At 48.1% G+C, this 230,686-nt stretch carries 178 protein-coding genes, 1 tRNA gene, 1 pseudogene and 1 riboswitch (2 of these 181 cut by a window edge); of the genes and pseudogenes, 82 read left to right on the forward strand and 98 right to left on the reverse strand.

The genetic code is table 11. From position 1 onward, the window contains the following. Together Q369_RS0123605 and Q369_RS0123610 are read right to left on the reverse strand one after the other, a co-directional pair. Positions 1 to 72, reverse strand: partial view of a TraB/GumN family protein gene (locus Q369_RS0123605; protein ID WP_031530191.1) — the start only. It extends 858 nt beyond the left edge of the window; only the first 72 of its 930 coding nucleotides appear in the window; it begins with the start codon at positions 70 to 72; the stop codon falls past the left edge of the window. A gap of 57 nt (positions 73 to 129) precedes the next feature. Beyond that, positions 130 to 1,986, reverse strand: a complete 1,857-nt coding sequence (locus Q369_RS0123610) for a T9SS type B sorting domain-containing protein (RefSeq protein WP_031530192.1) — start codon at positions 1,984 to 1,986, stop codon at positions 130 to 132. A 241-nt stretch (positions 1,987 to 2,227) separates the two neighbouring features. Between Q369_RS0123610 and Q369_RS0123615 the strand changes: the two genes are divergently transcribed. The 6 genes from Q369_RS0123615 (at position 2,228) to tal (ending at position 8,979) form a co-directional block, all read left to right on the forward strand. Continuing rightward, a complete protein-coding gene (locus Q369_RS0123615) occupies positions 2,228 to 2,605 on the forward strand; it encodes a hypothetical protein (protein ID WP_031530193.1) in 378 nt (125 codons plus the stop codon). 74 nt (positions 2,606 to 2,679) lie between these two features. After that, on the forward strand, positions 2,680 to 5,049 hold the full coding sequence (locus Q369_RS0123620; protein WP_031530194.1) for a TonB-dependent receptor: 2,370 nt from the start codon (positions 2,680 to 2,682) through the stop codon (positions 5,047 to 5,049). A gap of 6 nt (positions 5,050 to 5,055) precedes the next feature. Further along, positions 5,056 to 6,147 (forward strand): PepSY-associated TM helix domain-containing protein, encoded by a 1,092-nt coding sequence (locus Q369_RS0123625; RefSeq protein WP_031530195.1) that lies wholly within the window; start codon positions 5,056 to 5,058, stop codon positions 6,145 to 6,147. Positions 6,148 to 6,373: 226 nt separating this feature from the next. After that, a complete protein-coding gene (locus Q369_RS0123630) occupies positions 6,374 to 7,090 on the forward strand; it encodes a DUF421 domain-containing protein (RefSeq protein WP_031530196.1) in 717 nt (238 codons plus the stop codon). After that, positions 7,087 to 7,773, forward strand: coding sequence for a DUF421 domain-containing protein (locus tag Q369_RS0123635; RefSeq protein WP_031530197.1), 687 nt, complete (start codon positions 7,087 to 7,089; stop codon positions 7,771 to 7,773). Before Q369_RS0123630 ends, Q369_RS0123635 begins: the two co-directional genes overlap by 4 nt. Positions 7,774 to 7,887: 114 nt before the next feature. After that, positions 7,888 to 8,979, forward strand: coding sequence for a transaldolase (tal, locus tag Q369_RS0123640; protein WP_031530198.1), 1,092 nt, complete (start codon positions 7,888 to 7,890; stop codon positions 8,977 to 8,979). Between the two features lie 103 nt (positions 8,980 to 9,082). Here tal and Q369_RS0123645 read toward each other — a convergent pair whose 3' ends face one another. Both Q369_RS0123645 and Q369_RS0123650 read right to left on the reverse strand, forming a co-directional pair. Then, on the reverse strand, positions 9,083 to 10,531 hold the full coding sequence (locus Q369_RS0123645; protein WP_031530199.1) for a SusD/RagB family nutrient-binding outer membrane lipoprotein: 1,449 nt from the start codon (positions 10,529 to 10,531) through the stop codon (positions 9,083 to 9,085). A gap of 42 nt (positions 10,532 to 10,573) precedes the next feature. After that, positions 10,574 to 13,831 (reverse strand): SusC/RagA family TonB-linked outer membrane protein, encoded by a 3,258-nt coding sequence (locus tag Q369_RS0123650; RefSeq protein ID WP_035333781.1) that lies wholly within the window; start codon positions 13,829 to 13,831, stop codon positions 10,574 to 10,576. Positions 13,832 to 14,019: 188 nt separating this feature from the next. Here Q369_RS0123650 and Q369_RS0123655 point away from each other — a divergent pair, with 188 nt between their 5' ends. Beyond that, positions 14,020 to 15,156 (forward strand): AI-2E family transporter, encoded by a 1,137-nt coding sequence (locus tag Q369_RS0123655; protein ID WP_035333782.1) that lies wholly within the window; start codon positions 14,020 to 14,022, stop codon positions 15,154 to 15,156. Positions 15,157 to 15,256: 100 nt separating this feature from the next. Here Q369_RS0123655 and Q369_RS0123660 read toward each other — a convergent pair whose 3' ends face one another. Then, the gene (locus Q369_RS0123660; RefSeq protein WP_031530202.1) at positions 15,257 to 15,916 is read right to left on the reverse strand and encodes a carbonic anhydrase; all 660 of its coding nucleotides are present in this window, start codon (positions 15,914 to 15,916) and stop codon (positions 15,257 to 15,259) included. A 91-nt stretch (positions 15,917 to 16,007) separates the two neighbouring features. On the opposite strand from Q369_RS0123660, the gene Q369_RS0123665 reads away from it, so the two are divergent. Both Q369_RS0123665 and Q369_RS0123675 read left to right on the forward strand, forming a co-directional pair. Further along, positions 16,008 to 17,087: a DMT family transporter gene (locus Q369_RS0123665; protein WP_229206931.1), complete on the forward strand. Its 1,080-nt coding sequence runs from the start codon at positions 16,008 to 16,010 to the stop codon at positions 17,085 to 17,087. Between the two features lie 185 nt (positions 17,088 to 17,272). Then, positions 17,273 to 17,644, forward strand: coding sequence for a hypothetical protein (locus Q369_RS0123675; protein WP_031530204.1), 372 nt, complete (start codon positions 17,273 to 17,275; stop codon positions 17,642 to 17,644). 89 nt (positions 17,645 to 17,733) lie between these two features. Here Q369_RS0123675 and Q369_RS0123680 read toward each other — a convergent pair whose 3' ends face one another. The 3 genes from Q369_RS0123680 to Q369_RS0123690 form a co-directional block, all read right to left on the reverse strand. Continuing rightward, positions 17,734 to 19,050, reverse strand: a complete 1,317-nt coding sequence (locus tag Q369_RS0123680) for a hypothetical protein (RefSeq protein WP_157488292.1) — start codon at positions 19,048 to 19,050, stop codon at positions 17,734 to 17,736. A 72-nt stretch (positions 19,051 to 19,122) separates the two neighbouring features. Next, entirely contained in the window at positions 19,123 to 21,909 is a 2,787-nt protein-coding gene (locus Q369_RS0123685; protein ID WP_031530206.1) for a TonB-dependent receptor, read from the reverse strand. 3 nt (positions 21,910 to 21,912) lie between these two features. After that, positions 21,913 to 22,686 (reverse strand): hypothetical protein, encoded by a 774-nt coding sequence (locus Q369_RS0123690; protein ID WP_031530207.1) that lies wholly within the window; start codon positions 22,684 to 22,686, stop codon positions 21,913 to 21,915. 159 nt (positions 22,687 to 22,845) lie between these two features. Here Q369_RS0123690 and Q369_RS0123695 point away from each other — a divergent pair, with 159 nt between their 5' ends. Both Q369_RS0123695 and Q369_RS0123700 read left to right on the forward strand, forming a co-directional pair. Continuing rightward, positions 22,846 to 24,231, forward strand: coding sequence for a sensor histidine kinase (locus tag Q369_RS0123695; RefSeq protein ID WP_229206932.1), 1,386 nt, complete (start codon positions 22,846 to 22,848; stop codon positions 24,229 to 24,231). Positions 24,232 to 24,234: 3 nt separating this feature from the next. Further along, on the forward strand, positions 24,235 to 24,909 hold the full coding sequence (locus Q369_RS0123700; protein WP_031530209.1) for a response regulator transcription factor: 675 nt from the start codon (positions 24,235 to 24,237) through the stop codon (positions 24,907 to 24,909). A gap of 9 nt (positions 24,910 to 24,918) precedes the next feature. Here Q369_RS0123700 and Q369_RS0123705 read toward each other — a convergent pair whose 3' ends face one another. Further along, positions 24,919 to 27,315, reverse strand: a complete 2,397-nt coding sequence (locus Q369_RS0123705) for an ABC transporter permease (RefSeq protein ID WP_031530210.1) — start codon at positions 27,313 to 27,315, stop codon at positions 24,919 to 24,921. Positions 27,316 to 27,542: 227 nt separating this feature from the next. On the opposite strand from Q369_RS0123705, the gene Q369_RS0123710 reads away from it, so the two are divergent. Then, positions 27,543 to 29,987: an ABC transporter permease gene (locus Q369_RS0123710; RefSeq protein ID WP_310589029.1), complete on the forward strand. Its 2,445-nt coding sequence runs from the start codon at positions 27,543 to 27,545 to the stop codon at positions 29,985 to 29,987. Between the two features lie 145 nt (positions 29,988 to 30,132). Beyond that, on the forward strand, positions 30,133 to 31,032 hold the full coding sequence (locus tag Q369_RS0123715; protein ID WP_031530212.1) for an SDR family oxidoreductase: 900 nt from the start codon (positions 30,133 to 30,135) through the stop codon (positions 31,030 to 31,032). 70 nt (positions 31,033 to 31,102) lie between these two features. On the opposite strand, the gene Q369_RS0123720 is transcribed toward Q369_RS0123715, so the two are convergent. The 4 genes from Q369_RS0123720 to Q369_RS0123740 form a co-directional block, all read right to left on the reverse strand. Then, entirely contained in the window at positions 31,103 to 32,443 is a 1,341-nt protein-coding gene (locus tag Q369_RS0123720; protein WP_031530213.1) for a DUF4374 domain-containing protein, read from the reverse strand. Between the two features lie 12 nt (positions 32,444 to 32,455). Next, positions 32,456 to 34,945, reverse strand: coding sequence for a TonB-dependent receptor (locus Q369_RS0123725; protein ID WP_229206933.1), 2,490 nt, complete (start codon positions 34,943 to 34,945; stop codon positions 32,456 to 32,458). Between the two features lie 343 nt (positions 34,946 to 35,288). Next, positions 35,289 to 36,158, reverse strand: a complete 870-nt coding sequence (locus Q369_RS0123735; RefSeq protein ID WP_031530215.1) for an AraC family transcriptional regulator — start codon at positions 36,156 to 36,158, stop codon at positions 35,289 to 35,291. Between the two features lie 7 nt (positions 36,159 to 36,165). Beyond that, positions 36,166 to 36,861, reverse strand: coding sequence for an SIP domain-containing protein (locus tag Q369_RS0123740; protein WP_031530216.1), 696 nt, complete (start codon positions 36,859 to 36,861; stop codon positions 36,166 to 36,168). A gap of 239 nt (positions 36,862 to 37,100) precedes the next feature. Between Q369_RS0123740 and Q369_RS0123750 the strand changes: the two genes are divergently transcribed. Next, positions 37,101 to 37,520 carry a BLUF domain-containing protein gene (locus Q369_RS0123750; protein WP_051664247.1) on the forward strand — a complete coding sequence of 140 codons (420 nt, stop codon included), beginning with the start codon at positions 37,101 to 37,103 and terminating at the stop codon, positions 37,518 to 37,520. A 19-nt stretch (positions 37,521 to 37,539) separates the two neighbouring features. Here Q369_RS0123750 and Q369_RS0123755 read toward each other — a convergent pair whose 3' ends face one another. The 14 genes from Q369_RS0123755 to Q369_RS0123820 form a co-directional block, all read right to left on the reverse strand. Next, positions 37,540 to 39,837 carry a glycoside hydrolase family 20 zincin-like fold domain-containing protein gene (locus Q369_RS0123755; RefSeq protein ID WP_229206934.1) on the reverse strand — a complete coding sequence of 766 codons (2,298 nt, stop codon included), beginning with the start codon at positions 39,835 to 39,837 and terminating at the stop codon, positions 37,540 to 37,542. 89 nt (positions 39,838 to 39,926) lie between these two features. Beyond that, entirely contained in the window at positions 39,927 to 41,402 is a 1,476-nt protein-coding gene (locus Q369_RS0123760; protein ID WP_031530219.1) for a RagB/SusD family nutrient uptake outer membrane protein, read from the reverse strand. A 33-nt stretch (positions 41,403 to 41,435) separates the two neighbouring features. Continuing rightward, positions 41,436 to 44,651, reverse strand: a complete 3,216-nt coding sequence (locus Q369_RS0123765) for a SusC/RagA family TonB-linked outer membrane protein (RefSeq protein WP_031530220.1) — start codon at positions 44,649 to 44,651, stop codon at positions 41,436 to 41,438. Positions 44,652 to 45,170: 519 nt separating this feature from the next. Continuing rightward, entirely contained in the window at positions 45,171 to 45,842 is a 672-nt protein-coding gene (locus Q369_RS0123770) for a hypothetical protein (RefSeq protein ID WP_031530221.1), read from the reverse strand. 95 nt (positions 45,843 to 45,937) lie between these two features. Continuing rightward, positions 45,938 to 46,249 carry a helix-turn-helix domain-containing protein gene (locus Q369_RS0123775; RefSeq protein ID WP_031530222.1) on the reverse strand — a complete coding sequence of 104 codons (312 nt, stop codon included), beginning with the start codon at positions 46,247 to 46,249 and terminating at the stop codon, positions 45,938 to 45,940. Between the two features lie 281 nt (positions 46,250 to 46,530). Beyond that, positions 46,531 to 47,295, reverse strand: a complete 765-nt coding sequence (agaR, locus tag Q369_RS0123780) for a transcriptional repressor AgaR (protein WP_031530223.1) — start codon at positions 47,293 to 47,295, stop codon at positions 46,531 to 46,533. A gap of 134 nt (positions 47,296 to 47,429) precedes the next feature. Next, entirely contained in the window at positions 47,430 to 47,708 is a 279-nt protein-coding gene (locus Q369_RS0123785) for an ACT domain-containing protein (protein WP_031530224.1), read from the reverse strand. Between the two features lie 5 nt (positions 47,709 to 47,713). Continuing rightward, the gene (locus Q369_RS0123790; RefSeq protein WP_031530225.1) at positions 47,714 to 49,747 is read right to left on the reverse strand and encodes an alpha/beta hydrolase; all 2,034 of its coding nucleotides are present in this window, start codon (positions 49,745 to 49,747) and stop codon (positions 47,714 to 47,716) included. Positions 49,748 to 49,756: 9 nt separating this feature from the next. Further along, complete coding sequence (locus Q369_RS0123795) at positions 49,757 to 52,984, reverse strand: DUF5107 domain-containing protein (RefSeq protein ID WP_051664248.1); 3,228 nt, start codon at positions 52,982 to 52,984, stop codon at positions 49,757 to 49,759. Positions 52,985 to 53,045: 61 nt separating this feature from the next. Further along, positions 53,046 to 54,950 (reverse strand): glycoside hydrolase domain-containing protein, encoded by a 1,905-nt coding sequence (locus Q369_RS0123800; protein WP_031530227.1) that lies wholly within the window; start codon positions 54,948 to 54,950, stop codon positions 53,046 to 53,048. A 28-nt stretch (positions 54,951 to 54,978) separates the two neighbouring features. Then, positions 54,979 to 56,175: a hypothetical protein gene (locus Q369_RS0123805; protein WP_031530228.1), complete on the reverse strand. Its 1,197-nt coding sequence runs from the start codon at positions 56,173 to 56,175 to the stop codon at positions 54,979 to 54,981. After that, positions 56,172 to 57,386, reverse strand: a complete 1,215-nt coding sequence (locus Q369_RS0123810) for a hypothetical protein (protein WP_031530229.1) — start codon at positions 57,384 to 57,386, stop codon at positions 56,172 to 56,174. Before Q369_RS0123810 ends, Q369_RS0123805 begins: the two co-directional genes overlap by 4 nt. 101 nt (positions 57,387 to 57,487) lie before the next feature. Continuing rightward, entirely contained in the window at positions 57,488 to 58,372 is an 885-nt protein-coding gene (locus Q369_RS0123815) for an EamA family transporter (protein WP_031530230.1), read from the reverse strand. Beyond that, positions 58,362 to 60,341, reverse strand: a complete 1,980-nt coding sequence (locus tag Q369_RS0123820) for a S9 family peptidase (RefSeq protein ID WP_031530231.1) — start codon at positions 60,339 to 60,341, stop codon at positions 58,362 to 58,364. Before Q369_RS0123820 ends, Q369_RS0123815 begins: the two co-directional genes overlap by 11 nt. 225 nt (positions 60,342 to 60,566) lie before the next feature. Here Q369_RS0123820 and Q369_RS0123830 point away from each other — a divergent pair, with 225 nt between their 5' ends. The 4 genes from Q369_RS0123830 to Q369_RS0123845 are packed head-to-tail and all read left to right on the forward strand — an operon-like array spanning position 60,567 to position 65,640. Continuing rightward, entirely contained in the window at positions 60,567 to 61,712 is a 1,146-nt protein-coding gene (locus Q369_RS0123830; RefSeq protein ID WP_031530232.1) for an SIS domain-containing protein, read from the forward strand. A gap of 15 nt (positions 61,713 to 61,727) precedes the next feature. Next, positions 61,728 to 62,681, forward strand: coding sequence for a carbohydrate kinase family protein (locus tag Q369_RS0123835; RefSeq protein WP_031530233.1), 954 nt, complete (start codon positions 61,728 to 61,730; stop codon positions 62,679 to 62,681). Next, entirely contained in the window at positions 62,678 to 63,505 is an 828-nt protein-coding gene (locus Q369_RS0123840; protein ID WP_031530234.1) for a class II fructose-bisphosphate aldolase, read from the forward strand. Before Q369_RS0123835 ends, Q369_RS0123840 begins: the two co-directional genes overlap by 4 nt. Continuing rightward, positions 63,502 to 65,640 carry a PKD domain-containing protein gene (locus Q369_RS0123845; protein ID WP_084165840.1) on the forward strand — a complete coding sequence of 713 codons (2,139 nt, stop codon included), beginning with the start codon at positions 63,502 to 63,504 and terminating at the stop codon, positions 65,638 to 65,640. Before Q369_RS0123840 ends, Q369_RS0123845 begins: the two co-directional genes overlap by 4 nt. Positions 65,641 to 65,705: 65 nt before the next feature. On the opposite strand, the gene Q369_RS0123850 is transcribed toward Q369_RS0123845, so the two are convergent. From Q369_RS0123850 to Q369_RS0123875, 6 genes are all read right to left on the reverse strand, one after another. Continuing rightward, a complete protein-coding gene (locus Q369_RS0123850) occupies positions 65,706 to 70,667 on the reverse strand; it encodes an Ig-like domain-containing protein (RefSeq protein WP_031530236.1) in 4,962 nt (1,653 codons plus the stop codon). Between the two features lie 57 nt (positions 70,668 to 70,724). Continuing rightward, on the reverse strand, positions 70,725 to 71,033 hold the full coding sequence (locus Q369_RS0123855; RefSeq protein WP_031530237.1) for a DUF6916 family protein: 309 nt from the start codon (positions 71,031 to 71,033) through the stop codon (positions 70,725 to 70,727). Beyond that, positions 71,015 to 71,518: a GNAT family N-acetyltransferase gene (locus Q369_RS0123860; protein ID WP_031530238.1), complete on the reverse strand. Its 504-nt coding sequence runs from the start codon at positions 71,516 to 71,518 to the stop codon at positions 71,015 to 71,017. The genes Q369_RS0123855 and Q369_RS0123860 overlap by 19 nt, the downstream gene beginning before the upstream one ends. A gap of 46 nt (positions 71,519 to 71,564) precedes the next feature. Then, positions 71,565 to 72,083, reverse strand: coding sequence for a phage tail protein (locus Q369_RS0123865; RefSeq protein WP_031530239.1), 519 nt, complete (start codon positions 72,081 to 72,083; stop codon positions 71,565 to 71,567). A 62-nt stretch (positions 72,084 to 72,145) separates the two neighbouring features. Continuing rightward, positions 72,146 to 72,652, reverse strand: coding sequence for a phage tail protein (locus Q369_RS0123870; protein WP_031530240.1), 507 nt, complete (start codon positions 72,650 to 72,652; stop codon positions 72,146 to 72,148). A 40-nt stretch (positions 72,653 to 72,692) separates the two neighbouring features. Continuing rightward, a complete protein-coding gene (locus Q369_RS0123875; RefSeq protein WP_031530241.1) occupies positions 72,693 to 73,208 on the reverse strand; it encodes a phage tail protein in 516 nt (171 codons plus the stop codon). A 291-nt stretch (positions 73,209 to 73,499) separates the two neighbouring features. Here Q369_RS0123875 and Q369_RS0123880 point away from each other — a divergent pair, with 291 nt between their 5' ends. The 7 genes from Q369_RS0123880 (at position 73,500) to Q369_RS0123910 (ending at position 84,243) form a co-directional block, all read left to right on the forward strand. Further along, a complete protein-coding gene (locus Q369_RS0123880) occupies positions 73,500 to 74,558 on the forward strand; it encodes a LacI family DNA-binding transcriptional regulator (RefSeq protein WP_031530242.1) in 1,059 nt (352 codons plus the stop codon). Positions 74,559 to 74,757: 199 nt separating this feature from the next. Further along, positions 74,758 to 75,981, forward strand: coding sequence for an Nramp family divalent metal transporter (locus tag Q369_RS0123885; RefSeq protein WP_031530243.1), 1,224 nt, complete (start codon positions 74,758 to 74,760; stop codon positions 75,979 to 75,981). Between the two features lie 8 nt (positions 75,982 to 75,989). After that, positions 75,990 to 77,006, forward strand: coding sequence for an NAD-dependent epimerase/dehydratase family protein (locus Q369_RS0123890; RefSeq protein ID WP_031530244.1), 1,017 nt, complete (start codon positions 75,990 to 75,992; stop codon positions 77,004 to 77,006). A 43-nt stretch (positions 77,007 to 77,049) separates the two neighbouring features. Next, positions 77,050 to 78,111, forward strand: coding sequence for a dihydrodipicolinate synthase family protein (locus tag Q369_RS0123895; RefSeq protein WP_031530245.1), 1,062 nt, complete (start codon positions 77,050 to 77,052; stop codon positions 78,109 to 78,111). A gap of 1 nt (position 78,112) precedes the next feature. Then, positions 78,113 to 79,609, forward strand: coding sequence for a PQQ-dependent sugar dehydrogenase (locus Q369_RS28060; RefSeq protein ID WP_229206935.1), 1,497 nt, complete (start codon positions 78,113 to 78,115; stop codon positions 79,607 to 79,609). 68 nt (positions 79,610 to 79,677) lie between these two features. Next, positions 79,678 to 82,770 (forward strand): SusC/RagA family TonB-linked outer membrane protein, encoded by a 3,093-nt coding sequence (locus tag Q369_RS0123905; protein ID WP_051664249.1) that lies wholly within the window; start codon positions 79,678 to 79,680, stop codon positions 82,768 to 82,770. A gap of 12 nt (positions 82,771 to 82,782) precedes the next feature. Beyond that, entirely contained in the window at positions 82,783 to 84,243 is a 1,461-nt protein-coding gene (locus tag Q369_RS0123910) for a RagB/SusD family nutrient uptake outer membrane protein (protein WP_051664250.1), read from the forward strand. A gap of 91 nt (positions 84,244 to 84,334) precedes the next feature. Here the strand turns inward: Q369_RS0123910 and Q369_RS0123915 are convergent, their stop codons facing one another. Further along, entirely contained in the window at positions 84,335 to 85,672 is a 1,338-nt protein-coding gene (locus Q369_RS0123915) for a T9SS type B sorting domain-containing protein (RefSeq protein ID WP_169739285.1), read from the reverse strand. 222 nt (positions 85,673 to 85,894) lie between these two features. Between Q369_RS0123915 and Q369_RS0123920 the strand changes: the two genes are divergently transcribed. From Q369_RS0123920 to Q369_RS0123930, 3 genes are all read left to right on the forward strand, one after another. After that, positions 85,895 to 88,243 carry an ABC transporter permease gene (locus Q369_RS0123920; RefSeq protein ID WP_031530250.1) on the forward strand — a complete coding sequence of 783 codons (2,349 nt, stop codon included), beginning with the start codon at positions 85,895 to 85,897 and terminating at the stop codon, positions 88,241 to 88,243. A 281-nt stretch (positions 88,244 to 88,524) separates the two neighbouring features. Continuing rightward, positions 88,525 to 89,418, forward strand: a complete 894-nt coding sequence (locus tag Q369_RS0123925; protein WP_031530251.1) for a PhzF family protein — start codon at positions 88,525 to 88,527, stop codon at positions 89,416 to 89,418. A 128-nt stretch (positions 89,419 to 89,546) separates the two neighbouring features. Then, entirely contained in the window at positions 89,547 to 89,927 is a 381-nt protein-coding gene (locus tag Q369_RS0123930) for a hypothetical protein (protein ID WP_157488294.1), read from the forward strand. A 113-nt stretch (positions 89,928 to 90,040) separates the two neighbouring features. On the opposite strand, the gene Q369_RS28575 is transcribed toward Q369_RS0123930, so the two are convergent. Beyond that, positions 90,041 to 93,031 carry a T9SS type A sorting domain-containing protein gene (locus Q369_RS28575; protein WP_051664251.1) on the reverse strand — a complete coding sequence of 997 codons (2,991 nt, stop codon included), beginning with the start codon at positions 93,029 to 93,031 and terminating at the stop codon, positions 90,041 to 90,043. 223 nt (positions 93,032 to 93,254) lie between these two features. On the opposite strand from Q369_RS28575, the gene Q369_RS0123940 reads away from it, so the two are divergent. Together Q369_RS0123940 and Q369_RS28920 are read left to right on the forward strand one after the other, a co-directional pair. Beyond that, complete coding sequence (locus Q369_RS0123940) at positions 93,255 to 93,686, forward strand: response regulator (RefSeq protein ID WP_051664252.1); 432 nt, start codon at positions 93,255 to 93,257, stop codon at positions 93,684 to 93,686. A gap of 227 nt (positions 93,687 to 93,913) precedes the next feature. Then, entirely contained in the window at positions 93,914 to 94,051 is a 138-nt protein-coding gene (locus Q369_RS28920) for a DUF2256 domain-containing protein (protein ID WP_205624352.1), read from the forward strand. Between the two features lie 81 nt (positions 94,052 to 94,132). Here the strand turns inward: Q369_RS28920 and Q369_RS0123950 are convergent, their stop codons facing one another. The 3 genes from Q369_RS0123950 to Q369_RS0123960 all read right to left on the reverse strand — a co-directional run bounded on the left by Q369_RS0123950 (position 94,133) and on the right by Q369_RS0123960 (position 96,623). Continuing rightward, positions 94,133 to 94,531, reverse strand: a complete 399-nt coding sequence (locus Q369_RS0123950) for a DUF2147 domain-containing protein (protein ID WP_035333783.1) — start codon at positions 94,529 to 94,531, stop codon at positions 94,133 to 94,135. 137 nt (positions 94,532 to 94,668) lie between these two features. Beyond that, entirely contained in the window at positions 94,669 to 95,358 is a 690-nt protein-coding gene (locus tag Q369_RS0123955) for a hypothetical protein (RefSeq protein WP_031530256.1), read from the reverse strand. A 53-nt stretch (positions 95,359 to 95,411) separates the two neighbouring features. Next, positions 95,412 to 96,623, reverse strand: a complete 1,212-nt coding sequence (locus Q369_RS0123960; RefSeq protein WP_169739286.1) for a sensor histidine kinase — start codon at positions 96,621 to 96,623, stop codon at positions 95,412 to 95,414. A gap of 277 nt (positions 96,624 to 96,900) precedes the next feature. On the opposite strand from Q369_RS0123960, the gene Q369_RS0123965 reads away from it, so the two are divergent. From Q369_RS0123965 to thpR, 4 genes are all read left to right on the forward strand, one after another. Next, the gene (locus Q369_RS0123965) at positions 96,901 to 98,919 is read left to right on the forward strand and encodes a BCCT family transporter (RefSeq protein ID WP_031530258.1); all 2,019 of its coding nucleotides are present in this window, start codon (positions 96,901 to 96,903) and stop codon (positions 98,917 to 98,919) included. A gap of 109 nt (positions 98,920 to 99,028) precedes the next feature. Continuing rightward, positions 99,029 to 100,093: a mechanosensitive ion channel family protein gene (locus Q369_RS0123970; RefSeq protein ID WP_035333784.1), complete on the forward strand. Its 1,065-nt coding sequence runs from the start codon at positions 99,029 to 99,031 to the stop codon at positions 100,091 to 100,093. A gap of 44 nt (positions 100,094 to 100,137) precedes the next feature. Then, on the forward strand, positions 100,138 to 100,371 hold the full coding sequence (locus Q369_RS0123975; protein WP_031530260.1) for a hypothetical protein: 234 nt from the start codon (positions 100,138 to 100,140) through the stop codon (positions 100,369 to 100,371). Between the two features lie 59 nt (positions 100,372 to 100,430). Beyond that, the gene (thpR, locus tag Q369_RS0123980) at positions 100,431 to 100,979 is read left to right on the forward strand and encodes an RNA 2',3'-cyclic phosphodiesterase (RefSeq protein ID WP_031530261.1); all 549 of its coding nucleotides are present in this window, start codon (positions 100,431 to 100,433) and stop codon (positions 100,977 to 100,979) included. A gap of 5 nt (positions 100,980 to 100,984) precedes the next feature. On the opposite strand, the gene Q369_RS0123985 is transcribed toward thpR, so the two are convergent. From Q369_RS0123985 to Q369_RS0124025, 9 genes are all read right to left on the reverse strand, one after another. Then, entirely contained in the window at positions 100,985 to 101,896 is a 912-nt protein-coding gene (locus Q369_RS0123985; protein WP_031530262.1) for a helix-turn-helix domain-containing protein, read from the reverse strand. Positions 101,897 to 101,910: 14 nt separating this feature from the next. After that, the gene (locus tag Q369_RS0123990; protein WP_031530263.1) at positions 101,911 to 102,717 is read right to left on the reverse strand and encodes an SDR family NAD(P)-dependent oxidoreductase; all 807 of its coding nucleotides are present in this window, start codon (positions 102,715 to 102,717) and stop codon (positions 101,911 to 101,913) included. 140 nt (positions 102,718 to 102,857) lie between these two features. Next, positions 102,858 to 103,631: a hypothetical protein gene (locus tag Q369_RS0123995; RefSeq protein WP_031530264.1), complete on the reverse strand. Its 774-nt coding sequence runs from the start codon at positions 103,629 to 103,631 to the stop codon at positions 102,858 to 102,860. A gap of 76 nt (positions 103,632 to 103,707) precedes the next feature. Beyond that, positions 103,708 to 104,328: an SCO family protein gene (locus Q369_RS0124000; protein WP_031530265.1), complete on the reverse strand. Its 621-nt coding sequence runs from the start codon at positions 104,326 to 104,328 to the stop codon at positions 103,708 to 103,710. Continuing rightward, positions 104,325 to 104,807 (reverse strand): hypothetical protein, encoded by a 483-nt coding sequence (locus tag Q369_RS0124005; RefSeq protein WP_031530266.1) that lies wholly within the window; start codon positions 104,805 to 104,807, stop codon positions 104,325 to 104,327. The genes Q369_RS0124000 and Q369_RS0124005 overlap by 4 nt, the downstream gene beginning before the upstream one ends. 123 nt (positions 104,808 to 104,930) lie before the next feature. Next, complete coding sequence (locus Q369_RS0124010) at positions 104,931 to 105,839, reverse strand: transporter family protein (RefSeq protein WP_157488296.1); 909 nt, start codon at positions 105,837 to 105,839, stop codon at positions 104,931 to 104,933. Positions 105,840 to 105,851: 12 nt separating this feature from the next. Beyond that, positions 105,852 to 106,949 carry a cytochrome-c peroxidase gene (locus tag Q369_RS0124015; protein WP_031530268.1) on the reverse strand — a complete coding sequence of 366 codons (1,098 nt, stop codon included), beginning with the start codon at positions 106,947 to 106,949 and terminating at the stop codon, positions 105,852 to 105,854. Between the two features lie 18 nt (positions 106,950 to 106,967). Then, entirely contained in the window at positions 106,968 to 107,798 is an 831-nt protein-coding gene (locus Q369_RS0124020) for an MbnP family protein (RefSeq protein ID WP_035333785.1), read from the reverse strand. Between the two features lie 99 nt (positions 107,799 to 107,897). Continuing rightward, positions 107,898 to 108,293 (reverse strand): hypothetical protein, encoded by a 396-nt coding sequence (locus Q369_RS0124025; protein ID WP_229206936.1) that lies wholly within the window; start codon positions 108,291 to 108,293, stop codon positions 107,898 to 107,900. Positions 108,294 to 108,648: 355 nt separating this feature from the next. Between Q369_RS0124025 and Q369_RS0124030 the strand changes: the two genes are divergently transcribed. The 5 genes from Q369_RS0124030 to Q369_RS0124050 all read left to right on the forward strand — a co-directional run bounded on the left by Q369_RS0124030 (position 108,649) and on the right by Q369_RS0124050 (position 119,585). Beyond that, positions 108,649 to 109,251 (forward strand): RNA polymerase sigma factor, encoded by a 603-nt coding sequence (locus tag Q369_RS0124030; protein ID WP_169739287.1) that lies wholly within the window; start codon positions 108,649 to 108,651, stop codon positions 109,249 to 109,251. 55 nt (positions 109,252 to 109,306) lie between these two features. Further along, positions 109,307 to 110,287, forward strand: coding sequence for a FecR family protein (locus Q369_RS28580; protein WP_051664256.1), 981 nt, complete (start codon positions 109,307 to 109,309; stop codon positions 110,285 to 110,287). Between the two features lie 89 nt (positions 110,288 to 110,376). Beyond that, a complete protein-coding gene (locus tag Q369_RS0124040; RefSeq protein WP_051664257.1) occupies positions 110,377 to 113,790 on the forward strand; it encodes a SusC/RagA family TonB-linked outer membrane protein in 3,414 nt (1,137 codons plus the stop codon). A gap of 30 nt (positions 113,791 to 113,820) precedes the next feature. Next, complete coding sequence (locus Q369_RS0124045; protein ID WP_031530274.1) at positions 113,821 to 115,305, forward strand: RagB/SusD family nutrient uptake outer membrane protein; 1,485 nt, start codon at positions 113,821 to 113,823, stop codon at positions 115,303 to 115,305. A 410-nt stretch (positions 115,306 to 115,715) separates the two neighbouring features. Next, on the forward strand, positions 115,716 to 119,585 hold the full coding sequence (locus Q369_RS0124050; RefSeq protein WP_051664258.1) for a PAS domain-containing hybrid sensor histidine kinase/response regulator: 3,870 nt from the start codon (positions 115,716 to 115,718) through the stop codon (positions 119,583 to 119,585). A gap of 29 nt (positions 119,586 to 119,614) precedes the next feature. Here the strand turns inward: Q369_RS0124050 and Q369_RS0124055 are convergent, their stop codons facing one another. Next, on the reverse strand, positions 119,615 to 120,460 hold the full coding sequence (locus Q369_RS0124055) for a universal stress protein (protein ID WP_035333787.1): 846 nt from the start codon (positions 120,458 to 120,460) through the stop codon (positions 119,615 to 119,617). Between the two features lie 147 nt (positions 120,461 to 120,607). Then, a complete protein-coding gene (locus Q369_RS0124060; protein WP_084165841.1) occupies positions 120,608 to 121,678 on the reverse strand; it encodes a PAS domain-containing sensor histidine kinase in 1,071 nt (356 codons plus the stop codon). Positions 121,679 to 121,952: 274 nt separating this feature from the next. Between Q369_RS0124060 and Q369_RS0124065 the strand changes: the two genes are divergently transcribed. Continuing rightward, positions 121,953 to 122,699, forward strand: a complete 747-nt coding sequence (locus Q369_RS0124065) for an SDR family NAD(P)-dependent oxidoreductase (RefSeq protein WP_031530278.1) — start codon at positions 121,953 to 121,955, stop codon at positions 122,697 to 122,699. Positions 122,700 to 122,769: 70 nt separating this feature from the next. Here Q369_RS0124065 and Q369_RS28065 read toward each other — a convergent pair whose 3' ends face one another. After that, positions 122,770 to 125,013 (reverse strand): ABC transporter permease, encoded by a 2,244-nt coding sequence (locus Q369_RS28065; RefSeq protein ID WP_374754363.1) that lies wholly within the window; start codon positions 125,011 to 125,013, stop codon positions 122,770 to 122,772. Positions 125,014 to 125,025: 12 nt separating this feature from the next. Beyond that, complete coding sequence (locus Q369_RS29785; RefSeq protein ID WP_310589032.1) at positions 125,026 to 125,151, reverse strand: hypothetical protein; 126 nt, start codon at positions 125,149 to 125,151, stop codon at positions 125,026 to 125,028. A gap of 358 nt (positions 125,152 to 125,509) precedes the next feature. Here Q369_RS29785 and Q369_RS0124080 point away from each other — a divergent pair, with 358 nt between their 5' ends. The 5 genes from Q369_RS0124080 to Q369_RS0124100 all read left to right on the forward strand — a co-directional run bounded on the left by Q369_RS0124080 (position 125,510) and on the right by Q369_RS0124100 (position 129,901). Further along, the gene (locus Q369_RS0124080) at positions 125,510 to 126,283 is read left to right on the forward strand and encodes a hypothetical protein (RefSeq protein ID WP_157488297.1); all 774 of its coding nucleotides are present in this window, start codon (positions 125,510 to 125,512) and stop codon (positions 126,281 to 126,283) included. Positions 126,284 to 126,474: 191 nt separating this feature from the next. Continuing rightward, positions 126,475 to 127,353, forward strand: a complete 879-nt coding sequence (locus Q369_RS0124085) for a helix-turn-helix domain-containing protein (protein ID WP_031530280.1) — start codon at positions 126,475 to 126,477, stop codon at positions 127,351 to 127,353. Between the two features lie 180 nt (positions 127,354 to 127,533). Continuing rightward, entirely contained in the window at positions 127,534 to 127,992 is a 459-nt protein-coding gene (locus tag Q369_RS0124090) for an MFS transporter (protein WP_035333788.1), read from the forward strand. A gap of 41 nt (positions 127,993 to 128,033) precedes the next feature. Further along, positions 128,034 to 129,308, forward strand: coding sequence for a cyclophilin-like fold protein (locus Q369_RS0124095; RefSeq protein WP_205624356.1), 1,275 nt, complete (start codon positions 128,034 to 128,036; stop codon positions 129,306 to 129,308). Positions 129,309 to 129,400: 92 nt separating this feature from the next. Then, positions 129,401 to 129,901: a cupin domain-containing protein gene (locus Q369_RS0124100; protein WP_031530283.1), complete on the forward strand. Its 501-nt coding sequence runs from the start codon at positions 129,401 to 129,403 to the stop codon at positions 129,899 to 129,901. A 68-nt stretch (positions 129,902 to 129,969) separates the two neighbouring features. Here Q369_RS0124100 and Q369_RS29610 read toward each other — a convergent pair. Then, positions 129,970 to 130,074: pseudogene (locus Q369_RS29610) on the reverse strand (AraC family transcriptional regulator); the annotation flags it as partial. Between the two features lie 85 nt (positions 130,075 to 130,159). Between Q369_RS29610 and Q369_RS0124110 the strand changes: the two are divergent. Continuing rightward, positions 130,160 to 130,903: an SDR family oxidoreductase gene (locus tag Q369_RS0124110; RefSeq protein WP_205624358.1), complete on the forward strand. Its 744-nt coding sequence runs from the start codon at positions 130,160 to 130,162 to the stop codon at positions 130,901 to 130,903. 91 nt (positions 130,904 to 130,994) lie between these two features. Here Q369_RS0124110 and Q369_RS0124115 read toward each other — a convergent pair whose 3' ends face one another. The 5 genes from Q369_RS0124115 to Q369_RS0124135 all read right to left on the reverse strand — a co-directional run bounded on the left by Q369_RS0124115 (position 130,995) and on the right by Q369_RS0124135 (position 136,109). Beyond that, positions 130,995 to 132,161, reverse strand: a complete 1,167-nt coding sequence (locus tag Q369_RS0124115) for a lycopene cyclase family protein (protein WP_051664260.1) — start codon at positions 132,159 to 132,161, stop codon at positions 130,995 to 130,997. Between the two features lie 63 nt (positions 132,162 to 132,224). Next, on the reverse strand, positions 132,225 to 132,848 hold the full coding sequence (locus tag Q369_RS0124120) for an NAD(P)-dependent oxidoreductase (protein WP_031530287.1): 624 nt from the start codon (positions 132,846 to 132,848) through the stop codon (positions 132,225 to 132,227). Next, entirely contained in the window at positions 132,845 to 133,654 is an 810-nt protein-coding gene (locus tag Q369_RS0124125) for an inositol monophosphatase family protein (RefSeq protein ID WP_031530288.1), read from the reverse strand. Before Q369_RS0124125 ends, Q369_RS0124120 begins: the two co-directional genes overlap by 4 nt. Positions 133,655 to 133,734: 80 nt before the next feature. After that, on the reverse strand, positions 133,735 to 134,592 hold the full coding sequence (locus Q369_RS28585; RefSeq protein ID WP_157488298.1) for a helix-turn-helix domain-containing protein: 858 nt from the start codon (positions 134,590 to 134,592) through the stop codon (positions 133,735 to 133,737). Between the two features lie 185 nt (positions 134,593 to 134,777). Continuing rightward, positions 134,778 to 136,109: a DUF2927 domain-containing protein gene (locus tag Q369_RS0124135; protein ID WP_031530290.1), complete on the reverse strand. Its 1,332-nt coding sequence runs from the start codon at positions 136,107 to 136,109 to the stop codon at positions 134,778 to 134,780. Between the two features lie 224 nt (positions 136,110 to 136,333). Here Q369_RS0124135 and Q369_RS0124140 point away from each other — a divergent pair, with 224 nt between their 5' ends. From Q369_RS0124140 to Q369_RS0124160, 4 genes are all read left to right on the forward strand, one after another. Next, positions 136,334 to 136,903 (forward strand): DJ-1/PfpI family protein, encoded by a 570-nt coding sequence (locus Q369_RS0124140; RefSeq protein ID WP_031530291.1) that lies wholly within the window; start codon positions 136,334 to 136,336, stop codon positions 136,901 to 136,903. A 663-nt stretch (positions 136,904 to 137,566) separates the two neighbouring features. Further along, a complete protein-coding gene (locus Q369_RS0124145; RefSeq protein WP_169739288.1) occupies positions 137,567 to 137,923 on the forward strand; it encodes a hypothetical protein in 357 nt (118 codons plus the stop codon). 957 nt (positions 137,924 to 138,880) lie between these two features. Continuing rightward, the gene (locus tag Q369_RS0124155) at positions 138,881 to 139,681 is read left to right on the forward strand and encodes an SDR family oxidoreductase (protein WP_031530294.1); all 801 of its coding nucleotides are present in this window, start codon (positions 138,881 to 138,883) and stop codon (positions 139,679 to 139,681) included. Positions 139,682 to 139,741: 60 nt separating this feature from the next. Then, positions 139,742 to 140,659: a helix-turn-helix domain-containing protein gene (locus tag Q369_RS0124160; protein WP_031530295.1), complete on the forward strand. Its 918-nt coding sequence runs from the start codon at positions 139,742 to 139,744 to the stop codon at positions 140,657 to 140,659. 97 nt (positions 140,660 to 140,756) lie between these two features. On the opposite strand, the gene Q369_RS0124165 is transcribed toward Q369_RS0124160, so the two are convergent. The 4 genes from Q369_RS0124165 to Q369_RS0124180 all read right to left on the reverse strand — a co-directional run bounded on the left by Q369_RS0124165 (position 140,757) and on the right by Q369_RS0124180 (position 143,358). Continuing rightward, positions 140,757 to 141,173 carry an ester cyclase gene (locus tag Q369_RS0124165; protein WP_035333789.1) on the reverse strand — a complete coding sequence of 139 codons (417 nt, stop codon included), beginning with the start codon at positions 141,171 to 141,173 and terminating at the stop codon, positions 140,757 to 140,759. A 74-nt stretch (positions 141,174 to 141,247) separates the two neighbouring features. Further along, entirely contained in the window at positions 141,248 to 142,120 is an 873-nt protein-coding gene (locus Q369_RS0124170) for a helix-turn-helix domain-containing protein (protein WP_169739289.1), read from the reverse strand. A 613-nt stretch (positions 142,121 to 142,733) separates the two neighbouring features. After that, entirely contained in the window at positions 142,734 to 142,904 is a 171-nt protein-coding gene (locus tag Q369_RS29175) for a hypothetical protein (RefSeq protein ID WP_157488299.1), read from the reverse strand. A gap of 91 nt (positions 142,905 to 142,995) precedes the next feature. Continuing rightward, positions 142,996 to 143,358 (reverse strand): MerR family transcriptional regulator, encoded by a 363-nt coding sequence (locus Q369_RS0124180; protein ID WP_031530298.1) that lies wholly within the window; start codon positions 143,356 to 143,358, stop codon positions 142,996 to 142,998. Between the two features lie 110 nt (positions 143,359 to 143,468). Here Q369_RS0124180 and Q369_RS0124185 point away from each other — a divergent pair, with 110 nt between their 5' ends. The 3 genes from Q369_RS0124185 to Q369_RS0124195 all read left to right on the forward strand — a co-directional run bounded on the left by Q369_RS0124185 (position 143,469) and on the right by Q369_RS0124195 (position 146,322). After that, positions 143,469 to 144,377: an oxidoreductase gene (locus Q369_RS0124185; protein WP_051664281.1), complete on the forward strand. Its 909-nt coding sequence runs from the start codon at positions 143,469 to 143,471 to the stop codon at positions 144,375 to 144,377. Between the two features lie 31 nt (positions 144,378 to 144,408). Continuing rightward, positions 144,409 to 145,044 (forward strand): NAD(P)-dependent oxidoreductase, encoded by a 636-nt coding sequence (locus tag Q369_RS0124190; RefSeq protein WP_031530300.1) that lies wholly within the window; start codon positions 144,409 to 144,411, stop codon positions 145,042 to 145,044. Positions 145,045 to 145,407: 363 nt separating this feature from the next. Continuing rightward, the gene (locus tag Q369_RS0124195) at positions 145,408 to 146,322 is read left to right on the forward strand and encodes a hypothetical protein (RefSeq protein ID WP_157488300.1); all 915 of its coding nucleotides are present in this window, start codon (positions 145,408 to 145,410) and stop codon (positions 146,320 to 146,322) included. Between the two features lie 260 nt (positions 146,323 to 146,582). Here Q369_RS0124195 and Q369_RS0124205 read toward each other — a convergent pair whose 3' ends face one another. Further along, the gene (locus Q369_RS0124205) at positions 146,583 to 147,479 is read right to left on the reverse strand and encodes a helix-turn-helix domain-containing protein (protein WP_031530302.1); all 897 of its coding nucleotides are present in this window, start codon (positions 147,477 to 147,479) and stop codon (positions 146,583 to 146,585) included. Between the two features lie 9 nt (positions 147,480 to 147,488). Beyond that, positions 147,489 to 148,529 (reverse strand): NAD(P)-dependent alcohol dehydrogenase, encoded by a 1,041-nt coding sequence (locus Q369_RS0124210; protein WP_031530303.1) that lies wholly within the window; start codon positions 148,527 to 148,529, stop codon positions 147,489 to 147,491. A 733-nt stretch (positions 148,530 to 149,262) separates the two neighbouring features. On the opposite strand from Q369_RS0124210, the gene Q369_RS0124215 reads away from it, so the two are divergent. The 3 genes from Q369_RS0124215 to Q369_RS0124225 are packed head-to-tail and all read left to right on the forward strand — an operon-like array spanning position 149,263 to position 152,480. Beyond that, positions 149,263 to 150,048: a CehA/McbA family metallohydrolase domain-containing protein gene (locus Q369_RS0124215; RefSeq protein WP_157488301.1), complete on the forward strand. Its 786-nt coding sequence runs from the start codon at positions 149,263 to 149,265 to the stop codon at positions 150,046 to 150,048. 22 nt (positions 150,049 to 150,070) lie between these two features. Then, the gene (locus tag Q369_RS0124220) at positions 150,071 to 151,702 is read left to right on the forward strand and encodes a glycosyltransferase family 39 protein (RefSeq protein ID WP_031530305.1); all 1,632 of its coding nucleotides are present in this window, start codon (positions 150,071 to 150,073) and stop codon (positions 151,700 to 151,702) included. Then, entirely contained in the window at positions 151,614 to 152,480 is an 867-nt protein-coding gene (locus tag Q369_RS0124225; RefSeq protein ID WP_031530306.1) for a HEPN domain-containing protein, read from the forward strand. Before Q369_RS0124220 ends, Q369_RS0124225 begins: the two co-directional genes overlap by 89 nt. A gap of 11 nt (positions 152,481 to 152,491) precedes the next feature. On the opposite strand, the gene Q369_RS0124230 is transcribed toward Q369_RS0124225, so the two are convergent. Together Q369_RS0124230 and Q369_RS0124235 are read right to left on the reverse strand one after the other, a co-directional pair. Then, positions 152,492 to 153,967 (reverse strand): hypothetical protein, encoded by a 1,476-nt coding sequence (locus Q369_RS0124230; RefSeq protein ID WP_031530307.1) that lies wholly within the window; start codon positions 153,965 to 153,967, stop codon positions 152,492 to 152,494. Beyond that, positions 153,957 to 154,565: an RNA polymerase sigma factor gene (locus Q369_RS0124235; protein ID WP_031530308.1), complete on the reverse strand. Its 609-nt coding sequence runs from the start codon at positions 154,563 to 154,565 to the stop codon at positions 153,957 to 153,959. The genes Q369_RS0124230 and Q369_RS0124235 overlap by 11 nt, the downstream gene beginning before the upstream one ends. Positions 154,566 to 154,794: 229 nt before the next feature. Between Q369_RS0124235 and Q369_RS0124240 the strand changes: the two genes are divergently transcribed. The 4 genes from Q369_RS0124240 to Q369_RS0124260 all read left to right on the forward strand — a co-directional run bounded on the left by Q369_RS0124240 (position 154,795) and on the right by Q369_RS0124260 (position 159,746). Further along, on the forward strand, positions 154,795 to 155,133 hold the full coding sequence (locus Q369_RS0124240) for a hypothetical protein (RefSeq protein ID WP_031530309.1): 339 nt from the start codon (positions 154,795 to 154,797) through the stop codon (positions 155,131 to 155,133). Between the two features lie 217 nt (positions 155,134 to 155,350). Further along, a complete protein-coding gene (locus Q369_RS0124250; protein WP_084165843.1) occupies positions 155,351 to 157,759 on the forward strand; it encodes a TonB-dependent receptor in 2,409 nt (802 codons plus the stop codon). Positions 157,760 to 157,763: 4 nt separating this feature from the next. Continuing rightward, entirely contained in the window at positions 157,764 to 158,600 is an 837-nt protein-coding gene (locus tag Q369_RS0124255) for a DUF4249 domain-containing protein (RefSeq protein ID WP_031530311.1), read from the forward strand. Positions 158,601 to 158,975: 375 nt separating this feature from the next. Then, a complete protein-coding gene (locus Q369_RS0124260) occupies positions 158,976 to 159,746 on the forward strand; it encodes a GntR family transcriptional regulator (protein ID WP_031530312.1) in 771 nt (256 codons plus the stop codon). On the opposite strand, the gene Q369_RS0124265 is transcribed toward Q369_RS0124260, so the two are convergent. From Q369_RS0124265 to Q369_RS0124300, 8 genes are all read right to left on the reverse strand, one after another. Continuing rightward, the gene (locus tag Q369_RS0124265; protein ID WP_031530313.1) at positions 159,737 to 160,438 is read right to left on the reverse strand and encodes an SGNH/GDSL hydrolase family protein; all 702 of its coding nucleotides are present in this window, start codon (positions 160,436 to 160,438) and stop codon (positions 159,737 to 159,739) included. The two genes, Q369_RS0124260 and Q369_RS0124265, sit on opposite strands and share 10 nt — an antisense overlap. After that, positions 160,435 to 163,275 (reverse strand): glycosyl hydrolase, encoded by a 2,841-nt coding sequence (locus tag Q369_RS0124270; protein WP_031530314.1) that lies wholly within the window; start codon positions 163,273 to 163,275, stop codon positions 160,435 to 160,437. The genes Q369_RS0124265 and Q369_RS0124270 overlap by 4 nt, the downstream gene beginning before the upstream one ends. 8 nt (positions 163,276 to 163,283) lie before the next feature. Then, positions 163,284 to 166,142: a glycosyl hydrolase gene (locus Q369_RS0124275; protein ID WP_031530315.1), complete on the reverse strand. Its 2,859-nt coding sequence runs from the start codon at positions 166,140 to 166,142 to the stop codon at positions 163,284 to 163,286. Positions 166,143 to 166,166: 24 nt separating this feature from the next. Beyond that, positions 166,167 to 168,689, reverse strand: a complete 2,523-nt coding sequence (locus Q369_RS0124280) for a hypothetical protein (RefSeq protein WP_031530316.1) — start codon at positions 168,687 to 168,689, stop codon at positions 166,167 to 166,169. Beyond that, positions 168,676 to 170,112, reverse strand: coding sequence for a RagB/SusD family nutrient uptake outer membrane protein (locus tag Q369_RS0124285; RefSeq protein ID WP_031530317.1), 1,437 nt, complete (start codon positions 170,110 to 170,112; stop codon positions 168,676 to 168,678). Before Q369_RS0124285 ends, Q369_RS0124280 begins: the two co-directional genes overlap by 14 nt. A 24-nt stretch (positions 170,113 to 170,136) precedes the next feature. Next, positions 170,137 to 173,343 (reverse strand): SusC/RagA family TonB-linked outer membrane protein, encoded by a 3,207-nt coding sequence (locus tag Q369_RS0124290; protein WP_031530318.1) that lies wholly within the window; start codon positions 173,341 to 173,343, stop codon positions 170,137 to 170,139. Between the two features lie 77 nt (positions 173,344 to 173,420). After that, positions 173,421 to 174,917, reverse strand: coding sequence for an L-fucose/L-arabinose isomerase family protein (locus tag Q369_RS0124295; RefSeq protein WP_051664264.1), 1,497 nt, complete (start codon positions 174,915 to 174,917; stop codon positions 173,421 to 173,423). Between the two features lie 73 nt (positions 174,918 to 174,990). Beyond that, positions 174,991 to 176,256: an MFS transporter gene (locus tag Q369_RS0124300; RefSeq protein WP_031530320.1), complete on the reverse strand. Its 1,266-nt coding sequence runs from the start codon at positions 176,254 to 176,256 to the stop codon at positions 174,991 to 174,993. A gap of 293 nt (positions 176,257 to 176,549) precedes the next feature. On the opposite strand from Q369_RS0124300, the gene Q369_RS0124305 reads away from it, so the two are divergent. Then, positions 176,550 to 177,938 carry a serine hydrolase domain-containing protein gene (locus tag Q369_RS0124305; protein WP_169739290.1) on the forward strand — a complete coding sequence of 463 codons (1,389 nt, stop codon included), beginning with the start codon at positions 176,550 to 176,552 and terminating at the stop codon, positions 177,936 to 177,938. 149 nt (positions 177,939 to 178,087) lie between these two features. Here Q369_RS0124305 and Q369_RS0124310 read toward each other — a convergent pair. The 5 genes from Q369_RS0124310 to Q369_RS0124330 all read right to left on the reverse strand — a co-directional run bounded on the left by Q369_RS0124310 (position 178,088) and on the right by Q369_RS0124330 (position 183,058). Further along, positions 178,088 to 178,159: transfer RNA gene (locus Q369_RS0124310), tRNA-Arg, on the reverse strand. An 85-nt stretch (positions 178,160 to 178,244) separates the two neighbouring features. Continuing rightward, positions 178,245 to 178,916, reverse strand: a complete 672-nt coding sequence (locus Q369_RS0124315; RefSeq protein ID WP_031530322.1) for an NUDIX hydrolase — start codon at positions 178,914 to 178,916, stop codon at positions 178,245 to 178,247. Between the two features lie 9 nt (positions 178,917 to 178,925). Next, the gene (locus Q369_RS0124320; protein WP_229206937.1) at positions 178,926 to 179,624 is read right to left on the reverse strand and encodes a hypothetical protein; all 699 of its coding nucleotides are present in this window, start codon (positions 179,622 to 179,624) and stop codon (positions 178,926 to 178,928) included. A gap of 89 nt (positions 179,625 to 179,713) precedes the next feature. Continuing rightward, complete coding sequence (glgB, locus tag Q369_RS0124325) at positions 179,714 to 181,723, reverse strand: 1,4-alpha-glucan branching protein GlgB (RefSeq protein WP_031530324.1); 2,010 nt, start codon at positions 181,721 to 181,723, stop codon at positions 179,714 to 179,716. Between the two features lie 126 nt (positions 181,724 to 181,849). Continuing rightward, on the reverse strand, positions 181,850 to 183,058 hold the full coding sequence (locus tag Q369_RS0124330; RefSeq protein WP_031530325.1) for a dipeptidase: 1,209 nt from the start codon (positions 183,056 to 183,058) through the stop codon (positions 181,850 to 181,852). A 223-nt stretch (positions 183,059 to 183,281) separates the two neighbouring features. Between Q369_RS0124330 and budA the strand changes: the two genes are divergently transcribed. Both budA and Q369_RS0124340 read left to right on the forward strand, forming a co-directional pair. Beyond that, the gene (gene budA / locus Q369_RS0124335) at positions 183,282 to 184,097 is read left to right on the forward strand and encodes an acetolactate decarboxylase (protein WP_229206938.1); all 816 of its coding nucleotides are present in this window, start codon (positions 183,282 to 183,284) and stop codon (positions 184,095 to 184,097) included. Positions 184,098 to 184,137: 40 nt separating this feature from the next. Next, positions 184,138 to 185,148 carry an alpha/beta hydrolase gene (locus Q369_RS0124340; protein ID WP_031530327.1) on the forward strand — a complete coding sequence of 337 codons (1,011 nt, stop codon included), beginning with the start codon at positions 184,138 to 184,140 and terminating at the stop codon, positions 185,146 to 185,148. A 69-nt stretch (positions 185,149 to 185,217) separates the two neighbouring features. Here the strand turns inward: Q369_RS0124340 and Q369_RS0124345 are convergent, their stop codons facing one another. From Q369_RS0124345 to Q369_RS0124355, 3 genes are all read right to left on the reverse strand, one after another. Continuing rightward, positions 185,218 to 186,192 carry a sugar phosphate isomerase/epimerase family protein gene (locus Q369_RS0124345; protein WP_031530328.1) on the reverse strand — a complete coding sequence of 325 codons (975 nt, stop codon included), beginning with the start codon at positions 186,190 to 186,192 and terminating at the stop codon, positions 185,218 to 185,220. 143 nt (positions 186,193 to 186,335) lie between these two features. Further along, a complete protein-coding gene (locus Q369_RS0124350; RefSeq protein ID WP_031530329.1) occupies positions 186,336 to 187,451 on the reverse strand; it encodes a hypothetical protein in 1,116 nt (371 codons plus the stop codon). A gap of 119 nt (positions 187,452 to 187,570) precedes the next feature. Then, positions 187,571 to 188,101 carry a hypothetical protein gene (locus Q369_RS0124355; protein WP_157488302.1) on the reverse strand — a complete coding sequence of 177 codons (531 nt, stop codon included), beginning with the start codon at positions 188,099 to 188,101 and terminating at the stop codon, positions 187,571 to 187,573. A 307-nt stretch (positions 188,102 to 188,408) separates the two neighbouring features. Here Q369_RS0124355 and Q369_RS28590 point away from each other — a divergent pair, with 307 nt between their 5' ends. The 6 genes from Q369_RS28590 to thiH all read left to right on the forward strand — a co-directional run bounded on the left by Q369_RS28590 (position 188,409) and on the right by thiH (position 194,949). Then, on the forward strand, positions 188,409 to 189,305 hold the full coding sequence (locus Q369_RS28590) for a response regulator (protein WP_051664265.1): 897 nt from the start codon (positions 188,409 to 188,411) through the stop codon (positions 189,303 to 189,305). A gap of 117 nt (positions 189,306 to 189,422) precedes the next feature. Further along, positions 189,423 to 189,518: riboswitch (TPP riboswitch) on the forward strand. Between the two features lie 69 nt (positions 189,519 to 189,587). Next, entirely contained in the window at positions 189,588 to 189,791 is a 204-nt protein-coding gene (gene thiS, locus Q369_RS28930; protein WP_031530332.1) for a sulfur carrier protein ThiS, read from the forward strand. 83 nt (positions 189,792 to 189,874) lie between these two features. Beyond that, entirely contained in the window at positions 189,875 to 191,758 is a 1,884-nt protein-coding gene (gene thiC, locus Q369_RS0124370; RefSeq protein ID WP_031530333.1) for a phosphomethylpyrimidine synthase ThiC, read from the forward strand. A 2-nt stretch (positions 191,759 to 191,760) separates the two neighbouring features. Then, positions 191,761 to 193,059 (forward strand): thiamine phosphate synthase, encoded by a 1,299-nt coding sequence (locus Q369_RS28935; RefSeq protein ID WP_084165845.1) that lies wholly within the window; start codon positions 191,761 to 191,763, stop codon positions 193,057 to 193,059. After that, complete coding sequence (locus Q369_RS0124380; protein WP_031530335.1) at positions 193,053 to 193,820, forward strand: thiazole synthase; 768 nt, start codon at positions 193,053 to 193,055, stop codon at positions 193,818 to 193,820. Before Q369_RS28935 ends, Q369_RS0124380 begins: the two co-directional genes overlap by 7 nt. Beyond that, positions 193,810 to 194,949: a 2-iminoacetate synthase ThiH gene (gene thiH / locus Q369_RS0124385; RefSeq protein ID WP_031530336.1), complete on the forward strand. Its 1,140-nt coding sequence runs from the start codon at positions 193,810 to 193,812 to the stop codon at positions 194,947 to 194,949. Before Q369_RS0124380 ends, thiH begins: the two co-directional genes overlap by 11 nt. 80 nt (positions 194,950 to 195,029) lie before the next feature. Here thiH and Q369_RS0124390 read toward each other — a convergent pair whose 3' ends face one another. Together Q369_RS0124390 and Q369_RS0124395 are read right to left on the reverse strand one after the other, a co-directional pair. Further along, the gene (locus Q369_RS0124390; RefSeq protein ID WP_031530337.1) at positions 195,030 to 195,569 is read right to left on the reverse strand and encodes a RidA family protein; all 540 of its coding nucleotides are present in this window, start codon (positions 195,567 to 195,569) and stop codon (positions 195,030 to 195,032) included. Between the two features lie 100 nt (positions 195,570 to 195,669). Further along, positions 195,670 to 197,061: an alkaline phosphatase gene (locus Q369_RS0124395; RefSeq protein WP_031530338.1), complete on the reverse strand. Its 1,392-nt coding sequence runs from the start codon at positions 197,059 to 197,061 to the stop codon at positions 195,670 to 195,672. Between the two features lie 126 nt (positions 197,062 to 197,187). On the opposite strand from Q369_RS0124395, the gene Q369_RS28595 reads away from it, so the two are divergent. Further along, positions 197,188 to 198,645 (forward strand): TlpA family protein disulfide reductase, encoded by a 1,458-nt coding sequence (locus Q369_RS28595; protein WP_169739291.1) that lies wholly within the window; start codon positions 197,188 to 197,190, stop codon positions 198,643 to 198,645. Between the two features lie 194 nt (positions 198,646 to 198,839). Beyond that, positions 198,840 to 200,630, forward strand: coding sequence for a hypothetical protein (locus tag Q369_RS0124405; RefSeq protein ID WP_031530340.1), 1,791 nt, complete (start codon positions 198,840 to 198,842; stop codon positions 200,628 to 200,630). A 30-nt stretch (positions 200,631 to 200,660) separates the two neighbouring features. Here the strand turns inward: Q369_RS0124405 and Q369_RS0124410 are convergent, their stop codons facing one another. From Q369_RS0124410 to Q369_RS0124460, 11 genes are all read right to left on the reverse strand, one after another. Continuing rightward, positions 200,661 to 201,725 carry a response regulator gene (locus Q369_RS0124410; protein WP_031530341.1) on the reverse strand — a complete coding sequence of 355 codons (1,065 nt, stop codon included), beginning with the start codon at positions 201,723 to 201,725 and terminating at the stop codon, positions 200,661 to 200,663. Between the two features lie 30 nt (positions 201,726 to 201,755). Further along, positions 201,756 to 202,994 (reverse strand): PAS domain-containing sensor histidine kinase, encoded by a 1,239-nt coding sequence (locus Q369_RS0124415; RefSeq protein ID WP_229206939.1) that lies wholly within the window; start codon positions 202,992 to 202,994, stop codon positions 201,756 to 201,758. A gap of 108 nt (positions 202,995 to 203,102) precedes the next feature. Further along, complete coding sequence (gene hemN, locus Q369_RS0124420; RefSeq protein WP_031530343.1) at positions 203,103 to 204,467, reverse strand: oxygen-independent coproporphyrinogen III oxidase; 1,365 nt, start codon at positions 204,465 to 204,467, stop codon at positions 203,103 to 203,105. A gap of 122 nt (positions 204,468 to 204,589) precedes the next feature. Then, on the reverse strand, positions 204,590 to 205,294 hold the full coding sequence (locus tag Q369_RS0124425; protein WP_229206940.1) for a sulfite exporter TauE/SafE family protein: 705 nt from the start codon (positions 205,292 to 205,294) through the stop codon (positions 204,590 to 204,592). A 13-nt stretch (positions 205,295 to 205,307) separates the two neighbouring features. Next, positions 205,308 to 205,751 (reverse strand): FixH family protein, encoded by a 444-nt coding sequence (locus Q369_RS0124430; protein WP_031530345.1) that lies wholly within the window; start codon positions 205,749 to 205,751, stop codon positions 205,308 to 205,310. 169 nt (positions 205,752 to 205,920) lie between these two features. Then, on the reverse strand, positions 205,921 to 207,255 hold the full coding sequence (ccoG, locus tag Q369_RS0124435) for a cytochrome c oxidase accessory protein CcoG (RefSeq protein ID WP_035333792.1): 1,335 nt from the start codon (positions 207,253 to 207,255) through the stop codon (positions 205,921 to 205,923). A gap of 2 nt (positions 207,256 to 207,257) precedes the next feature. Then, a complete protein-coding gene (locus tag Q369_RS0124440; RefSeq protein ID WP_031530347.1) occupies positions 207,258 to 208,283 on the reverse strand; it encodes a c-type cytochrome in 1,026 nt (341 codons plus the stop codon). 181 nt (positions 208,284 to 208,464) lie between these two features. Further along, positions 208,465 to 210,609 (reverse strand): cytochrome-c oxidase, cbb3-type subunit I, encoded by a 2,145-nt coding sequence (gene ccoN / locus Q369_RS0124445; RefSeq protein ID WP_031530348.1) that lies wholly within the window; start codon positions 210,607 to 210,609, stop codon positions 208,465 to 208,467. Between the two features lie 27 nt (positions 210,610 to 210,636). Continuing rightward, positions 210,637 to 210,804 carry a cbb3-type cytochrome oxidase assembly protein CcoS gene (gene ccoS / locus Q369_RS0124450; RefSeq protein WP_031530349.1) on the reverse strand — a complete coding sequence of 56 codons (168 nt, stop codon included), beginning with the start codon at positions 210,802 to 210,804 and terminating at the stop codon, positions 210,637 to 210,639. 93 nt (positions 210,805 to 210,897) lie between these two features. After that, on the reverse strand, positions 210,898 to 213,345 hold the full coding sequence (locus tag Q369_RS0124455; RefSeq protein ID WP_031530350.1) for a heavy metal translocating P-type ATPase: 2,448 nt from the start codon (positions 213,343 to 213,345) through the stop codon (positions 210,898 to 210,900). An 89-nt stretch (positions 213,346 to 213,434) separates the two neighbouring features. Beyond that, the gene (locus tag Q369_RS0124460; protein WP_031530351.1) at positions 213,435 to 214,226 is read right to left on the reverse strand and encodes a TspO-related membrane protein; all 792 of its coding nucleotides are present in this window, start codon (positions 214,224 to 214,226) and stop codon (positions 213,435 to 213,437) included. Positions 214,227 to 214,359: 133 nt separating this feature from the next. Here Q369_RS0124460 and Q369_RS0124465 point away from each other — a divergent pair, with 133 nt between their 5' ends. The 4 genes from Q369_RS0124465 (at position 214,360) to Q369_RS0124480 (ending at position 217,115) form a co-directional block, all read left to right on the forward strand. Further along, positions 214,360 to 215,157 (forward strand): SDR family NAD(P)-dependent oxidoreductase, encoded by a 798-nt coding sequence (locus Q369_RS0124465; protein ID WP_031530352.1) that lies wholly within the window; start codon positions 214,360 to 214,362, stop codon positions 215,155 to 215,157. Between the two features lie 92 nt (positions 215,158 to 215,249). Further along, positions 215,250 to 215,621, forward strand: coding sequence for a DMT family protein (locus tag Q369_RS0124470; protein WP_031530353.1), 372 nt, complete (start codon positions 215,250 to 215,252; stop codon positions 215,619 to 215,621). Between the two features lie 181 nt (positions 215,622 to 215,802). Further along, a complete protein-coding gene (locus Q369_RS0124475) occupies positions 215,803 to 216,702 on the forward strand; it encodes a lysophospholipid acyltransferase family protein (RefSeq protein ID WP_229206941.1) in 900 nt (299 codons plus the stop codon). Between the two features lie 47 nt (positions 216,703 to 216,749). Continuing rightward, entirely contained in the window at positions 216,750 to 217,115 is a 366-nt protein-coding gene (locus Q369_RS0124480; protein WP_051664267.1) for a TfoX/Sxy family protein, read from the forward strand. A 6-nt stretch (positions 217,116 to 217,121) separates the two neighbouring features. On the opposite strand, the gene Q369_RS29410 is transcribed toward Q369_RS0124480, so the two are convergent. Beyond that, positions 217,122 to 217,589, reverse strand: coding sequence for a DUF7678 domain-containing protein (locus Q369_RS29410; protein WP_031530356.1), 468 nt, complete (start codon positions 217,587 to 217,589; stop codon positions 217,122 to 217,124). Positions 217,590 to 217,859: 270 nt separating this feature from the next. On the opposite strand from Q369_RS29410, the gene Q369_RS0124490 reads away from it, so the two are divergent. Continuing rightward, positions 217,860 to 218,972, forward strand: coding sequence for a fatty acid desaturase family protein (locus Q369_RS0124490; RefSeq protein WP_031530357.1), 1,113 nt, complete (start codon positions 217,860 to 217,862; stop codon positions 218,970 to 218,972). Positions 218,973 to 218,982: 10 nt separating this feature from the next. Here the strand turns inward: Q369_RS0124490 and Q369_RS28600 are convergent, their stop codons facing one another. Further along, positions 218,983 to 219,720: a vWA domain-containing protein gene (locus tag Q369_RS28600; protein ID WP_051664268.1), complete on the reverse strand. Its 738-nt coding sequence runs from the start codon at positions 219,718 to 219,720 to the stop codon at positions 218,983 to 218,985. Positions 219,721 to 219,731: 11 nt separating this feature from the next. Then, positions 219,732 to 221,720: a YiiG family protein gene (locus Q369_RS28085; RefSeq protein WP_157488303.1), complete on the reverse strand. Its 1,989-nt coding sequence runs from the start codon at positions 221,718 to 221,720 to the stop codon at positions 219,732 to 219,734. Between the two features lie 172 nt (positions 221,721 to 221,892). Here Q369_RS28085 and Q369_RS0124500 point away from each other — a divergent pair, with 172 nt between their 5' ends. The 6 genes from Q369_RS0124500 to Q369_RS0124530 all read left to right on the forward strand — a co-directional run bounded on the left by Q369_RS0124500 (position 221,893) and on the right by Q369_RS0124530 (position 229,209). Then, positions 221,893 to 222,615, forward strand: coding sequence for a 3-keto-disaccharide hydrolase (locus tag Q369_RS0124500; protein ID WP_031530358.1), 723 nt, complete (start codon positions 221,893 to 221,895; stop codon positions 222,613 to 222,615). Positions 222,616 to 222,777: 162 nt separating this feature from the next. Then, entirely contained in the window at positions 222,778 to 223,956 is a 1,179-nt protein-coding gene (locus tag Q369_RS0124505; protein WP_031530359.1) for a hypothetical protein, read from the forward strand. A gap of 239 nt (positions 223,957 to 224,195) precedes the next feature. After that, complete coding sequence (locus Q369_RS0124515; protein ID WP_157488304.1) at positions 224,196 to 225,098, forward strand: hypothetical protein; 903 nt, start codon at positions 224,196 to 224,198, stop codon at positions 225,096 to 225,098. Between the two features lie 49 nt (positions 225,099 to 225,147). Further along, entirely contained in the window at positions 225,148 to 225,732 is a 585-nt protein-coding gene (locus tag Q369_RS0124520) for an RNA polymerase sigma factor (RefSeq protein WP_031530362.1), read from the forward strand. Continuing rightward, entirely contained in the window at positions 225,719 to 227,002 is a 1,284-nt protein-coding gene (locus Q369_RS0124525; RefSeq protein WP_031530363.1) for a hypothetical protein, read from the forward strand. Before Q369_RS0124520 ends, Q369_RS0124525 begins: the two co-directional genes overlap by 14 nt. Before the next feature lie 104 nt (positions 227,003 to 227,106). Continuing rightward, positions 227,107 to 229,209 (forward strand): pyrroloquinoline quinone-dependent dehydrogenase, encoded by a 2,103-nt coding sequence (locus Q369_RS0124530; protein ID WP_031530364.1) that lies wholly within the window; start codon positions 227,107 to 227,109, stop codon positions 229,207 to 229,209. A 16-nt stretch (positions 229,210 to 229,225) separates the two neighbouring features. On the opposite strand, the gene Q369_RS0124535 is transcribed toward Q369_RS0124530, so the two are convergent. Then, positions 229,226 to 230,686 carry the 3' portion of a RagB/SusD family nutrient uptake outer membrane protein gene (locus Q369_RS0124535; protein WP_031530365.1) on the reverse strand. The gene runs 108 nt beyond the window's last position, so 1,461 of the gene's 1,569 nt are visible here — the last part of the coding sequence; its start codon lies beyond the right edge, outside the window; the stop codon is at positions 229,226 to 229,228.

The raw sequence follows: 230,686 nt of genomic DNA on the forward strand, positions 1-230,686 counted from the left end.
CTGTGCAGGTTGGTAGTGATGGGTTGGTTTCGGATTAAAAAACAAGACCATTAACAGCAGGTAAGTGTTCATTATTAGCTTGTCATGAGTGTTTTATATAAATGTCGGCGGCTTGCTGCGGCGCGGAACTTAGTGCAGCAGGGTAATCGTATTGCGGATTACCTGCGTACGGCCGTTGTCAAATTCTATCATGAGCTCGTAGGGGTAAATGCCCGGCTGCACCCTGGTTCCTTTGTAAAAGCCGTCCCATAAAGCATAACCGCTTTCCACGGTCTGGTCGCGGCGGAATGCGACCACGCTTCCCCAGCGGTTATACAATCGAAAAGATTTGATCTTCAATGCACTGCCGGAGAATTTCATGTTCATCGCCTCATTTTTCCCGTCCGTATCAGGTGTAAATGCATTCGGAATAAAGACCTGTTCAAAACAGTCTTGCCCGATACTGTAAGAACGGCCGACAATGCAGCCGGTAGTATCTTTGACATTTACCGTATTATGGCCTGGTGAAAGACTGGTAAACACAGTATCATCGGTGAAGTTGATCCCATCAATGGAGTAGGTGAGGGGGCCACTGCCGATGGCGTGGATAGTTAGGGAACCGTCATTTTCTCCGCAGCTGGCACTTTTTTCAATCACCTGCCGGAACTCGGGCGCGGGGACCGTCCGTACGACAATCTCCTTCGTAGCAACGCATCCATCCTGATTTTTTACTGACGCGGTATAAGTACCCGGTTCAACTTCATGGAAAAATGGCGAGCTCTCATAAGTAATTCCGTCGAGTGAGTAGCTGAGCAATCCTGTGGCGGAAGCGATTATCGAAACGGAGCCAAATTGCGAGCCGCAGTTTCCGTGCTGCACTTCTACGTCCTGCAATGTTACTCCTCGCTCAGCTGCGTCAGGTACTCTTACCATCAAACTGACTTCGCAACCCACCGAATCTTTTGCCCTGACCAGGTACTCGCCACCAGGCAGGTCAGGGAAATAGCCTTTTTCTTGGAATGGACCATCGTCCAATGCATAAGAAAAATGGTCGTAGCCCCCTTGTGCAACTGCGCCAATGCCACTAGAACCGGCTTCGCACGGATTCAGGGTATGTATCTCCCGAAAGGTGGGTGTAAAACGCTTCCCAATTGTCACTTGCCGCGTATCGGTACAGCCCGCAGCTGTCTTGGCCGTGATTTTGTATGTCTTGGGATACAGCCCCTGAAATACCGGCGACGCTTGAAATGCATCATTATCGATGCTGTAAGTCACCGGTGCAGCGCCTGTGGCTTTCACAGCAATAATTCCATTGTCTTTCCCGCAATTGGCATCCGTCAATTGTACATCTGTGATTTTTGCTTCATTCACTTTGATAATCACAGGTACTACGGGCGTTTCCGTGTCGTGGAAGGTTTGTGACAGGAAAAAAGTGTCGGTTTGACTTACCTGTGTTTCGTAAATATTGCCCCGGTGCAGTAGCTTCGATTTCTGCTTGTCCGAGTACCAACGCACATCTTTGCCGGTGACTTCCAGCTTCGCTGTTTCCCCCTTGCAAAATGTGTCCGGTGATTTGAGCCTGAGTCTGTACAATTCAAGGGTGAGCTTCATGCCTGCGCAATCGAACTCTCTTACACCTGTCATTTTTTCTTCAATCGGGTCGTAAGTAAATGAATATTTACTGTAACAAAACAAGGCGAAGGTGGCTACATACATTTCTTTGATCACCGCAAAATGCATTTCACCCGCGTTCCCGCTGACAGATGCGCCACTGATATCCCATAGTGCAAAATAGGGAGTCTGACTTGTTACCTGCTGGAAAAAACTGCCGGTAAGATTGCTGCCATTTTGGGTTATCTGCATGGAGCCTGGCCAGTAGGAGACTGCCGACGGCCTCGGCCCATAGTCCATTCCCTGCCAGTAACCCGAAAGATCCTGACCGGTAACAGGAAGCATGATCAACCCGAGCAAGAGTATCAGGAACAGGTTTTGTAAAGATTTTTTCATGGCAAATAGGACGTCAGCATGCAGACAAACAGGAGGCTTTTGCTTTAAAGATCAGATAATTTCACATCTAATATAAATCGGTTACAATTAATTGAACTAATAATGCTAAACAGTTCCGACTTAGTAGCAAGCGGGAATTTTGATGCGGGCGAGTTCGGTCATTTGAAACCATCCAAGTGTTTTAAACTTTGACCAAAAACCTTTGAAAAAACATTCCGTGACTATATTTGCCCCGCAAACAATGCGTACCACTCTGCTGTACATATGGCTAATCGCAACTATCCTGCCGACATTCAGTCAGTGGGGTACCATCGCGTATTACCAGATCAACAAGGAGTACATTACGCGTGTGCTCTGCGAAAATCGGGACAAACCGCAGCTTCATTGCGACGGGCATTGTTTCCTTGCCAAAAAGCTGAAAGCCCAGGAGGAAAAGAAAGACAAGCAAACCAGCGAACGTGTTCAAAATCTTCCTTCGCTGCATCTGTTCGCGTCGCCCCTCGCTTCATTTGAGTTTTTGGCGCGCACTTTCCTGCCCAATCAGCAACAAATCTTTCCTTATCATCTGGCCGCTTACCAGGCCCCGCTTACAGTTGTAGTTCCACCTCCCTGCGCCTAGGTCTCATTTGTCGTTATTTCTTACCTAACTGCTCCATTCGGCGTTCGAATGGGGGTATCTACAATTGTATTCGAATGAAATTAAAATATTTAATGCTGTTAATAGCCATTTTAAGTAGTGGCTTGAAATCTGCTGCCCAGTCCGAAACGGGTACATTAATGGGTCGCATTGTCAATGCGGAAAATGAAGCTGTGGTGGGCGCTTCCGTTACTTTTCAAAATACCGGCTGGGGAACCATTACCGGTGCTGACGGACAATTTACGCTAACGAGTATCACGCCGAGTTCCTACATTCTCACGGTTTCCTACATAGGTTACACGGCCTACACACAGTCGATGAAGATTTCGAAGGGGAGAAATCCGTTTCTGAACCTTCAATTATCGGAGAGCCGGCAGGAGCTGAAAGAGGTGACTGTCAGCGCGGCGAGGAACAGCTACCATGTGGCGGCGTCGAGCAGCGCAACGCGCTTGGATGTTCCATTGCTCGAAACGCCGCAGTCGGTGCAGGTGGTGTCCTCAGCCGCATTGCGCGACCGGCAGGCTTTTACCCTCAATGAAATTGCCGGCACTTTTACAGGCATGAAGGCCAACAACGGAAATGGTAATTTCCAGATCCGCGGCTTTACTGCCTATTCACCAAATGACGCCAGCTTCCTCTTATTCAATGGAATACGCGGGAATCTGTATCTATGGAGCCAGCAGCCTTTGTTGTATAACATCGAGTCTGTGGAGCTGCTGCGGGGGCCGTCGGGTGCTCTGTTCAGCGAAGGTTCGCCGGGCGGGGTGATTAATTTCATTACCAAAAAACCTTTGGCTGAGAAAAGAGCGGCGGTTGATCTGTCGGTGGGAAGCTGGGGATTCGGCCGTGGCTCTGTTGACTTTACCGGGCCTGTTTCCCGAAATAAAAAGCTGCTGTACCGTGCGATTGTCGGCTACGACCGGACCGAAAGTTTCAGGGATTATCAGAGAAAACAAAACCTATTTGTCGCCCCTTCGCTGACTTACCTCGCCAGTGAAAGAACTTCCCTGAACCTCGAACTCAACTATGCGTACGCAAAAGCGGTTCAGCAATACGATAATGGAAGCTATATTCTTTCGAGGCCCGACGGCACATTCGATTTTAATTACTATCCCGATAACCTGACGATCCAGAGCCCGACGGATTATGGAAAAACGCATAATACATCGGCTACGTTGACATTTAACCACCAGATCAGCCAAAAACTGAAACTCACGGTGGTAGAGCGGGCGGTGCGGAACGTGCTGGATTATACGGACCACATTCCGGTCGGAAGAATACGGAACGATTCGATCAGCAGGGGATACCAGGATTGGGAGACAGACCGGTTCAGCCTGCAGACAACTGCATTTGCAACTTACAATGTAAAAACAGGCGGGCTCGGGCACCAGCTCATCGGCGGAGCAGACTATAACCGTTACGGCTGGACGCAAAACGATTACCAGTACAAATCTTCAACCCGCATTTCCATTCTGCACCCTGATTACACCGGCAGCATTCCCGATGCTTCTGTTCCGGCAGACGAATCCGACGATAACAAACGCATTACCAACCTGATCGGCGCTTACATTCAGGATCAGGTGAGTATCGGGGATAAGCTGAAAGTGCTGCTATCGCTCCGGTTCGACAGTTACAACGGAAAAGAAACGCCATTGTCGGAGCGCGACAACAAGCAAGGTGATGAACTGAAAACATCGGGCTGGATACCTCGGGTGGCACTGGTCTATTTGCCGGTTAAGAATGTATCTGTTTATGGTACTTATCTCAAATCTTTCAACCCGCAAACCTCCAACAATGTACTCGCCGGGGGGCCTTTTCCCACGCGGCAGGCGACGCAATATGAAGTCGGCAGCAAGGCGGATCTGATCAGTAACCGCTTGTCGGCGACCTTGTCGCTCTACCAGATCAATTATGCCAATATCCTGACAGCAGCACCAACCGAGGAGAACTCGCACAGGCAGGCAGCGATCGACGGCACGCGCAGCAGGGGAGGTGAGTTTTCGGTAGTGGGGAGTCTCAGAGACCTGAGCCTGATCGCCGGATATGCATTTAACGAACATGTGTTGGTGAGCACGAGTACCTATGGCAAAAAGGGTGATCGCTTTGCGAATGCGCCAAAGCACCAGATCAATTTTTGGGGTAAATACACGTTGCCTGCCAATGCATTGAAGGGGCTGGGGATTGCTGCGGGGGTTCGTTATGTAAGTGATCAGGTGGGGCTGCTGAGCAATCAGAATTTTGTATTTCCATCGTACACGGTGTTTGATGCGGCTCTTTCCTACTCGCGCAACCGGTACCAGGTGCAGGTGAATGCATATAACCTGGCCAACAGGCACTATTTCACCGGAAGTCGGTCGGGTGTGACTACTGCCGGGCTGGGCGATCCTTTCAATGTCAGGGTGGGGATTAGTTATCAGCTCTGGTAAGTGTCTATGAAAAAGGTCACATTAAAGCGAAGCTTGTTCAGGCTGCACAGCTGGCTGGGCTTGGTTACTGGTATTTTCCTGATTTTGCTGGGATTAAGCGGCTCCGTTCTGGTTTTCAGAACGGAGCTCGACCATTTTGCCAATCGTGATTTACTGCATCTTTTAAACTCGGGAAAGGTGCCGGACGATGCATTGATGCGCTGTTATAACACGATCACCAGCCGGTATCCCAACCTGGACGGAATTGCCTGGCTGAATCCCGATGCCGGTCCCGCCGAAGCTTATGATTTCAGGATATATTACAACGATACCCGCCTGCTGACCTATGATCTGGCGCTGATATCCTTCGATCCTTATACCGGCGCTATTCTCCGCGAGGGGCCGGCAATAGACTTTACGCCCAGCTTCATTGAGTGGCTCTTCCAGTTCCATTTCAGTTTTCAGCTCGGCATGCCCGGCGCAGCACTTACCGCAATTTTTGGCATTACAATGCTGTTCTCGCTGCTGACCGGAGTCGTTGTTTACAAAAAAATGATCTGGAAAGTCCTGACGTTCCGGATTTCCATCAACTGGAAAAACTGGCGTACGATCAGTTCCGGGTTACACCGCATTGTGGGCGTCTGGTCGTTGCTTTTCAATGCCGTGATCTTCTTTACGGGCTTTTGGATGAACCTGTTTGCTTTTGAGGCGAAAACCTGGCGAAAAGAACTCGTGCCCGCTCAACCCAATACGGTTATGCTGGCAGCTGCTGACGATATGTACCGGAATGCATTGCGCACTATGCCGAACCTGGAACCCACCTATGTTTACCTGCCTACCCAGCCGGAGCGGAAGTTTGAAGTGAGAGGATACCAGAAAGGTCAGTGGAAACTTTGGGGCGCTTCAAACTCGGTGCGCTTCGACCAGCAAAACGGAGCGCTTCTCAAAGTCACCCGCTTAGCTGACAAAACGGTGGGTGAGCGCATTGAAGCTACTGTCCAGCCGATACATGTCGGCAATTTCGGGGGCTGGGGGGTAAAACTGCTTTACGTCATCATCGGACTCACACCCGGCTTGCTGGCGGTGAGCGGGTTTTTGCTCTTGTGGCGGAGGATCTGAGAGCTAAGGTGCAGGCTAAGTAGTTAAGTATCACAACCCGCAGCAGTCAGCCAGACTGGTGCGGGTTTTTGTTTTTATTAACATTAAGACAATGTGAACATTCGCTGTAATCATTGCATTCCGGCATTGCAACGGCTTTTCTGGCATGCGTTTTATTTGAAGCTATCTGATTGTAACGTGTGTAAGAACAGATGGACTATTTTAAACGATCACGCAGCCTAGGTTCATGAAGAAAGAAGATATAATTCCCTGGGACTGGCACCGCATCCTCTTCGGGCAAGCTCCGCCTGAATACCTCATAGAAGTTTTCCTGAGAACCAGCCTGATCTACATTGCATTGCTTGTGATCATCCGCGCGATGGGTAAGCGAATGGGCGGCCAATTGAGCATTTCAGAAATGGCGATCATGGTTACGCTCGGTGCGATTGTCTCACCCGCCATGCAGATCCCGCAACTGGGGCTGCTGATGGGGGTTATGATCCTCGTTTGCGCGCTGGCCTTTCGGCGGGGGGTAAGTCTGGCTGAGTTTTCGAGCAGGAAATTTGAAGCAATAAGTCAGGGAACAACCCAGCTGCTCGTCAAAGACGGTATTATCCAGATATCGGAGCTGGAAAAGGCCAAAATATCCCGGCAGCAGCTTTTTGCCGCGCTGCGGGACGAGAATGTATTCAATTTTGGCGATGTCGGCCGCGTGTATATGGAGGCATTCGGCTGTTTTAGTATTTATACGAATGCCGAGCCGGCACCCGGTTTATGCATTTTTCCGCCGTCAGACACCAGTATCGAGTGCTACTCGCAGCGGATCGTTGAGGAACACAGCGCCTGCATTAACTGCGGCAATGTCGCACCCGGCGGACAGGAAGCCCACCCTTGTGAATCGTGCGACTCCCATACCTGGATACCCGCTGCTGTTTCTGTCAAATATGATCTCATCGATAAATGAAGCCGGAAGAAATATTCATTAACGACTGGCAACGCATTTTTATCGGTGATGTACCAGGCGCATTTTACGCCGAGGTTGTACTGCGCGTTGCCGTTATTTACCTGATCCTGATGGTAGCAATGCGCCTGATGGGAAAAAGAATGGCGTCTCAGCTCAGCCGCAACGAAATGGCCGCGATGGTTTCCCTGGCAGCTGCGATCGGGGTGCCGCTGCAATCGCCTGACCGCGGGATTCTGGCGGTCGTGGTTATTGCCGGGATTGTCGTTTTTGTACAGCAGCTGATCGCGCGGCTCGCATCGAAAAATCAGCGGCTCGAAAAGATTACACAAGGTAACGTTACGCCGCTTATTGAAGATTCTCGCCTGAATTTGCAGCTCATGAAAAGGACCGGCATTACGCGGGAGCGGGTATTTGCGCAGCTTCGCTGTAAAAGGATCCGCCACCTGGGCGAAGTGAAAAGGCTGTATTTTGAAGCAGGCGGGAAGTTTACGCTGGTGAAGCGACACGAATCGGTGCCCGGCTTACCCATTCTGCCGATCTGGGACCAGGATTTCCAGCTCAGGATCAGCGCCATTTCGGATAAATGGGTTTGCTCCAACTGCGGGCAGGATCGGGGTATGGCACAGCCAACCAAATGCTGCGAAAATTGCGAGGGAGCTTCATTTATCAAAGCAGTAGAGTAGTAGATCGTTCCATTCAGCGCCTTCATTTCAGCAGGCAAATCCTGCCGGTATTCCATGGCATGATATTTCAGCACTTACCTTTTCATAGTTTCAATTCATAAATACAATTTTGTTATGGCTACAAGTAAAGTAAAACAGATACACGACTTCGGCCAAAGCATCTGGCTGGACTTCATCGATCGCAAAATCATTAATTCAGGTGAGCTCCAAAGGCTGATTGAAGAAGACGGCGTAAGAGGCGTTACTTCCAATCCGGCGATTTTCGAGAAGGCGATCAGCAGCAGCTCGGATTATGATGCAGATATTGCCGAGTTGTCCAAAAGTGACAGCACGAACGAAGAGATATTTTTCAGTCTCGCGATCGGCGATATAAAGTCGGCTTGTGATCTGATGTGGTCGGTTTACAATGAAGAAGATGTAGTTGGCGCGGACGGTTACGTCAGCCTGGAAGTTTCTCCGTTTCTTGCCCTGGATACACAGGGTACCATCAAGCAAGCGAGTGAGCTCTGGATGGCGGTGGACCGTGAGAACGTCATGATCAAAATTCCGGGTACTCAGCCTGGTCTTGCTGCGATCCAGACGGCGATCAGCGAAGGTATTAATGTGAATGTGACCCTGCTTTTCGGGCTTGACCGCTACGAAGCTGTTGCCGAAGCATACATTTCAGGCTTGGAAAAAAGAGCTGAAATCGGCCTGCCGGTAGATCACGTTGCATCAGTAGCCAGCTTCTTTTTGAGCCGCATTGATATTCTTGTTGACCCAATTCTGGAAGAAAAAGGATTGGGAGAGCTGAAAGGGGAAGTTGCAATCGCTTCTGCCAAGCTCGCATATCAGATCTACAAACGCATGTTCAGCACCGATCGCTGGAAAAAGCTGGCCGACAAAGGCGCCGTTCCGCAGCGACTGCTCTGGGCAAGTACCAGCAACAAGAACCCGGCTTTCAAGGATACCAGGTATGTGGAAGCGCTCATTGGTCCAAACACGGTGAACACAATCCCGATGGAAACGCTGGAAGCTTACCGCGACCACGGCGATCCTGCGAACCGACTCGAAGAAGATCTGGAAGCAGCTACCAGTGTGATGGAAAAGGTGAAAGCCGCAGGCATAGATATGGACGCGATCACGAAACAGCTTGAAGAAGAGGGTATTGAGAAGTTCAATAAACCTTTTCAAAAGCTCCTCGACGCGATTGAAAATCAGAAATAGAATTACTTTTGGTTTGGTAATGCGCAAAGCCGCTCCTGTTTCCAGGGGCGGCTTTGCGCATTATCAATGGCTGGTAAATCCTTTCTTGAATGATTTCGGATTATCAATAGATATCCCACCAGTTTTTCGTAGCCTGCGAATCACCTCCTATACTCTTGGCGGCCTGCTCGCTGTTTACTGCATTGGAGGCGCGGCTCGCGCTTGGATATTTCAGGCGCTTGACAACGTCGTCTTTCACTTCCTGATCGAGGCTGCCCGAAACCGGCGCGATGAACAGTGTATCTCCGTCAGGCTTTTTGATGTCAAGCCTCAGCCTTTCCATCCACCCCTGAATACCCTGCATGTACAATGCGAGCCATTTTTGGGTGCCGATTACGTTTTTCCAGTTTGGTGCCTTGTAAGGTACGCGGGTCAGATAGGCTTCAATCGCCTTTGCGTCCGTAATACCCCATTGCGTCATAGAAGCAGTAACGGCCTCTTTGTACAAATCTGTGGCAGTCGCGGTGCCTACATGCATACCCCGTGCCGCAGCCTCCGCTTTGATAAAAGCAACTTCCGCATAGGTGATCATGTTACCCCGGGCCGAGCCGCTGTAAGCCAGCACGCCGGGTTTTGATAAACCGATCATCGTCGGCGTATTTGCCTCCACGCCATAAGGTTTGCCAACATACTTTCCATTGGTTTCATCCGGGCGGGCATATACCGGCAGGCGGGGATCGTTAACTTCCGTCAGGTAGTCCACCAGCGTCGAGGTAACTGCAAATTCCACAAGCGGGCGGTCTACATCATTATAAGGGAAGCGATTTGTGGCTGCTGCCGTATTGTATGGGAAAAAAGCGTCCTGACTTGTGGAGGTAAGCGTGTTTTTTACCGCATCTTCAATCACCGCTTTGGCTTCTGCCGGCTGTGCGTCGGCCATTCTCATCGCAATCCGCATGCGCAATGCATTGCCAATCCTGATCCACTGAGCCGCATTTCCGCCTGCGATTACGTCTCCGCGGATCGCTCCGGAAGTGGGGCCAGCCAGAATATCGACCTGGGTTTTCAGCGAAGCAAGCAATGCGGCGTACACATCTTTTCCTTTGTCGTAAACCGGCTGGATAGCCTCATCGCCTTTCAATGCCTGCGAATAAGGTATGTCCACGTAAACGTCTGTAAGGATATGGAAAAGCCAGGCTTTCATAATCGCCGTAGCAGCCAGCATGTGCTCACTTGATTCCTGTGGATGCCTTTTGTAATAGTTTTCGATTTCCTGTAAATCCATCAGCGGCCCGGCGTACATGCCATTCCACAGTCCGTCATTGGTGAATAAAAACCGGGTTTCCCCTGTTTTGTCAGTACCTGTCCAGTATTGAGAGAGCTGCATTCCGATGCGCCCGTTGAAATAAGTATCGTAGAGCAGGTCGGAAGCCCGCTTCTGCGCATTGGCCATCAGGAATTCTGGCTGGGTTTCGCTCGACCGTGCCGGGTCATTGTTCAGGGTATCAAAATTGTTGCAGCCGGGAAGCACAAGCATGCACGCCAGCAGCAGGTTAATGATCTTTGATTTCATATTTCAATGGATCTAAAAATGAGTTGATCTGAGAGAACTGTGTCAGAATGTAAAGTTGAGGTTGGCGCCGAAGCTGCGGACCGGTGGTAATGCCCCGCCTTCAAATCCGATCTGGTTTCCAATGGAGTTGGTGATGTTGGCAGGATCCACATTCGGTGCATTGCTTTTGATCAGCCAGAGGTTACGCCCGGTCAATGTAAACCGGAGGGCCTGCATTTTGATTTTTTTCGCAAGTGCATCCGGCAGTTGCCAGCCCAGCCTCACTTCACGCAGGTAAATAAAGCTGCCGTCGTACAAATTGGCTTTGCTGATCCGGTTGCCTCCATCGGAGTTGAAGTGCGTACGTGCAGGAACCACGATATCATTGGGACTTCCATCTTCTTTCACACCCGGATTCACGAGCCCGTTTTCACGAATGCCTGGCAATGCAGTTTCTTCAAACATACCCGACTTATTGCCGTACAAATTGGTATAAGAGAAGAAATCACCGCCTTTTTGAAAATCCACCAGTGCCGAGAGGTAGAGGCTTTTGTAGCTGAACGTGTTGTTCAGCCCGCCGATAAAGTCGGGATTCGCGTCGCCGATGATCACCGGGGTTGGTGTAACTGCGTACGTTCCATTTGCTACTACTACCTTGTTGCCATTTCCATCATACACATAGTCGGTGCCCAGCATCGTGCCCAGCGACTTGCCTTTTTGCGCTACCATCGAAACCCTTCCGGTCCGTCTTTCTGTACCTATAACAAACCGCTCTATACCCTGAATGCTCTCATCGGAGCTGTTGAGGTCGAGCACTTTGTTTTTGTTTTTGGAGAAATTAAGGGAAGCCCGCCAGCTGAAATTCTTGGTCATGACCGGCATCAGGTTCACGGATAGTTCGATACCCTTATTTTGTACGGTACCTCCATTCACGATTTTGGTTGAAAATCCGCTTTCGGCCGGGATCTGTACGTTCCAGATCTGATTTTCGGTACGCCGGTCGTAGTAGGTGAAATTGACACCGAGTATCTCATTGAAGAATTTGAAATCGACACCACCTTCCACTTCCGCAGAGAGTTCCGGTTTGAGGCGGCTGTTGTGCAGCCTGTCGGGTGTGCTTTGTAGTGGGAATGTTCCGAATTGCGTGACGATATCGTAGTACCTGGATACCGAATACGGATCTGCGTCATTGCCAACGCGGGCGTAAGAAAGCCGCGCTTTCCCCAGCGTGAGCCAGGATGTTTTGGCAATCACATCGGAGAAAATGAACGATCCCGCGATCGAAGGGTAGAAATAGGAGAAATTGCCCGTTTGTTTCAGCGTGGAAGCCCAGTCGTTTCGGCCGGTCGCGGTCAGGTAGAGGTATTTGTTATAGCCCAATGTAACCGATCCGAATAGAGAATTGATCTGCTTGTTCCCATAAGTCGTCGACACGGTTGCGGGTGTTACCGAGTTTTGCAGCACGTACACCAGCGGGGTCTGCAATCCGCCATTGGTTGTGCCGGATTCAATGCTGGATTTAATACTCAGGATATTACCTCCCGCCACAGCTTCGAGGCTGAACTTGTCACCCAGGTTTTTATTGACGTTTAATGTAGCCTGGTAGTTGTTCTCGTTATTGCGCAACATCCGTTTTGCGTAGCTGCCCACAAAAAATCCTTTCGCGCTGCGCACTTCGTCAAGGTGGTCGAAGAAATCGGAAAACACGCGCACATCGGCAGAAATCCAGTCGGCAAACTTGTAGGTCAATCCTGCATTGCCGAAATAGCGGTTGTTGCGATCGGTGTTATAGTTTTCGTACTGGTTCCAGTATGGGTTCTGGCTGAATGCCGGTTTCTGGATATTCCAGGCGGTGCGGTTCCACGATTGCTCGGTACCGTCCGCGTATTTGTAATTTTTGAGATAAGCATCGTCAATCTGCCGCTGCCCGTACATCACGTAAAAAAGCATCGGGTTATTACCCATGAAACCCGTCCCGGGCCGGCCTTTTGAATGATCATTCACATAGTTGATCCCGCCGCTGAATGTGAATTTCTCTGTGAATTTATAAGTAGTATTCAGACTGATAAAAAAGCGTTTCAGCTCACTTCCCGGGTAGATGAAGTTCTGCTTCGTTTGTCCGACAGAAAAGCGGATCGAACCCTTATCGCTGCTGCTGGCGACAGACAGGTTATTGGAGAAGGTAATACCTGTTTTGAAAAAATCCTTTGCATTGTCAGGATGCGGGCTCCAAGGCGCGGTTTTGCCGAAGTTGGGATTGTTACGGTCCTGGTCCCACGACCAGTAATGGCGTACCAGTGTTCCGTCCATTTTCGGTCCCCACGATTCGTCGGTCCCGTAGTCGGGAATGAGGTCGTACCTGCCTTTTCCGTCATTATCATCGAATGTGCCGCCGCCCGGAAGAAAGCCGCTCGGGTTTTGGTTTACATATAATTTGGTAAAATTGGAGCTACCGCCGCCGCCGTATACATTCTGGAATTTCGGCAGGTACGAAACCTGGTCCATTTGAATGTTGAAGTCGTAGTTCAGCGACAGGTTACCTGATCCTTTGCCCGTTTTGGTAGTAATGTAAATTACGCCATTCTGCCCGCGGCTGCCGTATAGTGCTGTGGCGGCGGCTCCCTTCAGGACTGAAATATTCTCCACATCATTCGGATTGATCAGCTGGGCAGGGTTACCGTAGTCAAACCCGCCGCCACCGGTTCCCTGGCCGCCCGTTGTACCGTACGAATTCATGTTCATATTCGCCATGGGCACGCCGTCTACGATGAACAATGCATTGTTATTACCCGAAATGGACTTCAACCCGCGGATAGTAACGCGCGAGGAACCGCCCATCGAGCCGCTGTTGCCGCCGATCTGCACACCGGCCAGCTTGCCCTGCAATGCATTAATGTAGTTGACCTCCCTGGCTTCCTGGATACTGCCGCCGCCGATCTGCTGAACCGCATAACCCACATTTCGCGTGTTTTGCTGCACCCCGAGCGCGGTTACCACCACTTCGCCCAGACTCTTCACGTCCGCAGAAAGCCGGACCGTGACTTCCGACATGGAACGCGGTACGTCTACATCCACCGTTTGGAAGCCGATGGAAGAAACGGTGAGCTTCTGGTTCCCATCGGGGAGGCTGATGGAGAACGCCCCTTCTGCATTGGTGTTTGTTCCCGAAGTAGTACCCTTGATCAGCACGCTGGCCCCGGGCACTGCTGCATTGGTTTCGTCGACAACCTTGCCGGAGACCTGCCGGGATTGAGCCCGAGCTGGCACAGCAAGAATGACGAATGCGGCCAGAGAAAGTAAATAGCTACAAATTATTCGCATACAGGCAGTTGTTTAAGGGTTAGGAAGTTGATTTACCTTCAAAAGCCTGCGCGTGTGCTTGGAATACTTATAAAAAAAATTAAAATGGGAATAATCTGGTGGCTCTGATTTTGCCGAGGAGGTAGGAGGGGCGGGTATGGGCGGGCATGGAATTTTCAGTTTGATTTAAAACTTACTTTCCATCAGCTATGAATCGTATTTCTGCTAATTTAAAAAGCGTTGGCGTTGCGGCTTCGCTTCTTTCTCTTGTCCTGATCATCGCATTGCTATATACGTTACAAAGCGTGCTGGTGCCGCTGATGTTTGCGATACTCCTGGCAATATCCCTTTTCCCGATCGTCCGCTTTATAGAGAAGTACAAAGTCAACCGCGTCGTTGCATCGCTGCTGGCAGTCATCATCGCGATTATCCTGATCGGCGGCCTGGTCTGGTTCATTGTTCATCAGGTGATCGTGATCGGGGCAAATGGGAGTGATTTGCAGGTCAAATTCAAACATATCCTCGATACTATTCAGCAGTGGGTAGTGCTCCGTTTTGGTGTGGAAGAAGGCCAGATCACAGAGCAGATCACCGCCTTTACCAACAGGGCGGTGTCCAATGCGGGTGTGATCCTGGGCGCCGCATTCGGCTCCATGGGAAGTATCCTGGCCGGTGTGATCATCGTGCCATTATTCACTTTCTTTCTGTTGTACTACCGTGACTTTTTCCGGGAATTTTTCTTCCATGCATTTGTATCTACGCCCAAAGAAATCATCAGCCAGGTTCTCGACAAGATCTATTATGTTGTTCAGAGTTACCTGATCGGACTTGTAACCGTAATGGGAATTGTCGCGGTGCTCAATACTATCGGATTGCTTGTTCTGGGAATACCGTATGCCTGGTTCTTCGGTATACTGGCTTCGCTGCTGATGCTTTTACCTTACATTGGTATTGCGATCGGCTCGGTGTTGCCCGCAGTGTTTGCATTGGCTACCAAAGACAGTGCTTGGTATGCTTTGGGCGTGATTATCTGGTTTCAGGTTGTGCAGTTTCTCGAAGGTAATTTCCTGACGCCGAATATCGTGGGCGGGAAAGTGAGCATCAATCCGCTCATGGCATTGGTCGGGCTGCTTCTGGGAGGTTTGCTTTTCGGACTGGCAGGTCTGATTCTGGCTATCCCGATTACAGCAGTCCTGAAAGTGGTATTCGATGCAATCCCATCCATGAAAGCCTACGGATTCCTGATCGGGGAACCTGAGAAATATCATTTGAAGCGGTATTCAGGGGCCATTATTATGAAACGTTGGAAGCTGAACAAAACGTCGGCGGAGAGCGACGCCAGCTAAGTACCGGCATATCAAATGCACAACTACGCAGTTTAGTCTGGTATGGTACCGGACAGAACCGGGCGCTGGAAATGCATTTGATATGCCACGGGTTCAAATACTAGACTTTTGCAGTCTGAACTTCCGGTTCTTTCAGGTCCAGGCGGTAGATTTCCATGATGTTTTCCAATAACTTCTTGAAATTGATGTTGAGGTCGATCAACTGTCCGGAATGTACGTCGAAAACCCACCCGTGCACTGTCAGGTTGCGGTCACGCTGCGCTTTTTGCACTTCCGCGGTTTTGATCACATTAATGCATTGCTCTTCCACATTCAGCTCCACTAATCTTTTGTACCGCTGTTCTTCATTCTCAATGGCGGATAATTCTTCCTTGTGGGTACGGTACACATCCCGGATGTTTCTGAGCCACGGGTTTAGTATACCCAGGTCACCCGACTTCATCGCTGCCTGCACACCGCCGCAATAGTAATGTCCGCAAACCACGATGTGGTTTACTTTCAAGTGCTCAACAGCGTAGTTGATCACCGACATCACACTCAAATCCGTATTAGGGACCATATTGGCAATGTTCCGGAGTATAAATGCCTCGCCCGGCGCAACGCCCATCAGTTCTTCCGCAGTCACGCGGCTGTCTGAGCAGCCTATGTACAGAATGTCCGGCGTTTGCCCTTTGGCCAGGTTACTGAAATAATCCGGTTCTATGTTGAGCTTCTTCTGAACCCAATCCTGATTGTTCTTAAAAATCTTTGAAATTTCCATTTGGTGAGATGTTAAGTAAAGAGCGTATAAGTAATTACAAAAACCGTAACAGCGCAAGCACTACCGGGTTTTTATATTGTATCCATCAATCGTGGCTAAGTTACATCAATGCAGTTACTGTTTGTTTGCAAGAGATCAGAAGTATGTGGCAGGAAAGAATATCAGCTCCAAATACCATCTGTTATGCTTGAAATTGAGTAAAGTGGACTGGTTTGCAGCTAAAATGGAAGCCGACCTTTGTAGTGCCACAGCGGCGGCTTTTAAAAACAATTTGGCAACCATGAAAGAAATCAGCATTCAAACTTCAACAAAAACTATTTCTCCCGGCTGGATCAACGGCATGATCGGTGTGCTGCTGTTCAGCGGCTCGCTGCCTGCGACGAGGTTGGCGGTTCTTGATCTTCACCCTGTTTTCGTAACAGTAGCCCGAGCCGCAATTGCCGGCTCGCTGGCAGTAGCGGTGCTATTGATCTGGAAAGAAAAGCGACCTGTCAAACGGCAGATCGTGCCTCTGCTCATTGTCGCCCTGGGTGTCGTACTGGGCTTTCCATTATTGACGGCACTGGCGCTGCAATACATCACTTCTGCGCATTCCCTGGTTTTCGTGGGTTTACTGCCGCTGTCAACCGCTATTTTCGGGGTGCTCCGGGGAGGCGAGCGGCCAAAGCCACTTTTCTGGCTATTTTCGATACTCGGGAGTCTTCTGGTAATTGGTTTTGCCATTTACCAGGGTATCACTGCCTCGCCTTTGGGCGATCTGCTGATGTTTGCCGCGATCATACTGTGCGGACTGGGGTATGCGGAAGGCGCAAAGCTTTCGAAAACACTGGGTGGCTGGCAGGTGATTTCCTGGGCGCTCGTGATCTCGTTACCCCTGGTGATCGTGCTGGTGGTGGTTTACATGCCTTCCACGTTTGAGAATGTACACGCGGGCGCCTGGTTGGGGCTGGCTTATGTTTCCGTGTTTACAATGTTCGTCGGGTTTATATTCTGGTACAAAGGCCTGGCGCAGGGCGGAACTGCGTCTGTGGGACAATTGCAACTTTTGCAGCCATTCTTTGGACTTGCTTTTGCAGCAACATTGCTGCACGAGAAAGTGAGTTTGGGTATGATTGGCGTAACAGCCGGCGTGATCCTCTGTGTTGCCTGTTCGAGGAAGTTTGCCAGATGATGACGTACCGGTGCAATATATGTCCGTTACTTACCACGAACAGCCGCAATTCATGGATGAAAACCTGATCGCAGAAGATGATTTTGTAACCGCATTGGGAAGAGCTCTTTAGAAGATAATGCCGGAAATTTGTATTAATTTTTGTATTATTTGTCCTCACAATCAAACTTAACTCCCGGATGAACATGAAAACAAAAATTTACTCCGTGATGATCATGGCAATGGCGCTCTTTTCCATTGCTGCACAGAAAGCATTGACGGCCGACGATCTGGTCGGGACCTGGAAATACCTGATCAGCGATGTCCCTGCTGAATACGAGTCCGGATTTTTGATATTTGAACAAAAAGATAACAAGACAATCGGGTTCATCGAAGCTGCTGAAAGGCAGGAAGTAAAAAACCTGATGGTTGATCAGGGAAAAGTCACTTTCATGACCGAAAACCAGGGCGGCGAGTTCAAGTACAACTTAATGCAAAAAGGAGACACACTCACCGGCCTGATCTCTTCCCAGTACGGCGAATTTGCAATAAAAGCTATTAGGGAGGCTAAGAAGTAGGGTTTGAATAGCATTGAGCAGCAGGATAGCAGGAGAACTGCTATCCTTTTTTATTGCTGATCTGCGTCAATGCCGAGGACAGGTTTAAGTTAAAGTGCCAAGCCAACGCCAATGTTGGACCTCAATCCAAAGGATGTTTTTTGATTGCCTAGTTGTTTCTTGAAATTGTAAGAAGTGTTCATGTCGAGATAACCGCGGCGAAACAGCCGCAGCTGAAATCCTGCTAATGGACCAGCCTGGACAGTATTTGTCTCGCTTTCAAACTCACCACCTGCAAGGTCCCAGCCGCCGTGCCACCCTTTGTAATAGCTATATTCGGTATTCAGGCCGGCATACCAGCCTGACAGCCCGTTGCCTCCCTTCCCATTCAGTTGCTGCCGTTTTTGAAGGAAATAATATCTTGGCTGCACAGAGAAAATCACAATTCCTTCACGGGAATAAACATTTGCGTACTTGAACGTCCGCTGAACCATTGTTTCACCATCATACAAGTTAACTGTATGATCGTACCTGAGATAATTGAAGCCCCTGTTCATGGCGGCGTCAAGTTGCACATTGATCGTCCAGGGCGATGTCTTGATTTTGCGCTCAAAAGCAACACCAGTCCTGATCCTGTTGAGGTAATAGCCGACGGTGATCTCAGGAAGCCGTATTTTCCATTGCTGCCGCTGAAACTCATCACACAAAAGAATGTCACAGAGCGGAGCGACGGCAGACTTTTTCCAATCCCCGATAGCCAGGCCAAAACTAGCCTGCGTCGAAAATGAAATGCCGGTTGCCAATCCATAGGAATAGTCAAAAACAGACTTGAAGATGGCAAGGGAAAAGTCCATATAGCCGTGGTTCAAAAACCTTCGTTGGAAACCTAATTTGACTCCCGCCTTGGGATCATTCTCAATCGTGCCGGGTATATTGAAAAACAGCGAGACATAGTTTCCGCTGAAATTATTGGCGCTCTTACCCTTCCTGATCCGCCTGCGCATATCCACAAACCAGCGGAGCTGCGCATCCATGACCGTGTTCTGTAAAGATTCTTTTACAGGCGCTTGAACGCCGTAGAGTGGAAAATGTCCCGACAAGGCCAACGAAAAGGCAGGGAGGAACTTAACTTCATAGCCAAGGTGCAGCGATAAATTGTTTAAAGTTTTATCATCCGTCAAGGGGTAAGGTACAGCCTGGTAATACTGTGACAATCCGAATTTAACGATATGTCTGGTTGGCACCTTTGTCATGAAGACATTCTCGTACCGATCAATGAAGCGTTGCCTGCTCAAAGTGTCGGGCTCTTCACTGAACTTTATACCTGTACTATCCTGGCTATACGCAGTACTGCAACAAAGCAAAAGACAGAAAAAATAGATACATCTCCTCGATGTGAGACGGGTCAGGATTTGACGATTGGTCATACAAGCTTATTTAGGCTCCTGCTAAGAGTGGCCATAAAGCACAACAATGGTTGTATGAAAGTTAAAATAATCTCAAATTCCAAACTTCCGAAGATTATACACGAAACTCACGAGGAAATACCGCTTCAAAACGACGCTCCGGATGTCCTCAATGTAAGTTTCGATGGTATTGCGTGTCAGGCTGCGATTTTGGTTGAGTATGTCGAAAACCTGCAACCGGACTTCTCCTTGTTTGCCTTTTAAAAACTGCCTGGAAAAAGCTGCATTCCAGAGTGTGAATTGCTGATTAAAGCCGCTGGCGCGTCCCGTGGTGCCGTTGTATGTCAGGTCTGAATTGAATATAAACTGGAATGGGAGCCGCCAATGGAAATCAGCGGTGAGGTATTGCGACCAGTACCGCGTATTCTGCTGTGGTAAAAGCGAGTACCTGGCCTGCTGGAAACTGAGCCGCGCGCCCAGTCCGTAGTCGATTTTACCATCAAACGAACTCTGAATGCGCACTCCCTGGCCAAGCAACGTGGTATTTGCCTCGTTTTGAAGGTTATTAACCAGGCTCCGACTGCCCGATAGGTTTGCCTGTGTATTCAATGTCACGTTGATTTGTAACGGATTGATGTTCCTGCTCCAAGACAAAAAACTATTCAGCGCCCAGTAACCACGTGTATTAACGGGCATTGAAAAACGCGCTCCATTGTCGCTGACCGATATCGCATTGTTGATCCGGCTGTTGCTCTGGTTGAGGTTGGCGAAAAGAAACAGGCTGCGGTCGCCGTTGTTATCGGAGCTGTTGTAGGTCAAGGTAAGCGTGTTGAAGTATTCGGGGCGAAGTGCGGGATTGCCGCTCTTCACGTCAAGCGGATTGGTATTATCGATCACAGGCTGCAACTGGGTAACACTGGCCGGCGAAATGCGTGTGCGGTATTGCAGCCGGGCGCGCCGGTTACCCGGGAAAGTATAGCTGAACAATGCATTGGGCAGCCAATGGAAATAGTTTCTGTCAATGCGGGATTTCTGCGAAAGATTATCCGATACCTGCCTGGCGCTTTGTATGTCAAAACCGAGCGTGTAGTTAAACCGGAGCCGCTGCGTTTGCAAAGTGGCGCCGGCCTTGTGCGCGGCAAATGTTCCCGCAAACCGGTTTGTCAGCATGGAATCCGGAATGGAATAGCTGTTTGTTTCTTCGTTTTTATCAAAAACAAACCTCGACTGCCGGTTTTGGTGATTGATCCATGCATATCTGACTTCCAGTTTCTGACGGAAAGAGAGCGGCTCCGTGTACGAGATGTTCAGGTTGTTTTGTGCCGAAAAGCTGTTCTGCCGGTTTTGCTGGTCGATGTTTTGGAGCAACTTTTCAATGCCCAGAGAATCGTAAAATAAGTTGCGCGACTGGTTATTGCCGGTATTTCGTCCGTCAGACAAAACCGTGTTCAGGTTGGCAGAAACCGTCCTGCCGAGTTTCCTGAATTTTCGCATTAGTATCAGATTGTTATAACCATTTATCCCATTACCCGAAGACCGGTAATGTGTCTCTCCGGCATTCAGCGGATCGCCTTCCTTCGTGTAAGCTGCATTGCGCAAGTCGCTTCGGAAACTCACTTTTTGCCAGGAAACATTTGGTGTAACCCGCAGGCTCGTCAGCGAATCCAGCTGTAACTCGAACCTTCCCGCAAATCGCTGGTTTAAAGCCTGGTTCCTGTTGTAGTCCGATTGATCCGCCAAAAATGATTGTCCGGGCAAAATGTACTCGCGCCGGCTGTTCTGGTCAGTTGTCGTGATCGCCTGATTGGCGAAATAGCTGGCAGACACTTCTGCGCGCTTTCCATAGCGAACCTTTTCTCCCTCTGCCCGATAATTGAACCCACCCGCACGCACTTCGGTGATATTTGACGGACCCTGACCTTCTTCATCCCCAAACGAACCAGGCTGGCCTATAAACATCGGGCCGCCCATTCCGCCCCCCGGCAGGCTTCCGTTGCCGAGCGAGAAGTTTTGCCGGTTCAGGTTATTGGCTTCCCCAACCAGCGATATCTGTCTGCCAGGCCCTCCATTCCGGTTATTGAAGCGGTTAAGGCTCAGCTTTCCCTGGTGGCGCAATGCATTGTGTTCGGTATTCCTGCCGGCACCGAGCGCATTTTGACCGAAATAACCTTTCCCTTTGTCCTTCTTAATCGTGATATTGATCGTACGCTCGCGGTTTCCATCATCAATTCCTGAAAATTGTGACTGGTCGGAAGACTGGTCGTAAACCTGTACCTTATCTACAATGCCGGCCGGCAGATTGCGTGTGGCCATTTTCGGATCGTCGCCAAAAAAGGGCTTTCCGTCTACGAAAACCCTGCGCACAGCCTGTCCATTGCTTTTGATCTGACCGTCCCGAGAAACTTCCACACCGGGTAATTTCCTGAGTAACTCTTCTACCTGTGCATTGGGCTCTGTTTTGAATGCGTCTGCATTAAACTGTACGGTATCTCCCTTGATGGATACCGGCGGTGCTTCCTGTTTAATCACCACCTCCTGCAAGTCGGTGCCCTGCTCGCTCATCCACAATGTATCCAGGCGGACATTTTGCGCAACTACTTCAAACAGTAAAGATTTGTTCCGGTAGCCAATAAACGTGACAAGTAAACGGTAGCTGCCCGACGCAATGTTTTTGAGCCTGAAACGGCCGTCTCCGTCCGTAATACCTGCCGTAACGTAGGCAGAATCGCGCTGGGTAAGCAGGGATACCGATGCGGTGCGCAAAGGTTTTTTGCTGATCGAGTCAAGAATGGTTCCTGAAACTTCCGCCCGGACAGCTGGTTTCTGCCCGGCGGCGGTGAAGTGGGTCAGGATGATGGCTAATAGTAATGCGATTCTCATAAGTTATCTTCCGCCGTCTCCCGGCATCATTTTCTGCTGACGGAAATCGGCCAGCGTCTTTTCACGAATGTCATTCAGCTCATCTTTGGAAACAGGCTGAGCGTCCGGCAGCGGTGCCACGTCTTTGGCATTTACATGGCCCGACTGCACTTTCACAGCCCTGAACTGCTCACGCGCTCCCTCGATCAGCAGCACCACGCCTTTTTCCGGAGTAAGTTCATGCACAGGGGAGTAGGTTACCTGAAGCGCTTCTGTAAACCATACCGAGTAGGCTTCGTTTTTCAACATTACCGAAGCTTTTTTACACGGATATCCTGCGATCTTCCTGGTTTCGTCCGTAACCTGCCAGCCGGAAACGCGCTCGATCGGGCTCTCACTTTTGTAGCTTTTTGCCTCCGGGCCTTTCAAAGTCAGGAAGGTTACCACTTTGCGCCCTTCCAGGTCTACCAGCTTATATTCGTCAAAAGGCCGGCCGAGATTGGTCGTCCGCGGGGGACCGCCGTTTGGCAAAACCCTGCTGACAATGGTATTCTGATCGTCCGATATCTCTTTGACATAAGACCCGGAAATGAAAGACTGCTGCCCGAGCGTGCGTGAGTCGGGAATGTCCGTCGGGAAGTTTGGATCGCCTGGCTTCACGGGTTCGCCATTGATAACGATCCGTAGTTGAGAGGGATCAATCTTGCGGACGATCTCGTAACTGATCTGTCCCGAAAACTGTGCATAAGCCTGCCCGGCAGCCAGCCACAATGCGGCCAGCAGAATCCTGATTTTCATAGCAATTGTTTGTTTTGATTTGACGGTTCAAAATTGGACAGAAGCTATGTTAGGCACTGCTATTTAGTGTTAAATAGTGTTACAGCCGTGCCAATCGTGCTTTCGGCAATGTAGCTTTGTAATATGAGCAGCTCCCGTATCAGATTCATTTTCTGGTTGATGACCACCTGCATTGTGGCGATCAATGCATTTCAAGGCTACTGGCTTCTGACAACCTTCCGGCTGCATCGATCGCAGTTCAAGGACACTGTTCAGGAGGCGCTTTTTCGTGTAGTCGAGAAAGAACAGATCGCGCGGGCTGATGCGCTGTTCAGCCATAATGGACAGAAGATCGGAGCGCCTGGCCCGCCGCCATTGTCCCGCCAAAAATTGGTGATCAGAAAATTCAAATCAGACGTTAATGCGCAGACGCGCTTTTATATCAGCTCGGAAACCGGCGACGAAACCAGAGAGGTAGCTCCGGGTGATACCCTGGCTAACAGGATTTCAAGAATGCTCGTCATGGGCTGGGCAGAAGGCGATCAGATCGACAAAAAGAAACTGTACAAAGCCTATCAGTCTGAACTTCGGCTGCGTGGTATTCAGGCGGGATTTTTAATTGATACCCTGCGCATTAAACCTAAAATCAACGGGGAAAATACTTTTTTCATCGATAGTAAGGACGATGGTGTGAATGCGGGAAAGCAGTTTAAGACATTTGCCGTGCCCATTAACCCGGTGAAGCATTTGTTCGTGCAAGCGACATTTGATATGCCGTTTTTTTATTTGTTCAAAAAAATGGGTGGCTTGCTGGCGGCGAGTTTCTTCTTGCTAATCCTGACGACGGGCTGTTTCATTTACATGCTACGCACGATCCTGCGGCAAAAGCGGCTCTCGGAAATCAAGAATGATTTTATCAACAACATGACCCACGAGCTGAAAACGCCTATTGCGACGGTAACCGCCGCTGTGGAAGCGATGATGAGCTACGGCGTACTCGACAATCCTGAAAAAACCAAAAGCTACCTTTCAATTTCCCGTAACAACCTGGGCCGCTTGTCCGAACTGGTTGAGAAAGTGCTCAACCTGGCCGTGGAAGAAAAGCAGGACCTGACCCTGTGTCGCGAGCCGGTGCACCTTCGTGAGCTGATCGGGGAGATTACCGAAGCATACACACTGAAAGCCAGCAAGCCCGTGCACTTTGATCATCATATCGGAGATCATGATGTAGTTTCCGTAGACCGAATGCATTTCAGTAATGTGCTGAGCAACCTGGTTGACAATGCAGTGAAGTACTCCCGCGAGGAAGTAAATGTCATTTTTAAATACAAAAACAATGGCGATAACTGGCAGCTTTCGGTGGCAGACAATGGAATTGGTATCGCCAAAAATCATCAGCAAGCCGTTTTTGACCGGTTTTTTCGCGTACCTACCGGCGATTTGCACGCGGTAAAAGGCTTTGGGCTGGGACTGGCTTATGTCAGGCAGGTAGTGGAGCGGCACGGCGGGAGCATTGACCTGGTAAGCGAGCCGGGCAGGGGAAGTGAGTTTATCCTTAAATTTTAGTCGATGTCAAAAGTTCTGCTTATCGAAGACGAGCCTGCATTGGGTATGATTGTGAAAGACAGTCTGATTTACCGCGGCTTCACCGTTTTTTATGCTGAAAACGGCAGCGCCGGTCTGGCGCAGTTTGCCGAGCACAAACCTGATATTGTCGTGGCGGACGTGATGATGCCTGATATGGACGGGTTCACAATGGCCGGGCATATCCGCAAGCAGGACCCGCATGTGCCTATCATGTTTTTGACGGCTCGCTCGCAGACAGCCGATGTGGTGAAAGGCTTTGAGCTGGGCGGCAATGACTATCTCAAAAAACCTTTCAGTCTCGATGAGCTGGTAGTCCGCATTCGGGCACTGCTTCGCCCTAAAAATATTGTGAAAGAAAGTGAGACGCATTTTAACATCGGCAGGTATACCTTCGACCCGGCCAAGCAGCGATTGTCGCTCGACGGTCGGGATACCGCATTGTCACACCGGGAGGCAGAGCTGCTGCGGCGTTTGTACCAGCTTCGTAACCAGGTTTTGGAGAAGAATGTCGTGCTTTTGGAGCTCTGGGGCGATGATTCGTTCTTCAATGGACGCAGCCTGGATGTTTTTATCACCAGGCTGCGCCGCTACCTCAGAGAAGACCCGCAGATTCAGATCGTGAACATCCGGGGAATCGGCTATAAATTGATTGTCTGAGCAGCATACCTAGTCATTTTTCAACGATTTTACAGGGTTCAGCAATGCAGCCCTGACCGCCTGAAAGCTCACGGTGATTAAAGTAATCGCCATAGCGCCGAAGATCGCAGCTGCGAAAATCCCCCAGGAAAGGCTGACTTGATAAGTGTATTGTTGGAGCCAGTCGCGCATCAGGTAGTAAGCGACAGGCGTAGCAAGCAGGCACGCGATCAGTACCAGTATCAGGAAATCCTTGGTGAGCATTTGCCAGAGATCAGCCACTGACGCACCGAGCACCTTGCGAATACCAATCTCTTTCTGGCGCTGCTCGGCAAAGAAGGAAGCCAAACCGAAAAGACCCAGACAGCTGATGAAAATGGCCAGCGATGCAAATGTGGTCGAGAGCTGGCCGATCCTTTCTTCAGCGTAGAACTTTCGTTCATACTCCTCGCTTGCAAACTTGTATTCAAAAGGACTTCCGGGATTGAACTTCCTGAAAACAGGTGCAAGTTTGGAAAGTGCTTCTCTTGCATTGAGAGCAGGATTAAGCCTGATGTGGATGAAGGATGTCCAATCTTCTTTCAACATAAAAACCGTGGGCTGAATGGGCATGAAAGGCGAACCCGTAATTACATCGTTAATGACGCCGACAATCGTGTATTGATCCCCGTTCCACTGCACGTTCGTACCCACAGCTTCTTTGAGCCCCATGAATTTGGCTGCACTTTCATTGATGACCATGCCGAGCCGGTCAGAGGAAAAGTCGGGCGAGAAGTCGCGGCCTTGTTTGATTTGCCAGTTGATCGTTTTCCCATATTCGGGCGTAATGCCGACGGTCCCCAGATCGCCGAGCTGATCAGGGTCTTTACCAGGCCAGCTGAAACTGGCGTCGCTGCTCCACACCTCGGACGCCGGGCTCGATGACTTCGCCACATTCGCGACAGCCCCTGTTTGCAGCAGCTCCTCACGAAGGGCAGCAGCGTGTTTTTGGAGGTCTGGCGTGTTGATCGCCACGGAAAGTAATCCCGCACGGTCAAATCCGACAGGCCTGTTTTTGGCATAATCGATCTGCCGCAGTACCACGAGCGTACCGATCACCAGTGCGACGGACACGGTAAATTGAATTACGACGAGTGTCTGGCGCGGGATAGCAGCAAACTTGCCGGCACGCACCAGCAGCGATGAACCAGCCCCTGTCAGCACTTTTACGGGTTGGAAACCAGACAAGTACAATGCCGGGTAGCTCCCAGCCAGCAAGCCCGTTACCAGCGCAAAAGCCAGTCCGGCCAGCCAGCTGAATGCATTGTCCCAGGTGAACGCGATTTGTTTGTCGGAGATCTGGTTAAACCAGGGAAGTAACAGCTGCACCAGCAGCAATGCAAGGAGGAGTGCAAATACGGCGACCATGATGGATTCACTGAAAAACTGGGCGACCAGCTGGCTGCGCAGGGAACCTACTGCCTTGCGGATACCTACTTCTTTCGCCCTTTTCTGCGACCGCGCAGTCGATAAGTTCATGAAGTTAATGCAGGCCAGCAGCAGGACAAACAAGCCGATAGTGCCAAAAAGCCAAACAAACTGGATCTGCCCGCGTACCGACACGCCGTTTTCCCATTCGGAGTAGAGGTGCCAGCGGCTCATGGGATGCAGGAATGCTTTCGGGTCAAATCTCGCCTCTTCTTTGGCGTGGCGGGCTTTAATCTTCTCTATTTTGGCACTTACCTGCTCAAAGCTCGTATTGGGTGCGATTTGGACCAGCAACAAAAAAGAATTATTCCCCCAGTTCGTCTCCGAGCGTTTCACCCAAGGCTCTTCTTCCAGAAAGTATTTCCACGGCAGCAAAAAGGATACCTCCCGGAAATCTGAGTCGTAAGGAATGTCCTCATAGATGCCCGTTACTTTGAAATAATTTTTGTTGTCAAGCTTAATGAATTGATTTATAGGATCCTTGTCGCCGAATAGCGCTTTGGCTACTGACTCAGAGAGCAGGGTAGAAGCCGGGTCGTTAAGCCCGGCGGCTGTTCCCTTGATGATCCTGAGTGACATCATGGCGGTGAAATCGGGCTCAACGCAATTGCCTTTTCTGGAAATCTTCTTGTCTCCGGATGCCAAGATGTGATCCTCGGTCCAGGAAGAGGAAGTAATGTATTCGAATTCACTGGCATGCTCACTTTGCAATGCAGCCCGCATCGGCAGGGGAGTGGCTTGTGAGGTGGTGGTGGTACCGTTGTAGGTTTGATGTTGCATGACCCGCGCGATGCGGTCATAGTTCCGGTGGTATTTATTATACGAAAGCTCGTCCCACATCCACAGGCCGATCAGGATTACAGTGGTCATACCAATGGACAAACCAGCGATATTAATGGCTGAGTACGTGCTGTTTTTAGTCAGGTTTCGAAATGCGACTTTGATGTAGTTCTGTAGCATAATGATCAGGTTGAGGTCCTATTCCTTGAAGTGCTGTACATCACACGTCGGCAAATACCTTACCATTTCTTCGATGTGGCTGGATGATGCGGAGGGAGCTATTTCTGCCTGCGCGTTGTCCGGTAGTGCACAGGCGGGCGTTCAGTTTTGAACAATGGGATGCCGGATTTTTCTTGCAAATCTGTACATATACGGCCTTTACTGATCAGTTTAGGTGTATTTGAAAGATGGCACAGCATTTAAACGATAAGACAAACAAAACGCCTTTTGAGAATACTCCCACCACATTCAAGCCGCAGCTTATGATACGTAATTACTTCAAGATCGCTTTCCGGAACCTCGTCGGCAGCAAGACTTTTTCATCCATCAATGTGCTTGGCCTTGCGCTGGGAATGGCCTGCAGCCTGATGATCATGCTCTGGATCAAAGACGAATTGGGCGTCGATGCTTTTCATGCGAATAAGGCCCAGCTGTACCGGATTTATATGAAGGAGTATTTCAGTGGAAAAGTGCAGGGTGTAATCTGGACACCTGGTCCGCTGGCAGAGGAGTTGAAGAAATCGGTGCCTGAAATTGAACTGTCAACGCCATTTGAATGGGCCAGTAATCAGACATTTTCGGTCGGTGATAAAATCAATAAACAGCTGACTAATGCAGCCAGTGCGGATTTTTTCAAAATGTTCAGCTTTAAGTTGTTGCAGGGAACGCCTGATGCTGCATTGAAAGACCTGAACAGTCTGGCGATTTCGAGAAATATGGCAATCACCTTTTTTGGTAGTCCAGAGGCAGCAATGGGCAAGGCTATCCGGTTCGATAACCGGAAAGACCTGATGGTCAGCGCAGTTTTTGAAAATATACCAGGTAACAGCACCCTGAAATTCGACTGCCTTCAAAATTGGGAGGGCTTCGTGGTCGACAATGAGTGGGCGAAAGATTGGGGCAACACCGATCCTCTGACCTTTTTTATGTTCCGTAAGGATGCCGATCCTGCCAAAGTGGAAGCCAAAATCACGCATCTTCTGGACAAATATAACCGTGATCAGGGCAAGCCTTTCAAAACGCAGCTGGCTATGCAGCCGTTTCACGAATATTATCTGAACAGCAACATCAAGAATGCCAAAATGGATGGCGGACGGATCGAATATGTGCGTCTGTTCAGCTTTGTGGCGGTATTTATCCTCCTCATTGCCTGCATTAACTTCATGAACCTGGCTACTGCGCGTTCGGCGAAGCGTGCAAAAGAAGTCGGTGTGCGTAAGGTGGTTGGCGCGATGCGTTCCATGCTAGTGGGTCAATTTATGGGTGAGGCTATTTTGCTTACGGTTTGCTCTATATCACTGGCCCTTTTGCTGGTTGCGCTCACATTGCCTTCATTCAATACGCTTACGGAAAAGCAGATCACGCTGCCGGTCCGGGTGCCCGCATTCTGGGGAGCGCTGGCAGGCTTACTTGCGGTTACCGGGCTGGTTGCTGGCAGTTATCCTGCCCTTTTCCTGTCGTCGCTCAACCCGGTCCGCGTGCTGAAAGGTGCATTGAAATTTGATTCAAAATCGGTTTTTCTCCGCAAGGGCCTGGTCGTATTTCAGTTTGGGCTGTCCATTATTCTGATTGTAGGAATGATCATTATTTACAGGCAAGTTGAATTTGTGCAAACCAAAAACCTCGGCTTCGACCGGGAAAACCTGATTTATTTCCCGCTGGAAGGTGACCTGGGTAAAAATTACAACTTGCTGCACGACGCGCTTCTGGACGTTCCGGGTATCAAAGATGTATCTCACATGACCGCATCGCCGGCATCCAATGGTTCGGGAACGGAAGGAGTCACGTGGACAGGGAGCGATCCCAATGATAAAGTACGGTTTACGCCGGTTGGGGTGGGTTATGATTTTGTCAAGACAATGAACCTGCAACTGGCCGATGGCCGTGATTTTTCCAAACAATTTCCAACAGATTCATTGGGTTTCCTGATCAATGAATCGGCACTTAAAGTAATTGGGTACAAGGATCCGATTGGCCGGGAATTGAGCTGGGCAGGTAAGAGGGGCCATATCGTAGGCGTTTTAAAAGATTTCCATTTTCAATCGCTGCATACGAGTATACGCCCGTTGATCGCCTATCTCCGCGCAGACAGGGTTTCGGGAAATGCAATTATCCGCATTGAAGCCGGGAAAACGACACAAACTCTCAGTGAAATTGAAAAGGTCTGTAAAAGGCTCAATCCCAAATTTCCTTTTACCTATTCCTTCACCGATCAGGCATACGCGCGCCAATACCAGAGTGAGCAGGTGGTGAGCAAGTTATCCAGCTATTTTGCATTCATGGCCATCTTTATCTCGTGCCTGGGATTATTCGGACTGGCTACATTTACTGCAGAGCAGCGCACCAAGGAAATCGGAGTGCGGAAGGTGCTCGGCGCGTCGGTAGCCGGCATTGTTGCGCTGTTGTCGCTTGATTTTCTGAAACTGGTGGGTATTGCTATTGTGGTCGCTTCGCCCGTTGCCTGGTGGCTGATGAACGAATGGCTGCAAGGGTTTGCGTATCAAATTCATATTGAGTGGTGGATGTTTGTCGTGGCAGGGATACTATCTGTCTTAATTGCTGTTTTGACAATCAGCTTCCAAAGCATAAAAGCCGCATTGATGAACCCGGTGAAGTCGCTGAGAAGTGAATAGTTTGGGTTGGCCTGATACACTTTCTGATCAGAAGGAATGCATTCTACCCGTTTCTAATCATGGGTTGGCAAAGTTTTATTAGCAAATAGTAAAACAGGCTGGGTAGCTGGCTTGTGCAACTATTTACCAATATAATTTCATCAACATGTCTGAAACAATCAATGCATCGCTTCAAAATCCGGTAGAGAAATATCCAAAGCCGCCATTTAACAAACAGCCACAACCTGTTCCCGGACTCGCCTCCAAAATGGATCCCAAGCCCGATCATGGCGAAACATCCTACAAAGGCTCGGGCAGATTGGCTGGCAGAAAAGCGCTTATTACAGGCGGTGACTCGGGAATCGGTCGCGCGGCAGCTATTGCATACGCGAGAGAAGGAGCCGATGTGGTCATCAATTACCTGCCTGACGAACAATCCGATGCAGACGAGGTAATCGCGCTGATTGAGGCGGAGGGTAGAAAAGGGTTCGGCATTCCCGGCGATATTACCAATGAATCTTTTTGTAAAGAGCTGGTAAGTCAGGCTGTGCAAAAGCTCGGCGGACTGGATATTCTGGTCAACAATGCAGGACATCAGCAGGCTGTCGACTCACTGCTTGACATTACTTCCGAAGGGTTTGACGTTACGATCAAAACCAACATATATGCGCCATTCTGGATCACCAAGGCTGCATTGCCACATCTTGCAGCAGGTTCAGTGATCATTGCGACTTCATCTGTTCAGGCTTATGATCCCTCGGAAAACCTGTTCGATTATGCGCAGACCAAAGCAGCCAATGTAGCTTTTGTAAAGTCACTTGCCAAGCAGCTCGGCTCGAAAGGTATCCGCGTTAACGGTGTTGCGCCGGGTCCGATATGGACGCCATTGCAGGTAAGCGGCGGACAGCCACAGGATAAAATCGTTGAATTCGGGAAGGCTATGCCGCTGGGCAGGCCCGGGCAACCGGCTGAGCTGGCGTCGATATACGTGCAGCTTGCCGATGCAAACGCAAGCTACGCTACCGGCCAGATTTATGGTGCAGCAGGTGGCGGTGGTCATCCCTGATTTTTCCGATAAACAACAAAAAAACCTGCTGGTACTCACCAGCAGGTTTTTTTGTTGAAAGCTTAGACTCTTAATAAGAACCCAGGTAACTCGATCCCGACTGGCCGGTCAATGTGCTTCCTTTGATCACTTCTTTCGTTTTCCAGTTGATCACGTACAATCTGCCTGCTGCGCCTGTTGGGGTAAGTGGTACGTAAATGTAATCACCGCTTACTGCCAGGTTTTGATACTGCCCGAAGTCAAGACCAGCTTCATAATCGTTGCTGATTTTAGTCGCCGTTTTTGCATTCAGATCAACCATTGCGATGTAGCCGCCTTCTCCGGCGATATTGTACAAAACCAAACCGATTCCGTCTTTGATATACCGCCAGGCCTGAATGCGTGTATCTTTCAGGTTCAGGGCTGCATCGAGATCGAAATGGTATCCGCTGTCGTAGTCGTTGGTGCTTTTGTTGATGCGCAAAATGTCCTTTCCGCCCGTCGCCGTAGCCTGGTAAATGTTTCCGTCGTTCCCTACATACTGCGTCATGGTTCGGTAGGAGTGGTTATTGGTTTTTGAAAGCGTGGAATAGATCAGCTTTGGGTTTTGCAGGGACGGATAATCTACAACCAGCGTTGTGGTACCGATGGTCCTGTTTGCAGCGTCATTTGCCCAGACCGGAGCACCGCTCGCATTATAGGACAGTTTTTTAGGATCAATTTTGCTTACGTTGCAACCAATGAAAATCTTCGTTTTATCCTCATTCAAAACAGGCACATCGATGCGGCCGACGGAGTAACCCTGCGCTTCCAGTTCAGCCGGGAAAGGGAAGTCGAATTCTGTGGAGTTGGGTACTCTTGCCGTTTGCAGATCAATCACCGCAATCCTTACTTTTCCCCTGGTATATTTAAAAATGTGGTTGGGAGCCGCACCTTCCGTCACCGTGGTACTGCCTGTCAGATGTACTCCGATGCCGATATTTTCAGCCGCTTTCGTCCAACGAGGGGAAGTTCCGACAATGTCCGACAGGTCGAGTTCATTGCCGGTATCCTGGTAATCCTTTCCGCCTTTCACCAGATATTTGTTAAAAACGCCGCCATCTTCGCCGGTGTACTGAATGTTGTACAGCTCTGTTCCGTTTTCAGAAGCCTGCACACGGGCAGTACGGGCCGATCTCAATCCAAACCCATTCTGATAAATGTTCACCGAAAAGTTGGGATCGATCGCTTGTGCATGGGTGATCGCGTACGCCATTGTGCCGCCGTTACCAGCTGTTCCCGCCTCATCGGGGATCGACGCAGTCAGTGAGATAAACTCTCTCGCAGCTGGCGTTTCGCCGCCGCCTGCATCCGGATCCGTAACGTCTTCTTTACAGCCGGAGAAAGTCAGCGCAACCCCGAGTATCACAGCACTTAACAGATATTTTTTCATCTTAGAAATGGATTATAAAAATTTACTGATTGTATAATTTAACTTAACAGAAATGCTTCTGCCGGGCTTTTGCACACCGAAATTGTCATACATCTCGGCATTGAAAATGTTCTTCAGATCGAAGCTGGCTACCATTTTCCCGTTTGGAAAACGGTAGCTCGCGCCCAGATCGTGGTAGAACTGAGTGGGCGTTGTAAACCATTCAGATTCCATCCAAACGGTCCCGAACGGAGCCACAAAGCCGGTGTTATAGTAAAGATTGAGGATGGATCTTTTCTGGATTTTATCGTTCAGGCGGTACTGTACGCTTCCATTCATCGTAAAGAATGGTTCGTTCGGCAGCTGCAAATTGTACAGATCGTGCGGCTTGCCTTGCTGGTCAAACTCCTGCTTGAAGAGGGTATTGAACTTGGAAAAATTAAACAGCGCATTCAGACGATTGTCGTACACATAAATGATTTCACCTTCAAATCCCCGCGACTGTGTTCTGCCCAGGTTTACGAATTTGGTCACCTGAATATCGGCGTCACTTTCCCGGCCTGGTACAATCTGGTCTTCCACAGCCTGCTGCGTGATTTTGTTAAATCCATTCCGCCAGAATGCGCTGGCATAAAGGGTAATCTTGTGTTTCCCGAGCTGCACCGGCCCGTGGCGGAAACCGAGGTTGTAATTCACATTCTTCTCAGGGATTAAGCCGGGGTTTTCGAGGATATTGTTCTCAGGATCTCCGTAAAGCTGGTTTTCAGTAGCTGTTACATACGCATTCTGAGTGGATCCAATAATATACAGTTTGGAAAACACATTGTAAGATACCGTCGCGCCGTAGCCTTTGTTGTGGTTGACAGTCTTGTTCCGCACCCTGTTCACGACATTCACACCGTCCTGCTCCACCAGCTCCGGCCGTGTTTGAATGGTCCTGTTTGAAGTGTATTTTCCGAGTAGATTCGTTTTTAGTTTGTCATTAAAAAACTGCGCTTCGTAATTCATCGCGAGGATGTTGTTCATCACGCTGCTTACCGTGACCATTTCTTTTTTTTCTGGATTGAGCAGGTCATTATCGTCCCTGTCGGTGGTTTCTAGCTTGTGGTTTAAAGAGATCCGGTGGCCTGGAAAGACAGTATACCCAAGATTCGATCGCATATTGGTGATCTGCCGGTTGACTTGCACGATGCTCTTCGCCCCCTGCTGACCCATTCCCGGCGTAGGCGGCACCGGCACGATCTGGCCATTTCTGATCAGCATCCTGGGCTTTCCGTCCCAATTGTAAACCTGTCCGACCGTATCCTGCACGTAAGTGCTCCGGTAGCTTCTGACTGCGTTCACATTGATCGCCATTCCCTTGACCAGGAAGTTGTTCTTGTTGTAAATCAGGCTCAGCACATTCGCCCGGTACTCGCCAAACCTGCCCACATAAGGCCGCGCCATGGTGGTCCCGTGCGGTATTTCGCTGTAAGTATCCGAGACATTGTACCCGATGAAGAACTGGTCTGCCCATTTTACATTGGTAAATCCCACTTCAAACCGGCCGCCGATGGATTTGTATTGATTATTGAACCTCTTCGCCCGATAGTAGCGCTCCAAAGTCCTGTCCGGGTGCACGAACTTAGAAAACTTGCCCCAGGTAGTGTAACTATTGTCGGTATATGTATAAAAACCTGATGCTCTTGCGGTGAAACCAGTTTGCTTGCTGCGGTATATTCCCGAAATGTCGGATTGAAACGTGTTGAAAGATCCGTAGGAAACGGCGGCTGTGATGTTGTTCTGCGAAGCATCCTTTTTCAAGACTACATTGATGGCGCCGCCCACGTAGTCGCCCGTGAGGTGGGAGGGAAGTACCCCTTTGTACACCTCAATGCGTTCGATCATCGCCGGTGGAATGTTGTTCAGATTGAATGAAGATCCGTACGTAGAGATCTCGATGCCGTCCAGAAATATTCCCACGGCGCTTCCTGACATTCCATTCAGGTTATACTCGACCCGCGAGCCGATCCCGCCATTCTGGCGAACGCGCACGCCCACCGCCCGATCGAGGAGCTCGTTGGTGGTCAGGTTTCTTAAAGACGCTTCTTTGGTTTCGATCACAGCCACCGCAAAGCCGGTTGTCTCAATTTCCTTCTTCTCGGTTTTCTGGACGATCTGCACTTCGTTAAGGTCCAATGCAGCGCGCGTCACCACCGGATTAATCTCGTAAAAAGGTTTGTTAACCTGGATCTTCGACGTTTTTGACTTGATTTCAACAGACGTAATGATGATATCTCGGTTCCCGTAAGGAACATCTTTGAGCTGGAAAGTACCGTCGGTTTCCGAGAAAGTGGCAATGCTGGTTCCGTCTATCCTGACTGTCGCGAAGCTGACGATCGCGCCTTTGTCATCTCTTACCGTGCCTTTGATAATGGACGTTTTCGGAGCGACTGTCTGCGCAGAAGTGTTGAACCAGAACAGGGTAAGTAATGCGGTAATAAGTATATAATGTTTCGATAACATCCGTTTTTGTTCCTTCATGTATTTTCCTGCTAGCTGCCGGCATTGTCAGCAACCAGATTGCAGTGATGCTTATTTAGACTAATTATATTGAGTGCAAATATAGGCGCGGGAAAACAGCAAAAGTGACGCGAGACGGAATGGTAATGACGCGAGAGGGAGTAATGCGGCTGTCGGCTGGCTAGGAGGCAGTTTTGCGAGCAGCACGTTTGTTCAGAGTTGGCAGGTCCGGGCGCTTGCCGGAGAATGCATCCTGTGAATGCTGTTTATTTTTTTAACAAAGCGGAAACCACGCCAGCTAGGAAGGCCAGCTGGACGCCGATGAAGACAAGCAAAATCAGGAAACTTGGTCCGGCATAACGGGTTATATGTAGTGAGGGAGCTTCTTTCGGAAATTCGCAGGTGAAGTTCCGATTGTTTTGCTAAAAAGCCGAATGAAGTATTTGTAATCTTCGTATCCGAGCTCAAATGCGACTTCTTTGACGCTTTTCGATGTGTAGATCAGCAGCCGCTGTGCTTCACGCAAAACTTCCTGCTTGATCAGCCACGTAGAAGAAAAACCGGTTATCGATTTAACCGTATCGTTCAGGTAACTCACCGTAATATTCAGCTGAGAAGCGTAGTCAGCAGGTTTTTTGTGTGTTTGGAATTGTTCTTTCACCAGAAGATTGAAACTTTTGACAATCTCAACACTCCGCATTGAAACAGCCTGGATCCGCTCGTTTTCCTGCCGCTGAAACACATCTACGACCCGATAGAAAAGTGCATTGAGCAAAGCCCGTATGAGCTGTTCCCGGAATTGCGCCGGTTTTTCTTCATACAAGACCGTAGAAACAAGTCGGGACACATTTACAAACCAATCTCTATCCGCATCATTCAGCCGGATGAGAACGATACTGGCCAGTGAGTTTTCGATCACCGTGCGTGCATTTTGATCAATGTACTTTGCATCAAAAGCTAGTGCCCAGCCATTCACGTTCCGCGCTTTTTTGAAATCATGGATTTGGCCGGGGCAGGATAGCAGGAGTGCCGGCTCGTCGATGTCTACCTCCAAAAAATCTATCGCGCCACTCACAGACCCGCTTTCAAGCAGAAAACAAAAATAGTGATCGTGCCGATGGGGTTCATCCACGTTCCCGGCAGCTCCGGCGAAATCATCGCCCGACACAGCTGTGATCTCAATGCCCGGCAAGCCCTCCTGTAAATGCCTGACTTCAATTTTCTGCTTCGTCATTGTTTTTTCAAGACCAAAATCCATGACCATATATCCTGGCGCGCATAGTCGGATCTGCTTTGATGGTTCTTCTCAGTGCTTTCATCATCGGAATGTTTCCTGCAATATATATCGATTTGTATACAGACAGGTCTTTGCTCCGGAGCCATTGTTCGACTCTAGGAATCCCAACCTCCGCAGAGCCTCTGATAAACCGGAATTCGGGATTGTTTTCTTTGAAATCGTCTGGGATTTCGTAGTCGTCACCGATTAGTATACCAGTTTCCATTGGATGCTCCGCCTGGTCTGTCAACTGCTTCAATGCCAGAAAATGTCCGATCGCAGAGGCATCGCCGATACACAACATTCTTCCTTTGTGCGCCGGTAACACTGCGGCATGCGCCGCGCCGAACAGGACTTTGTCACCGGTTTGTAATTGCCTTACCCAGCGGCTGCCTGCACCCTGATGTGCGGCATCGATAAAGAGGGTGGTTAAGTTCAGCTCGGAGTTCCATAGCGCAGGGGTGTAATCGCGGTATTGCAGCGCGTCGACCTTGCATTTCAAACGCTTAATGGAGTCCCAGCTTTTCATATCCACAGTCGGGAGATGCAAGTCTACTTCAAACAGGTATCCCGGCTGCCACGTTCTCACATCAGTTACAGTGCCTGCGGTTAACATACTCTCCAACAGGCCGGCAGCGGCCCTTTTTAGTAAATTGGTCATTTTGCCTTTGTTTTTGCATCAAAGGTATCTGACCGGCAGAAGCCGTTTGTCCAACGAAGGGCAGCAAAAGGTGGACGAAACGCATGTCCTTCCCGATCCCGATAAATCGGGTTATCCGGTTTTTAAACGCGCTCAATCGTAGAAAGCCGTGTGAAAAACAGACAAATTGGCGAATTTTTGAAGGTAATTTGAAAAGCTTGTACTACATTTAAGCTACATACCATTCTACGAATTACTTCATGATTCACTCCATAGTATATCTAAGCTCATCAAGGACTTTGGTGGATGAGCCGGAGCTCAGCGGGATACTTGAAAAAAGCCGGAAGAACAATGCTTCGCTGAATATTACGGGCGCCTTGCTTTATTGCAACGGCAGTATCATCCAGGTCCTGGAAGGACCGGAGGATACTGTTAATCTGTTATTTGATAAGATTAAGAACGATCAGCGTCACACGCAGATTATCACGCTTTTCGAAGGCAAGGTAAATGCAAGATCGTTTGAAAAATGGTCAATGGGATACATTACTACCAATAAGCGCAATATGGACGAGCTGAAAGACCAGCTCGGGTTTGTCAATAATCCATACATCGACACGAAAATAGATAACAAGATCTTGTCCTTATTGCAAACCTTCTTCCGGAACAATCACCGGAACTAAAAGGCCTGCGAAATACCCGTTACCTGTACTGCTCCCAGTTGAGATTTTTATCCATCAGCGGTAACTTGTGCTTCTGTGCATAATCGTTCCGTACCATTTTTACATCATTCCACCACTTGTCGAGCGGATAATGCAGCTCGCGGTAAATGAGGTAGCTGAGATCGATAGTGCGGACAGGCTGGTGATCTTTGATATCGTCCACCTGGTGCAGGAACTTGCGACCATTCGCTTCTTCAACCAGCGGGTGCCATTCTTTGAACCAGATGCTTTCCACAAACGCAAACGTGCTGTCGCGCTGCCTTTTCATTTTACTTACCTCTTCCAGGGCAGCATCGAGCTTTTTGACAGCCAGTTTCGGATCAGTTGCCGCAGCAGATGCTTCGTGCATCAAATCCGCTGCCCGGTTCAGGGAGACCAGCATGCGCAAATTCTGCCCGCAGATCGCCGCCACAGTTTCCAGCACTTCCAGATTGTACAGCTGATTCTTGGCAAGCGTTTTATTTTGTCGGATCAATTGAAGCGCGTATGCATTACGCGGCAGCATGGATTGGGCCGTGGTAATGCGTTGCTGATTGACAGGATAGGTTTTATCCGTAATCGCCAAGGTGCCGGGTTGCGGTACCGGGAGCAGGGGCAAAGTCTGGTCTCTTTCGGGTTGAAGAAAAAGGCTGTCCGAGTTTCCCTTGATCATTGGCCGCCAGGTCGACGGGATCCAGTCCCAGCTGTTGGTGTGGAATTCTGCCTGCTCGCTGAGTACGTGGTAAATGCTATCGATATCCTTCTGTTTTGGTCCGTAAAATGCATTCATGAACCGCGCCGAAGCATCAGCGGGTGTCAGATTTTTGTTATTCCAACCTGCGGCTGTGCCCGTAGTATAACCAAGCCAGAATGTTTCAGGATGTAACCCTGCGTCGGCCCAGCCAGCAATTACCACGCCCATAAAAGAGGAAAGATTATCCTTGAATGCAGTCCCGATTTCCCTGAACATATCTCCAACCCGCCCCGACGAGCGATCACTTCCGTCGGCCATTACTGCCGTTTTGGTATGCAGTGGATAATAGTTTGGGAAGATCGGCTCGGCACCCTGCGTGGCTGTATAGACGAATTGCCGGATCCCGTGCTTTTTATAATCCGCAGCAATCTCCTTGTTGTAAACGCCATTAACCAAATGCGACGGCAGCGCAGTAATATCTTCCCTTCTCAGCGGGAATTCGCCCCAGAACAAGACGGTGCGACCTTGTTCGTGCAGCCGGTCCGCCATTTTCTTGATAAACCAGGCCAGTAACCGCCCGTTTCCACCGAGACTATCTGCCGCGGCTTTTTCCGAAGGCGCTTTGCCGGTGTAGTAAGCTTCGTCATTGGAAAGCAGGATGTACTTGCTGCCCTTGCTTGCATTGATCAGCTCGCCGAACATGTTGTCGAGCAGTTTGTAAGTTTCGGGATTGGTTACTGAAAACTGATAGTTGATATCATCGATTAATCTCAGCTTACGATATTCTGGATGTTTCAGGATAAATGAAACGTGCGCCGGTGCGTCGAGAAATGGTACCAGATCAATGTAATGTGCTTTTGCATAATCCGCCAATTCCTGGTATTCCTGTGGGCTTAATGCATAAGGCTCCACAATGGCGGGCGCTGATTTGTACTGAAAATGACCTTCCAGCTTAATGGAAAATGCATTGATCTTGTAAGTCGAAGCCTGTTTGATAATGCGTTTTAATTCAGTTAGTTTTTCCAGATGGTGCGCATCGTCCCAGTATATCATCCTTACTTCCACATTGGGCCAATCGGTGATCTCACCTTGGGGAAGTTGGCTTTCGGTTTTTAATAATTGTAAAAATGTTTGAACACCGTAAAATAAACCTTGCGGTGCATTGGCTGTAATGGTAACCTGTCCGGATGTCAGATTAAGCTTATAAGCCTGGTTGGCGAGCGCGACGCGATTGGTATCAACAGTCGCACCAATTTTAACAGCACCATTTCTTACTACCAATTGAATTGCAGGAGACTTGCCGGCAGCCTTACTTCCAACCACATTCAACGAAAGCTTTGCTTCCTTCAAACCTTGCTGTAAGCTGATCACCGGCAGCAATTTGGCCAGCGAAGAATCGGCCACAATTTTCCAGTTGGAACCAACCGAAAATCGGTTTTCCGTCAGGGCCACTTGCTGCGGGACGGGCAGTAAGCCGTAACCGGCCTTACTTTTTTGAGTTGTCTGCCTTTGCGATGCTGCTACTTGCGCCTGAGTCGTCAACTGGATCGAAATGCAGGCAAAAGTCAGCAGAAAGATCTTCCGGTAAATGCTGGTCGTCTTCAAAACAAAAATATTTATGGGTTAAGTAAAAGAGTAACCAGCTCGCGCCAGCTACTCTTATGTTTAGGAATTATGAAAAATTAGAGCGACTCTTAATACCCCGGATTTTGCGCGATGGCCGGACTACTGGTCGTAACCACAAGCGTCGGGATCGGGTAGAGGAGCTGGTATTCCTTGATCGGCGTTGAAATGCCCACAGTTGGCTTGCCTGGGCCAGATAGCTTCGAGTTCATCACTTCCATCGCACGGCCTGTGCGCAGAAGGTCAAACCAACGGTGCCCCTCAAACGGTGATTCCAGGCGTTCCTCTTCATAAACCGCCTTTTTAAAACTTTCATAAGTTAGCCCGCTCAGGTCTGCCAATCCTGCCCGTTTACGTACAAGATTGATCGCCGCGTAAGCATCTGCATTCGGCGCTTTGTTCGCTTCGTTAATGGCTTCGGCGTAGTTTAGCAGCACGTCGGCATACCGGACTACATACCAATCTGCGCCTGAGTCGGCATTGCCGCCGCCTGTTTCGCGCTCCACATAGCCGCGCACATATTTCGCTGCCACCATCGCCCCATTGAGCATATAACCATCAGCGATATTGTTCCGGCGCACATCGCCTTTGGTATAAGCCGCAGCGATATCTTCGGTAGGCTGGTTAAACCCGTAAGCCCCACCGGTGGGTATCGTTATGCCTTCCGAACCGGTAGGGGCAAAGTGGTTGGGCAGGTTTGAGCCAAGGCCATTTGCTGCACCTTTGTATTGCACCTGCAAGATAGCTTCGCGGTTTCCCTGCTGTCCGGCTTTATACAAGTCTGCATACACAGGAAGCAGGCTGTAAGTACCAGAAGTCACGACCTTTTTGAATTCACCCACCGCCTCAGCATATTTTTTTTGCGTCAGGTAAACTTGTCCCAAAAGGCTTTGTGCCGCACCTTTTGTAATTCTTCCCACATTGGCATCATCGTACGAGGCAGGTACAAGTTCCTGTGCTTTCGCCAGATCCGCTTCAATCTGAACGTACACATCCTGAACACTCGCCCGGCCCACATTATAGCTCGCATCGATATCTGTCACCGGCTCCGTTACCAGCGGTACGCCGCCGAACAGGCGCACAAGGTTAAAATAGGCGAGAGCCCGCATTGCGAGTGCTTCACCTGTGTATTGCTTTTTCATATTGTCTGCTACGGGCGAACCCTCAATGCGGACGAGAATGCTGTTTGTTCTTGCAATCAGGTTATAGCTGTTTTGCCAGAACGCGGTGAGGTGCTCATTGTCGGTCGTTTCACGGAATTCGTCAATGTTCTTTTTAGCATCATTACCCGAAGCACCAGCCACCAGTTCGCTGGTATTATCGGAGCGCAGGTCCACCAGCAGGTGATAGTATCCATTTCCCGAGTATACCTGGGCCAGCGCAGAGTAGGACCCCACAACAGCCTGGGCAAAGTCCGACTCAGTTTTGAAAAAGTCCGTTTCACCGATTTGTGAAATCGGTTTTGATTCGAGAAAATCCTCGCAGGAGGTCCCTGAAAATGCCAGGACAACAAGAGCGACAGCTATTTTGATATTTTTTGAGATCATCACAATCAATTTTAAAGGTTGGTCCGGGTTGAGTTAAAAACCAAGGTTAAGGCCGAATACGAATGCTCTTGCCACAGGGTAGGTACCATAATCCATACCCGGGGTCAGCGCGGAAGAAATCCAGGGATCGCCTTCGGTCGTGTTCACCTCAGGGTTATATCCACTGTATTTGGTGAAGGTGTGCAGGTTTTGGATGTTCATGTAAACCCGTGCATTCTTGAAAACTTTTCCACCGAAAATCTTGTCGAAGCGATACCCAATGGTCACGTTTCTGATCCGAAGGAAAGAGGCGTCCTCCACGTAGTACGAAGAAATGTTCCGGTTGATAGCTGAGTTATTCGGACCCCATGTTTTGCCGTCCCCTGGCTCTTCCGGTGACCGCCAGTAGTTGTTCGAGATCGATGCATTGTTGCGGTAAACGCTACGCTTGGTGAGGTTGAGCACATCCACATCCTGTACGCCTTGCAGCGACACACCGAAGTCAAAATTGCCGACGTTCAAAGTATTCGTGATGCCGTATGTGAATTTCGGCAGGTTGTTTCCGATAACGGTCCTGTCAGAGTCATTAATCACGCCGTCGTTGTTCAGATCCCTGAAACGTACATCACCCGGAAATGTATTCGGAAAGTGCGCCGAACCGTCTATTTCCGCCTGAGTGTTGTAAATGCCATCGAAAATCAAGCCGTAATAACTTCCCAGTGGCTTTCCGATCTGCGTAATGTGGGTCAGTGAGTTTTCCTGCGCACGGTTGGCCACGATAATCGGCGAGCCGCTGGCTCCCAGTGATTCAACTGTATTGGTGTTAAAAGAAATGTTCGCGTTGGTAGTCCAGGTGAAATTTTTCCGCGTGAAATTTCTTGTTTCCAAAGCAATTTCTACGCCCTTATTACGCAGACTACCCAGATTGCGGAGCGCTGTTTCAAAACCAGTTGAAAGCGGCACCGGCACATTGAGGAGCAGGTCGGAAGTCAGTTTGTTATAGTAGTCAAGATTCAGGAACAGGCGATTTTGGAACAATCCCACATCAACACCCAAATCCAGTTCTTTGGCTTTCTCCCAACCTAGGATCGAGTTGCCCAGTGAGCCCTGCGCCAGACCATTGACGATCCCGCCGTCGCCTGATCCGAGAATGTAATTCGAGCCATAGATTAACCCCACAGATGCATAGTCAGGAATCTGGTTGTTCCCAATAAAACCATAGCTTGCCCGAACTTTCAACTCGCTGATAGTTGGTACATTCGCCATAAACTTTTCTTGTCCAATCCTCCATCCGGCCGAAACGGAAGGAAAGTTACCCCATTTGTTGTCGGCCCCGAAGCGTGACGAACCGTCTCGGCGGAAAGAGGCAGTCAGGAAATATTTTTCGTCATAATTGTAAGTCGCGCGGCTCAGGAAGGAGAGGAGCGTCCATTGCGAGCGGGTCGAACTTCCGCCTGTTACGATACCTGCATTCAATGTAGGTACCAGGTCGTTCGGGAAAGAGTTCGCGCTCACGGAGGTTGAGTTAAACGAAGACTTTTGTCCGGTCACACCCACCAGTACATTTACATTGTGTTTTTGTGCAAATGTGTTGTTGTAAGTCAGTGTGTTTTCGTTGATCCAGCTAATGTTGGCCGATGAAAAAGATTGACCATTTGAAGGGTTTACGCTAATGTAGGACGGCGAAAACTTGTTGTTACTGAATGTATTGACATCCGCATTGATGCTGGTTTTGAATTGAAGATTTTTCAAAATGTCAACCGTTGCAAACAAACTTCCGACGGTGCTGAACTGGTTCATCGTATTCTGGATACCTTCACCAAATGCGAGTGCATTGTTATAAATGATGTTCTGCGTGGTACCATCGTCGAAATTAAGCGTGAAAGATCTTGCATACGAGCCGTCCGCATTTCTAACCGGATAGAAACCCGGCGTTGACATCACTGTCACCGCTACTGCGCCGTAATCCTGGATACCACCCGAAGTAGCAATGCGGTTGTTTGTGTAGGAAGGGGAAAGGCGTGCGCCAACCCTGATTTTATCCGTAACTTTTGCATCCACATTCAAACGAAACGCATACTTCTTGAAGCCGGAATTGACGATAATTCCCTCCTGATTCTGAAAGTTACCGGACACATAGTACCGCGCAGTTTCAGTTCCACCGGAAGCGGCGATCTGGTAGTTTTGCATTGGCGCGCTGCGATAAAGCTCGTCCTGCCAGTCGGTATACGGATAGGCTGATGGGTTTTTGAATTCGTCAGGGATTTTGAAGGCTGGTCCGCTTCGTACCGAGTTGGGGTCTGTTGCTTTTCCACCCGCGCGCACCCAGTCGTTATTCCGGATGTCGATCTGGCGGCGTGCATATTCTTCGTTGGTCATCAATCCCACTCTCTTCGCGATGCGCTGGAAGCCGTAGCTCGCGTTGACGCTGATCTGCGATTTACCCGCCGCGCCTTGCTTGGTAGTAATGATCACCACGCCGTTCGATCCGCGCGACCCGTAAATGGAAGTTGCTGCCGCATCTTTTAATATGTCAATAGATTGAATATCGCCCGGGTTAATGCTGGCCAGCGGGTTCACGGGAGACTGGCTTCCGATGTCGCCGCCCTGTGCCGCCGCGTTGGTTACCGAGTTATCCAGCGGCACACCGTCGACCACATACAAGGGTTGTATACCTGCTGTGATAGACCCAGTGCCCCTGATTTTGATAGACAAACCACCACCTGGCGCTGCCGAAGTCTGCTGAATTTGCACCCCGGCTACCTGTCCGGCCAGCGCCTCTGCAAACGAAACCACCGGCCTGTCCTGAATCTGCTTCGCACCCACCGAAACCACCGAGCCGGTCACTTCCCGCCGCGACTGGCTTCCATAACCAACCACAACGACTTCGTTCAATGCTCTGTCGTTGCTTTCAAGCTGGGGAGATATCGTAGAGCGTTTTCCTACGGGTTCTTCCACATCACTGTACCCAATATACGTAAACAGCAATGTGCTGTTTGCAGGCACCTGGATGTTATAAGCGCCATTCGCATCGGACACGACACCATCTGTGCCGCCCTTGACCCGAATGGACACGCCCACCAGCGGCTGACCGGTTGCTTTCTCAGTAACCACGCCATTCACAGTAACTTGATTTGCCCGCCCAGGCGACTGCGCCTGTGCTGTGGCGCACGATAATAGCAGGAATAGCACATTGAAGAGCATCCCCGGAGGCACTCCGCATGCATTGCGGAAATAGGTGTAACCTTTGGTAAAGATTAGTTTTCCCATAAGTCAGGAAGATAAGGGGTCTAGAAATGATTGAATCGAAAGGTATCGAAACAAATATAATGTTTTTATCAAATTTAAAATCTTTTCGTAAGAAAAAAATAATATCGATTAATCAAAAAGAAAGGTAACGGAGATTTATTCGGAATTTTCTTGATGTAAGTAGTAGAAAAGCGGAGCGCTAGCGAGTGGGCTTTGAGGATAGCCATAATGAGTGCTGTGCTCCCTCGGTCGAAGCTTTATGTTTTAATGCCGATTTCCAGGAAGCTCCGAAGGAGGCAACGACTATTGGATGTGCTTTTTTCTATAAACAGGATGCTCCGCTGTAGCAAAAAACGGCCGCTTACTGATGGGCTCGACTTCCAGTCTGTTCAAATTGGAGAATCGGAGGTATCTTTTATTTCAACAGTGTCCCTTAATAATCTTGCTGCTAGACGCAGGTTATTTCACTTCAATCTTTAAAGATCTTGTTACCACAACTTTCGTTGTGAGAGATCAAAATACTGGCTCTGATTTTTCGTGTCAAAAATCGGCTTCATATCCATGTCCGTTTTTACCATAAAAGATTAACCACTTGGCAAGAGAGTAGACAATGTGAAGTTTACTTTCGATTGTATCTTCATCTACATCAGGTGGTAAGCGTTGATCTTTTATGTACCGCAGATTATTTTCATCTGCAATCTTATCTGCAATCACTAAAAGTCTGTTTCCATAGTCAAGAGTAGCGTCAGCGAGCTTCGTAGTCCAAGCTTCATTTACCAAATCTTCTCCTATCAAGTCTTCACAGTCGCTAAGAAATTGTCCTCTAAATACATTTGCGTCTTGTTGGGGAGAGATATACACCGGAACTCCGTCCTGTTCTACGGCTAACTCAATTACATAAAACCCTTCATATTGTTTTATGAGCTCGTTTTCTGAGATAGGATTGTCTGCTTCAAGATTTTTATGCCGAATCCATTCGTCAGCCTCTTTATCTCTACCTACTTTTGGAGCCTTAATTGTTTCGTAGGCTGGGATTTGTATAGAGAACCATTCTTCCAGTAGCTTATCTTTCGTCATGTGCTTCTTGCCAATAAGCCGATCGATAAATGTTGGCTTTGAAACTTCATTCTGCCGAATTGAAAAGAACAGTTTTGCGAATCTTTGCTCAAATCCTGGCTTGGGCTTCCCCAAAGGGCGCATGTCTAATCCCATTGAAATTAAGTTTATAGAAGCAATTTATGTACTCGACGCTACATGTCTTAAAACTATTACTGGCTTATCTAGTAGTTGTACCACCACGTTTAACTCTACCCCGTCACACTCAACCTTAAATTCCCACCCAAACCTTCCCTTACAATCCGCATCAAAGTCGAGAGTCTTATGTCGCTGGCGTTGTTTTCAATTCGGGAGATATACGTTTTCGTCGTGCCGCATTTATCAGCAAGTTGTTCTTGCGTTAGCCCTTGTTTCTTGCGCAGTTCCTGGATCATTGCCCCTAATTTGAAGGCTTCGAATTCTTCTTCATACTGCTCTCTTTCCGCAGTACCAGGCTTCCCGTATTGATCATCCAGATGCTCGGAGAAAGAAGTCAATTTTTTATTGTGAGTCCCGTTGTTCATCGAAGTATTGTTTTTTTAGTTTTTCAGCCACACCAAGTTCAGTTCTGGGTGTTTTCTGCGTTTTCTTTTGAAATCCATTTGATAAACTTTCCGGTCATTGCTTGTATAGTGTGTTAAGTCTTGACCAAAGTTACCTAATTAGGTAACAAATTTCAAGTACTTATCGATTTGTTGCGCACGAAATCTAGACTAAGCATAAAATAGCGCTGCCCCTAAAGCTCAAAAAGGCAACCAGAACGAACCTGATTGCCTTTTTGAGCTTTACAATAGTTTTCCAGACTTCACCTCTCCGCAATAATCACCTCCACATTATGCTGTTTCAGCATTTTTAGATCGGCTTCCTCAATTTTGTCATCCGTCACTACTTTATTTATTTTATCAAACCCGCAAATAAATGCCAGCCCGGATTTCTTGAACTTGGAAGAGTCTGTTACGACGATCACTTCCTCGGCGATGTCGATCATAATCTGGTTCAGGTGGGCTTCCTCCATGTAGTGGGTGAAGAAGCCGGCGTTGGCCTTCATACCGTCGATTCCAAGGAAGAGTTTGTTGCAATACAGCTGCTTGAAATTCCGCTCCGCCATCGGACCGACCAGCGACATTGAGAATTCTTTCAGGTAGCCGCCCGGCATATAAACTTGCAGGTTTTCGTATTGGGCGAGGTTATTGACAATGTCAAGCGCATTGCTGATCACGGTCAGGTTCTTGAATTTTTCGAGGTTGTTTGATATTTCAAAGGTCGTGGTGCCCGAGTCCAGGATGATGCTGTCGCCTTCATTGATCAGCGATACTGCCTTCCGGCCGATCAGCCGCTTGATATCGTGGTTGATCTTTCTTTTTTCGGTGACGGTCAGCGCTATATTGTTGGTTTTGAAGGCTCCACCGTGTGCCCGCACCAGCAGGTTACTGTTTTCCAGCTTGTCCAGGTCATTGCGGATCGTGACTTCACTTACTTCCAGCATTTCACTCAAATCATTCACATTTACTTCACCCAATTCATCAAGTTTTTGCAAAATAAGTGAACGACGCTGCGCAGTTTTCTTCATGGTAACAACCCCTTTAATTCGATTAAACTTATTGATCCTTTGTTCTTTAACCCCGGAAACCCCGGTCTTTCAAACGAGTTTGCAAAGGTAGCAACATTCATCCACATGCATTGTATAATCCGGCGCGAACGGCGTCACCGACCAGTTTGTTCCAATGCGCCATCCTGGTGTGCGAAGGCCCGTTCCACTTCAATAATCTTCTCAATGCGTTCGAGGATCAATTCTGTCATATCTTTTGGAAAAATCGCCTCGACGATGATCAGTCTCATTCCTGCATCCTCCGTGTCAAAAACCTGCATATAAGTGACCTCAAACCGGCTTTTTCCGAACACTTGCAATAGCCTGCTGAGGACATTATTGGTGTCACTGACATAGATTGATATCCGGCGCGAACCGGCAAACTGGTTTCTCATCTCCACTATCTTTTGACTTTCACGGTAAAAGAAACCCGCTTTGTTTCACGGATAAACGAATGCGCTCCGTGGCTGTCGCGGCGCGTGTTGCCGGTTTTTGGATATTCGTAAATGCCGTAAAATTTAATCTCGTGGCCGTCGGGACAATCCGGCTTGATCTGCACCTGAGAGGTCAGCCGCTGCGCTCCCGACCAGTCAGCCCGGGCAAAGAAAAGCATGCGCCGGGCGTTCATATCCACATAAGGGTCTTCGGTATAAAGTTGCAGGCCAAAATCGTGCAGTGAATCCAGATCGGATTTGGTAAATATGCTGATCCATTCACCTGGATTAGCAATCCCGTCACCGTTTCCTTCGCCTACAATTGTTCGCTCTTCCACTTCCAGCTTTACCGCGCGACGGTCGGCTATCTCAAAATCAGCCAGCGTTTTTTCAGGTGAATAGAAAGGTACTTCGAGTAAAAACTGCTCCTTTTTGCCATCGTAAGTCAGCATTAATTTCAGTTTGGCTCGGTCCAGGTTTGCATTTCGCGAGCGTATCCGGAAAGCTGTTTTTTCATGCAATGCACCTTTGTCGATCTTCCCAATGGTAATCGCCGGGTCCATCACTTCCACGTCTTCATCCTGCGCAATAAGCTCTATGCGCACGGAATCCACGCCCGCACCACCTTTGTTGAACAACATCGGGCTTAATGAAACGATATCGCCTACGCCTGGCATTTTCTTATCAAGCGTGTAACTGGCCATACTGATGTGCCCCGGATCGCCATTTCGGTACAAGCCAATGTCACTGTCCTGCCCGGTTCCCTGGTACTGAATCCGGCCCTTTTTATCGCTGCGCATGGTTTGGCGGGAGATTTTGCGGGTCGCGACATCCAGCCGGATCATTTCATAATTCGTGTTTGGTGTGTAAATGCTGTCTGTTAATATTTTCACCGACAAGTTAGAAACGGGCGGGCCATCGGGAAGCCACTTTTTGGATTCAAAACGAAATCCTTCCCGCCGCACATCATTGAGGATGGTGAAGCCCGGCACATTCCGGTCGGTGGTAATGTCGTAATTCCAGACTGAAAATTTGGGATACAGATCAATATGATGCCATTTCTCGGGCCTTGCCATCGGCATGCGGAAATATTTCATGTGAAAGTCAAACTGTCCCTTGATATTGACCGCATTGTGAAAGCCCCGGAAGTAGCCGATGCCGTAATGCCAGCTCTCGTAGTTCAGTTCGAGCGTTTTGTAAGCATCATCAATTTCCTGATCGTGCTGGCGCAAGAAATCCTTGCTGCCCAAATGCATACGGATCGGCAAGCCCGCAAAATTCCGGCCCATCTCCTTAAATGGCGTGTAAATCTGCAAAGCCTTTGGCCCGACCGTGAAAGAAGCAGACGGACAGAAAAACGAAGCGCTCGACAGCAGATGCGGGTATTTGGAAGCGACCAGCATTGACATAAACCCGCCCATACTCAGCCCCGAAACCGCACGGGCCTCGCGGTAAGCTCTGGTGCGATAATGTGCATCAATGTACTGAACAAATTCCGGGAAGTAGTCGACAAACTGCCGGTCTTCCTTCACCGGCGCAATGTCGTACGGTCGCGGATATTGTGCCGGCACGTAGCCGTCCCACTTTGCGATGATTACATCATTCTCAGCTACATAGCTGGCGAAATTATCCAGCGAATCCGGACCGGTGCGCTCGTAATTTCCGTTAAACTCATCATAATACCGCGCCTCGCCCGAGCGGGAAACCTCGCCCTCCGCCGGACCATTAAAACGCCCGGCATTCCCATGGAAATAGTAAATCACAGGATATCGCCGCTCGGGATGCTGGTGATAGCCGGGCGGCAGAATCAGGCGGAAATTCCGGTTTTCCTTGAAAACCTGGCTGTAATGTTGCGCGTCTTCGATAATGGCTTTGCGCGGCGAAGGCTGCGCGTGAACGTTTAATGTTGCAGTCAGTAAAAGCAAAGCGAGCAGCCGGCTGTAACTCAGGTGCTGTTTGTTTTTTATATAAAAATCAAGAAATCTGTAAAGCTGATCCATAATGCGCGATTAATCCTTCTTTTTGCCAATTTCGCCCAGTTCGAGTGCCCGGAAAAACAAGGTAGTCAGGTTATACTTTTTGTCTGCTATCAAATCCTGTCTGAGCTTTTCAGCGCGGGCAGTATCGTCCTGTATTTTTGCCAAAATCCATTGTACCTGCGGCGCATCCGATCCTTCTGTAATCTCCCACTTGCGCAGGGAATCCTGCTCTGCTTTCCAGTTTTCGATAAATTTTGAAGCGGGTTCCTGCTTGCCTGCGTCGCGCAGTAACTTCACGCCCAGGTAATTGCCGAGCACATTGCGGTTGCTTTCTTTGCTGGCATGAAGGGTGTAGTCGGTGATATGTTGTACGTATAGATCTGCTTTTTGCGAATGGCCGAGCTGTTTTTCGCAGTAAGCCGCCAGGTAGTCCATCAGGCGGTTATCGGGCTCGTGGGGTTTGCCTGTACCCAGATTTTCCGGCCACAAGCGGGCTTTTTCAAGTGCTTTTAAGGCGTCATTGTACTTTTTGTTTTCCGCCAAGGAAAGAGCACTGGCCAGATTAGCGACCACAAATACATTATGTCCCTCGCGCGCACCTTCCTGCGGCAGGATTTGAATCTTATCGAGCACTTGCAGGCAGGCCGTAAACTTGCCGGCGTCCAGCAGCGATTTGGCATAATCTATTCCGATCACCGGATTTTCGGGAAACTGTTTATAGGCAGTCTGCGCATTTGAAAGCGCTTTTTCCTGCATTTTTTGGTTGTTAAAAAACGCAGTCAGGTAGTGCCAGGTGCGCCATTCTTTGGGGTTCAAGTGATGAGCTTTTACAAAATCCGCCTGGGCACTGCCGCCTGCATTGTTTTGGAAGAGAATACCTCTTGCTATATAAAAAGGCGCAAAATCCGGCTCGTTTTCACAGCTCGCAAATTGTTTCCTCGCATTTTCTTTGTCTGCAATGTGCCAGTAAATCAGCCCCAGATAGTAGCGGTTTTTCCAGGAAGGCTGCTGCTTTTCAGCCCAGAGCAACACCGGAATCGTTTCCAGCCGGAAAGGAAAAACCAGCTCGGGCGACATTCCAATCGCATTCTGCAAATGCTTTCTACTCTCTGCCGGAGCCAAATCCCGGTTCAGATAGGCCAGCCAGTAAGAAACAGTAGGGTAGGCGGGAGCCAGTGCCAGGACCCTGATCGCATCGCGACTCAGTCCCTGATTCACATACTCCATCGCCAGTTCCAGGTAAGTTTCATGCGGCAGCTCGTTGCGGATCGCATCTTGGAAAATGGCTTGATTCTCTTTGGTCGGATTTAGCAAATACTGCTCGAAACGCGCATAATGACTTAGTGGGTCGATTTCCAGCAGGTCTTTCCAAACTTTTGCAGCCTCCGCAGGCTTATTCAACTTTCTCAGCGCCGTACCCAGCCACTGGTAGGCCGACAAGTTATTTTGGTTGTAAGTCAATGCTTTCCGCGCATCGGATTCGGCTTTTTCAAAATCCTGTTTCTGCAATGCAATGCCTGCCAGCTGCGCGTAAGCGCCGGATTTGTATTCCATTGTCCAGGTCGCCACCGACAATGCTTCTTCTGCTTTCGTCAGATCGCCCAGTTTGCGGTAAAGTGCGCCGTACAGGTAATTGGCGCCACCGTGGTAGGTATTTTCGGCTAGCACTTTCCTGGCAAAATCCAGCCCCGCTGCATATTCTCCTTTGCGATAACCATACTCCGCCAGCCTGACCAGCGCGCCGCTGTGGGTAGGTTCTTTTTCCAGAACAGCCAGGTAACGCAGGCGCGCGCCTTCAAAATTACGCATGGCGTTTTCATCTTCTCCCAGCTCAAAAAGCCGCTCTGCTGAATGCGGATCTTGTTTGTCGGCCGAAAGAACAGGGCGGTCCAAAACTTTTTCGGGTTCCGAGGAATACACGAGGCGATCCTTGCCAATGCTGACGCGCAGCTGCTTTTGAGATTTTGCGAGAGGTATCGTTTTGACATACACCTCCATGGGTTTGAGTTGGAGCAGAGCTTGATAAACAGCCTGGCCACCGACCGTCACTTTCAGCGTATCCTGAATCGGGGAAATCGGGTTAATGATGATTTTGACACTATCACCGCCCGCCGCCACATTGAGCGTGCCGTAAGGTGAAGCATCCACCATTCCGCCGGCCCCTTTGACGGGAAACCAGTACTCGGTTTTGGTTTCGGAATAAAATGGCCCCAAATTTTTCTGGTTAAACGGACTGTGAAACCCGCTTCGCTCGGCAGCCTGGTTGAATGTCACACCAGACTGTGCCTCAATGTATTGCCCATCCGTATCCGTGAGCAGATCTTCCCAGATCGCCCCTTCTCTGGCACGCGACCAGATCCATAGTTTCTTGCCCGGTGCGTCGGAATAAGGCGACCAATGTCCGAACCCAAAGTTTTTGTTACGCCAATACCCGCCAAACCAGCTGGTATGCGTGCCCATGACGTGGTAAGACTTATCCCCGCCCGAATTAACGTTTTTGTAATAAGATAAATCCACGCCGTTTTCATCGATCGGCCAGGGGCTCGCCAGTCCGTCGTGGCCCACGTGGTGCGTGCCCGGAAAGAAAAACTGCATATCCTCCGAGGCGCGAAAAGCCGCATTCTCCCACGAGAGATACGAATCGTGCAGCGGCAGAGGGTTATACCAAAGGCTTTGCGTTTCGAAATAAGCTTTGTCTTTTGGTAGTACGATTTTCACGCGCCACTGCGTGCGGGAAGCCAGATCAATGCCGCCGACCACGCAGGTTACACTACCATCGGGATTGTTGAGCGTAACATAATCCACGGGGGCGGCCGCCCAGGGCGCGTGGCCCAGATCAAGGCCGAAATTATGCTCAATGCCGCCGCTGGTCCACGGTCCGCGGATGCCGATCGACCGGAATTTCATGACGTGGTTGGTGTATACAAATTCCTCGCCGGTCGATTTTTCAATGGCACCCAGTACTTTCCCCCCAAGCTCAGGCAGCACCTGCACTTTAATGTAAGGGTTTTCCAGTTCGACTACCTTCCAGTTTTGGGTCTTGCTTTTATTGGTATAGCCATCAAAAACATAATACGGATAAAAAGGCAAAACCTTTTTGCTGATCCCCATTACCGGCAGCGGGTTTGGGTCAGAAAAAGGATAGGTTTTAAACGCCTGCGCCCGCTCTGTCACGCTGGCTTTTTGCGCTTTTAATGCAGGAGAAACCGCCAGGAATGCCAGCATAACACGCGCTATGCTGGCACTTGAAGGCAACATTGAAAAATGGAAGAGGGCAGGCACGGAGAAATTATGAAAGGTTTAGAAATAGACGCTAATGTTATTTTTTGCCTCTGGAAATGAGCTCCCCCAATTCCATGCGCACTTTATGCCATTGTTCCTGGTCATAACTCCAGACATCCAGGTTCCCAATGGACTTTTCTCCAAAAGGTTCTTTAATAAGCTGATCCACAAGTGCATCTGCACGTTTGGTATTGCCGTCGAGCTTGGCTAGCAGGCGCAGATATTCATACTCCTGCACGCCGTCACGCATGGTTTTCAGCCGGATAGACGGGCATGGTTCGGAGACATTGGGCACCATGCCGGGCTTGTAAATGACCGAGCCGTTTCCATTGAATGTCCGGTAGGTAAATTCCGCGTCGGCCTCGGAGGCTTCCTTGTAAAAGTCCTTCCAGGATTCGGGGTCGTACCAGCCTCTTTCCCAGCCTGCACCCACGCCCCAGCTGATCCAGGAGAAGGTTTTGTATTTCCAGCAGGCCCAGCTGATCGCCCGGTCATTGATCAAAGGCAAGTCAATAAATGTCGAGCTTCCTACCCAGCTGTTGAGCTTTGCTTCATAGAGCATCGGGCCATAAAGCCAGTCTTTAATGCCCATTTGCTGGTAATACTTGACGGTGTCAATGTTGTAGCCAATGGTATGAGAAGCCCAGTCAGTGACCGATTTGCCGATGACGTCCATAGCGTCTTTGGTGTAACCGCCGTCCACGCGAAACTTAGCCTCAGGATATTCTTTTTTGAACAAATTCCCATAAAACACCATCCGCGACCAGGCCTCGGGGAAGTAGGATTCGTCCAGACCATTCAGGTAAACCGTCAGCAGCGTTTTCTTTGGGTTTACCATTGGCAGCAAATGTTGGCGCACCTGGCGGATGCTGCTGAGATAAATCGCTTGGTTGGCTGCATTTCGCTCCACTTCGGGTTTGCCAATGTCCGGCCAGCCGGCAGTGCCGTGTTTTCCGTACACGTCGAATGGAAGCGCAAATGTTTCTAGCGGCTCGCCGTAACCCGGGCCGTCGGTGTAGCCTTGTTCTTTGGTGAATGCCTGGCCGGTCAGGTATTTTTTGAGTCGCTGGTCAAACTTGCCCCACTGGATTTCCACTTTGCCGTTTTTTACCTTCATTTCGGGATCATAAGTCGGGTCCATTAATGAAATGCGGTTCCTCTTGAAGAGCTGATACACGGCCAGTTCCTGCTTTTCATCCATCCGGCTCAGAAAGCCTTCGTGTTGCAGGCTGGCTTTGAAAATATTTTCATTCGGTAACTCAAAATCCCAGACCGTCAGCGTGACCGCGATCTGCTTTGTAACAGCGCCGATTTTGGCCGTAATCACACTTTGGTAAGTTCCGGGTTTGGCCTTTTGCGCGTCCAGCGGAATAAACTGGTCCACCCAGATGATCTGTGAGCGCTGGTTGGGAATGCGGTTATTGAAGTCGGGCAAGGTGAAGGGATACACCCAGCGCCCGTGCACCTTTGCCGAATCGGTTTGAAGGAATTTGAAGGGGATCAATGCATCCGGATACCAGCCTTTGCCCAGCGTAGATTTCGGGTAGCCTGTGCTGGTACTCAGCACATTCACCGACCATTCCAGGAAAAGCTCAGGTTTGACAGCCAGCTCCGTGCTCCCATTTTTAAAAGGCGCCATTTCTAGCTGAATGCCGGTCAGTTCCGCATCGGATTCGTTGGTCAAAACCAGCTGAAAGGAAACATATTCGCCCCTTGCGCCGTGCAGGGAAACCTGTTTGCCGTCGTAAATCCAGTTTTTGTTGAGCAGATTACCCGTTTGCTTATTGGGAACGCCTTTGAAACGATGCTCGATAATCTCGTTACTTACAGGATCCAGCCGGACAGACGAAGGCAATGCACTTAATCGCCACGGATCGGCAGCGTAGGTTTTGAATGCGGTGATTGTCAGAAGACAGAGGATGATTTTTGTAAATCTTACCATGCGTGTTTAGGAATGTTGATCTAATGCTTTACTCCACTGGAAATACCATCAGCTGGCTCAATGCTTCATTTTCGCCTATTACCATGTATTTGCCGTCGCCCGAAGCAGCAAGCGTGCTTAACTGAAAGCCGCGCCAAAGAATGCCCTGTTCAATACCCGGCTCGACCATCTTGAACTCAGGATTACCTAAATCGACAAATCCAGCTCCTTTTTCATCATAATAAAACAAATGCGAATAACCCGGCGCGCCGCCAGCAAGACCGTACAATTTTCCATCGCGCCCGAAAGCCAATGCCTGCAAGCGCGGCATCATCGTCGGTTTTCCCAGATTTCTGATCTTCTTGGTAGCAGGATCCAGTACAAAGAGCTGACCGTCGCCTGCATTACCGCCGTAGAGCTTTCCATCGGGCGCTTTTGCCCAGGCTTCCACTTGTCCCAGTACTTCCCGTCCCCACACGGCCGGCAGCGGATTTTGCAGTAACTCAAAACTCTCTTTAGCAGGATCAAAAGCAAATACCCTGTTCCCCGCCGTGCTGCCGTAAACAATCCCTGCATTGTCCTGAATAAGCGCTTTGCACAGATAAACCTCCGGCCCCACGGCATATTCGTGCAGGTTGTTCAGCTCCTTTTCCTTGGGAGTGACATTGTCAAAAACCTGTGTTTTTTTGGTTGATATATTGTAGGTGAAAAACCGGCCGCTCGGGTAAGTAATGCCGTAGAGCTCAGTGCCTTGCTTGTTACCAAGAAGTGCGAAAATGCTCTCTCCCGGAACCGGCGTGCCCAGGTCTTTTACTTCGATCGTGCCGCCATTTCCAACGCCGATTTGTATCAAATGTCCGGACTGGTTTTTATTCGCCTGCACCATGGTTCCGGCATAAAGCTGATTGCCCGCACCTTTACAAAAGCCTGTCGCAATGCTTTTCTGGCCTGGAATGATTTCCTGCAGGTCCCTGGTAGTCAGTAATGTTTTCTTCGAAATGGAAGCGACGAAAAGATACGGGGATAACCCCTCATTGGCAGTAGTTCCGCCGAGGATGTAGTCGCCCTGCAGGTGCAGGGAGGTAATCGCATTCCGGTAGATCGGCAGTCGCTTTTCCGGGCTGTTTGGCAGCGATACTTCAATGGCGAATGCCTCTTTCGGCGTGAAAAAAGTGTACTGCGCCAGGAGCGGACCGGAACAGGTCAACAGCAGGGCAGGTAGTAGTATTTTGGTGAAATTTCTCATCTCCGGATCTCTTTTTCAGGATTAAACTGGATCATAAAAGGGCGGGTAGCATCGCCCACGCCGGAAGGATTGCGCCGGGCGGCGAAGTACAGATTTCCATCTTTATCCCTGATGTCTGAGCCGGTGGCCTCGGTGATTTCTGTAGTCGGATATTCGCGCACAATGGTCTTTTTGCCAGTTCCAGGGTCACATTCGACCAAAACGGTCTTGTCTTTCACCACGTAATTGCCATGACCGCCGATGATGTAATACAGCTTGCCGTTTTTTCCGACATTCAGATTTGGTACATAAGGTCCCCACGCAGCTTCTTTCCCCGTATCGATAACGCCTCCCAAGTCTTCTACTTTGCCAATTCCTTCTTTTTCAGGGTGAAATGCAACGAGTTTTGCTCCGTAAGTCACTAAGTAAATAATGCCTTTTGCTTCGTCTTTGGCGTAGGCTGTTACTCCGGTGATGATTTTTGAGCCAGGTGTGCCAGGAAACGCGGGCAGACTTTCGCGTGCAAAAACGAGTGAATCGCTGTCTTTCTCATACTTCACCAGGCGCTGCCGCCAATCCACATAATAGCAGTTGCCCCACCAGTCGGTGAACAGTACACGCGGGACATGGGAGCTTGCCAGGCGGCCGAGGTCGCGCATCTTATTTTTGGCAGGATTATAAACCAGGAAATGGGCTTGGGGGTAAGTAATGGCGTAAAGGGTTCCGGTTTTCGGGTCAATGTCAACGTCCTTGATGCTCTCGTACTGCATTCCTACGCCCAGATTTTTCAGGTTACTGGTTTTGGGGTCCCATTTCATGAAATAGCCGCCTGCATAGCCCTGCGGGTGTTCCATCAGGTATTCTTCACGTGATTCGCCGCCGTCGGTTGAAAAGTAAATGGAACCGTCAGGAGCAGCTACAATCTTGGAATGTATTTTACCCTGCCACTGATAGTCACGCAAATGCGCCATATCCCGGATAAACCCGTTCAGCTTCATTTCATTCTGAACCGGGTTAAAGGTGTACAGACCAATGTTGTTGGCATGATTGGTAACGCCGATGTGGACGGTGTTTAAAGCCGCATTGTAGCCGATCGAGCCCCAGGTGGAGTGAGCCTCCGGGAAGTCCGGGTATTCGATAAAGACGACGTTCTTATCGGAGACTGGTGATTTCTGCGCAAGCGCAGTCGCGGCGCACAGCAATAGCAGCCACAAGTGTAATGTGCGTTTCAAATTTTCGAGGTTTAGGAAGATGTTATTTTATAATGCCAATATACATAAACACATATAAATGCACAAATAAAACTTTCGAAACCTTTCTTTAATATTTCATTTTATCCCCGAACTTCCTCATAGCCCATTAGAAGAGCTGAAACAATGGCTAATGCAATGCCACCGACAATCACCGGATGCGGAATGGTTTGGTATAATGCCAGAGACAGCGTCACGGTAAGCACCGGCGAAAGTGCTGTGGTGATTGGAGCGATGATGATCGCTTTTCCGTAGCGAAAAGCGTAAACCAGGCAAAGCGCGCCAAATGCGTTGAGCGACTGCAACATGGCGGACAGATAAGGTCCTTTAAAGCCCCATTCGATCGGCTGGGAAAAATCGGTCAGATATAAAGCGAATGGAATCAGCATCACCGACGTCGCCATCATATAAAAATAAAGACTTTCGGCAGACATAATTTCATTTGCAAATCGCATAATGTAGCCCTGGGCGCCCCAGGCAAATAGCGGAATTGCGACCAGCAGCATCCAGGTATAGCCGCTCACCTGGGTCGCGCCGGCAGGTTGGTAGGAGAGCATAAAAATGGAAATCAATGCCAGTCCAACGCCAATCCATCCCATTTTGCCCGTTTTTTCATGTAGCAGTAAAACGGCCATCAAAATCGTCACGACCGGTGTCAGTGAAAGAAGCGGGAAAACCAGGTAAGCCGGTGCAATGCGCAAGGTGAAGAAAAGCACCAGCTGTCCGCCCGCGCCAAGCAACCCTGCCGCGCCGCCCCAGAGCATTGCTTTTTTGTTAAAATCCAGCTTCCAGCCTTTGATTTTCAATGCAGCCAGTGAGGCGGGTATCATCGTCAATGCCCAAACCACATAGCCCAGCGTCGCAGGAAAGCCATTTTTTTCAGGGATTTCAATTACAGCGCCCCATATGCCGATGAACAGCACATGAATGATTACATAGATCAGCCAACTGTTTGTCTTAATGCTCATTAGGAGTGGATTTTACATAAGTATCAAACCAGCGGATCATCCGCTCGCTCAGGTCGGCTTTGTTGCGCGGGCTTAACTCAGGCCGCCAGCCGTGACCCTCGCCTTTGTACTGCACGAGCTGTGTAGTGACCCCTTTCTTTTTCAGGGCAATGTACATTTCTTCGGCTTGTGTGAATGGAACTTCATTGTCGGTTTCGCCGTGCAAGATCAAAGTGGGCGTAGTCGCTTGTGCCACACTCCGCAGCGGCGACCATTTCCAAAGCAGATCAAAACGTTCATAAGCCCGGCCGCCGAATTCAGCTTCCATTAAAGAATGGTATAAAGAAGTCCCTGCAAAGCTGACTAGGTTACTTAACCCGCCATCGGTTACAGCTGCCTTAAAGCGGGAAGTTTGCGTGATGATCCAGTTGGTCATGTAGCCGCCGTAGCTCTGCCCGGTCACGCCCATTTGTTCTGCATTGAGCCAGGGGTTTTTGTCCAAAACATAATCAACACCAGCCATTAAATCCTGGTAATCACCACCGCCCCAATTGTTAAGCGTGCCATTTGAAAATGCCTGTCCGTAGCCGTGGCTGCCTCTTGGGTTGATGTAAACAACCGCATACCCGGCCTGCGACAGCAAATGCGTGCGCTCGTCAAAATCATAACCGAACATATTATGCGGACCGCCGTGAATGAGGAGAATGAGCGGGTATTGTTGTGTTTGGTCAAAATCAACGGGTGGCATCAGCCAGCCTTGTACCGGCGTGCCGTCGAAACTTTCAAACCAGAAGGTATCCGCTTTTTGTAATGTTTTATGTTGAAGCCACTCCTCGTTTTCGTGCGTGATTTGCTCGATGTGATTACCCCGGCTTTTGGTACTAAAGATCTCAGCAGGGTGATTGGTATCAGATTTCACAAACACCAGATCTTCGCCAGCTGCATCCAGGCAAAACTCATAAATGCAGCATTCGCCACCTGCAACCAGTTCAATTTCTTCTTTGTCAACGCTAACCCGATAAACCGATGTGTTACCACGGTCGCCCGCGGCGAAGTAGATATATTCTCCCGATGGATGCCAGCGGATGTGCTCAACCCGGCGGTCCAGGGTTTTGGTCAGGTATTTGAATGCTCCGCCATCTGCCGAAATCAATGCAATGTGCGTGTCCTCCGCCGGGCTGTCGTTGGTGCCGATCGCAGCTGATGTAGACAGGAATGCAATGTGCGCACCATCAGGCGACCAGGCTGGCTGGTAGCTCAATCCGGTATGTTCCGTGAGTTGCGTGATGGTTTTTGTAAAGATATCTACCTTCCATACATCGCTTTGCTGCACATCGTCGGGCTGCTCGCTGCGGTTGCTGATGAATGCAATATACCGGCTGTCTGGCGACCAGGTAATGGAATGTTCATGGTGCTGTCCCGGAGTAAGTACTACCGGTGCGCCTCCTGCTGTCGGGATTAGATAGATATGCGTATAAGCATGATCGGCATACACCGGTCTGCCGTGTCCGCCTTTGGATTTATAAAGTAAATCGTTGAAAATGCGGATTTCCTGTTCGTTTACCTGCGATTCGGTGATCTCTGCACTGAGGTAGGCGACGTACTGTCCATCCGGCGACCAGATGCAGTTCTTTTCTGCCAGGTGGTTTATAAAGTAAGAAGACTCTTGTCGCCGCACCAAAGGTCTGCTAGTCGCGGTTTGCAAAGTATAGATATGCAATTCTCCATCACCCGTTTCATACAACAGTTCGCTTCCGTCTGGCGACCAGCAATGCATACTGCCGTGACCGATACTTGATGTTGTGTTTTCCTTTGCCGATAAAAGGACCATCAGGTCTTGGCGGGCATTTGTCGCTATGTCAGCAACTGATATCTGATAGATAAGATCGCCATTTGCAGGAGACAACAGGGGAGTGCCTACTTTTCTGATTTTGCATAAATCATCTGTCACGAGTCCCCGTAGCGGGGTCTTCATTTCTTCGAGTATCATAAAGTGGGTTCAGGAGCGATTGTCTTGCAAGGTATGCCTTCATAAAGGCCGGTTGCAGTCTAAAACTACGCTAAAATTTTTCCGCAATATATAAGCAAGAATAAATAAAATAAAAGAAAGGTTTAAAAATACTTTTTACTTTCGTTTTATGATGTTTAATTTGAATTGCCATCACATCTAATACCAATTTATCCAAAATACCTTCTTCCTAATTACAGCGAGATAATGCATAAATATGAACCAAGTGAGCTCAAACTAAGCGGAGAAGCACACACCCGGAGAGAGATACTGTCGCAACCTGAGCTTTGGCAGCAGGTATATCATTTGATTAAAGACGAAAGCACAGCAATCGCTGGTTTTCTTGGGCCAATCCTGCAAAAGGAAAATCTGAGAATTTTGCTCACCGGTGCCGGGACTTCGGGTTTTATAGGCGAAGCAGCGCAGGGTACTTTACAAAAAACATGGCAGAGGCCGGTTCAGGCAGTGGCTACTACTGAGATCGTAACGCAGCCCGACTCCTTTTTTCTCCGTTCGGTACCCACATTGCTGATCTCGTTTGCGCGCTCAGGTAACAGTCCCGAAAGTGTGGAGGCTGTGCGGCTCGCGAATTTGTCTTGCGACGAAGTTTATCATTTGATTATTACCTGTAACGGCGAGGGGGCGCTGGCCAATATGGAAGCTGCCGCTGGCAAAATATACCGTCTGATCCTACCGGAAGCAACGAACGACAAGAGCCTCGCCATGACGAGCAGTTTTACGTGCATGCTGCTCAGTGTGCTGCTGGTTGCGCGGGTGGATTCACTTGATGCTGAATTTGAGAAGATAGAGCGCATTGCAGAACAAGGAGCAACTATCTTGGAGGAAGAATCTCTGCTGGAAGCATTGGTTATTAAAGGTTTCGAGCGGGTAGTGTTCCTGGGTTCGGGAGAGCTTTTTGGCGTCGCGAAAGAATGTCACTTAAAACTGCTTGAACTCACCGACGGGAAACAGGTAGTGATGTCTGATTCGTTTCTCGGCTTCCGGCACGGGCCGCGTGCTTTTGTAAATGGAAATACGTTGATGGTGTACCTTTTTTCCAGGAACCCGCACATTTTACGGTACGAACGCGATCTGGCTGAGGATATTGCGCGTGACAAAAGGGAGATTGCTTCCCTACAGATCGGTGGAGCGGATGAAGTAGCCTTGCCAAACAGCAGCAGAATTGAATTGAACATAGATCCTGACAACCTGTACCAAATGGTCGCTGCTACACTCGTTGGCCAGCTGCTGGGCTATTACAGCGCGGTGCACTCGGGTATTGATCCTGACAATCCTTCCATGTCCGGGTCGATCAGCAGGGTGGTGCAGGGAGTGAATATTTACACAGCATAAAATCCGGGATTTGATATGGTACATCCTAAACTACTGGTCGTAGGCGAGCTGAACGTCGACTTGATCTTAAACCAGGTGCAGGGTTTTCCTCAGCTGGGAAAAGAGAAGATCGCCGAAGAAATGAACCTGTGCCTGGGCAGCTCTTCGGCTATTATGGCCGCCAACATTGCGGCGCTGGGAGTGGATACAACCTTTTGCGGCGTCGTAGGGGAAGATTATTTCGGTGAATTTATTCTGCGTGAGCTGGAACGGAAGTCGGTGAACTGTCGGCATGTGAAGCGTATCGACGATCAGAAAACTGGCTGCACAATGATCCTGAACTACGGGCAGGACCGCGCAAATGTAACTTACCAGGGTGCGATGAATGCGCTGACGATCCATGACCTGCCTTTTAACGGACCGGTTACTTATCAGCATTTGCATGTATCAAGCCTGTTTCTTCAAAAAGGGCTGCAAAGTGATATTGGACAGGTATTTATCAATGCGAAAGCAGCCGGAATGACCACCTCGCTGGACCTGCAATGGGACCCAGCCGAGCAATGGGCATTTGACTATACGCGTTGCCTGCCGTATGTGGACGTATTTATGCCAAACGAATCGGAATTGCTCGCGCTTACGAGAACGGACTCGGTAAGCAGCGGGATCGAGAAAATCCGGCCTTACCTGAATACCCTTGCGTTGAAAATGGGAAAAAACGGCAGCCTGGGTATCTGCGACGGACAAGAACTCACCATTCCCGCCTTTGACGGACCGCACTTTGTGGATGCAATCGGAGCGGGGGACTCTTTCAATGCGGGATTTATTCAAAAATACATACTGGGTGCATCGCTGGCAGACTGCCTGCGCGCGGGTAACCTCATGGGCGCCCTGAACACCACAGCTGCGGGCGGCACAGGCGCTTTTTGCGACATCAACGAAATCAGCGAAAACATAAAAGACTTCTGGGGAATAGAATTGAGCCTGTCATGAAACTGAAAGAAAAACTACGCGAATTAACACAGCTGAAAAAAGGTTTGCTGGCTACAAATTATTACGACCTGGAAACACTTCACGGCGTATTGCAGGCGGCCGCAGAGCTGAAACAGCCTGTTATCTTACAACTTACGCAGAGCTCAATCGACTACATGGGTTTGAAAACGGCGGTAAGCCTGGGCCGCAACGGACTGGAAGAATTTGGTGTGGAAGGCTGGATCCACCTAGACCACGGCGGGTCGGTTGAACTCGTGCAGCGCTGCCTGGATGCTGGGTTTGATTCCGTGATGATCGACGGTAGTGAGCTCCCTTTTGAGGAAAACGTCAGGCTGACCAGAGAAGTGGTTGAGCGGGCTAAACGATACGATGCCCACGTGGAAGCCGAGCTGGGCTACGTGGCTAAACTCGGTCAATCGCACGATAACAGCGGCTTCACACAACCGGACGAGGCGGCTGCTTTTGTGGCAGAAACCGGCGTTGATGCGCTGGCAGTTGCTATAGGAACAGCACACGGATTTTACAAAGAAGAGCCGAAACTGGACATCGAACTTTTACGCAGCATTGCCGAAAAAACGGCCGCGACTCTTGTGTTACACGGCAGCTCAGGTGTGCCGCACAACCAGGTACAGCAGGCAATTTCCAATGGCATTTGCAAAGTAAATCTCGCCACCGAGATCAAGAACATCTTCATGGCATCCCTGAAAGCCGAATTGACCGATAATGAGGATATTGACCTGCGGAAAGTGTTTCCGAAGGCAACCTGCAAGATCACAGAACTCGTTAAGACCAAGCTGGTAATGGTAGAAAATACCGCGGGATGAACAAGCATTATTGTATGTACTGGTCGGCGCTCATCTCTCTTCTGATCTGCTGGTTGCCGGCAGCGGGTGAAACCATTCACCGAAAGGCGAAGGCGACATTGACTCCGGTCGAAATGAACAAGGAGGACACATTGAAGTTTGTGCTCCGAAATGGCCAGGTTCGCACAATGGTTTTGAAGGAAATCTCGTCAAATATCATTATTACAAATCTCGGTAGACTACGGGCAGATCAGCCCGGCGGCGCGACGCTTTACCATTTTACATGTCAGGTATTGATCGACGGGTATTTGATGGAGATGGAGCGCTACGTGGGTTCACAGGAAAGTTTTTATGAGCCTTATGTGGTAAATGGAATGCGGATCTGGTTCGATGGCGTGAACTCCATCGGGCAAATCATCAAGGACGAGCACGGCGGCAAGAGCAGCGAATCGGTACCACACAGGCACGCACGGTTCGCGGTGACTGATATGACGAATCGGGTAGCTCCGACCAAACTTTACTCCATGTATCCAAAGACCGAAAACTTCATTCGTATTTCGGAAAGCTACAATGCAGACGATTGCTGGATGGGTGCTTACAATGGATTTGAGCTGCACGGTGGTCTGGATCTGAACAATCCGGCGGGAACACCCCAGTTTACCCCATTTCCTATTGATGACCATCATTTTGTTTTCAGTTTGGAAAAGGGAGATAACAACAATCGGTGGCGCGGGGTACATACCTGGGAGAACGGCGACAGATGGAGCATTCAGAATCACCACATGCTAAATCTGCGGGTGCCGGAGCATACACCCATTGGTGCAGGTGTGCATTACGCAGATGGCGCGGGCGTTCATGTCGGAAATAACGAGCATTCGCATTTTGTTTTCCGGGTAAAAGCAAAGGAGGATAACAATGAAATATTACTTGATCCCTGGATTTTGTTCTGGCAGATTTTTGAAGATAACCGCGAGCGAGCAGGAGAAACAAAGGCGATTACCACGCCGTTCCGGCCTGGAAAAACGGGAGAGCAGCTTTCGTTTAATGGTGAAAAATCAAGGAACGCGGATAAAAGTTCAGGCCGCGACTTGTCGTATCACTGGACATTTGGCGACGGGGCCACTTCGATAGAGAAAAATCCCAAACACGTTTTTGCAAATCCCGGCATTTATCCGGTAACACTTTTGGTCGACGACGGCATTGTCCGAAGCAGCTTCACGCAGCACATTACCATCAATGAGGCCGCTCAGAAATCCCCATCACTTGCACTGGCTTGCGATGAAGAACCTTCATTCCGTGTTCGTCCCGTGCATGTGATGGACGTTTATGCGCTTGAAAGAAAGCTTATCCCCAACACACTTCATTTCCTTGCCAGGCCCAGCAGACCGCGGCCAAATGCAAAAACAGTATCGCTGCTCAATGCAGGTAATGGTGAATTTGGTAAGGTAAGCCTTCCCAAAATTGAATATTTGCGGGGAAAAGGATGGCTTAACTTAAACCTGGAAGGTGAGGGGAATGAACAGAAAATACAGGTTTCAGTTAATGGAGCTGGACTTCAAACCGGCGTTTACGCGGCTCGCGTGCGGGTGGAGGCGCCGGGTGCTGGCAATGCAGTCCAGTATTTTCATGTAGCATTAACTATTCCTACTTATCCACCTGCGCACAATGAAACCGGGAATCTCAAACAGGAGATCGTCGACAATGCGGACGCGCGTGAAAACCGCTTTTACAGCACACCTCATTTTTGGGTTGCGCCGCAATTTAAAAGATGGAAAGAAAAAGGCTATCGCGATCTGTATCTGACCAATGGCGGCCGCGCGACTCCCGGGGAATTCGCCAGGTTCCGGCCGGACCTTGCGGCGGGTACGTATGAGGTACTCTTTTCGGAGCAAACACCTTTTGATCCGCAGCGCAGAGCAATTGTAGGTGAAAAGAAATATCCTGTTGACAGCCAGCTGAATGCTGTACCTCGGTTCAGAGTGAAAGTTTATTCAAAAAATGGTGAGTACGAGGTTTGGGTGAAACCGACAGAATCGCTTTCAATAGGAAAATTCGATTTCTGGGAAGGAATGGATGGCTATATCGACATTCTGAGTGAAGGTTCAACCGGACAGGTGCTTGTTGACGCCATTATCTTCCGAAAAGTGGAGACATAGGCGGATGATGTACCTCTGAAATTTTGCTACCCGTTACGCCTTGCCTCGCAACGGGTAGCACGTTCTTATCTGCTGATTACTACTTTCTGGCGGCTGATTTCTCCATTTGCATGAAAAACCGACAGCACATACATGCCCACAGGCAAGTTGCTTACCGGTACTGTGTTCGTAAGGCTGCTTTGTGATTGATAGACCAATGCGCCTCTTACATTATGTAATTCAACGGCTTTGATCTGACTTGATATGCCGGTTTTTAGTGTCAGCAGGTCAGATACCGGGTTAGGGAAAATTTCCAGACCGGCTTTTTCGCCAACACGCACGAATGCGATCTTACTGTATGCAAACGTCTGGTCTTTGTCGACCATTTTCAAACGGTAGAAGTTATCGCCTGCCGCTGGCTTTTCGTCCGTGAAGGTATAATTTAAGATAGCAGAACTTTCCCCCCCGGCCGCTTTCATGCCGATCGTTTTCCAGCTTTTTGCATTGGTACTGTGCTCGATTTCAAACTCTTCGCTATTGGCCTCCTCGCTGGTTTTCCATTTCAAAACGACCGCATTTTCCTGGTGTGCTGCTGCGAAATCCACCAATGTGACAGGAAGCGAGCAATCGCGGAGTACGGAAATCGTGCTGGAACAACCATCTTTGGTGACAGTGATGTTGGCAGTCTGGCCACTTGGAATATCGATGACGCTGTTTCCCGAAACGGTTCCCAGATTTGTCGTGACCGTTCCTCCCTCTGTAATCGTGAAAAACACACTGTAAGTGTTCAAATCTGATGCACAGTTGTATTGTTCTCCGGTCAGCGCAATCACTGGCACCTCACTTACGGTTACGGCAGCTGTTTGTCCGGAAATCGGCGTGGTCGCGCCGCCGGAGCCGCTTACATTGATGAGCTCATAAGAAAAGCTGCCTGCCGCTGTGGTCGGTACAGATATGCTGGCCGTGGTATTCGCGTCAGTTGTGGTCAGCTGGGTATCAGGGCCGCCGTTTAATTTGTAGGTAAATGTAAAAGGCGCGATACCGTTAACCGCTGTGAATGTAACCAGCGGCGATGCTGCACCAACACAAGCCGAGCTGCTCCCTGATATAGAAGCTGTGAGTCCATTGGCCACTGTCACAACTGCTGTCTGAGCGGTTGTGGGTACCAGCGTGCAGCCTTGCGCGTCGGTAACATCGATGATTTCGTAAGTGAAAATCCCTACGCCTGCCGTGCTCTGCGCAATTCCCGCTGTCGTTGCACCACCGGAGGTACTGATCGTCTCCGGCGTTCCGTCGTTGATTTTGTAGCTGAAAGTATAAGGCAATGTTCCGCCAGTGGCACCAAAGGTAATGGTCGGAGCTGCCGCTCCCTGATCGACCGTCGCAGTACCGGTAATGGTGGATGCGGTTATTTCGTTGACGGTCAAAGTTGCTGCGCTGGAAGTAATGCTGTTACAAGGATTAGAAACAATGCATTGATATTCAGATTGATCGTCGCTGCCGGGAACATTTGTTAATTCCAATGTAGCGGTAGCAGCACTCGGGTTGGTGCCGGGGTCAATGTTTTCGAATGTGCCGCCTGCTACTTTTTTCTGCCACTGATAATTCGTCACGGTACCCGTCGCGCTTACGCTGAATGATGCATTGCCGCCCGCGCAGATCTGTTGCGACTGCGGATTTTGTGAGAGCTCTGGCGCGGGAGTAGCGGTTACTGTTACTGTAAACGAACATGTTGCTTCGCTACCCACACCATTGGAGGCACTAACTGAAACAGTCGTCGACCCGGCGGGAAATGCATAAGGAAATGTGATCGGGCTTCCCGAAACGCTATACACAACGGTCGGAGCAGGACAGCCCTGAACAGTCGCCGGCAGCGATAAGGACGCAGTACAAGTTCCTGCATCCGGGTTTACAACCTGATCAGCAGGGCAAGCACTGATAACCGGCGCCGAAACGACCCCGGTAATGGTCGGGTCGCTGGCTCCTGCCGCGGCCGGATCGTCTGTCAGGACAGTTGGCAGGTCGTTGCCGGTCACCGCTCCCTGGTTGGTTACCTCACAGGTAGACACTGGTATGTCTGCATTGATTGTAACCTTATATTTAACAACCACATTTTTGTTGCTCGGTAACAAAAAGCCGCTTCCAGTCCTATTCACGGTGACAGTCTCACCTGCGAGTACGGCTTCCGTTCTGCCGTTCGGTATTTTTTGCGTTGGAGCAGTTTGCTGTTGAGCAATCGTTTCTGGCTGCGCGATTGGAGATACTACCTTATCCGGCGCATTCTGAATGGAATCCGCCGGATTTTCCCTATCTGCGGCGGTTCTGAATGCGGTTTCCTGTTCCGCCGAAACGCGGAGAGTCGACACATTGGGTACTGCGCAGGTTTGGCCGGTGTTATAGCTGGTAGTTCCTGAGCCAGCTGGCAGCACGAATGCATTGGACGGTGTATTCCCGTTATTGCTCCAAACTTGCGCAAGATTGCTGCCAGTCCCTTGCAGTATGATCTGATTGCCCGGAGCGCCTGGGCGCAAACGCAAAGCAGTTCCGGTATTCGCAGACACGGTATTATTGGCGATATAAGTGCAAAGTTTCCCCTGGTTGTCGGAGAGCGATGAAATGAAATTAACATCAATATCATAAAATGCATTCGAGCCGATTGTGATCCTGTTGTTACTGATCGTCAGGTCGCTTCTGGTGCTGCCGTTGGGAGAGTAGCCCGAAAAGCCGATCCCAAAGTCATTCGCAATGCCCGAAATGGTGTTGTTATTAATTCTTAAAATGCCCTTGGCAGCTGCACCTTCTGTATCAAAGAAAATGCCGGACCCTCCACCGCCGTCGCTTACAACCGTATTATTATCAACGGTACCTTCCTGCGTGGAGCTGTTACTCACTTTTAGATTAATACCCGTGCCATTTCTGCATCGGATATTGTTCCCGATGATATTGTATCTCAAAGACGAGCTGCCTGTCGACTGAAAGTCAATGCCGATGGAGGTGAGCCTGGTGACTCCGTCCAAAGCCAGGTTGTTTACGATTGCGCCCTGAATGTCGCCTACGAGCTGTGCATTATCGTTGGATATCATTTTTATCCCTTGCGTCTCGCACCGGAGGAACTGGCTGCCGCCCGTTATTTTCAGCTTCATTTGCGAGCTTCCAAATCCCTCCATCAGGATACCTCCGTTGTTTGGGGAGTCGGAGAAATCGCAGTTATTGACCGTCAGTAAGTTCAGGTTTGAATTTGTATTCCCAAAGTAGGCCACTCTGCCGGAAGGTGCATTTGCAATGGTACTATTTGCAAAATTCGAATTGGTGATGGCGCTGTTACCTGTTGTATTGGTAGCATAAATGGCGCCTTCAATGGAGGAATTACCCGCTTTCTCGACAAAGCTGTTGTTGATGGTCAGGTCATTGACCCCGCGCAAGTTGATCCCATTCTGTGTCGTGTTGCCGGAAATGTTTATCCTTTCAAGCCTGAATGCATTTACATTGTTGGCGTAAACAGCCGCATTGCAGGCCGAATTGTCAGCAGCGTTGCAGCCTGCGCCATCCGAAGTGTTTGCATTGATAAGGTTGATGTTGTTCAGGGTAACGCCAGCCGCATTCGAGAATTCGATCCCGCGTCCCGAAATGTTCTGGATAGTACCACCTGTGCCCGCGGTACTTCCTGAGCCGGTGATCTGGAAGGAGCCGCTTGTTCCTGACACGGAGATGCCTTTCACGGCGCTGTTACAGAAAACCGAAGCCAATGTTACATTCAGTGCAAGCGAGTTTCCCGCGATCTCTATAGCGGCAACATTGGATGCTGAAATGGTGCCTGAACCAATGGTCAGAGATCCGCCTGCGGATGAAATGTCAATCGGGCTGACTCCGCCCGAAAGTACCGTCGAGGATACTTCCGAGAATTCGGCTGCAAGCGTCACATTGGACAAATTCAGCGCGCTTCCGGTGCCCGACAGGCCTACCTCGCTGATCGTGAGCGTTCCGGCTGTTGTTCCGGCTATTTTTGCTCCTCCCGAATTTCCTGCATTTAGTCCTCGTATCGTGTTTGCTGCGGCCGTGTTAATCGTATTGGCACCGCCTGAACTTGTCAGCAGCGGCCTTGAACCGCCTGTGCCGGGAAGCTGATTGCCTCCGCTGGGCGCATTGTAGCCGGCTATCGTCAAGAGTGCGGCGCTGGCTCCCTGGCCGATCAGTTTTTGCTCGTTAAGCAGTGAAACCGGTCCGGTGTAATTTCCTGAATATAGAAAAATGGCATGTCCGGCCTGCGGGTGCATTGCCCCTCCATCATTAATAGCCTGAAAAGCGGAGAGTGATGTGAACGGGTTAGTTAACGTGCCATTTTCACCACCGGGAGTGCCGCCTGCATTGACAAACCAGATCGCACCTGTGGCTGTAATGGTCACGGTTGCGGAAGATGTCAATCCTGTTCCGTTTTGGAGCGTATAGGTAAAAGTATCAGCTCCGGTAAATCCTGCGGCCGGCAGGTAGGTAAATGCGCCGGTGGCATTATCCAGCGTAATACTGCCTCCCTGATCCGTGCTGACCGTTGCGGGTCCTGTAATGCTGATTGCGGCGCCGGTGGGGCTCACATCATTTGCAAGCAACCCTGCTTCGGCCGGAATGTTGATTCCAACATTCCCTATTGTATTGTATGCGTCATTTTGCGCAATGGGGCTCACCTGAACGGATCCGGGCACAAGCGTTGTATTTGCATCCACCTGGGTCGTGAAAGTGACGCCAGTCACGTCCGGGCCGGTGTTCGATATGTTGACTGTGTATTCCAGCTCGTCGCCGGCAGATGCCCCGGGCAGCCCGGTGTCGCTGGTAAGTTCATAGGTGTTGGTAGCAGTAACTCCGGGGACAAAAGGGGTCGCATCATTAGCTTTGGAACGTGCGAGCGGAACCCTTGCAGGTTGCTTGCTTTCTGCTTTTGCTGCCGCCAGGGCAGGTTTTTGCAAGTCAGCGGCGGAACGGTTTTCAGTTTGCGTGATGATGGCGACCGAAGCAAACATAGTTGCCCCCGCCAGAAATTGGTAAAGGTTTTTCATTTTTGATGAATTTGAGTAGAAATGTGGGCATCACCAAGTCAGCGATGCCCGTTGAGATCAGGAGAATACTGCTTCGTATTTCATGCCGTCTTTGTCATTGGCAACAGGGACCAAAAACACGTCGAGCAAGCCTAGTTGTGGATGCAGGATCCGGTAAATTCCCTGTTGGCGGTGGGTGCTGTCACCGCCGGTTTGCAGGATAACCGAAAAAGCGCCTCTTTCCAGGGGAGAGTAGGATTCGAGGTCAGTTACATTCTTGACTGTTACGGGCACAGTCTCACCCTTACTGAATTCAATTTGCAGCTCCTGGCCCGGATAATTTCTGAAATCCCGGGCATTCAGCTGACTTAAATCGTATGTTTCCATTCCATGAGATGATAAACGCCATTTGTTTCACTTATTTTTTTAAACCCAAGCCGGTTATACAGGTTTTTGGCAGGATTGAAGGATTCAACATGAATGCTGAGCGGCCGTTTAAGCTGGCCGGAAAGTAGCATCAGGTCCCGAAGTATGCTGGTTCCTATGCCAAGATTCCGGTAGGAGGGAAGCAGCGTGATATCGATGATCCGGATACCCCGTCCCTGAAAATCCTTATGCATGTAAAGCCTGCCTGCATCCGAATTGTTTTTACATATCACCCAAAAATCAGCTCCTGAATAGTTTTTCTGATAGTATTCGTGCTGCGCTTCAAATTGGTTCTTGATAAATTCGGCTTTCATCGATTCACTCCATTCCGGCAGATTGTCCATTTCATGCTGGCGCGTACTTGCGTACATAGTCAGCAGCGATGGCATATCCTGCCGGGCAATGCGGCGCAAAGTGAGATCAGGGTAGCCGGGCTTAAACTCCATCAGGTTCTAATTTTCAGGTAATTGAATTCGGTTGATCAAAAAAGCACTATCCCCTGGGCGGAAAGACGCCCTGCAAGGCTATACAGAAGTAAGTCGTGAGGTAAGGCTGCATGTTGTTATGCGCCTGGTTTCCACCCGCTTGCCCGACTGTACTTTCAGACAAGTAGACGTTCGGACTTCCGGCCTGAAATACCGCGCCGTTGAGAGATCTCGCAATTGTATGCCCGGAAGGATCAGAAAGCTCGCCGGGCTGTGGTGTTAGGTTAACGGTATGTCCATGCTGCGGCATCTCGGAAACCAGCAGCGTGACTTTTTCTGAGCCGCTGCTCTCTCCCAGGTCGTGCTGCGACAACCCGGGCCCTTGCCCAGGGTGCATAGGAGCACGCCCCTGCAAGTCGGGTAAAGAAAAATTGGATTTGCCGTTACCTCCGTAAGTGGTGCCAAGCAATGCGAACAGCGCTGTATTTTGGGAAATCGGTAATAGCTGTCCGTCACACCATGCCCAGCCTTTGGGCGCGAAGTTGAAAGGGAACATCCTGATTTCTGCTACAAAAGGGTCTGCCATTTTGAAAGTATTTGATGTGAAAAGGAAAAAGTTTGATAGGGTAATAGAGCAACAAACGGTAATCAGGTCGGTGACGGGAATATGCCGAAGAGCGAAATGATGAAGCTTACGCACAGATACGGTTGAAAGTTGGTGTGCGGCATTGATCCGCCTTCCGGGCGGATACTTACAGGGCTCATTGCTGCAGCAGAAGGCGGATCTCCCATAAACATCTTTACTGCAGACGAATTTGCGAGCACTGCATTTTGAGGTTGCGCACTGGCGGCGCCACTCGTAGACGCATTAAAGGCATGCGGATGTGGCGGAATCTGGCTGCTGGTGAGTGTCACTTCTTCTACGCCGCTGGGCTCCCCGATATTGAAGCCGTTTCCTGAATGGATAGGCAGGCGGCCGCGAAAATCCGGCAGGCAAAAGTTGGATTGTCCGTCACCGCCGTACGTGGTGCCGATAAGTTGAAAAAGGGCTTCATTTTCTTCGATAGGCAACACCTGTCCTTCGCAAAAAGACCATCCAACAGGCGCAAAGTTGCCGGCAAACATTCTGATTTCTCCAATATAAGGCTGTGCCATTATTTTCTTTGTTAGTAAGGATTGATAGGATAGGTGCTCGTTAGTTAGGACTCGGGAAAATGCCTTGTAAAGCGATGCAGAAGTTGATTGTCAGAGAGGGCTGCATATTCAGATGCGCCTGACCGCCCCCTCCGCCGCCTATTGTACCATCAGCAAGCGGGGTAAGATTGGTTGTCACATTCTGGTAAAGGTCTGCCGGTTTGGAATTGGAAAACAGGTTATTCATCGGATTGTTCACGTTGTTATCCGAACTCCCGGTATCCAGTGCACTCAGCAGGTGCGAATGGGCAGGTAGCTCGCTTACGGTAATTGTATGTGCCTGTTCACCGCCCCACTCAGCCAGATCGTGACCCGGGCCAACGTGGATCGGGGTTTTGCCGCGAAAATCAGGTAATGCGAAGTTTACCCGGCCATCGCCGCCAAATCTTGTCCCCAGCAGTGAAAAAAGTGCTTGATTTTGGTTAATGGGCATTAATTGTCCGTTTGCCAGCGCCCAGCCTTTCGGCGCAAAGTTGAAACTGACCATTCTGATTTCTGAGATAAATGGTTCTGCCATAAATAGAAATTTGTAAGGTGAAAAATAAAGGAACGGAGCGCGCGTAGTCAGTTCAAGGTAACCGATAACTAAATCGCTTTTGAAATATTTCTATAAAAAATAGACAATAACTTATTTAGCGGTATTTGTCCTGGTTGATTTCTGTGCAGACCAGAACTCGTTATGTGAATACAATGGCACGTGCAATTACCGCCGGCAAGCGCCCGAAAGTTTTGGAGGTATTGACTGGGAGGCTATATTTACCTTGCCGTGTTAACTAAATAGACGCCAGGCACCGAAACCAAGCGCCAGATGAAAAAGGAGAGTACCTCGCAGGGAGTAAAAGAGATAGCCCGACGTGCCAATGTATCCACTGCAACCGTGGACCGAGTGCTGCATAATCGTACCGGCGTTTCTGAAAAGACCAAGAAGCGGATCAACGAAATCATCAAGGAGCTGGATTACCAGCCCAATCTCCTGGCAAGCCGGCTGGCGTCAAAAAAGATCATCAGTATCGCTGTCGTTATCCCAAGTGTGTCGGAAGAAACCAACTTCTGGGAAGCTCCGCTGCGGGGAGTGAAAAGAGCTGACGCTGAAATTAAACAGTACGGTGTGCACACGCAGGTCTTCTTTTTTGACCTCAATGACAAAGATTCCTTTTCCGAGAAGATCGCGGAGGTGTTGCATGGGGATTTTCAGGGAGTATTGATTTCTCCATCCTATATTGAAGAAACCAAAAAGTTTGCAGCTCAATGTGCAGAGCGGAAGATCCCGTTCGTATTTCTCGATTCCGACATTCCCGATCTTCACAGCCTTTCCTACATTGGTCCGCACCTTTTCAAAAGTGGTTACGTCGGTGCAAAGCTGCTCACTTACCGGCTGGAACGTGAGAAGAAGATCCTGATCATCAACATATCCAAAGAGATTGACAATTTCAATTATCAGAAAATAGAAGAAGGTTTCAGGAGCTACTTCGCCGATCGGGGCCAGCCTATGGAAATCGTTCGCATCGATATCCGGGAAACTGATTACCAATCCGTCGCCAGGCACCTTACCTATGTTTTTCATTTAAATAAAGATATCGGGGCTGCATTCGTGACCAATTCGCGCGTACACACTGTTGCTTCTTTTCTGAAAAACAGTCACCGCACCCACGTCTCCCTGATCGGGTTTGATTTCGTAACGGAAAACGTGGCTTATCTGGAAAACAATGTGATCGACTTTCTGATCTGTCACCGGCCCGAAGAACAGGGGTACCGCGGTATTATGGCACTTTATCAAAAGCTGGTCGCCAATGCGCCCGTCAGCAAGTTGAGCTATATGCCTATTGACATTGTTACTAAAGAAAATTACGAATTTTATCAAAATTAGCCTATCAGAATTATATAGTGTAATCGCTTCTATTTGCACTAGAAAGATAAGCCTCACAAAAAAAGTCACAGAATCTTCTGGATTTAAATCCATTGAAATTAGAAATAATAAATTCTTTTCTATCTTTACGGGCACGTGCCCGTAAATTGCATCAGCAAATTTCCGGCCGGCATTCAAAATTCCTTTTGCTTCGGAAATTATGACAGACAAAATCCTCAGGTGGCTCAAATCATTGGGCCCGGGAATGATCACCGCCGCGCTGGTCTTCGGACCAAGCAAGCTGACCATTACTTCCAAGCTGGGCGCAGTTTACGGTTACTCTTTATTATGGGTTGTAATCGTAGCTATCCTGTTCATGGGTGTATTTACCGCCATGTCGACCCGCATTGGGGTAGCGACCGATCAATCGCTGCTGGCCTCGGTCAAACAGAAATGGGGCAAGCCGGCGTCGGTAGCGATGGGATCGGGTGTTTTTCTGGTGACAACTTCGTTCCAGGCGGGTAACTCTGTTGGTGTCGGTATCGCTGTTGGCGAGCTGTACCAAACTTCTCCGGTGCCCTGGATCATTCTTTTCAATGCATTCGGTATTGGTCTGCTGTTTTTCAGGAGCTTCTATTCTGTCTTGGAGCGCACGATGATCCTGCTGATCCTTGTCATGCTATTCTCATTCATCACGACCTTTTTCCTGGCTAAGCCCGATGCGGGTGAAATTGTAAAAGGTTTTACCACACCGACTGTTCCGGAAGGTTCGCAGGGGCTGATCATCGCATTTGTGGCTTCCTGCTTCTCTATTGTTGGCGCATTGTACCAGTCTTATCTGATCCAGGAACGGATCCGGATCAACCCCGGGCTGCGTAACACTAAAAATGACAGCACCACGGGGATTGTCATCTTGGGTGCAATGTGCGCAGTTGTGATCATCTGCGCCGCTGCTATCCTGAATCCCAAAGGTATTGCAGTGAATTCCGCAACGGATATGGCCAAAGCGCTCGAACCGATTTTTGGTGAAAATGCATCGACGTTATTCCTGGTAGGTCTTTTCGGCGCTGGTTTTTCGTCGCTCATCGGGAATGCCTCCGTTGGTGGCACGCTGCTCGGTGATGCACTTGGGCTGGGAAGTAATTTCAGCTCAAAGTCAGTGCGTTACCTTGTTGCATTGGTAATGATCATCGGCGCTTCCATTGCGGTACGTTTTGGAAAGCTGCCGCTTGAACTGATCGTTTTTGCCCAGAGTGTAACCATTTTCGTCGTGCCTTTCATTGGTACCGCCATTTATATGGTCGGGAACGATAAAAAGATCATGGGTGAAAAGGTCAACAGTCCGCTGGTGAAGGTGGTGGGCGGCATTGGTTTGCTGGTCATTTTCAGCCTTGCGATCATTAATTCCAAAGAACTATTCTTTAATAATCCGCTTTTCAAATAATCTTTTCTATGATTGACTTCGCTTCACTGGAAGAAAAATGGCTGAGCCCGTCGGAGGCATTGATCGAGGATATCAAGCGCATTGACGGTGATATCATGGTCTTGGGCGCAGGAGGCAAGATCGGGCCGAGTATCTGCCGGCTTGCGAAACAGGCGATTGAACGCGCCGGTCTCGACAAGCGCGTCGTGGCAGTATCGCGGTTCAGCGAGCCGGGCCTGGCCGAAGAACTGAATGCAAAAGGTATCGACACGATTTCTGCCAATATTTTGGATGATACCCAATTGCAGGACCTGCCGGAGATAGAGAATGTGCTTTATCTGGCGGGTACCAAATTCGGTACATCCAGCAACGAGCCTTACACCTGGGCAATGAACACCTACCTGCCCGGCCGCGTAGCCGAGAAGTTTCGCAGGTCTCGGATCGTGGTTTACTCGACAGGCAATGTGTATCCGTTCACGCCGGTGAATTCGGGTGGCGCTACCGAGGAGTTACGGGCCAATCCGGTAGGGGAGTACGGGCAGTCGTGCCTGGGCCGGGAGCGGTTGTTCCAATACTTTTCGTCCGTTTACGGCACACCGCTTTTGATCTACCGTCTCAACTACGCCATTGATTTCCGTTACGGTGTATTGCTCGAAATCGCTAAATCGGTACTGAACGGGAAACCCATCGACGTAAGTATGGGCCACGTGAATGTGATCTGGCAGGGTGATGCGAACGAGATGGCGATCCGCTCGCTGCTGCATTGCGAGGCGCCTGCAAAGCTCTTGAACATTACGGGACCGGAGACCGTTTCGCTCCGTTGGCTGGCAATGGAATTCGGACGTATATTCAATACCGAACCGACATTTTTGACTGAGGAACAGCCTACGGCGCTCCTGAGTAATGCGGCGGAATCTTTCAGGTTGTTCGGCTATCCGCGCACCACATTGAAACAAATGATCGGCATTACCGCGCAATGGCTGCTGGAAGGTGGTAAAACCATTAATAAGCCTACCCATTTCCAGGAAAGGAAGGGACAGTTTTAAGAAGAAAACAGAGTTGGTATATCAGTAAAATCGCATACAAAAGATGTTGAACGAACAGAAGAAAAGGCTGCTGTTTGAAGGAACGGTGATTCCAGCGCACCCGCTTGCATTGACCCGGGAGCTGAAACTGGATGAAAACAGGCAGCGCGGGCTGACGCGGTACTACATGGCCAGCGGCGCCGGAGGAGTGGCGATCGGTGTGCATACGACCCAGTTCGAAATCCGCGACCCGCAGGTCAATTTGTTTGAAAAAGTACTCGCGATCACCGCGGAAGAAATTGATAAAGCGGAGCTGGACAGACCTTTTATCAAAGTAGCCGGTATCTGCGGAAAGACGGAGCAGGCATTGAAGGAAGCTGATGTTGCGATCAGATACGGCTACGACCTTGGACTGGTGAGTATGGCTGCATTCAGGACGGAGCCTGAGGATGAGATAATTGCACACGTAAAGAAGGTAGCCGAGAAAATACCCGTTTTCGGATTTTATTTGCAGGTTGCTGTGGGAGGCAGGGTGTTCAGTTATGATTTCTGGCAAAAATTTGCGGAGATACCGAATGTGACTGCGATCAAAGTAGCTGCATTCAACCGGTACCAGACACTGGATGTGGTACGCGCCGTTGCTTGCTCCTCGAGGAGAGACGACATTGCGCTGTATACCGGAAATGACGACAACATTGTAGCCGACCTGCTGACGCCATTTGTATTTGATGTGAACGGAGAGAAAGTTGAAAAACGGTTCGTAGGCGGTCTGCTGGGGCATTATGCCGTTTGGACAGAAAGATCGGTGCAGTTATTGGCCGACATTAAAGAGGCAGTGAAGGGTTCTGGTGGAGATATTTCAAAGCTCCTCAGCGCGAACATTGAAGTGACCGACATGAATGCCGCGATCTTTGACCCGGCTAATAATTTCCACGGCTGCATTACCGGTGTGCACGAGGTACTTAGAAGGCAGGGATTGATGGAAGGGATCTGGACATTGAATCCCAAAGAAGATCTTTCACCGGGGCAGGCCGACGAGATTACCAGGGTTATTGGAGCTTATCCGCATTTGGTGGACGACGAATTTGTGAGTGCGTTTTTGGAGAAAGAAGTCAATCTGATTTAGCATGATGGCCGTGTATCGGTTAGCCGCAGGATTGATCCTGGCGGGCATGTGGCAATTTTGGATCAATCAAAATGAACCGCAAGGGCAGAAAGCCCCTGTCGATACGCCATTGAAAATCAGCACAGTAGCATCGGGATTGAATGTTCCCTGGGAAATGATCTGGGGGCCCGACGATCAGCTCTGGTTTACAGAACAAAGCGGCACGATCAGCCGGGTCGATCCGAAAACAGGGCTGAAAACGTTGCTTGTGAAAATCGACGAAGTGTACCGTTATCGTTCGCTGGGCTTGCTGGGCATGGCGATACATCCTGACTTTAAGCGGCAGCCGTTTGTGTTTGTTGATTATATGTGTAAAAAAGATTCGCTGATCACCACAAAGCTGGTCCGGTTTACCTATAAGAACAATAAGCTTACCGAGCCGAAGATTTTGCTCGAAATTCCTGCTCACACGGGCCACAATGGGTCCAGGATCGTTTTTGCACCGGACGGAAAGCTGATGTTCGCCACGGGGGATGCGATCACGATCACCAATGCGCAGAATACGAATTCATTGAATGGAAAGGTTTTACGCATGAATATCGACGGTACTGCACCGGCAGATAATCCGATCAAAGGAAGTCTGATCTGGTCGTGGGGGCACCGGAATATTCAGGGCTTGACTTACGGAGCAAATGGACTGCTCTACGCCTCGGAACACGGCGACGCGCTGGAAGACGAGCTGAATATCATTCAAAAAGGTGGCAATTACGGTTGGCCGAAAGTGGAAGGTTTTTGCGACCAGCCCGCTGAAAAGCAGTTTTGTGATTCGGTTAAAATCGTTGAACCTGTCAAATCCTGGACACCGACGATTGCACCCGCGGGCATTGCGATGTACAATGGCAATATGTTTCCGGAATGGAAGAATGCCATTTTACTCACCACCTTAAAAGAAAGTGACCTGCGCATTCTTAAAGTGGATAAAACCGGTAAAAAGATCGTGTCGGAAACCATTGTACTGGATGCAAAGTACGGCCGGCTGCGCGACATTTGTGTCGGCCCGGACGGCAGTATTTACGTTTCCACGAGCAACCGCGACTGGAACCCGGCAACCGGATTTCCGAAGCCAGCCGACGATCAGATTCTGCGGATTACACCAGGCAAAGCAGGAGACTATGCAGCACAAACGGCCGCCTTACCGGAGGCGCCAAAGGGACAACGCATTTACAACCAGTATTGTGCGTCTTGCCACAAGCAGAATGGAGAAGGAGTAGCCGATGTATTCCCCCCATTGAAAGGGACAGGCCAGGTACAGGACAAGCAGCAGCTGATCAGTATCATGCTCAAAGGTCTTTCCGGGAAAATAGAGGTGAATGGAAAATCTTACGACCAGCACATGCCCGCGATGGCGTTTCTGACAGATACCCAGCTCGCCGAGGTAGCAACCTATGTACGACAAAGTTTCGGGAACCAGCTTAGTGCTGTTTTTGTGGAAGAAGTCAAGACCGCGAGGTCCAGGTGAATTTTTTTCAGAATTCGCGGGCACGTGCCCGAGTCAGCGTTTTTACTTAACCATAAACCCAATTCCGTATGAACAGATTGAAATTTTACACAAAATGGAGATTGCCGCAATGGACATTGCCTGCATTCCTGCTTGCAATGCTTCTGACGATGACCGCCCGCGCGCAGGATGCCGGGGAGGTTGCCGGTATTGTTGTTGATAGTGTCGGAAATGTACCGCTTCCGGGTGTAAGTGTAGTGATCAAGGGAACCAGCAAAGGGGTAACCACCGATGCAGATGGAAAGTACCGGATCCAGGCAGGCACAGGCGATGTACTCACGTTTTCATTTATTGGCTATGAGAAAAACGAAGTGCCGGTTGGAAGTAAATCGATGATCAATGTGACGTTGCGGCAGAACAATACGGTGCTCGATGAACTGGTAGTGGTAGGTTATGGAGCTGTCAAGAAAAGCTCAGTCACGGCCGCGGTATCCAAAGTGGAGAATACCGTACTCGACCAGATTCCCGTCGGCAGGCCCGAATCGGTACTCGCCGGCCGGTTGGCTGGTGTGAATGTATCGCAGACAAGCACCGCGCCGGGCAGCGCGCCATTGATCAGGATTCGCGGAGCAAGCTCCATTGACGCAGGGAACGATCCGTTGGTAGTGATCGACGGCTTTCCAGGCGGTAGCTTGGGCAGCATCAGTACCAATGATATCGAGTCCATTGAAGTGCTGAAAGATGCTTCTGCGGCGGCGATCTACGGTTCACGGGGCGCAGGCGGGGTGATCATTGTCACAACCAAAAAGGGCAAATCAGGGAAAGCGAAGTTCAATTTCAACTCCTACGCAGGGATCGCCAGCCCCAAAAAGCACGGTGACTGGCTGGTAGGGCAGGAGTACTATGATTATGCAGTACGCTACCAGAACCGGGAGTACGTATGGATAGGCGGAGATCCGACATTACCCGTTTGGAACGACCCGCGCAGGCCGAATGCCTACCAGGTTAGTGATGTTTTGAAAAACGGAAATAATGTGATCTGGGAAGATGAGGTACTGGGCAACGCGACGGTTCAGAATTATAACCTCTCGGTAGGTGGCGGTACGGATCACGTGCGGTACTATGTGTCGGGCACGCTGAAAGATGAACAGGGAACATTAAAAAACACCTGGTATAAAAACTACGGCGTGCGTGCCAATGTGGATGTGACGGTCAACTCGGTGGTGAGCCTTGGCTTTATGCTCAATCCCTCGTATTCGCGGCGGCGGTTCGCTTCTACGGACATTAACAACTACATCAAGTTCCCAAGCTTTGTAGCGGTGCGGAATCCCGACGGGACTTATCCCAACTCGCGTTCTTACTGGGGCGCGGTGGTGAGCGGCCAGGCTAATCCAATGGCGACGCTTGAAGGCTCGCATTACTACGGAACGACTGTCAATAACCTGGGAGAAGCGTTTTTAAACCTGAACCTGGCGAAAGGACTTTCGTTGCGCTCGTCAATCAGTACTAACCTTTCATCCAACCAGACGGACCGGTTCCAGGCTTCCTGGGCGCAGAGCACGAACCTTAATTCGGGTTCTCTGGCGCAGAGCAGTACTTACAGCATTGCCAACGAAAACGTGCTGAGCTACAATACTACGTTCAATCAGGTGCATTCACTGAATGCGATTGCGGGTGCTTCGTACCAGAAATTCAATTCTAATAACTCAAATATGGCGGCAGTGCCCGGCTCGTTCAACAATGATATCATCCGTACATTGAACAATGCGATCATCAACCCGTCAGCAACGAATTCTTCGCGGTCGCAATGGGGACTGATCTCGTATTTTGGACGCATTAACTATGGTTTCAAGGATAAATACCTGCTCTCGGCCTCAGTCCGGACAGACGGAAGCTCGCGTTTCGGTCCCGACAACAAATGGGGATATTTTCCTTCCGCCTCGGTAGCGTGGCGCGTGTCGCAGGAAGAATTTATGAAGCGCGTTTCGGCGGTGAGCGAGCTGAAACTGCGGGCCAGCTACGGCGCGACGGGTAACTTCAACATCGGCGATTTTGAATACCTCGGGCAAATCGGTGACGTGTATTATTCACCCAATAACACATTAACCAAAGGCCAGACGCAGGTTTCGTACGGTAACAACAGTCTGAGCTGGGAAAAAACGTCGAGCTATGATTTGGGACTTGAACTCGGTTTGTTCAGAAATCGCATTAGTCTGGTACTGGATTATTATGACAAGAAAACCAATGGACTGCTGTACAACGTTTCCATTCCTTCGATCACAGGTTTTACCAGCTCTTTGTCCAATGTAGGAACGGTTCGGAACAAGGGTTTCGAAGTGGAGCTGACCACTAAAAACCTTACAGGCGCATTCAAATGGGAGACTTCGTTTAATATGGCGAAGAATGTGAATACCGTGGAAGACCTCGGGGGCGTGCAGGAACGCATTACGACGGATACTTACGGAATGGGCTGGATTTTGCGACTGGGCCAACCGATGTTCTCTTATTTTGGATATAAAATTGAAGGTGTGCTGCAAAACCAGGAGGAAGTGAACAACTCACCTGTACTGGCTGGCTCGAAGCCGGGTAACCCGAGATACAAGGATGTTGACGGCGACGGCAAGATCACTTCTGCGGACAAGGTGATTCTGGGTAATTTTCAACCGAAGGCGTATTTCGGTCTGATCAACAATTTTGCCTGGAAAAGCTTTGATCTGAGCATTGCCATGCAAGCTTCGGTAGGTGCCAAAATCTACAACTTCGAAAATGAATATTATGAAGGCGCGCTGCTAGGTGCCATGCGCAGGCCGCTGGTAGAGAGACAATGGTGGTCGCAAACGGAGACCGGAAATGGGATGACGCCGGGTAGCTCATTGAGCCAGCTTACTTACCAGTCTTCCTCCGACGCCTACATCGAAGACGCTTCTTTCCTGGCAGTACGGAACATCAACTTCGGCTACACACTGCCGCTGGACCTGGTACAAAAGGTACGTTTGTCGAATTTCCGGATCTATGCGTCTCTGGCGAATCCATTCATGTTCACCAAAAAAGGCTTCCACGGGTATAATCCGGAGGGATACACGGCTGGTGAAATTGCAGGGACTGGCAGCAAGCCGGGTTTCAACAATGGTGCAGCGCCTATCAGCCGGGTGTACACGCTGGGTATCAACTTCAATTTTTAAACTGGACCTACCATGGATATTAGAAATAACCTCATCAAATGCTTTGCTGCGCTGGCTCTGGGACTGGCAGGCTGTGAAGATAAATTATTAAACCCGACACCGGAGTCGGTACTTACTGCCAACAACTTTTACAAATCGGCGAGTGATATCAACCAGGCGGTCCTGGGTATTTATAACAGTTTGCAAAGCCGCCGCCCGTCTGACTACCTGCTCATGGAAGTGCCGGGAGACAACCTATACATGTCAACCAACACCACCATTGCCGGCTCCAACGACGTGGACTTTCTGACGCTGAACTCGGACAATGCATTAACGGCCGCATTCTGGAACACGACGTACAATGGGATTTTCAGGGCTAATTCGGTTCTGCTGAATATTGATACTCCGACCAATTACGCGGCCGGTGTGAAGGACCAGTATATCGGCGAGGCGAAATTCATGCGCGCGCTGTTCTACTTCGACCTGGTGCGGATTTTCGGGGGAGTACCCAAGGTTACTGATAAGATTTCGATCCCGGAAGCCGCTGCATTGTCTCGGGCAAGCGAGGAAGAGATTTATGCGCAGATTATTGCGGATCTGACAGACGCTGCTTCCAAGCTGCCCCTGCGGAATGCGATTGCAACAGGACGTGCGAGCCGGGGAGCGGCAGTAGGTATGCTGGGTAAAGTATATGTGTACCGGAAAGATTATGCGAATGCAAAAACGCAGTTTGAAAAGCTGATCAAAGATTTTGATTACGCATTGGTCAATGATTTTGCGTCGCTCTGGCAGCTGGGAACAGAGGATAACAGCGAGATACTCTTCACGGTAAAATACATCGACGGCACCAATGGACACGGCTTATCGACGAACTACGCACCTAATGGGGGAATCGTGGGGGTTACCGACCGTGGCGCGGAAACGTCGCTGCCATCGTGGAGCCTGATGAAGAAATATGAAGAAGGAGACAAGCGCAAAGCGGCTACTTTTCAGGAATGGTGGGTGTCGCCTGCACAGCCCAATGCGCCGGCGATCTGGTATCCCTACGTGAGCAAATATGCGGTGAAACATTCCTACGGCGCTTCGGGTCTTGATATCCCTGTGCTGCGGTTTGCAGATGTGCTGCTGCTGTATGCAGAAACACTGAATGCATTGGGCGACAAAGCTGGCGCATTGACCCAGCTTAACCGCGTGCGCCAGCGTGCATTTGGCAACGCAACGCACAATTACAAAGGTACCGAAGCCGCCGATTTGATGGACCTGATCCTGCTGGAACGTCAGCTGGAACTGGCTTACGAGCACGAGCGCTGGTTTGACCTGGTACGCACCGGAAAATTCACAACGGTAATGAAGCAGGAGGAAAGGCTCTACAACTACGCTTCCAAAACGCCGGTTGTCGTGAATCTTGCGCCGCAGGCTTACATGAGCGTATACCCGATCCCGCAGGCGCAGCTTGACTTGTCAACGGGATTGAAGCAAAACAACGGCTATTAATTGCATTGAAAGTACGCGGCCTGCAACTCAAAATGCAGGCCGCTTTTTATTTAGAACCTGACAGTTTAGCGGATTCTGTACCTTGCCAAAGTCACCGCTTCAGTAGCAGAACGCCTTCTTTTGTAACTTTCCGGCCCTGGAAGGTAGTGCCTTCGATCCGGTATAAATAATTGCCTTCCTGCGCGTCACGGCCGCCGACCTTACCATCCCAGACAAATGCATTGTTTGCCGAAGCGAACACCACTTCACCCCAACGATTGTAGATCTTGAAATCCTGAAACCGGATTTCACTACCGTTTTCAGGATGAAAAGTGTCATTCAAACCATCCCCGTTTGGTGTAAAAACATCGGGCATGAGAATCAAAAAACTTTTCGCCCGGACAGTGATCCGCACGTTACCTCTCACCGAACAACCTTCGGGCGAGCTCACCTCAACAGCGTAGAATTGGTCGCGGTCAACAGTTGCTATCGGATTATAAACCTGGGGATCGTCCAGGCCTGTGGGCGGGTTCCATTGATACCGCACATTCGCGATCCCGCTGACCTCGGGCGAAAGCGCTGTGAGCTGAACGGGTGTATTCGGTTCAACCTGTGTGTCTGGTGTGAGTTGCAAAGTCATGGCCGGCGTCACCCGGACTGTTACGGATTTGGCAGCCGTCTTGCAATCGAGTGTTCCTGTAACGGTATACGTCGTCGTTTCCATCGGCCTGACAACCTGCTCTGTCGCGTTGATATTTGAAATGCCGGGCCCGGGCTCCCAAACATATTGCGTTGCATTGCCGACAACGGGCAGGTACAAACTTGCTCCCGCGCAAATCGTCGTATCGGCCGGAAGGTTTATCGAAAGTTCTTGTACGGGGAAAATATCAATTGTTTTGGTATCGGCGCAGCCCAGCGCGTCACGCACCCAAATCTCATATCGTCCAGGGACCATTTCAAAATTGGGATCATCCTGAAAATGGACGCCATCCATTGAAAAAGCATAAGGCTCGACACCGTTTTCGCCAAACAGCTTAACCCTGGCTTTCGGATTTGTGCAAGTTGCGTGCGACCACTTCGCAGTTACCTCAGGTGTTGCGATCTTCACCTTTTTGCGAATAACAATTTTATTTTCAGGTGTTTGGGTACTTGTAATGGTCAGTTCAACGGTTTTTTCTCCATCAGTCAGCCAGTACACAACAAATGGCCCCAACCCTGAACCTGACATGAAATGCGCATTTTCCCACTTCCATTCGAAAATAAAATCTTGGCTGACGGCCGTATAACCGGCCCCGTCCTCACGCTCGGAAATGAAACCTTTCTGAGGCTTGATCGGCCCGGAGTAGGTAATGGTAATGTGCGGGTTGGCGTTGCAGATTTGCTGGGGGTTTACGGTAAAAAACTCGGACGGACCCTGTGGCTGGGCGCTGCTAAAAGCTGTTTTGAACAAAAAATAAATAAACAAGAATAAAAAAAGCCTCATACGCCGAGCCGACAAATCCTTAACCGTACAAATAACGGCATTACAATGCGTTGTATAACAATGGTTACCAAGGAAAATTTACGCTGTCTTTTTTGAATGTATATTAAACTAAGCTATTAGTTATTATATATAATTTACTTATATTTACGGCTCTTGTTTATTCCTGAACACTCTAAAATAAATTTCCTAATGGTAAAAAGTCAACTGAAGCTGGCCTGGCGGGTTTTGGTCAAACAAAAGCTGTACAGCAGCCTCAATATCGCCGGACTGGCGATCGGGCTGGCTACTACAATGCTCCTTTTGTTGTGGGTCAACGACGAGTTAGGTTACGACCGTTTCCATCCAAAACACGGGCAGATCATCAAGTTAATGCTCAACATTGCCTCCGATTCGCAGGAAACGCAAACCTATGGCTGGGTAGCCACGCCCGTAGCCGACGCCATGAAACGCGAAATTCCAGGCGTGCTGCAAACGACCTGTTTTTTGGAACAAAAGGCAATTTTTAATCACCTCGACAAAACCACAGAAGAAACCGGCCTTGTCGTCGATACTGACTTTTTGAAAGTGTTCCGCTTTCCATTGCTGCACGGAAATCCGTCCGCGCTACTGTCGACTAACGCCATTCTGATCACCAAAAAGCTCGCAGAAAAGTACTTCGGAGCAGAAAATGCAATTGGCAAGATCATTAGGCTAGATCAAACTCAGGACGTAGAAGTGGCAGGCGTGCTGGAAGACGTTCCCGGAAATTCGACGATTCAATTTGATTACCTGAGACCCATGTCAACTCCCGCAGCCGCAGGTTCGTGGCTGGAAATCAAAGCGCAGGTTTTTGCAGTCGTTGATCCTAAAATCCATTTCGGCCAGTTCACTTCCCAACTTAAAACGCTAACCAGCCGTCACATGCCTGAATGGGTCACCGGCTGGACATATATTTCTCACCGCCTCGACGATGTGTACCTGAACAGCAATTTCAAAAACGGGCAGAATGAAGGTGGAGGACGCATGGTGTATGTGAGGCTGTTCGGTTTCGTAGCCGCATTTGTGCTGCTGATTGCGGCCATCAACTTTATTAACCTGTCGACCGCGCGGGCGGCTGTAAGAGCCAAGGAAGTGGGCGTTCGGAAGGCGGTCGGCGCGGGCAGATGGTCGCTGGTGAGGCAGTTTCTGAGCGAATCTTTGCTGATGACAATCATAGCCGGAACTATTGGCCTGATACTCACGCTGGCGACTTTGCCGGTTTTCAATGAGCTACTTCAAAAACGCATTCAAATTGACTGGACAAATCCTGTTTACTGGGTGAGCTATCTCGGTATTTTGCTTTTAACGGGAATATTGGCGGGCTTATATCCCGCATTTGTCCTATCCGGTTTTCGTCCGGTAAAAGTGTTGACAGGCATGAGAACCAATGCGGCAGGCGGGGCTGTCTGGCTGCGCAAAACGCTGGTAATCGTGCAGTTTACGGTGACGAGTGTGCTGCTTGTCGGGACAGGCATTGTGTTCCAGCAAATTGATTTTATCAGAAACAGAAATTTAGGTTACCAAAAACAAAACCTGATCCGGTTTAATGCCAAAGGACTCTCCGGGCCGGAACAATACGAACATGCAAAATCGGTTCTTGAAAATGTAAATGGTGTGGAATCCGTTACGTTTTCCAATAGCAGTTTCCAGGGCACCTTTGGTCGTAACTATGTGGAATGGGGCGGCCAGCAAACGACGGAAAAAGCCATGTTCGCGGTCATCAACGGAGATGCCAACTTAATTTCCACATTAAATATGAGACTGCACTCAGGCCGAACTTTTTCGCGCGATTTTGGTGCGGATAGCATTGCGGTGATCATCAATGAAACCGCCGCAAAACGCATGAAATTGAAAGATGCACTCGGCGAACGGATTCGCGTCAATGGCCGGGAACATCAGGTAATCGGTGTTGTGAAAGATTTTCACATTGCCTCCGTGCACCAGTCGATCGAGCCTTCGGTGATCATTTATTCTACCGCCAAAATCAATTTTCTTTTCGCGAGACTGAATGCTAAAAATCAGGGCAATACTTTAAAAGAAATCGAGGCCAGATACCAGCAGCTCATGCCCGGCATTCCATTTAATTTTCAGTTCTTGGACCGGGAATATGAGCATGTTTATTACAGCGAATTGCAGATCGGAAAACTCGCTAAGTGGTTTTCTGTGATCGCTGTTCTCATTTCCTGTTTGGGTTTGTTCGGCCTGGTCTCGTTTTCAGTCGAGCGCCGGACCAGAGAAATTGCAATTAGGAAAATTCTGGGTGCCACGGTCGTGAACATTTTTATGCTTGTTACACGCGAGTTTGTATTGCTGGTTTGCATTGCATTAATCGTCGCTGCATTGCCGGTTTGGTACCTCATGACTGGCTGGCTCGAAAAGTTTGCTTACCACGTTGAAATCGGCGGGGACATTTTCATTCGGGTCGCCTTATTGAGTATTGGCATTACGGTTCTTACGGTGAGTTCTCAGAGTATCCGCGCAGCCTTATTTAACCCGGCGAAGAGTTTGCGGGCCGATTAAGTTTTTAGGTAAATATTGCTGTAAACCCAGATCCTCAACCAAATGCCACTATGCGATTTGTTTGTTTTAAGCTCATTCATCGGCCCACTTCAACTGCAAGTTTGCACATTTGAATGGTAGTTATCCGCAATCCAGATTAAACCATTCCCGTCGCTTCAACACGCATTTTACTTTTGCATAAGTTCAACATGGTTATTCTACGGCAGGCAAAATCCTGGTAAATACCAAGATCCGCCAGAATGGAAGCTGTCAACTTTGAACGACACAAAAACAACAGTAATATGCAAACACTTTCAGTGCCAATTGTAAATGCGTTTATTGACGGAGAAAGCGGCGGAAACCCGGCTGCAATAGTGCTCAATGCGGAGCAATATGATCAGAGTACCAAACAACTGATCGCAAGCCGCCTCGGACTTTCTGAAACGGCCTTCGTTTCGCCTTCGCAGGCAGCTGATTTCAAGCTTGAATTCTTTACGCCGGTACGTCAGATCGCGCAATGCGGCCATGCCACAATTGCCACCTTCTCCTATCTTTTGCAGCTGGGACACATTACCAAAGAGCTGGCGTCCATGGAGACAGTTGACGGTGTCCGGTCGGTCACGCTGCACGGCAATACTGCTTTTATGGAACAAACTGCGCCGCGCTACTCCAGACCGGAGGAGATCAATCCGGAGGTAACAATGTCTGCGGTGCTTGCGTCCGTCGGCATTTCTCAATCGGATCTTGCGGACGGCTTTTCACCCTTGGTGGTAAATACCGGAAATTCATTCATGGTGGTCCCGCTCCGATCTGCCGAAAAGTTGAGCCAGATAGAGCCGGATCTGGAAGCGGTCAATCTGATCAGTCAGGAGCTTGGCTTAATCGGATATTATGCATTTGCAGTTCCGGGGCAACATGCGGGCAGGGATGCAACAGCCCGCATGTTTGCTCCATTCTACGGTATCGCCGAAGAGGCAGCGACGGGAATGGCGGCTGGGCCGCTGGCTTGTTACCTGCACGATTATTTGAAAGTTGACAAAGAAACCATCCTGATCGAGCAGGGTTACTTAATGCAGCCCACTAGCTCACCAAGTCTTCTAACAGCAAATTTGAAAGTACAAGGTGGAAATGTCACCAGCCTGATGGTAGGAGGCCGTGCTCATGTTTCGCATACAATTAATTTGGAATGGCATTGAATTGGGAACCCCGTTTGAGGGTTCCTTTCAGCGGAAAACAAAAACAACTTCCAACTGTTAGCCGTCAAACTTTGTCCTCTTCCTGCGATTAGAACAACCACTTAAATCAGAAGAGCGACATGACAGCCATGATGAGAACACGCGTATTTGGTTTTGTAATTTCCATTGCTGCCTTGCTATGCGGCTGCGCCGAGAATGAGGAGGAAGCTTTTTGCACAGAGGAATTCAGATCTGTAACGCTGCTCGTGCCCGGCGATTCGCTGACAAAATCTTACACCGTCAGGTTATCTACCTCTGACACAATCCGCTATCCGCAAAGCCCTGGCTTCGGAGGCAACCATAACGTCTACGTCGTTCTCAATGATACCTACCAACCAAAACTAAAAGGTGAAGTGGACAACTTCCGGTTCATAGGAGAACGGGCCGGTAAAGTGGTTATCAGCGAAGACTATGTCATCAAAGCCGATCATTGTCACATTACAAAAGTGAGTGGCAAAAGTGAGCTTTGATTTCGGCAGGCAAGTAGGTAGTCCATTCAAAACAATGCTGCTTCAAATGCGGTTGGTTGAATCCGACCACATTTAAACCAGCATTGAAAATTAGAAATGGGAAGATTTTAATCTCAGCGCGGAAGCTTGATAAATTTCTTCACCTCGTTTTTACCTTCCGTATTCCGCATCTGGATCGTGTAAATTCCCGCCGGCAGCGCTGCTGTTTCAAGCTGGGAAGGTTTTCCCGAAAAGTTGACGTTTTTGGAAATGACCATTTTGCCTGCTGCATTGTAAACCTGCACCTTACCGGCTGAGATTGCATTACCTGCCTCTACCGTCAGCTGGTCTGCAACCGGGTTCGGGTAAACCGCGAAAGCATTCACCTCGCCCATGTTTACGTTACGAATGCGGCTGTATGCATAAGTTTCGTCCAGGTCAATCATTTTCAAACGGTACAAATTCTCACCTTTTGAAGGGTTAAGATGCATAAAGTCATATTTCTTCAGCTCGAAACTCTCCTTGCTCGCCTGCACCTGGCCGATTGTTTCCCACAATTGGCCCGAATTGCGGCTGTACTGAATATCGAAGCGACCGCTGTTAACTTCACTACTCGTCGACCAGCGGAGCTGTACTGTGGTTTCCTGCTTTTCTGCTGTAAAATCAACCAGTGTGACCGGCAGACTTGTACAGGCGATTTCAACTTCTTCTTCCGAGTTACAACCCGTTTTATTACCCGAGATCACTGCTGCGTCCGGTGAATTGTTTTGAAGATAAGCGCATATTCCTGCTACTGCACAAGTACCCAGTTCCGCATTGTTGGTGATCGTAAGTGTATTACCAATGGAAGTCAGTGCGCTTAATCCGCTGAGCGTGGAAAGTACCGCATTTGAATCCAGTATAAATTCCCCTCCGATCTGGGTCAGGCCGCTTAAACCGGTAAGGGAAGTCAGCGATTTGTTATTTGCAATGGTAAGGTTATTAATTACGGTGCCTAAGTTTTCAAGTCCGGACAGATCAGTTAGCGCATCATTGAAAAAAATCTCCAATTCACTAACGCTTTCAAACTTTCCTATGCCGTCCAGGCTCGTAAGAAGCGGGTTAGCTACAATCCCCAAAGTACCGTACGGGCCGATTGCTTCCAGGTTATTCAAACCTTGAAGGCTTGTCAATGCGCTGTCGCCGAAAATGACCAGGCTGCCGTCGATTCTCGTCAATGCGGACAGGCTGGTAATGTCAGTCAGCGTGCTGTTGTAGGCGAGCAACAAACTTATGTCACCTAGGCCGCCAATCTCTGTCAGTCCGTCCAAGCCTTTTAAATTGGTCAGTACCGGATTACCGATAACCAGCAGCTGTTCTGTGATCGTGGTTACACCTTCAAGACCTTGCAGGTCAACCAATGCACTGTCCGATAACACAAAGAGACTTCCAAGTGTTGTAAGATTGGAAAGCGCCTTGAGATCAGATAAAGTCTTGTTTTCTGCCAGCCACATCCCCTCGGGTACTGCTATCAGATTGTCAAGCCCTTTCAGTTCAGCTAATCTCTCATTTCCGGCAATGGCAATATTTTGGACTAACATAACCCCCTCAAGACCTTCCAGTGAAAGCAGGTTTGGGTTACCTTCAATGATAATATTGTCCAATTTCACGGGCAGTGCTATTCCGCTCAGATTGATAAGCCCTTCGTTTCTATAGATATTCAGATCAACTACGTCCGTCAGGTTACCAAGACCATTTAAATTAAGGAGTAGCGGATTAGACTGGATTTGTACCGTAGGGGCAGATGTGAGTGTGAGATCGCTCAGGGAAGTCAGCGCGTCGTTTCCCTCAATATTAAGTTCGCCCACGGAGGTGAGCTGCGAGAGTCCTTTTAAATCTACCAGGGATATATTGTCCTCTATATCAAGCCTGCCGAAAATCTGCGTCACGTTCGAGAGCGCTGACAGATCTGTTAATAAATCGTTGTCTTCAATACTCACGTCGCCATTATAAACGGTGATATTTTCAATCCCCGCGAGCGAAGTCAGCACAGGATTATCGTCAATCTCAATGCTGTTTGCGGCAGTAAGACCGGATAGTGCCTGAATGCTGGTTAATTGATCGTTGTTTGTTATTGCGATAACTTCGCTCACCGAGGTGAGGTTTTCTAATCCCTGCAAATCAGTGATAAGCGGAGCGTTGTCTATGTACAGATTGCCTGTACTTACCAGTGAAAGATTGCTTAATGTGGTGAGTGCCGGGTGTTCTGAAATGCTGAATTCGCCTCCTACGGTTAACAGGGATTCTAATCCAGCCAGCGTGGGCAGGGAAGAATTATTAAACAGGAACAGATCATTGGGGACATCGGTAATGTTGGAGAGCGCCTGGATACTGGCCAGCAGTGTATTATTCTGAATTCTTATACTTCCGCTGACCGAAGCCAGGTTTTCCAACCCTGCCAGGCTCGTCAGCGAAGAGTCCTGCTCTATAATGAGATCACCGGGAATGGTCGTGAGCGCCGAGAAGCCGCCGATCGTCGTCAGCAACTTATTCTCTACGATTTCGAGAGTGCCACCAATACCCGCGACGTTTGCCAGACCCGATAAGTCGGTCAGCTCGGGATTATTCTTGATTAAAATCTCTGCATTCGTGCTGGTGAGCGCCATGTTACCCAGCGTGGTAAGTGCGGGATTATTTTCGACGGTCATTTTGCCGCCAATGGTTTCCACATTTCCAAGTCCGGCGAGTGTTGTCAATGCGGCATTATTCTGTATGAAATAGTCGCCGGGAATGGCAGTAATGCCGGACAGGCCATTTACATTGGTTAATGCAGAATTTTCATAGATCTCAATATTCGCCCCGACACTTACAAGATTTTCCAATCCTGCGAGCGTGGTCAGCTCCTGGTTGTAGCTAATAACAAGCGTCGCTCCGATGGAGGTGATCCCGCTCAATGGGGTAAGGTCTGTAATAGGTGATCCAAACCCGCCGCCGATAATCACATAATTCGGTATTGTGGTGCATCCGGGATAGTTTGTGGGGAAGTCGTTAACCGAAGATTGATCTTGGAAAATCACTTCGTCGGGACACTGCGCGAAAGAGGCAAAAGGGAGCAATAACGCAATGAAGCAGTAGAGTTTTTTCATGAAAAACGGTTGAGTATAAATGAATTCTTGAAAAGTACAAAACAATCCTGATATAAGTCAGAACTATTTGCGCAACGCACTTAACGTGAGTTTTTTCCGAGGGGCTGCTGCTGCTATTTCTTCCCCGAAACTACCTGGTAAGTGATGGAAAAGAAGAGTAGGGCGCGAGCTGTTCAGCTTTGTGGCGTGATTTTTTCTTTTCGTCAACTAAAATTCATTTAATATGCAAAACGGACCTATTCTGTACGTCGGAGGTGATGATGACGACCGATATCTTGTTTCGGATGCTCTTCAGGATATTGGCTGCACCAACGAAGTGATCAACTTTGATAACGGTCAGGCGCTGATTGACTATCTGCGCTCTTCAGACGAGCGGCCATTCCTGATCCTGTGCGATCTGCATTTGCCCCAGATGTCGGGCCTGGAATTAAAAGAGCTGATTAATTCCGACGAAAAGCTTAAAAGACGTTCGATACCGTTTATATTTCTGTCGGACGCAGTGCATCCGCGCGATGTTGAGGATGCGTATATGTCGCTCGTTCAGGGTTTTTACCTCAAAGCGAAAACCTATGAAGGACTGAAAGGCCAGCTTGCGGCGATCTGTGAGTATTGGGAAAAGGCAACCTTACCCGGTGAGCGCACAAGTCACAGCTGAGAAAGCCCTATAAGTTTGAAGACCAACATCATATCTCGCATTGAACCTGGAAAGAGATTTTAAATGGCAGAGCAGGAAAGGTTAAATGCATTGAAAGGCTACGATATCCTTGATGAGAAGTTGCATTAATGCTGAAAGGAAGGCGCACCCTGCTCGAAAAACTGTAACCCATACTGTTAGCTCCAATTGAATCCCCAAAAGCAGAAATTTACTCAACCACCGGAGATATGGCGATGATTAAAAAACAAGACCTGCCGCAAAAGATCTGTGTCGTTTGTGGCAGGCCGTTCACCTGGCGGAAGAAGTGGGAGAAAGTTTGGGATGAGGTCAAATATTGCAGTGAAAAGTGCCGCAGGTCAAAATGATCCCGAGCGCACTTCTGTGATCTTCATCCTGCGTGTGGCGCTGGAAAGTTCAAGTAAGCTTAATGCTGTACAGCTCCGGCACTAGTTGGCCCGGGTCCAGTGCATTGATTTACCAAAGGTAGGCACGCCTATCCAGCCACGTACTTCCAGTCTGCCGTCGCTGCCTACTTTCAGCCTGCCGCTATACCATTTGTTATTCCGCGGGTCAAAAATTTTGCCGCCTTCCAGCGTGTGCTGATCGATAATCGAGAAATCCTTGAAGATCACAGCGCCGATCTCCCCGTTTTTGATCGCCTTAGCAGGATCTTTGATCCAAGTAACTGTGCCGCAAAACTTATCGCCGCACGGCGCGATCGTGATCTTGGAAGTTTTCTCTCCGGGATACCAGCTGCCTTCGGTAATGTGGCGGGCCGCAGGTTTCATAGACATGGCAATTGTACTGCCCAGCAGGATAATGGAATATAGTAGTCGGGTACGCATATTTAAAATTGAGAGTCAGATCGAAATTGAAATAACTGGCTGCCTCTTCAACAAAAATACCATACCCGGAGACTTTTTCAGAATATTACCTGCTCGGTAAAAAGGCAGACCGAGGTCAGAGCGCGATGCTTGCGGGATTAATAAAGTACTTCATACCAATGCTCTCTTGGTCCTATTCTATCCACTTTTGTTACCCAGGCCGCTCTCATCGTGAAGATATACCTGACCTGGCCCGCTTGCGGATCTTCCTCATAATAGATCATGCGGATCCTGTCGGGAGATGCACCTGCAATGGCTTCTTCCTCAGTTTTGTACTTTGCAGGAAAGGTATTGTCGAGGTAACCCACAGATGGTAAATATTGATTTTTAGAAAGCGATTGAACCGCCCGGCCGAAATAAGAGTCTGGAAGTCTTACTTCAAGGGTTTCCCGTTCATCGTTCCAGCTGCAGGTTCCAGTACTTGCAGACTGTGGTAAAAATTCGCGGAATTTAAAATTGGTCGCATAGGGCACATTGCCGTAGGGACCATAATCAATCACATGGACTGTTGCAGTTTCGGGTCCGAAACTGTATGCAGAAGCGGCTACGACAGCCAAAAAGGTGCTCCCGTCCATTTTTGCTTCGTTGCTAAGCATGTTAAAAGTTTTGGCCACTCCGCCCTGTTCAATTGTCAACTCTTCACATCGCCAGTACTTATGGCCTGCCCGCAGTGTTGCCAGAAACGCATTCTTGTCGACGGCTGGCTTCGGTTCGGGCTCTTCATGGTCTTTTTTTGCGCAACCAAAAAGCGTTGTGATTAATAGTAGAAGGTAGAAGGAACGTTTCATTCGTGTTGAGTTAGATTCAAATGCAAGATACAATAATCAGTCAATTGTGCGAGCTAGGAAACCATCTGTAAAGTCCGGCGTGATTGCAGGATCAGGCAGGCTTTGATCTTACCTGGTTCGGCCCTGATGAAAAACCGCATATTCAGTAATGCAGTGATATCTCTGACCAGTAACAAGCCTACTCCCACCTCGTGAAGCGGGACAACCTGCGCATCCTGTTTTGCCGATTGTTCAAATCCATTCAGCCACTGAACAATGGACTGCGGCATTTCTTTCCCGTGGTTCTCAATGCAAAGGCAAATTTGCTCGTCCAAAGTATCGGTATATATACTAATGCGGCTGTTTTCGGAGTACTTGGTGGCATTGTCAAAAAGGTTATGCAAGACGATCGCAAACAGATTTGAGTTCGTTTTTACTTCGATTTCATCGCTTACCTCCCATTGGAAATGGTTGTTTTTTGAGGCAACAATACCTTCGTAAAGAGCAGCTTTTTCGATTAGCAACTCTCTCAGGTTTATCCATTTGATGTTCACCCCGCCATCTTTGATCTGCGTTTTCGAAAATTCAAGAAGGTTTCCCATGAACAAAGACATACTTCCTACGGCGTTCTCCACAGCCTGGATATAATCAAGTACGTGCTCAAACTGTCCATTCTGTATGCAGGCGCTGATGTACTTTATTGTAAAAGACACATAGTTCATCGGAGCCTGAACGTCATGTGTGATGGAAGCAAGGAGGCGCGACTGCAGGTAGATCTGGTTATCCAGCTTTCTTTGCGACTCATGCAGGTCGTGCAATGTTTTTTCAAGATCAGCGGTTCTCTCGGATACGGTCTGCTCGAGTAGCTCATTTCGACGCTCAATTTCACGGGCATGTTGCTGCTGCAATTCCAACTTTTCATTCTGCCGGGTACGCTGATAATGGATGTAAAATATGAATGGAACGAGCATAGCGCTCACAAGCATTCCCCGGATCGACAGCCGCATTATCCCGACCCAAAATGTATTGTTGCGAATGGGAGCATTTGGGTAGTCTTCGAAGAACGGATTGGAAGAATGGTACAGCACGATCGACAAAACCATGCAGAGAAGCACAGATAGCGCCACTTTCTGCCAGTTCCTGAATTGGGTTTCCCGCTGAATGTAATGCGAGCCGGCCCATGAAAAGAACCAGAGACACCAGATGACCGTCTGTGATCCGATCAGGTTCACCGGGTCTTTGCCTTGTCCTTCGGAAAGCCTCACCGGCAGAAGGGCCGTCGTCAAGATTGTAGCTACAATCAGACCGAGCACTAATTCATACTTTTTCAATGGTATATATCTTATCAAATGTTCCCTGGATCCTATTTCACAGCAATGATAAGCACTTTCATGAAATCGGCATTGTAAAAAGATGAGTGCGGGACCGCGAATTCTCGGTTATCTGCTGAAAGCCGATAATTTTTTCTGACAATGCTGTCGGGGCACTATTGTTTTGCAGTTTTGAGAACAGCCTTTTTGGTGATGACGCAATGCTACTGTCAACAGTTTGCCTTTATACAGCATGGTAAAAAATATATTATCCAATACGACCTTCAAAAAAGGCATCACGGTCCCAAGCCTTTTGTTCATTTTCTCCATCACATTTCTGGCCAGTTTCTTTCCGGAGATTACTGATTCGTTGCTGGTAAGTATGCAGGACTGGATTTTTACCAATCTCAACTGGGCGTACGTCTGGTCGGTTACCTTGTTTGTCTTCTTCCTGCTGGCGCTGGTTTTCAGTAAGTTTGGTTCAATCACATTGGGCGACAACGATGCAGTGCCCGAATACTCCTTTTTCTCGTGGATTTCCATGCTGTTTGCCGCTGGGATGGGGATCGGTTTAATGTATTTCAGCGTTTCAGAGCCCATATCCCATTATTCAGATCCTACATTTGCTGAACTTTCACAGGTCCAGCGCGCAAAGAATGCACAGCTTTATACATTTTTCCATTGGGGAATACATGCCTGGGCGATTTACGGCATTGTGGGGCTTTCACTGGCCTATTTTGCGTACCGTTATAAGCTGCCGCTTTCGCTGAGAAGCTGCTTTTATCCCATCATGAAAGAAAAGATCAATGGCCCTGCCGGGGATGCTATTGATACTTTTGCGTTGTGCAGCACTTTTTTCGGTATCACAACCACGCTGGGCTTCGGCGTGGTGCAGCTCAATGCAGGATTGGTCGAGTTGGGTTTGATGAAAGACACTGCGTTCTCATCACAAATCATCATCGTACTGGTGATCATGGCGATATCCATTTTTTCGGCTACCACAGGCGTAAGCAAGGGCGTGAAGTTTTTGAGCCAGCTGAATATTGTAAGCGCGGTCGTATTGATGCTGTTCGTGCTGGCTTTTGGGCCGACAGTCTTTTTACTCGGCACGTTTTCAGAAGGGATAGGGGATTACCTGAACCAGTTTCTAAGCCTGACTTTCAACACGCACGCTTACGAACCTGAGCGTCAGCCGTGGTACTTCAGATGGACCATACTCTACTGGGCGTGGTGGATTTCGTGGGCACCTTACGTCGGCCTTTTTATCGCAGGTATATCCCGGGGAAGAACGATCCGCGAGTTCATTTGTGCCGTTTTGATCCTGCCGACGGTCTTTAACTTTTTATGGATGACCGTGTTCGGGAATTCGGCAACCTGGCTCGACCAACACGAGGCGGCCGGACAATTAAGCGGTTTAGCCGGCCGCGCCGACGAGCTGCTGTTCCGGTTTCTGGATTATCTTCCCGCCTCCGGTCTGACGAGCTTTCTGGCTATCTTTATCATTTTTGTCTTTTTCGTTACCTCGGCCGACTCGGGCATTTTCGTCATCAACAGCATAGCCACCAACAATGCGGAAAAATCGCCTAAGTGGCAGCTGGTATGCTGGGGAATCTTGTTGGCCCTGCTGGCGCTTGTGCTGCTGAATGCAGGCGGTTTGCAATCGCTTCAAACCATGACGCTGATCACCGCTTTGCCGTTCGCAGTAGTGATGATCATGTTTTGTTACAGCCTTGTTCAGGCATTGATTGTCGACAGTTACTATTACACCCGGGAGTTTTCGCCCGCCACCAATAACTGGTCTGGCGAGCGGTGGAAAGAGCGGCTCCACAAAATACTTTCGGTGAAAAACCCGGGATATGTTGATGAATATATCGCTAATACAGTTCGCCCTGCACTGGAAGAGCTGGCAGAAGAATTCAACCAGAAGGGAATTCGAGCAACAACCGAAGTGAAAGCTGACCCTACCGAAGTAGCGCTGACCATCAAGCATAAAGAAATCGAAGACTTTGTGTATGGCGTACGCAATCAGAATAAAATGATTTCAAGCATTCTCGTAAAGGAGCGGAATGTTCCCAGTGTAAAAGGCAACGAGGCTTACAGTCCGGTCAGCTTTTTCGGAGACAACAGACTGGGATATAACATGGAGTATTTTACAAAAAATGAAATCATTGCCGACGTATTGAAGCAATACGAACGCTTCCTGGAATTGTCTTCCGAAGTTAAAAATGAAATTTTTACCGATATTAATTCCAAACGCAGGCCCAGCATTTAACCGGACAAGCTGAATACAGCTCATCTGATCTTGTTTTCTTTCTTCCGCCCTCAACTGGCGTGGATTTTATTTTCAATCAGGTCTTTTCAGGCCAAAGCAATTAATTATCATGAGTGATACTCTAAACTTCCTTATTCTTGGCAATACCCTCATAACCTGGTCACTGGCTTTCGCCCTCTTGGCAGTACTGCTTATCGCCATTCGTTTTTTCAGATCTATTGTGATCAGGAGAGCAAAAAAATGGGCTATGAAAACGACTACGAGCTGGGACAACTTTGTAATCGAAATGATTGAGTCTTCGGTGGTGCCGGTACTCTACATTGGCTCGGTTTATCTGGCGTTTTCAATGCTGACATTGCCTGCGAATGTGGACAGGGTTGCACATACCGCACTGCTTATAGTTGTCACCTTTTTTGCGCTGCGCATTGTGAGCTCGGCTTTCAAAAAATTTGTCCTTTCTTTTATCCATCACCAGGAAAATAGCGAGGCCAAACAGAAGCAGGCGAGCGGACTTATCCTGATTGTGAACATTGTAATCTGGATTATCGGGATCGTTTTTATGATCGACAACCTGGGTTATGATGTAACGTCACTGATCGCCGGGCTGGGAATCGGGGGTATCGCCATTGCATTGGCCGCACAGACGATCCTTGGCGACTTGTTCAGCTACTTCGTGATCTTTTTCGACCGCCCTTTCGAAATTGGCGACTTCGTTGTCATCGATGATAAATCGGGCGTAATAGAGTATATCGGCATCAAAACGACCCGAATAAGGACACTCGGCGGCGAGCAACTCGTTTGCTCCAATACGGACCTGACCAATTCACGCCTGCACAATTACAAGCGGCTGCAGAAACGGCGTATTCTGTTTCATCTGGGTGTTACTTACCAGACTTCGCATGCAACGCTGGCGGAGATTCCCGGCATTATCAGAGAGATTATTGAATCCAAGCCGGACCTTACTTTCGATCGCGCGCATTTTTCCGGGTATGGTGATTTCAGTTTGAATTTCGAAGTGGTTTACTATGTGCTGGGCGCCGACTACACCTTTTACATGGATAAACAACAAGCCATTTACCTGGACATTTTTAAAGCTTTTGAAGAAAGAAAGATTGACTTTGCCTACCCAACCCAGACGCTCCTGATGCAAATGGAAAATGCGCACGCCAGGTAAGATCGAATTCTCTAAATGACTGAATATTCTGGCTAGATTTGCGGATGAATGAAACTATCATGCTTCCTGTCGAATATCAGGGCGAAATTATTGAGCTGCCTTTGACTATCGTTCCATTGGGATACACTTATCAGTTGCATGTGCAATTAGAGGCGAAAAAACTGATTTTCGAAAAGGATGATGAAGGCCAGTATCGGGTTATTGAGCTGTCAGGTGAACTTGGTACAGAAAACAGAAGTCTTGTTCAGGCTATTTTGAAAACTCTGCAAGCGCTTTAAGTACAAGGCAGGCTTTAATGTGTTGATGAAGGAATATTTGACAGAATAAAACTGAACAAATGGCGGCAAACCGCTTGTTTATCGGGATTCCGGTGCCTGTTGATATTGCAAGGCGACTACAAGAGCAGCTCCCTGCCGGGGATCTTTTGAAACGGTCTGCGCCGGAGAATTACCATATTACTCTCCAATTCCTGGGAGAGGTACACGACGTTGAAAGCGTTATCAGACGGTTCGAAAAGCTTACATTCAAATCTTTTGGGATTTCGATCAATGGAATATCAGGATTTTACAAAAATGATAAGCTTTCCGTTCTCTATCTCAGCATCTTGAACGGGAAAAGTGAGCTGGGCGAATTGAGCCAATTGGTAAAAACGGCATTCCCGGATTACGACAAAGACACAAATCCTGTCTTTACGCCACACATCACCGTCAACAGGAACATCAAAAAAGCCGAGTTGCCTATTGCCCAGCAGCTGCTGACATTCAGGTTTGCCGAGCCGATATCCTTCGGGGCCATGCAAATTTTTCTGTATGACAGCAGCAATTTCAGCAACTCCCGCCTGTATAAATGTATTGGTTCAGTTGACGCGGCGGTAACTGATTCCTGACATTCCTAATCATAGCCGGCCCTGAATTGTAGTGGCGTTTGCCGGGTCTTTGTTTTAAAAAGCTTGCTAAACGATTGCGGGTACTCGAAGCCTAATTCGTATGCAATTTCACTGACTGAAAGTTGTGTGGTCGATAATCTTTCCTTGGCCCGCTCAATTAATTTTTCGTGGATTAATTGCTGCGTAGTGCTGCCTGTAAGCTGTTTCAGGCAATCGCTCAGATACTTGGAAGATAAATGCAGCTCCTCCGCCAGGAACTGGGCTGTGAGTAAACCATTGCTGGGCTGATCGGACGCAAAGTAGTTATCCAGGATCTTTTCGACCTTATTTAAAAGCTCATTGCTGGCTGTTTTGCGCGTGATGAATTGCCGGTTGTAATATCGGTCGCAGTAAGTTAGCATCAGTTCCATGTTGGCAATCCATACTTCCTGACTGAAATTGTCGATCGGCAGCGAAAGCTCCTTTTGTAGTTGCCGGAAGATGCTTTCCATCGTTTCCTGCTCTTCGTTGGAAAGGATAAGTGCTTCGTTGACAGCATAACCGAAGTATCCGTACGATTTAATTTTGCTTCCCAAAGCCGAGTTTCGAAGGAAATCCGGATGAACTGAAAGCTGCCAACCCGCTCTGGCAAAAACAAAATCCGTATCGATAAAGCTGACCTGCCGCGGCGCAAAACAGGAAATTACACCCTCGTCAAAGTCGAACGTGTTCTGGCCGTATTGTATTTTACAGGGGCATTCTGTCTTCAAAGTCACCTGGTAAAAGTCGGTGATGAGTCTGGTCCGCTGTTCGATTTTAATTTCGGGAAAATCCTCAAACCGGATCAGGCTCACGAGCGGGTGCCTGGGCTTGGGCAGCTGCAAAAGCTGGTGCAGCTGAGTAACCGAATGAATGTGAACAGTTGTTGTCGTTTCCATGCCTGCCAAGATAGTTAAACCAGACCTAATTTCTTTCGGTAAGAATTGGCCATGAATCGGGCGATCATCGCATTCGGCAAAACCGTCGCTAATCGTGCGCCAAACCGGTTTCTACCACCGGATATGTGAAAATGTTTTTTTGCTTCCAATGCTATCACCAGTTCGTCGGCTACCTGTTCCGGCGTTTGCGTGGCAGCGGTTTTGTAGTCTGAGCTCAGACCCACCCCTTTTTCATTATTGATGCCGGCGGCTGCATTGAAATTGGTTTTTGTAAGTCCGGGCGCAAACAGCATCACCTGAACATTGTAAGACTTACATTCCTGCGTAACCGCCTCGGTAAATGAACGGACAAACACTTTACTGGCTGCGTAAGTTGCCATGTAGGGCACCGGAATAAATGCGGCCATTGACGCCACATTGATGATGGTGCCCGCCTTCCGCGCTCGCATTGGCTGCATGAAAAGATGCGTCATGGCGACCAATGACGCGTTATTAAGTTGAAGTAAGTCCAATTCAGATCTCAAAGACAATGCTGCGAACTCACCGCCCGAGCCAACCCCTGCATTGTTGACCAACAGATCAACCTCCCAGTTTCGATTTTTTGTTTCTTCAAAAATCTGAAATGGTGCATCTGGCCGGGCCAGGTCGGCTGCGATGAATGTTGCATCTATCCCGTGAGTTTCCTGCAATTGTTTACTGAGGGCAGAGAGTTTCTCCTCATTACGGGCGACGAGAATGAGGTTATGCTTTTTCTCTGCCAGCTTTTTTGCCACCGCCTCACCAATCCCTCCCGAAGCTCCTGTTATCAATGTGTATTTCATTTTTTCTATGCATTAAATGCTGACACAAAGGAACAGCAGCTTTGGGCTCCAACTTGTAGCCAAAAGTCGTTTTGTTGTGTTCAATGATCGGGTGGGTTTTAGTAATCTTTGGCAGAAAATTGACACGCGCCGGGTCGCATTCATAAATCATACTCACTGATAAAGCTTGGATTGTTCCCCTCCGCGGGATAATAATAGAACCCGACGAGCAGCTTACTTCCTGCGGAAACCGCCCCTATTGATCCATTGATCAGGGCCCCGCTACTTACCCAGTGAGCTTCCTTTAAGATAGATTTTAGCCGCGTATCCACTTCCTCGTTGAAGCCGGTGACGGTTTGAACAGTATCGACTCGGAGGTCGTTTGCAAATGTGACTTCGTAAATGGCAAAGGTCTTGCTGACCTTGATGCCATTAAGCGTTTTCAGCTCATCGTGCAGATCAGCTCCGTAAGTCGTTTTATCAGTCGTCTTGATCTTGCTTCGTTTCAAAAAGTCCAGCATTTCCAGCTCGCGGGCTACTCCTGAAACCTTCGAATTTGTGAGCACAACATAGCCGGAGCAGGAACCAAAAGTGTATTGCCCCGCTCGGCCTAGCCGTGCATATACCAGCATTTCGGTGCCTTCCTTGAAATAGATATCACAAGATGTACGCCTTTTACCGTCGCTACTACCTTCAATGAGAATGGATTTCACATGATTGCCTTTGAAAAGCTGGCTGATTACTATGTTCGACTTATAGTAGAGCGCAGCGCCTTTGTTTGGGAAGTTCTTCACGATAGTTACCCGCGCAACAAAGTCAGATTGAACATACTTATCCATAAACCCGGCTGGAATGCATACACAGGCATATCCTTTAAGTGAGCAGCACAACCCGATCGCAATGAATGTGAATATAGTCTTTAATCCTGGTGGCATTCGTGAGGCTGTTTTGTTATCAATATATAACAAAATTATACATAGTTCAACTTTAAGCCTATTAACGGCCGCTTCTTTATTCTTCCAACAAAATTACCATGTCTTCTATCAGCTGGGCGGTACTTTCCTTGGAAGTGCCATCGTAAATCCCGCGGACGTATTTGTTTTTGTCGACCAGTACAAAAGAGCCGCTGTGAATAAACCCTCCCGGCTCGTTCGGGTCAGCCATTGCGCTTACCAGGTAGTGCTTTTGACCGATCTCATAAATTTTTTCACGGTCGCCGGTAACGAATTGCCAGTTATCACCTTCTAGACCCAAATCATCCGCATATTTTTTCAGTACGGCAGGCGTGTCATGTTCAGGGTCAATGGTATGCGATAAGATCCCAGCGCCGGGATTGTCCTTGAAGCGCTTGAAAACGGTCAGCATGTTCGATTTCATGACCGGGCAGATCGTGGGGCAGGTTGTAAAAAAGAAATCTGCGACATAGATCTTGCCTTCCATTTGCTTCTGTGTGAATGTTTGATTTTTGTGGTTGACAAAAGCGTAATCCGGGATTTTAGGGTATGTGGTGACTTCCGTTTTCTTGCCGTTTACCAATCTCACCACCGTTTCCGGCTCTCCCAGGATTGGCAGTTTTTTATGTTTGCACGCACTGATCATCAGTACGAGTACACATGCGATAACGTGTTTCATTGTTTGTAGTTGTTGATGAAATCCTCTGACCTTGATATTGCATCGCGCATTTGGCTGTTTACCACTTCCATCTTCGCAGTCTGATCCCCAATGTAAGTGTCCTGTTGGGCTGCATCGAGATTTTCAAGGGTATCTGCCTTGTACTGATGCATCCAGCCCATCATCGATTTATCTGCCTCGTCCAATTGTGCGATCAGGCTTTGTGCCTCTGCTTTTTGCTTTTGTAGCTCCCGACTCGGGCTCGACGCGTTCAGGCTTTCGATTTCATTCACGATACTTGTGAGCGTCTTTTTAACGGACATCATTTCTCCCATTTTAGGCATCATGCTGTCGTGCAACTCCATCAGCTGTTTGGCTTTCGGGTGCCCGTGACCGGCGTGCGAGGTGTCGTGATGAGCTGTATGATTTTCAGTCTCTTGATTGCTGTTGCACGCTGTTATGGCAAGCCCGGTGATAATTAATATCAAATGTGTTTTCATAAAAAAGTTGTTTAAAAGTTTATGGGCCTTTTACCAGGCGACTGTTCCCCACGCGTTTGGTGTAGGTAGCATAATGCACCGGGTATGAAGAACATACCTGGTGCAGATGCCGACTATCTGTATTTAAAATAGAAACCCGATTTGCAGCATGAGCCTTTCTCGGGCAATGACATGTCCCGAGGCGCTTTTTTGAGCAATGGGCTTTTGTGCATTGATTCCGACCGTCCATTTGTTGGAGAAAAATGTAACCCCTGCTGTCCCGTTCAGAAGCCTGCCTCCCGTCAAGTCGAGCACTTTCCCGTGCTGCTCTCCGTGGTCTGCGTGCTCGCCGTAAACGCCTAAGCTGGGTGTAAGTGAGATCTTGCCGATGTCGAACGAACGGTAAAGCTCCACGGTACCAAAGACCTGGTCACCGAAGCGGTAACCTTGCGAATTGGTGGTGTTGAACTTGCGGGAAACATTGGTAGCCAGGCCCCATTGATCTTTATTAATGGTGTAAAATGCATTGACAATGAAATCCGCACTGCCGGTGCCCAGCTGAAAATTGGCATTGGCCACTTCAAGCGTATTGTTTTCATCAAACCTGAAATTGCCCGTAGGCAGCTTGACCCCACCGCCGATCATCAGCGTATGGTTGTAATTGCTCGATGTCTCCTTATCCATGAATGTGTTCAGGATATTGTAGTTAGCCAAAACCAAGATATCGCCCAGCCCGTTCTGTCTTTTCACATCCGCAGAAGTTACCTGCTTGTCGATCCGGTAGGGGACAAATGCCATTACCTGCACGCGTTTGATCGGAAATAAACGGGCGTAGAGTTCGCCGACATTGAAATACTCTTCCGTTTTGAGCACCTTGCTGTCGGCATGCGTCACGAAATGCAGCCGCTGGTACCGCAGCCCGATCACTGATTTATGCGATTGGGGCATCAGTCCGAAATACGAGCCACTATTGGCACAGCCGCAAATGTCGCAGGCCATAGAAGCCTGAGCAGCGAGAAGAAAAGGAAAGAGAAATATGTGTTTGATTTTCATGATCATTTCATTTTAGAATGCACTGCCGATCCCTGGATCGGCGAGTTTGGGATCGCGGATAAACTGCTCGTCGGAAAGTGTTTTCAGGAAAGCAATGAGCGCCTGCTTTTCTGTTGAGGACAATGCAAGTCCCGGTTTCCCATGGGCCTGGATCAGCAGCGGGTCAAGCGTTGCTGTTTTCTGGACACTGTCGGTATAATGGTCGAGCACCTCCTCCAAGGTATGGTACCGCCCGTCGTGCATGTAAGGAGCGGTAAGGCCCACATTCCGCAGGCTGGGGACTTTGAACTTGTACTCGTCACCCGGCTTTCCCGTTATCGCAAACCGCCCCTGATCATTGTTGCGCATCGGCATAAGGCCATTGTTACGGAATGAATGATCGGTGAAAAGTACGCCCTCGTGGCAGGAGCAGCAATTCTTTTGAAATAATACCAAACCTTGCTTTTCCTGCGCATTCAATGCATTATCGTCACCGGCGCGGTAATAATCATATTTCGAAGTAGCGGAAACCATTGTCATCATAAACTGCGACAGCGCTTTCATCATCCGCTCCGAATTGATCTCTTCCGTCCCGAAAGCAGCTTTGAACATTTTGGGATAATCCACCGGGATTTTGGAAGCGGCCAGTGGCGTATTCCGAAGCTTGTCAAGTACATTCAATACTTTTTCATCCATTTCCACCGGGTTTTCAATCGGGTTGAACGGAATCAAATCCATATCATGCACGCCGCCATCCCAGAAAAAGGAAGTATTCCACGCCATATTCTGAATTGCCGGAGAGTTGCGCTCGCCCAGCCGGTCGTCAACGCCGTGGCTGAGCTCGTGCCCGTGGTGCGTGAATGCAGCCGCCTGCTGGTGACAAGTCCCGCAGCCGACCAGGTTCGTCCTTGACAGTATCCCGTCGTAAAACAGAAACTTTCCCAGTTGCACACCTTCCTCGGTAAGCGGGTTACGCGAGAGGTCGTAAACCGGTTCGGGGAAACCGGGCGGTTTGCTCCACACGATCGGAGTCGGCCCTGTCTTGACCGGATCCGGTGGTGGCGCATCACTTCCCTTGCCGCAGCCTGCAAGCACAAGCAGCGACAGTAAGCATGTCGATAGTATGTTCATTCTGAATATTTTACCAAATCAATGGATGTGATCCAAAGTGAACATGTTCACATAGTTGTTCGCGACCAGCTGCGACCTTTCAGGCTGCCCGCCCATAATGCTGTTGTATGCAGCAATGCTGATGTTGGCCGCGGGTCCGTCAAACATTTTCAGTACATCCACCAGGAAATGCACTTCCGGCGTATTGCTGCTTGTAACGCTGGCTTTGCGTTCGCCGAAGTTCATTTTTACGATGCGGGTGTTATTGACCGTTCTTTCATTATACCCACCGAACAATCCGATGTGAAAGTAAAATTTGCCATTCACAGGGTTACCTGCGGAAGAAGTACCTTCCAGCTTGACGAAAATATACCCTGAGTTCCAGGCCCAGTACATTCCATCGCCCATCATTGAACCGGAAGGGTCCAGCACACCCTGGCGCTTCTCGATCGGGGCTGTGTTACGTGCGCTATCCACACCCACCATAAATTCAGCGGCTGTGTAATCGCCAAGGGGTACATTGTTCAGCGTCACAAACTGGGACGTTTTTGTGTCTTCTTTGATCAAAAAATAACTGGAATCCTGGGGCACGGTGTAAACACTTCCGTCTGCTTTGGTCAGCTTGATATTGGAAATGTAGTAATTGAATTTGGTAACAGTGAAATCCTCATTGCTGGCATTCTTATAGGTTACGCTGTTGAGAACAAGGTTTTTATCACCTGCTACATTGTCGAATTCAAGGCGGAGTTTTCCGCTTGCGGCGGCAGATGGTGCCGGGTTTGGGTCAGCAGTGGAATCAGTACAGGAATTGAATATAAAGAGGCTGCATACGGTCAGCATAGCCGTAACGCACGGATAGATACGTTTCATAGTATGAAAAATAGAAATGTAGCCGACGGGTCGCGCCGGAATGTTAATAATGGAAATGAGTTGTCTGAAAAGACAAAAAGAAAGAGGGGTAAGCCGGCGTCAGGCTAACGGTGGATGAAAGATGCTGCCGATCATCAGGCGATCTTTAAAGGAAGATTGAAAATGGTATTTTACAGCATCAATAGCCTGAAAAGAAGGAGCTGCGTACTCCAATGCGAAGTTACTCTCTGAGCTCATTACCTGGTAGATCAGGCTGGCCATCAAATCCTGTTCTGCCTGGCGCTCCTGCTGTTTTTCGGCAGCGGCCAGCTTTTTGGCGAGGTAACATTTACCGTTACAGTTGAGCTTGGGCCTGTTCCGGTTAACGCAAAGCGTTTTTGCAATGTAATCTTGTCTGATCTGATAGTCCAGACAGATCAGCGGGATCGCCCATGCTTTCACAAGCATCAGCGTCAACAGGCCCAGGCCAATCCACTGTCTCTTTAAACTATTCAATGTGAAGCAGATAAGATTTTATCACTCGAAGATGCGGTAAAAGTAACCACCAAATGCTAAAAAGTAAAGAGAATGGGCGTCTTCTCTGCACTTAAACCTGATGAAGAAATTTGAAGTGCCAAATACAACAGCGGTGATCCGGGTCGTCACATCGTATCGATTGATGCGGTGGAATTGGCTCACAAAAGCTTCAACCACCTGATATTATATTATTATTAAGACCAGCAGTCGTTTAGGTTAAACAAATACATTTGCGTTGATATCGATGATTTTTGCCGAATCACTTCCTGGAAGGCGAGCTGGTCCCGGCATCAGATCATTGCTAAAAGACTCTACTGATAAACCGCAGGTTGGCGTGACAACTTACAGTGAATATTCCGAAGAGAAACTGCTGACACTGCTTGCCAGCGGTGACAAGGGAGTATTTAAATGGATTTACTTCACCTATTTCCCCCGCATCTTTTCCTACGCCCGCAAATTCACCAGGTCCGCGGAGCTGGCCGAAGACATTGCGCAGGATGTATTTCTGAAAGTTTGGGAAAACAAAGCTGACTTTGCCGAGATCAAATATTTGGAAGGTTACCTTTTCACGATCTGCAGGAACACCACCCTGAATGTGCTTTCACGCGCGGCCCGCGAAAACAGGATTTACAACCTGATCATGGCCACAATCCCGCATGCGCACACGAGCACGGAAAATGAGATCCAGACAGCGGAGTACGACCTGCTGCTCAGCCAGGCGATCGAACGGCTGCCGTCCCAGCGGAAGAAAATCTTTCAGCTTTGCAAGATCGAAGGTAAAAGTTACGAGCACGTTGCCCGGGAACTCGGCGTCAGCACGGGTACGGTCAATGATCACATTGTAAAAGCGACCCGCTCAGTCCGTTCCTATTTACTCCGATACGACATTGCCCTCGGAATAACCGTGGTCACATCAATTTTCTTAAAAAAATTTTAGGAAGCAGCATATGTCCTCCCGCAGTTGTTGGTCATATCTCTAAACCGGCAGCATTTTGAAACCAGAAGATATCGAGAACCTTTTTAAACGCTTTGTAGCTGGACATGTGAGCTACGAAGAAAGCATGCTTGTCGTGGAGTTGCTGGCCACTCCCCACGGACAAAGCATCTATGGGAAGGTAATCGATGAACATCATCAGGAGAATGCCGTACCGGTTGAACCTTTCAGTAAAGCCGAGCTGGAACGAAGATTTGCAGCGCTTGAACGAGCGATCATGAACAAAAGCCGCCCTGCACCTGCGAGCCGCAGCATTGGCAGGAGAGTCTGGCTGGTGGCGGCATCACTGACCGGGTTACTGATGGTAGCCGGCTTTTCGTGGTATTTTATGCGGGGCGATCAGCTCGTGACTTACAAGACTGATTATGGCGAGCTGAAAGAAGTCACCTTACCTGACGGTTCGCAAGTTGTGCTCAATGGTCATTCTGCAATCAGTTTTCAGCGCGACTGGCAAGAATCAGTTCGCCAGGTACAGCTTGACGGTGAAGCTTACTTCAAGGTGCGGAAAACACCCGACCGCAAGAAATTTGTTGTCCAGATCCGTAATTCCGGAAGTATTGAAGTGCTGGGTACCGAGTTCAATGTAAACCACCGGGAGGGCCATTCTAATGTAATGCTCAAATCGGGTAAGATCAGGCTTTCAGTTGGCGGCAAGCGACTGCTGATGACGCCCGGTGAGCTGGCCGCATTTGCCGATGATGGAACCCGGCTTTTAAGAAAAAATGTAAATCCCGCCGTTTACAACACCTGGACCGAGCGGAAGATTGTTTTTGAGAATACATCCTTCGGGGATGTTGTGTCTATGCTTCGGCAAACTTATAATCTGGATGTCCGTGTAAGCGACCGGCAGTTGCTGGCCAAAAAGCTGTCGGGTACTGCGCCCATTCATGATATAGACGTTTTCCTGGAAGCACTTTCGGGCACTTTTGGACTCACTGTATCCCGCAAGCATGATTATGTCTTGATACAGGCACAATAGCGCCAACATTACAGGCATTTGCCACTGAAATCATTTATTCGGCCGAAAGGCCGGCAGGAACCCTATTGTCAACTATTTCTCTGTTACCCATGAAACCAAAAACGCTGCGGTGGACGCTCTGTATTTTACTTTTGCTGAGCCTGAAAATCCATCCCGTTATTTACGGAAAGCCACAAGCCAATCAAGCGCAGGTCCGTGCTAAGCCATTAAGAGAGGCGCTGGCAGACCTTGAAAAATCCTTCAAGGTGTCTATCATCTTCGACAACGAGCTGATCGCCAACAAATCAGTTAAAGACAAGAATTTCAAACTCAGGACCATTGAAGAATCCCTTCGCGCGCTCCTGAAAGATCACGGGCTAGATTACCGGAAGGCTGACAACAACTTCTACTACATTACCAGCAGCAGAAAGCAGGAAAGTATGGCTGTTCCTGCAAAATCCGAATCACCGGCCGGTCCGGCCTCAGACATTCAGGTCAGCCAAAGTGCCACGCGCTCTGAACAGGCAGCCGTGGGAAAAGTGACGCACAAAATCACGGGAACTGTTACCGACGCTACTAACAATGAGACACTTCCGGGCGTCAGCATTATGGTCAAAGGGACTTCAACCGGGGCTATCACAGACGAAAACGGCCGTTTTGACTTTACTATCGATCAGAATGAGGTTACACTGGTGGTGTCTTACATTGGATACAAGACGTGGGAAGTTTTTACCGGTGGTCAGACGAGCCTGAAAGTTGCACTTACTCCAAACGTCAAAATGCTGGATGAGGCGGTTGTTGTTGGTTACGGCACGCAGCAGCGAAAGGATGTGACAGGCGCATTATCAGTGATACAAAGCAAGGACATTGAAAAAATGCCTGTGGCAGGGCTAGACCAGGCGATACAGGGACAGGCTGCCGGCGTATTTGTATCCTCAAACTCGGGAGCGCCAGGTTCGGATGTCACTGTGCGCGTGCGTGGTACGGGTACGATCGGGAATAACAGCCCATTGTATGTGATTGATGGTACACCGACCGGGCCAGAGTCGCTCAACCTTTTCAACACCCGTGATATAGAATCGATCGTGGTTTTGAAAGACGCGGCAGCCGCCACTATTTACGGTTCCCGGGCGGCAAATGGCGTTATCCTGGTAACCACCAAAAAGGGAAAGGCTGGCGAAACGAAGGTGTCTTTTGACAGCTACTACGGGCTGCAATCGGCCTGGCGCTTGCCGAAGCTGTTAAATGTCGATCAATACGCGACGATTGTCAACGAGGCTTACGTCAATTCAGGTCGCCCGGCTGCATTCGGCCGGCCCGATACGTTGGGTTCTAATCATTACTGGTTGAATGAATTGTTTAAAACGGCGCCGACACAGAACTATAATTTGTCGATCTCCGGCGGTGGAGAGAAGTCCCAGTTTGCATTATCGGGCTCTTACCTGGATCAAAAGGGAATTTTGCCGAATAGCGATTTCAGCCGCATTTCATTCCGCATCAATACAACCCATCAGATTAAGCGCAGCTGGCACGCCGGACAAAATCTGACAATCAGTCATTCAAGCGGCAATCAGATCCGCACTAACGAACTGGGCGGTATTCTTTCTAATGCCGTATATAAACGACCGTTCGAATCGGTGTACGATGATGAGGGGCGATTTTCAGAGAATGCGGCCAACCCTAACCCGATTGCGCAGGCATACCGGACGGAGAACAGGCGGAAGCGGCTCAGATTATTCGGCAATGTTTTTGCAGAATACGATATCAGCAATGCATTGAAGTTCCGCACCAATTTTGGAATGGATATTAATTATTCCAATAACAAAAATTACATCCCCGCTTTTGGCGCAACAGCAAACTCACTGATCGAATATGCCGATCTTTCCTACACGCCACTTTGGCAAAATTCACTTTCCTTTAACAAGAAAGTTGAATCCGGGCACGAATTTTCGGCTGTGGCAAGTATCGACGCGCAGGCTAGCAGGTATGAGTTCACCACTGTGAAGGGAGATAACTTCATCACTGACGAAGCGAATAACCGCTACCTCGCCGCCGCGCAAAGCGTGGATATCGGCCATTTGAATGGTAATGCGTCGGAATGGTCACTGCTGTCGCTGATTGCCCGCGTGAACTATGCTTTTCGCGACCGGTATCTGTTGAGCGCCAGCTTTCGCCGCGATGGTACGTCGCGTTTTGCCGAGGGGCACCGCTGGGGTAATTTTCCATCCATTTCCGCTGCCTGGCGGGTGTCAAACGAGGCGTTTATGCAGCGACAAAGCCTGGTATCTGATCTGAAATTCAGAGCCAGCTGGGGCCAGTTAGGAAACCAGGAGGTTGGCGATAATTACGCTACTTACAATACTGTTTCCACAGGTCTGCAATATGCATTCGGTCCTGGTAGCCAAACCTACTACGAAGGACTGGGTATCCCAACCAATGGCAGAGGTGGCGCGAAACTTACTTCTAACCGGCTTGTATGGGAGACCAGCACTCAGACCGATTTTGGCATTGACCTCGGTTTGTTTAAAAACAAATTTACACTCACCGCAGATTACTTCTCCCGCAAAACCAGCAATATGCTGCTCGATCAGCCGGTATCGGCACTTTCAGGCGCTTCTACCATTAGCGTCAATGCAGGATCGATCCGCAACCGCGGTTTGGAACTGGGCCTGAACTACAATGGGGCTTCGGGCGACTTTCAGTACAGCGCAGGTTTGAACCTCACGCGGCTATATAACAAAGTTCTTGAGCTGAACCCGGGTATCAATTATATCCTCGGGCCGGTCAGCGGAACCCAGGGATCCCTTCTTACGAGAACGTTAATTGGTGGTGAGGTTGGAAGCTTTTACGGCTATGTCACCGATGGGATTTTTCAAAACAACGAGGAGATCAAAGCACATGCGAGACAGGAAGTAGCTACTGCGCCGGGGGACATCCGTTTTCGCGATTTGAATGGCGACGGGGTGATCAACGGCAACGACCAGACTAAAATCGGAAGTCCTATACCGGACTGGTTGTATGGGATCAATGGAAGTGTAAGTTACAAATCGTTTGATTTCTCAATGCTTTTGCAAGGTGTGCAGGGCAACGATGTGTACAATCAATTGGCCATGCGCGCCCAAAGCGGCACCAATCTCTTTAACAAATTCACTCCGGTGCTGGACCGCTGGACAGGGGAGAGTACCAGCACTACCGAGCCGAGAGTTCATTTGAATGATCCGAACAACAACGCCAGGGTCTCCGACCGCTGGGTGGAAAGCGGCTCTTACATGCGCCTGAAAAACCTGCAAATCGGCTATACTCTTCCGGCGAGCACATCTGCACGTCTGGGACTTTCCAGGCTGCGTTTGTCGCTAACCGGTCAAAACCTGCTCACGTTCACCAAATACTCCGGTTTCGATCCGGAAATGGGCCCTTCTACTGAATTTGTGGATGGCCGCGGTGCTGATCTGGAAATTGGCGCTGACAAAGGAAGGTACCCGCAGGCGCGCGTATACACCCTTGGGCTGACTGTCGGATTTTAAACCCTATTTCTCTTTTAATCAAAATATAGCATGAAAAAATTAGTTACTACCTGCATGTTGCTCGCCGCAACACTCCTGAGCTCATCCTGTCAGGATTATCTGGATAAAAAGCCTTTGGGAGAAACGCTGCTGGGCAGCATTTCGTCGGAGGAAGAGGCGGTGCTATTCACGAATGCAGCTTACGAGCCGTTGCTTTGGGGCAGGCCTGATCCTATGCAGGGGCATTATTTCAATGATGCGTGGGTACTTGGCGATCTGGCTTCTGATGATACCGAGTCGCCCGTCGACCCAAACAATAGCACTGAACGTGCCATTCAGGATTTCAATATTTTTCCCGACAATCCGAACTTGCGGGACTGGTTCGGAAGCGCATACAGCGGGATCGCGCGATGCAATCTGGTGATCGACGGTGTTTCCAAGATGCCTGCGACCGCATTTAAAAACGCGGGTGTGAAAGAGCGCTGCCTGGGAGAGGCTTACTTTCTTCGGGGCTTGTATTATTTTGATCTTGTCAAAGTGTTCGGCGGCGTTCCATTGATTGAGCAGCCCGTAACCACGATCGAGGGCACACAAGTGGCTCGGGCTACCGATGCGCAAACGTGGGCTTTTGTGGAAAAGGATCTGACTACCGCTGCCGGATTGCTGCCGTCGGTGAAAACGTACCGCAATTCGGCCCTTATCGGCCGGGCTACAAAAGGTGCAGCCACTGCCTTACTGGCGAAAGTGTACCTCTATCAGCAAAAATGGGCCGAGTCGGTGAAGGCGGCGGAGGAAGTGATGCATTCCGGCGATTACGAACTGAATGCGGACTACCTGGCGCAGTTCAATAACCAGAACGACCAGAATACGATCGAGTCGATATTTGAAGTGCAGGCTTACCGCACTGGCGGCTGGGGCGGCGGAACCGAAATCAGCCTCGATTTCGGGCGCTGGGGCTTCAATAACCCGACAAAAGAACTGGTAGCTGCATATGAACCAGGCGATCCAAGGCTCGGCTACACAATTTTTAAACCAGGCGACAACCGCTTCGGGCAGGTTTACGACGGAAAGAACGGCCCGCCGACTGTTACAGGATTTCTGGCAAGGAAATATGTATTCGATCCAGCGACGATAGGTGCTGCTCCAAATGGCTGGACGGGAGGGGAAGGCATTAATTACGTTGTTCTCCGGTACGCCGACTTGCTTTTGATTCACGCCGAAGCTTTGATCGAACAAAACCAGCGCTTGCAGGATGCAGTGGCTGATATCAACAAAGTGCGCACGCGGCCGGGGGTAAATATGCCGGTTATCAAACTCGACAACCAACAAGTGCTGCGGGAACGATTACGCCACGAGCGCAGGGTAGAACTGGCCCTGGAAGGACACAGGTTCTTCGATATGATCCGCTGGGGCGAGGCGTACGCAGCGCCATTTTTCGCCGCACAAGGCAAGACCAATTTTCAGTTCAACAAGCATAAACGGTTTCCCATTCCGCAAGCAGAGATAGACCTGAATCCATTGCTTACTCAAAACTAGCCCGGCTTCATTCCGCTGAATTACCGATACAAGCGCCAGGACAATGCTGATCTTTAAATATCAGCAAACGCCGAGAAGTATTACACCCTGCAAAATGTTGATTTGCAGGGTGTAATTATATGTTAAGAATGTCATTTGTGGACCCGAAGTTAGTCGGGAACACATTTGCTAATTGGGATTTCTGAATTCAAAACCTTTGATTACACAAAAACCTAGGTAAGAACCTGTCCAAAATTCTATTAGTCTTGTAGAAATAGATTGATATTGCTTTTTAAGAGGTGTAAATTGCGCGATGATCGTTGGTAGGGTTAGCAGTGCTGGCAACTACCGACCAGCAAGTTCATGACATTCATCAACCATGAACTCTGTGCTGGAACGATCAGATACAATTTTGATTTCACCCTCCGCAAATGCAAGAAGAACAAACAATCGCCAGCACTAATGCAAAATCCTGGGATAATCAGGTTTTTACGCTGGCGTTTAGAGCTAATGCCGCTACTGTCTTGGCAAGTACATCCTTTCAAGCCTTGCTTGGTTTGGAAACTGCCGAGGTGCCTTCGCGGCAGCTATATGATTTCCTCCATCCGGACGAGCGGCATACCACTATCACAAAGCTGAATTTACTTCGCCAGAAAAAAATTACGGAGTTTGCAACCACGATCAGGATACACAATGGATCTTACAAAGCCATTACGTGCCATGATGGGCTTCATCTTGGCGGGGACACGTGGGTAATTCATGGCCGCGTCCTATCGGATGAAGATTTGCTGTATGCACATTCCGACTTTTACAAGCTCTTCTTTGAGCACTCTCACGATCTGATGTGTATGCACAATAGTGAGGGGGTATTGCTGTCGGTTAACCCATCTGGTGCCGAAAGTTTGGGGTACCAGCCTGATGAGCTGGAAGGCAAGCTTCTGCTGGATCTGATGCCCGCCGGCTCCACGCCTGCTTTCACGGATTATCTTCAAAGAGTTCTCCATAGCGGACATGCCGAAGGCCTTATGCCGATCTTGCATAGGAATGGCAGAAAAATGGTGTGGCGTTACCGGAACAACCTGATTTGTCAAGAGGGCCGTCAGGATATTGTTATTGGTAATGCTGTCGACATCACTGACTCGCATAAAATGGCGCGGCAGGTAGAAAGACTTCAGGAGCTATTGGCCGAAACCAACAAAACAGCGCGAGTTGGCGGCTGGGAAGTTGACCTGAAAACCAATCGGGTTTTTTGGACAGACGTCACCCGCGAAATCCATGAACTTGAACCGGGTTTCCTGCCCAATATAGAGGAAGGACTTTCCTTTTACAAGGACGGACAAAGCAAGGAGCTCATCGAAACCTGCGTGCATCGTGCCATTACGGAGGGAACGGGCTACGATGTAGAGCTGGAGTTAATCACGGCGAAGGGTAACCATGTATGGGTGAGATCTATCGGCAAGACCGAGTTTGTCAACGGAAAATGCGTGCGGCTTTTCGGTACTTTTCAGGATATTAATGAAAGAAAGAAACGGGAGGTTGAAATTTCCAGATCGCGTAAGCTTTTGCAGGATGTGCTCGATTCTGCGTTAAAAATCAGCATCATAGCTACCGACCCTGATGGAACGATCACCATTTTCAATAAGGGAGCCGAGAATATGCTGGGCTATAAAGCAGAAGAGCTCGTGGGCATCCGCTCGCCGGAACTTATCCATTTGGGCAATGAGCTGGAAGCAAGGGCAACGCAGCTTTCTGATGAATACGACGTTCCCATTTCCGGTTTCAGGACATTTGTGCACCACGCGGAACAGCATGGTTCTGACGTGCGCGACTGGACCTATAAAAGAAAGGATGGATCCCTAGTACCGGTCAACCTGACCGTGACTGTGATCCGCTCAGAGAACGGGGAAATAGCAGGTTATCTGGGCATTGCGACGGACATGACCGACATCCAGACAACCCAGAATGCGCTCTTACTGGAAAAAGCGCGGCTGTCGGCTTTTGTAACCCACTCGCCTGCTGCAGTGGCAATGTTCGATAAGAATATCTGTTACCTGGCCACCAGTCAAAAATGGATAGAGGATTACCGTCTGGGCGATCAACAGGTAATAGGCCGCTCACATTATGAAGTATTCCCGAACGTCAGTGAGCAGTGGAAGGCCATTCACCAGCGCTGTCTGGAGGGCGAGATTGTAAACCGTCACGAGGAATGCTGGCGACCGCCGGGCTGGGCACATGATCAGTACCTCAACTGGGAGGTAAGGCCCTGGTTTTCACATGACGGTGAGGTAGGCGGCATTATGATGTTTACAAGTGATGCAACCGCTGATGTAGCGCAACGCCAGGAGCTCAATGCCGCGAAACTCGCTGCCGAGCAGGCAAGTGTGGCAAAATCTGAATTTCTGGCCAGCATGAGCCATGAAATCAGGACTCCGCTTAACGGGATCATCGGCTTTACTGACTTACTTCTAAAGACCGAAATATCCGCGCTGCAGAGCCAGTATCTCAATATTGTCAATCAGTCGGCCACTGCATTGATGAGTGTAATTAACGATATTCTTGACTTCTCCAAGATCGAGGCTGGTAAGCTGGAACTGGACATTGCAAGGTGCGACCTGCTTGAAATTGTTTCACAGGCGAGTGATATCGTTTCTTACTCCATTCAGAAGAAAGGCGTCGAATTCCTGCTGAATCTGGCACCTTCGCTGCCAAGGTTCGCTTGGGTGGATGAAACCAGACTGAAACAGGTTTTGCTAAATCTGCTCAGCAATGCAGCCAAGTTTACAGATAGTGGCGAGATTGAATTAAGCGTTACCCCGATCGGACTGGTCGGGCCGATGCGTCAGGCGATCCGGTTCTCGGTAAGGGACACTGGAATCGGCATTCGGGAAGACCGGATGGAGAAAATATTCTCAGCTTTCGCCCAGGAAGACGGAAGTGTGGCCAAGAAGTACGGAGGAACCGGCCTGGGGCTCACAATTTCCAACCGGCTGTTAGGAATGATGGGAAGCCGCCTTCAACTGACCAGTCAGGTTGGACAGGGAAGTACTTTTTCCTTTGATATTGGTGTAAAAATCGATAATTCCCGCCCATTTGCATTCGAGAAGGTCGAGCAGGTCCAGCACGTGCTGATTGTCGATGATAATGAGCATAACCAGATGATCCTTGCTTCCATATTCGACTTGTTCCACATCAGCTCGGACAGGGCCCCGTCAGGTGCAGAAGGCCTGGCGTTGCTGAAAACACGCAGTTACGATGCAGCGGTGATCGATTTCCACATGCCTGAAATGGATGGCATTGCGATGATAGACGAAATCAGGAAAGAGCTGGACCCGAGCAAGTTGCCGATCCTGCTTTTACACAGTTCTGCCGACGATATACTCGTCAATGAAGCTGTCAATCGCCTGGGGATCATGGAACATCTGAGCAAGCCGGTCAAAATTGAAGATATCGTTGGCTTTGTAAACAGGGTTTCCAAGAAAACCATTGCTTCCGTTTTTGAACAAAAAACAAAACTGTCGACACCAGTAACTGCCTCCGAGCTTCGCGTCTTAATTGCCGACGACAACGACGCCAACTTATTCCTGACAAATATCCTGGTGAAACGGCTTTTGCCTAATTCCATTATTTCACAAGCCAAAGACGGGGTACAAGCGCTTGATATGTGTACCAAAGGTTTTCCGGATCTGATCCTGATGGATATCCAAATGCCGGAGATGGACGGGTACGAGGCGACCCGGCAGATCCGGAAATTACCAGGTGCCGGGCAGATCCCAATTATTGCACTCAGTGCGGGCAGTCTTAAAGAAGACCGGGAAAAAAGCGTAGTGGCAGGTATGAGCGCTTATTTGACCAAACCTGTCATTGAGCAAGCCCTCAGGCAGGTCCTGGCCGAACAGCTGAACGGTCTTTCATCCGACCCTGCGAACAGTGCTATATTCGAGCCCGAGCAAGTTGATGCTGAACAACCTGCCGACTTTAATCTGGATCAACTGGTTGAGAATTTTCTCGGCGACAGAGACTTTATTCAGGAATACCTGGTCGTGACCAAAACCTCGCTATTAAGCACTTTGAAAGAGCTGGAAGCGCATGTGAAAGCGCAGGATTTCCAGGCTGTCAAGTTTGTAGCCCATAAAATCAAAGGAATAGCTGGCTACGCATGTCTGCCAAACGTCCGTCGCTTGTCAGCAGAATTGGAACAGGTTAAGCCAGGTGAAGTTCAGACACTTGACAGCACTTTTGACTATTTGCGGGCAGCTGTTAGTAAGGCTATGATTTTGATTGATGGTGTAATTGCTGCATAGGTGAGGAGTAATAATAAGCGGCCTGCTATTTACCCCTCATGCATAGCATACGTCCAGACGGCTTCGGGGCAGTGGTTTACGACATCTTCGGCTATGCTTCCCAGCATCAGGTGTGTCAAACCGGTATGTCCATGTGTTGACATTGCGATGATGGAGAATTCGAGCTGGCGGGCAAATTTGATTATTCCGTCTTCTTCCGTTTTGCCGTGCTTGACAGCTACTGTATAGTTTTCCAGACCGTAGAACCGGGCAAAGTTCTCCAAAGCCACTTTCAGTTCCTGGTCTTTCTGTTTCGATTCCGTTGTTTTTACATGTAATAAATGCAGCCTTGCATTGAAAAATGTCTGCAGCGCTTTCACTTTCCCGATCAAGGCGCTCTTATTCAATTCAACAGTAGTGGGGAAAATGATATTTCTGATGTGTTCAACCTTTTGACTTTTATGTACTGCAAAAACGGGTACAGGGGAGCTGCGCACAATCTTTTCAGTATTTGAACCCACGAGAATCTCGCTAAGCCCGCTGGCCCCGGAGGTTGCCATAATCACCATGTCAGCATCCTGCTGGTGAATGGACTTCAATACTGCATGATTGATCAGTCCCTGTTCAATAACGAATTTTAAGGGAACATTCCCGGTATTTACCCGCTGTCTTAATTCATCAAAGTCGGCAGTGGCCTGCTGCTTCAACTCTGCAAGAATGGACATCGAGTTGTCGTGATAGGGGTTCACTTCAAGGGTTTCAATGTAGTTGGGTGTTAGATTAATGACGTGTAAAACAATCACTCGTCCGTGGCTCAAAGCCGCAATTTCAATGGCAAAACGGAGCGCCTGCTCAGAGGCTTTCGAAAAGTCGCAGGGAACGAGAATGTTTTTCATGAGATCATGCAGGTTGAAGGAGTTGTTATTTCATTGATGATATGAAATAAGCGGATCCCCGATCCTCATGCCTTGATTCGGCTTAGCTCAGATTATGATTGTTGTCACCAGGGGCTGGTAATCTCGCCCGTCCGGAATTTGTCGGTACTAAGCAGGCTGCAAAAATACCTTAAAGCAGGTGCCTTGGTCTACTTGACTTTCTACTTGAATGTGTCCGCCGAGCGCTTCGGTCTGAAACTTTGTGATAAATAGCCCGATGCCTCTTGCGTCTGCATTTCCGTGGAAGGTTTTGAACATTTCAAATATGTCCTTGCCGTGTTTTTGCAGGTCAATTCCGATTCCGTTGTCTTTGATGAACACCTGGACGTGCCCGTCGGCGCATACCGCGTCGATGTTGATTTGAGGGACTCTTTCGGGATGCCGGTATTTCAAAGCATTGCTGAGGAGATTTAAGATAATGCTTTCCAAATAGGCGGGATACGCCAGTACCTGCAAGTCAGGATCCACATTGGTCATTACAGAAGCACCCAGCGATTTAATCTGCAGGCTCAAAGAGTTGATCGCCGTTGACACGTAAGAGAGCAAGTTACATGGCTGATAATTGTCCGTTTCCAGATTCTGAATTTTGGCCATTTCCGATAAATGCTCGACCATCGATGAAAATCCTGTGGACAGTTCTTTCAGCATTCCGATCATTGTTACCCGTTCCGCTTCATCTTCCGCCATATCGTACAAACTCATCAGCGAACGGAAGTTGCCTGAGTAGGATCTGAGATCGTGGGCGACCACGTTCGCAAAATTCGCAAGCCGTTTATTCTGGCGATTTATGATTTCGTTGGACTTTGTCAATTGTTGCTGAAGTAATTTAACTTCATTAATGTCAGCTACATGCACAAAAAATCCGATCACTTTTCCATCAACTATATGCGGGTAATAATTGGCAAGCGTATATTTTATCTTGCCACTTGGAAGCATAATTTGGCGTTCGAAGGTTTGCGCCTCACCTTGGAGAACACTTTGAATGTAAGGCAGGTTTTTCTCGTAAAGGGAGCCTAATAGCTCAGAAATGGTGATTTTGTCAATCATCTCTTCACTTTTCTTGCCAAACCAATCCAGGTAAGCGGCATTCGCATATCGGCAGACAAGATCTTTATCCCAGTAAGCAATCATAGCGGATATGTGGTCCGCCACAGTCTGGGCTAGTAATGGTATTTCCATAGACGTAATGTAGGTTCACGCGGTAAGTCTCCTAAGAAATACGCAGCTTAATATCGCGAAAGTACATGTAATTTGCTACCGAAATTGACCAGCTTCTTATGGTCAGCACTATTTTGAGTAAGATATCAGTCAGCATTCTACGGAGTCACAGGTTTTAGTATTTCAAACCAGCTCATCAAACCTGACGAATGTCATTTTTCCTGGCCGTCAAAGTCAACAAGTGCCACTCACCCGTGTGATACCTTCGTAGCATTCTTAAATAAAATTTTGCCTTATGGATTTACTAAATAAAGTTGCGATTGTTACCGGCGCTGGCTCAGGGATTGGCCGGAGCGTGGCATTGGCGTATGCAGCCGAGGGAGCTAAGGTGGTCGTTTCCGATGTTCAGGAGAAAGAGGGACTACAAACCGTTGAAATGATTCGCAAAGCAGGCGGGGAGGCTATCTTTTTCCGTGCTGATATATCTTCCCCAAATGAAAATGCAGCACTCGTCGATGCGGCAGTTGCCACTTATGGCGCATTGCATATCGCCTGTAACAATGCGGGAATCGGCGGTGCATCGGCGCCGGTTGGAGAATACCCGATAGAAGCTTGGGACAAAGTGATCGCGATTAACCTCTCTGGTGTATTTTACGGAATGCGGTACCAGATTCCGGCTATGCTAAATGCTGGAGGCGGCACGATCGTGAATATGGCTTCGATCCTGGGAAACGTGGGTTTTGCAAATAGCCCTGCGTATGTTGCTGCCAAGCACGGAGTTGTCGGACTGACAAAGAATATAGCCCTGGAATACGGTGCAAAAGGCATTAGGGCCAATGCGGTAGGGCCGGCTTTCATCAAGACGCCGCTGCTTAAAGATATGGACGCAAATACATTAGACTGGCTGGTGACCAAACATCCGATCGGGAGGCTGGGAGAGCCCGAGGAAGTTGCCGAGCTCGTTTTATGGCTAAGCAGTTCAAAATCTTCCTTTGTTACGGGTTCATATTATCCAGTTGACGGAGGATATCTAGCCAGCTAACAGGTAGGGGAGAAGTTTCGAGACCGGGCTTATTGTTTAACCTGCCGGCATTGATGATAGCCCGGATCGTTCATTCAGATTTCAGCGATTTAACAGGATTCATTAACCCTGCTTTAACACTTTGAAAACTAATGGTCAGCAGCGCAACCGCCAGTGAAAGTGAACCAGCAAATGCGAAAACCCGCCAGCCTATATCAATCTTGTAAGCGAAGTTTTGTAGCCATTGATTCATCACATACCATGCAAGGGGAGAAGCAATGACAATTGCGATGAGTACCAGTTTTACAAAATCTTTGGACAACAAAGAAACAATGCTCGCCACGGATGCGCCCAGCACTTTTCGGACGCCGATCTCCTTCACACGTTGCTCGGCTGTGAAAGCTGCCAAACCAAATAATCCAAGGCAGGCAATGAATATAGCCAGAAGTGCGAAAATGGTTGAAAGCGTACCGACTATCGTTTCCCCTTTGTAAATCTGTTGGTAATCGTTGTCTACAAACGAATAGGCAAATGGGAAGTTGGGGTTTAGTTTCTTGTAGACCTTTTCAATACCATCAAGAGCAGCTTTGGTTTTCCCAGGCTGAGTCCGAATTAAGATGTTACCGTAATGACCATTAGCGAGGCGAATGATCAGAGGTGTGATGGGTTCGTGAAGTGAGTTGAAATGGAAATCTTCAATCACGCCCACTATTTTTCCGGGTTTGTCCCAGAATGTGAGTGGCTGACCCACAGGATCTTTATAACCAATGCGTTTTGCCGCTGCCTGGTTGATCAGATAGCTGCTGGAATCCGTTGCCAAATGCCGGGAGAAGTCACGGCCCGCGACAAATCTGAGTTTCAAAGTCTTGGCGAAATCATAACCTACGGCTGTGTTATTAAATGAAATAGCAGCCTCGGGATCCTTTCCGGTCCAGCTCACTCCTTCGGTGGTGCTTCCATTGCCCAAAGGGCCGCCATACATATTTGTAACAGATTGTATGCCACTCATCGCCAGCAACTGCTGCTTATACAGAGGATATATTTTCGCCAACTCCCCTTCGACCGGAATGCTGATCAAATTCTCACGCTCATAGCCGAGGTTCTTGGTTTGAATGTATTGAAGTTGCTGGTAAACCACGACCGTACCTACAATCAAAAGCATGGACATTACAAACTGAAAAACCACCAAACCGCGCCGAAATAACTGAGCGCCCATGCCATTACCGAGCCGCGACAACGCGCCGGCACCTTTCAGCACTCTGATCGGATCCAGAGAAGACAAGAATAGCGCAGGATAACTGCCTGACAAAACACCGGTCACCACCAACAGCCCGAATAAGCCCATCCAAAACAAAGGCTGCTGCCAGGGCAGAAATAATTGCTTATCGGTAAGTTGATTGAAAACGGGCAAAAACAGGACAACCAGCACAAGAGCTGTTAGGAGCGAAAGAGTCGTCATAAGCATTGCTTCACTCATAAACTGGCCAACAAGTGACGCATGTCCGGCACCGACAACTTTACGTACTCCCACTTCTCTCGCCCTTTTCGAAGATCTTGCCGTGGCCAGATTCATAAAATTGATTACCGCGATCAGCAATAAAAAGACAGCAACAACAGCCAATAACCTTACATACTCGATACGCCCGCCAAAGGGATAACCGTCCTTAAAACCCGAGTAGAGGTGTGCCTCGGTTTCTGGCTGAAGAAAAAGATTGATATAGAAAGTCTTGCCAAAATCGGTGTTACGTCCTTTCAGAAACCATTTGAGCTTGTCATTAAACCTGCTGGGATCAGCATCCGCCCGGAGTTGAAATCTTGTTTTTGGACCTGCATTGGTCCATTCTTTCAGCCAGGAGTTCTTGGACATAAAGTCCTGCCAGCTTAATAGAAAGTCATATTGATCCGATGAATTGGCAGGCAGATTCTCAAAAACAGCAGTGACCTGATAATTTAAAGTATTGTCAAACTGGATGGATTTGCCAAGCGCCTTTTCCGGATTGCCAAAATAGATCTCTGCAAGTTTTCTTGAAATTGCGATACTATTCGGTGCATTGAGCGCGGTGGCAGGTGTGCCGGCAAGAAGTGGGATGCTGTACATTTTAAACCAATCGGACCCGGCGTAACATCCGGTTTGTTTGGCAGTTTTATTTCCTACTCCCAGTAAATGGCCTTCCTGCCAGGAAAAGCCCGCTGCATGAACCACTTCGGGAAATTGCTTTTTTAATTCATCAGCCAGTAAACCGGGCGTATCATCGTCTGTAACAATTTTGCCGTCGGTAAATTCATGCTCCATTACACGATATAAATTAGGCGAATTATCGTATTGCGTACCAATACTGAGCTCATCCTAGATCCACAGGAAAATGAGCAAAGCGGAAGCCATTCCCAACGCCAAACCCAAAATATTGATCACCGAAAACGCTTTGTTGCGAAGCAGATTTCGCCGGGCAATTTTGAAGTAGTTAGTAAACATAGACGGGCTGGTTAGTGAGTTGTATGAACAGCTTTTTCAGTAAGTTCATCAGCCATATAGCTTCCTGATTTGCTGGTAAAATAACCTGCCAATACAATTTTCATTGCTAAATCATTGACTATCATGTTGATAAAGTACAGATTCAATGTGGCAGTGTTCACCACCGGACGGTTTCTGTCCGGTTTCAAACCTATTTTGGCGTGGGACTTAACACATCCATTCAGGTGTCCGTCCAGTTGTGTACAAAAACATTGTTCTTGGCGTGTTTTCGCACCCAACCAGCAGCCTATGTATTGTAGTTTATTTTATTGACAGGGATAAACCTGCCAATCATCTTTAAACACTCAATACCATGGTGATGAAAAAAGATCTTTTTATTCTGTCAATCGCGCTCTTATTTGTGCAGCTTGTTGCGTGCGAACGGAGTTTGATACCTGATGATTCAGAACTGCGCGCCAGCAGTGATACTTTGGAGAATCAGTCCTCACCCCGGCACATTGCCACCAAAACAACTACCGACATCAAGCTGAGGGATAATCACGTGTTTGAACTGATCAATGGCACTAGCACGAAGGTGATGTGGAAGGTTGCCCCAGCGGCCACGATCCTCCATATAGGAACAAAGGCAGTTATTCAGTTTCGAAAGCCAGGTTTACACCGGGTGTACGCAATTGACAGCGTGAGCGCCGATACCACGTTTCTGGATGTAACAGTAGCAACTGAAATGGCTTCTGACCCAAAGTATTATGAGCAGGACTTTTACGATAATGACGAGGTATTGATTACACCGCACACATTTCCCGACTCAGCCAACATACTCGAATTGCGCGCGATTACTACCAGAAGCTACGAATGCCTGAATAACCTTCTGATTATTTACCAGGAAAAACAAGGAAATACTTACCGCATCACTTTTGATAAGGTAGCGAGTGGAAATGTGTGCATGGAAGGGGCGAAAAAAGCAGAGAATAGTTCATGGATCAGCAATTCATCGACCGGATCCCGCGAAGGAAACATTGAGATAACTTTTAAAAATAAGCTTTATAAAGGTTCTTTCAGACGAAATGGAGCGTCCTATGAATTTGATTGGGATCACCAGGAGGGGGTGATTTTTACAACTAAAAAGATATAGTGAGCAGACGAAGCTTTTGCGGGTGGCCTCACCAAATGGGCAGAGAGCTCGGATGAAAGCACGTGCCGCTCGGACTTCCATGCATTAGACAAAACTATATCACATCAGGGTTATGAATATCAAACAGACGGGTTTTGTCGTTACAACATGAGCTGTCGAGCATTTCTGTTTGATAATCATAACCTTGAACTATGAAAGACCGTAACATTGCTCCCGTTTCTGAATTTGGTGCTGAGCTCAGAAACCAGGGATTTAAGGTTTTTGAAATTAAGGCTGGTGAAAATGTGGTCAGAACTTATAACCGGAAGGATTTCTATAAAATCTGCCTCGTCACAGGTCGCAGCCTTGTGCAATACGCAGACCGTGGCATTGAAATCGATGCAAAAACCTTGTTCTTCGGCAATCCGCATATTCCATACTCCTGGGAAATCATTTCGGAGGAATATACCGGGTACACCTGTTTGTTTTCGGAAAGCTTTTTAAAAGTCAATGAGCGTTCAGAAAGTCTTCAGGAGAGTCCGTTATTTAAGATAGGAGGGACGCCGATCTTTACATTATCAGAAGAGCAGCGAAACTTCATTGCTTCGATCTTTCAGAAAATGATTGCAGAAGATGCGACAGCTTACATGTTTAAGCATGATCTGATGCGCAACTACATCAATCTGCTGATTCACGAAGCATTGAAAATGCAGCCTGCCGAGAATTTCTTCAGGCATAAGAATGCAGCAGAACGAACCGCTTCTTTGTTCTTCGACCTTTTGGAAAGACAGTTTCCCATTGAAAGTATAGACCACCCAATGCAGTTCAAAACTGCCCAGGAATTTGCCAACCGGCTCTCCGTGCATGTCAATCACCTGAACCGTTCGGTGAAAGAAATCACAGGCAAACCCACCAGTGCCCACATTGCCGAAAGGATCATTATGGAAGCAAAAGCGCTTTTAATCCACACGGACTGGACAGTCGCCGAAATCGGCTATGCGCTTGGTTTTGAGTACCCTGCCTACTTCAACAACTATTTCAAAAGGCTCACCGGCACTGTACCATCTTCGGTACGAATGCAAACTGCGTGATATCCATAATGACCCGTTTGATTATCATCATAACAGGGTAGTAGCTCGGGATATCTTTGTAAAACGAGGTCCGACGAGTTACCACCCAGTTATGAGAAATTGCGACGCTTTCATTCCAGCTTACCCGCCTTTTCATCTCAATTAAATCCTAGTCCATCTTACTGTCGGCATGGGTCGGGAATGTCGATTGTCACTGCGTTATTGATTTTCCTGGGCGGTAGTATGGTTGTTACCTCCCTGTTTATCGCGGTTTGGGGATTTGCATTCGGAAGTGTGCAGGTGGGCTGGCCGACCTGCATTAGCCTTGCAGTTCCCGATGAAGTCGAAAGTGGTGGCAGCGTGCTGGTTGCGACAACACAGCTTGCAATTACACTCGGTGCAGGCTTAGGCGGGCTGGTATTTGACCCCGTAGGGATTGAAGGCACATTCGGGCTGGGAAGTCTGGTTTGGCTTTGCACGGAACATTCTCATCTGTCCTGTTTGATATTCATAACATATCGCTTGATATCCATTGGACATTGCAGTACGGATCCCGGTAATTTTGAAATATCGAAAAGCAAGCGACAATGCCGGCTAAATTTTCTTGACAGAAATTTAACCGACGATATCATCAATGAGCTGACATACTGGCTAATATGATATCAGTTGGTGCTAAGATGAATCACAAAATAAAACGTCAAATGAACAATTTAAAACGGCTCGGCAGCATTGCCATAGCCATACTAGTAATGATGATAATTAGCAAAAACGCAATGGCCCAGGACTTGTCCAATGGAGCTGATAATTTCTACAAAAGTGATCAAGTGACGATCAAAAAGGTCACTTTCAAAAATCAATATAATATGAAGGTGGCGGCTAATCTTTTTACTCCAAAATATTTAGATCAAAAAGCAAAAAATGCCGCAATCATTGTCGGTCACCCGATGGGGGCTGTAAAGGAGCAGAGCGCAAACCTGTATGCCACTAAAATGGCTGAAAAGGGATTTGTTGCCTTATCTCTGGACCTGTCATTCTGGGGAGAGAGTGAAGGAGAGCCGAGGAATGCGGTCGCGCCGGATATTTATGCGGAAGATTTCAGTGCTGCGGTGGATTACCTGGGTACTCACGCATTTGTGGACCGCGAGCGGATCGGTGTGCTCGGGATTTGCGGGAGCGGAAGTTTTGTGATCAGTGCGGCAAAGATCGACCCGCGCATGAAAGCCATCGCAACCGTTAGCATGTACGACATGGGAGCAGCTAACCGCAATGCGCTCAATCATTCATTAACCCTGGAACAACGCAAAAAGATCATCGCTGAAGCAGCGCAGCAGCGCTATACCGAATTCACAGGCGATGAACCGAAGCTTACCGGCGGAACGGTTGACGAGCTGACCAAATCCGCGAATGCCATTGAGCGGGAATTTTATGACTTCTACCGCACCAGCCGCGGAGCATATACGCCAAAAGGGTACACTCCAAAACAGACCACACACCCGACGCTCGCGACCAACACCAAGTTTATGAATTTTTATCCCTTCAATGATATCGAGACCATTTCACCGCGTCCAATGCTGTTCATTGCAGGTGAAAATGCGCATTCCATTGAATTCAGTCAGGATGCCTACAAGCTTGCCGGGCATCCCAAGGAACTTGTGATTGTACCAGGAGCAGGACACGTGGATTTGTATGACCGGGTAAACTTAATTCCGTGGGACAAACTGGAATCCTTCTTCAAGAAGAACCTGAACTCCAAAGCGGAAGGTACGGTTGGGCTGCTGCCGGGAACCAATGCCTCCAACCCTCGCAACATCACAGCCGGCGATCTGATGCTTTACGGCTCTGCCACGCTGGTGCTTTTTTATGAGTCATTCCCTACTTCGTACAGCTATACCAGGCTCGGGAAAATAGACAATCCATCCGGCCTTGCTGCGGCTGTCGGTAAAGGTTCGGTTTCGGTGCGTTTTGAATTGGAGTAGGAATGTTCAATAATGGGCTTGGCCTAATAATTAGGCAGTTAAGCAGTCATCCGAGAGAGTCGCAAATAGTGTCTTCACCTAACAAGCAGCAAATGAAAAATACCAGAAATAACATCGTAACAAGGCTATTATTGACTTTTGCCGCGGCTGCACTAATCACTTTTCAGGGATTTTCGCAATCGAAATCCAATGCAGACGCAGAGCAGGCTATTTTTCCAAAAGGCGAACAGGGGCCGGCGTCGCATTTTACCGGAAAGGCCTTCAATTATGGCTTGGTAGAAAGTGATTCGACCTATAATACAGTTGTAGGAAACGTGTTTTTCGAACCCGGCGCCAGGTCAAACTGGCATAAACATCCGGCCGGCCAGGTTCTGATTATTACGGCGGGCGAGGGCTATCACCAATTAAAAGGAAAACCGATAGAGAAAATGCGGAGAGGCGATGTTGTGAAATGTCCTCCTAACGTGGAGCATTGGCACGGCGCGAGCCCCGACAGCAGTCTGCACCAGATGTATATCATTCCGAATACTGAAAAGGGGATCGTTGAATGGCTACAACCAGTCACCGACAAGGAGTACGATGCATTTAAATAATATTTCAGCACCAAAAAATTCATCCTAAGCTGATGAATGATTGCGAAGCAGGCCTGACGTTCGCCTTGAAAAATGCTGGGATATTTAAAGCCCATTTCAAATGCGATCTCGCTTACTGTTTTCGTCTGGTCAAAAATTCTTTCTTTGGCTACATCAATCAGTTTTGCCTGGACGTTAACGCACCGCAAATTTCCTCGGACGCAATTGGAGAATAGCATTATGAAACGGTAAAGAATTAAATCAGATTATTAAATAATAATGGAAAATATCAAAGGAAAAGTAGTTGTCATTACCGGCGCAAGCAGCGGGATGGGCGAAGCAGCCGCAAAGCACTTGGCAAACCTCGGGGCAACCGTTGTGCTGGGCGCACGAAGAGCGGATAAAATTGAAAAGCTTTCAAAAGAAATCAATGACAATGGTGGCAAATCTCTTGCAATTGCCGTGGACGTGACCAAACGGGAACAGGTAAAGCAGTTCGTCGATTCGGCAGTGAAGCATTTCGGCCGGGTGGATGTAATCCTGAATAACGCAGGAATAATGCCGCTGTCACCCATTGATCGCCTCAATGTCGACGAGTGGGATACCATGATCGATGTGAACATCAAGGGTGTGCTGAATGGCATTGCAGCTGTGCTGCCTTATATGAAAGAGCAGAAATCAGGCCAGATCATTAATACTTCTTCCGTGGCGGGACATAAAATATTCGGCGGTTCTGCCGTGTATTCCGCTACCAAGTTTGCCGTGCGGGCATTGACCGAAGGGTTACGAATGGAGGTGAAGCCTTACAATATCCGCACCACAATTGTTTGTCCTGGTGCGGTGAAGACCGAACTGCTCGAACATATCACGGAAGCAGATATCCAGAAAGCCAACGAGGATTATGTAGGAGCGGTAGGAATCAGTCCTGATAGTTTTGCGCGTGTGGTTGCTTTCGCGATCAGTCAGCCCCATGAAGTGGATATCAATGAAGTGATCTTCCGGCCGACAGCGCAGGAACTGTGACAGGGCCGTTTTGGGCAGCTTATAGAAGGTTATTGAAACAGAATCTTAACGGATTCTGCCTCAGCCCTGTCCAAGAGCTCTCATATAGACGTTACTTAAAGCTTTTAAGGAAAGCATAACAGAACGGCTGGATGAAATGTCTCGCCTTTAAACTGCCCATAATTTGTAAATCTTCGGCAATTGTGCTTTCCGAGTCGAGAAACGAGAAGATCGTTTTTGCTTTGACATTGGTAAATAAATCGGTGAAGATCTGGTGTCCCTGGTACTTATTGTTGTCTAAAACATTCAAAATAGTCGCATCCAATAATTGATGCTTGTAGTTTATGTTTTCAGTTATCGAAAATGGATGGCCGTGTTTCCGGTAGGACGCCAGGATCTTGGAAATTGTCTTCTGCGTATTAGTGAAAGTATATCCCGACGAAGCCCGGGTGTCCCCGCCGATTGTACCAATATGCATGATGTTTGCAGACCTTCTTCGAAATTGGAAGTCGGTCATAGGAATAACACCAAATTCACTTTCCAGGATTTGGTAATCAGTGATTCCCAGGACAGCTGTTAGGTAGTCAGCTATCTTTTTGTCATAATCAGCTTGTTGCAGCAGGGTTTTAGAGAAGATCGTGTATTCCACAAAAACATCCTGTTCAGATATGGGTAAGACATAAAAGAATGTGGTCCCGTTTTCCTGCGATGTCCTGTAATCCATCAGGTACATTTCCGTGGAGCTGCTTTTCAACTGTTCCGTCCGTATGGTAACACCCTTAAAATGTTGGAGAAAGTACTGATCCGATTTGCTGAGCTCGGGCTTCGTGTAAACCGAATTGAAGATGTATTTTCCCTGATACGAAGCTTGCCCCGTATCGACCCTGCCCCCGTTTGCAATGTTTTGAATAGATTTGATCTCACCGTAAACGAAAGTTACCTGTCTGCACCCGCTCAAAAAGGAAAGCACATGTTGATAGAAATCAATGCTGCGGATCATGTTATAAGTGTAGCGGCCATTTTCCAGCCTGATTTGCCTGCCTTCATTCGAAAAAAAAGACAGCTGTTTCCATGAACGATAGATAACATCCTGAAAGGGTGAGGCCACTTCTTCATTCTGCCAGAAACACCAGGTCCGGTCGTTTTTGACTTTTGGCTCCTTATCTATAATAAGTATCTTTTCGTTTTGCCATATACCTTCCTTTATCGCCCGGTAAGCCAGACTCAGGCCTGCCAGCCCACTGCCGGTTATAATGATGTCAAACTGCTCAACTTCCATAAAATCTTCATCTTGTAAATAGTAGCGCCAGGATTAGGGCATATGCATTTAAGGTGACAATAACTAAGTAATTGTCACTTTTTTGCCAATATGAGCAGGATTTTCAGCTTCTGTTACCAGGTACGATGCAACATTCTTTCTACTGACTTTTCCCACTTTCATATCCGGCTCCAAGGTTTGCATGATGCGGAAAGGTTCTGCGGATGATTTGTTGGTAAGTATGCCAGGTCTGACAATCTCCCAATTCATCGTGCTTTTCGTGATCATATCTTCCATCAATGTCTTATCTGCATACTGATCTTTCAGAAATAAGTAGATCACTGCCTTCATAAAGATATTCAGATAAGGCTTGCTATCCCCGGCACCAAAGCCCGTAACAATAATAACCGGCTTCTGATAATCCAGATCTTCACTGGCACTGACCAGGGCTCTTGCGATCCCGGAAAAAAGCGTGGTTCCTTTTTTTTCTTTGGTGCCTACTGTTATCACAACAGCGTCAGCCAGGGCCATGACTTTCTTTAACTCATCCGCGCTGGTGGCACTTGCATTTACTTTTGTCAGCATTGGGTGTTCACGCATTTGGCTGGTGTCACGCGACATAGCAATCATGTGGTGCCCTCTTTCTAGTCCTAAGTACACGGCCTCCCGCCCGATCCCGGCTGCTGCTCCTATTACTGCAATATTCATATGTTTTCCGGTTTTTCGGTTAAAAATATGTTTACTGCCTCAGGCGTCCCTGCAAGCAAATTCTCGTTTCCCCACTTCCAGTCACCGCCATTGCTGGACCGGATCACTGCGCCTGCCTCTTCTGCAATCAGCAGCCCCGCCAGCCAGTTATGCGTATCCAGATCTTCCTGCAAAAACAGATCAATCCTTCCAGCTCCCACGTAAGCAATTTGCAATCCATGGGGTCCATAGTTTCTTACTACGCCAAACCGTGACAAAAGTTTTGAAAAAGCTGCTTCCATTTTTGCTTTCCAGCTGCTGTCGGTTTTTAATTGATGCCCGTATTCCAGAACTGCGACCATGTTAGAAGTCTCATGCTTTTTGCTAACCTGCAATTTGACATTATTCAGGAAACTACCGCCGCCTTTTACTGCCCAAAAAAGTTCGTCCTGAAAGGGGTCGTAAATGGCCGAAAAAATAGGCTGCCCGTCCCGGATCAATACCAGATTAATGGTCCAACCCGCTATATGCTGCAAATACTGAATGGCGCCATCCATTGTATCACAAAGCCAATATTGCTGATAGTCGGCAGGTTTGGTCTGTGCAGGACCATCAAATTCGTCATCGTCGACCCATGGAGTGCCTGGCAGGATAGGGTCGATCCGCTGCCGCAGCTCGTTAAGGCTGCATTCTTCAATTAATTTCAAACCATTCATCAAATCCTGGTGACTTTGGGGAATTTGATTTTGTCTGAAATCAGCCAGGAAAATTCTACCTACTTCCTTAATCTGGGCCAAAATGACCTTTGTATCGAGTGTTTTATACATTTTTTGATTTGTATTTGTTCAACACAAAGGTATCGGCTCCGGATTGACGGCAGTAAGGCGAAAACACGGTTATGATGGTTCTAAATACGGTATCTCGTCCGGAACTGGGTTGGTGAAAGTTGGGTATGTTTCTTAAAGAGTTTCCCAAAATACAGCGGGTCTTCATAACCGAGCATAAACGCAATCTCGTTGATATTTTTGTCTGTATAAAAAAGAAGGCGTTTGGCTTCTAATACATTCCTCGCCTGGATATGATGGGAAACCGAATGGCCGGATTGCTTGCGGACGAGGTCATTCACATGTACTGCGGATAATGATATAGCCTGTGCATATAAATGCGGCTGTTTCCATTCTTTGAAGTGATCCTGTAACAATGATTGAAATTGCTGGTATATAACCAATCCCCGATCACTTGGTCTGGAAGTTGGTTTTTGCGCAACTGCCAGTGAGATTACAAGTTCGAACAATGCATTAACCAGGTGCAACGATGCGCGATCAAGAAACGCATCGCTGTTTTGTGAGCGTAATGCTTCGATTGCAGTTGATAAAGAAAGGATCAGCTTGGTCGCAACAAAATCGCTATCCAAAAGAACAGGGCCCCTAAATTGAGCATACACCGATGCCAGCATTTCGGGACCTATGACTGCTGCGTCAACATTGAGCAGCCACCCCGTCGCGTTTGACATACCAAGTATCTGGTGAACTTGCTCAGGCCTGATTATCAATGCTGCCTCCTTTTCAATGGACAGTTGCTCGAAATCAACCATCAGTTCCAATGAGCCGGAAGTGACCACCAAGAAAGTAAAGTGATCATCGCGATGCGGCGCGCCTACATCATGCCTTTGATGCTCGGCCACATTCAGCAGATTAGCAATGAGCACCCCTTGTCGCGCGTGTCCACTGATGCTATATTCAGGTATGTCGTTTTGTAGTCTCAATCAGCACTCTGGTGAATTGGCAATGTAGCTATGGATTGTTCAATCGGAAAATCTTTTTTCGATTTTCAATTGTTTCTATAGCACCGCGCTAATAAGCAAAACACAAGAAAGGCGTCTCGTGGAGGTCTAGCATAGGTTACCGTTACAAGGCCGTTGCGCCTAAGTATCTCTGTAATAGGAAGAGCTTAATGAGCTAAGCCACTTTTAATCTTCAAGAATTCCTTGCGATCAAAACCATCAACAAACTCGTTGGCATAAACTATCCTGAGCAGGTCGGCATAATGCTTCGTAAATGAGATTCGCCCATTCTTTACGGTATATAGCTGATCGGTTCTGAGTTTGGTCAACTTAATGGGTACCAGGCTGAAATACAGCGCGCTTATGAGGCTTTTTTGACGGAGTTCTTTGCTGCGGTCACTGAGATTATAGGAGAGAGAGATTTTGTTCTTGATCATTTTAGGATACATGCAGCTCTTTCCGGCCATCGATTTGCCTTCTTGAAAAACCGATTGCTCCTGCTGCTTGTTCTCTGTCAATGATAGCACAATGCCATGGTCAGGTTCAGATGTATCGTGTGGAGCAATTGCTATTTTCAAATTCGGCGACAACTTGCTAAGTTCATTCGCGACATCGGCGATCGTGGCTGAATCCTGTCCGCTAAATGCTCCGAACAGAAAGACATTGACTTCTTTTGGATGTTTTAGCAGTACATCACCCGAAAATATCTCGTCCAGATCCTTCGCCAGCTGCTCGTTTAGGGGGAAATTTTGAAGGTACGTTTGGAGTTTTTCGTTGGAATTGATCGAATAGAGCTGCTCACCAAAGTCTTTTTCAAATGACAACCGCGGATAGTCGGGCAAAACAGCCGGTTCATATAAAAGCCTTAGGACCTGTTTGTCCAGATCGGTAAGTCGCTTTCGTGGATTGGAATTCTGAAAGAACAAGCTGGACGGATAGTTGTAACTGTCGCCGAATATACCAAGCACCTGAACAATCTCTTCCAACAAAACTTTCTGGTGTGATGCTGCAGTTGTGTCGTTACTGCTGAAGTAAATGCCAATCCGGGCCTTGATAAGTCTGCCTTCGTAGCTTTCAGGTATACCAAATCCAAAATGGCTACTGGTGTCGACGCCTTTGGCGGCTAAATCCCCAAAGTCCAGAAAGGAGGCTACTTCCTTCACGTTCCCAAAAAAGATCTGTATTGAACCGATATCAGGCGCTTGGGCAAGACGGCATTGCAAGGGCAGTCCGAGTGTATTGATTTCAGCGATCGCCCCGCGGACGGATGCGCTATCCGCTGCCGATGCGCGCCCTTTGATGACGATCGTGGGATCACTCGTCCATTTCCAAAGATTATCATTATTCCCGCGGGTAAAATCTTCATGATAGACAGTCTCATAAAAGTAATTAACCGTGCGCGCATCATATTTCCGCTTCAAGTCCGAAAGATCCTGTTCCTTAATGGAGGTATTGTCACGACCGCACGACGCAAACGCCAGTAACAATGCAATTAACATCCCGACTTTCGGTAAAGAACCAATTAATCTACAAAGCATATTTCTAACATGGATAGTGGCGGGTATTTACAAGGACCGCACGATATTTGTGGCAAAGGTCGCGGGTTAAGAATGGCTCTATGTTGACTTATTCGCCGGCCGACATTGCTTCCGAATTTTTATCGCTTTTATTGATTTCTCATCTAAATTGGGTCAATTAACACTCATATTCAAATCCTTGCACCATGAACAACAAAATTTTGATTGTCACCGGAGATGGTGGTGAAAGTTACGAAACCCTCTATGCCGTTCACAGATTTCAGGAAGAAGGCGACATTGCCGTAATCGCTGCTCCGAGCAAGCGCAGGCTTAATCTGGTGATGCACGATTTTGAGCTTGGCTGGGATACGTATGTGGAGCGGCCTGGCTATTGTCTGGCGTCTGACTTAACGATTGAGGAAGTGGTGGTGGACGACTATGAAGCCATTTTGCTGCTAGGTGGCCGCGCCCCCGAATACCTGCGCAACCATGCCGGACTTCTGGAAGTAGTCCGCGAGTTTGACCGCCAGGGTAAGTGGGTCTTTGCCATTTGTCACGGTATCCAGATACTGGTTACAGCCGGATTAGCCAAAAACCGCGTCTTGACCGCCTATGAACATGTGCGTACGGAAATCGAAATGGGTGGTGGAACCTATTCAACCGAGCAGGCCGTCCGTGACGGGAACATCGTAACCGGACAGACCTGGCAATCACACCCAGACTTTTATCGCCAAGTTTTTGTTTGTCTCAAAGAAATGGAAGTGATGGAAGATTAGAATTAAGAAAAAATCTTTGAAGGTTTTGAGGTGTTGCTCTGTTTAGCTGATCTTTTTACCGGTGTACCATTCAAGCTTTTCTGGATAAGAGCAAGCCGAAATTCAATGCTGTGTTCTCTATTTTTACCAATAAAAATACCCCCACAAAGTATCTAACTTTTTTGGGGTAGTGCACAATGGTTATTTTTCTATTTTAAAACGTCATTTTTTTCATCGCTCTCGTAGATAAGCTTATCATTCGGATTCAATTCAGATCAAGGCATTCGGTAACTTATTCGGAAACCCGCTTTGCTTACTTAATTAGGGTACCGAATGGACATATTTGAGAGAGGCGATTTTGACCAAGGTTTCTCAAACATCGATGTTTTTTCTAACCTTAAACTGTGAGTATGATGAATTTCAAACAGAACCTGACGGTGATCTTCTGGCTCAGCGAAATTCCCCCATTTTGTTCTCAAGTAGGAGCTGCACTAGGTATTGCAACTTAATTGATTTGAAATTGCAAAGTGATATGCCCGTAATTTAGTCCTTTTATATTTGAACACTTCTTTCCTTAAGATGGCCACTAAATTCGAGATAATTGTTTTCATAATATCAACTCTAAGCCTGAGTAGTTGTGTACAGGACAGTTGGGTGACTAATGATTACGTCGAAGTTGGCAAAATGATGGACACTATAAAAGCACCGTATATCATCGACTTGAAAGATGACGGAAAGAGATTAGTGTTTATTGGATGCGATCATGTTAGAAATGTTCATCATCCTCAATTCCAGTTAATTGAAGCTTTGTTCAAACAAATGTCGCCGCAGATTGCTTTCAACGAAGGAGGACAATTGTCAGACAGCATCAATTTTACAAGTATGAATGAAGCCATACAGGCAAAAGGCGAGACCGGCGCGCTTAAATACTTGTCTGATAGCGCCGGAATTGCTATGATCAACGGAGATGTGGCAGATAGCGTCGAATTTTCAATTATGCTAAACGCTATTCAGCTGATGAACTGCTACTATATTACATGATGGAGCGGTTCGTGATTCCATACCTATACGGCTCTTATGGAACTACCTCGTTCAGGGTACTATATCCAAAAGTTATTAACAAATGGTTTGTCAGTCAGGGCTTTCCACTTAGAAAGGAGCAACAAAGGCTACACTACTTCGAAGAGCTTTATCGAAAGAATATCGGCAAGCAATTTACTTTGAAGCTAACCGATGACATCGAGAAATTCGATTACATAAATGGCGGGGACTGTAAATTCTGTGCTATTGGTCGAGAGTCGAAAATGCTAAGAGACAGCGTCCTACTTTCCAAAATTCAGGCTGCTCTTAATGAAAACGATAAAGTGATGGCAACTTTCGGATTAGGCCATGCACTAGCAATTGAACCAGCACTAAGGAAATTGCTATCCAATAACAAGTAACTTGTATGATTGTCTTGCAAGCGTCCATTTCCGAGAGAATAGGTAAAACATACTGTCACTATGCGTTGAGTTAGTTGGAGATTGCCTTATGTTGTCATCTCTTACTTTTAGCGCATTTCCCTAGCCCTAAGTTACTTAGTCTTAAAAATAAACGATGCTGCTCAAATGCAGTATTCCTTCCACGGAAAACAACATTTGCTCAATTACTATGTCCTAAATGACTGGTACATCGTCAAGCTGACGTCGCCCCAGCCAGCCGAGTCATATTCAATGAAACCTGGTGATCTGCCATACAGAATCCGGAGCTTTTGTCTGGACGCAAAGATTGACTTTCAACAATGATTTTGGTAAGTAAGTGTAATTCTTCCTGTTTGTCCTCTGGCAGGTGGGATAGGGAGGTTTTCAAGGTGTGTGGAAGTACTGAATTTTTGATAAGATACAAAATTCCAAAAAAGCATAGCACAAGACCATTTCGGCTACAACAATCTCCACATCCGCTACAAGCGCCAGCCGCGCGACGCGGAAATTTGTCTCCTGAAAATAACAAGCAAGACAAATGACAAAGACGATTTTTATTACCGGTGCCTCAACTGGTATCGGAAGGGCTACGGCCAAATTGTTTGCGGCCAAAGGCTGGAAGGTGATCGCGACCATGCGCAAGCCTGAAAATGAAGCAGAACTCAATGCGCTGGATAATGTAACCGTGCTGCCCCTCGACGTGACCAACCCGGCGCAGATCCGCGAAACTACGCAGCAGGCGCTGGCTTTGGGCGATATTGATGTGGTATTTAACAATGCGGGTTATGGATTGTTCGGCGCCTTGGAAGCGATGACCGACGAGCAGCTGGTACAGCAAATGGAAACTAATTTCTTCGGCGTGGTGCGGGTGACGCAGGCCTTTATTCCCTACTTCCGCGAGCGGAAAGCGGGGCTTTTTATCACCACCGGTTCATCGGCAGGGCTGATGGCTTTCCCGGTGAGCTCGATGTACGATGCCAGCAAATTTGCGCTGGAAGGCTGGGCGGAAAGCTTGTCTTACGAGCTGAATGAGTTTGGAATTGGGATTAAAACCATCGAACCGGGACTGGTGGCGACGGAAATCGGTGCGAAGTCGGTGTTCGCCACGCACCCGGCTTATGAAGCATTGATAAACAAATTCACTGCGATGCTGGCACCTAGCCGGGCTGCGACAACTTCCGAACAAATCGCCGAAGTGGTGTACGGCGCGGCTACCGATGGTACCGACACATTGAGATACGTCTGTGGCGAGGATGCCAAAGAACTGTATGCGCAGCGCCTGGCTCAGGGCGACGAAGCTTTTCGCGACGGGATCAAACAACTGTTAGCCGCTGTGTAAAATCAAATGGTCTGCCGGCGAGGGACGGAACGATTTGCGCCGGCAGCCCATTATGTGAATATGAAAAGGGAACATCTCAAACCGCGCGTGTACCGCTCCATTGCCGAAATGCAGCGTGCATTCGGCCTGCCGCAACCTTTGCACCCGCTGATCAGCTTGCTCGACTTCAATAAAGTACGGATCACGGCCGAAATGCTGGCCGATACTTTTGTCATGGATTTTTATAACATTACCTACAACGAGTCGGCAGGCTGCCGGATGCGATATGGGCAAACGACATACGATTTCCAGGTAGGCGGATTGTTTTTTTCCTCGCCGGGCCAGCCGCTGACGGGCATTCAGGTGGCCGAAGAAACCCTGGGCTTTACCTTGTTGATTCATCCGGATTTTCTTCGGAACTATCCATTGGACGCCAAGATCAAGCATTATGGCTTTTTCTCCTACTCGGTGACCGAGTCGCTGCATTTGTCGGACAAGGAAAAGTTGATCATCGAGGGCATTGCCAGCAACATCGGCGACGAGCTCGAAACGGCGATCGACGAGTTGAGCCAGGATGTGCTGATTTCGCAGTTGGAGCTGATGCTGAATTACAGTCAGCGGTTTTACAAACGCCAGTTTATTACCCGCAATTCGATTAACAATGCATTGCTGGAAAAGCTGGATCAATTGCTGAATAATTATTTCGACGATAAAACCGCCTTGCTGACAGGGCTGCCGAGCGTCCAGTACCTTTCGGACGAACTACACGTTTCGCCCCGCTACCTGGGCGACATGCTTCGCGCACTGACCGGCCAGAATACGCAGCAGCACATTCATAATAAGCTCATCGAAAAAGCAAAGGAAGTGCTGACATTCAGTGATCTAACAGTCGGGGAAATCGCATACCAGCTCGGTTTTGAGCATCCGCAGTCTTTCAGTAAGTTGTTCAAATCGAAGACGAACTTTTCGCCCCTGGAATTCAGGGCGAGCTTTAACTGAGATACTAAGAGTTGTTGCATACAAAAGTCCCGCACCTTGCTAAACCAGCATGGTGCGGGACTTCTGTTTCAGCTGATGCGCTGTTTTTGCAAGCGCTTTAATTTTGTAATTGCGATAATACCTCCGGTAGCGAAGTAATTCCCCAATGTTCAAAATATTTGCCATTCTTTACCCGAACGATATCAATCACATCGATATTGACCGCCCGTCCGGTTGCCGGAATGCCCAGGAAAGTGCCGGTATGCGTTCCGCCGATAGTTTTGCGCGTGGTAACTAAATCCCCTTCGACAACCTGCTGGTGGATTGTCACATGAACGTCGGGCATCGCGGGACGTAGAATTTCATTAAAAAAGTAAATCATGCCATCTGCACCATTGCTCATGCCTGCGGGCGCAGAATGGTTGACGAATTGCTCGTCCATGAGCTCTTTGAAACTTTCGAGATTACCCTCGCCGATTACTTCTTGGTTAAAACGGAGTACTACTGCTTTGTTGTTTTCGGTCATTGTTTCCATAATTGCTATGTTTATTTGATGACCCAAAAGTACTGGCACGGTCGACGGTGCAGTTAGGGATAGACGGTCAAGAACTACGGCGCAACGTTCAAATGCTTTTGCTGGTAATCGCTTGGCGTGCTTCCAAAATGGTTTCGGAATGCCTCCGAAAAACTGGAATGGTTCTGATAACCCACCTTCATGTAAATGCCCGAGGGGCTTTCCTCGAATGATTTAAGTAAATCAGCGGCTAATTCAAGTCTGCGGGCGAGCAGCCATTTCTGCGGAGAGGTTTGATAAATCTCGCTGAACTTCCGCTTGAATGTGGAAGTACTCATGTGACAGAGGAAGGCAAGGTCGTCGACAGTGGTGGGCTGACCGATCTGGCTTTCGACAACTTTCTTTATTTGCAATTGCTGTTTGTCGCGGGTCAGGATTTCAATTGCGTGAAACCGTTCCGGATCGGACTGAAAAAGGTACAACAACAGTTCTTCAATTCTTAGCAACCGGATTTCCGCCGGTAAGGTCCCGCCATTGCCAAATAAGGTTTTCAACGAGTTAGTAAAGTGCCTAATGAAACTGTCTTGCTTGAAAATCAAAAATGGCTGCTTGTCGGCCTTCGATGTATTTCGTTTGAGCAGATGCTCATACTTGATCAAAAACCGGTTAAAAACCTCATTGCTGAAATAAAAAAGGATGCTTGTAAACTGATCCGTGTCAGCAAGCAGCTCGGAGGTAAGCACGTTACCGGTTGACAGGACGACCAACTCACCTGCATGCACGACCGCCGTCGCATCCGGGTAAATAATGGTTTTCTTTCCACTCACCAGCAGGTTAATCATATTCTGATTTAACACAATTCTGTTTTTTACCGAATCCCGATCAGAACTGTAATATCGAATGACGACATCGTCCGGCTGTATCGCAGAACCATCCAGAAGATCATCAGGCAAATAGTAAGTGTTCATTTTCAAGTTTATGTTTCTTTTCATCCGTTACTACAATCCAGGCCGGTTGCATGATCGCTGAATTTCTCACAGCCGCGGACGTGCTTGTCCACACCTGCCTCGATCAACCGCGGAGCCACCTGCGGACTTAACTGCAAATGGTCCAATCGCAGTCTGCATTTCGGCCATACGCATTTCGAAGATAGTCGCAGAAAGTGTAAATAGTTTCATCGGGGTGCAGATGCCTGATCGAATCGGTCCAGCCATGACGTGCCAGTTCTTTGTAAGCTTTGTGCTGCTGACATTCCACCTATTTGACTACATTGAAGACAATATTAAATTCTATTAGAAGTATGAAGCGACAACTCCTAGCTCTCTTTCTTTTATCCTTATCGTTCTCCACATATTCGCAAATGCAACCCATCCAAAATCTTCCTACTATAAGCCCGGAGGATGCTGGTTTCAACAAGGATTCCATTGATTAGAAAAAAAGCCATAGAAAAACATGAGCTAACATTGCATTGGCACTATAACTAGGAACGGATATAGGCTCAACATTTCACTAGGATTTAGCTGTTTTCATAATTTCGGCTGATGGAGTTTCTTTTTCGGAGATAACGCCCTTTTCGTGTCTTCAATTGATAAGTGAGGCAAACGATATGATTTCGGATACGCGAGGTTTCAACGTAAGTTCAGAATCTGCACCTTCAAATTCCCTTCCGCGGGTACTTGTTTGCTCAGCCACAGCTTTTTCGCTGGTAGCCGGACCTACTTCGAATATTTCTGCTGCACCAGTAGAAATCATTAGGTTAAATGTTGCAGGTACCTGATCCCCTTCCGTATTTATTGGATAGAAGAAACCAGTAAAACGACTTTCATCAAAAATCCCAGAGGGTTTAACAATCACCGTTCTTAATATCTTCAACCGTTTTGACAAGGCTGTCTTTCACTTGTTCTAATTGACGGATTTTCAAATTGACTTCGCTGATTTTTGCATTAAATAGGTTTACCTTATCAGCGATCGTCAGTTTATTGTCTTTCCAGCTCTCAAGAAGAAATTTTATTTCAGCTAAGGTAAAGCCTACCTCTTTTGCTTCTCTAATTAAAGCTATTTTGTCAACCAGATCTTCTTCATAGCATCTGTAATTGTTGGTTTTAACGGTGTTGTCAACCAGGCCTTTGTAAAACCCCAGGCTTTCATAATAGCGTAATGTGGGTATAGGTACCCCTGTCCGTTTAGATAATTCATTGATGAGCATAGCTGCGTTATAAAAATATATTTTGACTATTAAGTATACTTCATACTTGTTAGTTACAAAACTACAGTATTGCTTTACAACCAGAAAGGAAAATGGTAAATAAATCGAACATGACTTACTGGAGTTATAATGATATTCCGGACCAAAACGGACGCGTGGCTCTTGTTACCGGCGGTCCTTCCGGCATCGGTTTTCACATCGCACTAATGCTGGCAAAAAAAGGAGCGGAGGTAATATTAACCTATCGTGACTTTGATAAAGCTCAGGAAGCAATGGATAAGATTGTTGCTGAATATCCCGAAGCGAAAGTAGCTGCCGTGAAACTTGATCTGGCTGATCTAACATCAGTAGCTGAATGTGCCGCTGAGTTAAAAGAAAAGTACAATAAGCTCGACGTGCTTATTAACAATGCAGGCGTAATGGTTCCTCCGTTCACTAAAACCCAACAAGGTTTTGAATTACAGATGGGCACAAATCATTTAGGGCATTTCGCACTCACAGGGCTATTGCTGCCTATCCTTATTCATACCCCAGGATCAAGAATCGTGTCCGTTTCAAGCCTTGCTGCAATTATTGGCAAAGTCAGCCTGGACGATTTAAACTATAGGCACCGACGGTATAATAAATGGGAAGCTTATGGACAAAGTAAGCTGGCCAACCTGTTATTTATTCAGGAGTTATCCAAAAGATTAACAGAACATAAAGTCCAAAGTATTGCAGTTGCGTCACATCCGGGAGGCTCACCTACCAACCTGCAAAGAACCAGTAGTTACTTTATGAAGAAAATTCTGACGCCATTAATTTCGCAGTCTCCTTCACAGGCCGCACTGCCAACTTTAAGAGCTGCTTGTGACCCCGCTGTTTTGAGTGGTTCTTACTGGGGCCCTTCCTCTTTTTTCGGTTTGAGAGGTTATCCTAAACAAGCCACTATTCCTTCCAGGGCACTTGATATAAATGTGAGCAGCCAGCTATGGGAGCTTAGTGAGAAGCTAACCGGTGTACTGTATAGATTTGACTGAATGTAATGGATATTTAAGGATAAAGGAAAGTATGAAAAACATTGCAGTAATAGGTGCAACAGGTTCGGCAGGGAAAGAGGTAGTTCGTTTAGCACTTAGTTTAAATTACAACGTAACTGTTGTAGTTAGAAACCCTGCCCGCATTCACCCGGAAATGAACCTCACCATTGTCAAAGGGGATGTAATGGATATAGAAAGCCTTAAAGAAGCATTTATGAATATTGATGTCGTCATCAGTTGCTTTGGGCCTTCTAATGGAAGGAAACCAGGAAATATTATGTCAGTGGGCACTTCCAACATTGTTCGGGCGTGTGAAAAGGGTGGGGTTGCCCATTTCATTTTTATGAGTGGAATTTTGCAAACAGACGGCAGCGAACTTACTTGGTTAAACAGGTTGGGCATCCAGATTATCAGATCATTTTTTAGGGAAGTCTATATGGACAAGATTACTGGTGAAGCATCCATTCAAACAAGTTCTTTGGATTGGACCATTGTTCGTGCGGTTGGACTAACCAAATCTAGGCCAACAGGGAAATATAAAGCAGGTGTTTCTATTCGAGTTTCACCTTTTAAGCCAATGTCATTTGAAGATATGGCTTTATGTTTACTTGACGCCGTCGAAAATGCAGCGTGGACGCGGAAAATAATTAACGTAGGAAAAGCTTAGAAGAGCTCCAAGGTGTCCAATGTAAACAATATCATACGGCTAATCCCATGTTCACAGGTAATCTGAACAACTGTTTATCCGTTCTGCTGTTGTTTAAGGATGCGAAAATCTGGGTTGCGCTGAATCGGTTCTTCTTCATTTTTCTTTCCTATATGAAATATAATCGGAAGCCTCTATTTATTCGATGATCACTTTTATGGGAGCTGACAGCCCCAAACAGGAATCATAGGTAGAAAGGTCTCCCAAACATCTTTCAAACAAAGACGAGTTCACCGCTATTTGATGCGCCTTAGTGGGCATCGTTGCTTCGCGATAGACCGCAATGCAGTTAGCAATAGCTCAATTCGAAAGTTATTGGATTAAATGATATCTGCAAAGCTTCCCCCTTTTTTAAGTCCTTCATCAGTTGGAGATGTAGAGCAACGCCAATCTTTCAGATTAGCATCTTTGCTGATCATTGTTTTTTTGATGACGATCTCATGCAAGGAGCGGCAGGCCGATCCTGAGAAAGTTTCAAATTTGCTTTTGGAAGAAGGTGGAGCTTGTCGCATTACCTCATATAAATGGGATATAGGCAATGGTGGTGCACCATGGGATGTTGTGCATTACTACAATGGCTCGAAGCTAGAATATTACACTACTTCATATAATGACATTGGGAGCGGTAATCTGATCAGTAAAAAGACAAGTATAAGATATAATGAGAACGGCAATCCCGCGAGCGTTGATAATTTAGTGAGATTTCAGTATAACGAAAGCGGGCTTTTAGAAAGCGTAACCAGATATATTAATCATCGACCCGCTGGTGCGGGATATAGCACGGATACGGTGCCGGAGTATAAGGCTTACTTGACATGGAAGAATGGGCAGATTGTAAATCTTGTTGAGTCGTTCTTCTTGCGTGTAAGAATATCACAAAATATCTACCAATTCGAAGAGCAGCCGCCTTGGGCATATACTACGTTTTTTTATGACGACAATGGCAACATTACCAGGAAGGAGATCCTTGATGTTAATAAAGACTTGATGGCATCAGCTTCTTTCGAGTATGATAAGACCCCTAATCCTTTGAGAAATCGATTTATACTTAGTGGAGATTATCGGTTTCAAAATCAGTTGTTTTCCAAAAACAATTGCACAAAGATAAACCCTACTTATCCAAACGTAGCCGAGGGGCCAGGGTTAAACAAATCATACCAATATGGCAGCAATAATTATCCCCTGAATGGCTTTTTAGGAGACGGACAACTGATAGATATCAAGTACGAATGCAACTGATTCCGATTAAGGAAAGCCAAATGGAAATAGGGCAAAATCCATTTGCCCAGGATTATTCGCGGGAAAAGCACTAAAAGGGAGAGATGTTGTTGCCGAACTGAGCCGAATCCGTTTGATGGAAGGCTGTTTTCCAAAATGGTCATGCTTGTCCATTAATCTCTAACACCCATTATGATCATCCTCTGAACCTAAGTTCGTAAGTCACGCTCCCACAACGTTGGCAATCGTTGACATATAATATTTTCACAGTGCGAGGAAGCCTAATTGAAACTGGCCCGGTATTCCATGGGAGACATATTGGTCTTGTTCTTGAACAACTTGTGAAAGGATTGAGGGTACTCAAATCCCATTTGGTAAGCGATCTCACTCACCTGTAAGTTGGTTGTGGACAACAGCTGCTTGGCTCTTTCGATCACTTTCGCCTGAATATGCTGCTGGGCCGTCTGGCCCGAGGTGATCCGCAGCATGTCGCTCAGATAGTCAGCAGACAAGTTTAGCTCTTTGGCGATTTGTTGTACGGTCGGCAATCCTTTTTGCTGATCCCAGAACTGGTCAAGTACGGTTTCGAGACGGGTCAGTATCTCATCATTGGCCACTTTGCGGGTGATGAACTGACGGGCATAAAACCTGCTGCTGTATTGCAGCAAAAGCTCAATCTGGGCGATCATCACGTCCTGGCTGAAACTGTCGATGCCGCTTTGGTATTCGCTTTCTATGTTAGAGAATATGCCTTCTATCTTCGTCTGTTCCTGCTCAGACAAATGCAGGGCTTCATGGAGTTCGTAAGAGAAAAAATGGAAGTTGCGAATCCTGGCGGCCAATGACGTATTGGCGATGAAATCGGGATGAAACATCAGGGTCATGCCACCGGGCGGTTTCGTGCTCGGGCTCAGTTTCATCAGCAATTGGAGAGGAGAAATAAATGCCATCATTCCTTCATCAAAGTCATAATGCCGGTGCCCGTATTTCAACTTGCCATCATAATCCTTCTTGATGGAAATGCAGTAGAAATTCAGGGTGAAGTGCTGCAATTCAGATAAATTACTGAAAACAGCATCTTCATGCCGGAACACGCTGACCAGCGGATGCTTGGGCTTAGGCAGTCCGAGCAGGCGGTGCTGCTCGGATATGGAATTGATGAGGTATGGCTTGTTCACCTTTTGAAATTACAGGGTTTTCATGTCAATGACAAAACGGTATCGGACGTCGCCTTTCTGCATCCGGTCGAAGGCGGTATGGATATCTTTGATGTCAATCAGCTCAATGTCAGATACAATGCCGTGTTCCGCGCAAAAATCCAGCATCTGCTGTGTTTCCGGTAAGCCGCCAGCGCCGGATCCGGCAATCACCTTGTTGCCCGTCGCCAGTGAGAAGGAGCTCACTTCCCAGGGCTTGGCCGGCATTCCGACATTAACATAAATCCCATTGGTTTTCAGGATTGAAAGGTAAGGATTAACATCACTGTTTCCGGACACGGTATCCAGCACAAAATCGAAGGTTTTAAAAGCGGCCTTCATCTGTTCCTCGTCTTTGGAAATAATGAAGTGGGACGCGCCGAGCTGTTTAGCAGCTTCCTGCTTGCCTGGAGAAGTGCTCAGCACCGTTACCTCCGCCCCCAATGCATTGCCAAATTTGACAGCCATATGCCCTAATCCTCCTAGACCGACAACAGCCAGTTTATGGCCTTTGCCCACATTCCATCTTTTAAGCGGCGAGTAGGTCGTGATCCCGGCGCAAAGCAGCGGCGCCACGCCTGCCAGGTCGAGCTTTTCGGAGATATGATGCACAAAGTCCTCGTTGACAACGATGGTGTTCGAATACCCGCCGTAAACAGGCAAACCATCATGGCCCAGGTTATTGTAAGTTTGAACAGGGGCGACGGAGCAAAATTGCTCCTGGCCGTTCTTGCAATCCTGACACTCGCGGCATGAATCAACGATCACGCCTACACCGCCAAGATCTCCGACGCCGAACTTTTTGGTATCAGCGCCAATGGCGCTGATACGTCCTACAATCTCATGGCCTGGGACCATTGGAAAAATGCCGGGAAACCATTCGTCGCGGGTGAGGTGAATGTCGGTATGACAAACCCCGCAGTACATAATTTCGATCTGTACATCGTGCGGGCCGATGTCGCGTCGTTCAAATTGCCAGGGCGCTAACGGGCTTTCCGCCGTTTGCGCCGCATATCCTTTTGCTGCTATCATAAGTTGAGAATTAATGATACAAACTTAGGCAGCATCCGCCAGCAGCAATTATCCAGATCCGGGGAAAAGGTATCCGATTTTGCATATTTTGAGATAAATCAATGGAAGAAATCTATACTAATTAACAAGGTTAAGGTGAGGTGTGAAAACCAGATTTTAGAATTTTTATATTTCTTCCGGTACCCCACCTTTCTCAAAATCCAACCGTAATTATCGAAGACTTATCATCAGTTTTCAATCAGGAAAATTGCATGACTTGCCCAAGCATGACTTGTAAGTTATCAATGGGTTAACATTCTTCTGATGCCATAAATACGACTTTACGGAATCCATGAAAGTACTTCGGTATATCCTTATATTCTTATTCACGCTGGTGATTTTACTATTGGTAAACCAATATCTCTTTTGCCCAAGATTTCAATTTTATCAGTCAGCGCCCTTTAAAGGTGACTCGATTTACAACCCATATAAATCAGCAAAGCCCGACCATTGGGTAAAGTGTAATTTTCACGCGCATGCCCGGAGCTGGAAGGGTATGACCAATGGACACGGGACAGCAAATGATGTTCACAGCGCTTACAAAGCATTGAAATATGGTGTTCATTGTATTTCCAATTATCATAGTATCGATACAACCGGCTCTTTTGAAAAGAGCTATATACCTGCTTATGAGCACGGCTATAATATCAATAAAACGCACCAGCTGGTTCTGGGAAGCAAAAAAGTTCAATGGTTGGATTATCTTTTTCCACAAACTATTCACAATAAACAGGATGTGCTTAATCATTTGAGAGAAGTCAACTCGATTACTATATTAAATCACCCGGAATTAAGAAAAGGCTATCTTGATAGCGACTTTCAATCACTATCAGGTTATGATTGCATGGAAGTTTTAAATCCCTCCGTGATTTCAACAAACCAATGGGATGCCGATCTTTCCGCCGGAAAAAAAACTTTTATTGTTGGTAATGATGATTTGCACAATGTTATAACAAAGGACCGGCTTGGTAAGATGTGTACATTTGTAAACGTTCAGGAAAACCGAAAAGATCTGGTGCTAAAAGCGCTTAAATCCGGAAATAGTTATGGCGTTGTAATCGGTGACAGTCAGAATGTGGATTCTATACCCTATCTCAAAAGCCTGCAAATTCGGAATGGTATTGTCACAATCGATTTAAGTCGTCCTGCCAGGGAAATTGTTATAACCGGCCAGAATGGGAAGGCGATTCAATCATTTACCAACATAGAAAAAGCCGTATTCGCAATTGATAAAAAGGATCATTACGCCCGGGCCACCTGTACATATGACAATGGTACCCAGTTATTTTTGAATCCCGTATTTTACACGGATGATCACGATTCCACGCTTGCAGCGGTTCCTGAAAATATCTTGGAAACCATGCTATTTCGCGCATTAGGTGTGGTAATCCTTTTTACATGGCTGTTTCTGGTAGGGAAATTGGTGCAATGGAAAAAAGCGGATCGCCATTCCCGTCAGTGGGCCTTTTTTAAATTATAATCGCAGTCGATTCGTATTACAAATGAAGTCGTCACTCAATCCAATAATTCAAATTATTTTCATTACGACGCTGATACGCATTCTATTAGCCACCTTTCTTAATCTTGGCAATGATGAAGTTTATTACTTTACTTACGCCGTACAACCCGACTGGAACCACTTTGATCACCCTCCGTTAATTGGTCTTTTCATTCGGCTGACTACGTTAAATCTGACCTGGATCAGTGATCTGTCTATGCGCTTAGCGGCAATTTTCGGAGCCGCTATCAATACATGGCTTATTGCCAAATGCACGGAGCAAATAGCCAATGAGAGGGCAGGCGTTTTCGCTTCCATTCTCTATAATGCTTCCATTTATACGAGTATCATTTCCGGACTTTTTATTTTGCCAGATTCTGTGCAGCTTGTGTTTTGGATGGCGGCGCTTTATGAAATGGTCAGGATAGTTGCCGCACCGGAAAATGCAGACCAAAACAAACGTATTTTGCTGGTTGGTATATGGACCGGCTTAGCAATGATGTGTAAAGTCCACGGTATTTTTCTTTGGGTTGGCTTTATAGGTTTCATTGTTTTTCATCGCCGCTCTTTACTGAAAAACCCGTTTCTATATTTGTCGGCTGGGATTACACTTCTCTTCGTTTCACCCATTCTCTATTGGAGTATCAATAATGATTTTATCACGTGGAGATTTCATAGTGGAAGAGTTACAGTTGACGAGGGCATTAATTTCAAGTCGCTCCTGGTAACAACAATCGGACAGATCCTATATTCGAATCCTGTGCAATTTGTGATATATGTCGTTAGCCTTACAGCATATGCAAAAAGGAAAAAGTTTATAGCAAGCCCCGCTATCCAATTGCTGTTATGGTGCAGCGTTCCGATTATTTTTGCAACAACTCTGGTTTCCCTATTCAGAAGCACGCTCCCTCATTGGAGCGGGCCAGGATTTCTGGGATTGATGATTGTTGCAGCGGTTTACATTGATTTCAGCCTGAATCAGTATTCAAAAAAAACTTATCGTTTTTTAAAAGCTGCTGTTTTGTTAACCAGCTTTGTCTGTGTTGCTGGCCCTTTGCTTATCTACTTTTTTCCGGGTACAACCTCAGATAAGGCTTCTCCCGAGACAGGCCAAAATGACCCGACCCTTGATTTGCGTGGCTGGGATGAACTGCTACCTGCTTTCGACAAGATTCGCAAGGATGATATTGCAAATAAAAGAATGTCCGAAGGCGATCCGATGGTTGCGCATAAGTGGTTTCCTGGCGGTCATATTTACTATTATGTAGCTTACCCTTTGAAAATGAGGTTTATCGGATTAGGGGACTTGAACGATCTGCATAAATTCCAATGGCTTAATTCGATCTATGGGTCTATCGAGCCCGGATCAAATGCCTATTATATTTCACCTTCTAATAATTTTACAGATCCAAAGGCACTCTATTCCGAGAAATTTGACACAATAGAAAAGGCCGCTATAATTACCCAAAAAAGAAGCGGAAAAGTTGCCCGTTACTGGTATGTTTACAGACTTAAAACATCAAAATTTCAAAAACTACCACACACGAATGAAAACTTCCCTTTCTCACCTCCCGCAAAACAAGCAAGACCAATTAAAAGCGCTTACCAAAATTGCCCTGGACAAAGTCGCGGCTGAAATGATCATTCTCTTCGGCAGCTATGCGCGGGGTGACTGGGTGGAGGATTACCAGGAGAAGTACGAGTATGTAAGCGATTTTGACATTCTGATTGTCACCAAAGACAGAAATTCCGCCAAACAGGTCAAGAAATCGCGTGAGCTGGATGAAGAACTGATGGCCAATGAAGACATCACCAGGACTAGCATTATCTACCACAGCATCGGTTTCGTGAACGACAAGATTGAACGGAATTACTACTTCTTTGTCGATATCCTGAAAGAAGGGATCATGCTTTTTGATTCCGGGAGATTCACCTTATCCGAACCGAAAGACCTTAATCCGGCGCAAAGGGTGGAGAAATCGACTGAGGAGTTTGAGCATTGGTTCAAATCTGCAACGCACTTTTTAGAAGGATATGAATTCTTCTATTCCAAAGGTGTGCAAGATGCCGATTATTATCGCAAAGCTGCATTCGAACTTCACCAAGCTACGGAACGATACTACGCAGCTATCCTTCTTGTTTTTACTGATTACAAGCCTAGAATACATGACATTGAGATTCTTGGAAATCAAGTTATTAAACAGCACGCAGAATTTGCTATTGTTTTTCCGATGACGACTGAGGAGGAAAAACGACTGTTTGTGCTGCTTAAAAAGGCGTATATCGATGCGCGGTATAACCGGAATTACAAGATTGAGAAGGCGGAGTTGGAGTATTTGGGGAGTCGGGTGGCGTTGTTGCGGGATTTGACGGAACGGATTTGCCGGGAGCGGATTGGGCAGCTGGGGTTATAACTCGTTAAAAGTCATTTATTTAATTTATACAAAGCCTGCACCCTAGCACCCCACGAAAGGTCTTTGCTGAAAAATTCTGTTTTACGTAATTGAGGACTAACGTAAGGACTTACCCTAAACAGGAACTTGTTCGAGCGACGCTCCAGCCCCAGGTTTATTGTAATATCGTTAAAAGGCTTTACGGCTAATTTTGCATTGTATTCTCCTTTATCAAAGGATTGACTGTCTTTCTTATAATCGAAATGGATGTCTTTTACGGAGTAAACTGAAAGATCGGTTCCTATTCCAAAACGTAGGGCCCAATTCGGAAGTATTTCGTAATGATATGCAATTGTTAAGGGAATTTGAACGAGCTGATAATTTTGTTCAATATTTAACAAATCAACATTTTGAGCCACGTACGGCGCATATAGGGCCCGGAAATCCTGGCCGGTCTGTAGACTATATTGCTCGGCAGTGTCATAACTCCTGGCGGTGATTTCAGTCCAGCGAGCACCGGCTTGAAAACTCCATTTAGGAGTGATCCGCAGCTCTCCAAAAAGTGAGCCTGCCACCTGTCTGTAACCTGCGTCAAGACTTCCACCCACATAATAATCCATCTTTTTAAGAACCAACTTCATTGATTCTGAGTAATATTTGGGTTTGTCTTTGCTAACAGCAGATAATTTCTCCGGCGTCTTTAAAACCGGTAGTTTTAAAGACGTAAATGAAAGATGAATGTTGCCAATACGGCTTAGCTCCGACAGTAGCCAGTTTTTGCTTTCCTTGGTTTGGGCCGCATTATTTGAATTGCCGGCGGTATTGGGTGAGTAATTTTCTATTGTCTTACCAGCTTTGGGAACGTCGCCGCTATTTGTGTATGCTGCCTTGTTAGCCGGATTATTGTCGTTACCAGTTATTTCGGATGTTCCTTTTTTAACTACGGTATTATTTGATCTGTTGGTATTCAATTCCGGGTCAGAAGTATTCCTCTGGGCAATGGATTTCGCGACCGTACCAGCCGTTTGATTCGGTGCAATGCCAGACGAATCTGCTGGTCTGAAGTTTGGATTCTTTACTAATTCATCCGTAAGCGGATCATTAATTGGCTGCTGCCTTTCGTTATGAGCATTATACTTGGTATAAAGCAACTGCTGATGATCACCAGCTGCAATGGTTTTTTCAATATATCGGTTAATGTACACGGTGTCTACTCGAAGAGTTGTTCTTTGAGTAGAATTTAGATCAAGAGAATCGATTCTGCCTTTTAAAGAGTCCAGAGCGGATAAGAGTTTTTTATTGGTTAGATTTTGAAAGTAGTTGAAGGTGAGAGAGCCAACCAGGAATGAAGCGGCCAACCCATAAATCAGGACTTTACTCCATGGAAAACGGGAAGTAACGTTACCGTTCGAGGAGACATAATTATATATCCGGTCTACTTCTTCATCGCTTGGATCTAAACCCAATAACTTTTTCCGGAATTCATCGTCAAATTGCTCAGTTTTCATTAAATCCCTTATTAGGCCAGTTATAAAGTTGATACAAATGCGGAAAGTTTAGTTTTATCATTGTCTGCAGCTTTCGTCTGGCATCCCTTAGGTTAGATTTTGATGTTCCTTCCTGGATACCAAGCATGTTCGCTATTTCTTTATGTGAATATCCATCAATTACAAAGAGTGTAAAAACCATTCTATAAGCCGGTGGAAGGCGTTGAACCATTATCAATATTTCCTGGCCAGATATTTCGCTTAAAATGTCATTACTCCAGTCCGCAACTTCCAGATCATCCAGACTAAGCTGCCCCTGCCATTTAAGATTCTTCCGGTAATAATCAATGGCCGTATTAATAGCAATTGTTCGAAACCATGCTTTGAAAGGTTGAGCTTTGTCATAGCTATGTAAATTGAGAAATACTTTTAAAAAGCAGTCGTTGACAATCTCTTCGGCTTCCTCAAAGGTAGCTGCATATCTAAGCGAAATGCTTTTGGCATATCCTGCAAATTGTCGGATCAGACATCGTTGTGCCTGAGCATTGCCATCCTTACAGGCATCCAAAATGCTTGACAGATCCTTTTCATCAAAGAGAGTTTTCCTTCTAAATAGCAATGGTAATTAGATTAGACATCCTCTTTTCCTTACGGAAGGTAATATGCAAAGGTGGGGTGTGATTCTATATTTTTTTAGAGAGGAAAGATTTTTAGCATTCACCCCACTATTTTTCCGGACAACCCGTAATGGCATTTGGAAACAGTGTGGCAGCAAAGGCAAGGATCCTACACCAGTTGCTGACGAAGGTACCACAATTGCCTGTACTTATGCTAAACGATCAACCTGTATGAAATTCAATTTGGATATCCTTAAATATCACCTGTTGGTTCAGCAAGGAATTCCTCCCGAACGTGTTAGCCTCGAAACTAATTTCAAGGCTGATCTGAAAATGTCTGATAACCAGATCAAACGGATGCTTGGTTTCGTCCAAGTGCAAACCGGGGTTATCTTTCCAGGCGATGCCACGTTTTATCTGACCGATGTTTTCGATCTGGTGATCCACATGATGATCCGTGCTGTGGAAGTCGAAATCAGTGACGAATATTTCAATTCAAGACCTGAGCCAGTGTGGCAAAATTTTCTCCGCACAAAGTTTATGCTTCCTGTGTATGCTCATCTTAACTAGTAGCCGATGATCATATATTAAGGGGGAGCGTATATTAATATCCGTTCGTCTGGGTCTACCTTTTTGACAAACAACAACGGGCTGCATCCAGTCCGTTTGTCGAACCGGTTTTTTGCCTCAACCATGAAGTCGCGTGGTGTATTCGCCCTTTATATCCGCTCGGAACCCATACAGTTTATTTTCCTCAATTTCAGATTAAAAAGTAAAAACAAATTTTATGAAAAAAACAAGTCAAGTTAAATCCCTGAGGTCAAGAAAAAGGCAGGCCTTACTAGTGGTGATGATGTTGTGTCCGGTATTCCTTTTTGCCCAGGCAAAATATACAATTAGTGGTGTAGTGAAGGATGTTGGCAACGGTGAAACACTCTTGGGGGCAACTGTCCTTTTAAAAGGTACTTCCATCGGAAGCACGACTAACGAATATGGTTTTTATTCTATCACAGCACCTGAAGGTGATTATACCTTAATCATTTCCTATTTGGGATTTACAACTCTTGAAAAGTCAGTTGACCTTACCTCTAATCAAAAGCTCAGCATTGAGCTCAGAGAGGATGACGCTCAATTAGATGAAGTGGTGATCACAGCTGAGGAAGCAAAGAAAGTCGACCTTCAAACACCTCAAATGAGCGTGGCAAAACTTTCGACCAAGGACATCAAACAGATACCTGTTGTTTTGGGTGAGGTAGACTTGATCAAGTCCATTCAATTGCTGCCGGGTGTTGCCAACGCCGGCGAAGGTGCATCAGGCTTCAATGTACGCGGTGGTGCGGAAGACCAAAACCTGATTCTTCTGGATGAAGCAATTATTTACAATGCTTCCCACTTGTTTGGTTTCTTTTCAGTATTCAATGCGGATGCCATTAAGGATGTTAAACTTTACAAGGGAGGCATTCCCGCACGTTTTGGAGGTCGAGCTTCTTCGGTACTGGATATACGTCAAAAGGATGGAAATAGTAAAGAATTTGAACTCACTGGCGGTATTGGTGCCATTTCCAGTCGTTTGGCGGCCGAAGGACCCATGTTTAAAGATAAAGGATCGTTTCTGATTGCTGGCAGGGCTTCTTATGTAAATATATTTTTAGGCTTGGCTAACGAAAGCAGCAGAGCCGGATTTTACGATTTGAATCTGAAAACAAATTATGAAATTGATGCGAAGAACAAACTGTATCTATCTGGCTATTTAGGAAATGATAACTTTAATCTGGCAGGACTTTTCACTAATTCATACGGAAACCTCTCAGGAAACTTGCGATGGAATCATATTTTTAGCAATAAGTTATTCTCCAATGCATCCTTAATATACAGTCGATATAATTATAACCTGGAAATTCCTATTGAGGGAATTGATTGGACCTCAGATATAAGCAATTATAATATGCGATATGATTTTGGATATTATGCAAGCGATAAATTAAAATTTGACTTTGGAGTAAATGGTATCTATTACAACTTCAATCCCGGTAGACTCAACCCTTTAAATGCAACTTCTGGTGTTAATGCGGAGAAATTAGACGACAAATTTGCTTTTGAAGCAGGAATTTATGCAAGTCTGGAACACAAGATTTCTGATAAGCTCACTGCGCAATATGGCTTGCGTTTTAGTTACTTTAATCGACTGGGAAAGCAAACCTTGAATAACTACGCCAATAATCTACCAGTAGTTTACAACGAGGAATTAGGCATTTATGAGCGCGCCGAGCCCATTTCTAACACCAGTTTCGGTAAGGGAAAAAGTATAGCTAACTTCAATAACTTAGAACCCCGGTTTGCACTTTCATATCAGCTTAACGAAAACTCTTCTGTTAAAGCAAGTTATAACCGAATGGCCCAATACCTGCATTTGATTTCCAACACCACATCCGCCACGCCATTGGATGTTTGGGCACCTAGCGGAAAGTTCATTAAGCCGCAAATTGCAGACCAATATGCTGTGGGCTACTTCCGAAATTTCAGCGAAAATATGTTCTCGATCGAAACCGAAGCCTATTACAAGACGATCGACAACAGGGTAGATTATATCAACGGCGCAGAACTTATAGCGCAAAACACCATTGAAACCGAAATTTTGACCGGCGAAGCCCGAGCTTATGGATTGGAATTTCTATTGCGGAAAAACCAGGGCGATTTTACAGGCTGGGTGGCGTATACGCTGTCGAAATCGCAACAGCGCACACCCGGAGGAGCAGCTGGCGGATTAGGTATTAATAATGGGAAATGGTATAACGCTTACTCGGACAGAACACACGACGTTTCTTTTACCGGAAGCTACAAACTCACCGGAAAGTGGCGTTTTGGGGCTAATATGGTATTCCAGACAGGGCGACCCGTTACCTATCCGAACGGACAATTTGTATACAACGGATTATCCGTGGCGACTTATTCTGAAAGGAATGCAGACAGATTGCCAGCCTACCACAGACTAGATCTTTCTGCGACTTTAACGCCTCAAAAAAATAAAAATAGGAAATGGAAAGGAGAATGGGTATTTGGAATTTACAACGCTTATAACCGAAAAAATGCAGCCTCTATTGCTTTTGGTCAAAATCACCAGACTGGCATAACTGAGGCCACTCGCACTTCCATATTTGGTATTGTCCCATCAGTAACATATAATTTTAATTTTTAAAACAATGAAAAACCTAAATATATACACCAGGTTAGGGGCGCTCCTTCTATTAATGGGATTTTTAAACTCGTGTACAGATGTCATAGATGTTAAAGTCCCGAACGGCGGCGCACGACTGGTGGTTGATGCTTCTATTAAGTGGCAGAAGGGTACTCCGGGAAAAACGCAAACCATTAATTTAAGAGAGTCAACTGCTTTTTTTGATAAGAATCCAGATGTCCCGGTTACAGGTGCCTCAGTAACAGTAACCAAAGAAAACGACGGATCCATATTTGTGTTTGCCGACCAGCATAATGGTAGTTACACCGCAACCGATTTTGTTCCGGAATTAAATGCATCGTACACCTTGAAAATTCTGTACAAAGGCAACTCCTACGCAGCAACCGAAACCTTAATTGCATCACCTGTTATTAATCGAGTGGAGCAAAAGATTGAAGGTTCTGATGGTGACACAGAAATTCTGATTCAGGCATTCTTTGACGACCCCAGAGGAGTTAAAAATTACTATTTGGGCGAATTTACTCCGTCTAATTTACCACTGCCGTCTCTTGCAGTTATTAATGATAAATTTACCGATGGCAACGAAAATTATATCGAAGGCGATAATGAAAGCTTTGTTGCCGGAGCAACTGTTGCAATTAATGTATATGGGGTTTCGAAACGATACTATGATTATTTAAACATATTGATTCAGCAATCTGGAAGTGATGAAGGCGGACCCTTTCCAACTATCCCTGTACCGTTAAAAGGAAACTGTACTAATGTCAATGATTCTAACGAAGAAGTATTGGGATACTTTAGGTTAGGTGAATTTGATACTGCATCATATTCGATTAATTAGCAGGCGCAAGATTTTTAAGCGCTTTTACTAGAAGAGTTTCCCGAAAATGTCAATGCCAACTAAGGCTAACAGGAGTTTTTGGAGGAGCAAATGGAAAAACTCAACGGAAAGTTGAGTAGGGCCGGGGAGCCGACTACTGTGTTGATCCCTGTAACCTTTATTTTGGATCATCAGGGGGGATAATTCACCGTACTCTTCGAATCTGGTAGAGGCTGTCCCACAATGGCGGCGACTGCCTGGTGCGATCGGCTTTAAGTGGATCCCCTCTGTATACGAGAAATCAGATAGGTTCCGATGCAGATCGAAAGACAATTACAAACGTAGTAGCTGTTATTTCTTTATTTTTGGCTTTTATTTGACACCATCTTCTCAGGAATGAATCTGAATATGAGGCCGAAGTTTCAAAGCATAAGCGATTCTGTAATAGAAAAGATCAAGTCTGGGGAATTGCAGCCTGGTGATAAGATACCATCTGAAAATGAGCTGATCAAGAGCTATAACGTCAGCAATACCACTGCAAGGAAGAGTCTTCTGGAAATTGAAAACAAAGGCTGGGCGAAACGCATTAAAGGAAAAGGCACGTTTGTGCTGAACCGTACTGTCGACCACCACCTGATCCGCACGTTAGGCTCCATTTATGCAACCCGCCGCGGGTTTCATGAAAGTTTGCTCGCGGAAGGTTTTGAACCCCACAACCTGGTACTTGAAAAAACAGTGCTCGACGACGGCATTTCGTCACAAATAGGAGGGAAGCATTTCATAATTGATGGTCCGGTATTGAAGATCCACCAGCTCCGCTATGCAGATGATGAGATCATTAAAGACGAAATCAAATACATTTCGTTGCGCTTATGCCCGAAGATCAACCGCATGCCTACGGAGATTTCTTATTTCAAAGTGTATGAAGATACGTATCGTCTTCGCATTGAAGAAGTAAAGCAAACGCTGGGCGTCGAGATCATGAACCCGGATTCTGAAACCAATAATTTTGAGCTGAATCATTCCACGCCGATGTTCATCCTGGACGGTGCGGTGATCTGCAAAGACGAAAAAGTAGTAGAAATAGAACGTTCCTACTATCGTGGCGACAAGTACAAATTCGCCATCAGCGCCAACCCGGATTACGGTGATTCTGATCAGAAATAAGGCAATAGTTCCTGTACAATGATCATGTGGCCTGCCTCGTTCGGATGATTTACAGAGGCCATTACTTCCGTCAACTTTCCTTTCGCGGCAAGTTCTTTAAACTTTGAATTTGGATCTGCCAGCCCCACCTTGTATTCGCTGGCAAGTGATTTGATCATCACAATGTAGGGTTCCAATGGATTTGCTGCATCATTAATGTCAATGCGCTGGTCGGGTGACGGGGTTAGTAAAACCACTTTAATATTCTTGTCCAAAGCAGCCTTAATCATTTTCTCCCAGGCTTCCTTCGCTTTGGCAAGATCAGAAAACCGGTCATTCAATGCGTAGTCAATGAAAAGCACATCCGGCTTGTGAGCCATCACATCGCTCTCAAAGCGGGCCTGGCCTTTGATCGAATTTTCTCCGCCAATCGCCGTGACGATCACATTAATAACTGCATACGGATACTTTTCTTCGAGCTTCTTCAAGATCAGATTTGGGTAGGATTGCAGCGTGTTCACCTCGTGCCTGTCGCCATACCCCGCCGACACGGAATGCCCGTGGAATACCAGGTTGATCGTCCTGTTTTTAGGCCACTGAATGGTCAGTTCATTTTTTATTTTTTCGAGATATTGAACCGGAACAGCAACTTGTGAATGTGCTGCAATTGGTAAGAACAAAATGAAAATCAACAGCTTAATAACTTCTCTCATGGTTTGAAAGTCTGAATGGATTCGATTGTTACGGGCCCAAGCAAGCCGGATTTTTTCAATGGGACCTCTCCCCAGGGCGTGAGGTTTTTGTTTGCTTTAACGATGTTGGTTTTAGTGAATTTCTCGCCTGTTATTGCGTCGCCGGTCAGTCGGTTCGACCAGGTATTGGCGACTTCAATACGCAGCCTATTTTCACCATTACTCACCAGGTCTGTTATATCAAAACGATGCGGTAACGTCCAGGTAATGCCCAAAGGTTTGTCGTTCAGCCACACTTCCGCCACTTCACTCACTTGGCCCAGATCCAGATAAATGCGCTTTCCTTTTTCAGGCATTTTAAATGTGAATTTCTTAGCATAAGTCGCAGTTCCCGAAAAATACTTGATCCCGTTCTGCTCCGCATCCGACCAGGAAATGAGTTTTGGGAAAACCGCCTGAGCCGGAGCTCCCCACTTTTCAGGGAACGACAAGTTCCATTCACCTTTCATTTCCATCTTTTCGGGCGCACTGGTTATGTTAACCGAATTTTTACCCGTTTTCAGTTGATGGGTTCCTGCTTCAAGAAAAGTCAACTGGTTGCCCGCATAAGTTAATAGAGGAGGATTCGCGTTGTTAGAAGTTATTTCGGTGAAATGCGGCTTGGCCGTTCCTTCTGAGAAAACAACAAAATAGGTCCCAAACGGAGGTAAAGTCAATGGCAAATCCATTTGTTTCCCGCGTTGTTCAAACACACTCACGGCATGCACCTCCCCATTTACCGGGTCCCAGATTTCAGGTACTTTATTTTCCTGACGAAAGGAGCATTGCCGCGAAACCCATGCATCCGTCGCATTTCTGATCAGATAAAAATCCTGCTTATCCTGTCGGTAATGAATGTAATCCAGCGTCCCTTTTTCCTGGTCTTTATAGCTGAAATCGGGCGGAATGTTCAAAGCTGCCGCAACATTTTCATTCACGATAATGCCGCCCTGCTTTTTTAATTTATCCAGTTTCGCCTGGGCTTCTGCGCCAACCGTCTTGCCTTTACCAATGGATAGAACCTTGTACCTGCCCACGCCCGGCAGCACCCATTCGCCATTTTCAACGGTCAGGTCTCTGAGCAAAATTTCGGTATTCATTACCTCATAATCAAACCCGTTTCCAGCTTTGAAGACTACGTTTTTAGGTGGAACGAGATTGGGAATGTCGTCTCCATAATAGTAAAGTACATCCGCCGCAAACTTGGCATTCTGAAAAATGTACGAAATGCGGCTGAGGTAATCGTTAAAAGGTTTAATTTTCGGCCACCACGTATTTCTGTCGTTGAAATGCGTACCGGCAAAGTAGGCGATACCCGGGTAGCCCATTTCCTTTGGATTATGCGGAAAGCCGTGAATCACGAGCCTGTTCATCCCCTCGGAAAACGCGCGGTCGGCGTGGGTTTTCAGATCAGCCGGGCCTTCCTGCCAATCCAGATAACTCGTAAATGCCTCTTCTTCCGCGATATTCAGCTTGTAAATGTTGGCCGCCGCTGCAATCTCTTTCACCAACCAAACCATGTCAACAATGCCTTGTTTGTCGTAATAGGGACGTTTGTACCAAAATTCGCCGCGTGGTACATCCAGCGAACCCAATGCTTTCAAGGTTTCCACCGGAATATGATGCATATGCCCCGGCCCGCCTGCTTCCGATATGATTTTCAGACCATGTTGATTGGAAATCTCTTTCGCTTTTTTGTAATGATTGTGGATCATCAGCTCCGAGAACGTCTTCAAAAAATCGGTATTGAATGTGTCCGCCGTCTTCTTTGCAAACAGTTTTTGATCATAAATCGCGGGCAGGAATTTATAAATGTCATAACCATTAATTCGCTTGAAAGCTGCTGGCAATGAATTCGTCCACGCAAACTCTTTCGCCTCATAACTAGCCAGATACAGGTTTTTCAAGGCAGTTTTTGAAAAATCTCCCAGCAATGGTTTCAGCTTATTGATAAAATACATCAAATGCATTTCCGTCGCAGTGGAGTCGAAATGATCGAGAATGGGTCCGGCCGACTTTTCCGAAGGACGGATCAGTTGTTCGCCCGAATTCGAGCAGATGTAGCGGTAGATGTCCCAGTTTCCAGCGGGAGCTTTCCAGCTGAGCATTTCCGTTTCTACATTGTAAAAAGCCGTTACATTCACAATTTCAGACGTATCCGCCAGGTTTTGCGCGCCAGCGGGTACAGCAATCACAGCCACTTCCTGTCTGAAAACCGGTTTCCCGTCTTTCCCATATTCGATCAGCCGCGGTTTGCCGGCACGGTCGGGCGTTATAGTGGGGAATGGCAGTCGAAGTTGCGCAGCTTCCTTGCTGGTCGCAGTTGTTTTTGAAAAATATAGAGTCTTGGAAGCAAACCTTGGTTCTACCCAGCTGCCGCCCGCATTCCAGCTGCTGGCCAGGTTTAGTCCCACTTCCAAGCCAAGCTTACCCGCCTCAGTAATAGCAAAATGTATCGCTTTCAATGAAGAGTCGCTCATGAATGCAGGACCCGCAGGGATAATGTGATTTGGATCGCTGGCCGGTGGCAAGCCAATTTCAAAAAGATCGACGCCGCCCAGTCCCGCATTTTTCACGGCCAGCAACTCCTCTTTCAACCTCGCCTGATCGGTATACCCGTTCAGCCACCACCAGTACACTTTCGGACGCGCAGTACCTATCGGATTCGCAAAGCCTTTTTTTAATTCGTGTTTAATTCGCGGCCGCCGCTGCGGTGCATCCGTGGCATCCCCTACCTGACTATAAGATGGAACAGCAACAAATACTACCGCAAACCAAAATGCAACAAAAAAACGGCAAAGGAGGGTTTTGAATTTCATAACAGAGTTTAGTTAATGATCGTAACCGTTTTGATAGTCACAGGTCCAAGAATTCCGGAAGGTACCAGCGGCGTTTCTGTCCACAGCAACTCGCGTGAGCCGCGTACATTCAGGTTGGTTTTCGTGTACTTTTTCTCGCTCGTAATGTCGCCGATAATGCGGTTAGCCCAGGTGTTGATCACCTCAACGCGCAGCTCGTTTTTTCCAGTTTTCAACGCACCTGTTACATCAAATTGATACGGTTTCGTCCAGCCAATGCCCAGCGATTGCCCGTTCAGCCACACTTCACATACTTTGGAAACATCACCCAGATCCAGATAAATGCGGCTGTTTTTGCCAGCCGTCAGATTACTGTTGAACGTTTTGGAATAAACGGCTGAGCCGGAATAATAGCGGATACCCTCGTTATCCGACTTTGTCCAGGATATCAGCTCAGGGAAAGTAGTTTTTTCAGGCGCGCCCCAGTTTTTGGCAAAAGAAATGTCCCAGGCGCCGGTAATGGTTTGTGTTTTGGCCAGATTATTAATGGTCAGGTTCCTGCCGTTCTTAACCAATGTCAGTGTCCCATTCTCGGGGAGCAGAATGCCATTTTGAACATATTCGAAAGCTGGTAAAACTGCACCTGAGCGAATGGAAGTATAATTCGCAGGTCTTTTATCATTTGTAAAAACAATAAAAACAGAGCCAAACGGCGGCAGTGAAACGGGCACTTCAATGTGCTTTTCGGCCTGATTAAATACAGAAATGGGAACGACCTTTCCAGTCATCGGATCCCAGAGCTGCGGTGACTTACCCGTTTGCCGGAATGAACAAATGCGTGTCACCGTTTCTTTGCCCGTGTTCCGGATAAAATAGAAATCCTGATCTCCCTTTTTGTGGTGAATAAAATCCAGTACCGGCTGGTCGCGGTGCATATAGTCGAGCCGCGCGGACTGTTTATCGGGATAGTCAAAATCAGGCCCGATGCCTTTCGATTTCAGCATTTCACCAATCCGTCCAGCTGGCATTGCGTCTGTGATCACCGCGCCATCCTGCCGAAGCTGTTCAATTTTCTTTAAGATCGCCGGATTTTTACCCGAAATGTTATCCAGCGCCAAAACCTTGAACTGCGCACCATAAGGCAATGTGAGCAGTCCATTCTTCACGGTCAGATCTCGCAGCAGAATTTCGGTATTGATAATTTCATAGTCATATCCCGAGCCAACTGCAAACCGGGTGTTTTTGGGCGTAACGAAATTAGGCACCTTGTCTCCGTAATAATACAGCACATCCGCCACAAAATCAGTCTCTTGAAGTATGTAGGAAACGCGGGCGAGGTGGTCGTTAAATGGTTTTACTTTCGGCCACCATGTGGTTTTGTCATTGAAATGCGTTCCGGCTGCATAGTAAATGCCCGGGTATCCCACTCCGTGGGGATTATGCGTAAAGCCGTGAATCACCGCGCGGTTCATGCCTTCGCAAAAGGCGCGGTCGCCATTCGGCTTCATATCACCCGGGCCTTCCTGCCAGTTCTGAAAGCTCGTGAATGCTTCCAGCTCCGTAATTTTCCGTTGGTAAATGTGCGAAGCCGCGGCAATTTCCTTCACCAGCATGAGCAGGTCAATGCTGTCGGGCGTGGCGTCGTATTGCGAATGATTAATCCAGAATTCGCCGCGGGGAACATCCAGCGCACCCAAAGCCTTGATCGATTCCACCGGCACATGATGCAAAGGAGGCCCCGGTCCGCCTGATTCGGAGATCAGGTTCAAGCCGTAACGATTCGCAATTTCCCTGCCTTTCCGGTAGTGATTGTTGATCATCAGTTCGGAAATCGTCAGGTCAAAATCCTTCTTGAACTGGTCTGACTGCGCAGGGTTAAATGCATTTTGATCAAATAACGCGGGTAAAAATTTACTGACATCGTACCCATTCAACTTCCGGAACTCGCCTGCAAGTGACGGTGTCCAGATGGTTCCGGTTGCTTCGAAACTGGCCAGATAGAAGTTTTTCAGTCCCGTTTTCCTGAAATCGCCGAGTAAGGGTTTGAGCTTATTTATGAAATACTCGAAATGAACACGGGTGGCCGTCGAGTCAAAATGGTCGATGATCAAACCTTTGGAATTGGGGCTGGGCAGTTTCAGCTGCTCGCCGGAACTGGCGCACACATAGCGAAATATCTCCCAATCGCCCGCAGGCGCCTGCCATTTCAAAGTTTCTGTTTTAGGATCAAAAAAGCGGGATACATTGATGATCGCAGCAGTATCCAGAAAGCTGCCGCTTTTCTGAGCCGGAATCGCAAGTACTGCTACTTCCTCCCGATAAACAGGCTTCCCATCCGCCGCAAACGCGATGGCGCGTTCCTTTCCTTTTTCATCTTTCTTGGAAATCTCCGGAAAGGGTAGCTTTGTCGCATTGTCAGCGGCTTTTTCGAATTTTGTTTTCGAAAAATAGAGCGATTTCGCTCCATGTTCAGACTTGATCCAAGTGCCGCCCGCATTCCAGCTGCTCGATAAATTCAGCCCGACTTCCAAACCCAGCTTAGTCGCTTCCTTAATCGCAAAGGCAATGGTTTTCAATGAAGAGTCACTCATAAAAGCAGGTCCCGCCGGGACAACCCCATCCGGCCGAAAGCCAATCTCAAAAATATCAACCCCACCCAATCCGGCATTCTTAATCGCAACCAACTCCTCTTTGAGCCTCGCCTGATCGGTATACCCATTCAGCCACCACCAATAAACCTTAGGCCGCGCCGTCCCAGTCGGGTTCCCAAATCCATTTTGTAATTCGTGCCCTTTTCGAGTCTTCGTGGCATTTAAAACCTGACAAACAGACTCAAACGACCACAAAAACAGCATCCCCGCAGCCAGTGGAAAAATAAATTTCTTCATAATGAAGGATCTAGAAACAGCAACTCACCAGGAAACCACCAAACTCCCCGTTATGTTTTCAACCACAAAATGTTTCCCCAATTTCGAATCGCCTTCCTTAAAAGTGATCTTGCCTTCTTTCCAGGGATAGTTCGCATTCAGATAAGCGTGAAAATCTTTCGCAGTCACCTTATCGTCCGCATAAATCCGAACCGTAGCATTCTTCAAGCCACTCACTCTGTACCGTTTAGAGATACCCAGCTCGCCTGAATGCAATTCTTTGTAAGAAACGATCCCGTCATTTTGCTCAATAAAAACACGTGACTCCCGATTCCAGGAAGTCGGCAAAGTGTACGCAGAATGTCCCTTATCCAGCTTGGTTTCAAGCCCCAAAAGCAGCGGCGCACCTTGCGGCAATTTGAACGTGTTGCGGATCGTGCTATTCGGATTATAGCCAGAGAAAATGAACGCATTATTACTTCTGGAAACCGTCAAAACCGGGTTTTTTACACTCGGATCTTCTTTTTCAATGGCGAAAGTCATTCCAAATTCCTGCAAGATGTAGCGCATCAAGAGTGGCCCGGTAAAAAGTTTGGAAGGATCATCGGGTGTCAGCAATTTGCCGCCGGTAAACTTGCTCGAATTCGTCCCGCGCACATATGCCACTTTGCCGCCCTTCCAATCCGGTTTTTGCCTCACCCAAGCCGCATCGCGCGACTGGCCGGACTGCGTCATCTGCGCCAGGATCTTTGTCCCTGCATCTTTCGCGTCTTTCACATTCGTAGCAATGCCGCCGCCCGAAAACAGCGCGCTGTGGACGATCTTGGTTGGATAGGCGACACTCATTTTATCTCCCGCATAAGTGGATTTAATGTTAAACTCACCATCCAATGCTGCTGCATTCTGCAAATTCAACAAATCAAGAAACGCTTTCCCGGCATGACCAGCCGGCCCGTAGACGAGCAGCTTCCCGCCATTTTGTACAAAGGAAATCAGCGACTTTTCCAGCTCAGAATCGGGATCCGGCACTATGGTGACCAGCACCGATTCTTTGAAAGATGCGGGATTGTTCTTGATCACATTTTGAAATGAACCCGTCGAAACGACTGTATTCAGCGGCATTCCGTTGTTAATAGCCTGGCGGATCAGCCAGTCGCCGTAATAGATTTCCGGCAGCCGGTCTTTGTATTTGTAAGCCCATTCGTGGTATTCGTCAAACGGATACACCCACACCAGCGGACCCGGCGCGGTTGGTGAATCGTACCTGCCTTTGAGAATATGCGGGGTAACTTCATCAGGAACCTGCGTGGGCATGTTGCCGTAAGAATCGTCAATGCTCAGGAAATTCAAATGCGTTGGCAGCTTTACTTCTCCTTTTTTATTGATCCGGGAAACGGCCATCGGCAGGTAAATATCGTGCGGCTCACGTCCGTAACGGTCCAGCCAAGGGCTGTTGAGCCACCACGGATCGTGCGTATAATACCGGAAAAGGTAGCGCTCATCGGGCAGCTCGGCCATTCTCGACATATACCCCACCATTTCCAAACCAAAATCACCGTCCAATGCAGCCCACGGAGAATTCGGCGGGGGCAACAGATTTTTGTCTTTATAAATCGATTTCAAATCAACCCCGTCCCGCGCCAGGTCTGCACCCGTTGAAAGGTTTGTTCCCCTGGTTTGAATCTGTATATCAGGACATTCCGCCCGGAAGTATCTCCAAAAACCTGCGATTTTATCCTTGGTAGCATCCAATTTCGCCTGATCAAAACCCTTCCCATCGAAGATCGCGCCCGTGGAAGACCAGCCTTCTACGCCAAAGCCAAAACCATTGCTTAGCCATAGAAAGTCAAAGCCCATATCAGCCAGGAAACGCTTGCTTTGTCTGCCGAGGAATGTGCCAAATGGCGTGTTCGCCGGGATACCTTTCGGAAATTCGGCATAAGATTCACTGTCTGCATTCAACACCGAGTAGCAGCTCACCATGGTGTTATGCCCCATTGCGCTGCCGCCCAGGATCTCGGGATGTTTTTTGTACTTGAAGTCAGACTTGGCAAACTCCGGTCCCGGATCAAATGTTTCACCCACCAGAATCGGTTTGCCCGTCACTTTTTTTCCTTCTTCTTTTAATGTCTGAACAATGAATTTCAGGTCGCCGTATGTGAATTTGGGAGGGTCGGGGAGGTATAAGTAAGCGCGCTCGTGAATCGATAATTCCTTTGGGCCGGAGTTCACGGCATGCTTTGTATTGGGGTTACCCATATACTGCGCCCATTCCAGCGGCTGCGTCGGAGTACCTTTATAGTCAAGAATTTCCGATCCGTCGCCCGTCCACAACATGACCGAAACCGTGTCCGTATGACGCAGCAGCGAATGCCATTGGACGAACATTTCCCTGGCAACTTCGCGGATATAGGCTTTGTCATTTTTCTTGAAAGGTTTCAGCGAAACCTCCAAGGTAATGTTGTTGAAATTTTTGCCTTTGAGTGTTGCGAGCTCATACTGCGCATGAACCCGGGTAAGGCTCATGCAGAATATGAAGAAGACTATTAACGACTTAATACCCTGCATTTTGTTTCAGTTTACTGTTCAATTCGATTTCTGCCAATGGGATCGGGAAAAGGACTTCGTGCTCGGCTACCGAGAAATTCTGATTTTTACTCGTATAATATGTATTCAGAACTTCCCTGGCGCGTCCTGTCCGGATCAGGTCAAACCAGCGCTGGCCTTCAAACATGAATTCAACCCGCCGCTCTTTTTCCATTGCCGTGCGAAACTGTGCCTGGTTTAACCCAGCCAGCTCAGGCAATCCGACCCGCGTGCGGATCGTATTCAAAAAGGGCAGCGCCTGAACCGTTTTACTTTGTTCATTCAAAGCCTCGGCGTACATCAGCAGCACATCTGCATAGCGCATTACCGTGAATGCAACTGCGCCATCGGAGGTTTCCACGACTTTAAAATCCACGAATTTCAATGCATAACGCGCCGGAGATTTGCTGCCATTGATCAGCCGCACCGAGTCGTTTACTGAGGTTGCTTTTCTTTTGTCGCCCGTCTCATAAGCATTAAATAAGCTCAGTGACGGCGTAATGCGGCCGGAGCCTTGCAGGTTATTAGGGAAAATCGCCATGCTGGTAATAGCCGGCGTGAAAAGTGCGGAATAATTGTTACCCAGGCTGCGGCCACGGATAAACTGTATCTCAAAAAGCGATTCTTTCAAATTGTTATTTCCTTCTGAAAACAAAGCCGCATAGTTCTCGTGAAGACTGTATTGGTTCAAATCAATGACCTCTTTCAGTTTGGCTTCTGCCGCTGCATAGTTCCTCCGCGTCAAATGCACCTTTCCGATCAAAGCCTTTACAGTTCCGATCGACGCGTGCGTTTTATCGTTGTTTAAAGTGGCCGGCATCAACCCTTCTGCGCTTGTCAGATCACTCATTATCAACTCATAAACCTGATCGACAGGCTTGCGGCTGAGGTCTGCGGCCTGTATTTCGCCCGGGTTACCGAATTCCTGTTCAGTAATGGGCACATCGCCGAAAAGCTGCACCAGATAAAAATAGCTGAACGCCCGCAGGAAGCGCGTCTCGCCGATGATCTTGTTTTTGGCAGCTGCATCAAAATCGACGCTTTCAATGCGGTTCAGGATCGTGTTGCATCTAGAAATCGTCACAAAGCAGGTGTTCCAGATACCTCTTACCATGTTGTTTGTAGAAGTCAATGCGTTTTGCTCAAACTGCATTTCATCCACAGTTGGCGAGGACCAGTTGATCTCCGCATTGTCGGTCCGGAGCTCGGCTGCATACAGGATGGCGCTGCCGCTGTAAAGACCGCGAAAACTGCTGTATGCACCAATCAGAGCTCTTTCAAAATCGTTTTGGGTTTTGTAAAAAACATTATTGCTGATCTGATGCTCGGGAACCAGGTCCAGAAAATCGTTACAGGATGAAAGGCTGGTCAGCATCAATACCAGCGCGAGAATATTCCTTTTCATAGCATTCTATGTTAATGGTTGTTTTCAAAAACTCACTCTCAGGCCCACGGTGAAGGTTCTCGGGTTAGGGTAGGAGAAGAAATCCACGCCCGTTTGCCCGATATTGTCGCCGCCTGTGCTGCCTTCCGGATCATAGCCAGGGTAGTTGGTAAAGGTGAAAAGGTTGGTAACATCCGCGTACAGCGATAAACCCTGCAACCTCATTTTCTCTGTAACGGCTCCGGGGAATGTGTAAGCCAGGTTCACATTGCGGATTCGGATGAAGGATCCATCAAACATGTATTTGGTCGTTCCCGCGCTGAAACCGAATGCATAATCGTTGCGAATGGCGCGTGAGTATTTTCCGGCACCAGGATCCTCCGGTGACTTCCAGCGATCGGCCATCACGGCAAGCTGGTTTTGTACACCCGCGCCGTTGAGTGAAACTTCGCCTCCCTGAAAGTACATTTCGTTGCCCTGCGATCCGTAGATGTTTACGCTTAATGCCAGGTTTTTGTATGAAAAACGGTGTCCCATTCCCCAGGTAAACTTCGGCCATGGATTTCCTACGATCGTGCGGTCGGCCTGGGTAATGGTGCCGCTGCCGTCTGCATCCTGAAAGCGATAATCTCCCGGCTGCACGCGTGGGTGCTGAATAGGATTGGCCTTTACCTCTTCCTGAGTCTGGAAAATGCCAAGAATGTTCAGCAGCCTGAAACTCGCTATCGGCTGGCCGACTTCGGCTACCTGATAAGCAGAGGTATTGATCCGCGCAGATTCTGTATTTAGTTTCAAAACCTTGTTCCGGTTAATGCTCAGATTCACATCCGAAGTCCACCTGAAATCACCTTTTGCGATGTTCTCCGTGTTTAGGCTGAATTCAATCCCTTTGTTTTCCAGCTCACCCACATTTTGCACCGATGAAGAGAAGCCGGAAGCAGCAGGCAATGCAACAGATAATAGCAGGTCTTTTTTGTGGGTGCGGTACGCATCCACAGTCAGCGCAATCCTGTTTTTAAACAAAGCCAAATCAAGACCTACATTGGTTTGGAAAGACTTTTCCCAGCTCAGTACATCATTGGCCAGGGTGGATGGCGAGATGCCCGAAATGTTGGTTCCATTGGAAACCATCGGAGATATACCCAGCAGACCCAGACTGGCGTAATTGCCGATCAGGTTGTTACCCGAGACACCATAGCTGGCCCTGATTTTCAGATCACTGACCGTGTTGCTGTTTTGCAAAAAAGCTTCTTGCGAGACGCGGTATGCAGCCGAAACGGAGGGGAATGCGCCCCATTTGTTTTTTGAGCCAAAGCGCGAGCTTCCATCCTGACGCATGGTGGCAGTAAGCAGGTACTTATCGGCATAAGAGTAATTCAATCGGGCAAACCACGAGAGCATCGACCATTGCGACATGTAGTCAGTACCGGTTGTAACAATACCAGCTGCCAGGTAAGGGACATCATCTGTGGGAAAATCCGTCGCGCCGGCTTGCAATACGTCATCGGTATTTTTTTGGGATGAAAATCCAATCAATGCGTCGAAATCGTGTTTGTCGCCAACTTTTTTACGGTAATTGAGCGTGTTTTCATTCAGCCAGTTGATACTGTTGAATTTGGTCACACCCGCCACTGCCGCACCTGTCCGACTGGTTGCCACACCGATTTTAGACGATTTCCACAGGCGCGTCTGATTGCTGGAATAGTTGATGCCGATGGTTGTTTTAAAAGTCAGCCCGCTTGCAATTTCGTATTCCAGGTAGTTGTTGGTAAAAATATTGGCATTCTTTCGCTTGTCGGAAAACTCGTCGTTGATCAGCAGCACGTGCTCCACGGGAATACCTGTGGTAGCTGAAAACTCGGAATAGTAACCGCCTTTGTCATCGTAAACAGGGATCGTCGGGTCGGCTGCAACGGCTGCGGAAATGAGTCCGCGGTGCTGCAAATGGCCTTCTGCCCGCGCAAAATCGCCAAAGGAGTAAGTTCCTGAAAAGCTGGTTCCCAGTTTGAGCTTCGGGGTCAGGTTTACATCCAGATTGGTGCGCATATTGAATTTCTTGAATTTCGAACCAATGATAATACCATCCTGATCCAGGTAGCCGCCCGAAACGAAATAGCGCATATCACCTTTATTGCCAGACGCCGAAAGCTGATAGTTCTGTACCAGCGAGTTTCTGAAAATCAGGTCTTGCCAGTCAGTACCATAACCTTTGTCGTCGAATTGTGACAGGTCGCGAAAAGCGGGTTTGACATACTGCCCTGTTCCACGTTTTTCATTGGGATCGGCTGCATTACCACCTGCAAATACCCACGCATTGTCCCTGCCTTCGGCGACGAACTCGGCATACTGCCGGGGTGACATCAGGTCCATCTTTTTGGCAAGCTGCTGCAATCCCGTTGAGTGTTCAAAGCTGATATTTGACCGCCCTCTTGTCCCTCTCTTTGTATTAATGATCACAACGCCATTGGCTCCGCGCGAACCATAGATCGCCGTCGCAGAAGCATCTTTCAAAACCTGAATGGATTCAATGTCAGAAGGGTTAATAGTACTCAGCGGATTGACCCTGTTCACGGCGCTGGCACCTACAATGCCGTTTGCCGAATAAGAATCCGACGCGTAATTGGCTACACTGGAACCGCCGCCTCCCGAGCCGATCGCAAAACCATCCACCACATAGAGCGGCTGGTTTCCTCCGGTAATCGAGTTTACGCCGCGGATCAGCACATTGACATTCCCGCCTGGTGCGCCGGAGGTTTGCGTGATCTGCACACCCGCAACTTTACCTTGCAGCATTTGATCGAAACTGTTCGCAGCCGGAACCGGAACCATATCTTTTGAAGAAATCGTCACGATAGAACCAGTCACATCCTTTTTGCGCTGTGTTCCGTAACCCACAACCACCACATCCTGCAACTGCTGCTCATCGGCTTTCAAAGCCACATTAATAACCGATTGCGCGCCCACTGTCACCTCCTGGGGAAGGTAGCCAATGAAACTAACCACGATAGTCGCTCCTGAACCGACGGTAAGCTGGTAGCTTCCGTTTGCGTCCGAAGTCGTTCCGTTTGAGCCGCCTTTTTCGGCGATGGTAGCGCCGATCAGTGGCTGCTTGTCTTCGGCTGTGGTGATCACACCGCGAATTTCCTGTCGGCCCGCTCCCTGCGCGAAAATCGAACAGGCGGGTGATAAGACGAGCAGCAGCAAAAGGCTGGAAAGCTGCCAGAAGCTTTGATTGATACACTTATTCTTCATAATGAAAAGGGATTTAGATATTAGCAAGAGGTTAATGCGCTTAATCCTGTAAACAATGTATTACGGTGCCATTACATCTATTCTGCGCCAATGACGACTGCTTCCAGATTGAGGTAGTTGGCCACTTTCACGATCGCACTTGCATGATGTCCGACGCCCAGTGCGAAATGGTGGGTCGGGCCTTCTTTCATCCACCTTTGCAGGAATGTCCGCACATCGGGTTTGAAATAGCCGCGGGTATTGGTGTTGCCGGTAGGAGGAATCGGGCCCTCAACAGACTGCCCCTCGGCAATTACAAACTTGAATTTTCCATCGTAGGTAGAGTTGATACTCAGCATTGTAATAGGGCCTTCCTTGATCTTGAATTCGACACCTGCACCAAATCCAGGCTTACCATGGTATTTGGTTAAGCTGCGCAAAACGGGCTTACCGTCTGCAATAGTGACATTATGCGGGCCATCATGACCTACAAGCACGAATCCTTCTTTAAAATCGACCGGGTGGAACTCGGCAAAGCTACCGCCTATGCCTAAACGTTCCATGATCAGCATGGCAAAACACGTTTTAAGGTCCGACTCGCCGCACATTGGAAAACCTGCGCCGGTAAGTAGTGAATTGCCCACGATCAGGTTAGACATCACCGTGCGTGTCTCACTGTTTTCTGCACCTTCGTAATAATAGGCGAGACCGTCCAGCTTCTTTTCCTGAATGAATTTTTCCAAAGCAACCGTCACCCGGGCAGCCGTTTCCAAATCCGAATCCCTCAGTTTCTCCGAAATTGGATCAGAAACCGGATCGGGGGTATCGAAGAATTCCAGGATACGTTCTTTCACGGGATCAATTTCATCCGGCGTCGATTTTTGATATTGCGTTACAATCTCGTGTGCCTCGCATTGCACAATGTGCGCGCCGAAATGCGCTGTGAGCATTGTTGCATCTGAATGCATATCCAGCATCGCCTCGATCGGGTGGCCGATGTGACCAATGCGCGAAGTTTTGAGATCATGTAAAACAGCCGCGATCCGGCAATATTCTTCGATCTGTGCATCGGCGACCGGATCGTCATAAAGGGTCCCGATGATCATATCCGGCACTTTTTTACCCATGCGCGCAGCCACACCGGCAAATTCAGGGAGTGAGCAGATGTCATCATTGTAAAGCTGCATGTAAGTGGACGCGCGGGTGTAATCCATGGCCTGGTCGGGCTGCAATGCGACGAGCACAATCGGAACATTGATACTTTTGATCACAACTCCGAAAGTGTTGGAAGTTGCGTATGTGACCATGTCGCAGAAGATCAGATCCAGGTTTGCCGCATTGAGCCTCGGTACCAGTTCATAGGCTTTTTCAACGTTATCCACCAGACCGAAATCAATCACTTCCGCATACGAGCCGGTTTGTATTTTTTTGATAAAAACTGCCTGCTTGTGCATCATTGCTTCGAGCAGACCATCGAACTGGCTCCAATATTTGTAATAACCTACGCCGAAAACACCGATACGCGGGCGGGTAGATTTGCGTTTTTCAACAATGGCGGCAGTTGCTTCCTGCCCGTAGGAGATGGGATTCACCATTTAAATTAATGTTATGTGTTGTTCTTGAAATCTTAACGCACTAAGTTTTGTGAGGTAAATTTTTTTTTGCAAATCATGGATCAGCTTTCATCACAGCTGCATCAGCCGGACTATCAAGAGCCTCCTGGAAAAGTGGCTGGATCCTGGGAACGAGGAGCATAAAGCCGATGAACGCGACCGGGTAAAGTACCCCAGAAGCGATCCACATCGGTTTATACGAATATTCCTGCACGAGTTTTCCGATCATCGGATTGAGCAGCAAACTGGAAATAGCGCCTGCCGTTCCCGAAAGTCCGACTACCGTGGAAGTCGCTTTTTGTCCGAAAACATCCGAGATCGAAGTGATATAGTTGGTAATCCAGAAGCCGTGTGCGAACATATAGAGCGCCATTAAACCAACTGCTACATAAACCGAAGAAACGTATTCCGTGAATGGAACGGCCAGCGTTAATGCAGCTGCAATGCCCATTACCAATTTTCTCGCTTTATTAATCGTAAGTCCCGATTTAACCAATTTGTCAGAAATAAATCCACCCAAAATATTGGAAATACCCAGCGCCAGAAACGGCACCCAGAATAAACTTCCAATTTCCTGAAAAGCCACGCCGCGTACCTCGCTGAGGTATTTTGGAATCCAGAACATCATGAAATACATGACCGGATCGAGCAGAAAGCGCATCAGGATAAAAACCCAGGTCTCCTTGATTTTTAGCAGGGAGAGCAACGGGATAGCGGCTGTTTTCTTTGCAGTAATCTGTGTTTTAAGGTTTGCGGCAGCACTTTTCCATGGTATCAGTAACCAGCCGGCAACCCAGATAAGGCCGACAAGCCCGGGAATAACAAATCCTGCCCGCCAGCCATAATGTTCAGAAATCAGGATGGTGAGCGGCGGGGCGATTACTGCGCCGATGGCCGAACCGCCTATTGCTATGCCGTTTGCAAAGGCTCTTTCTTTCTTGTCAAACCAGTCGTAAACCGTCTTTGCAGCTCCGGGGAAACACGCGCCTTCACCCAACCCCAGCAAAAATCGAAAGGCAACGAGCTGCGGCAGAGAATTCATCAACCCGTGCAATGCATTGGCCACCGACCATACGCCTACAGCAACTGCAAGTCCCTTTTTAGCACCAACCCTGTCGATGATCCACCCACCCATTGTGAACATGAATGCGTAGCTCAATAAGAAGCTGGTGTTCACCCAGCCATATTCCACATCCGTAAACTGGAATTCCTTCTGGATTTTGAGGATAGCAATCGAGAGTACCTGCCGGTCCAAAAAGCTCAGCCCGGTTGCTATAAACAACATCAGAACAACAAACCAACGCATAGAGTGAAGTTTCATATAGCTTAACGCACTAACTAGAATCGAGTCAAAAATAAATTCAAAAAATGCAATAAGCAAACGTTTATAAATTTATTTTGATTTTAGTTCCTGGCGGTCGCTGATGCGGTACTTGTCACTGGATTCCTGACACAAATTGGCAGCGACGGGTAACAGGCAGCCGGGATTGATGTAAACCAAGGGCTGGTAACAATCATTCTTTTCGGGTAGCTTAATTAAGTCTCTCACTTTTCTGAAAGATTTACATCCTTTCTTACAATCAAATGATACGGCAGCTACTACTTGGAATCGTAATGCTTGTTCTAGTTTCCAGCAGTTTACGTGCTCAGGACAAGGCCGCTCGGTTGTCGGCTTTGTTTGATACGCTCAAAAGTTTCAATGGATCTGTTTTGATTGCTCAGGATGACAAGGTGATTTTCCAACAAGCCTATGGAATTGCTGATCATGTCGCAAAACGCAAACTCACGACCGAGTCTGTGTTTGAGCTTGCTTCCGTTTCAAAAGGTTTCACAGCTATGGGAATTATGCAGCTGAAAGAGAAGAAGCTGCTTTCCTATGACGATTCTTTGCGCAAGTTCTTTCCTGAACTACCCTATGCCGGCGTCTCGATCCAAAATCTTCTGACGCATACATCAGGCATTCCCGACTTTCTGGGTTGGACAGAGGAGGATATCAATGTGAATGCGCGCAATAGCAATGCGCAGATAATTAAAATTTTGCCCGCGAAGTATACGGGTACTGTTTTTCCGCCTGGTTCCAAATTCTTGTATTCAAACACGAACTATGTACTTCTGGCGAGTATCATAGAGCAGGTGAGCGGTTTGTCTTTCCCGGAATACATGCGCAAAAACATCTTTCTGCCTTGTGGAATGGCAAATACAGCTGTCTCCCAAAGGCTTTTGAATACGCCGCCCGAAGACTATGCGTTCGATTATGCCTGGGATGGAGGCGAAGGCCGCTTTTTGCGTGCCGATAGTCTCAAACGGTATATGTACTACATGTCCGGCGTAACAGGGGCTTATGGAATTATGAGTAACGCAGGAGATCTCAACAAGTGGGTTCAGGCAATAAATACCGATTTGCTGGTGAGTGAAGCGACGCGAAAAGAAGCATTTTCACCCATTAAATTCAACCATTCAAATGAGAACATTACGTCTGACGACGGTCTGATTTCCGTTTTTGGCTGGCGGCTCTTGCCAGGACTTTCAGGAGATCGGGACATGTTTACTGCCGGTAGCTACGGCGGATACCGGTCGCTTATTGTTAACACACATTCCAAAAGTCAAAAAGTAATCCTCTTATCGAACTTTGGTGATAATAATGATCTGCTATCGGTAATGCAGAACATCGACGAGATTTTGGAGGGTCTTCCTCTCTCTCGATCTAACTTCAAGGAGTTGAGAAAAGGCGTTAAGCTTCCGTTGCAACAACTCCGGGCGCTTCAAGGCATTTACCTGACAAAAGAAGGGTCTTTTCCACAAATGAAAATTACTTGCATCGGGAACAGATTATATGCGAAGCTCGGCGATTCAATGGAACAGAATGCTTTCGCGGAGTCTGAGAATGCGTTTTTTGTGACTGGTATAGACGGAAGCTTACTATTCAATAAAGATGCGTTTGGAAAGGTAATTTCTCTGAGTGTCAACAATTCAGGCACAAGCCATACATTCTATTTAAAATAAAAAGAACTTAAAACACAAACACCAAAATCCTGACAGGACTACATCCTCTCGGGAAGAACGTCTGTGACTTGCACCACGTCCGCTTCAAAAAATCAAAGCCTGCAAATGGTTAATCTGCAGGCTTTAGTCAATTTTGATATGTCAAATAGTGCACCCGAAGGGATTCGAACCCCTATCGATGGTACCGGAAACCACAATTCTATCCATTGAACTACGGGTGCTTCTCTCGGTAATGGGGTGCAAATATAGCCCCTATTTTGATTTTCGGCCATTTTGATGAAAAATTTTTCTGGCCGATGTGCTTTGTTACAGCTTTTTCAGCAACTCCCAGTCGCCTACATCCTTCAAATACAGGTAGTCCAGCAGTACTCCGTTCGAATTATTGATCAGCTTGTGGCCCTCCTCAAAGGGTACTACATACGTGTTGATAAACTCGTGATCGGAAACAACGCCCTGCACTTTGTTATGATAACTGTGGATTTCCTCTGTACTCAATTCGAGCTCGCAGTAGAACATGTACATCGCTTCGTCACTCGTGCCAGTAGAAGGATAAAACGGCTCTTTATTGACGCTTATCAGCTGCGAAACCTCAACCGGAATGCCGGTTTCTTCAAAAACTTCGCGGGCTGCAACCGCCGCTGCGTCACTTTCGCTATCCAGCATCCCGGCCGGGTGCTCGTAGGTGAGCGATCCGTCGCAAATGCGGCGCTGCTGTACAAGCAGGAGGTATTTTTCCTTCGTCTGAGCATCTATGAAACAAACCAGCACGCTCACTACTTCGCCTTTCAAGAAACAGATAGGCGGGATTTTGTGGCCTTCCGGCGTAGTCGCGTCTGTGTAGAGCAACGAAAAAAGTACTTCTCCGTGACCGTTCCGGCGGCTGTAAAGCTCGTCTACCCGATGAATAGCAAGCCCGTTTCCTTCGAGCTTATTCTTCCAGAGGTTATACTTATGCGAATCAACCAGCTTTTCAGGCATCTCGAAATATCAGTTGTATAATGGAAACGATATGGCGGCATAAGGTACGCCGTATGTGGCCGAAAAGCGGCGCTGGCCATTGTCTAGCTTCACAGGCGTGCTGTAAGTGATCCGGCCGTGTACATAGGCCAGCTTCAAGCCAATGCGATCTGTGATCCAGTAGCGAAGGAACACCTCCGACTGGCCATTCTGCTTGTCCAATACCAGCGGAAGCGCATTCAGTGTAGCCGGGTTGCTGCCGACGTAAGCATTGTAGTATTCCGCGCCTTCTCCTTCGTAAAAAGTCGATTTTGAATACAGACCGCTGCGTTTCGTGCCAAATGCAATGCCGAAAAGATCCGTGTTCGCGCCGATGTCAAACTTCCATACCCGCACATTTGCCCCAAACACAAAGCTTGCTCCATTGGCGCTCAGCCTGCCAAACTTCAAAGTATCGTCTGAGAATGCATTGCTTTGCGGTACCAGGTTTGTTCTGCCCGCATAATAACCCCAGGCGCGCACGCCCCAGCCAATGCGGAACCATGAAAAATGATTCAGGCTAAGCTCCTGATGGTACAATGCAGAAGGTACCCACTGGTCGTCCTGATAGCCCAGCCCGAGATCAATGCCGGACGTGACGCGGGATAAGCTTTGACTGTAACCTGAAACTGAACCCAAAAACAAAAAAAGTACTATTATCCTTAAACGCTTCATCTGATTCTTGGTCATGTGATGGGCAAAGGTAAAAAAATGTGCAAAAAAAGTAAGGCAGAGTTTCAAAGCTCTGCCTAAGATTAGAATAAAGTAATTTACCGGCCTCAAAGAAGCTTTTTGGCGCCTTTTTTCTTCAAAACGACTGCGCCCATTGGCGGCAGGTCTAATAGCAGCGAGTTGGCTCTTCCGTGCCACCTGTGCGCTTCCGAGCTCACAGGATCATAGTTGATAATACCGCTGCCGCCGAAAGTCTCCGAATCCGAATTGAATATCTCCTGCCAGCTGCCTTCCGAAAGTACGCCCACGCGATAACCTTTTCTCGGCAGGGGTGTCAGGTTCAATGCGATAATGAGACTTTGCGAGGGATCAAGGCCCTTCCTTGCATAAACCAGCACCGAATTCTCCCGGTCCTGGGTATCGATCCATTCAAAACCTTCACTTGAAAAAGAATGGTCGAACAATGCGTGCTCGTCTTTGTAAAGCTGGTTTAAGGCTTTGACACAATCTTTCAAACCCATGTTAGGCGCTTGTTCCAGCAGGTGCCAGTCCAGACTTCTTTCAAAATTCCATTCAGAAGCCTGCCCGAACTCTCCGCCCATGAAAAGCAGCTTGGTACCGGGGTGGGTAAACATATAAGTGAACATCAGCCGCAGGTTCGCGAACTTCTGCCACTCGTCGCCCGGCATTTTGTTGATCAGCGATTTCTTCCCGTAAACCACCTCGTCGTGCGAGAATGGCAGCATGAAGTTTTCAGAAAACGAGTAAACGAGACTGAATGTGAGCTGATCCTGGTGCCAGCGGCGGAATGCAGGATCAAGCTGGAAGTATTTCAATGTGTCATTCATCCAGCCCATCATCCATTTCATACCAAAGCCCAATCCACCAACAAAAACAGGTCGTGAAACACCCGGGAATGCAGTAGATTCTTCGGCGATCGTCTGAATATCAGGGAACTCGGTGTAGGCGGCTACATTCATTTCGCGCAGCAGCGAAATGGCTTCGAGGTTCTCTCTTCCACCAAATTCATTGGGGATCCACTCGCCGTGCTTTCTCGAATAATCCAGGTAAAGCATGGAAGCTACTGCATCCACGCGAAGTCCGTCGGTATGGTACCTGTCGAGCCAGAAAATAGCATTACTGATCAGGAATGAGCGGACTTCATTTCTGCCATAATTAAAAATGTAGCTTTTCCAGTCCGGGTGATAGCCTTTTCTAGGATCCTCATGTTCGTAAAGCGCAGTACCGTCAAAGCGGTAAAGTCCGTGCAAATCGCCCGGGAAATGGGAGGGTACCCAGTCTACATACACGCCGATTCCCGCCTGGTGAAGCTGGTCTATCAGGTACATCAATTCCTGCGGGGTACCGTGGCGCGCAGTACAGGAGAAATACCCCGTAATCTGGTATCCCCACGAAGGCGGGTAGGGGTGCTCCATTACGGGCATGAGCTCCACGTGCGTGAAACCCATTTCCTTCACATAAGGCACCAGGCTTGCTGCTATTTCTTTGTAGGTCAAAAAGCGAAGCGGGTCCGAGGGATCGCGCTGCCAGGAGCCGAGGTGAACTTCATATACCGATATCGGTGCATTCAGCTTGTTTTTTTCCTTCCGCACTTTCATCCAGTCCGAGTCGCCCCATTCATACCAGGTATCCCAGACGATTGAGGCGGTTTTCGGAGCCACTTCGCACCAGAGCGCGAAAGGATCCGATTTTTCGAGATGCTCGCCGGTTTGTGAAACGATATAGTATTTGTACACTTCCCCGACGCCTACATTCGGTATCCAGCCCTCCCAGATACCCGAGCTGTCCCACCTTGGCGCGAGCGAATGCCCGCTTTTGTTCCAGCCGTTGAAGTTCCCGATCACGGAAATGTAAGTTGCATTCGGCGCCCATACCGCAAAGTATGTGCCGACTACACCTTTGTGTTCCATCACGTGCGAGCCGAGCTTTTCGTAAAGCTTGAAGTGTTTTCCCTGACGAAAAAGATGAATATCAAAATCTGTAAAACGGCTAACTGTTTCGACCGCATTCAGTTCCTGACCTTCGGTTTTCAATGTTCCGTTTTCCGGAAGGTCGCTTGCTGACTTTGTTTTTTTATTATCCGCTGACTTAGCCATTTGTTTGAACGCAATTTGTGATAATCATTAAGAGAGTGTAAGATTTGCAATTTTATTAAACTATTTCTCTAAATGTATATATTTTTTTACTCCATTTCCTTTGAAAACTGCGCAAAAAGCAGGTTATCAGATGTTCCCCGCCGCTTTCTCCACCTGGTCCAGAACACGCATGATATTGCCTCCCCAGATCTTCTCGATATCCTTCGCTGAGTAGCCTCTTTTTACCAGCTCCTCCGTAATCGCCCCGATCTGGCTCACATCTTTCAGGCCGATCACCTCACCGCCGCCATCCAGGTCCATTCCGATTCCCACGTGGTCTATGCTGGTGAGTTTGATCACGTGCTCAATGTGGTTGACTGCATCCTGCACGGTCGGCATATCGCCTTTGTACTTTTCATTAATAGCCTTCATCTCGTCCCGCAACGCTTTTTTATCTGCATCTGAAAGGTCCGTCTGGCGGATTTTCAACCGCAGCGCTTTGAGTGACATTTCGTGTGGCTGCGAAGGTTTTTTTACAAAGCCGGGCACAAAGTTGATCTGGATTACCCCGCCATTCTTGGCCAGCGTTCTGATCATATCATCTGTCATATTACGGGGCACATCGCACAATGCCCGGCAGCTCGAATGCGAGGCGATTACCGGCGCTTTGGTCAGTCTGATCACGTCGTAAAATGTAGAATCGGATACGTGAGAAATGTCCACCATCATACCAAGCCGGTTCATTTCCTTTACTACTTCCTCCCCGAACTTGCTTAGTCCATTGTGCTCAGGACCGTCGCCGTCGGTAGACGAATCGCAGATATCGTTGTTCAGCGAATGCGAAAGCGTGATATACCTCAGTCCAAGATCATAGAACTGCTTCACATTCGTGATATCTTTCCCGACCGGCCAGCCATTTTCCATACCAATGAACATTGCGCGTTTTCCTTCTTTTTGGAGGCGGTAAGCATCTTTGGAGGTAGTTGCAATGGCGGCGATATCCGGGTGAAGCCGGGCAGTTTCGTGTATTTTGTCAAAAATGGCGAGCGCCTTCTTTTTTGCTTCTGCATTCGCTTCGTCGGTGCGCTTTCCCTGCCCGAGGTAAACGGCAAAGAACATCCCGTCCATTCCGCCTTTAATCATTCTCGGGAAGTCGATTTGCGAGCGGTCTTTTTCATAATCATGCTCCACAGCGATGTCGAAGCCTTCCTTCATCATGTTAATGGGCACATCAGCGTGCGTGTCGATTGTCAGCGCTTTTGCGTGGATCTTGGCGGCTTTGGGCGACATCGGAACAGGGGTTGTCTGTGCAAATGACAACGCGGGCAATAGTAACAGGAGTAGTGTCTTTTTCATTGAACGGGTTGGTAATTGGTGAATGGTCAGGAAAGCGCAATGTTTTTAAGTTGCCGCTTTTTTTCTGTAATGTCAACTGCGTCAGTGCGATCCTTTATTTACTTCAATTTAAACCCGAATCATGCCTATTCTGAATGCGTATTTGCGCTTTAAGCCAATCGGGCAAGTAAAGCAGGGCTGCTGCGGTGTTTAGTTTATATCCATTCTCAACTCAAATACATCTGTGAGCCCTTTTTCCAAGTCCCGCCTTTTATCATTCGCATTACTGCTGCTTATTTTCGCCGGCTGCCAGATGTCGAAGAATTCCCGCTCCCACGGATTGCAGCATCTTCAGAATGAAGATCTCATGTACCAGTATTCCATTATTGATGCATTAATGGCGGGCGTTTTCGATGGAGATCTGAATATTGCCGGTTTGAAAACGCGCGGCGACTTCGGTGTGGGTACTTTTAATAAGGTCGACGGCGAACTGATCATGGACAAAGGCCGGGTATATAAGGTATCGTACGACGGCTCGGTAAGCGAGGTGCGCGACTCCGACAGTACCTCCGCCGCATTTGTCAAATACTTCAAAGCTGATACTGTGATTACGCTCACAGGGGAAAACCTGAGCTATGAAAACGTGCAGGAACATCTGCTGAGAATCCTCAACCCCAACGGGATATACGCACTTCGGATTACCGGCAACTTCTCCGCAATGACCACCCGCGCAGCCCGCTCCGCGACGCCTCCGTACCCGACACTGACCCAGCATTTGAAAACGAACCAGGCACTTTTTGAAATCCAAAATACGCAGGGTACCTGCAATGGATTTCTGCTGCCTCCTTACCTCGCCAGGACTAATGTGCCGGGCTTCCACCTGCATTACCTATCGGCGGATCTCAAAGCTGGCGGACATATATTCAAGTTCACGACCAACTCCGTTCGCATTGAAGTGGATATTGCAAAAGGCTTTGTAATAGAAAACAATACGAACCCCGAATTCCGCACGGTAAACCTTAAACCGGATCGCGGCGAAGAGTTGAAGAAAATTGAATAGTTGAAGCTATATTTATGCCTCATTTTTCAATTTACAGCCAGTGAAAAAACTTGCGGGATACCTGCTTTTAGTCGGACTGAGCGCCTGCTCTGCGTTCGGGCAGGTTACTTATTTCGGAGATATACTCGGGAAAGAATTCAAACAGGCGACCATCGTACAACCTTCCGACTATGAAGGCAGTGTAACCTGCACGATCATCCGGAAAACGGCGACTCCGAAAAGCAGCAAGGCAGTTCTGTATGTGCACGGGTTCAACGATTACTTTTTTCAGGAAGAAATGGCGGAGCGCTTTCTCAAAGAAGGATACAATTTCTATGCAGTCGACCTGCGGAAATACGGCCGCTCCTGGCTGGCGCACCAGAAATTCAACAATGTAAGAGAGCTCTCCGAGTACTTCCCCGACATTGATACCACCCTGCATATCATCCACAATGAGGGAAATGAAAAGGTACTGCTAATGGGGCACTCGCTAGGCGGGTTAATTGTGTCTGTGTATGCAGACGCGCGAAACGGACGCGAGCAGTTTGACGCACTTCTGCTAAACAGCCCGCTCTTTGCATTGAACATCAAATCAGGACTGAAAAAAACGGCACTTCCATTGATGATCAGACGCGCCGAAAAACATCCGGAAACGCTCATTGATCTCGGAATTAACCCGCTTTACGGAGAAAGCCTGCACAGGGATTATCACGGTGAATGGGCGTACAGCCTGGGTTTCAAGCCGCTCATTGCGCCGCCGGTCAACTTTGGCTGGATCCGGGCGGTACATCTGGGGCAGGAAAAGCTCTTGCAAGGCTTGCAGATCGACAAACCGGTACTTGTACTGCACGCCGCCAAATCCATGGACGAAAAGAAGTGGAGCGATGTATTTTTCAATGGCGACGCCGTGCTGGACGTGACTGAGGTCGCCCGGCGCGCACAAAATATCGTCGGACAGTACAGCATTCAGGCGGTACCCGGCGGCATGCACGATCTCGTCCTTTCCCGAAAACCCGTGAGAGAAGAGGTATATTCGACGATTTTCAACTGGGCCAAAAGAGTCGTAAAATAAGCAGGCTCAAACCAAGAAAGCCGGAAGTACCCAGGTACCTCCGGCTTTCTTTGGTTATAACAAAATGTATCAGGCAGTGAATGTAAATGCCTTTCTCAGCAGTTCCAGGCTTTTGGGTACCGAGGTTTCCGGGTTTTCCTTACCTTCCATTTCCAGCGAGACAAAACCTTTGTAGTTTGCATTCTGGAAGATCTTGCCGATGCGCGTGTAATCCATTTCCTTGTCGTAAAATGTGCCGCCGCCGTAATAGGTTTTCGCCTGAACAATGGTCGCATAAGGCGCCAGCTTTTCGAGTCCGGCGTAAGGTTCGCCCACGAAATTGCCGGTATCCACATTCAGTCCCATTGAAGGCGAGCTTTTCAGCGCATTGTACATTCTCAGCAGATAGTCGATGTTGGAAGACAATCCCCAGTGATTTTCCAGAGCAAGTACAATCCCGGCTTTCTCAGCGTATTGCAGGCATTCACCCATTCCATCGATGGTCCATTTGATCCCGTCTTCGTCGGTATAACCTTCAATCGGCGGCTCTACACCGTGGGTATAATAGTCAGTCTGACGTTTGTTTTTGATGGTTCCCCACGAGCCGGTGTTCATACGCACGCATGGAATTCCCATTTGCGAAGCCATATTGATGCATTTGTAAGTATGCTCGATATCCGCTTTCCGCTTGGCCACGTCGGGTTGGAGGAAATTCTGGTGAATGGATAACAAAGGCATCGCCAGCCCGCTGTCAAATGCGAGCCGCTTCAATTTGTTTTGATACGAAACCGATTCTTCTGCCATCTGGCGGTGTAGTACCTCCACGCCGTCAAAGCCGATTCGGGCTGCATTTTCGATCACTTTTTCAATCGGGTACTTGGCGCCTGTGAGCGGCCAGTACGAATAGCTGGAAACCGCAATTGGCAATCTTCTGGTCACAACCGGCTTCTTTTCCGGTGCAGCAACCGCCAGCGAGCCGGTAAGTACGCCCGATGCAATCGCAGCCGACTTTTTGAGCCAGTTCCTTCTTGAATCCGAAGCGTCAGAGGTAGTAAATTTTTCCATTGTTTAAAAAGGTTGGTGGTTAGTAACAGGATCAGGAATTCTCTTTTGCAATAATGTAAATTCAATCTGCATAACAAAACCAACTAAAGACAAAGTGCCACCGGGTTTTCGACCAGGTGGCACTTTTATTTGTTTTGGTAAAATCAGAATTTGAACGAAACGCCCGCATTTACGGAGTAATCTGCAAACGCAGCGTCGCCTCTTACAAATGTACCCGTGGCTGCTGAGTAGGCTTTGTCAGTAACACTCTGCGTGCGGTTGCGCGATAATGCAACCGGGACACTTACAAAAAAGCCGAATTTGCCAGACGAATAACTGATACTTGGCTCAATGCTCCACACATATCCCGGCCTGCGGAAATCACCACTTCCACCCACCAGATCGTGCACCGGAATACCTTCAAGCCGCGCACCCGCTGCTGCGGTCAGTCCGCGTACAAGTCCGTTGATCGCATAACTCACCCCGCCGCGCGCCATGTACTGGTCAGGCACGCTCATGATAGCCTCGTTAGCAAGTCTGGGCGACAGTGTTTCCCGGTAGGTTCTCACGCCGTTTTGCTCCCGCGGATTGATCAGGTAATAAAAATTTCCGTACACGCCGAAGTTGTGCGTGAGGTTGTAATAAGTATTTGCCTCCACTGTAAAGCCGGTCCCGCCGTCGCCCAGCTGAATGGACTGGTCTACCGGGCGGAGCTCTTTACTTCCATTCGGGCCCACATTGTACCAGTAGTCCTCGTATTTGTAATCGCCGGTCGGCAGCTTGATACCCAATCCCAGCTGAATGTTGCCGCGCGAGCTTGTTTTCGGATCAAAAAGCCACCGGTAAGCCGCCAGCCGCAAATCGCCGATGCCAAATGAATGCATGCTGTGACGCTCATTGAATTTGTTTGCGCCATTGATCAAACCATGCTCGTACAGCGAAGAACGCGCATTGGAAATGATCGGTAAGTCGACCATAATGGACCAGCGATCGTTCAAAATCCGCGTGAGATTGATGTCCAGCGATGCAGTATGGTTAATTACCTCGGTATGCTGCACCAGCCTTTCCTTGTTTTCGGTCGTACCTGAGTAGTGGCGGAACGATTTGAAATAACGCGCGCTGGTGGTTAAAACCCATTGCGGGTGATCGGTACTGTCGGCATGAGCGAGCATACAGGCATTCCCCGTACTGCGGATCGCCACACAGCCTTGTGAATGGGCGTTGAAAGAGATGATAGAAGTAAAAAGCGCTGTGAACGCGAGGTATATATGTTTTTTCATTTTGAAATGGAATAAGCCGGAAAGAAGAATATGACAGGACAGTCACAGGAAATCAATGCGGGCAAAATGCCGCAAAGCTTGCCTGAGCTGCCGGAATGTTTGGTGTAAAAAGAAGGGGCTTATGCCAGGTCGGGAGGGGGACTTAGGGGGTCTACGAGGGTCCCAAAGGTGGTAACTAAATAATCATCAGCAATCTGCAAATCCGCAGGAATCCATTCCAGAATGTAGAAAATGTGCTTTCTCTTATTAGCAAGATAATCTTTGAGGAACGATTTAAGAACAACCGAATGTGCGCCTTTCTGCGGACGCGCGCCTGCAATTTCATCCTGAATTCTGGATACCAGTGCAGTAAAACGGTCACGCGCATTCTGGTCAAATTCACAATGAACGTAGATTGTATCTCCGATGAGCTGCTTGGTTTTCATCTGATAATGCTGCCCGTTATGCCGGATTTTACCTTCCGCGGGTTCGGCATTTTCCCAGTCATTCTGGTAGGGGAGGTTCACCGGCAATTTGATGACGATATCTGCTGTAAAATCCTCTTGTGCCTGCCTGCTACCCGCTACCATCACCGGCGCTTCTTCCAGCAGGTACACAACCGAATAGCCCACTGTATTATACAGCAGCAGACCAAAAAGCAGAAGTGACAAAAGCCGGTTCAACGCAAAAGATGTTTATTCTTTCAAATGTATAAAAAAATGGGGGAATGTTGATGTAGGGAGGTTAGCTGTTGGCTGTTGGCTGTTAGCTGTTGTACTTCGGCTTTCGGCTGTCAGACTTCGGCTTTTTTGAATTACGATGCCATAGCTAATTGCTAACAGCTAACAGCTGACAGCCGAAGTCTGCTAAGAAAAGCCGACAGCCGATTGCCGAAAGCCGAGGTTACACCAGAATTCCTTTTTCTTTGGTACTTTTGCGGTTACTACGCAACATCGGAAAAACTACTAACCAACAATCATGACGGGTATTCCAAAGTTCGAAACCCATAAATCAATCTTTCTTGTTGATGATGACGAGGACGATCGGATGCTCATTAAAGAAGCCCTTGAACAGGTAATGCATGATGTGAATATCATCGAGGTGAATGATGGTATCGAGCTGCTTGAATTGATGGACCGCTCTGCCAATCTGCACGAACCCGCATTGATCGTCATGGATATGAACATGCCACGCATGAGCGGGCTTGAAGCTTTGTCTGTTATCAGGACCAGCAGCCAGCTTCGGCACGTGCCCATTGTCATGTTGTCAACTTCGTCCAATGAAGACCTTATTTTCAAAGCTTACCGGCAGGGGATCAATGCCTATATCACGAAACCGGTGACCTACCATGCGTACAGCAAGCTCGCCGAAGCGATCAGCGTTTCGTTTTTAAACACCTATCCGTTGCAGGAAGAAGTAGCGCTTCCGGAAAACCTGAGCGGTAAAAATATCCTGATCGTGGAAGACAGCGACGATCACTGGGAACTGATGAATATCACGCTGCGGCAGATCCTGCCCGATGTACATATCACCCGTTTCAGCGACGATGCAACTGCCCGCGAGTACCTGCGCGACAACATTGATGTATCTCCGTTTCCGATCGATATGATTATTCTGGACCTGTACCTGCCCACCAGGCAGCAGGGACTTGATCTGCTGAGCACCATGAAGAACTCCGTTTCAGACGCCCGGCTACCATTTGTGCCGGTGGTTGTGTTCAGTTTTTCAGATAATCCGGTTGATATCCGCGAGAGCTATTCCCATCAGGCCAATGCATTTGTGATGAAGGGAAAAAACCTGAGAGAATCCATGCAGCTTTTTCGCCAACTGTGTGATTTCTGGTGGAACACCATTTCATCACCTGCCCGGTTTTGATACTTACCGTCAGTCTTTTAGTGCTTGAATCGGCTTTCGTCCGGGCTTAATGCTGATTTCTGAGTATACATTTTATTTTCTGAAAATTTTGATAAACCGCATTTTCAGATAGCTTTGTCGAAACTTTAGGGGTGTCCCGATATGCGGACTGAGATAATACCCTTTGAACCTGATGCAGTTAGTACTGCCGAAGGGAAAAGTAAGAGATACTACTATTGTGTCTCAATGAATCTTTCCGTAAAGGTCCATTCCTGAAGTTTTTGTCACAAAACGTTTTTCAGAATGGAAATCATCATCAACGATCAATCCCGCGAAATTCCTGAACATTACTCAGTTCAGCAGCTCTTGTCCGGACTTTTTCCCGACAGCCTGAAAGGAATTGCCGTCGCGATCAACCAGTCCGTGCTTGCCAGGTCTGAATGGGAGCGGCGTCAGTTGCAGCCCCACGACCGCATTACCCTGATTAAAGCTACTCAGGGAGGATAACCACCCGTTTTCGCCAATCAATCTATCATTTTTCACCTGAACCGCCCTGCTACCGGCAGCGGTTTGCTCCATTTCTTTTTGTTATGAAAATTGAAAAAACACCCGAGAGCGGCGTGATCACGCGGACTCCCTTTCCTAATTCCCGGAAAGTGTATGTGCCAGGCAAGCTGCACAACATTTCGGTTGCAATGCGCGAGATAGCTTTAAGCGACACGAAAATTCATGGGAAACCCGGCGCAACCGAGCCCAATGCACCGGTAACTGTATACGATACCAGCGGCCCTTTTACAGACCCGCATATTGACATTGATGTAAAAAAAGGGTTGCCACAGCTCAGGTCGGAATGGATCAGGGCGCGGCAGGATGTGGAAGAGCTTGAAACAATATCATCGAGCTACGGCCGGCAGCGGCTGGCCGACGTTCAGCTTGATCACCTGCGTTTTGCGCACGTCAGCAAGCCGCTGCGTGCGAAGGCCGGGCACAACGTATCTCAGCTTCACTATGCGAAAAAGGGCATTGTCACCGCCGAAATGGAATATATTGCCATTCGTGAAAACCAGCGGATCGATCAGCAGCTCATTGAAATGAATGGGAGAATGGGCGCATTGTCGCACCAGCATGCGGGTCACAGTTTTGGTGCAAATACCCCTAAAACCTTCATTACACCCGAGTTTGTACGACAGGAAGTAGCGGCAGGAAGGGCGGTTATCCCCTCTAATATCAACCACCCGGAAAGCGAGCCGATGATCATCGGGCGTAATTTCCTGGTCAAGATCAATGCCAATATTGGTAACTCAGCAGTATCGTCGAGCATTGAGGAAGAAGTTGAAAAAGCGGTGTGGGCTTGTCGCTGGGGCGCGGATACCATCATGGATCTTTCAACCGGTAAAAACATCCATGAAACCCGCGAATGGATCATCCGCAACTCGCCTGTGCCCATTGGTACCGTGCCGATTTACCAGGCTTTGGAAAAGGTAAATGGAAAAGCAGAGGAGCTGACATGGGAATTGTTCCGGGACACGCTGATCGAGCAGGCCGAACAGGGAGTCGACTACTTCACGATACACGCGGGCGTCTTGCTTCGCTACATTCCGCTGACTGCCAGGCGCATTACCGGGATCGTATCGAGAGGAGGCTCCATTATGGCGAAATGGTGCCTCGCGCACCACAAGGAGAATTTCCTGTACACGCATTTCGAGGAGATATGCGGGATCATGAAAGCTTACGACGTGGCTTTCTCGCTGGGCGACGGGCTGCGCCCGGGCTGCATTGCCGACGCAAACGACGCCGCACAGTTTGCCGAACTCGAAACACTGGGCGAGCTGACTAAAATCGCCTGGAAGCACGATGTGCAGACGATCATCGAAGGGCCGGGCCACGTACCGATGCATTTGATCAAAGAAAATATGGAAAAGCAGCTGGAACATTGCAGCGAAGCGCCTTTCTACACCCTCGGGCCGCTTACTACGGATATTGCACCTGGTTATGATCACATTACGTCGGCCATCGGCGCGGCGATGATCGGCTGGTTTGGTACTGCAATGCTGTGCTATGTGACACCGAAAGAACACCTCGGGTTACCAAACAAAAAAGATGTAAAAGACGGTGTAATTACGTACAAGATCGCCGCCCACGCAGCCGATCTGGCCAAAGGTCACCCCGGCGCGCAGTACCGCGACAATGCATTGAGCAAGGCGCGGTTCGAGTTCCGCTGGGCCGACCAGTTTAACCTTTCACTAGATCCCGACACAGCCCGGGAGTTTCACGACGAGACACTACCTGCCGAAGGTGCCAAAATCGCCCATTTCTGTTCCATGTGCGGGCCTAACTTCTGTTCCATGAAAATCACGCAGGATGTGCGCGAGTATGCGGAAGAAAACGGAATGCTGACAGACACCGCGATTGAAGAAGGAATGCAGGTAAAAGCGCGTGAATTTGCTGAAAAGGGCAGCGAAATCTATCTGTAACCATGAAAAAGATCATCATATCAAGGCCCGATTTCTTTGCAGGCGAAGCAGTACAAATCACTACACTTTTCGTGGATGGAATGCAGCTGCTGCATTTGCGGAAGCCAGATTGTACCAGGGAAGAGCTCGCCAGGCTGCTGGGTGACATCAATCCGGGCAACTATCCGCAGATCGCATTGCACCAGCACCATGAACTCGCGCAGGAATTTGGTATAAACAGGCTCCACTTCCCGGAGCAGCTTCGTTTGGAACAAACAGAAGAATCGCTACAAGAGCTAAAATCACGCGGTTTCATACTTAGTACTTCCATTCACGAAGCGGGAATGCTGCGGAATTTATCGAATGCATTCAGCTACGCACTTTTAGGTCCTGTTTTCGATAGTATTTCAAAACAAAATTACCGCGCTGCATTGCCACCAAACTTCAAACTCGATCGCCAGGGATATAGTGGAGAAGTAATCGCAATCGGAGGAATCGATGCTTCCAGGATACAATCAATAACTCAAATGGGCTTCGACGGCGCCGCATTCCTCGGCAGCATCTGGCTTTCTAAAGCCCCCGGGTTGAAACCCGGGGCCAGGGATTTTCTGAGAGCGCCGAATGAATTTGCCCCTCCAATTTTCGCCAAAGGCGAAACAAACCCAATCTCTTGCCCCAGCTTTCAAGCCGGGGAAAACAGGATTGGCAGGCTGCAATTTATTTCTCAGGAAAATGAAGCGATATCACATATGGAGAGCATTCGGCTAGCGCTGGAAGCGGGTTGTCGCTGGATACAACTGCGCGTCAAAAACCGGCCGGAGGAGGAAGTGCTTCGACTAGCCTGGGAAGCCACCAAGTTATGCGATCAGTACGGCGCAAGACTGATTATCAATGATTTTCCGAGAGTGGCGCAAGCGGTGGAAGCTTATGGGCTGCATCTCGGGCTTACGGATATGTCAGTACCGGAAGCCCGAGAATTAGTGGGTGACAGGCTGATAATCGGCGGTACTGCCAACTCCTGGGAGGATATCGTTCTCCGCGTCAAGGAAGGTGCGGATTACATTGGGTTGGGACCTTTTCGATTTACAACTACCAAGCAAAACCTCAGTCCGGTCCTGGGTTTTGAAGGTTACAGCGTATTAATGCAAAAAATGGCTGAGGCGGAATTCAATACACCTATTGTCGGAATTGGGGGGATTATGCCTGCTGACGTGCCGGCCTTGTTGAAAGCCGGTCTGCACGGAGTTGCTATGTCCTCGGCGCTCATCAATGTGGCTGATCCACAAGTTATTGTTCATCAAATTCAGAAAGTATTATGCTGAAAATAGCAGATAAGACATTTACATCGCGCCTTTTTACCGGTACCGGCAAGTTCAGTTCTTCGGAAATAATGGAAGAAGCGCTGCTTGCCTCGGGCTCCGAGCTGGCGACGGTCGCATTGCGGCGGGTGGATATTCATAGCAATCAGGACGATATTCTCCTGCATTTGAATCACCCCCAAATCAACCTTTTACCAAATACTTCCGGCGTAAGAACGGCAAAAGAGGCCGTGTTTGCGGCGCAGCTCGCTCGGGAAGCATTGGAGACGAACTGGCTCAAACTCGAAATCCACCCCGATCCCAAGTATCTCATGCCCGACGCCATTGAAACGCTGAAAGCCACAGAGGAACTGGCCAGGCTTGGCTTTGTCATTCTCCCTTATATTCATGCGGACCCTGTCTTGTGCAAGCGGCTTGAAGAAGCAGGAGCAGCCGCGGTAATGCCGCTGGGTTCGCCGATAGGGAGTAATAAAGGGTTGAAAACGATCGACTTTCTTGAAATTATCATTGAACAGAGCCGCGTACCCGTCGTGATCGATGCGGGTATAGGCGCCCCGTCCGACGCGGCGAAGGCAATGGAGATAGGAGCGGATGCAGTGCTGGTGAATACTGCAATCGCCTCGGCCGGTGATCCGGTTCACATGGCGCGCGCTTTCCGCATGGCTGTGGAAGGGGGCAGAATGGCGTTTGAAGCGAAATTAGGAAAACAAGGCAACTTCGCTTCGGCGAGCAGCCCGTTAACAGCGTTTTTAGATGAGCTTTAAGGAGATTTTTGATCAATATCGGTGGGAAGAGGTGAAGACGAGTATTTACTCAAAAACAGCCTCCGACGTCGAAAAGGCACTTTCTTCGGAAAAGCGAACAGTGGAAGATTTTAAAGCATTGATATCTCCCGCTGCTTCGGCTTACCTCGAACCGATGGCGCAGCTCAGCCGCAAACTGACCCAAAAGCGCTTTGGTAAGACCATCCAAATGTACATTCCGCTTTACCTGTCCAATGAATGCACCAATATCTGCACCTATTGCGGGTTCAGTCTGGACAATAAGGTGCGGCGGCGGACGCTCTCGGAAACTGAAATATTAAAGGAGGTGGAGGTAATTAAAACGCTGGGGTATGAGCATGTGCTGCTGGTTACCGGCGAGGCTAATCAGACTGTCCATGTAGATTATTTCAAGAAAGTGCTCCGCCTGCTGCGGCCGCATTTTTCGATGATCTCCATGGAAGTACAACCGCTCGATACCGAAGAATACAGCGAATTAATTCCGCTGGGACTGAATACTGTATTAGTTTACCAGGAAACCTATCACCAGGAAGATTACCGCAAACATCATCCCAAAGGCAAGAAATCCAACTTCCTGTACCGGCTCGAAACGCCCGACCGGCTTGGGAAAGCGGGCATTCACAAAATGGGACTGGGTGTTCTGATCGGATTGGAAGATTGGCGGACAGACAGCTTTTTCACCGCATTGCACCTTCAATATCTTGAAAAAACATACTGGCAAACGCGGTATAGCTTGTCCTTCCCGCGCCTTCGCCCATTCTCCGGCGGACTGGAACCAAAGGTGGAAATGTCGGACAGGGAGCTGGTACAGCTGATTTGTGCTTACCGGATCATGAATGAAGAAGTGGAGCTTTCGCTGTCTACCCGCGAGTCGGAGAAGTTCAGGAATCATTGCATTCAGCTGGGCATTACGTCCATTAGTGCAGGTTCCAAAACCAATCCGGGCGGTTATGCAGTGGAGGCGGACTCGCTGGAACAGTTCGAGATTTCAGATGAGCGTTCACCCGAAGAGATCGCCCGGGTGATACGGAATAGTGGCTATGAGCCGGTTTGGAAGGATTGGGATACCTATATGCAGAGCAGCGTACCTGTTAATCCGGATTTTATTTAATGTTCCGGCTGACCAGGTTTTCACTTTCAGGAAAGGCCCGGATCAGAAACCCGGGCCTTCTGAGAATCACTTCTGGCTTGTCAGGGAGCGACTTCCACGATCATTTCGATCTCCACTGCGATACCCGAAGGCAGCGATGCTACGCCGATCGCCGAGCGGGCGTGCTTGCCGCTTTCCCCAAATACTTCAACCATAAAGTCCGTAAAACCATTGATTACCTGCGGCTGCTGCGTGAGCGTCGGGGTCGAATTGACCAGACCAAGTACTTTAACTACTCTTTTAACCTTATTTAAATCGCCGATTTCGTGCTTCAAGGAGGCCAGCAATGCGATACCGCACAGTTTTGCAGCTTCTTTTCCCTGTTCCACCGTCAGGTCGTCGCCTACTTTACCGAGGATCTGCCCGCCGCCGGGCTTGTCGGGTCCGTGGCCGGAGAGATAAACCAGGTTGCCCACCCGGACAGCCCGCAGTAGGTTGCCATTCGAGGCTTTCATTTTGGCTAGGGTGATACCGAGTTCAGTGAGCTTTTTCTCCACGTCGGGGCGTGACTGTGCGAATGAGGGACTTACAAATGCGGCCAGTATGCAGACCAGGGTAATTTTGAAGAACGTTTTTGACATGAAATCAGCAATTGATATGTGATCGCCAAAAATAGGCTGTTTCATGCTTCAAACATAAGAATGGCCGCAATTCTGCTGAATGCGGCCATTTTACAGTGTTTTACGCTTTCGCTATTCCGGTTTTTTCAAGCATGAAATTGTGCAGCTCTGTATTTTTTACGAAAGGCTTCAAAGCTTCGCTGCCGGGGCCGAACATCGCAAGCTCCACATAGTCACCGGAATGGTCCATTCCCGCCCAACCGACTCCGGTATAGTTCGTTTGAATGGCCCCAAGCTCCTTAAAAAGCTTCTTATTGGTGATGTACAGCCCTTTTTCATTTTTGTCACCAATTAACCCGATCAACTTTTCCGCTTCCGCCTGTTTGATTGCGTAACCTTGTGCAAACTCAATGCGTTCAATGAGTTGTGCCGCAGTAGGCATTTCTTTGAGGTCGCCTAGGATCCAGTTGTTGGTATGTTTGAATTTTTGAAAAAGATCGAATTTCTTGTCGCTGCCAAACAGACCGGGATTTGCATTGCCGTGGTCTGTTGTAATAATCACAAGTGTCTCTTTGTCTTTCGCTGCAAAATCGAGTGCTACTTTAATCGCTTCGTCGAATGCGATCTGATCGTACAGCAACCCGCCCGCGTCATTTGAATGCGCAGCCCAGTCTACCTTGCCGCCTTCGACCTGGATCGCAAAACCTTTCTGGTTCTTTGAAACGAGTTCGAGTGTCTTAGCAGTCATTTCAGCCAGTGTAGGCACCTTTTGTTGCAGATCCTTATCTTCGAAAGTATCCAGCGAATAGGGAAGTGCACCCTCGCAGTAAACACCTAGTACCGGTTTTTGAATGCTGTTAAGCGCCTGCATTGCATTGCGGTCGCGGGCAACGGTGTAGCCTGCTTTGATATAATCTGCAAAAAGATCCGTTTTGTCTTTGCGCTTTTCTCCATCGAAGAACTCCGCTCCGCCGCCCATCATCACATCAAATTTGAGATCCAGGTACTGCGCTGCAATCTCCGACTCGTCACCACGCGATTTATTATTAATGCAAAAACCAGCCGGCGTAGCGTGGGTGATCGTCACCGAAGTAACGCAGCCAACCGACTTACCCGCTTCCTTGAACTTTTGCAGAATGGGCTTGTTGAAGCTGCCGTCTGCATTTACGTTCAGGTTTCCGTTTGGCACTTTCTTGCCGCCGCCCCAGGCTGAGCTGCCTGCGGCTGAGTCGGTTACCAATGCATTGGAGGAAGAAGTTTCCATGAATGCGCGGCTTCCGGTTTGTTCCAGGTACAGTTTCATCCAGCTGGTATCCCGGCCATGTTTGCGTTTGAGCAACAGGTCGGCCATATTCAGCGTACCGGTACTCATACCGTCGCTGACCATGAAAATGATATTCTTGGCTATGTTGCCTTTCTTAACGGGAGCCGAAGTTTCGCTGTTGCCGCGGAACAATGCCGGCCCAGCCAAAAGAGCCGCCGAGCTATTTGTAAAAAAATCCCTTCTTTTCATTGGATAGAGTCACTTTGAATGCAAAGCCGGTAAGTGCCGGCCACACTGCAAAGGACGAACTTGAATGCAAACCCAATGAGAACACGCGGTTATGGATTTGTTAAGTTTTTTCAATTTTCTAAGCACATGATCAGATACCCTAGCTGTCTTTTGGTACTTTTTAGTAGTCTGCTTTTGTGGACTTGCCGTGAGCGCGACCGAAGTGAAGCAATCGTCACAGTCGATTGTGACGATTGTACCGGAAGAGCAGTTCGGATCGAAAGTTTTCCGCTTTTATCGTATGAAAACGTGGTACTTGACAGCGGCCAATTCGACCAGCGGGGGCGGGTGACACTACACATACCTCTTGTAAATGAGCAGCTTGTCAACGTCAGGCTGGATACTGTGTCAGTTTATGCGATGCTGCTTTTGCGGGGTGAGGAAGCTAAGCTGCGCATTCGCAACGGGCAGCCGGAATTTCTAGGCGCCCGGGCTAAGTTCAACGACTATTTGTACAAAGAGAGAACGGCAACCAAAAGTATCTTGCGGGCTTCGGATGATATTCGGTTGAATTTTGGGAAATATTCGCAGGGTCAAAGAAATGCAGTAATCAAATCTGTTGAAAAATCCCTTACCAGCGTGAATGAAATGATCCGGCGCGATGGTGGTTTAACAAAACAGGAAAGAACGCTTCTGCTTGCCTCAAACGACAGCTTTGTCAAATGGTTGACAGCTAGTTACACGGACTGGAATAGTGACGAGATTTACAATAGCTGGAAACAAAGAGCCAATGCTGCCAATCAATATGCTCCTGATTTTTTAATGGATTTAAAGGCAGATACTGCATTATTTCGCCGCAAGTTTCCCTTCTATTTAGATCTGCTCAATGCAGAATTAATGCACAAGCTGCTGCATCCGATCGAATACCATCTGGACGAAATTGAAGCTGATTATGACGCAGGACTGATCGGGCTGGAAGCAGAAAAAGTGATTAAGTCACGCCATTTTGCATCTGATTTTGAGGAGCTCTTACTCGCCAGGAATTTGATGGTCTGTTTCAGGGAAAGTGAAATTACTGCCACTTCTGATTCCCTTTATAGCCACTTTTTGCATTCTTTTCCTAACTCACCTTTCAAGCGGGAGCTGGACGAACAGTTTGCGGCTTCCCATAAATTGAAAAGCGGCCAGCCTGCATTGAACTTTACTGCTTACTCGCCTGATGGAAAGCGTACAAAACTGAGTGATCTGGCTGGCAAGGTGGTTTACATCGATCTGTGGGCGACCTGGTGCGGGCCTTGTATTGCTGAATTTCCGCATTCAAAAAAGCTGATCGCACGCTACCGCGACAATCCCGAAGTCGCATTTCTGTTTGTCTCAGGCGATGCTGATGAAGCGAAATGGACAGCTTTTTTGAAAAAAAAACCAAATTTGAAAGGAATTCACCTGCGGCAAAGAGATCCGGACGAACGCATTGCAGAGTACTACCGCGTAACCGGAATCCCACATTATATTTTAATTGATCAGGTAGGAAAAATTGTGTCCGCAGATGCGCCCAGGCCGTCTGATCCGCAGATTATAAGTAAAATCGACAGCCTCTTAAAATAAGTATTTAGGTGTCAATTCACTATCTCTGCCTCAGTGATCGCGGAGAAGCGAAGGCTACAATATCACTGTGCTTGAATAACTCCACAAACTGATCTTTTTCATATTTGAACCCGATGCTGGTCAGATTTCGGGAAGGCGAATGCGCCTAGTTTTGACTTTGGGATTTTATCAGAATTTTATCCAAAGTCAAAACAATGCATACATTTCATATTCCTGTTCTCGGGTTAGGTTATTCGGTGGATACGCCGGCCAAAGTCGCGCATTACGGCATTTCCTCAGTCGCTTCAATCGTCGATGACGAGATGATCGAGCGCATGCGCAGGTTCCATTCACTTCAAAACAACGAGCGCTATACCCCGATCAACAAAGACGAGCCCGATTTCAGGAGCCGCCGCATTACCGAGTATCTGAACCTGCTCGACAGGATTGTCAACCGCAAATTTGACAACCTGCGTCAATCAGCTTTCGAAAATGGAACAGAAATCACCCGCTATTTCACATTATTACCTGATGCTGCTCCGCTGAAAAGGCGGTACCTGCAAATGCTCGCAACAGAAAACCCGGCCGAACGTGCTGAGATAGAGGAGGAGTTGCGGAAAGGCTTGGTAAAAGGGGCAATCGACGTGAATATCATGTCGAAAGTGGACAAGCTGAACAAGGATGTGTACGGCGAAAAGTTGCCCGACCAGTTCTCTGACGCGTCGGCTGCATTGCGCGGCTTTGCCAACAGCAACCTCCATGCGTCGCTCGTGCTTTCGGCCGGAATGAACCCGCGTTTATACAACTACCTTGATCAGTTCGATGTTTTTCTGCCTGATACCAATGGGAATTTTGTAAAAAAAATCATTTTAAAGGTCAGCGACTTCCGCTCCGCATTGATCCAGGCCAAGTACCTCGCCAAGAAAGGGATCTGGGTTTCTGAGTTCAGGATAGAGTCGGGGCTGAATTGTGGCGGCCACGCATTTGCTACCGACGGTTATCTCCTCGGGCCGATTCTGGAAGAGTTCAAAGAAAAGCGACAGGAGCTTGTGGACGAGCTTTTTACATTGTATCAAAATGCGCTTTCGACCAAGAACATTCAGCTAACCAATGCGCCTGCGCTTCGCATTACCGTGCAGGGAGGAATCGGGACTGCCAAGGAAGACAGCTTTCTGCTTGAACATTACCAGGTAGATGCAACCGGCTGGGGAAGTCCGTTTTTGCTTGTGCCGGAGGCTACCAATGTGGACCAGGAAACGTTGGGCAATCTCGCGAGTGCCGATGAATCGGACTATTATGTAAGCAATTCTTCGCCGCTGGGTGTTTTGTTCAATAACTTCAAAAAGAGCAGCTCGGAAAAGCAGCGGCTGGAAAGGATCGCGAAAGGCAGGCCGGGCAGTCCGTGTACCAAGAAGTACCTCGTTTCGAATACCGAATTCACGCAGGAACCGATCTGTACCGCGTCACGCGAGTATCAGAACTTGAAGATCAAGCAGCTGAAATCGCTGAACCTGCCGGAAGGTGAATACCAGGAGCAGTTCAATGCAGTGACTGAGAAAGTTTGCCTGTGCGACGGGCTGAGTACCGGCACGCTGATCAAGCACGGTTTGCTGGCAAAAAGGGAAAATCACGGCGTCGCCATTTGCCCGGGACCTAACCTGGCGTGGTTCTCGGAAGTAGCTTCACTCGATGAAATGGTGGCACATATCTATGGGAAGATCAACCTTTTGTCCAATGTGAAACGTCCGAATATGTTTATCAACGAACTGAATTTGTACGTGACGCATTACCGGAAAGACATGGAAATGCACCTCCGGAACTTCACTGACAAGAAGCAAAAATACCTGACCAAATTCCGCGAACAGTTGCTGGCCGGTATCGATTATTATAAAACCCTGATCCCGCAAATGCAGAACCAGGATGAAGCATATCGTGCAGAAATGTTAATGCAGTTGACTGAGATCGAGTCAGGTTTGACAGTTACCGAGCTCGCAGTTTGCGCCTGAAAAGAATGAATGCGCAGCCAGACCAAAAGTCTAGTTGCGCATTCTTGCCAATTTTTCGTATTCAAAAACGGTGATCAGACTTCCCTTCATATCAATCAGTTTTTCCTCCTTGAAGTCGGACAAAGTCCTGATCACCGTTTCCGTGGCTGTACCTACAATGGAAGCAATATCTTCGCGGGTGATCGACATGGAAAATGGTTTCGATTTATCTTCCTGATAGCGCTGCACGAGCATGACCAGCGCCTGCGCGACCCGTTTTCTCACTGAATTATATGCCAGTTGCAGCAAACGTTCTTCCCGGTCTTTGATTTCATTCGACAACATTTTGATAAACTTCGAAGATACCTCGCGGTTAGCCTGCAAAAGGTTGAAAAAATCGTCTTTCGGGATCATTGAAACTTCTGACTCTTCCAGACAAATCGCAGTTTCCTGGTAAGGCTCACCCTGTAAAAGATCGAGATAGCCGAAGAAATCCCCCTCTTTGTACAAATCAGTAATGTACTCTTTCCCGCTGCCGTTTGATTTATAGGATTTGACTTTTCCCTTCCTCAAAAAGTAAATGTTGGAAGGGTAACTGCCTTCCGTGTAAATCGTGTCTTTCTTTTTAAGCGATCTTATTTTCTTATCCTCCGCCAGCTTCGCGATCATATCAAAAGCCTGCGCGTCTTCGATAAATTGGTCCAGTCCATTGGCAGAGCGTTCGAACTGGCGTTTGAGCCGCTCACTTTTTTGAAGCCGCATTTCTACAATGTTCAGCAGCTCGATGTCGTCGTAAGGTTTGGTCAGGTAATCGTCCGCGCCCATCGTCATTCCCTTGCGGTAATCCTCTTTCTCGGCTTTTGCGGTCAGGAAAATGAATGGGATATTGGCCGTTTTTTCATTCTTGCTGAGCATGTGCAGCACGCCGTAACCGTCAAGCTCTGGCATCATAATGTCGCAGATGATCATATCCGGGGCAAACTCGGCTGCGACTTGCACACCTTCTTTTCCGTTTTTCGCAGTAGCAACCTTATAGTTGGCGAGTTCCAGGATTTCGGCCGTATTCTCCCGCATTTCGGGATTATCTTCGATCAACAGTATCTTTTTGGTTTCCAATTTTCGTCAGTTTCAATGATTCAGATTCACTTACAGGGCAATGGATTTTGACTTGGAGGGTACCAGGTTCGGCAATGTTACCACAAAAGTAGTACCCACACCCACTTCACTCGAAAAGGAGACAGTTCCGCCCATCAAATCCACGTATTTGCTTACGATGTTCAAACCCAGCCCTGTCCCTTGTACGGTACCTGCATTCTGTGCACGGAAAAACCGGTCAAAAACATTGGCCTGGTCTGCCTTCGGGATCCCTATACCCTGGTCTTTCACTTCGATAACCACCGTGTCCGCGTCTGCATTGATATTCAGGCTGATCATTTTTCCCGGTTCGGAGTACTTCACCCCATTGGAAAGCAGATTGAAAAGAATGTTGCGTAAAAGCTGCTTGTCGAGCCAGACCTCCGCATTTCCTCTTTGCTGAAAATGGATTTGCTGGCCTTCTTTGCAAAGTCCCTGCATTTCCTCCACCAGTGTGTTTCCGAATGCAGCCAGGTTCACTTCCACGGGAACAATGTGAACGTGACCCTCTTCCAGCTTGCCGATGGACAGAAAATCGTTCAATATCTCGGTCAGGTTCGTTACCGCCGACTTGATCCGCTGCACGTGTTTGTGCCTTTTTTCCTCCTCTTCGGTGGTGGTATACCTGCTGATCAGCGAGGCGGAAGAAAGGATGGTAGCCAGCGGCGTACGGAACTCGTGCGAAGCAATGGTCACAAACTGGCTCTTCATATTGTTCAGCTCCTTTTCTTTCTTCAATGCACGGAGCACTTCTTCCTGCGATTCCTCGATCTTCTGCAAGGCATTCGCCAGTTCTTTCGTTCTCAGTTCCACACGTTCTTCGAGTTCCGCGTTCAGTTTTTGTATTTCAAGGTTCGCGTCAATAATGCGCTTTTCCTGCTTTTTACGCTCGGTGATATCCACGATAAAGCTCACCACGAATTCGCCCACACTGGTTTTAAATGGGCTCAGGCTTACTTCCACCGGAAATTCGCTGCCGTCGAACCTTCTCGCAAAAAGGTCCATTAAGTGTCCCATTCCGCGTGCTTTCGGTTCTTCGAGGTATCCGTCGCGGTAGTGCACGTGGTTGTGGGCAAACCGGTGCGGGATAAGTGCTTCTATTTTCTTGCCAATCAACTCCGTATCCGCGTAGCCGAAGAGCTCGCGTGCTTTGGGGTTCAGCATGACGATCGTACCGGATTTATCCACCACCACAATACCCTCCGTCGCGTGTTTGAACAGCGCGTCGAGCATTTCAATATGCCTTGTCATCACCTTGGTCTGAGTTAAGATATCGCTATCGAACATAAAAAAGGCAAATTACAAAAGTGAGCGAACAAGGAGGCATTGTAATGTACTGAATGATGTTTTTAGGGAAATTCAGACGGTTTGGCTAAACAGGTCGGTTTCCGGCTTTTTCGCCCAGAGGCGCGCGTCAAAAGCCATGCAAATGTTTCTAACAAAGGGTTTTCCCTTTTCTGTCACCTTCAAATGGAAGGGCTCGAATTCGATCAGCTCGTCGAATTCCATTTCGGAAAGCCGCTCTGCCGCGTGAAAAATTTCATTGCAAACTTCACTGGATTGTGTCCAGGAGGTTTCAAATTGTGTCATCAGGCGTAAAATATGGCGACGCAGGATCAGGTCTTCGCGGGAAAGCGCATGTCCCTTTGCGATGGGCAGCTCACCGGCGTCAATCCTTTTGTAGTAGTCTTCCACCTTCTTTTCATTTTGCACATAACCCCACCAGCTGTCGCTGATCGACGATGCACCCAAACCGATCAGAAGCTGTGTCCGCGTATCGGTATAACCCATAAAATTCCGGTGCAGCCTGCCTTCCTGCTGGGCTTTGTAGAGGCTGTCGGTAGGCAATGCAAAATGGTCCATTCCGATATCCTTGTACCCGATGAGCTCCAATGCGTTCCGGCCGGTTTCGTAGATCGCCATTTTCCGGTCCGGATCGGGCAGGTCGGCTTCGGTGTATTTGCGTTGGCCGGGCTTGATCCAGGGCACGTGGGCGTAGCTGTAAAATGCAATGCGGTCGGGACGGAGCTGGATTACTTTCAGCATGGTTTCCATCATATAACACGATTTCTGCAGCGGCAATCCGTAAACTATATCGTAATTAATGGAAGTATAGCCGATTTCGCGCGACTTAAACGTCAGGTGCTGTACCTGTTCGTAGGTTTGATGGCGGTTGATCACGGCCAGCACGATCGGGTTAAAGTCCTGCACACCGATGCTGATCCTTCTGAAACCAACTTCATATAAGGTTTGCAGATGTTCGTCGGTGGTATTGCCGGGGTGCGCCTCGAAGCTGAACTGCGCTTCCGGGTGAACTTCCGCATTTGCGAGCACGCCGAGTATCAGCTTGCGCAGATTTTCAGGGCTGAAAAAAGTAGGGGTACCGCCGCCCAGGTGCAATTCACGGATGACAGGCTTTTCATCCCCGAAAACAGAAAAATACATTTCCCATTCCTTCAATAAAGCCTGGATATACCTGGCTTCAACGGCGTGGTTGATCGTGATTCTGGTATTGCAGCCGCAGTAAGTGCACAGACTTTCGCAAAAAGGCAGGTGGATATAGATGCTGATCCCTTCTTTTTTGTTCGAAACGGCAAATGAATCTTTAACAAAATCCATCCATTTAGCCTGTGTCGGCGGTGTTTCCTGCCAGTAGGGAACCGTTGGGTAGCTGGTGTATCTTGGCCCTGCCGTATTGTATTTGAAAAGCAAATCCTTGTCCATGACAACTTGGTTTTTTTCTGATTGATTGCCTATCAAAATTAGGAGGGCTGCCCGGGCAAAAACATGACGAATGTCAGTTCCGCAGCTAACCTTTGCCAGTCTGACCTGTACTTCACAAAGCGCTACTTACCGTGACAAACCGTTATTTCAGTCCGGTTTTGGGTAGAAGAGGGATAGTGGATAGTGAGTCCGCGGGCGATGAGCCAAATGCCGGCAATGGCGATCATAATGGGGGTAACCTGATGTAACCTGCTCCTGACAGCGCTGCTGATCCGGTTTCGGAAAATGCCCACCAGCATCATCGCCGGAAACGTACCTAGCCCGAAAAGCAGCATGTACATAGCACCTCCCGTGAAGCTGCCGGTAGCTACCGAGCTGATCAATGCCAGGTATACGAGGCCGCAAGGAAGTAGTCCGTTCAGCAAGCCGAGTACCAGTCTGCCTTTTAAATGGTTGTTCCTGATCACTTTTGACATATTGCTCCTGATCCTGCCTACCCATTTTTGCCAAAACAATGGAACGTGCATAATCGTATTCAGACGCTTGGGCCAGATAATGTAGGCCAGCATCAATGCACCTGCGAAAACAGAAAGGTATTGGAGATAGCCCAGAAACGCCAGGGGAGTACCAAAAAGCCCGATCACAGCTCCCAATGCCGCATAAGTAAGTATCCGACCGGCATTATAGACGATCAATGCAGTAATCTGTCGCCAGTTGTTTCCGCTCTGCACGGGCAGCGCCAGCGCAATAGGGCCGCACATACCAATGCAGTGAAAGCTGCTCATAAAGCCCATTGTCAATGCGAGGTAGGGGAGTACCGGGTTCATGATTTATCCAGTTTTAATGACGGATGGAAATTATCCCTTCATCCCAATAGGTGAGCCCGCCGCTTTTCCAGTCGATCTGCAGCTTGTAGCTGCCGTCTTTGATGGTTGAAGCGGGGATCAGCTGAGTGTGGTCTTTTGCATTGATCTGAACAGTCAGGTCCTGGTTTTCGTCGGCCGGACAGTACAACCTGATCTTACCCGAGAGTGTAGAGTCCGCCATGGTTTCGGGGTAAATGATAGAGATACCCTGCCCGGTAACATTCCAGCTGATCTGCTGCGGCAATGCAGCACTGCGGTCGCGCTTGTCGATCTTCTCCTGAAAGCGCAGTTCTTCATCGTAATATTTGTCAGTCACAAGGTCTACTTTCTGGCTCATGCTCATGGTTACAAGCACAATAATCATGGCCACAAAGCCCAGGTAGAGCGTGACAGTTGCGGTGGCGTAGTTGATTTTCATTTTTGGTTGGTTAGCTGTCGGTTGTCGGCTGTCGGCTATCGGCAGTCGGCTTTTAGCTGTTTGTTTTTTGTGTTTTATTATTTTATATCGATATTTTAATACTATGAATAGAGTCAGCTGGTAATTACCGAAAGCCGACTGCCGAAAGCCGAAAGCCGACGGCCGACAGCTACCTCCCAATAAACATCGTCTCAAACCCTTCCAACTCCTTCTCGCCCTGGAAGACTGCCAGCGACAGTTTTGTCTTTCTTTGGGTGATCGCCGATTTGGGCATGTTGATGAATACGGTTCCTTCGGACATTCCAGCGGGTGGTAAGGTCAGGTCGGGATTGCCGGCGAAGATGAGTTTTCCCTTTGGATCTTTGAGTCTGATCGTCGGTTGGATGGTTTTGTTTGTTTTGTTAAAAATCTTGAAAGTGTACAGGTTACTGATTGTTCCGTCTTGATTTTCAATGTACTGTGTGCCTGGCGCGCGGAGGAGGCTGGTTTGCGTGTCGCTCCTCGAAGCTACCATAAAGCCCAGCCCCGACCAGAGTACAACCAATATCGCGGCATAGCCGATTACCCTCGGAGTGATCAGCTTGCGGGTCTTGTTTTCAATCGCATTCTCAGAGGTGTACCGGATCAAACCCGGCTCAAAACCCACTTTGTCCATGATCGAATCGCAGGCATCAATGCAGGCGGTGCAGTTGACGCACTCCATTTGCAGTCCGTTCCGGATATCAATGCCTGTCGGACATACTGCTACGCACTGGTTGCAGCTGATACAGTCACCGATTTGGCGTTCCTGTTTTTTGTGCAACTTACCCCTTGGCTCCCCGCGCTTGTGATCGTATGCTACCGCAATGGTATTACGGTCAATAAATACGCTTTGCAAGCGACCGTAGGGGCACACTACCGTACAAGCCTGATCGCGGAGCCAGGCGAAGTTGAAATAGAAAACTGCGGTAAATGCAACTATGCCGGCAAACAATGTAAGGTGATCTTCCAGCGGCTCTGAGATTACCTTTGAAAGTTCATCCACGCCCAGCACGTAGGAAAGCAGCAGGTTGGCAATCAGGAACGATACGACCAGGAAAAGGAAGTACTTGGCTCCTTTCCTGATGATCTTATCCGAAGTCCAGGGCGCTTTGTTCAGTAACTTCTGCTTGGTTGCATCGCCTTCGATCGCATATTCAATCTTGCGGAAAACCATTTCCATGAAAACCGTCTGCGGACAAGCCCAGCCGCACCATAGCCGGCCAAAAACCGTCGTAAACAGCACGATAAATACCATGAACGACAACATCATCAATCCGAACAACCAGTAATCCTGCGGCCCGATGAAGATCCCGAAAATGATGAATTTTCTTTCCAAAACATTGAGCAGCAGCACAGGCTGTCCGTCTATCTTTACAAACGGCATTGCAAAAAGCAGCGCCAGTATGCCGACTGTGAACCAGGTGCGACGGGTGTGCCACTTACCGGTCGGTTTTTGCGGATAGATCCATTCGCGGGCTTCCATAGTCAATTCGTTGCAACCTGCTCATCCGAGATCATTTCACCTTGCGGCTCTTTCGGGTTGGCGGGCTTGGTATCTTTTAATGTCAGCACGTAGCTGGCTACTTTTTGAATATCTGTGGGTGAAAGCTGCTTTTCCCAGGAGATCATCCCTTTTTCAGGAACACCGTACTTGATCACCTTGAAGAGGTTTTTAATCCCGCTTCCGTGCAGCCAGTATTTATCGGTCAGGTTGGGCCCAACTGAGCCGCCACCGTCAGCACCGTGGCAGGCGGTACATTTCTCCTGGAATATCGCCTTTCCTTGTTCCACCAGAGGGGCTTCCGTCAGCTCGGTCACTGAATTTTCATCGAGCGAAGCGCCTACTTTTTCCATGTATGCCTTCTTTTCGATCTCCGCCTGGGCAATTTCCTTATCAAGCTCCGTCAGCTGCATGTCGCCGATTCCGCCGAAATAGAATACCGAGTAAGCGATGCCCACAACGATTGTTCCCAGAAACAGCGACTGCAGCCACGGCGGCATCCGGTTATCAAGTTCCTGAATACCATCATAATCGTGGCCGTCAATGAGAATGTGCTGCTCGTCGCCCAGGGAAACGCCCATCCCCGCAAACTTTTTCCACCAACTGGTACCGGCTGCTTTTGCAGCTGCTTCCGGATTTTTGAGCGCGTTCACTTTCTGCAACAGCGAGATTGCATTGCCCAATGTAACCACCACCAGAATCGCGATGAACACCAGCACCCCAAGCAGCACCAGCAGCAGGATTTCCATTCCGGAGATCGCCCGGATTTTGTCAACCGGCGCTTCTGCCGAAGCTGTACTCTGGATCAGGAAAAAGAACAATGCGGACAAAATCCCTTTCCGCACCACGCCGTCCTGCAATGGAATACTTTCCATTTTCGACAATGTTTTTTTATCAATCCTGAAAACAAAAACCAGGAGCGCGAGAAAGAAAACAAAAAATATAAGTAGCGAGATCATCGGAAAAATGCCAATGCCGGCTATGGTTTCGAGGTAAGTTCTGAATTTCATGAGTGATCAATGATTGAATGATCGAATGATTGAATGATTGAATGAGCGGCCGAGGAACGGTGAATGAGTGAATAACGAGCCTTGTCACCCTGAGCGCAGTCGAAGGGATGTGCACGACGCCCTGTCCCTTCGACTGCGCTCAGGGTGACAAAAGCTCTGCTCAGGGTGACAACTCATTCACTCATTTCTTTATATCCGTCCCCATCCTTTGCAAATACGCTATCAAGGCTATGATTTCTTTGTTTTCGCTGGTTTTGATGCCGCTTTTGCTTAGGTTTTCCTGGATTTGTTTGGCTTGTTTGTGCAGGTCGTTGTTTGCCAGTTTGTCGTAGCCTTTTTCGTAAGGTACTCCCAGCGTCTGCATTGCGCGGATCTTGGCGGCGGTGGTGCTGGTATCGAGGTCGTCTTCTAGCAACCAGCCGTATCTTGGCATGATGGAGCCCGGTGACATTGTGGTCGGATCTTCCATGTGATTGTAATGCCAGGAGTCGGGGTACTTGCCGCCAATCCGGTGCAAATCCGGGCCGGTTCGTTTGGATCCCCATTGGTGCGGGTAATCATAAATGAACTCGCCTGATTTGGAGTACTCACCATAACGCTCTATCTCAGACCGGAATGGGCGGATCATCTGGGTGTGACATACGTAGCAGCCTTCGCGGACATACACATCGCGTCCCTGCAATTCCAGCGGCGTATAAGGTTTCACGGCGGCAATGGTAGGCACATTGGATTTGATCATAAAAGTCGGGATCATCTCGATCATCCCGCCGATTGCAACTGCTACCAGTGCGAAGATCGTCAATGCCAAAGGTTTACGCTCAAACAATCTGCGGTGCCAGTATTCGCTTTTTTCAGCATGCCAGATCGCATTGAGCGGCATTGCTTTTGCTGTTTCTGTCGCTATCAGGTTGCCTTTCAGTGCTGTCATCCAGAGGTTATAGATCATTACTATAAACCCGATGATGTATAAGGTACCTCCCACTGAGCGCAGGAAATAAAGCGGCGCAAGTTGGGTAACGGTTTCGAGGAAGTTAGGGTATTTCAATAATCCTTCCTGCGTAAATTCTTTCCACATGGAGCTCTGTACCCAGCCAGCCCAGTACATTGGAATGGTATAGAAAAGGATACCCAACGTGCCGATCCAGAAGTGGAAGTTAGCGGCCTTTTGAGAGTATAACGGTCTGTTATATATGCGTGGAAAAAGCCAGTACAAAATCCCGAAAGTCAGGAACCCGTTCCAACCCAGTGCGCCTAGGTGCACGTGTGCTACGATCCAATCGGTATAGTGCGCGATCGCATTCACATTTTTGAATGAAAGCATCGGGCCTTCGAAAGTAGCCATACCGTAGGCGGTGATTGCTACGACCATGAATTTGAGAACTACGTCGTCACGCACTTTGTCCCAGGCGCCGCGCAATGTCATTAACCCGTTGATCATCCCGCCCCAGGAAGGTGCGATCAGCATAACTGAAAATACGGTTCCCAATGTTTGCGCCCACTCAGGTAATGCGGTATACAGCAAGTGGTGCGGTCCGGCCCAGATGTACAGGAAGATCAAAGCCCAGAAGTGGACAATGGATAACCGGTAGGAATAGATCGGTCTGTTGGCTGCTTTTGGGAGGAAATAATACATTAGACCCAAATACGGCGTAGTCAGGAAGAATGCAACCGCATTGTGGCCGTACCACCACTGAACCAATGCATCCTGCACACCTGCATACACAGAGTAGCTTTTGAACAATGAGATCGGCAGGGCAATGCTGTTGACCACGTGCAACATGGCCACAGTTACAAAAGAAGCAATGTAAAACCAAACAGCCGCGTAAATGTGCTCGGTGCGGCGGTTGATCGTGGTCATAATCAGGTTGATCAATGCAGAAACCCAAACGACGGCAATCGCCACGTCGATCGGCCATTCCAGCTCGGCGTACTCTTTGGAAGTCGTTAATCCCATCGGCAGCGTGATGGCGGCGGCAAGGATAATAAACTGCCAGGCCCAGAAGTGGAAGCGGCTCAGCACCGGGCTCCACATCGGCGTGCGCAACACACGTGGCGCAGAGTAATAAAGACCGGTAAAAAATCCGTTTCCGACAAATGCGAAGATCACCGCATTGGTATGCAGCGGCCTGATGCGGCTGAATGTCAGAAAAGGTAAATCCATGTTGAGGTCGGGGTACACGAGCTGTAATGCAGCGAGCAGCCCGACGAGCATCCCGATTAACCCGAAGAGGATCGTCGCGATGGCGAAGTCGCGGACGATGCGGTTGTCGTATTGAAACTCATCCAGTTCAACCTGAGCCAGATCAGCGTGAGGAACGTTTGACATTGGTAAAGTAAAATTTAGTAATGCGTTTTATGTGGTTTTTTTCTTGGTAGCAGGCATTTTGTCGTCCATCAGGATGCGGACCGATGGCGTGTAATCGTCGTCGTAATGTCCTTTTCTGACTGACCAGATGAATGCGCCGAGGAATGCAAATGCAATCGATAAGCTGGCGGCGAGCATTACGAAGATGGCGGTCATGGTGGTGGTGATTTTGATTAATTCCGATGTCCAAAACTACTTGGCGCCGCTCCGGGAAATGATGACGCCCGGGAGCAATTCAGATGACTTTAATCAGTTTTTGAGCAATCGTGCTGCGGCCCGGCTGCTGCTGAAAGTGGTAAATGCCACAATGGTAACCAGACTGACCGGCATCAGAATGGCGGCGATCACCGGCGAAAGTTGCCCGCCGATTGCAAGTGACAGTCCGAATACATTGTAGATTACCGAAATCCCGAAACTGGCTTTAATGATGTTCTGACCTGCTTTTGCGAGCTTGATATAGGCAGGCAGCAAGGCAAGCCGGTTTCCTTCCAGGATCAGGTCGCAGGAAGGGGAGAAGTTGTTGATATCGTCTGAAATGGCCACACCTACATTACTCTGCCGCAATGCACCGGCATCGTTAAGTCCGTCACCGACCATGAGTACATTCTTTTTTTCTGTTTCCTGCAAGCGCCGGATGAATTGCAGCTTCTCTTCGGGTTTTTGTTCAAAAAGAAGATGGGATTTATTTCCAAAAACAGGCGCCAGGAAGTCCTGATCGGTAGGCTTGTCTCCTGAGAGCAGGTAAGTATCGAATCCTTTGCTTTGCAGCTTGGAGATCGTCAGCGGCAGGTTAGTCCTGTATTTACTTTTAACCAAAAAATAACCCTGTACCTGCTTGTCGAATGAAACAAATACCTGCGATGATCTTGCTGCATCTTCCATTGTTTTCAGTCCGACCCATTCTGCTGATCCTAGCTTTACCTCCTGCTCACCCCATTTGCAGCTGATACCTGCGCCAGCTACTTCCCGGTAGCCCATTAAGCCTCTGCGACTCGCTTTTACATCTGACAAAAAATCCACAATCACCCGGCTCAGTGGGTGCGAGGATTGTGCGGCAATGGTTTTAACGATCACCAACTCCTGTTCCGACAATGCGTTTCCGACAAATGAGATCTCCACTTCACTTGACTTGGTAATGGTTCCGGTTTTATCAAAAACCACGGTGTCGATCCTCGATAAACGTTCGATCGCATCGGAGTTCTTTGGATAGCAGCGGTTTTTGCCAAACAATGCGACCAGGTTTCCATTGGTGAAAGTGGAAGAGAAAACCAGTCCGCACGGACAAGCTACCAGCAGGCAGGTAGTGAATGCGCGGAAGGCGGTTTTCGGGTTATCATTTACAAAATACCAGAATAGAAAAGTGAGCGAGGCAATTACAAGTACAGTTGGTGAGAAATACCTGTTGATCCGGGAAGCCAGCGTATTGTTCTGATCTTCCTTTTCGCGGCCGAAAGTATCGTTGTTCCAAAGCTGGGTAAGGTAGCTTTGCGAAACTTCACGTAACACTTCGAGCTCAATGGACGGGCCGGTTTGTTTGCCGCCTGCATAAATAGTATCTCCCTTTTTACGCCGCAAAGGTTCGGCTTCGCCTGAAACGAAACTATAATCGATCAAAGCCTCTGCGCTGAGCAGTACCGTGTCGGCCGGGATCAGTTCCTGGTTGCGGACCAGCAGCTGGTCGCCGGTTTTGAGTTCAGTAATTGGTGTACGCGTCTCGGTACCATTGTTCAAAACTGAAACGGCAATGGGAAAGTAGGATTTGTAGTCCCGGTCGAATGCGATACCGGCGTAGGTTTTCTCCTGAAAAAAGCGGCCGACAAGCATGAAGAAGATCGCGCCGGCAAATGAGTCGAGGTAACCTGGGCCGGTTTCAGTGAATATCTGGTATAAGCTGGTCAGGAAAATACATATCAGCGCCAGTGCGATCGGCGCTTCAATGTTCATGTATTTGCCTTTCAATGCATTCCAGGCCGATTTGAAAAAATCCGCCGCGCAATAAAAGAGCACAGGCAGGCTCAGCAGAACATTCATATAGCTGAATGTTCTGCGCAGATCCTGGTCAATGGAAGAGGAGCTCAGGTGAAAGTACTCCGGAAAGCTCAGCATCATGATATTGCCGAATGCGAATCCCGCAATGCCGATCTTGTACAGTTTAATGCGGTTGAATTTCTTGATCCGTTTTCCTTCCAGGTCGTTGAGGCTGATGTAAGGTTCGTAGCCGACGCGCGTGATCACGGCGGCAAGCTCGCTCAGTTTTATTTTGGTTGAATCAAAAGTAATGCGGAGCTTCTTTTCGGGGAAGTTGACTACCGAGCTGCGAATGGCGGGATTGAAGCGGTAAAGTTGTTCGAGCAGCCAGATGCAGGAGCTGCAATGCATTTTGGGTATATGCCAGTTGACACAGGAAAGTTTCCCATCGGTAAATTCAAGAATTTTTGCGGTAACCTCAGGTAAGTCCAGGTAATCGTATTTACCATCAAAAAAGGAGTTGCCGGGAGATATACCCTGCGAGCCGTCAATGGAATAATAGTCACAAAGGTCGTTTTCTTTCAAAAGATCGTACACCACCGAGCAGCCTTCACAGCAGAATTGGTGCTCGTCCAGGTAGATCACCTCGTCTTTGAAATCTTCACCGCAGTGATAGCAGGTATGTTTTTCAGCCACTTCCTGTGGTGGCTCCATTACTGATTTGCTCATGGTCTTGTAGTTTACCAAAGCAAAATTGGAGTATCACACAAAGGAAGTGGCTGATGCGCCTTATCCCAGAAAATGATTTTGGTCAGGAATTACATGGTGCGCCCATTAGGTAGTACGAATGCGCGGCCTTTGTTTTGGTAAGCGTGAATTCCGTTGCTGATAAACAAGATCACCGACATCGCAATCGCGTAGTAAGCAATCGTCTGTTCATTGTCCCAGTTAGCAACCGCGACCGCGACTAACCCCCAGATACCCACCATCGCTGACTCCCGCAAGTTGCGCGTCCAGGTAAGATAAAGGTATATCAGCCCGGCAACGGTGATCATAATGAAAGTCCAGGTTACTTCTGAAAATCCGAAGCGGTTCCATTCAATTTTGGTCAGAAATGCGGCTACGTTGGCAACCAATGCGAGCATAATCCAGCCGATGTACAAGGCAAAGGGCCACCAGAGCAGCGCGACCTTTTTGAATGGAATCAGTTCCATTTCCATTCGTGTGTTGAGAACGATCTGGATCAGAAAAAACAGTAATGCGCACATGATCAGCACTGAAACTCCCGTGTAGTCGTAGAGCCAGGCGATAATCCAGAGACAATTGGCTAGGCAGGTCAGTACAAACAGCCAGCCAATGTTAAATACGTCCGGGTCCGTCTGTTTGTTATTGAAAAGGCCGCGGCTCTGGTAAATGACAAAGCCGGCCAGACTAATGTAAATGATTCCCCAGATTGAAAATGCATAGCCCGCGGGAGTGAAAAGATTCTGGTACTCGTTTGAGACGCTCGCCATTGTATTCCCATTGAAAACGCCCGTGTTGGAAAGGTAGTTGACCACGATCGTGACGACAAGCGCGATGATATTCGATATCTGAATTGTTCTTTTCATGGGGTTTTTACTTTGATCAGTTATTTCCTGAAACATAGTAAAAAGGGTGCCAGGAGAGTAAATGGTGAGCAGTACGGGTGTTCTCTGGCAGGATTTTTGTCCGTTGCACTCATTCATCAACCAAACATCAATCATGTCAGCTACTAAAAATTATGCATTGATCACAGGGGCGACTAGCGGGATAGGTCTAGAACTTGCGCGTTTGTTTGCAAAGGACCAGTACAAGCTCGTGCTTGTTGCGAGGGACCAGCAGGAACTCGATGCTACGGCAGCGGAATTTGCGCAGTATAACGTGGAGGTCGTCACCATTGCCAAAGATTTATTCGAAAGAGAGCAGGCGATCGCACTTTACGACGAAGTGAAGAGCCGGGGATTGCAGGTCGATTTTCTGGTAAATAATGCAGGTCAGGGTGTATATGGTAAGTTTCAGGACAACGAGCTCGACAGGGAGTTAAAGATCGTCGACCTGAATGTTGCCGCAACAATTATCACAACCAAGCTTTTCCTGAAAGATATGCTCGCGCGCGGCACGGGCAAGATCCTGAACCTGGCTTCTATCGCCAGCAAAACACCCGGGCCGTGGCAGGCAGTGTACCACGGTACGAAAGCGTTTGTGTTGTCATTCACGGAAGCGGTCAGATATGAAATCAAGGACACCAATGTGACTATGACTGCATTGCTGCCGGGTGTAACGGACACCGATTTTTTCAACAAAGCCGATATGAACGACAGCCAAGCTGTACAGGATCCCGACAGCATGGCCGATCCAGCCGAAGTAGCCAAAGATGGTTACGAAGCATTGATGGCCGGAAAAGATAAGGTGATATCGGGCTTGAAGAACAAGGTGCAAATGGGCCTGAGCAACTTTATGAGCGACCCGATGGTAGCTCACCAGATCAGTGAGCAGCAGAAGCCTGTTGACGCGAAGTAACCTTAATTTTTTTGTTTAATAAGGGCTGGCGTGATTGCCGGCCTTTTTGCTGTTTCGCATTTTGATTTTACAAAAGCGCAGTTTTTTATTCCATGAAATACTTTTACACCATCGCATTGCTTTTTCTTTCCAATGCATTCATGACGCTGGCCTGGTATGGTCACCTCAAATTCTTCAACAAAGAGGGGGCGCATAGTTCCACTCCGCTGTACCTGATCATTCTGCTGAGCTGGGGACTGGCTTTTTTCGAGTATTGCTTTCAGGTACCGGCCAATCGCATCGGCTCTTCCGAAACGGGCGGACCGTTTTCTCTGGTTCAGCTCAAAATTATCCAGGAAGTGATCACGCTAATTGTTTTCATGATCTTTTCGACTGTCTTTTTCAAAAACACCCAGTTTACAACCAATCACCTGATCGGTTTTGCACTGCTTGTTGCGGCGGTTTATTTTATTTTTAAAGGCTGATGTAGGGCGAAGTACAAGCTTGCTCTTTATAAATACGCTCGATAGTCAAACTGAAATCTAGGGTAAATACGGAGGTTGTTGTCGGTACATCACATACATCGCACAACTGCTTTCTGCCGGGCCCGCAATGAAGTTCAGAGTGACTGTATGTATCTGAAATTCCACTTTCAAATACATCACATTGAGCAACTTACCGCATTTAAATCCACTGGCTCGGCTTGGCCTCAGGCTGGCCCTCATCTTCTGCCGCGCATTATCAAGTATTATCTTTTTTGTTTTTACCAAAATCTGGCGCTATCGGGAAGAGGTTGTATTAAGCAATCTGTCAGCCTCTTTTCCGGACTTTGGCGCTGATCAGATAAAACATACAGTACGAAGTTATTTCAAACACCTGGCGGATCTGATCGTAGAGCCACTTTTAATCCGTAATCTGACCAAGGCACAGCTGAGTACACTGGTTGAGTTTGAGAATATCAGTCTGATCAAATCGCTGCTTGCTGAGCAAAAATCCATTGTCCTCATCGCATCGCATGCGGGGAACTGGGAGTACTTGCACCTGTTGCCGGTATTTACGGAATGCGAGGTTTTTGCGGCCTACTCACCAGTGTCTAACAGGTTTATCAACAATGCATTGATGCGGATGCGCAGCAGGTTTGGGGTACAATTAATCGCGAAATCCGACTGGTACCGTTCCGTGATGAAACGCGGGAGAAAGCAGCCTGCCATTTTCGTTACCGTCGCCGACCAGCGCCCCGAAGTACCAGGCAAAATTTGCATTGATTTTTTGAACCAAAAAACCTTTTTTCAGCCCGGTGCAGCGCGCATTGCGACAAATATCGGCTGCGCTTTGGTGTACCTTGATGTGTTTCAGAAAGCCCGCAATACCTATTCCTTCGGCTTCGAGCTGATCACCGACGCCGCTCAGAAGCAGGATGAAGCAAACCTTATTGACTGTTATGTTAAAACATTGGAAAAAACAATCCGGCGTCAGCCGGAGCTCTGGTTATGGTCACACAAACGCTGGCAATTTCGTGTGCGGCAGGCGGCGACGGAGCACAGGCGAGAGCCGGTCTCTGTTTAAGATGTGTTTACAGCGGCCGGTTTACTTGCATTTAATTTTTACTTAAAATGCAGAAAAAACGCGTTATGCCATTTAACGAAAAACTGAACGACAGAGTCAGAGAGGCGCTTGCGGAGTTGCCGGATGTAGAAGAGAAGTACATGTTTGGCGGAGTCTGCTATATGGTGAACGACAAGATGTGCGTGGGCGTTGTCGGCGATCAGCTTATGTGCCGCGTAGGAGAGGAGCACTTGGAAGCGTTGCAGGAAAGACCAGGCTGTGAGCAAATGCGAATGAAAGGCCGGCCCATGAAAGCATACGTGCTCGTTTCGGAACAAGGTATGCTGACCAGCAGCGATTTTAGGTTCTGGATAGACACTTGTCTTGCATTTAACCCTCACGCGAAAGCCGCCGATAAAAGAAAACGTAAATGATGGTGTTCAGGTCAGCTCGTCAATCAGTTCCCTGACCTTCCTGTAATAAGGTTCAGCGATTTTGCTCGGGCTGATATCCCAGCCGCGGTCGTAGTTAACAATGCAGGCTGCTATGAAACTGTTGGTGTTTTCCCGGATAATGGGATCCAGTATCGAGAGCTTGGAAACTTTCCCCTTGTCAATCGCCGACTTGGAAGCTTCTTTCAGAATGAGCGCAGAGAATTCGTACCTGTCCACAATCCCGTTTACCCAAAATGCACCCGGCGCAGCGGGCTCGGGCGATTTCCCTGTAATCTGTGCATTGATCTCCTTTTCTGCCGGAAGGGTCAGATCGGTTTTTTGCTTTCTGAGGTAATCGTCGATAGCTCTGGTTACATGGTCGAGCGGATCAGAGCCGTCGAACTCGCTCAGGTCTCGCAGTTTTTGAATCTGTTCCTCGTTGAGACGTATGTTTTTCCGAAGCATTTTCCGCATAATCTGACTTTTTCATGACTGATATCAAAAATACGCACCTTGCCAGCCGATATTTCAGCCGAATGAGAATTTAGACCGCCATTTCGAAAATTTGGATTTATTCTTAGTATAGATTGATGCAAACGTGACGATAATATAATACAGGCTTTAGATACGTTTTGGCCAAAAAATCCGTTATTTACGACGAAAGGCTTCCTGTTCAGAAAAGACTCTACTTCTCTCTCAACTTGGTCATTCGTCGATCAAATTGAACAGTCATCTAAGATCCTTATGCAGGTAAAAGAAAAAAGAATCAAATTCACTCCAACAGCAAAAAGTCAGTTTTTTCCTACGCTTAAAGTCAGAATAGAAAGTTACTTCACTGACAATAAAATCTCCCGGCATGCCAACAGTACAATGATCGTCAAAACGATTGTTCTGCTGGGAATCTATATTCTGCCATTTTGTGCGATACTGCTTTTTACGCCGCCATTCTGGGCTGCGATCCTGCTGTGGTTCCTGATGGGAATGGGGATTTCCGGAATTGGAATGAGCATTATGCACGATGCCAATCACGGCGCATATTCCACGAAAGCGTGGGTGAATAAGTGGTTGGGATATACCATTTATCTGGCGGGTGCCGGTGTTACCAACTGGAAGCTGCAACACAATGTACTGCATCACACTTACACCAATATCGCTTCCCTCGATGAAGATATTCGCGACCGGGGCGTAGTTAAGCTCTCCCCGCATTCTAATGTGCAGCATTTGCACCGTTTTCAGTGGCTGTACGCATTCCTTTTTTACGGCATTCTGACATTGTACTGGGTTACTGCCAAAGATTTTATCCAATACCATGAGTTCAGAAAGTCAGGTGTGAACAAACAGACGAAGCGGGAAAACAACGAGCTGCTTGCCGGACTGATCATCATGAAAGTGATCTACTTTTCAGTGCTCTTTGTGCTGCCTGTGGCTGTTATAGGAATTCCTTTCTGGCAGGTGCTGGCCGGGTTTTGCGTTATGCACATCACCTCCGGACTGGTTCTTACAATCGTTTTCCAGTTGGCGCATTCAGTAGAAGGTACCACGTATCCGGTGGCAAACGGACAAGGTAACCTGGATAAGGACTGGGCCATTCACCAGCTTGAAACCACTGTTAATTTTGCTCCAAAAAACCGTCTACTGACCTGGTTTCTGGGCGGATTGAATTTTCAGATCGAGCACCACCTTTTTCCAAAGATCTGCCACGTCCATTATCCCCAGATCGCGGTGATCGTGAAAGAAACTGCGGAGGAATTTGGAATACCTTACATGGAAAACAAGTCTTTTTCTTCCGCATTGAAGTCCCACATTTCCAGTCTCCGCCGCTTCGGAATGCCTTCTATCAATGATGCAATCGGTTGATTGCCGGTAACTATTTGACAGTCAATTTCCTTGCCTGCGCTTCAATAATCAGCTGCAAATCTGCGGTTTCTTCCGTCACGTGCGCGTAGGTACCTTTCCCAAGCTCGCTTAGCTTCCGCAACTTTTGGCCCGGGTTTCGACCGAATGTAAGTACAGTCAGGAATAAGTCCTGCTTTGCGTGTTGCCCAATCATTGACATCACCTCGTCGCTCACCGGGAACTCTCCATCAGTAGCCAGCACAATGCGGTTATTGCCGCCGCGGATATAGCTTTTGTTCCCCGTTTTGTAAGCCAGCCGAAGTCCCTCGTTCCCGTCCGTATCCCCGTCAGATTTCAGCAGATCGATCATTCGTGCTATTTCATTTGCCTTTGCTCCCGATGTAGGTTTTAGTACCACCCGTGCTTTCCCCGAATACAATACAATTGATATCTGATCTTCCGGGCGCAGCAAAGTGAGCAGGGATTTAATGGAACGTTTCAAAAGCGGCATTTTCAATGGCGAGTTCATGGAAGAGGAAACATCGAGCAGCAGGATCATATTATTCGCCGCAAAACCTTCCAGTGTGCGTACTACATTTTGTGGACTTGGGTTTCTGTCCACATAAACGGTATCCACCCGAACGCGCTCCACGAATACAGTATCACGTCCCTGGTTCCTGGTCCCCCTGTTTTCCGCTGACGCAGGCTGCTGTTTGAAACCGGTATTTTCAGGCTGGGCTACTTGCTGATTTTCAATCGGATTCGGCATTTCCTTTTTCGCTATACTGCCAGAAGTAACCGGACTCGCCGCAGTTCTCCTGATGCAAAAAGGTTTGGCTGGTTAATCGCTTTGAGCAGCCCGGTATTCGCCAGCTGGACAAACTGGTTGTACAAATACACCAACTCTCCATTATAGAAATAGTAAAAGGATTCATAAGGATGGTTGGTGGTACCCGGCGCAACAGGTTTGACCTTTGCGGCCTTATCCGCAAAGCGCAGCGAATTGGCGGCCACATCTTCGTAGGGCGTGTAGGGGCATAGTCCATTGTTGCGACCGTACCGCTGCAAGCCTTTCATATTCTTGTACTCGTCGGCGATCAGCTGTTTGGCGCCGGACTCCAGTGTTTCGGTTGAAGGTATCGTTGTACTGTTTTCCTGATAAAACGCCCGTATTCCAAAGAGGAGCGCTTTGTCATCGTCAAGCGTTTTCAAAAGTGCATTGCCCGAAATGTTCCAGGAGCTTGCCGCGGCTGCATTGGTGTAACTTGCGTGTATTTTGCGCAAGTCATTGTATAGCTGTTCTTTTTTGCTGTCCAAAATTGGAAAGAGCGCAGCATACCGGTCCAGGATTTGGTCGGAGCGTTTCAGCTGGTCTTTCAGGTACTTTTTGTCCCTGGTATAAGCGATCAGTTCTATACTCAGCGCATCCATTTCTTTCATAATGTTCATCAGCACGTTGGCTTGTGTGTAAATCGGCGCGCGGTATGCAGGCGGGAGGGACGGGGCTGCATTCACGAGCAACTGATAGGCAGAAAGCGGCAGCTGAAAATTTGCGTGGGAGTAGGTGAGGTCGGGGCGCTTGGCTGCGCGCGCGGGATCGCGGTAGAACTCTGCTGTGGACTGAAAGTTGCGTACCAGTAGCTGCATCAGGTGCATTTGGCGCAGTAGTTCGTTGATCAGGTCAACCAGTCCATTCAAAGTCTTGATCGTTTCCGGGGCAGCCGGTGCGCCCGCTTTTTTGATTTTCAAAGAAGGTATAGCGACATCCTCAAATGGTTTTACAGTCGTATTTCCCAACTCGTTTTGCACCACGCGCTCAACCACTGCCGGGCTGTAAGATGGATAATACAGCAGTCCTTTTTCCTGCCTGCTGTAATCGACAAATGCCTTTTGCGTTACGAGCATATCCTGGTTAAGTCGCTTCAAAAGAGATATGTATACCTCATTGCCGTGCGCGGCTGACTGTTTTGCCGCATGATTATAGCCGTCTATTGCGTCGCGTTTGATGTTTTGCATAGCAATCAGCGCCTCTTTGAAGCTGCCGACCATATCTGAGGCTGGGTAAGCCAGGCGGGACTGCGGCTTACCAAATGCCGCCAGTAATGCCTGGTCTGCCAGCATACTTCGCTGTACAATCTCCACCGGCCATTCGGCGCGCGCCGTTTCATCTGCGTAAAACGGCAATGAATCGAGTAGCGCCTGCTGATTTGCAATGGCCTGCTCCATTTCGTTCTCTGTACTCAGGTATGGATCCGAAGCCCGGTAAGGCTGGTAGCGCGTGTATACTTTGCGAAGTTGCCGGTAAAATCCGGTACGCTGGTGCTGGAATTGTTTAAAAAGCGCATGCATTTTCGAGACGATCTCTTCCGATTGTTTCAGGTTGTCCTCTTTGTAAGCATTCAGCCGGACATACGTTTCCAGCGATTTGGCCGTTTCATCCAGCTCATTCACCAGTTGCCAGAGCGAGTCGGCTGCGGCATTCAGCTGCTGTCTTTCCGCTGGCGTCAGGCTTTTTGGGTCTCTCGACTTTTTATAATAGTAGGGTTCGAGCGGTCCGGATGAGGAGAGCCGCAGTGAAGTTCCAGGGCGTTTTTTGTAACTGTCAATTTCTTCGCGATACCGGTTCAGCATCTCAAAACGACTGGTAACCACATCCGCCGACTGGGTCAGAAAATCGATGTATGTGTTGAGCGACCGTGGAGCTTCCTGACAGAAGGCACGAAATGTAGAGAGATAGAAAAAAATGGCCAATTGTAGTAAGTGTTTCATAGCGTGATCAACTGTTGCCTGATTCTCAGGTGTATTTTTCAAAGTGCGTGTTTAAGTGGAGATACTTACCGATAAATAATTGAGAAAAGATTCTGGCTGGATGAGGTATTCACCAAGTATTTCAAGGCAGTCTGCTCCTTGTCGAATGTATAAACCAAAAACTGTGAGTATTATGTCTAAGATCGCATTGTCCCTTTTGTTGTTGATTTCTTGTTTCGCTGTCTCTGCACAAGGCTTAAATACATTGACTGCCGCCGAAAAGAAGGATGGCTGGCAGCTGCTTTTTGACGGAAAAGACTTGAAAGGCTGGCATGCTTACAATGGAAAAACACCCGGGTCAGCCTGGGTAATCGAAGCAGGCGCGATCAAGCTGAATGTGCCCGAACGCGCCGGCAACAAAGCTAAGAATGGCGGCGATATTGTTACCGATGAGCAGATTACCGGCGATTTTGAGTTTAAAGCTGAATGGAAGGTGAGCAAATTTGCGAATAGCGGCATATTTTTCTTTGTGGAAGAATCCCCGAAGAACAAGAACATGCACGATACCGGATTGGAGCTGCAGGTGATAGACGATAAGATCTATGAAGGGGCAAAGGAAAACACGCATCGCGCAAGCGACTTCTTCGGGGTCGCCAATGCACGCCTTCGCGAAGGCAAACCGCAGGGTGAATGGAATCAAATCCATTTCATCGTTAGAAAAGGAAAGCTGACTGTATTTCAGAATGAGTTTATGGTGCAGGAGCACGATCTGGGTAGCGCCGAGTGGAAGCAGCGGCTTGCTGGCAGCGGACTGAAAGCGGCGCCGATTGCGAAAGGTATTTACAAGGGGCGGTTTGGTTTGCAGGATTGGGGCAGTACAGTTTGGTACAGAAATATCAAGCTGAGGAAATTATAATGAATGCGATTGAAAACTTTGCTGTATCGTAAAAAACAATTGCTGGATTTCATTTTCATTCTGATCATTTAATAAATACCAAATTAATTAAAACACAGGCAGCGGGAAATAGAACATAAGTGTCATAGACTAAGAATGGCACTTATATCCGATTCCTCTTTGATGAAAAGCTACTTTTGGAATAGTCTCTCTTCGGATAGCAGGGAGATTAATCACAAGCTGGTTTTTATTGTTTTCGTTTTTGTTTTTTTAACAACATTTCCAAAATATGTTGAGTTATTCAGCGACCCTAATCTTGCAAAAACCTATTCTTATTACTACAAGAAAATAGCGGATCCATTACAACCTACCAATGATCTTTCCACGGATACACACGGTTCAAAAGTAGTATTCAGATTAACTGTTCCATTAATAGGAAAATCGTTGGGGCTGGATGTTGAGAAGTCGGGCAGTAACATGATGTGGCTATATATTATCCAGTCGGCATTGTTGTACCCGTTTATCTATATGCTTCTGCATATCTGTCTGAGGTTTGCAGATCAAATCGGTGCCTGGGTGTTTGTTTGGGCATGTTCGTGCACTTATCTGTGTAAAGCATTTTTCTGGGATTATGATTTTTGGTTTGATGGATATGCCTATTTTTTCATACTATCAGCCATTTATTTCCGAAATCCGGTGCTGATATTTATCGCACTTCAATTAGCATTCTGGACGGATGAAAGAGCATTAATTGCATTGCCCGGAATAGTATTATTCCATTTATTGCAGCTCAATCAATTTGATATTCCCGACCAAAACAGCAGGTTAATCAAACAGCTCTTGAAGCCTCAGATTTATGTTTGCATTCTGGCCATTATCGCCTACGGAATTGCACGTATGTTATTAGCCGTTCAGTTTAATCTGCACACTCCATTAGGGAAAAATGAAGGCGTAAGTCCTGCGTTGATTCCTTACCAAATGGAGAACAGGTTCCTGGGTGTATTCCTTTCATTTGAGGGATTGTGGATCTTGTTTTTCTGCGCACTGTACATTGTTTCCCGTCGGAGCAACCTCATTTTCCTAGCCAGTCTGGGCATTATTATCTTACAAATAATCGTCGCGTACAGCGTTTACGATATCACCAGAAGTTTGATTTACGCCTTCCCGATGATGCTGGTTTCATTTGTCATTTATTTTAAAAATAAATGCTCGCTTCAAGGCGACTATCTGCCAATTGCCTGTATACTTTGCGTCTTTATACCCACGCACTACCTGATTTTCATGCCTCAGCAAATTCCGATGACGGTCTTTTCTATCCCGCATTTGCTGGAAAGTCTGCAACGCGCCGTTTGGTTTAACTGACCAGGGTTAAACTGCTGTTCACAATCGCAGTATTTTTAAATAAATTAGAAGGAATTTTAAAGAATTTCGAAACGTCAGGCAGCGCGGACTCGCTAACTTGTGTCTGGTTAGTTGTGTTGTCATGACATTCCACAGGTAAGAAACAAACTGACGCATTGAGCCGGAATTGTATGATCTCCCGTTTTAAAAATTTTGTTTTGCCAAAATCCTCCTTTATCAGCCTCTTGGCTGCAATTATAATGTCTATTTCTCTGTCAGGATGTAACTCGGTGAATGTGCCGCCTGACACGGTTGAGCTGCCGGAAGTTCCGGAAAAAGTAGTGAAGATGTTCAACCAAAAATTTCCGGATGCGACCGAAACCACAATGCGGGTTGTAGAGAAAGATAAGATTTGGGAAGCAGATTACCGGTCGGGAGGAAGTTCTTTTTACGTAGCTATGGATTATGACAGCATTCTTACGAGGCATAGGTTCGAACTCGCGGAGTTACCTGGAAACATTCGTCCTTTCGTTTCAGCGTCAACGATTAAGGATGCGACTTTTTCAGAGTTTGGTGAGATACTTCAAACCTGGTATTCGAATGTTGAGCAGGAATACCGGATCAAATACGTACTTAACGAGAGAAGCTACGTCATGCAATGGAGTACGAGCGGTAAATATGGAAGGGACGGAGCGTTGGTGAGCTATCCATTTTACAAGATAGCCGATGCTTATGTTTCAAATGGAGAGTTGCCCGAAAAAGTCAGGAACTATTTCGATTCCGAAGGCTTACAGATCATGGAATCTTTTACAGTGGCTTTTATTAATGAAAATAACAGAAAGAGGTACAGCATTACTGCCCAGAATGCAGATTCAGATAGTTGGTCTTTTTATTTTGACCATGAGGGATCACTGATTTTCACCGGCTACAAGTCGCCTCGTATTTTCCAGAATGACGACAGCGGACTTCCTGACGGAGTGAGGGCATACCTGCGAGAAATGGATACAAGCCAAGGTTTTAAGCTGGCTCTTGGGTATGAGTGCTTTGGGACCGGCAGATTTCTAATGACCTTAGTAAGAGGTTATCAGGAGACAATGGAAGTACTTGTTAGCCGGAACGGTGAATTCATAGAAAAGCCGCTTCATTATATTTATTTGAGGTAAGGCAATTGACTAGGAAGCACCTTCGAACTGAACATTACAGTATAATTGCATGAAGTTTTTTAAAAGCAGAAAATACAGCTCGCTGGAAGAACTGGTCAAAGCCTGTCAAAGGCAGGACGCCAGCGCGCAGACTGCTTTTTATGAACTTTATAAATCCAAGCTCCTCGGTGTTTGTGCGCGCTATGCAAAGACCGGCGCCGAAGCTGAGGACATATTTCAGGAAGCGCTGATCAAGGTTTTCAAAAATCTGAACGACTTAAAGGATATCAATATGGTCGGCAGCTGGGTGAAATCGATCGTGATCCGCACTGCGATCAATTACTATCACCGCACGACCAAGATTGAACAGCTGCATTCGGCGGTCGACGAAATCCACCACGAAATCAAATCGGAAGATTACAGCCGCATTATCCGGCAGCTGGACATGGTGGTTCTGCTGGAAGTAATCAACAGCCTGCCAGACGGTTACCGCATCGTTGTCAACCTTTTCCTGATCGACGGGTTCTCGCATAAGGAAATTAGTGAAATGCTGAAAATCACAGAAAGTACCTCGCGTTCCCAGTTTTTCAAGGGAAGAAATCTGTTAATTAAGAAACTGGAAAAAAAAGGAATAACGCACTATGAAATCTCCTGACGATCATATAGATAACGAGCTGCGCAATGCATTGCGCAACCGGTTCGACGACTTCGAATTGAAGCCCGGCGCGGACCTGAAAACGAATATTTTCAAGCAGCTGCGCACCTGGCAGCAGGAACAGGCATTTCAGCGGACGTTAATTATCAGCCTGCTTTTTGCCATTCTGTTTACCGGTACCATGTTTTACAGCTCCAAGCAAGCTATGAGCGGAAAGGCAGTTGCCGCGAAATCAGTTGGCATGAAAACGAAAATGGCTGCGACTGGAAAGCCGGCCAACACGGCGGTTGATGAAGGACAAAGTACTGTTGAAGTCAATGCAAGTGCAAAGCCGCTGGCGATTGTCGATGTGCGCAATGAGCCGGCTCCTTCACAGCTTGTCCGCAAAAAGGCGATTGTCTTCGATGCGAATAATGTACGAGAAACTAATGCAACTAAAAAGGAATTTGCAGACGCGCCTCACTTCTCTGATCAAAATTTTGAAGTGAAATCAATGCCCGACAGCCAGTTTGTTGATGAGAATATCAGCACTGAAACCCCGGCTGAAAAGCTTCAAATACCGGATGTGGCATACCTGAACAGCCTGCCTGCAAATCTGGATCGTCCGGCCTTAGTGATCAGTGACTCGATCAGTTACTTTGAAAATGCTTCTGAGAAACATACGAAAAATGGTTCGGAATGGACATTGATCGCGGGCGTTACTCCTGTCCAATCTTTTCAGATCCTTAACATTTTACCAAATCCCGAGCAGCTGTACCGCAATTTTGAATTTCCGGGTTCTGCTTCTTTCAAGGCGCTCGGCTACAAGCTGAATGCGGGCGTAGAGAAAAACGGGTTGCAGCTTTTGTTGAGCTATGGGCAATACAGGCAATCCGTACGCTATGAAGTGGCCGGAAATGAATTCGAGATCATTCCAAACGGTAGCAATGCCGAGGCGAGACGAAAGTATGCTTCGGTGAGTTCTGAGCGCACATTGAAGCTCGTCGGGGTGGGAGTCCGTAAGCAGCTGGTGCCCCGTGCGCCGGCACTGCGCGTGTTTTACGGGGTTGCGGGCGTGGAATTTACACGGGAACTGACCGAAGGCAGGAATATAGTCTGGGCCAATGCAGGTATCGGCCGGCAGGTGCGGGTAGGGCGGAATACTGCATTGCATATCGGCCCCTATTTCGAGTACGGTTTTACTAAACTGCTGAATGCAGAAGGCTCCTTCCAGGTCAAGCCTTACCAGGTGGGGCTCTCCGTTATCTTGCGGAACAAACTGGTCAGGTAACTAATCTCCGACATAAAATGAAACCTTTGTTGCAGTAGGCAAGGAACATTACGCGCTTAAATATCCGGTGGGATTCAGGGTAAACTGTAACTGATCAGGATTTTATGGCAAAAATGTTACTCGCTGCAGCGACGCTGGTTTTGGTACTAACAACCGCTTTTCGGAAGTCCGCGCCGGGCTCGGACTGGCCTGAATACAACGGCGACGGCGCCCGCAGCCACTACTCACCTTTACAGCAAATCCACACAGGTAATCTGAACCAGCTGGAAGTTGCCTGGACCTACGCTTCGGGCGGCGCAGATACATTGCACGGTCGTACACAAATTCAATGCAATCCCATCATTATCAACGGTGTTCTCTACGGTGTTTCTGCTGGAATCCAGGCTTTTGCGGTGGAAGCTGCTACTGGTAGGGAAATCTGGAAGACTAACCTGAAAGACAACGGAGGTACCCTCAGCCGTGGGGTGACTTACTGGGCTGATGGAAACGACAAACGCATTTTCATCGGCGCCGGCCGCTGGCTTTATGCATTGAATGCCAACACAGGCGAACTGATGAGCGAATTCGGAAATCGGGGCCGCATTGACCTGAAAACGGGCATTGAACGTCCCGGTTCTGACGATTACATTACTGCCAATACACCCAACACTGTTTTCAGGAATCTGATCATCACCGGCGGGCGGGTCGCAGAAGGAGAAACTGCATTGCTGGGCGATGTACGCGCATTTGATACCCGAACCGGAAAGCTGGTCTGGACATTTCATACCATTCCTGAGCCGGGTGAGCCGGGTTATAAGACGTGGTCGCCAGGAAACCCGCGCCAGCGGCTGGGCGGCGCAAATGCGTGGATGGGAATGGCGGTGGACAGGCCACGCGGGATCGTGTACGTACCGACAGGCTCGGCCGCTTACGACTTTTATGGCGGAAACAGGCACGGTGATAATTTGTACGCCAATTGCCTGCTTGCACTGGACGCCGCTACCGGCAAGCTGCTCTGGCATTACCAGCTTGTTCATCACGATATCTGGGACCGTGACCCGCCTTCGCCACCCAATCTGCTGACGATTACAAGAAACGGGAAAAAGGTGGACGTGGTAACAATCACCACGAAGCAGGGACACATATTTGTGTTTGACAGGGTGAGCGGCAAACCCATTTTCCCGATCACTGAAAAGCCGTTTCCACAAGATGCAGTTGCAGGTGAAAAAGTAAGTCCAACCCAGCCGATACCCGAACTGCCCGTTCCATTTACAAGGCAGGCTTTTACCGAAAAGGACCTCAGTCCATTTGTTGCTGATAAAGATTCACTGGTTCAGGTGATAAGAAAAGCCCGAACCGGGACCCCGTACATTCCGCTTACTGAAACACTTACTATTTTCTACCCCGGTACAGACGGCGGTGCGCAGTGGGGCGGGGCGGCTACTGATCCTGATGGGATCATGTATGTGCCTGCAAAAGAAATCCCGGTGTATACCACATTAATCCCCAGAGCAGATGCGGATACAAAAAGCACCGGCGGTACTTCCGGAAAGCGACTTTACAGCCTGTATTGCGCAGCTTGTCACGGAGCAGACCAGAAAGGAAATCATGACGGATCCTATCCTTCCTTGCTGCAATTGGGCAACCGGCTCAAACCAATTCAGGCGCAGGAGGTGCTGCAAAAGGGCAGGGGAATGATGCCTTCTTTTGCGCATATCTCGCAGGCAGAAAGGGACGCGATCGTTGATTTTCTGTTTGATAGAGATGCTGCAAAACAAGTGGCGGTTTCGCAAAAGCTGGTTATTCCCTATCAGCACACAGGATACAACCGCTGGTATGACCGCAATGGTTACCCGATCAGCGCGCCGCCCTGGGGAACGCTTACGGCTGTGGACCTGAATACCGGACAGCACCGCTGGCAAGTACCGCTAGGTGAATACCCCGAACTGACCAAAAAAGGAGTCCCGCCTACCGGAACAGACAATTATGGCGGGCCGCTGGTGACGGCAGGAGGGATCATTTTCATTGCAGCCAGCCGCGACGAGAAGATCCGCGCTTTTGACAAAAAAACAGGGAGAGTGTTGTGGGAAAGCACATTGCCCGCCGCCGGATACGCTACACCGAGTACCTATATGGTCGACGGGAAGCAGTTTGTCGTGATCGCATGCGGCGGCGGGAAACTCAAAACCAGGTCGGGTGACCGGTATGTTGCATTTGCATTAAAATGAAATGGAATGTACTAGCTTATTCAAAACCCGGATTTTGAACGAGCAACTTATTATTGTCGATTTCAGATTGCGGAATTGGGTAGAGCCGGTGTTTTTCGGCGGCATTGGTTTTGCCTACTTTATGCAGGTTGGCCACAAAGCTCGGCTTGCCGGCTGCGTCTTTTTGCCGGATCAGATCAAACCAGCGCTGGTACTCGTAAGTGAGTTCAAGCCGTCGGTTGAGGTATACTGAATCACGGAATTGTTCTTTGGTCAGACCGGCTGCGAGCGCAGGTAATCCTGCCCTCGAACGCACTCTGTTGAGCGATTTGTAAGCTTTTACCGTCGGTCCGTTTGCTTCATTCTCGGCCTCTGCATGGATGAGCAGCAATTCTGCATATCGCAGGATCGGAACGTTCGCGGCCGACTGGTTGGTTACCGAAGCAGAAGCGGGGTCCTGCCATTTGTTCCAGAAGGGCGTCGAATCGCCCGGAACAGTAGCATTTGCGATCGGCAGTGCATATTTTCTTCCATTACTCGGACTCGTAAAGCTTCTTACAAAAGTCACATCGCGGCGTTTGTCGCCAGGTTTGAACAGTTTGTATATACTAAAAAACGGATCATTTCCCACCTTATAGAAGCGGACCATGTGCGCGTAATTTCCATTCAAGCCCGGTATGCCCGATAAAATGGCGCGCGGATACTCATTGTTTCCCTGGTTCAGCGAGTTGGATTTGAATTGCGCTGAAAAAATATGCTCCTTGTTGTTCTTGAATGCAGGCAGGAATACCTCAGCGTAGTTGGATACCAGATCGTAGCCGAAGTTTCCGGTACCACCGTCAGCGGGTGACAATGCTTCTTCCGCTTTGGATACCGCGTCGCGGTAATGGGACGCGATGTTGAGCGGGTAAGATGCCTTGGTGAGATACACTTTTGCCAGCAGTGCCTTGGCTGCACCCGAGGTGGCGCGGCCCACATTAGGCGAGCTGTATGCAGCGGGTAATGCGGCCGCAGCCTCTGTAAGATCCTTCTCGATCTGGGCATAAACTGCTGTCGAAGGCGATTTTTCTATTTCATAATCACCTGCATTGACGAATTTCTGGTACTCGGTGATCAGCGGAATATCACCGTAAAGACGCACGAGATTAAAGTAATACAGCCCTCTCAAAAACTTCGCCTCGGCCAGCAGCCGCTCCTTCAATGCATTATCAAAATTGATCAACGGTATTTTTTCAAGCGCGACATTGGCCTTTTTAATCGCCGCATAATGCTGCTGCCAGATCTCATAAATACGCAGATTGCTTGACGAATGCGCCAGTACCGAAAGGGAGCGCACATCGGCATTGGTCGCGCCAGGTCCCGGATCCTCGTCGTCACCGGCCATGTTCATTCCGGTATTGAAAAGCGTATTGTAAGGAGTCTGGATGTTGTTGCCGCCGGAGTTAAGAAAAAAGTAAACCGAGTTCACCGCATTTACAGCGTCGTTTTGGGTTTTGTA

Origin of the sequence: Dyadobacter crusticola DSM 16708 (assembly GCF_000701505.1) — a bacterium.
Lineage (GTDB): Bacteria > Bacteroidota > Bacteroidia > Cytophagales > Spirosomataceae > Dyadobacter > Dyadobacter crusticola.

Excerpts from the sequence above, each read along its gene's own strand:
- Q369_RS0123610 (WP_031530192.1), bottom strand. The coding sequence starts at position 1,986 with ATGAAAAAATCTTTACAAAACCTGTTCCTGATACTCTTGCTCGGGTTG.
- Q369_RS0123615 (WP_031530193.1), top strand. The coding sequence starts at position 2,228 with ATGCGTACCACTCTGCTGTACATATGGCTAATCGCAACTATCCTGCCG.
- Q369_RS0123620 (WP_031530194.1), top strand. The coding sequence starts at position 2,680 with ATGAAATTAAAATATTTAATGCTGTTAATAGCCATTTTAAGTAGTGGC.
- Q369_RS0123625 (WP_031530195.1), top strand. The coding sequence starts at position 5,056 with ATGAAAAAGGTCACATTAAAGCGAAGCTTGTTCAGGCTGCACAGCTGG.
- Q369_RS0123630 (WP_031530196.1), top strand. The coding sequence starts at position 6,374 with ATGAAGAAAGAAGATATAATTCCCTGGGACTGGCACCGCATCCTCTTC.
- Q369_RS0123635 (WP_031530197.1), top strand. The coding sequence starts at position 7,087 with ATGAAGCCGGAAGAAATATTCATTAACGACTGGCAACGCATTTTTATC.
- tal (WP_031530198.1), top strand. The coding sequence starts at position 7,888 with ATGGCTACAAGTAAAGTAAAACAGATACACGACTTCGGCCAAAGCATC.
- Q369_RS0123645 (WP_031530199.1), bottom strand. The coding sequence starts at position 10,531 with ATGAAATCAAAGATCATTAACCTGCTGCTGGCGTGCATGCTTGTGCTT.
- Q369_RS0123650 (WP_035333781.1), bottom strand. The coding sequence starts at position 13,831 with ATGCGAATAATTTGTAGCTATTTACTTTCTCTGGCCGCATTCGTCATT.
- Q369_RS0123655 (WP_035333782.1), top strand. The coding sequence starts at position 14,020 with ATGAATCGTATTTCTGCTAATTTAAAAAGCGTTGGCGTTGCGGCTTCG.
- Q369_RS0123660 (WP_031530202.1), bottom strand. The coding sequence starts at position 15,916 with ATGGAAATTTCAAAGATTTTTAAGAACAATCAGGATTGGGTTCAGAAG.
- Q369_RS0123675 (WP_031530204.1), top strand. The coding sequence starts at position 17,273 with ATGAAAACAAAAATTTACTCCGTGATGATCATGGCAATGGCGCTCTTT.
- Q369_RS0123680 (WP_157488292.1), bottom strand. The coding sequence starts at position 19,050 with ATGACCAATCGTCAAATCCTGACCCGTCTCACATCGAGGAGATGTATC.
- Q369_RS0123685 (WP_031530206.1), bottom strand. The coding sequence starts at position 21,909 with ATGAGAATCGCATTACTATTAGCCATCATCCTGACCCACTTCACCGCC.
- Q369_RS0123690 (WP_031530207.1), bottom strand. The coding sequence starts at position 22,686 with ATGAAAATCAGGATTCTGCTGGCCGCATTGTGGCTGGCTGCCGGGCAG.
- Q369_RS0123695 (WP_229206932.1), top strand. The coding sequence starts at position 22,846 with ATGACCACCTGCATTGTGGCGATCAATGCATTTCAAGGCTACTGGCTT.
- Q369_RS0123700 (WP_031530209.1), top strand. The coding sequence starts at position 24,235 with ATGTCAAAAGTTCTGCTTATCGAAGACGAGCCTGCATTGGGTATGATT.
- Q369_RS0123705 (WP_031530210.1), bottom strand. The coding sequence starts at position 27,315 with ATGCTACAGAACTACATCAAAGTCGCATTTCGAAACCTGACTAAAAAC.
- Q369_RS0123710 (WP_310589029.1), top strand. The coding sequence starts at position 27,543 with ATGGCACAGCATTTAAACGATAAGACAAACAAAACGCCTTTTGAGAAT.
- Q369_RS0123715 (WP_031530212.1), top strand. The coding sequence starts at position 30,133 with ATGTCTGAAACAATCAATGCATCGCTTCAAAATCCGGTAGAGAAATAT.
- Q369_RS0123720 (WP_031530213.1), bottom strand. The coding sequence starts at position 32,443 with ATGAAAAAATATCTGTTAAGTGCTGTGATACTCGGGGTTGCGCTGACT.
- Q369_RS0123725 (WP_229206933.1), bottom strand. The coding sequence starts at position 34,945 with ATGAAGGAACAAAAACGGATGTTATCGAAACATTATATACTTATTACC.
- Q369_RS0123735 (WP_031530215.1), bottom strand. The coding sequence starts at position 36,158 with ATGACGAAGCAGAAAATTGAAGTCAGGCATTTACAGGAGGGCTTGCCG.
- Q369_RS0123740 (WP_031530216.1), bottom strand. The coding sequence starts at position 36,861 with ATGACCAATTTACTAAAAAGGGCCGCTGCCGGCCTGTTGGAGAGTATG.
- Q369_RS0123750 (WP_051664247.1), top strand. The coding sequence starts at position 37,101 with ATGATTCACTCCATAGTATATCTAAGCTCATCAAGGACTTTGGTGGAT.
- Q369_RS0123760 (WP_031530219.1), bottom strand. The coding sequence starts at position 41,402 with ATGATCTCAAAAAATATCAAAATAGCTGTCGCTCTTGTTGTCCTGGCA.
- Q369_RS0123765 (WP_031530220.1), bottom strand. The coding sequence starts at position 44,651 with ATGGGAAAACTAATCTTTACCAAAGGTTACACCTATTTCCGCAATGCA.
- Q369_RS0123770 (WP_031530221.1), bottom strand. The coding sequence starts at position 45,842 with ATGGGATTAGACATGCGCCCTTTGGGGAAGCCCAAGCCAGGATTTGAG.
- Q369_RS0123775 (WP_031530222.1), bottom strand. The coding sequence starts at position 46,249 with ATGAACAACGGGACTCACAATAAAAAATTGACTTCTTTCTCCGAGCAT.
- agaR (WP_031530223.1), bottom strand. The coding sequence starts at position 47,295 with ATGAAGAAAACTGCGCAGCGTCGTTCACTTATTTTGCAAAAACTTGAT.
- Q369_RS0123785 (WP_031530224.1), bottom strand. The coding sequence starts at position 47,708 with ATGAGAAACCAGTTTGCCGGTTCGCGCCGGATATCAATCTATGTCAGT.
- Q369_RS0123790 (WP_031530225.1), bottom strand. The coding sequence starts at position 49,747 with ATGGATCAGCTTTACAGATTTCTTGATTTTTATATAAAAAACAAACAG.
- Q369_RS0123795 (WP_051664248.1), bottom strand. The coding sequence starts at position 52,984 with ATGTTGCCTTCAAGTGCCAGCATAGCGCGTGTTATGCTGGCATTCCTG.
- Q369_RS0123800 (WP_031530227.1), bottom strand. The coding sequence starts at position 54,950 with ATGGTAAGATTTACAAAAATCATCCTCTGTCTTCTGACAATCACCGCA.
- Q369_RS0123805 (WP_031530228.1), bottom strand. The coding sequence starts at position 56,175 with ATGAGAAATTTCACCAAAATACTACTACCTGCCCTGCTGTTGACCTGT.
- Q369_RS0123815 (WP_031530230.1), bottom strand. The coding sequence starts at position 58,372 with ATGAGCATTAAGACAAACAGTTGGCTGATCTATGTAATCATTCATGTG.
- Q369_RS0123820 (WP_031530231.1), bottom strand. The coding sequence starts at position 60,341 with ATGATACTCGAAGAAATGAAGACCCCGCTACGGGGACTCGTGACAGAT.
- Q369_RS0123830 (WP_031530232.1), top strand. The coding sequence starts at position 60,567 with ATGCATAAATATGAACCAAGTGAGCTCAAACTAAGCGGAGAAGCACAC.
- Q369_RS0123835 (WP_031530233.1), top strand. The coding sequence starts at position 61,728 with ATGGTACATCCTAAACTACTGGTCGTAGGCGAGCTGAACGTCGACTTG.
- Q369_RS0123840 (WP_031530234.1), top strand. The coding sequence starts at position 62,678 with ATGAAACTGAAAGAAAAACTACGCGAATTAACACAGCTGAAAAAAGGT.
- Q369_RS0123845 (WP_084165840.1), top strand. The coding sequence starts at position 63,502 with ATGAACAAGCATTATTGTATGTACTGGTCGGCGCTCATCTCTCTTCTG.
- Q369_RS0123850 (WP_031530236.1), bottom strand. The coding sequence starts at position 70,667 with ATGAAAAACCTTTACCAATTTCTGGCGGGGGCAACTATGTTTGCTTCG.
- Q369_RS0123855 (WP_031530237.1), bottom strand. The coding sequence starts at position 71,033 with ATGGAAACATACGATTTAAGTCAGCTGAATGCCCGGGATTTCAGAAAT.
- Q369_RS0123860 (WP_031530238.1), bottom strand. The coding sequence starts at position 71,518 with ATGGAGTTTAAGCCCGGCTACCCTGATCTCACTTTGCGCCGCATTGCC.
- Q369_RS0123865 (WP_031530239.1), bottom strand. The coding sequence starts at position 72,083 with ATGGCAGACCCTTTTGTAGCAGAAATCAGGATGTTCCCTTTCAACTTC.
- Q369_RS0123870 (WP_031530240.1), bottom strand. The coding sequence starts at position 72,652 with ATGGCACAGCCTTATATTGGAGAAATCAGAATGTTTGCCGGCAACTTT.
- Q369_RS0123875 (WP_031530241.1), bottom strand. The coding sequence starts at position 73,208 with ATGGCAGAACCATTTATCTCAGAAATCAGAATGGTCAGTTTCAACTTT.
- Q369_RS0123880 (WP_031530242.1), top strand. The coding sequence starts at position 73,500 with ATGAAAAAGGAGAGTACCTCGCAGGGAGTAAAAGAGATAGCCCGACGT.
- Q369_RS0123885 (WP_031530243.1), top strand. The coding sequence starts at position 74,758 with ATGACAGACAAAATCCTCAGGTGGCTCAAATCATTGGGCCCGGGAATG.
- Q369_RS0123890 (WP_031530244.1), top strand. The coding sequence starts at position 75,990 with ATGATTGACTTCGCTTCACTGGAAGAAAAATGGCTGAGCCCGTCGGAG.
- Q369_RS0123895 (WP_031530245.1), top strand. The coding sequence starts at position 77,050 with ATGTTGAACGAACAGAAGAAAAGGCTGCTGTTTGAAGGAACGGTGATT.
- Q369_RS28060 (WP_229206935.1), top strand. The coding sequence starts at position 78,113 with ATGATGGCCGTGTATCGGTTAGCCGCAGGATTGATCCTGGCGGGCATG.
- Q369_RS0123905 (WP_051664249.1), top strand. The coding sequence starts at position 79,678 with ATGAACAGATTGAAATTTTACACAAAATGGAGATTGCCGCAATGGACA.
- Q369_RS0123910 (WP_051664250.1), top strand. The coding sequence starts at position 82,783 with ATGGATATTAGAAATAACCTCATCAAATGCTTTGCTGCGCTGGCTCTG.
- Q369_RS0123920 (WP_031530250.1), top strand. The coding sequence starts at position 85,895 with ATGGTAAAAAGTCAACTGAAGCTGGCCTGGCGGGTTTTGGTCAAACAA.
- Q369_RS0123925 (WP_031530251.1), top strand. The coding sequence starts at position 88,525 with ATGCAAACACTTTCAGTGCCAATTGTAAATGCGTTTATTGACGGAGAA.
- Q369_RS0123930 (WP_157488294.1), top strand. The coding sequence starts at position 89,547 with ATGATGAGAACACGCGTATTTGGTTTTGTAATTTCCATTGCTGCCTTG.
- Q369_RS28575 (WP_051664251.1), bottom strand. The coding sequence starts at position 93,031 with ATGAAAAAACTCTACTGCTTCATTGCGTTATTGCTCCCTTTTGCCTCT.
- Q369_RS0123940 (WP_051664252.1), top strand. The coding sequence starts at position 93,255 with ATGCAAAACGGACCTATTCTGTACGTCGGAGGTGATGATGACGACCGA.
- Q369_RS28920 (WP_205624352.1), top strand. The coding sequence starts at position 93,914 with ATGGCGATGATTAAAAAACAAGACCTGCCGCAAAAGATCTGTGTCGTT.
- Q369_RS0123950 (WP_035333783.1), bottom strand. The coding sequence starts at position 94,531 with ATGCGTACCCGACTACTATATTCCATTATCCTGCTGGGCAGTACAATT.
- Q369_RS0123955 (WP_031530256.1), bottom strand. The coding sequence starts at position 95,358 with ATGAAACGTTCCTTCTACCTTCTACTATTAATCACAACGCTTTTTGGT.
- Q369_RS0123965 (WP_031530258.1), top strand. The coding sequence starts at position 96,901 with ATGGTAAAAAATATATTATCCAATACGACCTTCAAAAAAGGCATCACG.
- Q369_RS0123970 (WP_035333784.1), top strand. The coding sequence starts at position 99,029 with ATGAGTGATACTCTAAACTTCCTTATTCTTGGCAATACCCTCATAACC.
- Q369_RS0123975 (WP_031530260.1), top strand. The coding sequence starts at position 100,138 with ATGAATGAAACTATCATGCTTCCTGTCGAATATCAGGGCGAAATTATT.
- thpR (WP_031530261.1), top strand. The coding sequence starts at position 100,431 with ATGGCGGCAAACCGCTTGTTTATCGGGATTCCGGTGCCTGTTGATATT.
- Q369_RS0123985 (WP_031530262.1), bottom strand. The coding sequence starts at position 101,896 with ATGGAAACGACAACAACTGTTCACATTCATTCGGTTACTCAGCTGCAC.
- Q369_RS0123990 (WP_031530263.1), bottom strand. The coding sequence starts at position 102,717 with ATGAAATACACATTGATAACAGGAGCTTCGGGAGGGATTGGTGAGGCG.
- Q369_RS0123995 (WP_031530264.1), bottom strand. The coding sequence starts at position 103,631 with ATGCCACCAGGATTAAAGACTATATTCACATTCATTGCGATCGGGTTG.
- Q369_RS0124000 (WP_031530265.1), bottom strand. The coding sequence starts at position 104,328 with ATGAAACACGTTATCGCATGTGTACTCGTACTGATGATCAGTGCGTGC.
- Q369_RS0124005 (WP_031530266.1), bottom strand. The coding sequence starts at position 104,807 with ATGAAAACACATTTGATATTAATTATCACCGGGCTTGCCATAACAGCG.
- Q369_RS0124010 (WP_157488296.1), bottom strand. The coding sequence starts at position 105,839 with ATGAAAATCAAACACATATTTCTCTTTCCTTTTCTTCTCGCTGCTCAG.
- Q369_RS0124015 (WP_031530268.1), bottom strand. The coding sequence starts at position 106,949 with ATGAACATACTATCGACATGCTTACTGTCGCTGCTTGTGCTTGCAGGC.
- Q369_RS0124020 (WP_035333785.1), bottom strand. The coding sequence starts at position 107,798 with ATGAAACGTATCTATCCGTGCGTTACGGCTATGCTGACCGTATGCAGC.
- Q369_RS0124040 (WP_051664257.1), top strand. The coding sequence starts at position 110,377 with ATGAAACCAAAAACGCTGCGGTGGACGCTCTGTATTTTACTTTTGCTG.
- Q369_RS0124045 (WP_031530274.1), top strand. The coding sequence starts at position 113,821 with ATGAAAAAATTAGTTACTACCTGCATGTTGCTCGCCGCAACACTCCTG.
- Q369_RS0124050 (WP_051664258.1), top strand. The coding sequence starts at position 115,716 with ATGCAAGAAGAACAAACAATCGCCAGCACTAATGCAAAATCCTGGGAT.
- Q369_RS0124055 (WP_035333787.1), bottom strand. The coding sequence starts at position 120,460 with ATGAAAAACATTCTCGTTCCCTGCGACTTTTCGAAAGCCTCTGAGCAG.
- Q369_RS0124060 (WP_084165841.1), bottom strand. The coding sequence starts at position 121,678 with ATGGAAATACCATTACTAGCCCAGACTGTGGCGGACCACATATCCGCT.
- Q369_RS0124065 (WP_031530278.1), top strand. The coding sequence starts at position 121,953 with ATGGATTTACTAAATAAAGTTGCGATTGTTACCGGCGCTGGCTCAGGG.
- Q369_RS29785 (WP_310589032.1), bottom strand. The coding sequence starts at position 125,151 with ATGTTTACTAACTACTTCAAAATTGCCCGGCGAAATCTGCTTCGCAAC.
- Q369_RS0124080 (WP_157488297.1), top strand. The coding sequence starts at position 125,510 with ATGAAAAAAGATCTTTTTATTCTGTCAATCGCGCTCTTATTTGTGCAG.
- Q369_RS0124085 (WP_031530280.1), top strand. The coding sequence starts at position 126,475 with ATGAAAGACCGTAACATTGCTCCCGTTTCTGAATTTGGTGCTGAGCTC.
- Q369_RS0124090 (WP_035333788.1), top strand. The coding sequence starts at position 127,534 with ATGTCGATTGTCACTGCGTTATTGATTTTCCTGGGCGGTAGTATGGTT.
- Q369_RS0124095 (WP_205624356.1), top strand. The coding sequence starts at position 128,034 with ATGAACAATTTAAAACGGCTCGGCAGCATTGCCATAGCCATACTAGTA.
- Q369_RS0124100 (WP_031530283.1), top strand. The coding sequence starts at position 129,401 with ATGAAAAATACCAGAAATAACATCGTAACAAGGCTATTATTGACTTTT.
- Q369_RS0124110 (WP_205624358.1), top strand. The coding sequence starts at position 130,160 with ATGGAAAATATCAAAGGAAAAGTAGTTGTCATTACCGGCGCAAGCAGC.
- Q369_RS0124115 (WP_051664260.1), bottom strand. The coding sequence starts at position 132,161 with ATGGAAGTTGAGCAGTTTGACATCATTATAACCGGCAGTGGGCTGGCA.
- Q369_RS0124120 (WP_031530287.1), bottom strand. The coding sequence starts at position 132,848 with ATGAATATTGCAGTAATAGGAGCAGCAGCCGGGATCGGGCGGGAGGCC.
- Q369_RS0124125 (WP_031530288.1), bottom strand. The coding sequence starts at position 133,654 with ATGTATAAAACACTCGATACAAAGGTCATTTTGGCCCAGATTAAGGAA.
- Q369_RS0124135 (WP_031530290.1), bottom strand. The coding sequence starts at position 136,109 with ATGTTAATTGCATTGTTACTGGCGTTTGCGTCGTGCGGTCGTGACAAT.
- Q369_RS0124140 (WP_031530291.1), top strand. The coding sequence starts at position 136,334 with ATGAACAACAAAATTTTGATTGTCACCGGAGATGGTGGTGAAAGTTAC.
- Q369_RS0124145 (WP_169739288.1), top strand. The coding sequence starts at position 137,567 with ATGATGGACACTATAAAAGCACCGTATATCATCGACTTGAAAGATGAC.
- Q369_RS0124155 (WP_031530294.1), top strand. The coding sequence starts at position 138,881 with ATGACAAAGACGATTTTTATTACCGGTGCCTCAACTGGTATCGGAAGG.
- Q369_RS0124160 (WP_031530295.1), top strand. The coding sequence starts at position 139,742 with ATGAAAAGGGAACATCTCAAACCGCGCGTGTACCGCTCCATTGCCGAA.
- Q369_RS0124165 (WP_035333789.1), bottom strand. The coding sequence starts at position 141,173 with ATGGAAACAATGACCGAAAACAACAAAGCAGTAGTACTCCGTTTTAAC.
- Q369_RS0124170 (WP_169739289.1), bottom strand. The coding sequence starts at position 142,120 with ATGAACACTTACTATTTGCCTGATGATCTTCTGGATGGTTCTGCGATA.
- Q369_RS29175 (WP_157488299.1), bottom strand. The coding sequence starts at position 142,904 with ATGATTTCTACTGGTGCAGCAGAAATATTCGAAGTAGGTCCGGCTACC.
- Q369_RS0124180 (WP_031530298.1), bottom strand. The coding sequence starts at position 143,358 with ATGCTCATCAATGAATTATCTAAACGGACAGGGGTACCTATACCCACA.
- Q369_RS0124185 (WP_051664281.1), top strand. The coding sequence starts at position 143,469 with ATGACTTACTGGAGTTATAATGATATTCCGGACCAAAACGGACGCGTG.
- Q369_RS0124190 (WP_031530300.1), top strand. The coding sequence starts at position 144,409 with ATGAAAAACATTGCAGTAATAGGTGCAACAGGTTCGGCAGGGAAAGAG.
- Q369_RS0124195 (WP_157488300.1), top strand. The coding sequence starts at position 145,408 with ATGATATCTGCAAAGCTTCCCCCTTTTTTAAGTCCTTCATCAGTTGGA.
- Q369_RS0124210 (WP_031530303.1), bottom strand. The coding sequence starts at position 148,529 with ATGATAGCAGCAAAAGGATATGCGGCGCAAACGGCGGAAAGCCCGTTA.
- Q369_RS0124220 (WP_031530305.1), top strand. The coding sequence starts at position 150,071 with ATGAAGTCGTCACTCAATCCAATAATTCAAATTATTTTCATTACGACG.
- Q369_RS0124225 (WP_031530306.1), top strand. The coding sequence starts at position 151,614 with ATGAAAACTTCCCTTTCTCACCTCCCGCAAAACAAGCAAGACCAATTA.
- Q369_RS0124230 (WP_031530307.1), bottom strand. The coding sequence starts at position 153,967 with ATGAAAACTGAGCAATTTGACGATGAATTCCGGAAAAAGTTATTGGGT.
- Q369_RS0124240 (WP_031530309.1), top strand. The coding sequence starts at position 154,795 with ATGAAATTCAATTTGGATATCCTTAAATATCACCTGTTGGTTCAGCAA.
- Q369_RS0124250 (WP_084165843.1), top strand. The coding sequence starts at position 155,351 with ATGAAAAAAACAAGTCAAGTTAAATCCCTGAGGTCAAGAAAAAGGCAG.
- Q369_RS0124255 (WP_031530311.1), top strand. The coding sequence starts at position 157,764 with ATGAAAAACCTAAATATATACACCAGGTTAGGGGCGCTCCTTCTATTA.
- Q369_RS0124260 (WP_031530312.1), top strand. The coding sequence starts at position 158,976 with ATGAATCTGAATATGAGGCCGAAGTTTCAAAGCATAAGCGATTCTGTA.
- Q369_RS0124265 (WP_031530313.1), bottom strand. The coding sequence starts at position 160,438 with ATGAGAGAAGTTATTAAGCTGTTGATTTTCATTTTGTTCTTACCAATT.
- Q369_RS0124270 (WP_031530314.1), bottom strand. The coding sequence starts at position 163,275 with ATGAAATTCAAAACCCTCCTTTGCCGTTTTTTTGTTGCATTTTGGTTT.
- Q369_RS0124275 (WP_031530315.1), bottom strand. The coding sequence starts at position 166,142 with ATGAAGAAATTTATTTTTCCACTGGCTGCGGGGATGCTGTTTTTGTGG.
- Q369_RS0124280 (WP_031530316.1), bottom strand. The coding sequence starts at position 168,689 with ATGCAGGGTATTAAGTCGTTAATAGTCTTCTTCATATTCTGCATGAGC.
- Q369_RS0124285 (WP_031530317.1), bottom strand. The coding sequence starts at position 170,112 with ATGAAAAGGAATATTCTCGCGCTGGTATTGATGCTGACCAGCCTTTCA.
- Q369_RS0124290 (WP_031530318.1), bottom strand. The coding sequence starts at position 173,343 with ATGAAGAATAAGTGTATCAATCAAAGCTTCTGGCAGCTTTCCAGCCTT.
- Q369_RS0124295 (WP_051664264.1), bottom strand. The coding sequence starts at position 174,917 with ATGGTGAATCCCATCTCCTACGGGCAGGAAGCAACTGCCGCCATTGTT.
- Q369_RS0124300 (WP_031530320.1), bottom strand. The coding sequence starts at position 176,256 with ATGAAACTTCACTCTATGCGTTGGTTTGTTGTTCTGATGTTGTTTATA.
- Q369_RS0124305 (WP_169739290.1), top strand. The coding sequence starts at position 176,550 with ATGCTTGTTCTAGTTTCCAGCAGTTTACGTGCTCAGGACAAGGCCGCT.
- Q369_RS0124315 (WP_031530322.1), bottom strand. The coding sequence starts at position 178,916 with ATGCCTGAAAAGCTGGTTGATTCGCATAAGTATAACCTCTGGAAGAAT.
- Q369_RS0124320 (WP_229206937.1), bottom strand. The coding sequence starts at position 179,624 with ATGACCAAGAATCAGATGAAGCGTTTAAGGATAATAGTACTTTTTTTG.
- glgB (WP_031530324.1), bottom strand. The coding sequence starts at position 181,723 with ATGGCTAAGTCAGCGGATAATAAAAAAACAAAGTCAGCAAGCGACCTT.
- Q369_RS0124330 (WP_031530325.1), bottom strand. The coding sequence starts at position 183,058 with ATGAAAAAGACACTACTCCTGTTACTATTGCCCGCGTTGTCATTTGCA.
- Q369_RS0124345 (WP_031530328.1), bottom strand. The coding sequence starts at position 186,192 with ATGGAAAAATTTACTACCTCTGACGCTTCGGATTCAAGAAGGAACTGG.
- Q369_RS0124350 (WP_031530329.1), bottom strand. The coding sequence starts at position 187,451 with ATGAAAAAACATATATACCTCGCGTTCACAGCGCTTTTTACTTCTATC.
- Q369_RS28590 (WP_051664265.1), top strand. The coding sequence starts at position 188,409 with ATGACGGGTATTCCAAAGTTCGAAACCCATAAATCAATCTTTCTTGTT.
- thiS (WP_031530332.1), top strand. The coding sequence starts at position 189,588 with ATGGAAATCATCATCAACGATCAATCCCGCGAAATTCCTGAACATTAC.
- thiC (WP_031530333.1), top strand. The coding sequence starts at position 189,875 with ATGAAAATTGAAAAAACACCCGAGAGCGGCGTGATCACGCGGACTCCC.
- Q369_RS28935 (WP_084165845.1), top strand. The coding sequence starts at position 191,761 with ATGAAAAAGATCATCATATCAAGGCCCGATTTCTTTGCAGGCGAAGCA.
- Q369_RS0124380 (WP_031530335.1), top strand. The coding sequence starts at position 193,053 with ATGCTGAAAATAGCAGATAAGACATTTACATCGCGCCTTTTTACCGGT.
- thiH (WP_031530336.1), top strand. The coding sequence starts at position 193,810 with ATGAGCTTTAAGGAGATTTTTGATCAATATCGGTGGGAAGAGGTGAAG.
- Q369_RS0124390 (WP_031530337.1), bottom strand. The coding sequence starts at position 195,569 with ATGTCAAAAACGTTCTTCAAAATTACCCTGGTCTGCATACTGGCCGCA.
- Q369_RS0124395 (WP_031530338.1), bottom strand. The coding sequence starts at position 197,061 with ATGAAAAGAAGGGATTTTTTTACAAATAGCTCGGCGGCTCTTTTGGCT.
- Q369_RS28595 (WP_169739291.1), top strand. The coding sequence starts at position 197,188 with ATGATCAGATACCCTAGCTGTCTTTTGGTACTTTTTAGTAGTCTGCTT.
- Q369_RS0124405 (WP_031530340.1), top strand. The coding sequence starts at position 198,840 with ATGCATACATTTCATATTCCTGTTCTCGGGTTAGGTTATTCGGTGGAT.
- Q369_RS0124415 (WP_229206939.1), bottom strand. The coding sequence starts at position 202,994 with ATGACAAGGCATATTGAAATGCTCGACGCGCTGTTCAAACACGCGACG.
- hemN (WP_031530343.1), bottom strand. The coding sequence starts at position 204,467 with ATGGACAAGGATTTGCTTTTCAAATACAATACGGCAGGGCCAAGATAC.
- Q369_RS0124425 (WP_229206940.1), bottom strand. The coding sequence starts at position 205,294 with ATGAACCCGGTACTCCCCTACCTCGCATTGACAATGGGCTTTATGAGC.
- Q369_RS0124430 (WP_031530345.1), bottom strand. The coding sequence starts at position 205,751 with ATGAAAATCAACTACGCCACCGCAACTGTCACGCTCTACCTGGGCTTT.
- ccoG (WP_035333792.1), bottom strand. The coding sequence starts at position 207,255 with ATGGAAGCCCGCGAATGGATCTATCCGCAAAAACCGACCGGTAAGTGG.
- Q369_RS0124440 (WP_031530347.1), bottom strand. The coding sequence starts at position 208,283 with ATGAAATTCAGAACTTACCTCGAAACCATAGCCGGCATTGGCATTTTT.
- ccoN (WP_031530348.1), bottom strand. The coding sequence starts at position 210,609 with ATGTCAAACGTTCCTCACGCTGATCTGGCTCAGGTTGAACTGGATGAG.
- ccoS (WP_031530349.1), bottom strand. The coding sequence starts at position 210,804 with ATGACCGCCATCTTCGTAATGCTCGCCGCCAGCTTATCGATTGCATTT.
- Q369_RS0124455 (WP_031530350.1), bottom strand. The coding sequence starts at position 213,345 with ATGAGCAAATCAGTAATGGAGCCACCACAGGAAGTGGCTGAAAAACAT.
- Q369_RS0124460 (WP_031530351.1), bottom strand. The coding sequence starts at position 214,226 with ATGAAAAGAACAATTCAGATATCGAATATCATCGCGCTTGTCGTCACG.
- Q369_RS0124465 (WP_031530352.1), top strand. The coding sequence starts at position 214,360 with ATGTCAGCTACTAAAAATTATGCATTGATCACAGGGGCGACTAGCGGG.
- Q369_RS0124470 (WP_031530353.1), top strand. The coding sequence starts at position 215,250 with ATGAAATACTTTTACACCATCGCATTGCTTTTTCTTTCCAATGCATTC.
- Q369_RS0124480 (WP_051664267.1), top strand. The coding sequence starts at position 216,750 with ATGCAGAAAAAACGCGTTATGCCATTTAACGAAAAACTGAACGACAGA.
- Q369_RS29410 (WP_031530356.1), bottom strand. The coding sequence starts at position 217,589 with ATGCGGAAAATGCTTCGGAAAAACATACGTCTCAACGAGGAACAGATT.
- Q369_RS0124490 (WP_031530357.1), top strand. The coding sequence starts at position 217,860 with ATGCAGGTAAAAGAAAAAAGAATCAAATTCACTCCAACAGCAAAAAGT.
- Q369_RS28600 (WP_051664268.1), bottom strand. The coding sequence starts at position 219,720 with ATGCCGAATCCGATTGAAAATCAGCAAGTAGCCCAGCCTGAAAATACC.
- Q369_RS28085 (WP_157488303.1), bottom strand. The coding sequence starts at position 221,720 with ATGAAACACTTACTACAATTGGCCATTTTTTTCTATCTCTCTACATTT.
- Q369_RS0124500 (WP_031530358.1), top strand. The coding sequence starts at position 221,893 with ATGTCTAAGATCGCATTGTCCCTTTTGTTGTTGATTTCTTGTTTCGCT.
- Q369_RS0124505 (WP_031530359.1), top strand. The coding sequence starts at position 222,778 with ATGAAAAGCTACTTTTGGAATAGTCTCTCTTCGGATAGCAGGGAGATT.
- Q369_RS0124515 (WP_157488304.1), top strand. The coding sequence starts at position 224,196 with ATGTCTATTTCTCTGTCAGGATGTAACTCGGTGAATGTGCCGCCTGAC.
- Q369_RS0124520 (WP_031530362.1), top strand. The coding sequence starts at position 225,148 with ATGAAGTTTTTTAAAAGCAGAAAATACAGCTCGCTGGAAGAACTGGTC.
- Q369_RS0124525 (WP_031530363.1), top strand. The coding sequence starts at position 225,719 with ATGAAATCTCCTGACGATCATATAGATAACGAGCTGCGCAATGCATTG.
- Q369_RS0124530 (WP_031530364.1), top strand. The coding sequence starts at position 227,107 with ATGGCAAAAATGTTACTCGCTGCAGCGACGCTGGTTTTGGTACTAACA.